Origin of the sequence: Cellulosimicrobium sp. ES-005, from assembly GCF_040448685.1 — a bacterium.
In the GTDB taxonomy this organism is placed as follows: domain Bacteria; phylum Actinomycetota; class Actinomycetes; order Actinomycetales; family Cellulomonadaceae; genus Cellulosimicrobium; species Cellulosimicrobium cellulans_G.
Genome location: NZ_CP159290.1, coordinates 3,994,090 through 4,224,775, shown reverse-complemented (window position 1 = coordinate 4,224,775; position 230,686 = coordinate 3,994,090). Strand labels below are relative to the sequence as shown.

The following is a 230,686-nucleotide window of genomic DNA, read 5'->3' as shown; positions in this document are numbered from 1 at the left end:
GCGCCGCCGCGACGCCCAGGTCGAGGGCGAGCTCGCCCGTCACGTTGCCGTTCGCCAGCCCGCGCACCCCGTCGGTGCCGAAAAGCCGTCCCATGGAAAGTCCTTCCTCGACCGGCCGTACGTCGACCGTACGACCGCCTGCCCTGCCCCGCCCTCGGCGGGCTTGGTCACCGTCCCTCACAAACGACGTCGGCCCCGGTGGACGAGGTCCACCGGGGCCGACGAGCGCACAGCGCGGATCAGCGCTTGGAGTACTGCGGTGCCTTACGGGCCTTCTTGAGACCGGCCTTCTTGCGCTCGACGACGCGCGCGTCGCGAGTGAGGAAGCCGGCCTTCTTCAGCGCGGGGCGGTTGTGCTCGGCGTCGATCGCGTTGAGCGCACGCGCGATGCCGAGGCGCAGCGCACCGGCCTGGCCGGAGGTGCCGCCGCCGCTGATGCGGGCGACGACGTCGAAGCGACCCTCGACGTCGACCAGCTTCAGCGGGGAGTTCACGAGCTGCTGGTGAACCTTGTTCGGGAAGTAGTCCTCGAGCGAGCGCCCGTTGATCTTCCACTGCCCGGTCCCGGGGACGAGGCGCACGCGCGCCACGGCCTCCTTGCGGCGGCCCAGGGCCTGGCCGGGGGCGGTGATGCTCTGGCCGCGGCCCGTGGGGGCGGCGGACTCGGAGGTGTAGGTGCTGGGCGTCTCGTCGCCCAGGGTGTCGGTGTCGACGGTGGTCTCGGCCACGGGTGGTGTCCTCGCGTCTCTCTGTGCGCTACGCCTGGGCGGCGATTACTGCGCGACCTGGGTGATCTCGAACGGCTTCGGCTGCTGCGCGGCGTGCGGGTGCTCGGCACCCGCGTAGACCTTGAGCTTGCCGAACTGGGCGCGACCGAGGGTGGTCTTGGGGAGCATGCCGCGCACGGCCTTCTCCACCGCACGCTCGGGGTGCTTGTCGAGCAGGTCGCCGTAGGGGACGGCACGCAGACCACCCGGGTAGCCGGAGTGGTTGTAGGCCATCTTCTGCTCGCGCTTGTTGCCGCTCAGGGCGACCTTGCCGGCGTTGATGACGATGACGAAGTCACCGCCGTCGACGTGCGGAGCGAAGGTCGGCTTGTGCTTGCCGCGCAGCAGGGTGGCCACGTGGGTGGCCAGGCGGCCCAGGACGACGTCGGTCGCGTCGATGACGTACCAGTCGCGCTGGACGTCGCCGGGCTTCGGGGTGTACGTACGCACGGTCGTAGCCTTCGTTTCTGTCTCAGAATGTCTTCTTCGGCCGCTGAAGCGTGCGGCCGAGAGGGCAGGTCGTTGCGCGGCGGGCTCGGTCGGCACCCGCTCCTTGGCCGGCAGCGAGTGGGCGCGCTAGCGACACGGGTGTCGTGAGATGAGCACAACGACTCACCAGACTACCCGCGGGTCGGGCCGCCGGTCAAAGCGGCCGGACGGGGATCCGGGCGCTCGCCCACGCACGTCGCGCAGCGGGCCGAGCGTGCGACGTGCACGCAGTCCGGGCAGTACAGGCGCAGCGTCCGGCAGCTCGGGTCCGCGCAGTTCTCGTACTTCGCCGTCGCCGCGCCGCAGCCGGTGCAGGACCCCAGCGGGGTCGACCCCGGGCCGAGCTCGACGTGCATGCGCTCGTCGAAGACGTAGAGCGAGCCCTCCCACAGTCCCTGCGACCCGAACGCCTCGCCGTACCGCACGACGCCGCCGTCGAGCTGGTAGACCTCCTCGAAGCCGCGGGCGGTCAGGAGCGCGGACAGCACCTCGCACCGCACGCCCCCGGTGCAGTACGTGACGACGGGCCGCTGCTTGAGGTCGTCGTAGCGGCCCGAGTCGATCTCGGCGACGACGTCGCGCGTCGTGGCGACGTCCGGCACGACCGCGCCGCGGAACCGCCCGATCTCGGCCTCGAACGCGTTGCGGCCGTCGAACATCACGACGTCGTCCCCCCGCTCGGCCACGAGGTCGTGCAGGGCCTGCGGGCTCAGCCGCGTGCCGCCGCCCACGACGCCGCTCGCGTCGACCACGACCTCGTCGGGCACGCCGAACGCCACGAGCTCGGGTCGCACCTTCACGGACAGGCGCGGGAAGTCGCGTCCGGTGCCGTCGGACCACTTGACGTCGATGCCCTCGAAGCCGGGGTACTGCCGGGTCGTCTTCACGTACTGCTTGAGGTCCTCGACCGTCCCGCCCAGCGTCGCGTTGATCCCGTGGTGGGCGACGATCACGCGTCCCGTGAGGTTCCACCGCTCCCCCAGCGCCCGCTGCCAGAGCTGCACCGCGCGGGGGTCGGGCAGCGGCGTGAAGGCGTAGAAGAGCACGATCTTGTGGACGGCCATGCCCACCAGGATAGGGACCGCGCCCGCCGCCACCGGCACGCGGCGGCAGCCCCGTACGCGGCGGCTACCGCGCCCGCCGCACGCGCTCGACGTCCCAGACCGGCTCCGGGGCCTCGACGACCTCCCCGTCCCCGCGGAACACGAGGTAGCGGTCGAACCCGCGCGCGAACCAGCGGTCGTGCGTCACGGCGAGCACCGTGCCCTGGAACGCCGCGAGACCCGCCTCGAGCGCCTCGGCCGAGTGCAGGTCGAGGTTGTCCGTCGGCTCGTCGAGCAGGAGGAGGGTCGCGCCGTCGAGCTCGAGCAGGAGGATCTGGAACCGCGCCTGCTGGCCGCCGGACAGGGTCTCGAAGCGCTGCTCCGCCTGGCCGACCAGCTCGTATCGGTCGAGCGCGCGGCTCGCGCCCTCGCGCCCTATCCCCGCCCGGTGCCCGTCGCCGCGGTGGAGGATCTCCAGGAGGGTCCTCCCCCGCAGCTCCGGGTGGTCGTGGTTCTGGGCGAACCAGCCCGGCCGGACCCGCGAGCCGAGCACCGCGAGACCCGTGTGCGCCACGGGGTCGGGCCGGACGCCGTCGGACGTCGCGGGGTCGGGCACGACCCCGGGCTCGGGGTCGCTCCCGCCGGCGGCGAGGAGCCGCAGGAAGTGCGACTTGCCGGACCCGTTGGAGCCCAGCACCGCGACGCGCTCGCCGAAGAACACCTCGAGGTCGAACGGCTTCATGAGGCCCGTGAGCTCGAGCGACCGGCACGTCACGGCGCGCTTGGCGGTCCGGCCGCCGGCGAGGCGCACGGTGACGCGCTGCTCGCGCGCGAGCACCTCCGGGGGGCCCGCCTCCTCGAACTTGCGCAGGCGCGTCTTCGCCGCCTGGTACCTGCTCGCCATCCCGTCGTTGTAGGCGGCCTTGGTCTTGAGCGTCTGCACGAGCTCGCGCAGCTTCGCGTGCTCCTCGTCCCACCGCCTCGCGAGCTCCGCCAGGCGCTCGCGCCGGTCCGCGCGCGCCTGCGCGTAGGTCGCGAACCCGCCGCCGTGCACCCAGACCGTCCCGCCGCCCGGTGTCGGCTCGAGCGTCGCGACCTGCGTCGCCGTGCGCGACAGCAGCTCGCGGTCGTGCGAGACGTAGAGCACCGTCTTGGGCGACGCGACGAGCCGCTCCTCGAGCCAGCGCTTGGTCGGCACGTCGAGGTGGTTGTCCGGCTCGTCGAGCAGCAGCACCTCCTCGGGCCCGCGGAGCAGCGCCGTGAGCGCCAGGCGCTTCTGCTCGCCGCCGGACAGCGTGCGCACGTCGCGCCACTGCGCCTTCTCGAACGGGACGGACAGGACCTCGTCGGTCACCTCGTCCCACGCCGTCTCGGCGTCGTAGCCCCCGACGTCGGCCCAGTCGACGAGCGCCTGGGCGTACCGGAGCTGGGCGGGCTCGTCGTCGACCGTCATGATGTCGTGCTCCGCCGCGGCGAGCTCGAGCGCCGCCTCCTTGACCGCGGCGGGCGCGAGCTCGACGAGCAGGTCCCGGACCGTGCGGTCGTCGTCGATCCGCCCGACGTCCTGCCGCATCACGCCCAGGCCGCCGCTGCGCACGACCGCCCCGCCGTGCGGAGCGACGTCGCCCGTGACGATGCGCAGGAGCGTCGACTTGCCGACGCCGTTCGGCCCGACGAGCGCGACCCGCGCGCCGTCCGCGACGCGCAGGCTCACGCCGTCGAGGAGAGTGCGCCCGTCGGGCAGGTGATACGTGACGTCGCTGAGGTCGAGGTGTCCCACGGCCTCATGGTCTCCCGGCCGGGCCCACCGGGTCACGCGGATTCCGTGCTCCCGGACCGCGCCGGCACCGCTGCACCCCGTGCACGACGGCCGCAGGTGCCGCCGGGCTCAGCGCCGACCGCCCCCGAGGAGCCCGCCCAGACCGCCCAGGAGGTCCCCGAGGCCGCCCCCGGACCCGCCCGAGCCGCCGCCCAGCAGCCCGCCGAGCAGGTCGCCCAGCCCACCGCCGCCGGCGCTCTCCGGCGCCGCCGTGGAGGAGCCCGCGCCCGCGTCCTTGCCGCCGAGCTGCTTCGCGAGGAACGCCAGCGCGATCGGGGCGAGCGCGGGGAGCACCTTCGAGAGCAGGCCCTGCTGGGTCCCCGTCGAGTCGGCGAGCTGCGCGACGACGGCCTCCTCGTTCGACCCGAAGACGTGGCGGACGATCTTCTCGCCGTCGGCCGTGTCCACGTCGTCGAGGTTCACCCCGCCCTCCACGAGCGACGGGTCGTGCTGCGTGAGCGCCTGGCCGAGCGACGCCGCGCCGGCCGGGTCCTGCGCGTTCGCCCGGAGCCCGCCCAGCAGGGCGGGGAGCGCCGCGCCGACGGCCTGCTGCGCCGTCGCCTCGTCGACGCCCAGCCGACCGGCGAGCTGGTCGAGCGGGATGGTGGACAGGATGTCGTCGATGCCGGCCATGGTGGTCCTCGGTTCTCGGGGTCGTTCGGGGAGGCCACGGCGCGCGCGACCCGTGCCACGGTACCGCCCGCGGCACGTCGGTGCAGGTCCGGGCGCAGATGCTGCGTCCGGCCGCGCGAGGTGCCACTGTGGACGCATGAGCGAAGACACCACCGGCACCAGCCCGGACCCGGAGACCGGCGCCGAGGGCGACAACGACCAGCTCCAGGCCGAGGACACGCTGCTCGACCGCGGCGTGGACGACGTGCTCGACGAGGGCTACTCCCCGCCCGACCGCCCCCGCACGAACCACTACGGCGAGACGCCGTGGGAGGAGGTGCACGGCGAGACCCTCGACCAGCGTCTCGCCGAGGAGGAGCCCGAGGACTGGGAGCGCGACCCGCTCGAGCGCCCCGACGACACCCGGTCGGGCCGCCTCGTCACAGACCCTGACGCGCTCGACGGCCGCCAGAACGACACGTACGCCGACGACGAGGGCATCTCCGGGGGCGCCGCGGGCGCCGAGGAGGCGGCGGTGCACGTCGTCGAGGAGCCGTGACGGGCTAGCCCCTCGGCGGTCCGGCCAGGTCGCGCGACGCGCCCTCGTCCCAGACGTCCTCCTCGTTCCGGACGGCGCGGATCCGGTCGGCGCGGGCGGCGAGCTCGTCGTCGGGCGGGTACGTGACCTCCTCGAGCACGAGCCCGTGGGCGGGGACGACGCCGGCCCCCGCGTCGCGGCGTCGGCTCGCGAGGAGCTCCGCGGGCCAGGCGACGTCGCGTCGCCCCTCCCCCACCGCGAGCGACGCGCCGACGAGCGCGCGGACCATGTTGTGGCAGAACGCGTCCGCGCGGACGTGCGCGACGACGAGGCCCGCGTCGGGACCGTCGACCGGCCGCGACCACGACAGGTGCTGGAGCTCACGGATGGTCGTCGCCCCGGGGCGCGGCTTGCAGAACGCCGCGAAGTCGCGCACCCCGAGGAGCGGCTGCACGGCGGCGTCCATCGCGGCGACGTCGAGCGGGCGCCGGTTCCACAGGACCCAGGCGCGCCGCAGCGGGTCGCGCTGCGCCGCGTCGTCCGCGACCCGGTACGTGTACGCGCGGTGCAGGGCCGAGAAACGGGCGTCGAACCCGGCCGGCGCCGGCGCCGCGCGGTGGACGACGACGTCACTCGGCAGCACCCCGCCGAGCCGCGCGACGAGCGCGTCGCCGGGCGAGCGGTCGGAGCGCCCGGGCAACGCCTCCCACTGGTCCCGCGTGAGGTCGACGTGCGCGACCTGTCCCCGCGCGTGCACCCCCGCGTCGGTGCGCCCCGCGACGGTGAGGCGCGGCGCCGGCCCCCGCAGGAGCGTCGCGAGACCGTCCTCGACCGCGCCCTGGACCGTCCGCAGCGCCGGCTGGCGGGCCCACCCGGCGAAGTCCGTCCCCTGGTAGGCGAGGTCCAGGCGGACCCGCACGACGCCGTCGGGCAGCGCGTGCCGCCCCGTGCCGTCGGCAAGGGCGGACTCGGGGGCGTCGGGGGCCAGGGCGTCGCTCACGGGAGTTCACCGTAGTCGCCCGGCCGTGCGGCACGCGCGTCGTCGTGCCTACGCTGCGGCCCATGACCGGCGACCGCGCAGACGTCCGCACCCTCGCCGTCGACTGCGGAGGCGGCGGGATCAAGGCCAACGTGCTCGACGCGTCGGGCACCGCCCACGCCGCCGCCGTCCGCGTGCCCACGCCCTACCCGCTGCCCCCCGAGCTGCTGGTCGAGACGATCGCGGAGATCGCGGCGACGCTGCCGCCCGCCGACCGGGCCACCGTCGGGATGCCCGGCATGATCCGGCGCGGGGTCGTCGTGCACACCCCGCACTACGTCACCCGCAGCGGACCCCGCTCGCGCGTCGACCCGGCGCTCGTCGAGGCATGGACGAGCTTCGACGTCCAGGCGGCCGTCGCCCGGCGGCTCGGCGTGCCCGCACTCGTGCTCAACGACGCCGAGGTGCACGGCGCGGGCGTCGTCGCGGCGTCCGGGCTCGAGCTCGTGCTGACGCTCGGGACGGGGCTCGGGTCGGCGCTGTTCCACGGCGGGCGGCTCTCGCCGCACCTCGAGTGGTCGCGCGCTCCGGTGCGCCGCGGCACCACCTACGACGAGTACGTCGGCGAGCCGGAACGCCGCCGGCTCGGCAACGGGCTGTGGTCGCGGCGCGTCCTCGCGGTCGTCGAGGGCCTGCGGCCCGTCTTCTGGTGGGACCGGCTGTACCTGGGCGGCGGGAACTCGCGGCAGATCGCCCCGAGCGTCCTCGACCGCCTCGGCGACGACGTCGTGGTCGTCCCCAACTCCGCGGCGCTCGTCGGCGGTGCACGCGCCTGGGACCTGCCGCCGGCCTGACCGTCTCAGCGCTCGACGGCGCGGCGCGGGGCGACGCCCGCAGGCGGCGCCCCGTCCGCCCCGGGGGCCGGACGACCCGCCGCGACCGCGCGGTGGGCGTCGAGCAGGGCCCGGTTGAACGCGACCGGCGCGTCGAGGCTCACGAGGTGCCGCGCGCCCGGGATCACCACGAGCCGCGCGGGCGCTCCCCCGCGCCGGGCCGCCTCGACGAACCCCCGCTCCCCGAACCGGAAGTGGTCCCACCGCCCGTTGACCACCCACACGGGCGAGTCCGCGGCGGCGAGCGCGGACACCGGGTCGACCGCCTCGACCTCGCGCAGGATCGCGCTCATCACGTCGAGCGCGAAGCCGCCGGCCGCGAGGTCGGCCGCGGCCTGCGGCGTCAGCGCCCGGTCGACGAGCGCCTGGTTGAGCCCCGCTCCACCGTCGGGCAGGCGCTCGATGCCGCGCGCGACGAGGAGCCAGCCCCCGCGCAGTCGGGTGGCGGGCGGTGTCGAGCAGGCGGCGGCCACGAGGCCGACGACGCGCTCGGGGTGACGAGCCCGTGCCTCGATCGCGACGTAGCCGCCGAGCGACAGCCCGACGACGAGCGCACGCCCGCCGAGCTCGTCGATCCCGGACGCGACGACCTCCACGGCACCGTCCAGGGTGAACGCCTCGCCCCGCCGCGCCCCGTGCCCCGGCAGGTCCACGGCCAGCGCGTCGACGCCCGCGCGGCGCAGGGCCGCGAGCTGGTCGCGCCACATCGACCGCGACGTGCGCGAGCCGTGCACGAGCACGACGGGCGGCCACGCCGCCAGGGAGGAGTCAACACTCGTCACGTCTCGACCGTAGGCCCTCCCCGACGCGAGATCGACCCGGACGTCGCGACGTCGACCTCCCGAAGGTCGATCTCGGCCGTACGGGCCGATCTCGCACCCACCGTCGCGGCCGCACGCACACCGACGCCGGCAGGGCGGCAGAACGCCGCAGGGCCCGGGACCGTACGGTCCCGGGCCCTGCGGCGTGGGGTCGCGGAAGACCCCGAGAGTCGATCGAGGAGGCTCAGGCCTCCTTCTTCTCCTCGGCGGCGTCCTCGACGGGCGCGTCCTGGACGTCCTCGGCGGGAGCGTCCTCGACGGCGACGGGAGCGTCCTCGACGGGCGCGTCCTCGACCGCGTCGGCCTTCTTGGCCGGCTTGTCCGCCTTCTTCTTGCTCGCCTTCTCCGCGGCCTTCTCCGCCTCGCGGACGACGGCCTGCTTGGGGCTGACGGGCTCGGTCACGAGCTCGATCACGGCGAGGGGCGCGTTGTCGCCCTTGCGCGTGCCGACCTTCGTGATGCGCGTGTAGCCACCCTCACGCTCCGCCATCTGCGGGGCGATCTCGGTGAACAGCGTGTGCACCACGGACTTGTCGCGCACGACGCGCAGGACGCGACGACGCGCGTGCAGGTCGCCGCGCTTGGCGAACGTGATGAGGCGCTCGGCCACCGGGCGCAGACGCTTCGCCTTGGTCTCGGTGGTCGTGATGCGGCCGTGCTCGAAGAGCTGGGTGGACAGGTTCGCGAGCATCAGGCGCTCGTGAGCCGGTCCGCTGCCGAGCCGGGGGCCCTTGGCGGGGGTAGGCATGGGATGTGCTCCTTGGGAAGTGTTCGCGCCGCAGGTGCGGACCCGGACGCGCTGAGGTGTCTAGAGCCGCAGGCTCAGTACTGCTGCTCGGTGTCCGAGAACGTCGCCTCGTCGTCGCCGTCGTAGTACGCGGCGGCCGACGGGTCGAAGTCGAGCGGCGAGTCCTTGAGGGACAGGCCGAGCTCGGCGAGCTTCTCCTTCACCTCGTTGATGGACTTCGCACCGAAGTTGCGGATGTCCAGCAGGTCCGCCTCGCTGCGTGCGACGAGCTCGCCCACCTGGTGGATGCCCTCGCGCTTGAGGCAGTTGTACGAGCGGATCGTGAGGTTGAGCTCCTCGATCGGCAGCGCCAGGTCCGCGGCGAGAGCCGCGTCCGTCGGCGACGGGCCGATCTCGATGCCCTCGGCCTCGACGTTGAGCTCACGGGCCAGGCCGAAGAGCTCCACCAGCGTCTTGCCCGCCGACGCGAGCGCGTCGCGCGGCGAGATGGCCGGCTTCGTCTCGACGTCCACGACCAGCTTGTCGAAGTCCGTACGCTGCTCGACACGCGTCGCCTCGACCTTGTAGGTCACCTTGAGGACCGGCGAGTAGATCGAGTCGACCGGGATGCGCCCGATCTCGGCGTCGAAGGACTTGTTCTGCGAGGCCGAGACGTACCCACGGCCGCGCTCGACGGTCAGCTCGATCTCGAGCTTGCCCTTGTCGTTGAGCGTGGCGATGTGCAGCTCGGGGTTGTGGACCTCCACACCCGCGGGCGGGACGATGTCCGCCGCGGTGACCGCACCAGCACCCTGCTTGCGCAGGTACATCACGACGGGCTCGTCGTTCTCCGAGGAGACGACGAGGTTCTTGATGTTGAGGATGACCTCGGTCACGTCCTCCTTCACACCCGGCACGGTGGTGAACTCGTGGAGCACACCGTCGATGCGGATGGAGGTGACCGCCGCGCCCGGGATGGACGACAGCAGCGTGCGACGCAGCGAGTTGCCGAGCGTGTAGCCGAAGCCGGGCTCCAGCGGCTCGATGGAGAAGCGCGAACGGTTCTCCGAGATGACCTCTTCGGTCAAGGTGGGGCGCTGTGCGATCAGCACTGGTGGTTTCCTTTCGGTGAGCGTCCGCCATATGACGCTGCACGGTTCAAGGCGAGGTGCGTGCCTGCGGCACGCGGCCCCGGCCGGGACTCTGTCCACCCGGTCGGGAAGGGTGCGTCGACCCCGTCAGGAGGCTGCTGCCCCGTGACGGGCGCCGTCGACGGGCTCGGCCGGTCGGTGACCGGGCGGCCCGTCGACGGCACGCCGACGACGAGGGTCAGACGCGACGACGCTTGGGCGGGCGGCACCCGTTGTGCGCCTGCGGCGTGACGTCCTGGATCGAGCCGACCTCGAGGCCGGCCGACTGCAGCGAGCGGATCGCCGTCTCGCGACCCGAGCCCGGGCCCTTGACGAAGACGTCGACCTTCTTCATGCCGTGCTCCTGCGCCTTGCGGGCAGCGGCCTCGGCCGCGAGGCCGGCGGCGAAGGGGGTCGACTTGCGCGAGCCCTTGAAGCCGACGTCGCCGCCGGAGGCCCACGCGATCACGGCGCCCGACGGGTCCGTGATCGACACGATCGTGTTGTTGAACGTGCTCTTGATGTGCGCCTGGCCGGCGGGGACGTTCTTCTTGTCCTTGCGGCGAGGCTTGCGCCCAGCGGCGGCGCGAGTCTTGGGAGGCATCTTTCGTTTCTCTCCTGGTCTGAGGTGGTCTGACCGCGGGGATCTCCGACCGGGACGACGTGGACCGTGCGGCCGACGTCAGCACCCGAGCGGGGCCCGCCCTGCGGACTGGCTCAGCGGGCCTTCTTCTTGCCGGCCACGGTGCGCTTGGGTCCCTTGCGCGTACGCGCGTTGGTCTTGGTGCGCTGGCCGCGCACGGGCAGGCCGCGGCGGTGACGCAGGCCCTGGTAGGTGCCGATCTCGACCTTGCGGCGGATGTCGGCGGCCACCTCACGACGGAGGTCACCCTCGAGCTTGTAGTTGCCCTCGAGGTAGTCGCGGAGCGCGACGAGCTCGGCGTCGCCGAGGTCCTTCACGCGCGCGTCCGGGCTGATGCCGGTCGCGGCCAGCGTCTGCTGGGCGCGGGTACGGCCGACGCCGTAGATGTAGGTGAGCGCAACCTCGAGCCGCTTGTCGCGGGGGAGGTCGACGCCGATGAGACGTGCCATGTGCCTTTCGGCTCCTCGTGCTTCGTCGGAGGTCTCTCGCACCGCCCTCCCACGGGGAGCTCCGTGGGCCCCGGCCTCCGAGCCGGGGGTTCCCCTGCCTGTGGCGTTCTCCTCCCGGACGCGTGTCCGGGGTGCCGAGCAGGTTCGTGGCGGTGCGCTGGTGGTCGTCCGTCGTCGTGACGGGCGGCCAGGTGACCGCGGTCCCGAGGGACCGTCACCCGTGGCGCAGGCGCGGGCTCAGCCCTGGCGCTGCTTGTGCCGCAGGTTGTCGCAGATCACCATGACGCGACCGTGCCGGCGGATCACCTTGCACTTGTCGCAGATCTTCTTGACGCTGGGCTTGACCTTCATCTTCGTTCCCTCAGTCGTGCCCCGCTCCGGGCGCGACCGACGAGCGGTCCCGGGATCCGGGTGGCGAGGAGGGTGAGTGGGTGGACGCGTGGCGACTACTTGTAGCGGTAGACGATCCGGCCGCGGGACAGGTCGTACGGGCTCAGCTCGACCACGACCCGGTCCTCGGGGAGGATCCGGATGTAGTGCTGGCGCATCTTGCCCGAGATGTGCGCGAGAACCTTGTGACCGTTGGCCAGCTCCACGCGGAACATCGCGTTCGGCAGGGCCTCGACCACGCTGCCCTCGATCTCGATGACACCGTCCTTCTTTGCCATGTCCTCCGCTAACTCTCGTCTGAACTGCTGGTACTCCCGCGCACGCCCGACCCGAGGGTCGTCCGTTCGTGGGAGGTGCGTGGAGCCGCGTGCGAGGATCGGTCGCCCGGGTCCCGAGGGACGGGGGCCGGTCGAACGACGTGCACGGACTACACCCGACGGACCATCCTACGGCATTCGGCAAGAGTCGCGAAACCGTGGCGGGCGCCGGAGGTCGTGCGACGCGTCACTCCCCCGCCGTGCGCCGGGCCGACCAGACAGGTGCCGTGCGGACGCCGGGCCGCGCAGGCGCGGGTCAGGTGCCGGGCGGGTAGAGGGCGTCAGGCCGCCAGGGGTGCGACGCGGACGCCGAGCTCCGCGAGCTCGGCCGCGCCGCCGTCGGGTGCGGTGAGGACCCAGATCCCCTCGTCGAGGATCGCGACGCTGTGCTCCCAGTGCGCGGCACGGGCGCCGTCGTCGGTCACGACCGTCCAGTCGTCCTCGCAGACCTCGGTGAACCGGTCGCCGAGGGTCAGCATCGGCTCGATCGCGAGGCACATGCCCGGGCGCAGCCGCGGGCCCTTCTCACGCGTGCGGTAGTTCGGGACGTCGGGCGGCTGGTGCATCGCGGAGCCGATGCCGTGGCCCACGTACTCCTCGACGATCCCGTAGGAGACGCCGTCGGACTCTCCCGAGACCCGGACCGAGTCCTCGATCGCGGCACCCACGTCGCCGAGCCGCTCGCTCGTGGCGAGCGCGGCGATGCCCGCCCACATCGCGCGGCGCGTGGCCTCGACGAGCGCCTCGTCGCGCGGCTCGCCCTCCCCGAGGACGAAGGAGACGGCCGAGTCGCCGTGCCAGCCGTCGACGATCGCCCCGCAGTCGACGGAGACGATGTCGCCCGGACGCAGCTCGCGCGGACCGGGGATGCCGTGCACGACCTCGTCGTTCACGGACACGCACAGCGACGCCGGGTATCCCTCGTAGCCGAGGAACGACGGCGTCGCGCCGGCGTCGGCGATCACCGCGGCGGCGAGCGCGTCCAGGTCGGCCGTCGTCATGCCCGGGCGGACGGTCTCACGAACCGTCTCGAGCGCCCGCGCGACCACGAGGCCGGCGCTGCGCATGGACCGGACCTGGTCGTGCGTCTTGTACTCGATGCGCTCGCGACCGAACACCCTGCTGCTCCCCAGAACCTGACGGACGAACGGACGGCGCTCAGCCGACGAGCGCGGTCAGCGCCGAGACGATGCGTCCGGTGATCTCGTCGACGTCGCCGATGCCGTCGACACGCACGAGCAGGCCGCGCTCGTCGTAGGCGGACGTGAGCGGCGCCGTCTGCTCGGCGTAGATGTCGAGGCGGCGCGCGATGGCCTCCTCGGTGTCGTCCTCGCGGCCCTCGATCTCCGCGCGCTTCGCCAGTCGGGCGAGGAGCTCGTCGCGGTCGGCCGTGAGCTCCACGACGCCGTCGAGCGCGACACCCAGGTCGGCGAGGATCGCGTCGAGCTCGACGACCTGGGCCGCGTTGCGGGGGTACCCGTCGAGGATGAACCCCTGCGCCGCGTCGTCCTGGGCGAGACGGTCGCGCACCATCGCGTTCGTCACCGAGTCGGGGACGAGGTCGCCCTTCGCGGTGTACTCCTGCGCGAGCCTGCCGAGCTCGGTGCCGCCCTTGATGTTCGCCCGGAAGATGTCTCCGGTCGAGATCGCGGGGATGGCGAGCTGCTCGGCGAGCCGGGCGGCCTGCGTCCCCTTGCCCGCGCCCTGCGGGCCCATGATGACGAGGCGCGCGGGACGCGAGGTGGACTGGCCGTCGGTGGCGTTGCTCAACGGAGGAACCCTTCGTAGTGGCGCTGCTGCAGCTGGGAGTTGATCTGCTTGACCGTCTCCAGGCCGACGCCGACGACGATGATGATCGAGGAGCCACCGAACGGGATGTTCGTGCTCACGCCGAGCCCGATGAGGACCAGCGTCGGCAGCAGGGCGACGAGCGCGAGGTAGATGGAGCCCGCGGACGTGATGCGGGTGATGACGTAGTCGAGGTACTCGGCGGTCGGCCGCCCGGCACGGATGCCGGGGATGAAGCCGCCGTACTTCTTCATGTTGTCCGCGACCTCGTCCGGGTTGAACGTGATCGACGTGTAGAAGAAGCAGAAGAACAGGATCATCAGCACGTACAGCACGATGTGCAGCGGCGCGGCCGGGTCGGCCAGGTTCGTGCTGACCCAGATGACCCAGTCGGCGCTCTGGTCGCCGAACTGCGCGATGAGGCCCGGGACCGCGAGCAACGAGGCCGCGAAGATGACCGGGATGACGCCGGCCATGTTGATCTTGATCGGGATGTAGGTGCTCGACCCGCCGTACATGCGGCGCCCGACCATGCGCTTGGCGTACTGGACGGGGACGCGGCGCTGGGACTGCTCGACGAACACGACCAGGCCGATGACGACCACGATGACCGCGATCATGATGATGAAGTTCGTCGCGCCGTTAGCACCACCGGCGATCGACCACAGGGCGGTCGGGAAGCTCGCGGCGATCGACGTGAAGATGAGGAGCGACATGCCGTTGCCGACGCCGCGCTCGGTGATGAGCTCGCCGAGCCACATGATGAGGCCGGTGCCCGCGGTCATGGTGATGACCATGAGCGCCATCGTCAGGAAGCTGCCGTCGGGGATGACGTCCACCGAGCAGCCCTGGAAGAGCAGGCCGTTGCGCGCCGTCGTGATGACGGTCGTCGACTGGAGGATGGCGAGGGCGATCGTCAGGTAGCGCGTGTACTGCGTGAGCTTCGCCTGGCCCGACTGGCCCTCCTTGTGGAGCGCCTCGAAGCGAGGGATCACGACGCGCAGCAGCTGGACGATGATGCTCGCGGTGATGTACGGCATGATGCCGAGCGCGAAGATCGACAGCTGGAGCAGGGCGCCACCGCTGAAGAGGTTGACGAGGCCGAGCAGGTCGTTGCCGTCGGCGGTCTCCGCGATGCACTGCTGCACGTTGGGGTAGTCCACACCCGGCGTGGGGATGAACGACCCCACCCGGAAGATCGCCATGATCGCGATCGTGAACAGCAGCTTGCGCCGCAGGTCGGGCGTCCGGAAAGCCCGGGCGAATGCGCTGAGCACCTATCCTCCTGGCCCGCCGAGGCGGGATGTCGTGTCGCCGGGAGGCCCGGCGAGGTGTGACGCACGGCACGGGCGCCAAGAGGCACCCTAGCCGTAGCGCCGCGTCGAACGGCAAGTCGGTCCCGACGACCGGACGGACCGACCGTGGACCTGCGAGTGACGGCGGTCACCCCGGGGTGCGGGGAGACAACCGTCGGAGAGTCTAACCGTGGCGCGCTGCCGGACGGACCACGGGTCGTGCGGGAGGGCCTCCCCAGACGCGGACAGGGCCGACAGCGCGAGCGCGCCACCGGCCCTGTCCAGGGGTGTCAGTCCTCCGAGACCGAACCGCCGGCCGCGAGGATCTTCTCGCGCGCGGCGCCCGAGAGGGCGTCGACCGCGACCTCGAGCTTGACGGTGATCTCGCCCGTGCCGAGCACCTTGACGAGCTGGCCCTTGCGGACCGCGCCCTTCGCGACGAGGTCCTCGACGGTGACCTGGCCACCCTCGGGGTACAGCGCCGCGAGCTTGTCCAGGTTCACGACCTGGTACTCGGTGCGGAACGGGTTCTTGAAGCCGCGCAGCTTCGGGAGGCGCATGTGCAGAGGCATCTGCCCGCCCTCGAAGCGCTCGGGAACCTGGTAACGAGCCTTCGTACCCTTGGTACCGCGGCCCGCCGTCTTACCCTTCGACGCCTCACCACGACCCACGCGGGTCTTGGCCTTCTTGGCGCCGGGAGCCGGACGCAGGTGGTGGATCTTGAGCGTGCCGCCGGCACCCTCGGTCTGCTTGCCCGACTGCTTCTCGGCAGTCGCGGCCTCCGCCTTCGCGGGGGCCTTGGCAGCAGCCTTCTTCTTCGGAGCCTCGGCGGTCTCCTTGGTGGCCTTCTCAGCCATGGTCACTCGACCTCCTCAACGGTGACGAGGTGCGCCACCGTCGCGACCATGCCGCGGATCTCCGGGCGGTCCTCCTTCACGGCGGTGTCGCCGATCCGCTTGAGGCCCAGAGTGCGCAGCGTGTCGCGCTGGTTCTGCTTGCCGCCGATGGCGGACTTCGTCTGGGTCACCTTGAGCCTGGCCATCAGGCGTTCACCCCCGCAGCACGGGCACGCAGGAGCGCGGCCGGGGCCACGTCCTCGAGCGGGAGACCACGGCGCGCGGCGACAGCCTCGGGCTGCTCCAGGTTGCGCAGGGCCTCGACGGTCGCGTGCACGATGTTGATCGCGTTCGACGAGCCGAGCGACTTGCTCAGCACGTCGTGGATGCCGGCGCACTCCAGCACGGCGCGCACCGGACCACCGGCGATCACACCGGTACCGGGAGCGGCCGGACGGAGGAAGACGACGCCGGCGGCGGCCTCACCCTGGATGGGGTGCGGGATGGTGCCCTGGATGCGCGGGACCTTGAAGAAGTTCTTCTTGGCCTCCTCGACACCCTTGGCGATCGCCGCGGGCACCTCCTTCGCCTTGCCGTAGCCGACACCGACGGTGCCGTCGCCGTCGCCCACCACGACCAGCGCGGTGAAGCTGAAGCGACGGCCGCCCTTGACGACCTTGGCGACGCGGTTGATGGTGACGACGCGCTCGACGAAGGCGTTCTTCTCGGCTGCGTCGCCACGGCGACCGTCGCGACGGTCACCACGACGGTCGTCGCGGCGCCCCCCGCGCGCGTTCTGGTCGCTCGACTCGTTGGCGGCACCCGTGGGGGCGCCGGTGTTGCTGCGCTGCCCTGCAGCCATCAGAGAATCCTTTGCTTCCGTGTGGGGATGGTCGGCGTCGTCACAGGGACAGACCGCCCTCGCGGGCGCCGTCGGCGACCGCAGCGACCCGACCGTGGTACTTGTTGCCGCCACGGTCGAAGACGACCGCGTCGACGCCCTTGGCCTTCGCACGCTCGGCGACGAGCTCGCCGACCTTGCGGGCCTTGGCGCTCTTGTCGCCGTCGAGCGCACGCAGGTCCGCCTCGAGCGACGAGGCCGACGCGACCGTCTGACCGATCGTGTCGTCCACGACCTGGGCCGTGATGTGGCGCGTGGAGCGCGTCACCACGAGGCGCGGACGAGCGGCGGTCCCCTTGATCTTCTTGCGCAGGCGGAGGTGGCGGCGCTGACGCGCGACGGCCTTGCCCTTGCCGAGAACCTTCAGAGCCATCGTTACTTACCAGCCTTTCCGACCTTGCGGCGGACGACCTCGCCGGCGTAACGCACACCCTTGCCCTTGTACGGCTCGGGCTTGCGGATCTTGCGGATGTTCGCTGCGACCTCGCCGACCTGCTGCTTGTCGATGCCGGAGACCGAGAACTTCGTCGGGCTCTCGACCGCGAACGCGATGCCCGCGGGCGGCGTCACGACGACCGGGTGGCTGAAGCCGAGGGCGAACTCGAGGTCCGAGCCCTTGGCCGTCACGCGGTAACCGGTGCCGACGATCTCGAGCTTCTTCTCGTAGCCCTGCGTCACGCCCTCGACGATGTTCGCCAGGAGGGTGCGCGTGAGGCCGTGCAGCGCGCGGGACTCGCGCTCGTCGTTCGGGCGCGTCACCACGAGGGTGCCGTCCTCCTGAGCGACCTGGATGGGGGCGGGCACGTGGTGCTCGAGGAAGCCCTTGGGGCCCTTCACGGTCACGAGCGCACCGCTGATGGTGACGTCCACTCCGGCGGGAACCGGAACGGGGATCTTGCCGATTCGAGACATGGCGTATCTCCTTTCCGGATTACCAGACGTAGGCGAGGACTTCGCCGCCCACGCCCTTCTTGGCGGCCTGCTTGTCGGTGAGCAGGCCGGAGGACGTGGACAGGATCGCCACGCCCAGGCCGCCGAGAACCTTCGGCAGCTCGGTGGACTTGGCGTACTTGCGCAGGCCCGGCTTGGACACGCGGCGCACGCCGGCGAGGCTGCGCTCACGGTTCGGGCCGAACTTCAGCTGGATGGTGAGGTTCTTGCCCACCGTCGCGTCCTCGACGCTCCAGCCGGAGATGTAGCCCTCGGCCTGGAGGATCTCGGCAATGTGCGACTTCAGCTTCGAGTACGGCATGGTCACCGTCTCGTGGTAAGCCGAGTTCGCGTTCCGCAGACGCGTCAGCATGTCTGCGATCGGGTCGGTCATCGTCATCGGGCTCTAGCCCTTCCTCGACGTGGTATCCGGGCGGGAGCGCGCCGTGCGGCGCGCTCCGCCAGGACCTACGACGTAGTTGTTACCAGCTGCTCTTGGTGACGCCGGGAAGCTCGCCACGGTGGGCCATCTCGCGCACGCAGATGCGGCACAGGCCGAACTTGCGGTACACCGAGTGCGGACGACCGCACTTCTGGCACCGGGTGTAGGCGCGGACCGCGAACTTCGGCTTGGCGGCCGCCTTGTTGATCAGGGCCTTCTTCGCCATGTCAGTTCTCCTTGAAGGGGAAGCCGAGACGGCGCAGCAGGGAGCGGCCCTCGTCATCGGTCGTCGCCGTGGTCACGATCGTGATGTCCATACCGCGGACACGGTCGATCTTGTCCTGGTCGATCTCGTGGAACATGGACTGCTCCGTGAGGCCGAACGTGTAGTTGCCGTGCCCGTCGAACTGCTTGGGCGACAGGCCGCGGAAGTCGCGGATGCGCGGCAGGGCGATCGACAGGAGGCGGTCCAGGAACTCCCACATGCGGTCGCCGCGCAGCGTGACGTGCGCGCCGATCGGCATGCCCTCGCGCAGCTTGAACTGCGCGATGGACTTGCGGGCCTTGGTCACCTGCGGCTTCTGGCCGGTGATCGCGGACAGGTCGCGGATGGCGCCCTCGATGAGCTTCGAGTCCTTGGCGGCGTCACCGACACCCATGTTCACGACGATCTTCGTGACGCGGGCGACCTGGTTGACGTTCTCGTGCCCGAACTCCTCGCGCAGACCGGCGACGATCTCCTCGCGGTAGCGCTGCTTCAGGCGGGGCACCTCGGGGGCGACGATCTCGGTGCTCATCAGATGTCCTTCCCGGAGCGCTTGGCGACACGCACGCGCACGGTGCGCTTGCGGCCGTCACGCTCGACCTCTTCGGTGCGGTACCCGACGCGGGTGCCCTTCTTGGTCTCCGGGTCGACGACCATCACGTTGCTGATGTGGATCGGCGCCTCGACGGTCTCGATCCCACCGGTCCGCGTGCCGCGCTGCGACTGGCCGACCTTGGTGTGCTTGGTGATGCGCTGGACGCCCTCGACGATGACGCGGTCACGGTCGGTGAGCACCTCGAGGACGCGGCCCTGCTTGCCCTTGTCCTTGCCGGCGATGACGACGACGAGGTCGCCCTTCTTGATCTTGGCCATGGTCAGAGCACCTCCGGAGCCAGCGAGATGATCTTCATGAACCGCTTGTCGCGCAGCTCGCGCCCGACCGGGCCGAAGATGCGCGTCCCGCGCGGCTCGCCGTCGTTCTTGAGGATCACGGCGGCGTTCTCGTCGAACTTGATGTAGGAACCGTCCGGACGACGGCGCTCCTTGGCGGTGCGGACGACGACGGCCTTGACCACGTCACCCTTCTTCACGTTGCCGCCCGGGATCGCGTCCTTGACGGTTGCGACGATGACGTCGCCGATTCCGGCGTAGCGACGGCCCGAGCCACCGAGAACGCGGATGCAGAGAATCTCCTTGGCACCCGTGTTGTCGGCGACACGAAGTCGCGACTCCTGCTGGATCATGTAATGAACTCCTGTCGTCGAGCCGGTTCTCGCGCGGGGCGAGCCTTGCCGAACGGGTAGCTGTCAGTGCCGGGTCCCTCGCGGGTGAACCGGCCAGGACCGGGCGGTGGATCCGCCCGACCTGTCCTCACTGGTTGCCGCACCGCGGTGCGGCACGAGAGCGGTCGTGACGAGCGAGCGGGCCCGCCCGTCACGACCGGTGGATCACTTGGCCTTCTCGAGGATCTCCGCGAGGCGCCACCGCTTGGTCGCGGACAGCGGGCGGGTCTCCATGATGAGCACCAGGTCGCCCACGCCGGCAGAGTTCTGCTCGTCGTGCGCCTTGACCTTGCTCGTGCGGCGGATGACCTTGCCGTAGAGCGGGTGCTTGACCCGGTCCTCGACCTCGACCACCACGGTCTTGTCCATCTTGTCGCTCACGACGTAGCCGCGGCGCGTCTTGCGGTTCGCGCGCTCCTCGGCCGCCTCGGGCGCGTTCGTTGCGTTCTCGCTCATTCCAGCCTCACTCACTCGGCACTCGGCGCGGTACGGATGCCGAGCTCGCGCTCACGCAGGATCGTGTAGATCCGCGCGATGTCGCGGCGGACGGCCTTGAGGCGCCCGTGGCTCTCCAGCTGGCCGGTGGCCGACTGGAAGCGGAGGTTGAAGAGCTCCTCCTTGACCTTCTTGAGCTCGGCGACGAGCGTCTCGTCGTCCATGGCGTCGAGGTCGACGGGGGCGAGCCCCTTCGTTCCGATTGCCATCAGTTGCCACCACCCTCGCGCACCACGAAACGGCACTTCATCGGGAGCTTGTGGATCGCGCGACGCATCGCCTCGCGAGCCAGGTCCTCCGGGACACCGGCCAGCTCGAAGACGATGCGGCCGGGCTTGACATTGGCGACCCACCACTCGGGCGAACCCTTACCGGAACCCATGCGGGTCTCGGCAGGCTTCTTGGTCAGGGGACGGTCCGGGTAGATGTTGATCCAGACCTTGCCGCCACGCTTGATGTGGCGGGTCATCGCGATACGAGCAGCCTCGATCTGACGGTTGGTGACGTACGCCGGCTCGAGAGCCTGGATGCCGTACTCGCCGAACGCGATCTGCGTGCCACCCTTCGCCGCGCCGGAGCGCGACGGGTGGTGCTGCTTGCGGTGCTTGAGCCTGCGCGGGATCAGCATGACTCAGGCCTCCGTTCCGGTCTCAGGGGCCTTCGCCTCCGCGGCAGGAGCGGACTGCTCAGCCGCGGCCGGCGCCTCGGACCCGGAGGTCCGCTCGCCCGAACGCTCGGGACGACGGCCACCACCACGACGGTCGCCGCCACGCTCACCGCGCGGGCCGCCACGGCCCTGGCGCGGAGCGGCCGTGGCCTGCTGCGCGGCGAACTCCTTCTCGGTGACGTCGCCCTTGTAGATCCAGACCTTCACGCCGATGCGGCCGAAGGTCGTGCGGGCCTCGAAGAAGCCGTAGTCGATGTACGCGCGGAGCGTGTGCAGCGGCACACGACCCTCGCGGTAGAACTCCGACCGGCTCATCTCCGCGCCGCCGAGGCGGCCGGAGACCTGCACGCGGATGCCCTTGGCACCGGCGCGCTGCGCCGACTGGATGCCCTTGCGCATCGCACGACGGAACGAGACGCGGCTCGCGAGCTGCTCGGCGATGCCCTGGGCGACGAGCTGCGCGTCGACCTCGGCGTTCTTCACCTCGAGGATGTTGAGCTGCACCTGCTTGCCGGTGAGCTTCTCCAGCTCGCCGCGGATGCGGTCCGCCTCGGCGCCGCGGCGACCGATGACGATGCCGGGGCGCGCCGTGTGGATGTCCACGCGGACGCGGTCACGGGTGCGCTCGATCTCGACCTTGGAGATGCCTGCGCGCTCGAGACCGGTGCTCATGAGCTTGCGGATCTGGACGTCCTCGCGGACGTAGTCGCGGTACCGCTGTCCGGGCTTGGTGCTGTCGGCGAACCAGCGCGACCGGTGGTCGGTGGTGATGCCGAGGCGGTACCCGTGCGGGTGAACCTTCTGTCCCACTATCGGGCACTTCCCTTCGTGTTCTCACGCGGAGCGACGACCACGGTGATGTGGCTGGTGCGCTTGAGGATGCGGTTCGCACGGCCCTGGGCCCGCGGGCGGAAACGCTTGAGGGTCGGACCCTCGTCGACGAACGCCTCACGCACGACGAGCTCCTGCTCCTCGAACGCCTCGCTCGCACGGTCTGCCTTCACCCGGGCGTTCGCGATGGCGCTCTCCACGACCTTGCGGACGGGCTCGCTCGCCGCCTGCGGTGCGAACTTCAGCACCGCGACGGCCTCGGAGGCCTGCTTGCCACGGATGAGGTCCACGACGCGCCGGGCCTTCTGGGGCGTGACACGGACGAACCGCGCCTGCGCCTTGGCTTCCATTGCTGTCCTGCCTTCTTGTCTCTTGACCGTCCAGGTCGTCACCAGACTGACCCGGGGGTCAGCGGCGACGACCCTTCTTGTCGTCCTTCACGTGGCCGCGGAAGGTCCGCGTGGGAGCGAACTCGCCGAGCTTGTGGCCGACCATCGACTCGGTGACGAACACCGGCGTGTGCTTGCGACCGTCGTGCACGGCGAACGTGTGACCGAGGAAGTCGGGCGTGATGACCGACCGACGGGACCAGGTCTTGATGACGTTCTTGGTCCCCTTCTCGTTCTGAGCGTCCACCTTCTTCTGCAGGTGGCCGTCGACGAAGGGGCCCTTCTTCAGGCTACGAGGCATGTCTCCAGGCTCCTATCAGCGCTTCTTGCCGGTACGGCGACGACGCACGATCAGCTTGTCGCTCGGCTTGTTCGGACGGCGGGTACGGCCCTCCGGCTGGCCCCACGGGCTCACCGGGTGGCGACCACCGGACGTCTTGCCCTCACCACCACCGTGCGGGTGGTCGATCGGGTTCATGGCGACACCGCGGACGGTCGGGCGCTTGCCCTTCCAGCGCATGCGGCCGGCCTTGCCCCAGTTGATGTTCGACTGCTCGGCGTTGCCCACCTCGCCGACCGTCGCGCGGCAGCGCAGGTCGACGTTGCGGATCTCGCCGGAGGGCATGCGCAGCTGCGCGTACGGCCCATCCTTGGCGACGAGCTGTACGGAGGCACCGGCCGAGCGGGCGATCTTCGCGCCGCCACCGGGCTTGAGCTCGATGGCGTGGATGACCGTACCGGTCGGGATGTTGCGCAGCGGCAGGTTGTTGCCGGGCTTGATGTCCGCGCCCGCACCGTTCTCGACGACGTCGCCCTGCTTGAGCTTGGCCGGCGCGATGATGTAGCGCTTCTCGCCGTCCGCGTAGTGCAGGAGTGCGATGCGCGCCGTGCGGTTGGGGTCGTACTCGATGTGCGCGACCTTGGCGGGCACGCCGTCCTTGTCGTGGCGACGGAAGTCGATCACGCGGTACGCACGCTTGTGGCCACCACCCTTGTGACGGGTGGTGATCCGGCCGGAGCTGTTGCGGCCGCCGCTCTTCGAGAGCGGGCGGACCAGAGACTTCTCCGGCTGCGAGCGCGTGATCTCGGCGAAGTCGGCGACGCTCGCGCCGCGGCGGCCGGGCGTCGTCGGCTTGTACTTACGGATTCCCATGGGGATCTGTCCTCAATCTGCTCTCGTCGGCTCAGCCGAAGATGTCGATCGTGCCCTCGCGGAGGGTGACGATCGCACGCTTGGTGTCCTTGCGCTTGCCCAGGCCGAAACGCGTGCGACGCGTCTTGCCCTTGCGGTTGATCGTGTTCACCGAGGCCACCTTGACGGAGAAGATCTGCTCGACGGCGATCTTGATCTCGGTCTTGTTGGCCCGCGGGTCGACGACGAACGTGTACTTGCCCTCGTCGAGCAGGCCGTAGCTCTTCTCGGAGACGACCGGCGCGAGGATCACGTCACGGGGGTCCTTGGTCACGGTGGTCACTTCGCGGCCTCCTCGGCAGCAGTCTCGTCCGCCTCGGTGGAGGTGGCGACGGCCTTCGCGGAGCGACCCGTGGCCGGGCCCGCCAGGAACGCGTCGAGCGCGCCCTGCGTGAAGACGACGTCGTCGGAGACGAGCACGTCGTAGGTGTTGAGCTGGTCGGCCACCAGGAGGTGGACCTGCTCGACGTTCCGCAGCGACTTGATCGTCAGCTCGTCGCCACGCTCGGTGACCACGAGGACGTGCTTGCGCTCGGAGAGCTTGGCGAGCGTCGAGACGGCGGTCTTGGTCGACGGCAGGCCGTCGACGCCGAAGCCGGTCACGACGTGGACACGGCCGTTGCGGGCGCGGTCCGAGAGGGCACCGCGGAGCGCGGCGGCCTTCATCTTCTTGGGCGTCCGCTGGTCGTACGAGCGCGGCGTCGGGCCGTGGACGGTGCCACCGCCGGCGAACTGCGGCGCACGGGTCGAACCCTGGCGGGCGCGGCCGGTGCCCTTCTGCTTGTACGGCTTGCGACCACCACCGCGGACCTCGCCGCGGCTCTTGGTGTCGTGGGTGCCCTGGCGTGCAGCGGCACGCTGGGCGACGACGACCTGGTGGATCAGCGGGACGTTGAGCTCGACGTCGAACACCTCGGCGGGGAGCTCGGCGGTGCCGGCCTTCTTGCCCTTGGGGTCCAGCACGTCAACGGTCAGAGCGGACATGGTGTTCACGCTCCCTTCGCGGCGCTGCGCACGAGGACGACGCCGCCCTTGGGGCCGGGAACCGCGCCCTTGACGAGCAGCAGACCCTTCTCGGCGTCGACCGCGTGGACGGTCAGGTTCTGGGTGGTCTGGCGGGCGTTGCCCATGCGACCGGCCATGCGCAGGCCCTTGAACACGCGCGACGGGGTCGAGGCCCCGCCGATCGAGCCCGGCTTGCGGTGGTTGCGGTGCGCACCGTGCGAGGCGCCCACGCCGGAGAAGCCGTGGCGCTTCATGACACCGGCGGTGCCCTTGCCCTTGGTCGTGCCCACGACGTCGACCACGGCGCCGGCCTCGAAGGCCTCCGCGGTGATCTCCTGGCCGAGCGAGTACTCGGCGGCGTCGGTGGTACGGACCTCGGCGACGTGACGGCGCGGCGTGACGCCGGCCTTCTCGAAGTGGCCCTTGAGCGGCTTCGTGACCTTGCGCGGGTCGATCTGGCCGTAGGCGAGCTGCACGGCGGCGTACCCGTCGGCGTCGGCCGTGCGCACCTGCGTCACGACGTTCGTCCCGACGGCGACGACGGTCACGGGCACGAGGCGACCGGCCTCGTCCCAGAGCTGCGTCATCCCGAGCTTCGTGCCGAGCACCGCGGTGACCGGGCGCGCGTTCTGCTGGGGAATAGTCATGATGTCCTCCAGCCTCAGAGCTTGATCTCGATGTTCACGTCGGCAGGCAGGTCGAGACGCATGAGCGAGTCGACGGCCTTCGGCGTGGGATCGATGATGTCGATCAGCCGCTTGTGCGTGCGCATCTCGAAGTGCTCGCGGCTGTCCTTGTACTTGTGAGGCGACCGGATGACGCAGAAGACGTTCTTCTCCGTCGGCAGCGGCACCGGACCCACGACCGTTGCACCAGCGCGCGTCACCGTGTCGACGATCTTGCGCGCCGAGCTGTCGATGACCTCGTGGTCGTAGGACTTGAGCCGGATGCGGATCTTCTGTCCCGCCATGGCGTCGTCTGACTCTCTCTCTCGAACCGCTAGCTGTCCGACCCCCGCGCTCGGGCGTGTCGCGTAGTCGCGACGCACCTGGGCGCACGCGCCGAGAGACGCAGGGCCGTTGGATATGTGGACCGGCGTCCGCACCGTGCTGACGCACGGCTCCGCGGAGCAGACCACAACGTTTGTGCGAGCCTGGTCGGAACGTGTGTTCCGCGGGGTACTCGATCCATGGCGACAGAGAGCTCAACCCGCAGACCCGGGACGAGATCCCGGGGTCCTGGTCCTCCTCGGGAGGACCGGTTCAACACACTGTTCGACACGTGAAAGAGCGCACCCGTAACAGGCAACCTGAACAGTCTGCCACACGAAGCCCGCCCGGGCCAAGTCGAGACCGGGGCGGGTGCTGTGACGGTGACCGCAGGTGTGACCGCGGTGCCACCGCACAGGGCGGCGGACCGCAGGCCGAAGGCCCGGCCCCGCGGACGGGACCGGGCCTTCGACGAGTGCTGCGGAGGCAGCGTCAGATCACTTGAGGATCTTGGTGACGCGGCCCGAGCCGACGGTGCGGCCACCCTCGCGGATGGCGAAGCCGAGGCCCTCCTCCATGGCGATCGGCTGGATGAGCTCGACCGTCATCTCGGTGTTGTCGCCGGGCATGACCATCTCGGTGCCCTCGGGCAGCGTGATGACGCCGGTGACGTCGGTGGTCCGGAAGTAGAACTGCGGACGGTAGTTCGAGTAGAACGGGTTGTGACGGCCACCCTCGTCCTTGCCCAGGATGTAGACCTGCGCCTCGAAGTTGGTGTGCGGGGTGATCGAGCCCGGCTTGACGACGACCTGGCCGCGCTCGACGTCCTCGCGCTTGATGCCGCGCAGGAGCAGACCGGTGTTGTCGCCGGCCTGAGCCTGGTCCATCTGCTTGTGGAACGTCTCGATGCCCGTGACCGTGGTCTTCTGGGGCGCGCGGATGCCGACGATCTCGACGTCCGAGTTGAGGTCGAGCGTGCCACGCTCCACCTTGCCGGTGACGACGGTGCCACGACCGGTGATCGTGAAGACGTCCTCGACGGGCATGAGGAACGGCTTGTCGAGCTCGCGGACGGGCTCCGGGACGTTCTCGTCCACGGCCTCCATGAGCTCGAGGATCTTCGCGGTCCACTCGGGGTCGCCCTCGAGCGCCTTGAGACCCGACACGCGCACGACCGGCGCGTTGTCGCCGTCGAACTCCTGCGAGGAGAGGAGCTCGCGCACCTCCATCTCGACGAGCTCAAGGATCTCCTCGTCGTCGACCATGTCCGACTTGTTCAGCGCGACGAGCAGGTACGGCACGCCGACCTGGCGGGCGAGCAGGACGTGCTCGCGCGTCTGGGCCATCGGGCCGTCGGTCGCGGCGACCACCAGGATCGCGCCGTCCATCTGGGCGGCACCGGTGATCATGTTCTTGATGTAGTCGGCGTGACCCGGAGCGTCGACGTGCGCGTAGTGGCGCTTCGGCGTCTCGTACTCGATGTGCGCGATGTTGATCGTGATACCGCGCTGCTTCTCCTCGGGAGCCGCGTCGATCTCGTCGAAGTTGCGCTGCGTGTTCGCCGGCAGGTCCGGGTACGTGTCCGCGAGCGTCTTCGAGATCGCCGCCGTGAGCGTCGTCTTACCGTGGTCGACGTGACCGATGGTGCCGACGTTGACGTGCGGCTTGGTCCGCTCGAACTTGGCCTTAGCCACTGGGGTCCTCCTGGGACTTGGGTAGATGTGCCGAACGTTGCGAATGTCGACCGAGAGATCTTACATCCGCGGGGCGTTGCGGTTTCCTACAGGTTGATGGTTGTGCGGGTCTTCGACCTGTGGGGACTCACTCGCCCCGGGTCTTCTTGATGATCTCTTCGGCAACGTTCCGAGGAACCTCGGCGTAGCTGTCGAACTGCATCGAGTACACCGCGCGCCCCTGGGTCTTGGACCGGAGGTCACCGATGTACCCGAACATCTCTGACAACGGTACTTGGGCCCGGACGACCTTCACACCCGTCGCGTCCTCCATGGACTGGATCATTCCACGACGTGAGTTCAGGTCGCCGATGACGTCGCCCATGTACTCCTCGGGCGTACGCACCTCGACCGCCATCACCGGCTCCAGCAGAACCGGGTCCGCCCGCTTGACGCCCTCCTTGAGGACCATCGAGCCGGCGATCTTGAACGCCATCTCCGAGGAGTCGACCTCGTGGTAGGCGCCGTCGAGCAGGGTCGCCTTCACCCCGACCAGCGGGAAGCCGGCGAGCACGCCGAGCTCCATCGCGGACTGGATACCGGCGTCGACGCTCGGGATGTACTCGCGCGGGATGCGACCACCGGTGACGGCGTTGGAGAACTCGTAGAGCTCGCCCTCGGCCGTGTCGAGCGGCTCGAAGGTCACCTGGACCTTCGCGAACTGCCCGGACCCACCGGTCTGCTTCTTGTGCGTGTACTCGATCTTCTCCGCCTTGCGGCGGATGGTCTCGCGGTACGCGACCTGCGGCTTGCCGACGTTGGCCTCGACCTTGAACTCGCGACGCATGCGGTCGACGAGGATGTCGAGGTGGAGCTCGCCCATGCCGCCGATGACGGTCTGGCCGGTCTCGTCGTCCAGCTTGACGCGGAACGTCGGGTCCTCCTCGGCGAGCTTCTGGATCGCCGTGGAGAGCTTCTCCTGGTCAGCCTTCGTCTTCGGCTCGATCGCGACGTCGATGACGGGCTCCGGGAAGCTCATCGACTCGAGGATCACCGGGTTCGCCATGTCGCTCAGCGTGTCACCGGTCGTGGTGTCCTTGAGGCCGATGACCGCGTAGATGTGACCGGCGCTCGCCTCGTCGACCGGGTTCTCCTTGTTGGAGTGCATCTGGAAGATCTTGCCGATGCGCTCCTTCTTGCCCTTGGTCGAGTTCGCGACCTGCTGGCCGGGCTCGACGCGACCGGAGTACACGCGCACGTAGGTGAGCTTGCCGAAGAACGGGTGCGCCGCGACCTTGAAGGCGAGCGCGGAGAACGGCTCCGAGGCGTCGGGGTGACGCTGGACGACCTTCTCCTCGTCCTTGGGGTCGTGACCGTCGATCGCCGGCACGTCGAGGGGCGACGGCAGGTAGTCGATGACCGCGTCGAGCATGGGCTGGACGCCCTTGTTCTTGAACGCGGAACCGCAGAGGACCGGGAACGCCTCGCCCGCGATGACGAGCTTGCGGATGCCGGACTTGATCTCGGCGACCGTCAGCTCCTCGCCGCCGAGGTACTTCTCCAGCAGCTCCTCGTCGGCCTCGGCGACGGCCTCGACGAGCTCGCTGCGGTACCGCTCGGCCTTCTCGACCAGGTCCGCGGGGATCTCCTCGGTGTCGTACGCCTCGCCGAGCTGGGTCTCCCCGTGCCAGACGAGCGCCTTCATCTCGATGAGGTCGACGACGCCGGTGAAGTCGCTCTCGGCGCCGATCGGCAGCTGGATGACCAGCGGCTTGGCCTTGAGACGGTTGATGATGGTGTCGACGGTGAAGTAGAAGTCCGCGCCGAGCTTGTCCATCTTGTTGACGAAGCAGATGCGGGGGACGTTGTACTTGTCCGCCTGGCGCCACACCGTCTCGGACTGGGGCTCCACGCCCTCCTTGCCGTCGAAGACCGCGACGGCGCCGTCGAGCACGCGCAGGGAGCGCTCGACCTCGACCGTGAAGTCGACGTGGCCGGGCGTGTCGATGATGTTGATCTGGTTCTTGTTCCAGTAGCACGAGACGGCGGCGGACGTGATCGTGATGCCGCGCTCCTTCTCCTGCTCCATCCAGTCGGTCGTCGACGCGCCGTCGTGCGTCTCGCCGAGCTTGTAGTTCACACCCGTGTAGAACAGGATGCGCTCGGTGGTCGTGGTCTTCCCGGCATCGATGTGGGCCATGATGCCGATGTTGCGGACCTTGCTCAGGTCGGTCAGCACGTCAAGTGCCACGGTCTGCTTCCCTCGTTAGATGGGTTGAGTCGGGGGGCGCTGCTCGGACCGGGGTGACCGGCCTCGGACCCGCCGACGGCCCCGGGGACGCGTCGGTCCCCGGGGCCCGTCGTGCGGACTACCAGCGGTAGTGGGCGAAGGCCTTGTTGGACTCCGCCATCTTGTGCATGTCCTCGCGACGCTTGACCGCTGCGCCGAGGCCGTTGCTCGCGTCGAGGATCTCGTTCATGAGGCGCTCCGTCATCGACTTCTCGCGACGTGCGCGCGAGTAGTCCGTGAGCCAGCGCAGCGCGAGCGTCGTCGCGCGCGCGGGGCGCACCTCGACCGGCACCTGGTAGGTCGCACCACCGACGCGGCGCGAGCGGACCTCGAGCGCGGGGCGGACGTTCTCGAGCGCACGCTTGAGGACGACGACCGGGTCGCCGTCCGTCTTCGCCCGGACGCCCTCGAGGGCGCCGTAGACGATCGACTCGGCGGTGGACTTCTTGCCGTCGAGCAGCACCTTGTTGATGAGCTGCGTGACGACGGGCGACCCGTAGACGGGGTCGACGATGAGCGGCCGCTTCGGGGCCGGGCCCTTGCGAGGCATCAGCTCTTCTCCTTCTTGGCGCCGTAGCGGGAGCGGGCCTGCTTGCGGTTCTTCACGCCCTGCGTGTCGAGCGCGCCGCGCACGATCTTGTAGCGCACGCCCGGGAGGTCCTTCACACGACCGCCGCGCACGAGCACGATGGAGTGCTCCTGGAGGTTGTGGCCGACGCCGGGGATGTAGGCCGTGACCTCGACCTGGGAGGAGAGCTTCACGCGAGCGACCTTGCGCAGCGCGGAGTTCGGCTTCTTCGGGGTGGTGGTGTACACGCGCGTGCACACACCGCGCCGCTGCGGGGAGCCCTTGAGGGCGGGGGTCTTCGACTTCCCCACCTTCGAGGTCCGCCCCTTGCGGACGAGCTGCTGGATCGTAGGCACTACGTCTCCGTGTCTTCTCGAGCTACCGGGGCTATCCCCGATGGTGGTCGTGCTGGCTGCTGGAGCCGATCGCACGAGGCACCCGCAGCGCGAGACACGCTGCAGCAGCCACCTACCACCGGCTCGATGGTCCGTCGCCCGCCCGCGGGCACGAAGGCGCCGCAAGGACCGGGATCCGGAGTGCCCGGGCACTCACATCGGCCCGTCCGGAGCCCGCTGCGCGGAGGTGGGAGCGATCGCTCGCTGACACCGCCCCGCCAGGGACATCACGGAGGGCCCGACGGCGCGGGCACGGTTCACCAGGCTACCACAGCGGGCAGGCAGACGCGCGGTCGGCGATCAGGACGCGACGAGCCGCGCGTCTCACCGGTCCTTGGCGTAGAGGAAGAGATGACGCTCGCGGGTCAGCGCCAGCCCGAACATGGTACCGAGCAGGGCGCCGAGCCCCGCCGGGATCGCGACGCGCGCGCCGAGGACGGCAGCGAGGAGAAGGTCGCCCCGAGCTCCGAGCACGAGCATCGACGTCGCCATGCACACCGCGAGGGGTGGTACGACCCAGGCCGTCGCCTCGAGGAGCGACATCGACCACAGGTCGGCCGCCCGCACCCTGTCGTGCAGGGCCGCCGCGAGCTCGACGCGACGGGCGCGGACCGCGACGATCCCGAGCAGGAGCGCGAAGACCCCGGCGGCGACGCCGCCGAACCGTGTGATCCGGTCCGCGAACCGGGCATGCCCGTCGAACGCGGCGCCGAGCGAGGCGTTGAGCTGGCCGACGACCGGGTCGTCCGTGCTCTCGTCGGCCGGCGGCAACAACGTCGTGAACAGGAGCGTCCGGAGTCGCTCGTCCTGCGGCCAGGCCTCCACCCAGCACTCGTCGAACACGGCCCGGTCTCCGCCGGGGAGCAACGCCAGGTACCCGAGCCCCGACCGTCGGCCGTCCACCGGATAGGGAAAGGTACCCGCCACCCGGGTCGGACCGTCCGTCGTCTCCAGCACATCTGCCCGGACCCTCCCCAGGGTGCGGGCTGCGTCTTCCGACAGCACCACCCCGCCTCCCCGGTCGACGTCGGCGTGGACCACGGAGAGAAAGCCGTCCGTCGCGTACCCCGCCGGGAGCGGAGCCCCGGGGAGGCTGGCCGCCGTCACCTTCTCCTGCGGGAGCGCCAGGGCCCCTGCTGCTCGTACGCCGGAGATCTGCCCGAGCGCCTCGCAGCGCGCGCCGTCGACCCGCCCGCTCGCGACGATCGTCATCGTCGACCCTCCTGCCTCCCGGAAGGCCGTCGCTGCGTTCTCGATGCTGCGCACGGCGAGGAGGTCGGCGCCGAGCAGCACCAGGCAGACCGCCCCGAGCACCGACGTGAGCAGCACGCTCCGGGTGGTCCCGGTGAGGACGTTGCGCCCGACCTCGCGCAGGATCGACCGGAGCCTCACGTCGTGGCTCCGTCCCGGGCCTCGAACCTCGCGAGGTCGACGTGGTCGGTGCACGCGTCGCGGGTGTGCTCGTCGTGCGTGGCGACGACCACGATCGTCGCGTCGGTCGCCAGCCGTGCGATCGCGTCGTTGACACGCCGCGCCGTCGGGAGGTCGAGCTGCGCGGTCGGCTCGTCGACGAGGAGCAACCCCGGCCGGCCGGCGATGGCGCGCGCGAGCATCAACCGCTGCGCCTCGCCGCCGGACAGCCGCCGGAACTCCTGGGCCGCGACGGACGACAGCGCGAACCGTTCCAGGATCTCGGTCGCCTCGCGCTCGGCGGCGCGTGGGCCGAGCCCCGTGGCCAGGAGGGGGAGCGTGACATGGTCGAGGGCCGTCCGACGCGGGGTGCCGTGCGGGTTCTGGAAGACCCAGCCGACGTGGCTGATCCCCGCACGACGGATCGAACCCTCCGTCGGTTCGGACCATCCGGCGAGCAGGCTCAGGAGCGTGCTCTTCCCCGACCCGGAGGGACCGGTCAGCGCGTAGACGCGCCCGGGCTCGAGGCGAGCGTCCAGGTGCCGGAACAACCACGGGCGGCCAGGGAACCGATGACCCAGATCGTCCGTCTCTAGGTGCACGGCGTGCCCGGTGCGGGGTCCGTGTCGACGGTCGCGAGGGGCTCCGGCCCGTCGACGACGACGAACGACTGGCCCAGCTGTGACCCGACGATGCCGACCGCGCGCACCACGCCGTCGGACAGGACGCAGCCACGACCGTCCGCTGCGCCGAACAGCGCGGACGGCGGGACGACCGACACCGCCTGCGGCGCGGCGAGCACGAGCTGGGCGGTCGGCGCACCGGCGCGGCCGGCGTCGCCGTCGGTGCTGGTCGGCTGGAGCGACGGCAGCGGGCTGAGCTGCACGAGTGCCGCCGGGTCGGAGACCGCGAGCGCTGCGTCGACGGGGACGCTCGTCCCGTCGACGACCAGGACGCGGTCGCCAGGAACCAGCCCCTCGGGTGGCTCGGCGACGGTGACGCTCTCGAGCGCGCCCGGGACCGAGGCCACCGGATCCCCCGCCGCAACCGTGCTCCCGACCGTCGCCAGGCACTCGTTGACCGACGTCGACGGCGCGGGGAGCCACACGATGCGGTCGATCGTCACGCGATCGAGAGCACCGGGCTTCCCGCCCGCCTGCTCGTAGAGGTCGCGCAACGCCCGGAGCGCGGCCCTCCGCAAGGGCCCCTCCGTATCGACCTCGTACCCGAGGCGCGCCAGCTCGGTCTGGAGTGCGGTGACGTCCTCCCCCTCGTCCCCGAGGGACAGGTCGCGCCACAACGGCACCGATGTCGCGAGGCCGACGAGCGGGACGCCGTCCACCGTCAGCACGGAGCTCCCCGACTCCATCGGCACACCGGCCTTGCAGCGGGACGTCGTGACCCTGCCGGTGGCCGGCACCGTGAGAGCGAGGTCGTCGCCGCGCGACAGCCTCAGCTCGACCGGTCGTGGGTCGTCGAACTCCGCCTCTCCCACGGGAAAGTCCAGCGAGCGCTCAGGGGTGGCGAGCGACGACGGCGTCACCGGTCTCATGTACACGACGGTTCCGACCACGCCGAGCGCGGCGCACAGACAGGCGCCCACGGCGGCGAGGCCGATCTTGGTCCACGAGGCCATCGGCTACTGCTGCTGTTCCAGGATCCCCAGCGGGTCCACGGAGCACGACCGCAGCGCCTCCTGGAGATCGGTGGGAAGGGTGTCGAGCTCGACGAACCTGCCCTCGTTGTCCTGGGAGTAGTCCTCGGCGCCATAGTCGGCAGGTACCACGCCTGCCTCGACCAGGCACTCGGCCCCGATCGTCGCCCAGTCGCGGTTCTCGGGATTGGTCCGCATGATGTCGTGAAGGAAGCCGACTGCGTCCTCGCCGCTGGTTGCCGAGCACTCGTCGATCAGAGCGTCGGTTTCCTCCGGGTTCGGGGCGGACGACGTCGTAAAGCCTCCGTCGGCGTTGTACCCCGTGAACGCGATGCCCTTCCCGGCGAGGCATGTCGTGAAGAGCTCGACCATCTCCGCGTGCTCGGCATCGGTGATCACGGAGTCCGCGAGGACTCCACGAGCGAAGTCCGATGCGGTGTCCCGGTATGCCTGCTCGAACTCAGCAGCGAACGGACCCGTGAACTCGGGCACGGCACTGTCCGAGGGTCCGGTGGGAGAGGGCGCTGCTGCCATGTCATCCTCGGCGGCCCCGCAGGCCCCGAGGAAGCTCATCATGACCAGCGACGCCGTCACCACGACGGCTCGACCTGCGTACCTGTGCATGCACCCTCCAAGAAGCCGAACGTCAGGACTCTGCACCCGCTGCTGAGAGCGGCTGACGTAGCCGCCCGCAGCCACAGGACCTACGCGAGCGCGTAGTTGCAGGAGTTGCCCCCGCCCGGGTTCGGAGAGGTGTTGGCGTAGGACCACACGCCCTTGGCCTTCCACGCGCTCCGCACGGTCTCGTACGGCGTCGACACGCTCGACCGGTGAGTCTTGCTGGCGTGGTAGTAGTTCGACTCCAGGATCATCGTCGTGTACTGCCAGTACCACTTGCCGCCGTCTCGGTATTCCAGACCGGCAGCCGCCGGACCAGCGGTGCCGAGTCCCACACCCACGGCCAGAGCGACGCTGCACGCCGCCGTGACGAACTTCCGCATGGCTGTCCCCCATCAGTCATGCACCACCCCCTGTGATGACGCGGAGCCCAAGATAGCCGCGCACCGTACCCCACCCTGATGAGTTCACATTCTGGACAAGCCGGTCGCCACCCGCGGCACAAGCACGCGGGGCGTGATCTCTCAGCGGTAGTCGCCGAAGTCCAGGTCCTCGAGCGGGATCGCCTCGCCGGAGCCCATGCCGAGCGCCGGGAAGTCGATCTCGTCGTAGCCGAAGCTCGGGTAGAGCTCGGTCTTGGCCTGCTCGGTCGGCTCGACCTGGACCTTGGTGTACCGGGGCAGACCGGTACCGGCCGGGATGAGCTTACCGATGATGACGTTCTCCTTGAGGCCGAGGAGCGGGTCGCGACGACCGCTCATCGACGCCTCGGTGAGCACGCGCGTCGTCTCCTGGAAGGAGGCCGCCGACAGCCACGAGTCCGTCGCGAGCGACGCCTTCGTGATGCCCATCAGCTCGGGACGGCCGGAGGCCGGCTGGCCGCCCTCCGCCACCGCACGACGGTTCGCGTCCTCGAAGCGGCCGCGCTCGGCGAGCTCGCCCGGCAGGAGGTGCGAGTCGCCCGAGTCGAGCACGGTCACGCGACGCAGCATCTGCCGCACGATGACCTCGATGTGCTTGTCGTGGATGTCCACGCCCTGGGAGCGGTAGACCTCCTGGACCTCGTCCACCAGGTGCTTCTGCGTGGCGCGCGGGCCGAGGATGCGCAGGACCTTCTTGGGGTCCACCGCACCCTGGACGAGCTGCGTGCCGACGTTGACGTGGTCGCCGTCCTGCACGAGCAGGCGCGCACGCTTGGTCACCGGGTAGGCGATCTCCTCCGAGCCGTCGTCCGGCGTGAGCACCAGACGGCGCGAGCGCTCCGAGTCGTCGATCGCGATGCGGCCCGAGAACTCCGCGATGGGCGCCTCACCCTTGGGGGTGCGGGCCTCGAAGAGCTCCGTGACACGCGGCAGACCCTGCGTGATGTCGTCCGCGGAGGCGACACCACCGGTGTGGAAGGTACGCATCGTCAGCTGCGTGCCCGGCTCACCGATCGACTGGGCGGCGATGATGCCGACCGCCTCGCCGATGTCGACGAGCTTGCCCGTGGCGAGCGAGCGCCCGTAGCACTTGGCGCACGTGCCGACGCGCGACTCGCACGTGAGGACCGAGCGGACCTTGGCCTCGCGGACGCCCGCGGCCACCGCGGCGTCGATGAGGACGTCGCCCGCGTCGTCGCCGGCCTTGCCGACGACGTTCCCGTCGGGGTCGACCAGGTCGGCCGCGAGGGTGCGCGAGTAGACGCTCGTCTCCACCTTCGGGTGGCGCACGAGGATGCCCGCGAGCTCCTCCGCGATCGGCAGCGTCAGGCCGCGCTCCGTGCCGCAGTCCTCCTCGCGGACGATGACGTCCTGCGACACGTCCACGAGACGACGCGTGAGGTAGCCCGAGTCGGCGGTCCGCAGCGCGGTGTCCGCCAGACCCTTGCGGGCGCCGTGCGTCGCGATGAAGTACTCCAGGACGGACAGGCCCTCGCGGTAGTTGGACTTGATCGGGCGCGGGATGATCTCGCCCTTCGGGTTCGCCACGAGACCGCGCATGCCGGCGATCTGACGCACCTGCATCCAGTTACCACGTGCACCCGAGCCGACCATGCGGTACACGGTGTTGCGGTCGTTCGCCTCGAGGTTCTCGCGCATGACGGAGGCGACCTTGTCCGTCGCCTGGGTCCAGATCTCGATGAGCTCCTGACGGCGCTCGTCGTCCGTGATGAGACCACGGTCGTACTGCTGCTGGACCTTGAGCGCGCGCTCCTCGTGCTGCTCGAGGATCTCCGCCTTCGCCGCCGGGGTGGCGACGTCGGAGATCGCGATCGTGACGCCCGAGCGGGTCGCCCAGCGGAAGCCGGCGGCCTTCAGCGCGTCGAGCGACGCCGCGACCTCGACCTTCGGGTAGCGCTCCGCGAGCTCGTTGACGATCGCCGAGAGGCGCTTCTTGTCGACCACGGAGTTCACGTACGGGTAGTCGACGGGGAGCGTCTCGTTGAACAGCGCGCGACCGAGCGTGGTGTCGAAGAGGATCGGCTGACCCTCCTCCCAGCCCTCGGGAGCCTCGAAGCCGGAGACCGGCGGGACGAGGTCCGTCAGGCGGATCTTCACCTCGGCGTTCAGGTCCAGGGTGCCCTGGTCGAACGCCATGATCGCCTCGGCGACCGAGCCGAACGCGCGGCCCTCGCCCTCGGCGCCCTTGCGGTCGCTCGTCAGGTGGTACAGACCGATGATCATGTCCTGCGAGGGCATGGTCACCGGACGACCGTCCGACGGCTTGAGGATGTTGTTGCTCGAGAGCATGAGGATGCGGGCCTCGGCCTGCGCCTCCGCGCTCAGGGGCAGGTGGACGGCCATCTGGTCACCGTCGAAGTCCGCGTTGAACGCGGCGCACACGAGCGGGTGCAGGTGGATCGCCTTGCCCTCGACGAGCTGCGGCTCGAACGCCTGGATGCCCAGGCGGTGCAGCGTCGGCGCACGGTTGAGCAGCACCGGGTGCTCGGTGATGACCTCCTCGAGCACGTCCCACACGACCGGGCGGGCACGCTCGACCATGCGCTTGGCGCTCTTGATGTTCTGCGCGTGGTTGAGGTCCACGAGCCGCTTCATGACGAACGGCTTGAACAGCTCGAGCGCCATCTGCTTCGGCAGGCCGCACTGGTGCAGCTTGAGCTGCGGGCCGACGACGATGACCGAACGGCCCGAGTAGTCGACGCGCTTGCCGAGCAGGTTCTGACGGAAACGACCCTGCTTGCCCTTGAGCATGTCCGAGATGGACTTCAGCGGGCGGTTGCCCGGGCCCGTGACCGGACGACCACGACGGCCGTTGTCGAACAGCGAGTCGACGGCCTCCTGGAGCATCCGCTTCTCGTTGTTGACGATGATCTCCGGCGCGCCCAGGTCGAGCAGACGCTTGAGGCGGTTGTTCCGGTTGATCACGCGGCGGTACAGGTCGTTGAGGTCGCTCGTCGCGAAGCGGCCACCGTCGAGCTGCACCATCGGGCGCAGGTCCGGCGGGATGACCGGGACGGCGTCGAGCACCATGCCCGTGGGCGAGTTCGTCGTCGTGAGGAACGCGTTGACGACCTTGAGGCGCTTGAGGGCACGCGTCTTGCGCTGGCCCTTGCCCGAGCGGATGGTCTCGCGCAGGGACTCGGCCTCCGCCTCCAGGTCGAAGTCCTGGAGACGCTTCTGGATCGCCGCGGCGCCCATCGAACCCTCGAAGTACGTGCCGTAGCGGTCCTGGAGGGCGCGGTAGAGCATCTCGTCGCCCTCAAGGTCGGCGACCTTGAGGTTCTTGAAGCGGTCCCACACCTGGTCGAGGCGGTCGAGCTGCGCGTCCGCGCGCTTGCGGATCTGCGCCATCTCGCGCTCGGCCGAGTCGCGGACCTTGCGGCGCGCGTCGGCCTTGGCACCCTCGGCCTCGAGCTCGGCCAGGTCGGCCTCGAGCTTCTGGGCGCGGGCGTTGATGTCGTTGTCGCGGGCGTCCGCGATCTCCTTCTTCTCCAGGTCGATCTCGTTCTGGAGGTTGGGGAGGTCCTCCTGGCGGCCCTCCTCGTCGACCGAGGTGATCATGTACGCCGCGAAGTAGATGACCTTCTCGAGGTCCTTCGGGGCGAGGTCGAGCAGGTAGCCGAGGCGCGAGGGCACGCCCTTGAAGAACCAGATGTGCGTGACGGGCGCGGCGAGCTCGATGTGGCCCATGCGCTCACGACGCACCTTCGAGCGCGTCACCTCGACGCCGCAGCGCTCGCAGATGATGCCCTTGAAGCGCACGCGCTTGTACTTGCCGCAGTAGCACTCCCAGTCCCGGGTCGGGCCGAAGATCTTCTCGCAGAAGAGTCCGTCCTTCTCGGGCTTGAGGGTGCGGTAGTTGATGGTCTCGGGCTTCTTCACCTCACCGTGCGACCACGCACGGATGTCGTCGGCCGTGGCCAGGCCGATACGCAGCTCGTCGAAGACGTTGACGTCGAGCAAGTTGTCCTACTTCCTTCGTCTGCCGGGACCGGCCGGGGCCGGTGCCGACGCCATAAAGACGGTTGGTGCGGGGTCGTCGGCGGGAGCGGGGTGACCCGCTCCCGCCTGCCCGAGATCAGATCTCGTCGACGCTGGACGCCGCGTTGGGGCGGCGCGACAGGTCGATACCGAGCTCTTCTGCTGCGCGGTACACGTCGTCGTCCGACTCCCGCATCTCGATGGACACGCCGTCGCTCGAGAGCACCTCGACGTTCAGGCACAGCGACTGCATCTCCTTGAGGAGGACCTTGAAGGACTCCGGGATGCCCGAGTCGGGGATGTTCTCGCCCTTGACGATCGCCTCGTAGACCTTGACGCGGCCGGGGACGTCGTCCGACTTGATGGTGAGGAGCTCCTGGAGCGTGTAGGCCGCGCCGTACGCCTCGAGGGCCCACACCTCCATCTCGCCGAAGCGCTGGCCGCCGAACTGCGCCTTACCACCCAGCGGCTGCTGCGTGATCATCGAGTACGGGCCGGTCGAGCGCGCGTGGATCTTGTCGTCGACCAGGTGGTGGAGCTTGAGGATGTACATGTAGCCCACCGACACCGCCTCGGGGAACGGCTCGCCGGAGCGGCCGTCGAAGAGGCGCGCCTTGCCGTCGGCGCCGACCATGCGGTCGCCGTCGCGGTTCGGGATCGTCGTCGAGAGCAGGCCCGTGAGCGCGTCCTCGTGGACGCCGTCGAACACCGGGGTGGCGACGGGACGGCCCGGCTCGGACGTCGCGGCGATCTCCGGGACGTTCTCCCGCCAGGAGAGGTCCTTGCCCTCGGCCAGCGAGATGTCCCAGCCCTGCTTCGCGACCCACCCGAGGTGGGTCTCGAGGACCTGGCCGACGTTCATGCGACCGGGGACGCCCAGCGGGTTGAGGACGACGTCGACCGGGGTCCCGTCCGCGAGGAACGGCATGTCCTCGACGGGCAGGATCTTGGAGATGACGCCCTTGTTGCCGTGACGGCCGGCGAGCTTGTCGCCGTCCGTGATCTTGCGGCGCTGCGCGATGTAGACGCGCACGAGCTGGTTCACGCCCGCGGGCAGCTCGTCGCCGTCCTCGCGGTTGAACTCGCGCACGCCGATGACCGTGCCGGACTCGCCGTGGGGCACCTTGAGGGACGTGTCGCGCACCTCGCGCGCCTTCTCGCCGAAGATCGCACGGAGCAGTCGCTCCTCCGGGGTCAGCTCGGTCTCGCCCTTCGGGGTGACCTTGCCGACCAGGACGTCGCCCGCGCCGACCTCGGCGCCGATGCGGATGATGCCGCGCTCGTCGAGGTCCGCGAGGACGTCCTCGGAGACGTTCGGGATGTCCCGCGTGATCTCCTCCGGGCCCAGCTTGGTGTCGCGCGCGTCGACCTCGTGCTCCTCGATGTGGATCGAGGAGAGCACGTCGTCCTGCACGAGACGCTGGCTGAGGATGATCGCGTCCTCGTAGTTGTGGCCCTCCCACGACATGAACGCCACGAGGAGGTTGCGGCCGAGCGCGAGCTCGCCCTCGTCGGTCGCCGGGCCGTCCGCGAGGACGGAGCCGGGCTCGACGCGCTGGCCCTCGTCGACGAGCACGCGCTGGTTGTAGCTCGTGCCCTGGTTGGAGCGGCGGAACTTCGCGATCCGGTAGCTGCCGGTCGTGCCGTCGTCGTTCGCGACGAGCACGAGGTCGGCCGAGACCTCGGTGACGACACCGGGCTTCGACGCGACGACGACGTCGCCCGCGTCGACGGCCGCGCGCCACTCCATGCCGGTCCCGACGAGCGGGGCCTCGGAGCGGACCAGCGGCACGGCCTGGCGCTGCATGTTCGCACCCATGAGGGCGCGGTTGGCGTCGTCGTGCTCGAGGAACGGGATGAGCGCCGTCGCGACCGAGACCATCTGGCGCGGCGAGACGTCCATGTAGTCGACCTGCGCGCCGGGGACGATCTCGACCTCGCCGCCCTTGGTGCGCACGAGCACGCGCTCGTCCGCGAAGGAGCCGTCGGCGTTGAGCGTCTGGTTCGCCTGCGCGATGACGTGGCGGTCCTCGTCGTCGGCCGTGAGGTAGACGACCTCGTCGGTCACCTTGCCCGCCGTCACCTTGCGGTACGGCGTCTCGATGAAGCCGAACGGGTTGATGCGCCCGTACGACGCGAGCGAGCCGATCAGACCGATGTTCGGACCCTCAGGGGTCTCGATCGGGCACATGCGGCCGTAGTGCGACGGGTGGACGTCACGGACCTCCATGCCGGCGCGGTCGCGCGACAGACCGCCCGGGCCGAGGGCCGAGAGACGACGCTTGTGCGTCAGGCCCGCGAGCGGGTTGTTCTGGTCCATGAACTGCGAGAGCTGCGACGTGCCGAAGAACTCGCGGATGGACGCCACGACCGGGCGGATGTTGATGAGCGTCTGCGGCGTGATCGCCTCGACGTCCTGCGTCGTCATGCGCTCGCGCACGACGCGCTCCATCCGGGACAGGCCGGTGCGGACCTGGTTCTGGATGAGCTCGCCGACGGCGCGGATGCGACGGTTGCCGAAGTGGTCGATGTCGTCCGTCTCGACGCGCACCTCGACGGCCTCGCCGTTCCGGGTGCCCGGGATGGACGCGTGGTCGGCGTGCAGGGCCGCGAGGTACTTGATCGTCGCGACGACGTCCGAGACGGAGAGCGTGGAGTCCGTGAGCGGCGCGTCGATGCCGAGCTTCTTGTTCGCCTTGTAGCGGCCGACCTTCGCGAGGTCGTAGCGCTTCGGGTTGAAGTAGAAGTTCTCGAGCAGCGCGCGGCCGGCCTCGACCGTCGGCGGCTCGCCCGGGCGGATCTTGCGGTACAGGTCGACGAGGGCCTCGTCCTGGGTGTGGACGTGGTCCTTCTCGAGCGTGTCGAGCACCGACGGGAAGTCGGCGAACTGCTCGCGGATCTCCGACTCGGTCAGGCCGAGCGCCTTGAGCAGCACCGTGACGGACTGCTTGCGCTTGCGGTCGACGCGCACGCCGACGGCGTCGCGCTTGTCGATCTCGAACTCGAGCCAGGCGCCGCGCGAGGGGATGATCTTCGCCGAGAAGATGTCCTTGTCGCTCGTCTTGTCGGCGGCGCGCTCGAAGTAGACGCCGGGCGAGCGGACGAGCTGGGAGACGACGACGCGCTCGGTGCCGTTGATGATGAAGGTGCCGCGCTCGGTCATGAGCGGGAAGTCGCCCATGAAGACCGTCTGGCTCTTGATCTCGCCGGTGTTGTAGTTGACGAACTCCGCGGTGACGAAGAGCGGCGCGGCGTACGTGAAGTCCTTCTCCTTGCACTCGTCGGCCGTGTACTTCGGCGGCTCGAAGCGGTGGTTGGAGAACGACAGCGACATCGAGGACCCGAAGTCCTCGATCGGGGAGATCTCCTCGAAGATCTCCTCGAGACCCGACGTCGAGGGCACGTCCTGGCGGCCGGCCGCGGACGCGGCGGCGACACGCGCCTGCCACGCCTCGTTGCCGAGGAGCCAGTCGAAGCTCTCGGTCTGGAGGCCCAGCAGGTCGGGGACCTCGAGGGGCTCGTAGATCTTGGCGAAGGAGAGGCGACGCGATGCGGTGCGGTTCGCGATGGCGTCGGCGGTCGGAGCAGAAGGGGTGCGCGAGGCAGCCAAGAGGGGTCCTTCCCTGCAGATCGAAAGAACGCTGCACCGCCGGGCTGGACACGATCACCGCCACCACGACACCTCGCGGACGCGCACGTACGTCGACGAGGGGGTCGGGGGTATTTGAGATCGGGGGCACAGGACAGCGCAAAGCGTGAGCATAGCCCACAACGCATCGTGACACAACCCCGGGGCGTGCGACCCCATCCGGTTCCCGACGCGTGAACGCCTCACCGGTACTCGCGCGGGCCTCGTCGCCCGCCTCCGACCCGTCTCGCGGGTCGCGAACCTGCTTGCCGTCGACCTCGCTGTCCTGCGTCGTCGACCCGCACATGGTGGCACACTCGTGGCCGTTCCGTGAAGCCGGTGCGCCCGCCCGGGTGCCCGACGACGCGCACGCCCACCTCGGCGCCGCGCTCCCCGACCCGCCCACGTCGTCGGGCGCCGAGAACGACGACGAGGCCCGCACCCCGGGCGGGGTGCGGGCCTCGTGCGGCGTGCTGACCGGTCCCGTCACGACGGGACCGGCGAGATCACTTGAGGGTGACCGTGGCGCCGGCGCCCTCGAGGGCAGCCTTGGCCTTCTCGGCCGTCTCCTTGTTCGCGCCCTCCAGGACCGGCTTCGGGGCACCGTCCACGAGGTCCTTGGCCTCCTTCAGGCCGAGGGACGTGAGCGCGCGCACCTCCTTGATGACCTGGATCTTCTTGTCGCCGGCGGCCTCGAGGATGACGTCGAACTCGTCCTTCTCCTCCTCGGCCGGGGCGTCGCCCGAGCCACCCGCGGGGGCGGCGACCGCGACGGCGGCGGGGGCGGCGGCGGTGACCTCGAAGGTCTCCTCGAAGGCCTTCACGAACTCGTTGAGCTCGATGAGGGTGAGCTCCTTGAACTGCTCGATGAGCTCGTCGGTGCTGAGCTTCGCCATGATGGCGTTCCTTTCGGTCGGTGCTCGGCAGCGGCCCTTTGCGGGCCTGCCAGAAGCGGGGTGTGTGCTTGCGCTGCGTGGATCACGAGACCGGGGCGTGCCCCGGGCGCGGGATCAGGCGGCAGCGCCCTCCGATTCCTGCTTCTGACGCAGGGCATCGATGACGCGGGCGGCCTGGGCGGTGTTCGCGGTGAAGACGTAGGCAGCCTGGAAGAGCTTGGCCTTCATCGCGCCGGCCGCCTTGGCCAGCAGGACCTCGCGGGACTCGAGGTCCGCGAGCTTCGTGACCTCCGCGGCGGTCAGGGGGCGCCCGTCGAGGACACCGCCCTTGATGACCAGCGCGGGGTTCGCCTTGGCGAAGTCACGCAGACCCTTGGCAGCCTCGACCGGGTCCCCGGTGACGAAGGCGATTGCCGACGGGCCCTGCAGGTCGGCGTCGAGTCCCTCGACACCGGCCTCCTTGGCCGCGATGGCGGTCAGCGTGTTCTTCACCACGGCGTAGGTTGCGTTGCCGCTGAGCGACCGACGCAGCTGCTTGAGCTGCGCGACGGTGAGCCCGCGGTACTCGGTCAGCACGGCAGCGTTCGAGTCGCGGAACTTGTCCGAGATCTCGGCGACTGCGGCTGCCTTGTCCGGCCTCGCCATGGCAATCCTTCCGGTGGTGGTACCACCGGCGTCCGTCCCGGAACGAGAAAGAGCCCCGCGCAGGCGCGGGGCTCGCAGTCGCACGCGCGGCGGGGCCGGGCGGACGTCGTCGATTCGCTACCTGCGCTGGCCTCCACCTCGTGGTGGGACTTCGGTCCGTCACGTCCTGCAGACGGAGTCTGCGGGCAGCATCGGACGACCGGCGGTCTTGGGTACACGCCCATCGTACGGGACGTCGGCGGGTGCTCCAAACCGCGGTCGCGCACCGAGGCGCTGCCTCCGCTCCCCTGCCCGGTCAGAGCACCAGCGGCCCGAAGCACACGAGCGGGACGGGCTCGGGCTCGTCGGCGACGGCGCGGGCGAGCGCCGTCCCTGGCATGGCGCCGTCGCGCAGCTCGGCGTGGAGCGAGGGCATGACGCGCGCGGCGACGTCGTCGCGCAGCGGGGCGACGCTCGCGACCACCGCTCGCGCGCCGAGGCGCAGCAGCACGCTCGTCAGGCCGAGGGACTCGCCGCCGATGCGCGGCGTCGAGAGCCCCACCTCGCACGCCGAGAGGACCACGACCACGCCGTGCAGGTCGATCCCGTCCAGCTCGTGCGCGAACAGCGGGCCGTCGGCGAGCCGCAGGGAGGAGAAGAGCGGGTTGTCGGTCTCGTGCGTCCCGTGCGCCGCGAGGTGGACCACCCCGGCGCTCCGGAGGCCCTCGACCACCGCCTCGCACGTGGCGTCCTCGCCCGCGAGGGCCTCGGAGCCCTCCCAGACCGACGCGACGAGCTTGGCCTCCGCACCCGAGAACCGCAGCCCGGGGCCGGCGACGACGAGCGCCTCGTCGGCACGCCGCGTCGGGTCCCCGACCCGCAGGTCCACCCACGAGTTCGCCCACGTCCGTCGCCCGCGCCGTGACGGCAGAGAGGCCCACGGGAGCGCGAGCAGGAGGTCGCGCGCGGCGAGGTGCAGGTCGCCGTCGGCCTCCAGAGGGACGACGAGCGCGTCGTCGAGCGCGGTCAGGGTGCGCGTGAGCGACGCGACCGCCGCCTCCCGCATCGGGACGGGGATGAGCACGTTGGAGAGGACCGCGAAGTCGGCCCGCGCGCGGCGCACGCGCTCCGCGACCGTCGTGCGCGGCGCGAGCCGCACGAGCCGCGTCCCCGCCGCGGACACGCGGACGGCGAGGACGTCGTCGCCCTCGACCACGAGGTCGGCGACCACGGCGTCGGAGCCCGCCGCGGCGAGCGCGGCCCGGAGCCGGCGCTCCGTCGTGGCCAGCGGCGTGGCGGCCTCTCCCCCGTGCTGCCAGGCGCGGCGACGCGCGTCGTCCTGCAGCCGACGGGCAGACCGCAGGTGGTCCTGGCGACGGGCGAGGTGCGAGGGGTCCGAGGGCGCGCCGAGCGCGCGGGCTGCCTCGACCTCGCGGCGCGCCGCGGCGAGGAGATCCGCGAGGACCGGGTCCGACGGAGGCCGCACACGGCCGGTGCCGGCGAACGCCGCGCGGCCGCGCTCGACCGCGTCGAAGATCGTCCCCGGGCGCCGCGTCCGCAGCGCCGCCGCCACGTCCACGTTGCCGAGCCGGACCCCGTGAACGGCCGACGCCGTCACCGCGTCCACGGAGCCGAGCCGCGCGCGGTGCTCGGCGAGGGCCGACTGGCCGCGCCGCACGGCCCGCACGCCGCCACGGCGGTCCCCGGCAGCGAACGCGAGCTGGGCGAGCACGGCCTCGTGCTGCAGCCGCACGGGCAGCGGGGCGCGGTCGAGCCGCCCGGGAACCTGCGCCAGGACGTCCTGCGCGGCGGGAACGTCCCCCGCGGTCACGAGCCACTCGGCCGCGAGGAGCTGGGCCGGGATCGTCACGCCGAGGCCGGCGGCTCCGCCGAGCGCCTCGCCCTCGCGCGCGAGGGCGAGCGCCCAGCCGGCGTGCCGCCGTGCCGTCGTCGGCGTCACGCCGTCCGACCGGTGCTCCGTGAGCGCCGCCTGCAGCTCGGCGACGCGGGCTCGCAGCATCCACGGGGTGTTCCCGAGCCGGTCGAACCGGCGCGACGCCGACCGGGCCAGGCGGCGGGCGTCGGCGTAGCGTCGCAGGCCGAGCACGACGCGCGACCGCACCAGCTCGACCTCGGCGAGGTCGCGCAGCATGCGGTAGCGCGAGAGGTGCTCGCGCGCCTCGCGCAGCGCGTCGTCGGCCTCGGTCAGCAGCCCGGCGTCGAGCAGGACCTGCGCGCGGTCGATCAGACCGACCGCGGCGTGCCGGTCCGGCGCCTGGTCGGCGGCCTCGTCCATCGCACGCAGCGCGACCGGGAGATCGCCACGGAGGTACTCCGCGTACCCGAGGTTGTGGCGCGCCTTGGAGACGAGGAGGTCGTCCCCGAGCGCGACGCCCCGGCGCACGGCGTCGTCCAGGTCGCGGCTCGCTCCCTCGGCGTCGCCGAGCTCGAGCCGCAGCGACCCGAGGTTCAGCATGAGCACCGCGGCGTCGAGCGGGCGCGCGTCGTCGACGCCCGTGGCCGCCTCCTCCATCTCGACGAGCGCCTCCCGCACGTCGCCCGTCCGCAGCCGGAGGAGCCCGCGCTGGGCGCGCACGACGAACTGCAGGTCGTACATGCCCAGGGCGGCCCCGCGCTCCTCGAGGAGCGCGAGCCGCCCGAGCGCGTCGTCCAGCGACCCGGACAGCTCGAACTCCGCGACGGCGCGACTCATGCCTGCCCGGGCGGCCACGTACACGGCCTCGCGAGTCGCCCCGTCCCCCTGCGCCTCGACCTCGGCGACGATCTCCTCGAAGGCACGGATCGCGCGCCGGTGGCGCCCACGGGCGTTCGTCGCCTGTGCGGCCGCCAGGCGGGACTCGAGCACCGCCTGGTTGCTGACCACTCATCACCTCATGCGTCGTCACCCGGGGTCGGGACCAGACCCGTCGCCAGGGTAATGGACGGCCACAGCCAGGCGCAGCGCTCGGGCGCACCCCGGCCCGGGTCCACCACACCGGGCGCGGTCGGATCGTCGGCGATGCGGTCGAGCAGCGTGGCCGCCAGCTCACCGGCGAGCACAGGTGCGGCGAAGGACGTCCCGCTCCACGTGGCGAACCCGCCCTGGAAGCCCTCAGGGTCGATCGTCGCGCGGAAGCCCGGGCCCCACAGCTCGCGCACGTGCCGGGACGGCGCGACAGCGCCGTCGATGGTCCGCGGGATGGTCGAGACCAACGAGGCACCGGGCCGGGTGCACGTGATCCACGGACCGTCGTTGCTGAAGAGCGACACCGTCCCGTCCGGGTTCTGGGCTCCTACGGCGAGCACCGGCGGCTCGTCCTCGAGGAGAGCGACCCCGTCGAACGGGACGGGCGGACTCACCTTCCGGTCGATGCGCGGGGCGAACGCGGCCGGGTAGGTCGGCCGGGTCTGCCCGTCGTTGCCCGACGAGACGACGACGATGACCCCGTAGCGACGGAGCGCTCGGATGAGCGCTCCGAACGGGGCGTCGAAGTCGGCGTCCTCGGGACGCTCGTGGTAGTAGCCGAGCGAGAGCACCAGGACGTCGATCGGCGCGTAGCCGTCGCGGCCGGTCAGCCCGAGGACGTGCCAGAGCAGCAGCCTCCGCAGCGAGCGGAGGAGCTCCCGCTCGGGGACGACCCCCGACCCTCCGTAGAGACGCGGGGCGAGGATGACGGCGTCCGGGCAGAGCTGGTGGACGAGGCCCGCGATGAAGGTCCCGTGCCCGGCCACGGCGTCGAGCGGCCCGGTGAGCGGCGAGACCGAGACGCCTCCGATCTCGGGATCCTCGTACGGGTACTCCGTCGGGGGGAGGGTGGAGAGGGGCTGCCCGAGGAGCTCCGGGTCGCGCACGACGACCGTCCCCCGCGTCTCCAGGTCGTCGTCGAACCACGGGTGCTCGCCCACGCCGGTGTCGAGCACCGCGACGACAGGACGCCGCACCCCGTCGCCCGACACGTAGGGGTTCGCGCCGGCGGGAAGCCTGCGCCGCGGCACGGGGCCGATCCAGCTCACCGGTGTCCGTCCGCCGGATCCCGGCACGGCGTACTCCGCGGTCCCCGCACCGAGCGACTGCGTGTACGGCAGCGGCTGGGTATACGGCAACGGCTGCGTGTACGGCAGCGGCTGGGTATACGGCAACGGCTGCGTGTACGGCAGCGGCTGCGTGTACGGGAACGGCTGGGTGTAGGGCTGGCCGCCGATGAACGGCGTCGGCGCGATCATGTGGTCCAGAGCGAGCCGCGGGCTGCACCCGTCGTCGGGGCACAGCCGCCCGCGCAGCTCCTCGATCAGCCCCCAGGCATCGGGGAGCGCGCCCTGGCGGTCGTCGCGGTAGTGCAGACGCACGGAGTAGCCGAAGGTCTTGAGCAGGTCGCGCGTCGTCTCGGGGTCGAGGTCGGCCTCGCGCACGAGCTCGGCGTCCTCGATGCTCTCCTCCTGCACCTCGACCCGGAGCCCGCGGTCGGCCGCCGCGCGCTCGAGCCACCGGAGCGAGCGGTTGCCCTCGCGGTCGAACGGCGACTCGGGGATGAGGATGCGGTCGCCGACATACCACGTCGGGTGGGGGGACTGCTTCCCCGCGCGGCGCGGCGCGCTGACCGGGTCGATCGTGCGCGTGCGCCACTGGAGCCGGTTCGGCCTGTCGCCGTAGTAGCCGGGGCCGGTCACGTCGACGGGGGGTTCGGGGGTCTCGCTCACGTGCTCCTCCTCGAGGGATGGCGTTCAGTCGGTGCCGCGGGCGTCGACGTCGACGGGCGCGGCCGCGCACGGGTGCGCGGAAGGGGGTGGGGGGGGGGGGGGGCCCCGGGGGGGGGGGGGGGGCTTTGGGCCCCCGGGGCCACGAGGGCGGCTACAGCTCGACGACCGGGGTGCTCACGGCGCCGCCGGCGCCGTCGGCACGGCGCACGACGAGGCTCGCCGGGCCGCGGTCGACGGCGTCGAAGACGAAGCGGCCGTCGTCGTCGCTCGTGGTCTCGCTGACGGTGCCGGGGCGGTGCAGCTCGACGCGCAGCGCCGTCGCCGGGGCGGCCCAGCCGTCGATGCGGATGCGTCCGTCGTCGGTCGCCGACAGCGAGATCATGACCGTGACGGACTCGGACGTGAACGTGATGGTGCGCGCCTCGACGGGCGGCGCGTCGCCCCGCACGGACATCTCGGGGACCTGGACGTACTCCAGCTCCATGACCTCGGCCTCGAGGCCGGCGAGGGTGATCGCGAACAGCGACCGCTCCACGAGGCCGTCGGGCACGGGGTCGATCTCCTCCGCGATCCGCGCCAGCTCCGCGAGCAGCGCGAGGTCGACGGCGTCGAGCGGCTCGTCGGGGCTGTGCGTCGGCTCGGTGCTCATGATGCTTCCCACGATTCCCCCTGGTCGTCGATGATGTCGCGCAGCTTGGCGAGGCAGCGACCGCGCGTGGAGCCGATGCTCCCGACGGGCATGCCGATCGCGGCCGAGATGGCCTTGTAGTCGGGTCGGTCGGCGAGCGACACCAGCCGCAGGAGCCGCCGGCAGCGGTCCGGCAGCTGGTCCAGCGCGGCCCACAGCGTGCGGTCGCGCTCGTTGCGGAGCACCTCGACGTCCGGCGTCGGGTCGCCCGAGGGGAGCTCCGGCACTCCCTCGTCGGTGTCGTCGGGGAGCTCGGTGCGGCGCTTCGCCTCGTCGCGGTGCTTGCGCACGGCCTCCCACGCGGCGCGCTTGGCCGTGATGAGCAGCCACTTGAGGACGGCGTGCGGCTCCTTGATCGTCATCGCGTTGCGCACGAGCGCGACCCACACGGTCTGGACGATGTCGTCGGCCTGCTCGCGCTCGACGCCCTGGGCCCGCACCGTGTGCCAGAGCAGGGGCGTCGCCTCGCGGACGAACTCGCCGAGGGCGTGGGGGCGACCGTCGCGGTACTCGAGGAGCGCGAGCGCGCCCCGGTCCCCCAGGCTCAGCCCGGGTTCGTCGGTGTCGGCCACCTCGTCGGTCGTTCTCGTCATGGGGGGCACTGTCCTCGGCACGCTCGTCCGTCCAGGCATCAGCGGGGGGTCCCCGGAAGCGCCTGATTCTATGGCCGGGCCGGTGGGGTCGACAACCATCGTCACTGGTCACACCCCTCCTGGCTCGTGCGGCTGCGTCCCATCTCGCTCCTTCGACACGCGGGTCGGAGCGTCGGCCGACACTCCTCCACCGGGACAAGAGGGACGGGTCACCCGTCTGATACATCCGTCGCCCATCGTTCGTCGCGACGCCGCCCACCGGCCTCAGGATCGCCGTCGGGCCGGGTCGCCGTCTAGGTGTTCCCCCGTATGCCGGGCCCGGGAACTGCCGGGGAATCCCTCATGCCACGGGACGGCACGGGCTCCTAGCGTGCAGGACGACCCCTGCGCCCACCGCGGGTGCGGACCGGCGGGGCCGCGACGTCGCGACCCGCCCGAGCACGAGGAGCACTTCCGTGACACCAGTCCTCTCCGGCCGCGCGCGCGGCCGTACCGGGCGCGCGCTGCGCGCCCTCGCCACCGTCGTCGCCGCCGCGACCGTCGCCGCGGGCGGCGCCCTCGCCGCAGCGCCCGCGACCGCGGCGCCCGCGCCGGCCGTCGCCGCACCCGCCGCCGCGGCGTCGGGCAGCACGCAGTGGCTCACCGGCTACTGGCACAACTTCGACAACGGCTCCGTGACGATGCGCCTGTCGGAGATCCCGCAGGCGTACAACCTCGTCGCGGTCGCCTTCGCCGACAACCTGGCCGGAACGCCGGGCGGCATCACGTTCAACCTCTCCAGCGCGGAGCTGGGCGGCTACACCGAGGCGCAGTTCAAGGCGGACATCGCGACGATCCGCTCGCAGGGCCGCAAGGTCGTGCTCTCCGTCGGCGGCGAGAAGGGCAACGTCGTCGTCTCCAACGCGACGGAGGCCAAGAACTTCGCCGACACCGCGTACGGGCTCATGCAGGAGTACGGCTTCGACGGCGTCGACATCGACCTCGAGCACGGCATCAACGCGACGTACATGTCGAGCGCGCTGCACCAGCTCTCCGCGAAGGCCGGCCCGAGCCTCGTCCTCACGATGGCGCCGCAGACGATCGACTACCAGGCGACGAGCATGGGGTACTACCAGCTCACCCTCGCGATCAAGGACATCCTCACGATCGTCAACACCCAGTACTACAACTCGGGCTCGATGATGGGCTGCAACCAGCAGGTCTACTCGCAGGGCACGGTCGACTTCCTCACCGCGCTGTCCTGCATCCAGCTCGAGATGGGTCTGCGCCCCGACCAGGTCGGCATCGGCGTGCCCGCGGTCCAGAAGGCCGCCGGCGGTGGCTACCAGCCGCTCGCCAACGTCGTGAAGGCCGTCGACTGCCTCGAGGTCGGCACCGGCTGCGGTTCGTTCAAGCCCGCGACGCCGTACGGCAAGATCGGCGGCGTCATGACCTGGTCGATCAACTGGGACAAGACGAACAACTACCAGGTCGCCTCCGTCATCGGCTCTCGCCTCGCCAGCGGCCCGACCACGCCGACGGACCCCACGGACCCGACCGACCCGACCGACCCCACGGACCCGACCGACCCGACCGACCCCACGGACCCGGGCACCTGCACCGCCCCGGCGTGGTCCGCGTCGGCCGTCTACACCGGCGGCAACCGCGTCTCCCTCCAGGGCCACACCTACGAGGCGAAGTGGTGGACGACGAACGAGAACCCGACGCAGAGCGGGCAGTGGGGCGTCTGGAAGGACCTCGGCGCCTGCTGACGCCGTCCCGCTGACCCACGACGGGCCGGCGTCGCACCGGAGGTGCGGCGCCCGGCCCGTCGCCCATCTGCTGGTCCCCTCTGCTGCCGAACCCGGGATCCTTCCCGAGAGACGACCGATGCTGGGGAGGCATCCCGGGCTCGGCGTTGGTGGCAGGACGCGTACGGAGACGCACGACGGCGCGGCACCCTCGCAGGGTGCCGCGCCGTCGTGCGTGGTGCGGGTGGGAACCACCCGCGGGGAGGACTGCCGTCAGGCGGCGTCGTCCTCCAGCAGCTTCGTCGTCTTGGACTGGTCCAGCGGGATGCCGGGGCCCATCGTCGTCGTCAGCGTGGCCTTGGTGATGTACCGGCCCTTCGAGGACGACGGCTTGAGACGCAGGACCTCTTCGAGGGCCGCCGCGTAGTTCTCCACGAGCGCCTTCTCGTCGAACGAGACCTTGCCGATGATGAAGTGCAGGTTCGCGTGCTTGTCGACGCGGAACTCGATCTTGCCGCCCTTGATGTCGGACACGGCCTTCGCCACGTCCATCGTCACGGTGCCGGTCTTCGGGTTCGGCATGAGACCACGGGGACCGAGCACCTTGCCCAGGCGGCCGACCTTGCCCATGAGGTCCGGCGTCGCCACGGCGGCGTCGAAGTCGGTGTAGCCACCGGCGACCTTCTCGATGAGGTCGTCGCCGCCGACCTCGTCGGCGCCGGCCGCACGGGCCTCCTCAGCCTTCGCCGCGTTCGCGAAGACGATGACGCGGGCCGTCTTGCCCGTGCCGTGGGGCAGGTTGACCGTGCCGCGGACCATCTGGTCCGCCTTGCGCGGGTCGACACCCAGGCGGAACACGACCTCGACGGTCGCGTCGTACTTCACGGTCGACGTCTCCTTGGCGAGACGGACCGCCTCGAGCGGCGCGTAGAGACGCTCGCGGTCGATCTTCTCCTCGGCGTTGCGGTACGCCTTGCTGCGCGTTGCCATCTGCTTCTCCTTCTGCAGTCGTGGTCTGCGGGTCCGCGCGGACCCTGCCACTGCCGTCCACGGTCGTGGACGGACGGTCTTGGTGTGCCGAACCCCGGATCGCTCCCCAGGAGGTCGTGACCGTGGGGAACGATCCAGGGGTCGGCGGGGAGGGGCGTCAGCCCTCGACGGTGATGCCCATCGAGCGGGCCGTGCCCGCGATGATCTTCGACGCGGCGTCGAGGTCGTTCGCGTTGAGGTCCTCGAGCTTGGTCTGGGCGATCTCGCGCACCTGGTCGGCGGTGATCTTCGCGACCTTGACGGTGTGCGGCGTGGCCGAGCCCTTCTGCACGCCCGCGGCCTTCTTGATGAGCTCCGCGGCCGGCGGGGTCTTCGTCACGAACGTGAACGAACGGTCCTCGTAGACCGTGATCTCCACGGGGATGACGTTGCCGCGCTGCGACTCGGTCGCCGCGTTGTAGGCCTTGCAGAACTCCATGATGTTCACGCCGTGCTGACCGAGCGCGGGGCCGATCGGCGGGGCGGGCGTCGCCGCACCGGCCTGGATCTGGAGCTTGATGAGGCCGGAGACCTTCTTCTTGGGAGGCATGACTCTTCCCTGACTTTCTTCTCGTGGGCCGACGCCGTGGGCGATGACCCGGTTGCAGTACTGCGCTCACGCGCGCACGGCCGGTGCCGTGCGGCGCGTCAGATCTTGGCGACCTGGTTGAACGACAGCTCGACCGGGGTCTCCCGGCCGAAGATGGAGACGAGGACCTTGAGCTTCTGGTTCTCGACGTTGATCTCGGAGATCGTGGCAGGCAGCGTGTCGAACGGGCCGTCCGTGACGGTGACCGACTCGCCGACCGTGAAGTCGACCTCGACCGGTGCCTTCGCGGCGGCCTGGGCGGGCTTGCCGGGCTCCGGGGCGGGGGCCAGCATCGGCGCGAGCATAGAGAAGACCTCGTCGAGCGTCAGCGGCACGGGCTGGTGGGTGTGTCCGACGAAGCCGGTGACACCCGGGGTGTGGCGCACGGCGCCCCACGACTCGTCGGTGAGGTCCATGCGGACGAGGACGTAGCCCGGGATGCGCACGCGTCGGACGATCTTCTTCTGCGCGTTCTTGATCTCGGCCACCTCCTCCATGGGGACCTCGATCTGGAAGATGTAGTCCTCCATGTTCAGGCTCTGGATGCGGTTCTCCAGGTTGGCCTTCACACGGTTCTCGTAGCCCGCGTAGGAGTGGATGACGTACCAGTCGCCGAGCTGCGTGCGGAGCGTGCGCTTGAACTCCGCGACCGGGTCTTCGATGACGTCGCCGTCCTCGTCGGCGGGACGGTCGTCCTCCGACGCCTCGTCCTCCGACGCGTCCTCGTCCACCTCGTCGACCGCGGCGTCCGCGTCGGCCGTCTCGTCAGCCTCGTCGACCGCCGGGACGTCCGTGGTCTCCTCGACGTCGTCCTGGGCACCCTCGGGCTGCGTCGGGTCGACGTTCTCCGTCTGGTCCAGCGACTCCTGGGACACGAACGAACCTGCTTTCTGACGAACTGCTCGATGACTTCTTCTGGAAGCGCCGACGGCGCCCCGAGGGGCGCCGGAAGCCGTGGTGAGGCCCGGCACGACCGGGCGGAGGGGGCTCGCTAGCCGAAGACCCACATGACGGCCTTGCCGATCCCGAGGTCGAGCACGGTCACGAAGGCCATGACCACGACCACGAAGACCAGGACCACCGTCGTGTAGGTGATGAGCTCCGAGCGCGTCGGCGTGACGACCTTGCGGAGCTCGGCGACCACCTGGCGCACGAACAGGGCGATGCGCGCGAAGATGTTGGGCTTCTTGTCCGCGGACGGACGGCCCTTCTTCTTCACCTCGTCGGCGCGTGCGCCGCCTGCACCCACGGCCTCTGACGGCGATTCGCTCACTCGTTCTTCCCCATCGCTCACGTGCGGGACCTGCTCGAACCCTCGGTGCGACCCGGTGCCGGGCCGCGCGTGGTTCCCGGGAAGGTCCCACGAGAGCCACGCCGTGCAGGGTAGACAGGACTCGAACCTGCAACCTGCGGTTTTGGAGACCGCTGCGCTACCAATTGCGCCACTACCCTTCGTGCTCGACGACGCCGTACGAGCCCCCGGCCCCGGGACGAAACACGCGTCTCGGGCGCGGGCCAGCGTGGCGGGCGTCAACCACCGAGGGATCACTGTACGCGACGCGCGGCCCCTGGTCGAACCGCCGTCCACCGATCGGTGGACACGAGGTCCGGACGAACGGCCGTCGCGGGCGACGGAGCCTCGCCGACAGGCTGGTCCCATGACGACGACATCCCTCCCCACCGGCTCCCCCACCGCGGGCGCCCGGCAGAGCGGCCCGGCCGTCGAGGTCCGTGGCCTGCGCAAGAGCTACGGCGCCAAGCGGGCGGTCGACGGCGTCGACCTGCGGGTCGAGCGCGGCGAGATCTTCGCCGTCCTCGGGCCCAACGGCGCCGGCAAGACGACGACCGTCGAGATCCTCGAGGGCTTCCGGCGCCGCGACGCGGGCGAGGTCCTCGTGCTCGGCGAGGACCCCCAGACCGCCGGCCGCGCCTGGCGCTCGCGCATCGGCGTCGTGCTCCAGGACTCGCGCGACCAGGCCGAGCTCACGGTCGCCGAGATCGTCCGGCACTTCGCGACGTTCTACCCCGCGCCGCGGGATCCGGACGAGGTGATCGACGCCGTCGGGCTGCGCGAGAAGGCCCGGACCCGCACGCGCCAGCTCTCCGGCGGCCAGCGTCGCCGCCTGGACGTCGCGCTCGGCATCGTGGGGCGGCCGGAGCTGCTGTTCCTCGACGAGCCGACGACCGGGTTCGACCCGCAGGCCCGCCGCGCGTTCTGGGCGCTGGTCCGCTCGCTGCGCGAGGACGGCACGACGATCCTGCTCACCACGCACTACCTGGACGAGGCCGCGCACCTGGCCGACCGCGCGGCCGTCGTGCGCGCGGGCCGGGTCGTCGCGCTCGACGCGCCCGACCGCCTCGGCGGCCCGGACGCGCGCCGTCCGGAGGTCCGCTGGCTGGACGACGGCGCCTGGCGGTCGGAGCGCACCGACTCCCCCACCGCTCTCGTCGCGTCCCTCGCCGCGCGCTTCGCCGGCCCCGACGGCGAGGTCCCCGGCCTCGCGGTGACCCGCCCGAGCCTGGAGGACGTCTACCTCGAGCTCATCGGCGAGCCGACCACGGCACCCGCCGCCCCGCCCGCCCGCACGCCCGCGCCTGACTCCCCCGACTCCCCCGGCGCGCCCGCCGGGGACCGCACGCCCGACGGCACGACCGCCGTCGTCCCCGAGGAGGCCCGCAAGTGACCACCGCCCCGACCGCCGCCCGGCCCACGCGCTCCGCCCGACCCGCCGCCCTGCCCGGCGCCGGCCGGCTGGGGATCGAGCGCACCCGCGCGGAGCTGCGCGCGTTCTTCCGCGAGCGCGACGCCGTGATCTTCATCTTCACGTACCCGCTCATCATGCTCGCGATCTTCGCGACGGTGTTCGACGGGCAGGACCAGGGCACGGCCGCGTACTCCGTGCCGTTCGCGCAGTACTTCCTGCCCGGCATGATCGCGACCGGCGTCATGCTCACGAGCTTCCAGTCGCTCGCGATCTCCATCGCGGTCGAGCGCGACGACGGCTCGCTCAAGCGGCTGCGCTCCACCCCGCTGCCGCCGTCCGCGTACTTCTACGGCAAGGTCGGGCTCGTCCTGCTGACGTCGGTCGTGCAGACCGGTCTGCTCCTGGCGCTCGCCGCGACGGTCTACGACGTCCCCATGCCGTGGGAGATGCCCGACGGCGGCCGGCGGCCCGCGACGTTCGCCTGGGTGTTCGTGCTCGGGTGCGCCGCGGGCGCGGTGTGCGGGGTGGCGTTCTCGTCGCTGCCGCGGTCCGGCAAGTCCGCGACGGCGGTCGTCACGCCCGTCGTGCTCGTGCTGCAGTTCATCTCCGGGGTCTTCTTCGCGTTCTTCGCGCTGCCGTCGTGGATGCAGACCGTCGCGTCCCTGTTCCCCCTCAAGTGGATGGCGCAGGGCATGCGCTCGGTGTTCCTCCCGGAGCAGGCGGCGGCGCTCGAGCCGTCGGGGTCGTGGCAGCACGGCGCGACCGCTGCTGTACTGGTCGCATGGCTGGTCGTGGGGCTCGTGGTCGGTGCACGCTCGTTCCGGTGGCGGCGCCGTGACGACGGCTGAGACGCCGCCGCCGGGCGGGGCGGTCGCGGGGGTGGTCGACACCGCCGACGCCGCGACCGCCCAGCTCGACGGCACGTGGGCGCGCGACGTGCGCTGGTGGGACGTGGCGTTCTCCGTCATCGTCGTGCTCAGCGCGCTCGCGCTCCTCACCGCGGACGTCCGCGGTACGGCGCTCGCGGTCTCGCTCGCGGCGGTCGCCGTGATCCTCGTCGGATACCTCGGCTGGGGACGACGGGCCGCGCGGACGCGGGACCAGGTGACGGCCCACGTGTACCTCGTCGTCGCGGTCGCCTGCACGCTCGTCGTCGTCGGGCAGGACGCCCTCGGCACGCTCCTGCTGTTCGCGGTGTTCACGCAGATCTGGATGCTCTCGGAGCACCTGTGGGCACAGGTGGTGCTGTGCGTCGCGCTCGCCGCGGGCACCGCGCTCGCGCTCGCGTTCGACCCGGCGACGGGCCGGGTCGAGCCGGACGAGCTCGCGAGCTCCGCCCCGCAGATGGGGGTCGCGCTCGCGTTCGCGCTGAGCCTCGGGCTGTGGACGGCGCACACGATGCGCCAGGCGGAGCGGCACGCCCGTCTGGTCGACGAGCTGCGCGCGACGCAGGCCGAGCTCGGCCGCGCCTCCCACGAGGCGGGGGTGCTCGCCGAGCGCGAGCGCGTCGCCCAGGAGATCCACGACACGCTCGCGCAGGGGTTCACGAGCGTGGTCATGCTCGCGCAGGCCGCGAGCGCCGACCTCGACCGGGGCGCCGCCGACGCCGCGCGCGAGCGGCTCGCGCTCGTGGAGTCGACGGCGCGCGACAACCTCGCCGAGGCGCGCGCGCTCGTCGCCGCCTCGGCCCCCGCACCGCTGCAGGGCGGCACGCTGAGCGAGGCCCTGCGCCGGCTCGCGGGCCGGTTCGCGGAGGAGACCGGGACGCGCGTCGAGCTCACGGCGCCGGAGGCCCTCCGGCTGTCGAGCGCGGACGACGTCGTCCTCCTGCGGTCCGCCCAGGAGGCGCTCGCGAACGTCCGGCGGCACGCGGCCGCGGCGGCCGTGCGCGTGGACCTCCGGCAGGACGGGGAGGGGACGGTCCTCGAGGTGTCCGACGACGGGCGCGGCCTGCCCGCGGACGCGTCGGGGTTCACCGAGGGCTACGGGCTGCGGGGCATGCGGGAGCGCGTGGCGGCGGAGGGCGGGAGCCTCGAGGTGGGGCCGGCTCCCGGCGGCGGGACGCGCGTCGCGGTGCGTCTGCCCGCCGGCGCGTCGCCGGACGGACCGGCCACGGGCGCGCGCGCGACGACGCGGGCGGGAGACGTGCGATGAGCCCGACCGGGGACGGCGTCGTCCGGGTGCTCGTCGTGGACGACCACCCGGTCGTGCGCTCGGGGATCACCGGCATGCTGGCCGCCGAGCCCGACCTGGAGGTCGTCGGCGAGGCGGGCGACGGCGAGCAGGCTGTGGCGCTCGCCCGCGAGCTGGCGCCCGACGTGGTGCTCATGGACCTGCGGATGCCCGTGCTCGACGGCGTCGGCGCGACGACGGCCATCGTCGGCGCGCCCGGCCGGGGCGCGGGGCGCGGCGGCGCGGCCGGCGGCCCGCGCGTCGTCGTGCTCACGACGTACGAGACCGACGCCGACATCCTGCGCGCGGTCGAGGCGGGGGCCACCGGCTACCTGCTCAAGGACACGCCCCGCGACGAGCTGGTCGCGGGGGTGCGCGCCGCGGCACGCGGGCAGACCGTGCTCGCGCCGAGCGTCGCGACCCGGCTCGTCACGTCGGTCCGCGGGGCGGACCGGCTCACGGACCGGGAGGTCGAGGTGCTGCGCCTCGTCGCGCGCGGGCTGTCGAACGCGGCGGTCGGGCAGGAGCTGTTCATCGCGGAGGCGACCGTGAAGACGCACCTGCTCCGCGCGTTCGCCAAGCTCGGGGTGGACGACCGGACCGCCGCGGTGACGGTCGCCATGCAGCGCGGGTTCCTCACTGGGACCTGAGCCGACGTCGCGCGGGGCGGGGCCCGCGCCGGGGGCGGACCGCCGTCGGGACCCGGCCCGTGCCGACGCGCGGGCCGGGTCCGCGTGACAGACTCCCCGTGTGCGAGACCTGGCGACGCTTCCCAAGGCCCACCTGCACCTGCACTTCACCGGGTCGATGCGCCCGGAGACGCTGCGCGACCTCGCCGCGCAGTACGGCGTGCGCCTGCCGCACGCGCTCGTCGACGGCGACCCGCTCCGGCTCCCCCCGACCGAGCGCGGCTGGTTCCGGTTCCAGCGCCTGTACGACGCCGCGCGCGCGTGCGTGCGCTCGGAGGCCGACATGCGCCGCATCGTGCTGGAGGCCGCGCAGGACGACGCGGCCGAGGGGTCGGGGCGCCTCGAGATCCAGGTGGACCCGACGTCGTACGCGCCGTTCGTCGGCGGCATCACCCCGGCGGTGGAGATCGTGCTCGACGCGGCGCGGTCCGCGAGCGCCGCGACGGGGACGGAGGTCGCGGTGGTCGTGGCGGCGTCGCGCATGCGGCACCCGCTGGACGCGCGCACGCTCGCGCGCCTCGCGGCGCAGTACGCGGGCGAGGGGGCGGGCGAGGTCGTGGGGTTCGGCCTGAGCAACGACGAGCGCCGCGGGGACACCGCGGAGTTCGCGCGCGCGTTCGCCATCGCGCGGCGCGCCGGGCTCGCGTCCGTGCCGCACGGGGGCGAGCTGCTCGGGCCGGCGCACGTGCACGAGGTGGTGCGCGAGCTCGTCCCGGACCGGCTGGGCCACGGCGTGCGGTCCGCGGAGGACCGGCACGTGCTGGACGACGTCGTGGACCGCGGGATCGCGCTCGAGGTGTGCCCGGCGTCCAACGTCTCCCTCGGGGTGTACGAGGACGCCGGTCAGGTGCCGCTCGGGGCGCTCGTCGACGCCGGGGCCCGGGTCGCGCTCGGCGCGGACGACCCCCTGCTCTTCGGGTCCCGCCTCGTGGCGCAGTACGAGACGGCGCGCCACGACCACGGGTTCTCCGACGACGAGCTCGCCGCGCTGGCGCGGTCGTCGATCCGGGCGAGCCGGGCGTCGTCGGGCACGAAGGAGCGCCTGCTGGCCGGCGTCGACGACTGGCTCGCGGGAGCCTGACCGGCCGCCTCCCCTTCTCATGTGCGTCTCATCCTGCTCTCGGATACTGGGGCCATGACTCGCCGGACCGTCGCGTGGCTCGTGGGGGTGCTCGTGCTCGCCCTCGGAGGCGCGGCCGCCGCCGGTGCGCTGGCCGCGCGGCCGCAGGACCGGGAGATCGGGGGTGCCGTGGTCGTGACGCCCGCTCCCGCCCCGCCGACGACCACGCCCGCCCCCTCGCCGACCGCCTCCGACGACGACCACGACGGGGACGACCACGACGGGGACGACGACGGGGACGACGACGACCGCGTGACGCCCGCCCCGCCGTCGAGCGACGATGACGATGACGACGACGGCGGCGACCGCAGCGGCTCGGACCGGGGCGACGGGTGAGCCGCCGGACGCGCCGCGCGGGGCTGACCGTCCGCACCCGCATGCTCGCGGCGTTCCTCGGGCTCTCCGCCCTCGCGCTCCTCCTCGCCGGCGGCGCGGCCTGGTTCCTGCAGCGCGGGCAGATCGACGCGCGCATCGACGAGAGCCTGACCCGGAGCGCGAACGAGCTCGCGCAGCTCGCGGAGTCCGGGGTGAACCCCGTCACGGGCGAGCCCTTCACGTCCGCCGAGGACGTCGTCGTCGCCTCGATCCAGCTCACGGTCCCCGCGCACAACGAGGGCATCCTCGGGCTGCGCGAGGGCCGGACGCCGCTCGTCTCGCAGCAGGAGGTACGGCTGCGGCTCGAGGACGATCCCGAGCTCGTCGCCACGCTGTCCCCGCTCGCGTCGGGCGACGACGTCGTGCTGCGCTCCCCGCGGACCGCGACGGCCGAGTACCGCGCCCTCGTCGCCCCGGTCCACACGGTCGGCGGCGCGGGCGCCGCGGCCGGCCAGGAGCCCGCGGCCCTCGTGCTCGCCTACGACCGCTCGGCCGAGCACGCCGAGTTCGCGCAGGTCTTCCGGACCTACGCGGTCGTGGCGCTCGGCGCCCTCGTGCTCATCGGCGTCGCGGGGTGGGCCGTCGCCGGGCGCCTCCTCCAGCCGATCCGCACGCTGTCACGCACCGCGCAGGACATCGGCGAGACGGACCTGTCCGCGCGCATCCCGGTGACCGGCAACGACGACCTCTCGGACCTGTCGCGCACGGTGAACGGCATGCTCGACCGGATCGAGGGGGCGTTCGACTCGCAGCGGCGGCTCATCGACGACGTCGGGCACGAGCTGCGCACCCCGCTCACCGTGGTCCGGGGGCACCTCGAGCTCATGGACCCGCACGACGCCACGGACGCGTCCGAGACGCGCGACCTCGCGCTCGACGAGCTCGACCGCATGAACCGGCTCGTCGACGACCTCGTGACGCTCGCGACCGCCGGTCGCCCCGACTTCGTCCGCCCGGTCGACACGGACCTCGGCCGCCTCCTCGACGACGTGCACGACAAGGTCCGGACGCTCGGCGAGCGCCGCTGGCTCGTCGACGCGCGGGCCGACGTCGCCGTGCGCGCCGACGCGCAGCGCCTCACCCAGGCGCTGCTGCAGCTCGCCGCCAACGCGGTGAAGTTCTCGGCGCCCGGGTCCGTCGTCGCGCTCGGCTCGGCGGTGTCCGACGACGGCACGCGCGTGCGCGCATGGGTCCGCGACGAGGGCGTCGGGATCGCCCCCGAGCAGCAGGCGCGCGTCTTCGAGCGGTTCGCCCAGGCCACCACGCCCGGAGCCGCCCACCCGGAGGGCGCCGGGCTCGGCCTCGCGATCGTCGCGGCGATCGCGGAGGGCCACGGCGGCCGGGTGCTCGTCGCGTCGACGCCCGGCGTCGGGTCGACGTTCACGCTGGACCTCCCGCTCGTCCCGGTCGTCGCCGCGTCCCCCGACGCGGCCGGCCCGACGCCCGGGCCGCACGGCTCCGCGCCCGGACGGCCCCCCGCGCCTGCCCCGGTGGCGCCCACCGCACCGACGGTGCCCAGCGCGCCGTCCGCCGCCACCCCGTCGTTGCCGCCGCCCGACCCCGGGCCGCCGGTACCGCCGGACGCGGCTCCCGACGACCGCCGTCCGCCCTCGTACCCCGCCCCCGACGGAAGGACCACCCGGTGAGCCAGATCCTCGTCGCCGAGGACGAGACCCGCATCGCGTCGTTCGTGGCCAAGGGGCTGCGCGCGGCGGGATACGCCAGCACGACCGTCGCGACGGGACGGGAGGCTCTCGACCTCGCCGGCACCGGTGACTTCGCGCTCCTCGTGCTCGACCTGGGCCTGCCCGACCAGGACGGCTTCACCGTGCTGCGGTGCCTGCGGGAGACGGGCAACGCGATCCCCGTCATCATCCTCACCGCGCGCACGTCGGTCACCGACACCGTCGCCGGGCTCGAGGGCGGCGCCGACGACTACATGGCCAAGCCGTTCCGGTTCGAGGAGCTGCTCGCGCGCATCCGGCTGCGCCTGCGCAGCGAGCCCGCGGGCGAGGTCACGGTGCTCACCCACGGCGCCCTGAGCCTCGACCTGCGCACGCGCCGCGCGCGCACCGCCGAGCGCGAGGTCGACCTCTCGGCGCGCGAGTTCGCGCTCGCCGAGGCGTTCCTGCGCAACCCCGGCCAGGTGCTGAGCCGCGAGCAGCTCCTGTCGCGCGTGTGGGGGTACGACTTCGACCCCGGCTCGAACGTCGTCGACGTGTACGTGCGCTACCTGCGCAACAAGCTCGGCGCCGAGCACTTCGTCACCGTGCGCGGCATGGGCTACCGGCTCGCCGACGTCGCCCGCTGACCTGCGGAACCGACGGGCGCGGACGCACCCCTGACACGTCGAACCCGGGCCCGCGGGTCACGAGGTGGTCCCTCGTGACCCGCGGACCCGGGTTCGGCACGGTGGCCTCGAGTGCTCCTCGGTCAGTCGGCCGACTGCGGCGACGGCGGCGTGACCGGGCTGGGCGGGGTGTTCGGCGTCTGCGGCGTGTTCGCCGTGGGCGGGGTGTTGGGCGTGTTCGGGGTCTGGCTCGTCACGGCCGAGCCGGACGTGTCCGCCGAGCCCGCGGTGCTCGGGGACGCGGACGTGTTCGCCGTGACGGTCGTGATCGACGTCCCGTTCTGGACGTCGGTCGGGCTGGGCGTCGCGGACGTGGCGGGTGCGTCGGTCGGCGAGCCGGTCGGCGTGCTCGACGTGCTGACCTGGACCGACGGCGAGACGGTCGCCGGCTCGGGGGCGTCGAACGCGCCCTGGGCGGTCGCCACCGTCGCTCCGAGACCGACCGCGCCGAGCGCCCCGGTGACGATCCATGCGCTGCGTGCCTTCATGATCCTTCTCCTTCGTCCGATGGTGCGCACGACCCCTCGGTCGCGCATGGTCCGAGCCTCTCGGTCACGCGTGAGATGCCGAGGAGGCGCCGATGAGAGTGCTCTCAGGAACGGGGGCGAGCTCGGCGGCGAGCGTCCCGGGGGCCGCGTCCAGCAGCCCCTCCGCGACCCGCAGCCACGCGTCGGCGAGGTCGCGCGTCGCCGCACCGGCCGTGAGGGACAGCACGACGCCGGCCGCGCGCGCCCGCAGGGCCGCGGGGTCGACGCGCTCGTCGAACACGGCCAGGCACCGGTCGACGAGCGCCCCCACGCCTCCGTACGTCGCTGGGGCGAGCGACGGGAGCACGGCGAGGTGCGCGACGAGGCACGCGAGGTCGTCGACACGGTGCCCGGGGCCGAGCGTGTCGACGTCGAGCAGGACGCCGACGCGGGCGCCACCGGCCCCCGGCGCGGCGGGGTCGCCGGCGGCCGCCGGGACGTCGAGCAGGACGTTCGCCTCGTAGAAGTCGCCGTGCGTCGCGACGACCGGCCCGGGGTCGCGCGTCGCGACGGCGGTCCGGACCGCGCGCGCGACGCGGTCCACGCGCGCCGGCTCCAGCGCGTGCACCGCGAGCGCCGACGCCGCGTAGTGCTCGACGCGCTCGGACCACGCGGGGCGGCGGCGCAGCGTCGTCGCGCGGGCCGGGAGGGCGTCGAGCGCGCGCAGGAGCTCGCGCGGGTCGATCGCGGTGGGCTGGCCGTCCGGGCCGAGCGCCGCGAGGTGCTGCGCGAGCGACGGGCCGCGCGCCTCCTCGAGGACGACCACGCCGTCGTCGTCCCATGCGAGGCAGCGCGGGGCGTTCACGGTGGTGGACCGGAAGAGGTCGTGCCGACGGACGAGCGAGCGCGCCCGGTCGGGCCGGACGACCTTGACGTAGACCGTGCGCGCGGACGTCCGCGCGCGCAGCACCGCGCGCCGCAGCGGGCGGTAGGCGACCATCGTCACCGACTCCACGGCCTCGCCGGGCGCGAGCGCCCCGGCCGCCGCGAGGCGGCGGGCGAGCTCGCCCGCGTCGCACGCGGCGGCGAGGCCGGGCAGCAGCGGGTCGGCGGGGTGCCGCCACACATGCACGACGCGCGGACCGTCCGCGAGGCGGACGACCCCCGCCCCGACCGCGTCGGGCGAGAGGGGGGCCGTCGTGGCGAGCAGGTACTCGGCGGCGTCGGCCGAGGCGGTGCCCCCGCCCGGCCCGCCCGCGAGCGCCCGGCGGGCGACGACGTCGTACCCGACGGTGACCTCCGCGCCGGGGCGCGCGTGCACCTGGTGGACGCGCCACGTGTCGAGGCTCGCGCCGTCGGCGCCCAGCGCCACGGCGAGCAGCTCTCCCGCCTCGGGGGCGGTGAGCAGGTCGAGCCAGGCGCGCTGGTCGGGCGCGGGAGGGGCGAGCGTCATGGCACCAGGCAACCTCGCTCGCGTGGGTCTCGGGTGAGACCGGGATGAGAGAGCTCTCATCCCGGCGGGCCGGTTCGGGGAGCGGGGTCTTGACGGGGCCGAGGACCGCGTGCCAATGTACTGATGTGCTGATACAAACGTCGGACGAGCCGCAGGGCGTCGACCTCTTCCTCCCCGCGACGTACGACCTCGCGTGGACCGGCGCCGTCCTCGCCCTCGTGGTGGCGCTCGGCGTCGCGGTGGTGCTCACCGTGCGGGCCGCGACGCGCACGCCCGAGCCGTCGCTCCACGGGCTCGCCACGGAGGACCCGGTGCGCCGCGCCGCCCGGCGGCACGCGACGACCGTGAGCGTCGCCGCGGTGACGGCCGCGCTCCTCGTCGGCGCGGTCGTCGCCCAGGCCGCCGCGACCTCCGTCGGGGGCCTCGCCGAGGGCGTGCTCGTGGGTCTCTCCCCCGCGGTCGTCGGGCTCACGTTCCTCGGCGCGCACGCCGTCGGGGAACGCACCTGGCCGCGCCAGCGGACCGCCGTCCGCGCGGCCACGCTGCGCCCCCGGACCGTCGCCGACGTCGCGCCCCGCGGCCTGCGGCGCCTCACCTGGTCGCTCGGGGCGCTCGTCGGGCTGCTCGCGGCCGTCGGGGCGCTCACGGCGGGCGACGACGGGCGGTCGGTGACCCGCGTCCTCGGCGACACGACCTCGACCGCGAGCCCCTACCCCGGCACGTTCTACGGCGTGTGGCTCGCGCTCGCGGCCGTGCTGCTGGTCGCGGGCGCCGAGGGCGTCCTGCGGCTCGTCGCGCGTCGGCCCGCCGTCGCGCACGTCGAGGAGACGTGGGACGTCGGCCTGCGCCGCGCGTCCGCGCACCGGGTCCTGCGGGGCGTGCAGCTCGCGCTCGGGCTGACGGCCGCGGGGATGCTCGGCACCGGTGCGAACGCCGCGGCGCGGGTGGGCTACCCGGGGGCGGTCGTGCTCGTCGTCGTCGCGGTCGGGCTGGCGCTGACGGCCGTCGTGGTCGCCGTCCGGCCCGCCGCGGACCCGGACGCGTGGGCCGACGACCGCGCGGGCGCACCCGTGATGGCAGGGGCAGGTCGTGCCGCCCGCTGAGCTGCGCGTCGAGATCGACCTGCGCTCGGGGATCGCGCCGTACGAGCAGATCCGGTCGCAGGTCGTCGCGCACGTCGCCGCCGGTCGCCTGCGCGTCGGCGACCGGCTGCCGACGATCCGCGCGCTCGCCACGGACCTCGGGCTCGCGCCCGGGACCGTGGCGCGCGCGTACCGCGAGCTCGAGGCGGCCAGGGTCGTCACGACGCGGCGTCGCGCCGGGACCGTCGTGGCCGACGGCGTCTCCGCGAGCGACGTCGCCGCCCGCCACGCCGCGCACGAGCTCGTGCGCGCCGGCCGCGAGGCGGGCCTGTCCGACGACGCGATCCTCGACGTCGTGCGCGGGGCGCTGCTCCACGAGCCACCCGGGCCGGGGGACGCCGGACGCTGAACCACGGTGAACGGCGTCGAACGGCACCGGACGGCGCTGGACGACCCGCGCTGGACGGAGCGCCGACCGGGCGAGCGCCCGCGGTCACGGTCCGGCGGTCGGCGGACGGCCGAGCCCGTCCGGCCCGCCCCGACCCGTCGCCGCGTCACGACAGGGTCACGATCCGCCGACAGGCGCCCGGCACGGACGTCCGAGGCACTCGCCGGGCGCATGATGGTGCTCCGCGGCGGACGCCGCGGCACACGTGAGGGGGAACAGGTGGACGGAGCTTCCGCGAGCGCGCGGACGGGCGCTGCGACGCGCACGACGGCGGGGGACGCGGCGTGCGCCGCTCCCGCGGCAGCGGGGCGCGGACCGGGCCGACGTCGGCGCGGTACCCGCGCGGCGTCGCTCGCCGTCGTCTCCACGCTGGTCGCGGCGCTGGCGCTCGCAGGCTGCCAGGCCGGGCTGCCCGACCTCGAGCCCGGCCGGACGCCGTCGGCTACCGCGGACGGGCCCGCGACGACGGCGCCCGCGAGCCCGAGCCCGACGGAGACCACGCCCGAGCCGACGGAGACGCCGACGGCCGAACCGCCCGCCACCGAGACCCCGGAGCCCGAGCCGAGCACGCCTCCGCCCGCGCCGGAGCCCACCCCCGAGCCGCCGCCCGCACCCGTCGAGCCGGAGGAGCTCGCGCGCGGCGCGACCGGCGAGCGCGTCGTCGCCCTGCAGCAGCGTCTCGCCGACCTCGGCTACTTCATCGGCGCGCCCGACGGCGACTTCGGCGGCGGCACGCAGCAGGCCGTGTGGGCGCTGCAGAAGGCGGCCGGGCTATCGCGCGACGGCGTCGTGGGCCCCGCGACGCAGGCCGCGCTCGACCAGGGCGTCACGCCGCAGCCCCGCAGCGGGTCGGGGAAGGTCATCGAGATCGACCTCGACCGCCAGCTCCTGCTCGCCGTCGAGGACGGCCGGGTCGTCACGGTCGTCAACGCGTCGTCGGGCAACGGCGAGTCGTACGAGGCGAAGGGCCGGACCTACCGGGCGGGCACGCCGCGCGGAGAGTTCCACGTGGGCCGGCAGGTCGACGGCAACCACTCGTCGAGCCTCGAGCTCGGCGACATGTGGCGCCCCAAGTTCTTCACCGGCGGCATCGCGGTGCACGGCTCGGGCTCGATCCCACCGTGGCCCGCGTCGCACGGGTGCGTGCGCGTCGCGAACTCGGCGATGAACTGGCTCTGGGACACCTGGCACGCCGACCCGGGCACCACGGTCCTCGTCTACTGACCCACGGTCGTGGGTCGGTCAGAGGGAGACGCCGACGAGGACGGGCTCCGGGACCAGATCGACGCCGAACGCCTCGCGCACGCCGTCGCGGACGGCGCGCGCGAGCTCGACCAGGTCCTCCGCGCTCGCGCCGCCCCGGTTGGTGAGCGCCAGGGTGTGCCGGGTCGACAGCCGCGCGAGGCTCGCCGGGCCGTGGACGCCGAAGCCCTTGGTGAACCCGGCGTGCTCGATGAGCCACGCCGCGGACGTCTTGACGAGCGTCGGGTCGATCTCGCCGAGGCTCGGCCCCGTCGTGCGAGACGGCGTCGCCGAGCGCACCGGGTAGCGCGGCGCCTCCGCCGGGAGCAGATCGGCCTGCTCCGCCGGGACGACGGGGTTCGTGAAGAACGACCCGGCGCTCCAGCGGTCGTGGTCCGGACCCGTCTCCCCGGGCACGGCGCCGTCGGGCGACTCGGGCGACGCGGGCGACGCGGGCGCGGCGTCCGGGCCGACGCCGTCGAGCAGCATGCCCTTGCGCGCCCGCAGTGCCAGGACGGCGTCGCGCACGTCGGCGCTCGGGGCCCGGTCGCCGACCTGCACGCCGAGCGTCCGGGCGAGCTCCGGGTACGCGACCGGGGCGGACAGCGAGCCGAGCCGGGACTGGAAGCCGACGTCGAGGACCACGTAGCGCGGGGACGGGTACCACGGGCCGTCGGGCTCGTCGTCACCGCTCACCGCGGCGTGCATGCTGCGCTTCAGCAGCGACGTGCGGTACCCGAACGCGAGCTCGCCCAGGGCCAGCGTGCGCACGCGCGACCGCCGACGGTCCCACACCCGCACGGTCGAGATCACGCCCGAGACCTCCTGACCGTACGCGCCGATGTTCTGGACGGGCGCGGCGCCGACGGTGCCCGGGATCCCGGACAGCGCCTCGACGCCCACCCACTCCTCCGCGACCGCACGCGCGACGAGCTCGTCCCAGTCCTGGCCGGCCGGGGCGTGGAAGCTCGCGCCGCCGCACGAGTCCTCCGCGTCCACGGTGATCCCGCGGCGCAGGTCGCGCACGACGACCCCGCCGAACCCCTCGTCACCGACGAGCAGGTTCGACCCGCCGCCGATCACGAGGAGCGGCTCCCCGGCGTCGTCCGCGGCCCGCACGGTCTCCAGCAGCTCGGCCTCGCTGTGCGCCTCGACGTACCGGTCCGCCGGACCGCCCACGCGCAGTGTCGTCAGCTCCGCCAACGAGGGCGCGCCGACGGCGTCGGGCCGCAGGCCCGGCGCGGTCCGGACGATCTCGGGCAGGTCGCGGTCGACGGGGGTGAGGGGTTCGCACGTCACCGCCCCAGCGTAGTTCGCCCCCGCCCCGGCCGGCCCCCGTCACCGTTCGCACGGTCGACCTCGCAGGGTCGGGTCCCCGGCGCACCCGACCTCTGCCGCCTGCGGGTTCGGGTCCGCGGCGCAGCGGCGTCGGCGCCGGCGCCGGCGCCGGCGCGTGCGGCATTCTCGTGCGCCGGCCGCACGCAGCAGCGGGAACCGTGCGGGCGAAGCTGACACTGCGGGCAGTCGCCCGAGGCAAGCCCAGACCAGGGCGAGACACCGCAGGGCGACCAGACCGCCGTCGGCCACGACCACGGCTCTACCTCGGCAAACCACGCCTCTACCTCGGCCGACCAGGGCTCTACCTCGGCCGACCAGGGCTCTACCTCGGCAAGCCCTGCGGTCGGTGCGGGTCAGCGGTTGGGGGTCTCCTCGGAGCGCTGGGCGGCCTGCTGGCCCGCGGAGCCGGCCGCGGTCGGGAGGGGGCGGGTGGCGCCGACGACCAGCAGTCCGACGACCACGGGCACCGCGATCACGAGGAGCGCGGCGCGGTAGCCGACGTGCTCGGCGAGGAACCCGATGAGGGGCGGGCCCATGAAGAACGCGGAGTAGCCGATGGTCGCGACGACGCTCACGCGCACGGCGGCGCGCGCCGGGTCGTCGGAGGCTGCGCTCATCCCGACGGGGAAGCCGAGCGCCGCGCCCATGCCCCACGCGACGACGCCGAGCAGCGCGAGCCAGATGCTCGGCGAGAGCGTGAAGAGCAGCAGCCCGACGAGGGCGAGCGCCGCCCCGAGCCGCAGCACGGTGACGCGGCCGTACCGGTCGAGCAGCCCCGTGCCGAGCAGGCGCATCCCGGTCATGGCCGTGAGGAACACGGCGAGGCCGACCGCCCCCATCGCGTCGGACGTCTCGAAGCCGTCGACGACGGCGAGGCTGACCCAGTCGTTCGCGGCGCCCTCGGTGAGCGCGGCGGCGAGGACGACGAGCCCGATGAGGAGCGTGCGCGGCTCGGTCCACGCGCTGAGCGCGCCGCGCGCGTTCTCCGACGCGGTGAGGGGTGCGCCGCTCCCGGCCGCGGCGGCGGGGTCCGCGCCCGCGGCGTCCTCCGACGCGTCGACGACGGCGTGGTCCACCTGCCCGGCCGGGAGGAAGAACCGCACGCACCACAGGACGCCGAGGAGGCTCAGCACGACGGCGGCCGTGAGGTGCGCCTGGACCGGGACGTGCAGCGCGGCCATGAGGGCCCCGACGCCCGCGCCCGCCATGGTGCCGAACGAGAACCCGGCGTGGAAGCGCGGCATGATCGCCTTGCCGAGCCGCTGCTCGACGGCGGCGCCCTCGAGGTTCATCGCCGCGTCCCACACGCCCGTGCCGATGCCGGCGAGGAAGAGCCCGACCCGCACGACGACGTCCTCCCCCGTGGCCACGCCCGTGACGGCGGTGACGAGGCCGACGACGTTGGTCACGGCGAACAGCGTGACCGCCTTCGACGCGCCGAGCCGCTGCACGACCATGCCGGAGAGCGGCAGCGCGAGCAGCGAGCCGACGGCCATGAAGAGCAGCAGGAGGCCCATCTGGGCCTCGGTGAAGCCGAGGGAGTCCCGGACCGCGGGCAGGCGGGACGCCCAGGTCGCGAAGTTGAAGCCGTTGAGGAAGAAGACCGCGAACACGGCCCAGGTGGCGAGCGCGACGACACGACGGTCGGTGCGGGCGGCGGTCATGCGGAGGTCTCCTCGCGACGGTGCGACAGGCGGTTTCGGGGGCGACGGGCGGCGGCACGGCGGACGGTGACGGACGCCCCGGTGCGGGGCGTCGCGCGGGGCCGGCGCGCCCGGCGGGGGCGGTGCGCGTCGTCGGCCTCGTCCGGGACGGCGCCGGTCGCGCCGTCCCGGTCGACGTCGCCCGTGCGGTCGACGGCGTCCACGGCGACCGGTGCGTCGGTCTCGGGTCCATCCTCCACCCCGGACGGCACGCCGTCGTCCGCACCCGCCGGGCGACGCGGCGCCCGGGCGGCGAGCGCGGCCGGGGTGCGCAGGGGCGTGACCTGGCGCGCGAGGAGGACGCTGAGGACCATCGCGGCGACGATGAGCACGAGCGCGTGGCGCGCGCCCATGGCCTCGGCGGCGAGCCCGAGCAGGGGCGGTGCGGCGAGCGACGCCATCGACGCGAACGCGGACACGACGGACACGCGGCTGGCGGCGCGCAGCGGCTCGTCGGACGCGGCGGCGATGCCGACGGGCACCGCGAGCGCCGCACCGAAGCCCCAGAGCACGACCCCGGCCCCGGCGAGCGGGAGCGTCGGCGCGAACCCGAAGAGGAGCAGCCCGGCGATCGACGCGACGCCGGAGGCGCGGAGCACGGTCACGCGGCCGAAGCGGTCGATGAGGCGGGTCCCGGCGAGCCGCATGACCGTCATGGCCGCGACGAACGTGCCGAACACGACGGCCCCGACGGCCTCGGTCTGCGCGAACCCGTCGACGACGGCGAGCGAGAGCCAGTCGTTGGCCGACCCCTCGGACAGCGCGGCCGAGAGGATGACGAGGCCGATGAGCAGCGTGCGCGGCTCGCGCCAGGCCGAGAGCGCCGCCCCGAGCCGCGCGCCACGACGGGCGAGGCGCGCGCGGAGCCCGGCCGTCTCGACGTCGACGACGGCGTCGCCGAGCGCCTCGACCGGGGCGGGAGCGTCCGCCGGGGCGCGCGTCGGGAGCGTGTCGTGGACCGTCGCGGGGATCGCGGCGAGGCGCCAGGCCATGGCGACGGCGCCCGTCGCGACGAACTGGACGAGCACGGGGACCTGCGCGTGGGCGCAGGCCGCGCCGACGAGCGAGCCGACGACGGCGCCGACGGAGAACGCGGCGTGGAACTGGGGCAGGATGGTGCGCCCGACGCGCCGCTCGATGCCCGCGCTCTCGACGTTCATCGGGACGTTGCCGAGCGAGAACGCCATGCCGTTGACGAAGATGCCCGCGGCGAGCAGCGGGACGGAGCCCGTCGCGGGGCCGAGGCCGAGCAGCAGGAACGCGACGCCGAACAGGACCGCGGAGACGGCGAACGCGACGCGGCCGCCGAAGCGCGTGACGAAGGGGCCGGCGGCGGTGACCGTGGCGAGCGCACCGACGGCACCCGCGAGCAGCACGACGCCGAGGTCGGCGGGGGTGAGGCCGAGCGCGTCGCGCACCGAGGGGATGCGCGCGAGCCAGCTCGACATCATGACGCCGTTGAGCGCGAACACGCCCAGCAGGACCCAGCGCGCCCGGGACAGGGCGCGGGGGTCGGACAGGAGGTCGGTCGGTGACTGCGCAGCACCTCCTCGAATCGATTCGATCCGACGGACGAGGGTGCGCTTCGAATCGATTCGAGGCATGGTCACCAGTGTGCGGGTACGCTGGCCGCGCGTCAATCGAGAATCCCGCGCGCGCGGGAGGCAGGGAGCGTGATGAGCGACGACACCCCCGGGAACCGGGAGCCCGCGGCCGGGCCGTCGGCCCACCGCCCCACGCTCGCGAAGGTCGCCGAGCTCGCCGGCGTCTCCGTCTCGACGGCGTCGCTCGCCTTCTCCGGCGCGGGACCGATCACCCCGGAGACCCGGGCCCGCGTGCTCGACGCGGCGAAGGAGCTCGGGTACACGGGGCCCAACCCGCTCGGCCGTCAGCTCCGGTCGGGGCGGTCCGGCGTCGTGGGCGTCGTCGTCGGCGACCAGCTCCGCCGTGCGTTCCGGGACCCCGTCGCCGTCCAGGTGCTCGACGGCCTCGTCTCGACCCTCGGCGAGAACGGCCTCGGCGTCCTCCTCATCCCCGGCATCCCGTCGGACGACCCGGCCCGCGCCGTCGACCCCCTCGTCGAGAGCGCGGCCATGGACGTCGCCGTCCTCGTGTGGGGCGTGGGGTCGGACGACGCGACGCTCGCCGCGCTCCAGCGGCGCGGCGTGCCCGTCGTCATCGGGGAGGGACGCGCGGTCGAGGGCACCCCGCTCGTCGCGATCCGCGACCGGGTCGGGACGGCCGACGCCGTACGGCACCTCGTCGACCTGGGCCACGCCCGCATCGCGGAGGTCTCGCTCCCCCTCGACAACTCCGACCGCAGTGGGCCGATCGACGCGCGGCGGCTCGCCCAGGTGGACCGTACGCCGACGGCGAACCGGCTCGCGGGCGTGCGGGACGTCGTCGAGCCCGTCGCGAGCTGGGAGACCGAGGCGTCGCTCGTCGAGCACGGCCGCTCCGCGACGCTGGCCCTCCTGGGACGCCCGGGCGCGGACGGGTCGACCGAGCCGGCCGACCCCGCCACCCGACCCACGGCGGTCATCGCCCACTCCGACCTGCTCGCTGCGGGCGCCCTGCTCGCCGCGCGCGAGCTCGGCCTGCGGGTGCCCGACGACGTCTCCGTGGCCGGGTTCGACGGGCTCGACCTGCCCTGGCTCGCCCCGGACGTCCTCACGAGCGTCCACCAGCCGCTCGCCCGCAAGGGCTCCGAGCTCGGTCTCGCCGTCATCCGCCAGCTCGCGGGCGAGAGCCCGACGACGGTCGAGCTCGACGTCGAGCTCGTGGTGGGGACGACGACGGGCCCCGCCCCCACCACCTGACACCGGCGGGTCAGCCGAGGCGACCGGGCTGCAGCGGGTTCGCCCGCGCGGCCGCCATGACGTACCAGGACGTCGCCCCGACGTGCTGCACCTGGAAGTACCCGAACCCGAAGCCCGAGTCGAGCAGGCTCGACGCGGCGACGACGCCGCCGCGGTCCGGCAGCGCCGCGCCGCCCATCGTCTGACCGGCGCCGACGCCCTCCTGCACGCCCTGCACCTCGCGCAGCAGACCCTCGGCCCGGACCCGGTCGTCGTCCCGCTCGCAGCCGCGGCGTCCCCGCCGCCGGTCGTCGCGGTTCCCCCGCCCGCGCGCCCCGCGGTCCGCGAGCGCCGACGCGAGCTGCGCCGTGCCCTCCAGCCACACCCCCTGCTGGTGCACCGGCAGCCCGTTGTACGACGCGGTCGACGTGAGGCTGGCGCTCGAGAACGTCACGCCCTCGACGACCGTCCCGGCGGGGAGCTGCGACACGCCCTCGCCCGCGACGTCCCGTGCGGCCAGCGCGTCGTCCGCCCAGTCGAGCGCGCGGGCGTAGCGGCGCTCGCGCAGCGCGAGCCAGCCCCACGTCTGCGGATCGAGCGGGAGCGGGTCCCGGTTGATCTCGGTGCCGTCGTTCGTGCCGGTGTACAGGTAGCCGCCGTCGGGCTCCCACATGCGGTCGACGAACGCACGGGCGTGCTCGGCGGCCCGGTCCCAGCGCCGGTCGCGCGTCACGGAGCCGAGCTGGCGGAAGAACGCGACGCAGTCGATGTTGTGCTCGGTCGAGCCGTTGGGGATCGGGACGTTCGCGCCGTCGACGCCGAACGAGAAGCCGCCGAGGGGCGCCCGGGACCACGTGTGCGCGACGATCCACTCGCCGATCCGCAGCGCGGCGTCCCGGTAGCGCACGTCGCGCGTCGCCGCGTACAGGTGCAGCAGGGCGATGCCGGGCCAGGCCATGTCCCCGACCGCCGTCCCGAGGAAGCCGAACTGCCACCCGACGTTCGCCGTCCCGTCGGGCAGCACGAGGCCGTGCTCCTGCGGCGTGCCGTCGTAGAACGTGTACGGCCCGACGTTGTACGCCTGACGCAGGCGGCCGTCGTCGTGGTCGGGGTCGTTCTCGAGTGCGAACACGAGCCCGTCGCCGAGCGCCCGGGCGCGGTCGAGGTAGCGGCGCCCCGCCGTGAGCGTCGCGAGGACGGCGAGGGCGTTGTCGTAGACGAACGCCGTGGAGAACAGGCCGAGCTGGTCGGCGTAGGACTGCGCGAGCCGCGGGCCGGGGTTGACCTCGGGGTAGGCGTCGGTCGCCGCGGCGAGGAAGCCGTGGGCGCGCTGGACCGACGCCGCGCGGCTCCGCGCCGGGCCACCGGCCGTCTGCCCGACGGCGCCCGCCGCCGCGGGCAGGGTCGCGCCCGGTCGTGCCGCCGCCGGGGTCGCCGTGAGCCCGGCGAGCGCGAGCGCTCCGCCGAGCGCGAGGACGGCGCGACGGTCGAGCCCCCGCGAGGGCGCGGGAGCGGGGTCGAGATCGCGAGGTTCGTGAGGTGCGGCGCGGCCGCCGTGCTGGGTCATGAGCGTCTCCTTCGACGTCGTGAGGTGCGCGACCCACGGTAGTGGGAGCGTTCCCATGGCGAAAGGGGGCGGGCCGTGGCGAACGATGTCGAATCTCCGCTCCGGTCTCACCACGAGACTCAACCTTCCGGAGCGGTCACGCGTGTGACAGTCATGACCGTGAACGCGATCGCCCTCTCGGCCGACGACGAGCCCGACGAGAGCCCACCCCCGGACGCCGTCCTCCCCGTCGTGCGCGCCGTCACGTCGCACGAGCAGGAGTTCAGCGACTTCATGGCGAGCGCCGCGCCGCGGCTCGCGCGCACCGCGTGGCTGCTGTGCGGCGACGTGCACCTGGCCGACGAGCTCGTGCAGCAGGCACTCACCCGGACGTACCTGCACTGGCGCACGGCGCGCGAGCGCGACCCGTACGCCTACGCCCGCCGCACGCTCGCGAACCTGCGGGTCGACACGTGGCGCCGCCGACGCCGCGAGGTGCTCGTCGCCCCGCCCGACCTCCCCGAGGCCGCGAGCGACGCCCGGGCCGACCAGCACGCCGAGCGGGACGTCCTCGTCCGCGCGCTCGCGACGCTCACGGCCCGCCAGCGCCGGATCGTCGTGCTGCGCCACCTCGTCGGGCTGAGCGAGAGAGAGGTCGCGGACGACCTCGGCGTCTCCGTCGGCACCGTCAAGTCCACGGCGTCGCGCGGGCTCGCCCAGCTCCGCTCGGTCCTCGGCGCCGCCGATCCCGCCGACGCGCGGGGCGGCGCGCTGCGCACCGCCCGCCTGCCGCACCACCCGACCAGCGACCAGACCGACAGGAGGCAGCCATGACCGGCACCCTTCCGACCGACGACGAGACGTTCGTCCATGCGCTCCGTGCGCGGGTCGACACGCTCGCCCCCCGCATCGACGTCGACACCGACCGCGTGCTCCCGACGGCCCGTCGCACCCGACGACGGCGCCGCACCCTGGTCTCGGGCCTGTGCGCGCTCGCGGTCGTCGCCGGCGGGGTGGGCGCGGCGAGCTACTGGGCGGAGCCCAGTCCCACCCATCCCTCGCAGCTCGCCCCGGCGAGCGGCGGCGACGCCGCGGCCCTGGGTCCCGACGGGAGGCCGCAGGGCAACGGCCCGGCCGACGGGCCGTACTGGCGGGTCCGGACCCTGACGACCAGCACGGAGACGACCAGCGACGGGCGGACCGAGGAGAGTTCGCAGGGCATCACGTACTGGACCGCCCGCGACCCGGAGGGCGACTCGTACCGAGCGTTCGAAGGCGACGAGGCCCTGGAGCCCTGGCCCGGCTCGACGTTCGGGTCGCTCGTCGTCGACGGGGAGCTCGTCCGGCTCAGCTGGGACGCGCTCGCCACGCTCCCGACGGACCCCGCGGAGCTCGACGCGCTCCTGCGCGACAGCATCCGGGCGGAGCTCGGGTCGGTGAACGAGGACGCGCTCGCCCAGAAGACGTGGAACCTCCTCACGAGCGGGCCCACCTCGCCCGCCGTGCGCGACGGGCTCTGGGCCACCCTGAACGGGCTGACGGGCAGCACCCCGTTGGGTGCCGTCCAGGACACGCAGGGTCGCACCGGAGAGGGTCTCGAGTGGGTGGGCGAGGACCAGAGCAACCGGATCGTGCGCCTCGTCTACGACACCACCGAGCACCGCTTCCTCGAGCTCACCTTCGACGTCGACCTCGGCACGTCCGGCTCCGAGCCCACCGCCGACGACCCGACCGCGGGGACGAGCGACGAGGGTGCCGCGCTGCAGCACGTCGTGGAGCACACCACGTACCTCGACGAGGGGGAGGTCGCCGGGCCACCCCGGGAGAGCGGCGGCCCCGACTGCTGGGAGACCTGCTGAGTCCGAGCGGGACGACGAGGGCGCCGCACCCGGCCGGGTGCGGCGCCCTCGTGGCGTCGGGAGCGCGGGGTCGCCCGAGGCGACCTCGGGTCAGAGGCGGACGACGGCCTGCGTCTTGCCGAGGACGCGCGCACCCTCGAACGTGACCGTGAGGTCGACGCGGACGGTGCCGGCGTCGGCGTCCACGGCGCCGACGGTGCCGGTGACCTCCAGCGTCGCGACGCCGGGGTTCGGCACGGCCACGGGGCGCGTGAAGCGCGTCTGGTAGTCGACGACGGCGCCCGGGTCACCGGCCCAGTCCTCGACCAGCGCGACGGCGGCGCCCATGGTGAACATGCCGTGCGCGATGACGCCCGGCAGACCGACCTCCGTCGCGAAGGCGTCGTTCCAGTGGATCGGGTTGAAGTCGCCGCTCGCGCCGGCGTAGCGGACGAGGCGCGCGCGGTCGACCTCGACCGTGCGCGTCCCGATCACGTCGCCGACGGAGAGGTCGGCGAGGACGGGGCGAGTGACGTCGGTGCTCATGCGCCCTCCCCGCGGACGGCGAGGGTGGAGGTGACGGTCGAGACCGGCTCGGTACCGCCGTCGGGCAGGAGCGCGGCGATCTCGCAGCGCGTGGTGACCATGGCGAGGCCGGCTCGCTCGACGATCGAGTCCACGTGCAGCACGGTCACGAGCTCGTCGCCCGCGACGATCGGCCGGTGGTGCGTGAAGCGCTCGTCCGCGTGGACGACGCGCGAGAAGTCGATGCCCGCCTCCGGGTCCTCGATGAGCTGCCCCTCCGCCCGCTGGGCGACGACGACCGCGAAGGTCGGAGGTGCGACGAGGTCCGGATAGCCAGCACCCCGCGCCGCCACGAGGTCGTGGTGCACGGGGTGGGTGGCGCCGACGGCGCCGGAGAACTCGCGCAGCTTCTCGCGTCCCACCGAGTACGGCGCGTTGGCGGGGTACTCGCGGCCGACGTAGGCCAGGTTGACGCTCACTGCGGTGCGCGGGCGCGGAGCCGGAGGCTCAGCGGGTCTCGCGGTGCGCGGTGTGCTTGCCGCAGCGCGGGCAGAACTTCGCGAGCTCCAGGCGGTCCGGGTCGTTGCGACGGTTCTTCTTCGTGATGTAGTTGCGCTCCTTGCAGTCCACGCAGGCCAGCGTGATCTTGGGGCGAACGTCAGCGCTCTTGCTTGCCACGGTAGTGAGCCACCTCTCGCGCCTCCGGAGGGCGCATGTGCTGTGCAGGTCGCACGACGCCGGCCGCCGTGCGAGGTTGTCGAAAGTGGTAGCGGAGGCGGGGATCGAACCCGCGACCTCACGATTATGAGTCGTGCGCTCTAACCATCTGAGCTACCCCGCCGCGTGACTGAACGCGAGGCCGTCTCGCAGTATTCCAGCAAGACGGCCCCGCGTCACCACAGAGCCCCGAAAGGGAATCGAACCCTTGACCTTCTCCTTACCATGGAGATGCTCTGCCGACTGAGCTATCGGGGCAGCGCGGAAAACTCTACACGGAACACGGCGTCGAACGAAATCGGCGCCGTTCCGCCGTTCCTGGGCCCTCCGGCCTCGCTCTCCACCGGCGCCGCGCGCCGTCCGGGACGACGACGACGGGGCGCCACCCGTAGGTGACGCCCCGCCGTTCCGGTGGCAGGTGAGGGATTCGAACCCCCGAAGGCTGAGCCGTCTGATTTACAGTCAGATCCCTTTGGCCGCTCGGGCAACCTGCCGTGTGGAGTTGTCGCTCGCCGAGAGCGGCTGCACCAGGTGCAGCCCCTGCCGTGCGGGCGTGCCAACGATACAGCCCGACCGGACCAGGTGCGAAATCCGCCTGTGGGCACCCGTCCGTAGAGTGGTGCGGTGACCCACCCCTCCCCCGCGCCGGACCACCTCCCCGGCACCGGGACCCCCGGCCCCGCCCCCACCGCCGCACCGTCCGCGCCCTCTCCGGCCGCGCCGTCGGACCCCCCGCGCGGCGCCCCCGCCCCGACCGACCGCTGGGGCCTCCTGCTCGGTGCCGGCGCGTTCTTCCTCTGGGGCGCGATGCCCCTGTACTTCCCGCTCCTGGAGCCGGCGGCGCCGCTCGAGATCATCGCGCACCGGGTCGTGTGGAGCCTGCTCTTCTGCCTCGTGCTCCTCGCCGCGACGCGCCAGCTCGGCGGGTTCGTCACCGCGCTGCGCACCCCGCGCACGCTCGGCGTGCTCGCCGTCGCGGCCGTCCTCATCGTGACCAACTGGACCGTCTACGTGTACGGCGTGCTCAGCGGCCACGTGCTCGACGCCGCGCTCGGGTACTTCATCAACCCGCTCGTCACGGTCCTGCTCGCCGTCGCCGTGCTGCGCGAGCGGCTGCGCCCGGCGCAGTGGGCGGCCGTCGGCATCGGCGTCGCCGCCGTGGTCGTCATCAGCACCGGCTCGGGAGGGCTGCCGTGGATCGCGCTCGCGCTCGCGGCCTCGTTCGGCCTCTACGGCCTCGTGAAGAACCGCGTGGGCCGGACGGTCGAGGCGCTGCCGGGCCTCGCCGTGGAGACGGCCGTGCTCACCCCCGTCGCCCTGGCGTACCTGGTCTGGCTCGGCACGACGGGCGCCGGCACGTTCGGCGCCGAGGGGACCGGCCACGCGCTCCTGCTGGCGTCCGCCGGGATCGTCACGGCCCTGCCGCTGCTCCTCTTCAGCGCCGCCGCGCGACGGCTCCCGCTGAGCGTCGTCGGGCTCCTGCAGTACCTCGGCCCGGCGCTGCAGTTCCTCGTCGGCCTCCTCGTGTTCCACGAGCCCATGTCGCCGACCCGGTGGGCCGGCTTCGGGCTCGTGTGGGCCGCGCTCGTCGTGCTCTCCGTCGACGGGCTGCGGGCGGCGCGCGCGACGCGTCTCGCGACCCGAGCCTGAGCCCGCTCGACTACGGTGGGACCCAGCACCCGTTCCGGCCCGAGAGAGGACCACCCATGGCCGACTCGTCGTTCGACATCGTGAGCAAGGTCGACCGCCAGGAGGTCGACAACGCGCTGAACCAGGCGGCCAAGGAGGTCGCGCAGCGCTACGACTTCCGCAACGTCGGCGCGTCGATCGCGTGGAGCGGCGAGAGCATCGTGATGACCGCCAACTCGGCCGAGCGCGTGCTCGCCATCCTCGACGTCTTCGAGACCAAGCTCATCAAGCGCGGCATCTCCCTCAAGTCCCTCGACACGGGCGACAAGGAGCCCAAGGCGTCGGGCAAGGAGTACCGCCTCGCGGCGACCCTCAAGGAGGGCCTGTCGAGCGAGAACGCGAAGAAGATCACCAAGATCATCCGCGACGAGGCGCCCAAAGCCGTCAAGACCCAGATCACGGGCGACGAGGTCCGCGTGACGAGCAAGTCGCGCGACGACCTGCAGGCCGTCATCGCGCTGCTCAAGAGCGCCGACCTCGACGTCGCGCTGCAGTTCACGAACTACCGGTAGCGCTCGCCGTGACCCTGCGCGACGGCGGCGCGCCCCCGGTCGCACCGGGTCGCCCTGCCGCGTCGTCGAGCGCGCTCCCGCGCGTCGTCGCGACGGACCTCGACGGCACGCTCCTGCGGTCCGACGGGACCGTCTCGGAGCGCACGCGCGCCGCGCTGCGCGCCGCCGAGGACGCCGGGGTGGAGGTGGTGTTCGTCACGGCGCGCCCGCCGCGCTGGCTCGACCAGCTCGCCGACGTCGTCGGCGGGCACGGGCACGTCATCTGCCTCGGCGGCGCGGCCGTGTGGGACCTGGCCACCGCGAGCCCGCTCGACGTGTGCGGCTTCACCCCGGACGAGGCGGCCGCGCTCGTCGCCGACCTGCGCGCCGCCGTGCCGGGCGTCGCGCTCGCGTTCGAGAGAGTCGACGGGCCGACGTTCGACCCGGGCTTCCGCTCCACCCCGGACGACGACGCGGACGTCGTCGCCGCGGTCGAGTCGACGCTCGCCGCGCCCGGCGCCACCCCCGGCACCGGCCCCCGGCAGCCCGTCGGCAAGATCCTCGCGCGGGACCCCGGCGCGCCGGTCGAGGACGCCCCCGCGACGCAGCCCGTCGTCGTCGCGGACGGGCAGACGACGGCGCAGGAGACGTTCTTCGCGCGCGTGCGCGACGCGGTCGGCGACCGGGCGCACCTCGCCTACTCCGGGGCGGCGGGCCTCGCCGAGCTGCTCGCCCCGGCCGTGACGAAGGACGCCGCGCTCGCGCGCTGGTGCGACCGGCTCGGCGTCGACGCCCGCGACGTCTGGGCGTTCGGGGACATGCCCAACGACCTGCCCATGCTGCGCTGGGCGGGCCGCTCGTTCGCCGTCGCGAACGCGCACCCCGACGTCCTGGCCGCGGCGACCGACCGCACCGCCGCGAACGACGACGACGGCGTCGCCGCCGTCCTCCTCGACGCGCTCGGGGTCAGCGCGCCGGGCGGCGCCTCCGCGCCGTGACCGCCAGCCCGACGTGGAGGGCGACCGCGACGTACGCGGCGAGCAGGCCGACCCAGCCCTGGGCGAGCGCCTGGTCGTCGAGGACGCGCCACGTGCCGACGGCCGCCCCGACGGCGGTGAAGACGCCCACGACGACGTAGAGCGCCGTCTCGCGCGCGACCGGGCCGGGCGCGCGCCGCGTCAGCGCGAGACCGACCGCGGCGGACAGGCACGCGAGACCCGAGACCGTCACGGCGGTGACCACGTCGTCGACGATCCACCCGTGGCCGTGCCGTTGGCGCAGCACGAGCGTGGGCCCGCCGACGGCGAGGAGCACGAGGGCGAGGTCGCGCGCGAGATGCGTTCGGCGGCGGGGCACGGGGTCATCGTGCCACCTGCCCCGCGCGTCGGCGCTGCGCGTCTGCCGCGCCCGTGGCCCCGCCCGGCACGCCGCCCCGCGCCCGTCAGTGGTAGGTGATGCCGCCGTAGCCCGGGCCGTGGCCGGCCATCGTCTCGAGCCGCTTGATGCGCTCCGCCATCGGGGGGTGGGTCGCGAACATCTTGGCGACGCCCGCACCGCGGAACGGGTTCGCGATCATGAGGTGCGAGACGTCCACGAGGTCGCGGTTCTGCGGGAGCGGGGCCCGCTGCGTGCCCGCGTCGAGCTTGCGCAGCGCGGACGCGAGGGCGAGCGGGTCGCCCGTGAGCTTCGCGCCGTCCTCGTCGGCGTCGTACTCGCGCGTGCGCGAGATGGCGAGCTGGATCAGCATCGCCGCGACGGGCGCGAGGACGACCATCGCGATCGCCGCGAGCGGGTTGCCGCCGCGGTCGCGGTCACCGCCGAAGATCAGCAGGAACTGCGCGAGCGACGTGATCACGCCTGCCAGCGCGCCCGCGACCGACGACGTGAGGATGTCGCGGTTGTACACGTGCATGAGCTCGTGCCCGAGCACCCCACGCAGCTCGCGCTCGTCGAGGAGGCGCAGGATGCCCTCCGTGCAGCACACGGCCGCGTTCCTGGGGTTGCGGCCCGTCGCGAACGCGTTGGGCGCCTGCGTCGGCGAGACGTAGAGGCGGGGCATCGGCTGGCGCGCCTCCGTCGAGAGCTCGCGCACGATCCGGTACATCGCGGGCTGCTCGAGCTCGCTCACGGGGCGCGCGTGCATCGCGCGGATCGCGATCTTGTCGGAGTTCCAGTACCCGTAGAACGTCGTCACGAGCCCGATGCCGACGAACAGCCACAGCAGGTTCGCCCTGGCGCCGAACAGCGCCCACAGGCCGAGGACGATGGCCCACATGACGCCGAACAGGCCGGCCGTCTTGAGACCGTTGAAGTGCTGACGCCCCACGCTGTGCTCCCTTCCGCGCCCCGGGCACCCGCGAGGTCCGCCGGGCACCCGACAGGCGCCGACCCCGTCGACGCCCACCTGATGAACGCCCGAGGCGACCGTCCCGTTCCCGGGGACGACGACGGCGCCCCACCCGGAGCGGGTGGGGCGCCGTCGTGCTCAGGTGCTCGGGCGCGACCGCCGGGTCAGCCGACCTGTGTCTCGCCGCGCGCCACGCGGATCATGTCCTCGCGCGGCACGACCTTGATGCGCTCGCGCCCGTGCGGCTCGCCGAGGGAGCGCTCGTACGCGTCGAGCAGCTCCCAGCCGGACCACTCGATGTGGTCGACGCCGCGCTCGCGGAGGAACTCCACGACGGCCTCGGGGTCCCCGAGCGGGGCGACGCGCCCCGCCGCGAGGTCCGCGGCCGCGACGTCGCCGCCGTCGCCCGCACCGGTGACGTCCTCGACGAGGTGGCGGATCGTCTCGGAGGCGTCCGACTTGGTGTGGCCGATGAGGCCGACGGGGCCGCGCTTGATCCAGCCCGTCGCGTACACGCCGGGGATGTGCTCGCCGTCGATGTCGATGACCCGGCCCTCGCAGTTCGGGATGACGCCCTTGAGCTCGTCGAACGGGATCTCCGGCAGCGGCGACCCGAAGTAGCCGACCGCGCGGTACACGGCCTGCACGGGCCACTCGTGGAACTCGCCCGTGCCGGAGACGGTGCCGTCGCCGTTGAGCCGCGTGCGCTCGGTGCGCAGCGCCTCGACCTTGCCGTCGCCGAGGACCGCCGCCGGCGCGTGGAGGAAGTGCAGGTGCAGGCGGCGCGACGCCGTGTTCTCGCTCGGGTCCTTGAGCGTCCAGTCCGTGAGGGTCTTGACGACCTGCTTGGTCTGGTTGGACGAGCTGATGGCCGCCATCGACCCCTCGTCGAACTCGAAGTCCTCCGGGTACACGATGACGTCGACGTCGGGGACGTGGCCCAGCTCCCGCAGCTCGAGCGGCGAGAACTTGGCCTGCGCCGGCCCGCGGCGGGCGAAGACGTGCACGTCCGTGACCGGCGAGGCCTTGAGGATCTCGTAGACGTTCTGCGGGACCTCGGTCGGCAGCAGGTCGTCCGCGTGCTTGGCGAGCACGCGCGCGACGTCGAGCGCCACGTTGCCGGCCCCGAGGACCGCGACCTGCTGCGCCTCGAGCGGCCACGTGCGCGGGACGTCGGGGTGGCCGTCGTACCAGGACACGAAGTCGGCCGCGCCGTACGAGCCCGGCAGGTCGATGCCCTCGATCGGCAGGGCCGCGTCGCGGATCGATCCCGTGGAGAAGATCACCGCGTCGTAGTACTGGCGCAGGTCGTCCAGCTTGAGGTCGACGCCGTAGTCCACGTTCGCGAGCAGGCGGATGTCGCCGCGGCTCAGCACCTTGTGGAGCGCCACGATGATCTGCTTGATGCGCGGGTGGTCCGGCGCGACGCCGTAGCGCACGAGGCCGAACGGCGCAGGCAGACGCTCGAACAGGTCGATGCTCACGTCGAGGTCGGTCTTGGACAGGATGTCCGCGGCGTAGATCCCGGCGGGACCAGCGCCGACGATCGCGACGCGCAGTGGACGGATGCTGCTCACAGGACGGTGCGCCTTCCGGTCGAGGACGGGGGTCTCTCCCGCGCGGCCGACGGGCCGTTCCGCGTCGACCGGAGTGGGTACCGGCCGCAGGAGACCTCTCGATTGTACGACTGGGGTGAGGGTCGCCTCACTCGGGCCCTCTCCTCCATGACCAGGGTCTCACCGGTCTCGCCTGGTGGATACCTCGTCTTGTGATCCGGGCGAATGTAACGCCGGGTCAGCGGTCGACGCGCAGGCTCTCCTGGATCGCGCGGATCTCCGCCGCGGCCCACGGGTGCTGGAGGAGCGTGCACGTCCCCGTCGTCTGGACGAGGTCGGCCACCGGCCCGCGCGGGACGACGACCGTCCGCACCGACTGCACCAGCACCGCTCCCCCGCCGCCCTTGAAGGACGCCTCGACCCACCGCCCCGGCAGGCCGTCCACGTCCACGTCGCCGCCGTCGAGCTGACGCAGCCGCGGCAGCGGCTTGAGCTTGCGCAGCACCTCGGCGTGCGCGTCGTCGAGCGTCTGCTCGGCCCGGATGCGCGAGACCACGACGATGACGTTCGGGTTGAACTCCCCCTCCTCGACCTCGCGCCCGAGCGCGAGCGGCAGGGCGACGTGGGGCAGCGGGACCCAGCGGTCGGGCGCGTCGAGCCGCACCCCCACGGGCGCGGGGAAGTCGTCGCTCGGGTAGCGCAGCTCGGCCATGCGTCAGGTCCTCTCGGTCGCTCTCGTCGCGCGCCGGCGGCGCGGGGCGCGCCAGCAGTCTCGCAGACCGTCGGACCACAGACCGCCCGGCCGCCCGTCAGCGCGCCGCGTCCGACCCCGGGCACACGGAGGGCGCGGGACCCGTCCCGGGTCCCGCGCCCTGCGTGGAGCTCAGCGGATCAGCTGTTCGAAGCCTGCTCCTGCTGCTGCGCGTTCTGCGTGGCCTTCTGGCCCGCGTCCGTCAGCGTCTGCGCGACGTTGTTGAGCTGCGTCTGCGCGGCCGGCCAGTCGCTGCCCTTGAACTGCTGGGCGTCGGGGCCCTCCCACGGCACGCTCTGGATCTGCGAGTTCAGGTTCTGCATGGTCGTGCGGATCTCGTCCGCCTTCTGCTGCAGCGTCTGACCGAGCCCACGCAGCTCCTCGACGTTCGCGCCCCACATGCCACCAGCCATGGTGTTCTCCTTCTGTGTCTCGACCCCCACCCTGCGTGGACGTCGTCCCGTTGTCGATGGCCCTACTCAACCATCGGCCCGCGAGCCCCGTCGATGGGGAGGTGTCCCCATGAGGTCCCCACGGGCGTCACGTCGCTACCGCGGGAGCGCGACGTGCAGCTTGCGCGCCCTCCCGGAGACGACGAGGAAGCCTCGTCCCGGCGGGAAGTCCGCGCGCCGGATCCGGCCGAGACCGGTCCCGAGCAACGTGTCGCCGTCGAGGTCGCCCGGCGTGAGGAGCAGACCGCTGCGACCCGCCTTGAACGGCTGCGCGATGGCCCACGCCTGCCCCCAGGTCGACGACTCGGCCTCGCCCACGACGAGCTGCTCGGCACGCGTGGCGGCCCGCACGAACGCGACGAGCGGCTGCTCCGCCGGCGTCCCCGTGAACTCCGTCACCGACTCGACGAGCACGGTGAGCGCACCGGGCCGCAGCGACCCGCCGTCGAGCGCCTGCGTGAGCGACTCGAGGAGCGTCACGACCTCCTCGGGCGACGTCGCCGCCGTGTCCCACGCGTCGAGCGCCGAGATGCTCGTGCGACGCGGCGAGAGGTACACGACCCGGCCCGCGCGCGCCCGGCGCACCGCCTGGGCGATGGTGACGAGCGCCGTCGTGCGACCGCCCCCGGGCGGGCCCGAGAGCATGAACGTCCCCCGGGCGGGCAGCGCCACCGGGGCGATGTCGAGGTCGTCGAGACCGATGGTCGGCCGGCCCCCCGTGACCTCGGGCAGCGTGTCCAGCGCGAAGCTGTCGGGCAGCCGCTCGACGCCCGGCGCCTGCTGGATGCCGAGGCGCGTCATCGCGTCGCGCAGCTTGCCCAGCTCGCGCGCCTGCAGCGCCACGTTCGGGTCGCCGCCCAGGACCGCGATCTGGACCTCGTTCTCGTCGAGCACACCGCGACCGGGCGGGGACGTGAGCGACAGGACGTCCTTGGGGACGCCGAGCGTCAGGTAGTCGTCCTCGCTCGCCAGGCGCAGCACGAGCCGCTTCTGGATCGTCGACCCCAGCGACGTCGGGACCGACGCCGCGCGGTCGCCCGCGACGACGACGTGCACGCCGACCTGGCGGCCGTCGGTCGCGATCGCCGTGAACGCGCCCCACACGGGGAACGCGTGCGCGGGCCGGAACTCGTAGGACTCGCGGAACGCGCCGATCCCGTCGACCAGCAGCAGGATGCGCGGCTCGTCGGGGGCGTTCGCGAGGCGCCGGTACTCGTCGAGGCTGCCCGCACGGACCGAGGCGTACCGGGCCGAGCGCTCGTCGACGAGGTCGCGCAGCGTGCGCAGCACGCGCTGGACGCGCTCCTCGTCGTCGCCCGCGATGACCGCGCCGACGTGGGGCAGGTCCTCGAGCATGCGCAGGCCGCTCGCGCCCGCGTCGATCGCGTAGACCTGGACGGGGCCGCCGCGCGCCGTGATCGCCGCGGAGACGGCGATCGTCCGCAGGGTCGCGCTCTTGCCCGAGCCGCCCGTGCCGTAGATCGCCATGTTGCCGTCGCGGTCGGGCTCGTAGAAGACCGTGGGCTGCGCCTGGGTCGTCGGGTCGTCCTCCACGCCGAGGAGGAGCATCGTGTCGGTGCGCGGGTTGGGCAGGCGCGCGAGGTCGTAGGTCGGGGCGAGCTCGGCCAGCCAGGGCTTGCGCGGCATCGGGACCGCGGCCTCCGTCGCGGCCCGCGAGATCGTCGCGACCACCCGGGCGATGTCGTTGGGACCCGGGTCGGTGACCTCCTCGACCTCGGGCTCGGGCAGCTCCCAGCGGATGTCGGAGCCGAACGCCATCTCCTGGACGTCGATGCGGGGCCGCTCGGGGCGCGAGGTCGTCCATCCGCCCGCGTAGCCGGTCTGGAACGGCGTGATGCGCCCGGGGCCGGTCTTCACGGCGCCGCGGCCCGGGATCGACGGGTCGAAGTGCGCGGCCATCGGGATGCCGAGGATGTCCGTCGAGTCGTCCTCGTCGGCCATGCGCAGCGCGACGCGCAGGTTCGTGTTCGCGCGCAGGTTGTCCTTGATGACGCCGGCCGGACGCTGCGTCGCGAGGATGAGGTGCAGGCCGAGCGAGCGACCACGCTGGGCGACGTCCACGACGCCGTCGACGAACTCCGGGACCTCGTTGACGAGGGCCGCGAACTCGTCGACCACGATGAGCAGGCTCGGCGGCGCGTCGGGGTCGCCGGTCCGCTCCAGCGAGGCGAGGTCCTTGGCCTTCTTCCGGTTGAGCAGGTGCTCGCGGTAGCGCAGCTCGGCGCGCAGCGACGTGAGGGCGCGGCGCACCAGGTGCGGCGACAGGTCGGTGACGAGGCCGACGGTGTGCGGGAGGTGCACGCAGTCCGCGAACGCGGCGCCGCCCTTGTAGTCGACGAAGAGGAACGTCACGCGGTCCGGGCTGTGGGCGGCGGCCATGCCGAGCACCCAGGACTGGAGGAACTCCGACTTGCCCGCACCGGTCGTCCCGCCCACGAGCGCGTGCGGGCCCTGCGTGCGCAGGTCGAGGTAGAGGGGCTCCGTCCCCGAGTGCCCGACGAGGCCGCGCAGGTTCGTCGGCGCCTTGCGCCGCACGGGCGGCGAGCCGTCGCGCGGCGTCAGGGAGCCGTTCTCGCGCCACGCGTCGATGAGGCGGCCCGGGTCCTCGGCCAGCGCGGTACCCGCGAGCGTGAGGTACGAGACCGAGCGCGGGAGGTCGGAGTCGTCGTCGACGGGCGCGCCGACGTCGACCACCGGGGCCAGGATGCGCGCCACCTCGTGGGCCGTCGCGAGGTCGACCGTCTCGCACGCCACGGGGAACGACAGGCGGCCGACCCGGACCTCGCCGCTCGTGGCGCCCGCGGTGGCACCCGGCGCGGCCGCGGCGTCGACGGTGTCCACGAGGACGAACGTGCGGCACGCGGCCGGGAGCTGCTCGACCGAGGGGGCGACCCAGACGACGTGCACGCCCGCGTCCGCGCCGCGCTCCACGAGGCGCGTGAGGCGCGAGCGGTCCACCGGGGCGTCGTCCTCGACGAGCACGACGACGGTCGGCAGCACCGGCTTGGGCGTGTCCTCGCCCTCCTCGGGGTCGATCGGCCCGCGCAGCTCGGCGTGCGTGTCGAGATCTGCCCCGCGCGCCTCGACCAGGTCCTCGAGCTGCGACAGCAGCGCCTGCGCGGCGCCCGGGTTGTCGGCCAGGTGGTCGCCACCCAGCGGGCTGTGCGGCGACCCGGTGTGCGGCAGCCACTCGAGCCACTCCCAGTCGGCGCGCGAGCGCTGCGACGTCATGGCCGCGAGCACGAGCTCCGACGGCGAGTGCAGGCCCGCGAGCTGGACGAGGATCCCGCGCGCGACGGCGTCGACCGCGGACCCCGCACCGGCGACGCCGAGCGCGCCGTCCGTGCGCAGGCGCGCGACGACCGGGACGCCCGAGATCGTCGCGCACTGGGCGTGCAGCTTCTCCAGCTCGTTCCAGTACTCCGGCAGCGTGTTGTTCTCGCCCGGCTGCTCGAGCTGGGTGCGCGACGGCGCGGCGCCGAGCCCGATGCGGACCGTCAGGAACGCGTCGTGCTCCGGGCGGTGCGTCCACATCAGCCCGCCGAGCCTCCGGACCGCGTCGACCGTGTCACCCACGGACGGAGCCTCCGAGAGGCGCACCGCGCGCTCGACGGCGTGCGTGCGGTCGATCGTCTCGCGCATCGCGACGACCCCCGCCTCGAACTGCTCGCGCTGCGCCTTGAGCTTGCGCCTCGCCTGCACCTTCTGGTCGAGGTAGTTGCCGAGCATGAGGATCGGGCTCAGGCCGACGAAGACGATCGACAGGACGTTGCGCGTGACGGAGTAGAGGATCGCGCCCATGAGGAGCGGCGCGACCATGGCCAGGTAGGGGAAGCGCTGCGGCTCCGGCGGCTGCGGCGGCTTGGGCGCCTTGAGCTTGCGCTCGGGGAAGCGCGCGACGACGCGCGGGGACCGGTTGAACTCGACGACCGGGCTCGTCGGCGCGAGGCTCGTCGTGCGGTGCAGCGCGACGACGGACACGACCGTGCTGCCGATCGTCACCGTGTCCGACGACGTGAGCGTCGAGCGCGTCATGCGCTGGCCGCCCATGACGAGCCCGTTGGCCGAGTTGGTGTCCGTGATCTCGATCGTCTCGCCGACCGTGAGGCGGGCGTGCCGCTTGGAGATCTGCGGGTCGCTCAGCCGGATGTCCATGTTGCGGTCGCGGCCGAGGTAGCTCGTCCCCACGGGCAGCGGGAACTCGCGCCCCGCGTCCGGCCCCTCGAGCACGCGCAGGACGGCGACGGCCGCGCCGCGGTCCTGCCCAGGAGCGTCGAACTGCTCGGAGACGCGCACGATCGACACCGTCGACCCGGACCGCAGCCCCGCCTCGGTGAGGTCGCTCGTCGGGGACAGCACGCGCCCCTGCCCGGACCCCGACGGCGCGGTGCCGACCTGGAGCGTGAGCCGGTCCGGGACGGCGGTGCCCGACCGGGTGGGGTCGCCCGCGAACAGCGCCTCGGCGACGTCGCGCACCGTGGCCGTCGCGTCCGCCGTGACGGCGACGTTGGTCGTGCTGGCGTCAGGGCGGTGCAGCGTGAGCTTGATTCGCACGGAGTTTCCTGTTCAGGTCCGGGGAGAGGGACGGGCAGGTGGGAGGCCGCGACGGTCGGCGGCGCCGCGGAGGGCGCGACCGGGCGGGGCGCGCGTCGGGCGCGCCCGCCGGGACCCGCGGGGTCAGCCGTCGTCGGTGAGGTCGAGCAGGGGCAGGTCGGCCGAGGTCACGAGGCGCGACGCCACCGCGTACTCGACGAGGCGCGCACGGCGGTTCGTCGCCAGCGCTCCGGGCCCGCCGCGCAGGCCCTTGACCCCGATCCGGTCGAGCTTGTCGCACACGTTGTCGAGCTTGCGGTTGAAGCGCGTCGTCGCCCAGCCCAGGCGGGCAGCGGCCGCGGCCGACGACGGGATCTCCGACAGGCCGGTGCCGTCGCGTCGCAGCATCGGCTCGGCCAGCGCCACGATGAGCTGCTTCTGGCTCGTCGTGAAGGTGATCATGCCGATGGTCGTCGCGCCGCCCGACTCCGTGTCCTCGGAGCGGATCTCCTGGTACGGCGCCCCGTGCAGCTGCGCGGTGAGCTCGTACGTGGTCGGCCCGGCCGTGAACACGATCGACGTCGTGGGGAAGACGATCGGAAGGCGGTTGCCCGGCGAGAGCCAGGACTGCACCCCGCCACCCGAGTCGCACACCGTCGCGGAGATGAGCGTCCCGACGTTGGCGAGCCACCAGATGCCGCCCTCGTGCGAGATGCGCAGGAAGCGGCGGTGCAGGTACGGGTTGTCCTCGATCGCGAGGTCGCCGTCCCGCCCGATGTCGAACGGGTCCCCGTCCACGGACGGGCGGAACCACTCCCCGCAGAACTCGACCGCGAGCTCGCTCACGCCGCTCCCTCCGCCGTCACGCACACCTTCCCGGGCGCCGCTGACGGCCGACCGTCCCGGAGCACGACGACCTCGATGCAGACCTTCTCGCCCGGCTTCGCCCGGAGCTCGACGGTCGTCTCGTCGAAGATCTCCTTGTAGGGGGTCTCCTCGATGGGGTCCAGCTTCTTCCAGGCGAACGAGTCGCCGTCCTGCGCCTTGTCCGAGTCGTACCGCCACGTGAACGTGGCGACCTCGCGCGCCGGGTCGTAGGTGCCCACGAGATCGTTCACGGGCGGGACGAGGTCGCCGAGGTTGTCCGACGGCAGGAAGTCGTCGTCCGTGGCGGCCGTCTCCTCGCCGCCCCCGCCGGTGTCCGTGTCGTCCACGGGGGCGTCCGGCCGCAGCAGGAAGAACCCGCCGACCGCGACCGCGACCCCGACGACGCCGGCGAGCGTCGCCCACAGCGCGCCGCGGCCCGACCGCTCCTCCGCGGGCGCGGCGGCCGGTCCGCCGTCCTCCGGCCCGGTGGGCCGGTGGACGGTGTCCTCGACGGGCGGCTGGCCCCAGGCCCCCGGGCGCCGGGCGCCGGGGTACATCCGGGACGGGTCCGTGAGCTCGGCGACGGGCGCGTGCCCGCCGGCGCCGACGACGGAGGTCGGTGCGGTGCCCGCGGTCTGCGCGGGCGCGCCCTGGTTCCAGGCCGCGGGCGCGTAGGGCTGCTGCGGGGCGCGCGGTCCCGGCTGCTGCTGCGGGGCGGCCGGTCCTGGCGCGACGGTCTGGCCGGGCCACGGCGCGCCCGGCTGACCCGGCCGCAGCGGCGTCGTGGGCTGGGTCGGCCGGCTCGGGGCGACGGGCCCCGACGACGTCCCGCCCGGACCCGAGGGATCGATCGACACGACCTGCCGCAGGCGGGTCCCGGCGTCGTCGTCCGGCTCCTCCTCCTGCACGTGGCCCGAGTCGTCGAGCAGGTCGATCGGGGTGACCGCGTACGACAGCTCGTTCTGCACCTGCTGGAGGGCGCGCGCGAACGCGAGGACCGTCGGGTAGCGCGACCCGGGGTTCTTCGCCATCGCCGTCGCGAGCACGCGCTCGAGCGAGGCCGGGACGTCCGTGCGGCCCGTCGGGGGCAGCGGCGAGGTCTCGATGCGGGAGATGAGGTTGGCGCTCGAGTTGGAGCCGCCGGGCACCTCGAACGGCGTCCGCCCCGCGAGCAGGGTGTACGTCGTCGCCGCGAGCGCCCAGACGTCGGTCGCGATCCCGCTGCGGGGCGGCTCGGCGAACGACTCGGGCGGGGACCACGGGATCGACATACCCTCGGCGCGCGCGGCGTCGTCGACCGTCGAGGAGATGCCGAAGTCCGTGAGCGCCGGGTGGCCGTACTCGGTGACCAGGATGTTCGCCGGCTTGATGTCGCGGTGCAGGATGCCCGCGCGGTGCGCCGTCTCGACGGCACCCGCGATCTGGACCGCCGTGCGCAGCGCCTCGGCGACCGAGAGCCGCTCGGTGCGGTACCGCGCGCCGAGGTTGGGGCGCGAGCAGTACTCCATGGCGAGGTACGGGCGCCCGTCGTCGGCGATGTCCGCCTCGTACATCGTGACGATCGACGGGTGGGTCGAGAGCGTCGCCATGAGGTCGGCCTCGGCGTCGAACGCCGCCCGCTGCGAGTGGCTGGACCACTCGTGCAGCAGGACCTTGACCGCGACCCGCCGGCGGGGGCGCTGCTGCTGGTACAGGAAGACGTCGGAGAACCCGCCCGAGCCGACCAGCGAGACGTACTCGAAGCCCTTGATCTCCGGCGGCGGGGACGGCGCGCGCTTGGTGCTCACCGGATCCCCTCGAAGACGAGGGTCACGCCGTCGCCGAGGTCGGCGACGTCGCCGTCGACGACGAGGACCGGCTCCGACGGGTGCAGGCGTCGCGGCGGCTGGCCCGCGCGCAGCAGCGTGGTCCCGTTGGTCGTCGCCATGTCGCTCACGAGGACGTGCCACCCCTCGAGCGTGATCTCGAGGTGCGAGCGCGAGATGTCCTGCTGCGGGCTGGGCACCGTCACCAGGCGGGGCAGCTCCGCCGCCTGCGACCGGGGCGTGCGCGGCCGACGGCCCACGACGACAGGACGGTCGAGCTCGACCGTCTGCCCGGTCGACACCACGACGCGGCCGAGCGGCGGGCGGACCGCCAGCGCGGCGTCGCCCTCGAGGGGCCCGCCGCAGAGCGCGCACGCGTCCCGCGACGGCGGGTTCGCGTGCCCCTGCGCGCACGTCCGCGCGAGGATCTGCTGCTGTCCCGGGCCGGGCGGCGCGCTGAACGACGGCGGCGGCGGCACCGGAGCGGCCCCGCCCGCGTCCTGCGCGGCCGCGCGCAGGTCCGCGATGGCGGACGAGTGCACGGTGTGGCCGTCGTGGTCGAGCCCGGGCTCTCCCTCGGCCTCGGCGGGCTCGCCGTCGGGGTCGAGGACCGTCGCGGCGCGGTGCGCCGCGGCCGGCGTCGCGCCCGTCCACTCCCGCGGGACGCCGGCGATGAGCCCGTCGCCGGACGGGACCGGCGACGGCACGGGCGGTTCCTCCGCGACCGGGGCCGGCGGGACGGGCGGGGTCACGGCGTCCGGGGGTGCCGGCTCGTCGTGCTCCTCGTCGTCCTCGGTGCGCACCGCGGCATCCTCGACGGTCCGCAGGATGGTCGACCCCCACAGGTGCGAGTAGTCGTCGTCCTCCTCCGGAGCGGCGGCCTCGGGCGCCTCGACCGCTGCCGCGGGCTCGTCCGCGAGCACCGGCGGGGTCGGGACGTCGGACTCCGGCTCGGGCGCGATGGTCTCCTCGGGGAGGCGGAGCGTCGCGCCGAGCGGCGGCGCGGCCGGCACGGGGACGGACTCGGGCTCCACCGCTGTCGGCTCGGCGGCCGAGCCCCAGGAGGGCCGGTCGGTCGGCGCGGGCTCGGCGACGGGCGCGTCGTCGTCCACGAGGTCCGCGGCAGCCGGCCGGGCGGGGCGTTCGACGAGCGGCCACGCGACGGCGCCCGCGAGGACCACGCCGGAGACGAGCGGCAGCGTGGCCGCGTCCCCGAGCAGGGGCTCCCCGGCGGGCGCCTCGTCGAGGGTGCCGACGACACCGGTGTCGGAGCGCACGAGCAGCTCGACGACGTCGTCCAGGACGCGCTCGGACCAGGTCGTGACGCCCTCACCCTCGACCCGCACGCGCTCGCCGCCGTCGAGCTCGAGGGTCACGGTCACCCGGCCGCGCGCGGCGACGTGGACGCGACGGTCCGCGACCACCGCCACCACGAACGGCGGCACGGTCCGCAGGCTCGAGCCGAAGGCGCCGGTGAGGACCTGGAGCACCTCGACGACCCCTGCGTCGGTGCCGAGCTGGTCCCAGACCTGCTCGACGAGCGAGGCCTCCACCGGACCCGGCAGCACGACGACCGTGCCGCCTCGCACGACGGCGCGTGCGGTTCCCGTGACGTAGCGCAGCGTCACGTCAGACCCCCGATCTGGAGACGAACATCCCTGGGCAGCGTGTCCTCGTCGACGACCGGACCCGGTGCCGCGGCGTGGTCGCGCGGCGTCGTGCTCCCGCCGCTCGTGTCGTCGGACACGCCCGTCGCGTCGACGACGACGACTGTGATGTTATCCCGGCCCCCGGCCGCGATGGCCTCGTGGACCAGGCGCTCGGCGGCCGCCTGCGGGTCGGGCGTGGAGAGCAGGACCTCCGTGATCCGCTCGTCCGTGAGCTCGCCCGTCAGGCCGTCCGAGCAGACCAGGACGCGGTCGTGCCGCTCGATCGGCAGGTACCAGAAGTCCACCTGCGGGGCGTTGCGCGAGCCGAGCGCGCGCGTGACGACGTGCCGCCGCGGGTGCGTAAGGGCCTCCGCGGGCGTCAGCAGCCCGGCGTCGACCATCTCCTGGACCTCCGAGTGGTCGACGCTCACCTGCTCGAGACGACCGCCGGCGAGGTGGTACGTGCGCGAGTCGCCGACGTTGACGACGAGCCAGTACGGGTTCCCGTCCTGCTCCGAGACGACCACGCCGGTCACGGTGGTGCCCGCCCCCCGGCCGGGCTCGGTGACGATGGCCTGCACGTTCTCCTGCGCGACCGTGATCCGCTCGCGGACCTCGTCCGGCGTGACGACGTCGAGGTCGGCGAGGGGTCGGAGGGCCTCGACGGCGGTCGCGCTCGCGACCTCGCCCGCCTCGTGGCCGCCCATGCCGTCGGCGACGAAGAAGACGGAGCGCGAGACGAGGAACCGGTCCTCGTTGAGGAGCCGGCGCGCGCCCCGGTGCGACGCCGCGCCCCAGGCGAGGTGGACCTCGGCCGGCAGCTCGGTCGTCATGCGGCACCGGGGTGGACGACGATGCGGCGGTCCCCGACGTGGATCGTCGCACCGACGGGGACGCGCACCCGGGTCCCCGGCTCGGCGACGCGCGGCGGGGCTCCCGGCACCGAGACGACGGTGCCGTTGGTGGAGCCGCGGTCCGTGAGCCACAGGCCGCTCGGGTCCACGCGGAGCTCGGCGTGGGTCTTGGAGACGGACCGGGTGGGGTCGTCGACCGCGACGAGGTTCCACGGCCCGTCGTCGGGCGCCTGCGGGTTGCGGCCGAGCAGGGTCGGGCGGTCGACGGCACGACGCTCTCCGGACTCGAGCTCGATGACGACCGAGACGTCGGGTGCGGGGTCCATGGCGCGGACGTCCCGCGCCGTCATGCGCGTGCTGTCCCACTCCGCCTCGGCGGGCTCGGGCGTGGGCGCGGCGGCGGGTGCGGGGGTCGCGGGCGTCACCACGGGGGCGGGGGACGTCGCCGCCGGCGGAGCGGCCGACGGAGCGGCGGGCGCGGGCGTGGCGGGGACCGGCGGCGCGGCCGGGGTCGACCCGCTCCCGACGCCCGGGACGCCCGTGATCAGTCCGTCGCCCGCGGGCGCCGCGGAGGACGGGAAGGCCCAGGGGTCCGGGACGGGTGCGGCCGGCGCCGGACCCGACGGCGCCGACGGCGCCGACGGGGCGAACGACGCCGTGCCTCCTGGAGCCGCCGGGGCCGCAGGACCCTGGCCGCCCAGCGGGGCGGGTGGGTAGGGCGCGTACCCCGTCGGAGCCGGTGCGGGGGCGTACCCGGGCTGAGCCGGTGCGGGGGCGTAGCCGGGCTGGGGCGCCGAGGCGTAGGTCCCGGCGGCGCCGTGGGAGGCACCCGCGGGCGCACCGGCCATGAGCGTGGCCACGCCCTCGTAGCCGGAGGGCGACGAGGACGCAGGGGTGACACCGCGCACGTCGAGCACGAGCGAGCGGCCCGCCTTGTCGTGCCACCCCTGCGACCGGCCGGAGGAGTCGAAGCCCGGGCTGAGCAGGACCACGAGGATCCCGCCCAGGGGCACGACGCCGACGATGATCCAGCGCAGCGCCGCCCGGCCGAAGCCGACCGTCTCGCGCGTCCCGGCGTCGACCGTGCGGATGCCGGTGAGGAGGTTGCCGAGCGTCTTGCCCGTCGAGCCCTCCCAGAACCAGACGCCCACCCACCACGCGAGCGCGAGCACCCCGGCGACGACGTAGACCACGAGGATCTTGCCGAAGAGCGCGGCGGCCTCGTCCTGCGTCACGACCTGGACGCTGCCGAGCGGCGTCCCGACCATCGCGAGGCCCGCGACGACGACCACCAGCGCGACGAGGCCCGGGACGGCGACGTCGACCACGTAGGCGAGGAACCGCCGTCCCCTCCCCGCGAACGGGGCGGTCGCGAGCGAGGACGCCGACGGCGCGGCGACGGCCGGGCCGAACGCCTTCTGGGTCGCCGCGTAGACCTCGGGCTCCGTCGTGGTGTCCGGCGCCGAGTGCGGGGCGGCCGCGTACGGCAGGTCCGCCCCCGCGCGCGCGGCGACGGCCTGGACGCTGCCGACCGGGCCGGCGGCCGGCTCGGCGACCGGGCGACCCGTCCGGGGGAAGGGCTGCCCGCACACGGCGCAGAACGCGGACCCCGCGGACTGCGCGGACCCGCACGCGGCGCACGTCACGTCGCTCATGACTCGTCTCCCTGTCGTCTCGTCGGCTCCGACGACGACCCTGCCGCCGGGGGCGCGGCGCCACCCTTCGTGCCGGCGCGGCGGCCGGGCAGCCACCGGCGCAGACCCGACGAACCGGAGGCCGCGCGGACCGACCGCAGCGAGAGTGCGGCGCGGACGCGGGCCCGACGGTTCACGGAGGAGCGTAGCCCCCCGACGACGGTGTCCACGTCCGCCCAGAAGGCCTCGATCTCCTGCTCGGTCGGCTCGCCCTGGCCGAAGACGGTCGCGTCGGCGCGGTGCGCCAGCGGGATCGTCGCCGTCGCGCCGTACGCCTGGGAGAGGAGGCCGGCGCCCTCGCGTCGCGTGGACCCGGCGGGGACGGGCGTGCCGAGGTCCGTCGCGGTGTCCAGGACCTCGCGCCAGCCTCCGCTCACCCGGTCGACGGGACGTGCCGCCGCGCGGCGCCGCGCCCGGCGACGCGCCTTGTAGGCGAGCACCAGGATCACCGGCAGGGCGAGGAGCGCGAGCGGCACCACCACGGCGACGGCGACGAGGGCCGCCTGGCCCCAGTCGAAGCCGTCGCTCTCGGCCTTCTCCTTCTCCTCGTCGTCGACCTTGCCGGCCTCGGCCTCGGCGGGCTCCTCCGGAGGTTCCGGGTCCTCGAGGATCGGGGGCTTGGGCACCTGGAGGCTCTTGGGCTCCGGCTGGATCTTGTTGTCCTCGTCGGGGATCGCCGTGATCGGCACCCACCCGTAGCCGACGAACGGCACCTCGGCCCACGCGTGCACGTCGGTCCCGGTCGCGGTGAAGGGCTCGCCCGGCTCGAGCGGGTTCTTCTCCATGTCGGGGTAGAAGCCCATGACCACGCGCGCGGGGATGCCGGCCTGGTTGGCCATGAGGGCGAGCGCCACCGCGAACTGCTCGTCGTCGCCCACCATCTCCTCGTCCGCGAGGAGCGTGTCGATGCGCTCCGCCGAGTGGCCCGGACGCGAGGGGGGCTGGGTGTCGAGCCCGCTGGAGAAGACGCCGCTGGCCACGAGGCCGTCGCGGAGCGCGAAGAGCTGGTCGACGGGCTCGGTCTCCTCCCCCATGAACTGCGCGGCCTTGCCCGCGAGCGACGCGGGCAGCGCGTCCTTGGGCGGCCTCGGCACCTCGATCGACTGGTCGATCGCGCCCGCCCGCAGGTCGTCCTCCGTGGGCTCGACCGTGACGAGCGTGTCGAGCGTGTACGAGTCGCCCGGTCGCAGCCCGGCGGTCGTCAGCGCGGTCCCCGTGGTCGAGTTGTAGTACGTGGTCTCGCCGAGCTCGCGCGCGCGGTCGCCCCCGTAGGTGATGCCCTCCAGCGTGCCGACGTCGGGCACCCACACGCCGGTGTAGTCCCCGACCTGGACCTCGACGCGCGTCGGCGTCCCGGACGCGACGGTCGCGATCTCCTCGCCCGCGCGCGTGTAGACGCCCGAGCCGGGCAGCCCGCTGGAGACGTCGTAGACGACGCCGTTGTACGTGTCGAGACCGGCGAGGCGGACCTTGGCGCCTGCCGGGAGCCCCTGCACGGTGAACAGCTCGTCCTCGCGCATGTCCTTGGCGTACTTGCGGAACGCCGTGAGCGGGCTCACGTACTCGTGCAGGTCGAGGGGCGGCACGACCGTCTCGCGCAGCACGGTGCGCGGCGCGTCCGGGAGCAGCACGGGCGCGGCGAACGCCGCGGCGACGCCGCCGACGACCAGCATCGCCGCGCCGGTGCGCACGCGGTGCCACCAGAGCCGCCGCGTCGCGGCCTTGCTCGCCTCGGTCGTGATCTGGTGCGCCCCGAAGCGCGCGGCCGTGACCCGCCACCCGGCCCACAGCAGGCCCACGCCGCCCACGACGAGACCCTGCACCACCGGGAACGCCGCGATGACGGTCCCGAGGAGGATGACCCCCACGAACGCGACCACGACGGGGACGAGCGCCCACTCGGCACGGCGCGCGCGCCACGCGATGGTCCCCGCGAGGAGCGCGGTCGCGAGCATGAGGAGGTACGGGACCACCGCGAGCTCCGGGAAGGAGTGCAGCGGCGGGACCGTGGTGACGAACTCCTTCCAGCCCGTGACGGCGCCACGGAGCAGGTCGGTGATCGTCTGCAGCGACGGGACCACGCCGCCGATCGCGTCCGCCGGCAGCGCGAGCGCGCCACCGAAGAGCAGGTACGCGACGACCGCGACCACGAGGACCGTGGCGGCGGACCACCGGCGCCAGGCGCCGAGCCACGCGACCAGGAGCCCGACGACGGCGCCCCCCGCGGCCGGGAGGAGGTACCCGGTGGACCCCCACACGGGCCCGAACCCGACGGCGACCGCGCCGAGGACGAGGACGAGCGCGAGCGCGTCGACGGCCCCGAGGGCCGTGAGCGCACGCGGGGTGTCGGCCCCGCGCAGCCGGGTCGTGTTGCGCTGCGAGGTGCCCGAGGACGGCGGCGGCGTGCCGACCGGGGTGGCGCGGCGCGAGCCGCGCGTCGTGGTGCTGGGAGCGCTCATCAGTCGTTCAGCCTCCGCAGGGCGAGGGGGAGCTCACCGAGCTCGCCGATGGTGAGGACGACGAGCTCCGCGATGGCGTGCCGGCTGAGCGAGGCCCCGGGGACGCACTGGATCGCCATGACGCGGACGTCCTGGGGAAGCCGGGCGGACGCCGCCCGCAGCTCGGTCGGCGTCACCCTGCTGCCGACGATGAAGGCCACGACCGAGGCGTCGCTGATCGTCAGCCCCGCGACGCGCGCGACGTCCACGAGGGACGTCCGCTGCGCGCGCGTCTCGACGCGCGCGAGGTCGTCGAGCAGCCGGGTGCGGTGGTCGCCGCGCAGGTTGCCGTCGTTGACGAGGACGGTGACCCCGCGGTCCTCCTTGATCGCCTGGAGGCCGAGCGACCCGCACGCGCTCACGGCGAGCTCGAACTCGTCGTCGTGCGCGTAGTCCTCGGCACGCGTCGAGAGGAGCACGGCGAGGTGCGACCGGCGGGTCTCCTCGAACTGGCGGACCATGAGCTGCCCGGTGCGGGCCGTCGTCTTCCAGTGGATGTGCCGGCGGTCGTCGCCCGGGACGTAGTCGCGCAGCGCGTGGAACGAGACGTCCGAGTTGGAGATGTCCGTCGTGACGCGGCCCTCGAGGTCCTTGAGGAAGCCCGTGGACGAGCCCGAGAGGTTCTTCACGCGCGGGTGCACGAAGAGCTCCTCGGGCTCGGTCCAGACGACCTCGCGGCGCAGCAGACCGAGCGGGTCCGCCCGCACCGAGCGCACGGGTCCCACGGAGATCACCGAGCGCCGGTGCGTCGGCACCGTGAAGATCTCCTCGTGGCTCGCCTGAGGACGCAGGCGCGGCACGGGGAACGTCGCCATGCCCTGCCCCACCGGCAGCTCCATGACCGAGGGGAGCAGCGGCCGGCCCGAGTCGTTGCGCACGTCGAGCCGGCCGACGGCGCGGTCGCCGACCGTGACGCGCTGCTGCGCGAGGTCGAGCACGACGGCGTAGCGGAAGCGGCCCAGCACGAACGCGACCGCGGCGAGCAGCGCCACCGTGAGCAGGATCGCGACCACCAGCAGCTCGAGCCAGGAGAGGGCGAGCCCGGCCCACCACGCCCCGACGGTGACGACGAGCGCGGCCCAGCCGAACGGGCTGACCGCCGACGTCACCGGCTCGACCGCCCTCGTCACCGGCGCCAGCGCGCGCCCGATCGGCGCCGCGACCCGGGCGAGGGGCGCTGCGAGGGGTCGGAGCAGTCCGGCGAGGGCCGACGACGCGGGTGGCGTGCCGGTCCTGCCGCTCGGGCTGCTCGAGCGGGTGCTCGGGCGGCCGGTCGAGGGGCCGTGTGAGGCGTTCATGCGATGGGCTCTCGGTCGGTGCGGGGGAGGACGGTCCGCCGGGTCGACGGTGCGTGGGGCACCCGACGGGCGGAGTGGGCGGGCGGCGTGGGGAGCGCCGTACGTCCGGTCAGGCGGAGCGTCGCTCCTGCGGCGCCGCGACGTCGGCGAGGAGCCGGCCGAGCACGGCCTCGTTCGTGGCGCCGGCGAACTCGGCCTCCGGGTCGAGCACGAGGCGGTGCGCCCACGCCGGCTGCGCGAGCTCCTTGATGTCGTCCGGCAGCACGTAGTTGCGGCCGTGGGCCGCGGCCCAGACCTTGGCGCAGCGCACGAGCGCGAGCGAGCCACGGACGGAGACGCCGACGCGGACCTCGGGCGCGTTGCGCGTCTCCTCGGCGAGCCGGGAGACGTACTCCAGGACCGCGCCGTCGACGTGCACGCGCGCGCCGAGCTCGGCCATCTCCGTCACGGCCTGCGTCGTGATGAGCGGCTGGAGCGTCTTGCTCCGGTCGCGGACGGACGCACCGGAGAGGATCTCGACCGTCGACGCGTGGTCCGGGTACCCGATCGACGCCTTCATGAGGAAGCGGTCGAGCTGTGCCTCGGGCAGCCGGTAGGTGCCGGCCTGCTCGATGGGGTTCTGCGTCGCGATGACCATGAACGGACGCCCGACGTCGTGGCCCACGCCGTCGACGGTGACGCGCCCCTCCTCCATGACCTCGAGGAGCGCCGACTGCGTCTTGGGCGACGCGCGGTTGATCTCGTCCGCGAGCACGATCGACGCGAAGATCGGGCCCTGGTGGAACTCGAACTGTCCCGTCTTCTGGTCGTAGATCGTCACGCCCGTGACGTCCGACGGAAGGAGGTCGGGCGTGAACTGGATGCGGTTGTTCGTGCCCTGGACGCTCGCCGCGAGGGCGCGGGCGAGCGACGTCTTGCCCGTGCCGGGTGCGTCCTCGAGGAGGATGTGGCCCTCGGAGAGCATGCACGTCAGGGTGAGGCGCACCACGTGCGCCTTGCCCAGGACGGCCTGGCCCACGTTGCCGACGAGGCGGTCGAAGGTCTGAGCGAACCAGGTGGCCTGCTCGGGGGTCATCGTGCTCATGAGTTTCCGTTTCTCGTTGCGTGCTGTGGAGCGGACGGGCCGGGGGCTACCAGCCCATGACCGGTGTGCTCGTCCCGTCGGAGAACTTCACCTGGACCTGCTGGCCCGGCCAGCCGTAGTAGCACTGGAGCCGCTGGCGGCCGTTGCTCAGATTGATGGTCCACCACTCGTTGGAGTAGTTCGACGACGGCGAGAACCTGTGCCAGCCGCCGTCCGAGCCCCAGCACTGGTACTGGACCGATCCGGTCGCGCCGTTGGGGTCGATGCCGAGCCAGCGGCACGAGCTGTCCCCGCACCCCTCCTCGCCCTGGGCGTCGGAGTGCTTGTAGAGCGTCGGCACCGGGCGCGCCTCGGTCTTGGCCGAGTCGCACGCCTCGGCGGACGTGTTGCCCTCGCTGTCCTTCGCGACGGCGCACAGCTTGGCGGTCTCGCCGTAGCCGAGCCCGCTCGCGGTGTACGTGTTCGACCCCGAGCCGGCGGACTGGGAGATGCCGAACGACCCGGACTTCGCCCCGCTGACCGTGATCGTCACGTTGCGACCGTTCGTCGAGCCGGAGACCTTGAAGGTCACCTGGCCCTTGCCTCCGCTCGCCGAGACCGTCGGGCGGGGCGGCGGTCCGTACGGGGTGGCCGAGTTGGCGGTCGTGCTCTCGCCGGCCTGGTTCGCGCCGTCGACGTTGGCGACGGCGCGCACCTTGATCGAGTACGCCTTTCCGTTGGTCAGCCCGCCCACGATCTTGTTGTCGGCGAGCTTCTTCCAGCCGTCCCCGGCCGCGTACTCGTAGGAGATCTCGCTCGCCTTCACCCCGTTGCCGGACGCCGCACCGAACGAGAGCTGGATCTGATTGTTCGTCCCGTTCGCCGTCGCCCGGAGGTTGCTCACCGTGCTCGGCGCCGCGAAGGCGCGCACCGGGTCGGACGCGGGCGAGAACTCGGCGTCGCCGAACTTGTCGGTCGCCTTGTTGTGCGCCCGCACGCGGAACGTGTAGCCGGTCGTGTCCGCGGAGACCCCGATCGTCGTCGAGGTCGCTCCCGCCCCCGCGGTGGCGGTCTTCACGACGGAGCCGCCCTGGAGCGCCTCGATCGTGTACTTCGAGATCGCCGCGCCGTTGTCGGACGGAGCGGTCCACGCGACCTGCATCTGCGACGTGTCGCCGATCGAGGTGCGCTTCACGGTCGGCTTCGCCGGCGCGGCCGGCTTGCCCGCGGGCGTCTCCGCCGTCGAGTACTCGCCCCAGTCCGAGGGGTCGGGCGCGAGGTTGTTCGCCCGGACGCGCACCTTGTACGCGACGCCGTTCTTCAGCCCGTCCCAGGTCACCGAGGTCCCGACGAGCGCGGTCTTCTGGACCGCCCCGCCCGGCGGCGCCGGGGAGATCTCCAGGTCGACCGTCTCGATGGGCGAGCGGTCGGTGTAGGTCTTGTTGGTCCAGGTGACGGTCAGGGACTGGTCGCCGAACTCGAGGGTGGGTGCGGCGGGCGGGTCGGGCTTCTCGTCGGGGCGGGCCTCGGCCGAGGGCGGGGACGCGGGTCCGTCGCCGACGGCGTTGGTCGCGAACACGGTGAAGGTGTACTTCACGTTGTTCGTCAGGCCGTCGAGGGTGCAGGTCGTGGTGCCGCAGGCCTTCTCGTAGCCGTTCTGGGAGCGCACGGTGTAGCCGGTGATCTCGGCGCCGTTGTTGTTCGGCGGGTCCCAGGACAGCACGACCGTCTTGGACCGCACCTCCTCGACCTGCGGGGTCGCGGGGGCCTCCGGCTTGCCGAGCACCTTGAGCTGGATCCGACCCTCGACCTCGCGGTCGGGGTCCTTGGTCGCGTCCTGCACCCGGTACCGGACCACCATGACGCCGACGAAGTCGTCGCGGGGCGTGACGCTGACCTGGTCACCGGCCAGGTCAGCCGAACCCTGCCCGGTCTCCACGACGGCGTCGACGAGCTTCAGCGGTGTGTCGGGGAACGGGTTCGAGTCGTTCGCGAGCACGTCGACCTTCGTGGCCTTGCCCTGGTGGGCGTCGTCGACCGTGTCGGTGTTGGCGCGGACCAGGGGTCGGGTGGAGGCCACGACGGTGAGGGTCGCGGTGCCCTCGACCGGGGGGTGCTCGCCGTCGGTGACGGTGATCGGAACCTGCACGACCGAGCCCTTGGGCACCTCGGGCGTGGCCTGGGCGTGCAGGGTGCCGCCCTCGACCGAGACCGTGATGCCCTGCGCACCGCCCGAGGACGCGGTGAACGTCAGCGGGTCTCCGTCGGCGTCCGTGGCGAAGCGTGCGAGGTCGACCGAGGCCTCCTCGCCCGCGGCCACGTCGAGCGCCGGGGACCCGACGAGCTCGGGCGCGAGGTTCTCCGGAGGCAGGACCTGGACGGGGATGGTCAGGACGTTGGTGTGCCCCTCGGGGTCGTCCGGGCCGGACCCGTCGGTCACCTCGAACGACACCGACGCCGGCCCGGTGTAGGCGGGGTCGGGCGTGTAGACGATCTGGGTCACCGACGGGACCTCGCGCGAGCCCTCGGTGACCTTCACGGCGTCCTCGGTCGTCAGGCGCGGCGTCTTGCCCTCGACCACGAGCACGTGCTCGGTGATGTCGATCGGCAGGGACTCCCCGGCCAGCACCTCGAGCTGCGTCCCCGGCCGGAGCGTCGGCCTCTGGTCGGTGAGGCCGGGCACCTTGACGAAGGCCTTGGCGGTGAGGCCGTCGATGTCGGTGGCGGTGTAGGTGATGACCTGGCGGTTCTCGGTGAGGGTGACGACGAGCTCGCCGGTGTCGGTGACGGTGGCGGTGGTCGCGTCGGTGGTGACGGTGAGCTCGGTCGCGGCGCCGTCGGGGTCGGCGTCGTTGTCCAGGACGGGGACGGTGACCTCGGTCTTGCCGAGGATGTCCTCGACGGGCACGGTGTCGTCGCGGGCGACGGGGGGCAGCAGGGGCGCGTCGGCGGCGACGTTGACGGTGACGGCGCCGGTGGCGCGGGCGCCGTAGGTGTCCTGGACCTGGTAGTAGAACGTGTAGGCGCCGTCGGCGTCGGGGGAGGTCAGGACGATGCGGTCGGTCACGACCTCGGCGTCCAGGTCGTGGGTGTCCTCGATGGCGCCGGGGACCAGGCCGACCTGGTCGCCGTCGGGGTCGGTGTCGTTGGCCAGGGCCGCGACCGAGACCGTGCGCCCCGGGCGCACCGTGATCTCGTCGTCCACCGCCACAGGAGGCTGGTTCGTCTCCCCCGGGCGCGCGATCCCCACGCGCACGGTGCCGGTCGCCGTCGCCCCGCGGGCGTCGAGCACCGTGTAGGTGAAGGTGTCGAGCCCCACCGCGTTCTTCGCGGCGGTGTACTCGAGGAAGCCGTCGACCACGCCGACCGTCCCCTTGCCCGCCGGGGACGCGATGCCGGTGACCTGGACGGAGTCGCCGTCGGGGTCGATCCCGTCCAGGGGGACCGCGATGCGCACGCTGGACCCGGACAGCACGCGCGCGTCGATCTCGCGGGGCTGCGGGGGTGCGTTGTCCTCCCCGTCGCGGATGCGGATCGTGACCTGGGCGGAGTCCTCCTGCCCGTTGACGTCGCGCACCCGGTAGATCGCGTACGCGGTCCCGGCCTCGGGGCCGGCCTTGAACCGCAGCGTGTCCTCCGAGACGAACGCCTCGCCCAGGGCGGGGTCCACGTCCTGCTCGAGCTCGGGCTGCAGGAACAGCTCCAGCCCGTCGGGGTGGGTGTCGTTCTTCAGCACCGGGATCGTCACCACGTCCCCGGCGTGCACCGTGACCTCGTCCGCCGCCGCCTGCGGCGGCTGCAACCGCGTCGGCGCCGGCACGGGGATGACCCGCACCTCGCCCGGGGCGGACTCCGTGCCGTTCGACACGGTGTAGGTGACGGTGACCGGTCCGTCGAGCTGGCGCAGCTCCGTGATGCGCAGCATCTGGTGGGCGAGCACGGCGACGGAGACGCCCGCGTCCGCGGGGACCTTGACCGACTGGACGACGAGGACGCCGCCGGCGGGGTCGGTGTCGTTGGCCAGCACGTCCACGAGCGTGCTGCCGCCCGCCGGGAGCAGGGCGGTGTCGGTCACCACGATCGGGGCGCCCTCGGCCTCCGACGGCGCCAGCACGTCCACCCGCACCAGACCCGTCGTCGCGTTCGGACCATCGGTGACCTGGTACGTCAGGTCGTACGACCGCGGCTCCATCGACACGAACGTGAACGTCCCCGCGTCATAGTTCGGCGTGATCTCCGCCGGCGCGGACTCCGACACCGACGCCAGCCGCAGCTCGTCACCGTTCGGATCGGTGTCGTTGCGCAACGGCTCCACCGTCACCGGCTGCCCCGCCGGCACCACCACGTGATCGTTCACCGCCACCGGCGGCTGGGGGCCCGGCACCACGTCCACCAGCAGCTTGCCCTCGAAGACGCCACCCTGCCCGTCCGCCACGGTGACCGTGACCACCTTGCGGCCGGTGGAGCCGCCGCCGTCGCGGAACTCGACCGTGCCGTCCGGGCGCGAGCGCACGTCGTCCCCGGCGACCGTCGCCGCGGCCGAGGCGAGGTACAGGTCGTCCCCGTCCGGGTCCTTGAAGTACGGCAGGACCTTGATCGTGGCCCGACCACCCTGAGCCACCCGCAGCACCGGGTCACCCGTCTGCTCCGGCGGCGCGTTCTCCCCCCACGGGGAGACCTTGAGCGTGACGCCGGCCTCGGCCACGCCACCGCGACCGTCCGCGACCGAGTACCGGAACGTGCCCGTCCCCTGCGCGTCCTCGGGCACGACCGCCTGCAGCGCGGCACCGCCCATGATCGCCTGCACCGTCGCGTTGGCCGGGGAGTCCCCCGCCAGCGACGCCGTCATCACGTCCCCGTCCGGGTCCACGTCGTTGCCCAGCACCGGCAAGATCGTCGTGCGACCCGGACGCACCCCGAAGCTGTCGTCCTGCGGCTGCGGCGGCTTGTTCGGCTGCGACCGGTCCGCGATGAACTGGTCCACCTGCTCCGGGTTCGTCAGCTCCGCGTCGGACTCCTCACCCTCGGCCTCCTCCGGCAACTGCACGTCCCAGTCGTCGACCTTCTGGTACTCGTCCGCCGCCATCCACAACGTCCCCGCCGACAGGTCGTTCAGCACGATCACGCGCCGGTTCACCCGGTACTCCAGACGCGCCTGCGGATCGATCCCCTCCAGGCGGGTGTCCAGGTCGCGGTCGGTGCCGTCGCAGTCACGGATCACCTGACCCGTCGAGGCCCACGCCCCGTACGTGCAGCCGCCGAGCTGCACCGGCGCGGCCGGGCGCCCCTCGGCCGAGCGCCGCAGCGCGTCGCCACCCTTGAGCGGCTGCGTGACCAGCCCCCCGGTCGTCGCCACGACGACGTTCGCCGACCCCGCGGACGGCTGCTGGAGCCGCGCCTCGGCGCCGTCGTCCAGGGTCACCGTCTTGCCACCCGGGAGCACGAGCTGCGAGCCCGACCGGTCGAGCACGACCGGCTTGTCGCCCACAGCGGTCACCTCGACCTCCGCGCCCTTGCCCACGGGCAGGGAGGAGGACGACGGGTCGCCGTCCGCGGTGCCCTTGGACGTCGTCGCCACCGTCCACAACGTCCCGGTCGACGGGATCGCCGCGAACACCGTCCCGTCCTGCGACACCGTGAGGGCTCCCCCGCCCTCGACCTCGACCGTCGGGTCCGTCTTCTCCGCGTCGAACGAGGCCGCCCCGTCGAACGGCAGCACCCACAGCAGACCCTCCTCGCCGTCGAGGATCGCCGTCGTCGCGCCACCGGAGACCACCTGCGCCCCCGCCGGCAGACGAACCTGCCCGTCCAGCTTCAGGTGCGCGACGTCGACAGGAGACGCCGTACCGGTGCTCGTGTCGTCGAGGAGCACCCGGCCCGCGTCCTGCTGCACGTCGAACGACGCGCTGCCCGCGTTCAGCGTCCCGTCCATCGCCTGCGACTCGTAGTTGAACCGACCCAGCAGCCCGGCCGACGACTTCGTCACCCACACGCCCGAGTCGTTCAGGTCCACGTCCGCCGTGGCCTCGCCGTCGTACAGGAACGCCATCCCGACGAGCGCGGTCGAGAACACCGACACGGTGCTCACCGACGCGACGGTGCGACGGTGCTCGTTCAGACGCGCCAGGAAACCCACAGGTCCTCCGAGGAGTTGGATCGGGAGACGATCGGCCCCCTTCTCCAGCCCCCTCGATCTCGCACATACCAGGCGGCCCCACCGATCGCGCAACCGAGGATAGCGGGAGACCGGGTGAAAACCGACACCCGTCCGATGGGGAGCGCTCCCCACCCCGCGCTCCCCGGACGCCGCCCCGCGTCGGGCGAGATCCCCCGGTCGGGGGCGTCCGAGCAGGTCAACTCGATGACGGAGGCAACGATGCCGTCGGGTCGCACCGGCGTCCCCGGCCGTCGTGGGCCGGGAAAAAGATCACCCCGCGCGACGGTCAGGCGGCGCGGTCGGCGAGCGCCTCCGCGAAGGAGCGCAGCGCGTCGGTGACCGGCCCCGCGGGGAGCGCGTCGAGCTCCTCCACGGCGGAGCGCGCCCAGCGCACCGCCAGCGCGCGCGTCTCGCCGAGCACCTCGTGGCGTCGCAGCGCGGCCACGGCCGCGGCGAGGGCGGCGTCGTCCGTCAGGTCGGAGTCGAGGAGCTCGACGAGCCGGGCGTCCGCCTCGCTCGCGGTCCCGTTCGCGATCCGGGCACGGAGCAGCAGCACCGGCATGGTCGGCACCTTCTCGCGCAGGTCCGTCCCCGGCGTCTTGCCCGACTCGTCGCCCGACGACGCCAGGTCGAGCACGTCGTCGGCGAGCTGGAACGCGACCCCGAGCTTCTCCCCGTAGGCCGCGACCGTGTCGACGACGGCCGTCGGGCACCCGGCGAACAGGGCGCCGAGCCGCGCGGACGTCGAGAGCAGCGAGGCCGTCTTGTCGGCGAGCACCTCGAGGTAGTGCTCGACGGGGTCGTCGCCCTCCCCCGGGCCGATCGTCTCGTGGAGCTGGCCCAGGCACAGCCGCTCGAAGGTGCGTGCCTGGATGAGCACGGCCTCGGGCCCGAGCGCCGCGACGGTCGACGCGGCACGCGCGAAGAGGAGGTCGCCGACCATGATGGCGACCGAGTTCCCCCACACGGCGTGCGCAGACGGGGCCCCCCGGCGCACCGGGGCGGAGTCCATGACGTCGTCGTGGTACAGCGACGCGAGGTGCGTGAGCTCGACGACGACCGCGGACTCCACCACCTCCGGACGCGTCCCGTCCCCGAGCTCGGCGGCGAGCAGGGTGAGCAGCGGCCGCAGCCGCTTGCCCCCCGCGTTGACGAGGTGGCGGGACGCCGTGTCGGCGAGCGGGTCGGCGTGCGCGACGGCCTCGCGCAGCCGAGCCTCGACCCCGGCGAGCCGCTCGGTGAGGGCGGCCGCGAGCTCGGGGTCCGAGATCGGGATCGCGGTGGTCGTCACGGGCGCGGTCCGCTCACGCGGCACGGGAGGAACAGAGGTCACGGGACGAACTTAACCGCCTCGGCCGCCAGATCGAGAACCGGGGACGGGAACACACCGAGGAGGAGCACCCCGAGAGCGCACACCGCGATCGCGATCGTCGTCGGACCGGTCGACCGGACGACGGTCACGCCCGGCCGCTCGACCGCGCCGCCGTCGTCGTCCGTCCCCTCCGCGGCTCCCCCGGAGGGAGCGGTGAAGAACATCAGGACGATGATCCGGACGTAGAAGAACACCGCGACGGCCGACGCGATCACGCCCACGACGGCGAGCACCCACGTCGACCCCCCGCCCCGGCCGTCGGGCCCGGCGATGGCCGCGCCGAACGCGGTGAACTTCGCCACGAAGCCCGCCGTGAGCGGGATGCCCGCCATGGAGAGGAGGAAGAGGGAGAACACGCCCGCGAGCCACGGGCTCCGGCGACCGAGCCCCGCCCACTGCGCGAGGTGCGTCGCCTCGCCGAGCACGGCGACCGGCTGCTCCGCCGCCCCGTCGGTCACGTTGTCCGCGGGGTCGCCCGCCCCGTCGGCCCCGGCTCCCACCGTGGCCGGCACGCGCTCGCGCACGGGGGCGGTCTCGCGCACCAGCGTGACGACCGCGAACGCGCCGACCGTCGCGAGGCCATAGACGAGCAGGTAGAAGACGGTCGCGCGCAGCGAGAGCTGCGAGAACCCGACGACGCCCACGAGGATGAAGCCCGCGTGCGCGATCGACGAGTACGCGAGCAGCCGCTTGACGTCGGTCTGCACGGCGCCAACGACGGTCCCGACGACCATCGTGAGCAGCGTGACGACCCACAGCGCGACGAACAGGTCCTCGCGCGCCGTGGGCGAGGACTGCGCGAGCCCGAGGCTCACGACGTACAGGACGCGCAGCAGAGCGCCGAACGCCGCCGCCTTGGTGCACGCGGCCATGAAGCCCGTGATGGGCGTCGGGGCGCCCTGGTACACGTCGGGCGTCCAGGCGTGGAACGGAGCCGCACCGATCTTGAAGAGCAGGCCCGCGAGGATGAGCAGGACGCCCACGACGACGAGCCCCGGCATGGTCGCGAGCGGGCCTCCGGGCGTCGCGAGCGACTGGTACACCTCGACGAGGTCGACCGAGCCGGCGAACCCGTAGACGAGCGCGACGCCGAACACGAACAGGGCGGACGCGAACGCACCGAGGAGGAAGTACTTGAACGACGCCTCCTGCGAGAGGAGGCGACGGCGGCGGGCCATCGCGGAGAGCACGTACAGCGGGAGCGAGAGCACCTCGAGCGCGACGAACATCACGAGGAGGTTGCCGGTCGCGGGGAAGATCATCATGCCGCCGACGGCGAAGAGCACGAGCGGGTAGACCTCGGTCTGCTCGAGGCCCTTGCGCCGCGTGAGGTCCTCGTACGGCGACCCCGGTACCGCCGCCGCGGACGGCGCGAACGCGTCCTGGCCGGTCGACGTCTTGTCGGCGATCACGAGGATCGCGAGGAACGCGAGGAGGACGACGATCCCCTGGATCGCGAGGCCGAAGGGGTCGACGACCATGGATCCGCCGAGCACCCGGACCCCGGGAGCCGCCTGGGCGGACCCCTGCACGGCCGGGTCGCGCCACAGCACGACGACGAGCGCGAACGCCGCGGCCGTCGCGAGCAGCGCGAGGACGACCTGCGTCGTGCGACGGACGCGCGCGGGCACGAACGCCTCGATCAGCACGCCGACGACGCCGGCGCCCAGCACGACGAGGATCGGGGCGAGGTAGAGCCAGTCGACCGTGGGGGCCACGAAGGAGTCGTTCACGACTCGCTCCCTTCGTCGGAGCTACGAGTGACGGACGACCCCTGGCTCTCGAGGGCGGCCTGCTCGGCGCCCTCGGCGAACGGGTCGGCGCGCGGCGGGTCCTCGACGCCGGCGACCGCGAGGTCGGACAGGGTGACCTCCGCGGGCTCGCGCACGAGGTCGAGCGCGGGCGCCGGGTAGAAGCCGAGGACGAGGAGGACCGTGATCAGCGGTGCGACGACCCACTTCTCGCGCGCACCGAGGTCCGGAAGCGCGTCGAGCCCCTCGCGGGTGCCGCCCGTGAAGATCCGCTGGTAGGTCAGCAGCACGTAGAGCGCGGCCAGCACGACGCCGAGCACCGCGACGAGCGCGGCCCAGGGGCTGCGCGCGAACGTGCCGACCAGCACCATGATCTCGCTGACGAACGTCGACAGACCCGGCAGCGACAGCGCGGAGAGGCCGGCCACGAGGAACGTCCCCGCGAGCACGGGGACGACCTTCTGGAGGCCGCCGTAGTCCGCGATGCGCTGCGAGCGCTCCGGGTGCCGGGCGATGAGGAAGCCCGCCAGGAGGAACAGCGCGCCGGTCGAGATGCCGTGGTTGACCATGTACAGCGACGACCCGGACACGCTGAGCGACGTGAACGCGAAGATGCCGAGCACGATGAACCCGAAGTGGGACACCGACGTGTAGGCGACGAGTCGCATGAGGTCGCTCTGCCCGATCGCCATGAGCGCGCCGTAGAGGATCGAGACGACCGCCAGGACGATCACGACGGGGGCCGCCCACGCGCTCGCGTGCGGGAAGAGCGGGAGGCACAGCGTGAGCATCCCGAACGTGCCGACCTTGTCCAGCACGCCCACGAGGAGCGTGGAGGTGCCCGCGGGAGCGTGCTGCGCGGCGTCGGGCAGCCAGGTGTGGACGGGGAAGAGCGGCGCCTTGATGGCGAACGCGAGGAAGAACCCGAGGAACAGCAGGCGCTCGGTCGTGACGGGCATGGGCGACGCGGCGAACGTCTCGACGAGGTTCGCCGTGAGGAACGCGTCCTCGGGACGCGCGCCCGTCGTCGGGTCGATCGGCACCTGCACGTACAGCGCGATGACGGCCGCGAGCATGATGAGCCCGCCCGCGAGCGAGAACAGCAGGAACTTCACCGCCGCGTAGCGCCGCCGCGCCCCGACGCCGAACCCGCCGATCATGAAGTAGACCGGGATCAGCATCGCCTCGAAGAGGACGTAGAAGAGGAACACGTCGCGCGCGACGAAGACCGCGACCATGAACGCCTCGAGCAGCAGCACGAGCGCGAGGTAGTGGCGCAGGCGGCGCACGTCGCCGTCCTGCTCCTTCCACGCGGCCAGCACGACGAGCGGGACGAGCAGGACCGACAGCGCGACGAGCGCGAGCGCGACGCCGTCGGCGCCCACCGCGTAGCTCGCGCCGATCTGCGGGATCCAGCGGTACGTCTCGGTGAGCTGGTGCGTGCCGGCGGCGGACGTGTCGAACGCGGTGAAGGCGCCGACGAGCAGGCCCAGCTCGACGAGCGCGGCGCCGAGGGCGATGCCGCGCACGGTGCGCAGCGCTCCCGCGCCGACGCCGCGCGTGCGGGCCGCGGCCGTGAGCCACACCGCCGCGGCACCCACCAGGGGCCAGGCGACGAGCAGGGACAGCCAGGGGACGGAGGTAGTCATGGGTGTCTCCCTCTCAGCTCGCGGAGCCGGTGGTCAGGGCGAGGACGACGGCGACGATCACCACGAGGCCGCCGAGCATCGTCGCGCCGTACGAGCGCACGTAGCCGTTCTGCCACCCGCGCAACCACTCCCCGATCCGGCCGATCAGGCCGGCGAGGCCCATCCAGCCGCCGTCGACCATCTCCTTGTCGGCGTAGACGAGCGAGCGCGTGAGGTACTGGCCGGGCCGCATGAACACGGCCTCGTTGACGTCGTCCTGGTACAGGTCGCGCCGGGCGGCGCGCGTGAGGACGGAGCCGCGCGGCGCACGGACCGGGACGCTCGACATCGCGTACTGCCGCCAGGCGAGGGCCGCGCCGGCGAGGACGAGCAGGAGCGTCAGGGTGATGAGCGACCACACCGGCAGGACCGGCTCGTGGTGCTCGGCGTGCCCGGTGACCGGCTCGAGCCACGTGACGAACCGCGAGCCCGCGGCGAGGATGCCGCCCAGGGCCACCGAGCCGACGGCGAGGACGATCATCGGCCAGGTCATGAGGCGCGGCGACTCGTGCGGGTGCTGCACCGGGCCGTCCTGCGGGCCGAGGCCGTCCACGGAGCCGCTGCCGTCGTTCCAGCGGCGGCGACCGGAGAACGTCATGAAGAACAGGCGCGACATGTAGAACGCCGTGATCCCGGCGCCCAGGAGCGCGACGCCGCCGAACACCCACGCCCGCCACGGCTCGCCGTCGACGGGCACGAACGCGGCCTCGATGATCTTGTCCTTGCTCCAGAAGCCCGAGAACGGCGGGATCCCGAGGATCGCGAGCCAGCCCATCATGAACGTGATCCAGGTGACCTTCATGTACCGCGCGAGGCCGCCGAACCGGCGCATGTCGACCTGGTCGTCCATGCCGTGCATGACGGACCCCGCGCCGAGGAACATCCCGGCCTTGAAGAAGCCGTGCGTCACGAGGTGGAAGATCGCGAACGCGTACCCGATCGGCCCGAGCCCGGCGGCGAGGATCATGTACCCGATCTGGGACATGGTCGACGCGGCGAGCGCCTTCTTGATGTCGTCCTTGGCGCAGCCCACGATCGCCCCGAAGAGGAGCGTCACCGCGCCGACGATGACGACGACGAGCTGCGCGGTGGGCGCGCCCTCGAAGATCGGCGCGGACCGCACGACGAGGTAGACGCCCGCCGTGACCATGGTGGCCGCGTGGATGAGGGCGGAGACCGGCGTCGGGCCCGCCATGGCGTCCCCGAGCCACGCCTGGAGCGGGAACTGCGCCGACTTGCCGCACGCGGCGAGCAGGAGCGCGATGCTCGTCGCGGTGAGCACGGCGGTCGACGCCTCCGGCGCCTGCGCGAACACGGTGGTGAAGTCGACCGCGCCGAACGTCGCGAACATCAGCATGAGCGCGACGATGAGCCCGATGTCGCCCACGCGGTTCATGACGAACGCCTTCTTGGCCGCGACCGCGTACGCGCGGTTGTGGTTCCAGAACCCGATGAGCAGGTACGACGCCAGGCCCACGCCCTCCCAGCCGACGAACAGCAGGAGGTAGGAGTCGGCGAGGACGAGCACGAGCATCGCCGCGACGAACAGGTTGAGGTACGCGAAGAACCGGCGCCGGTCGCGGTCGTGCGCCATGTAGGCGACCGCGTAGACGTGGATGAGCGTGCCGACGAACGTCACGAGGAGGACGAACGTCAGGGACAGCGGGTCGATCCGCAGGCCCATCGCGAGGTCGAGGCCGCCGGAGACGATCCAGTCGCCGATCCGGAAGTCGACCACGCGCTCGTCGACGGGGAGCCCGAGCATCACGAGGAAGAGGACCAGGCCCACCACGAAGGCGGCGCCCGACATGAGGACGCCGAACCACGCGCCCCAGCGGTCGCTGCGGCGCCCGGCGAGGAGGAGGACGGCCGCCCCGAGGAGCGGGAGCAGCACCAGGTACGGTGCCGCGAGGAACGCGCCCGGCACGGTCTCGGACGCGGGCACGACGTCGGTCGCGGCCAGCAGTCCGCTCGCCGTGGGCAGGGCGGGAAGGAGCGTCGTCATCGGTGCCGGCCCCTCAGCTCTTGAGCAGGTTGACGTCGTCGACCGAGGCGGACCGACGGGTGCGGAAGATGGACACGATGATCGCGAGGCCGACGACGACCTCGGCCGCCGCGACGACCATGACGAAGAAGGCGAGCACCTGCCCGGTCACGTCGCCGTGCATCCGGGCGAAGGTGACGAACGCGAGGTTGGTCGCGTTGAGCATGAGCTCGATGCCCATGAACACGATGATCGCGTTGCGCCGCAGCAGCACGGTCGCGGCACCGATCGAGAACAGGATCGCCGCGAGCACGAGGTAGTTGGTGAGCTCCATCAGTCCTCTCCTCCCGGGGTCGCGCCGGGGCCGCCGTCCGGCACCGCATCGGTGGCGCCGCCGGGCACGCGGGACCGGCCCGGGTCGTCCGGCCCGCCGACGTCGCCGGCGGGCGCCTCGCCCTGCGGCTCGTCGGCGGTCGCGGCCTGCACCGTGCGCTCGTTCGCGTCCTGGGCCCGCAGGGCGGGCAGCGCCCTCAGGGGCTCGTGCTCGACGAGCACCTCGCGCTCGGCCTCGAGGATGGTCCCGGCCGACCGCTCCTGGCCACGGATGCGCAGGATGCGGGAGACCGACTCCTCGATGGGCCGGCCCTGGGGGTCGAGCGCCGGGGTGTCCATGGCGTTGTTCTGCGCGTACACGCCGGGGGCGGCGAGCGGCGTGAGCCGGCCGCCCGCGGGCAGCGCGGCGACCTTCGCGTCGGCCTGCTCGCGCTGACCCACCTTCGGGGTGAGCCGGCGCCGGTGCGTGAGCACGAGCGCCGAGACCGCGGCGGTGATGAGCAGGATGCCCACGACCTCCATGGCGAAGACGTAGTCCGCGAAGAGCACGCGGGCGAGCGCCACGGGGTTCGTCGCCGCGTTGGCGAGCTCCAGCCCGACCGACGGCGGGAAGGTCGCCTGCGCGACCACGCCCACCAGCACGACCCCGAGCCCGAGCCCGAGGAGCACGCCGAGCCAGCGCTGCCCGCGGATCGTCTCCACGAGCGAGTCCGACGCGTCGACGCCGACGAGCATGAGCACGAAGAGGAACAGCATCATCACGGCGCCCGTGTACACGACCACCTGGACGACGCCGAGGAACGACGCCTCCTGCGCGATGTAGAGGATCGCGAGGTCGACCATGACGAACATGACCGCGATGGCGGCGTGCACCGCCTTGCGGGCGAAGAGCAGCGAGAGCGCCGCGAGGACCATGAGGGGGGCGAGGACCCAGAAGAGGACCGCCTCGCCGCCGCTCGCGGTCACCGGGCGGCCTTCCGGGCCGACGCGCCGGCGGAGCGCCCCGAGGTCGGGGTGACCCGCCGGACCTCCGGCGGGGGCCCCGTGGGCTCGGGCGGGAGGGTCGGGTCGTCCGGACGGTGCTCGCGCACCCAGTCCACCTGCTCGGCCACCGGGCCGCTCACCTCCCCGCGGTAGTACTCGGTGTCCGAGGTCCCGGGGACCATCGGGTGGGGCGCGGCGAGCATCCGCTCCTGGAGCGGCGCGAGCAGGTCCTGCTTCTCCCAGATCATGCCCTCGCGCGTCGGGCCCGCGAGCTCGTACTCGTTGGTCATCGTGAGCGCGCGCGTCGGGCAGGCCTCGATGCACAGGCCGCAGAAGATGCAGCGCAGGTAGTTGATCTGGTAGACGCGCCCGTACCGCTCGCCCGGCGACATGTGGCCGCCGTCGGGCAGGTCGGCGTTGTCGGCACCTTCGACGTAGATCGCGTCCGCGGGGCACGCCCACGCGCACAGCTCGCAGCCGATGCACTTCTCGAGCCCGTCGGGGTACCGGTTGAGCTGGTGCCGTCCGTGGTACCGCGGCTTCGTCGGCACCTTCTGGCGCGGGTACTGCTCGGTGACCGTCGGCCGGAACATCGACGCGAAGGTCACGCCGAACCCGGCGACGGGCGCGAGCGCCTCGCGCAGCCCCTTCGCCTGCGGGCGGCGGACCTCGTACTCGCCGGGCCGGGCCGGCTTCTGGTCGTCAGCCACGGTCGACCTCCTTGTCGTGCGGTGTGTCTCGGGGGGCACCGGTGCCCGGCGAGCGGGACGCCCCGGGCGAGCCCGCGTCGTCGGGCACGAGGGCGCGGCGGCGGGGCGAGGGCGGGAGCGACTGGCCCGGCAGCGGCGGGACGGGGAACCCGCCCGCGAACGCGTCGAACGGCTCGGGCCCGGTCCCCGCGGCGCGGGGCGTCGCTCCGGGTGGGGCCTTCTTCTCGGGCCAGAACCAGACGACCACCACGACCACCAGGGCCAGCGCGACGGCGATGCCGACGAAGACGCGGAGGTCGACGTCGAGGAACTGGCGCACGGCCTGGGCGACGGCGAGCAGCACGAGCCACGCGAGGGCGAACGGGATGAGGACCTTCCAGCCGAACCGCATGAACTGGTCGTAGCGCAGGCGCAGCAGCGTGCCGCGGACCCACACGAAGAAGAACATGACGGCCCAGACCTTGACGAGGAACCAGAGGATGGGCCACCAGCCCTCGTTGAACATCCCGTCGTTGATCGCCGAGAGCGGCCACGGGGCGCGCCACCCGCCGAGGAACAGCGTCGTCGCGACGGCGGAGACGTTGAGCATGTTGATGTACTCCGCGAGGAAGAACCACGCGAACTTCATCGACGAGTACTCGGTCATGTACCCGGACACGAGCTCGCCCTCGGCCTCGGGGAGGTCGAACGGGAGGCGGTTCGTCTCGCCGACCATGGAGATGACGTAGATGACGAACGCGGGCAGGAGCGGGAGGAACCACCAGAGCTGCGTCTGCGAGTCGACGATGCGCGAGGTCGACATCGACCCCGCCATGAGGAAGACGGAGACGAGCGAGAGGCCCATCGCGAGCTCGTAGCTGATGACCTGGGCCGTCGAGCGGACCGACCCGAGCAGCGGGTACGTCGAGCCGGACGACCAGCCGCCGAGCACGATCCCGTACACGCCGAGCGACGCGCACGCGAGGATGTAGAGCGTCGCGACCGGGAAGTCCGTGAGCTGGGCGGGCGTCACGTAGTCCGTGAACGGGATCTGCACCTCGGGCCCGAACGGGATGACCGCGAACACGAGCAGCGCGCAGAACACGGAGATCATCGGGGCGAGCAGGTAGACGAACTTGTCCGCCGCCTTGACGGTGATGTCCTCCTTGAGCAGGAGCTTCATCGCGTCGGCGAGCGACTGGAGCAGGCCGAACGGGCCGTGCCAGTTGGGGCCCGGGCGCACCTGCATGCGCGCGACGACCTTGCGCTCGAACCAGATCGCGAACAGCACGCTCGTCAGCAGGAACACGAGGATGAGGACGGCCTTGACGAGGTAGGTCCAGCCGTTGTCCTGCGAGAAGTTCGCCGTGATCCCGGGCACGCCCGGGGTCTCGGCAGCGAGTGCGTGGACGAGCCTCATGCGCCCTCCCCTCCGTCGGTGCTCCCGGGGCCGAGCCGGACGACGTCGCCCGGCACGGCGCCGAGCGCCGCGTGCACGGACGATCCCGGCGACCGCAGCGGCAGCCACACCACGTGGTCGACCATGTCGGTCACCACCACCGGGAGCGTGACCGCGCCCCGGTCCGTCGAGACGCGCACGAGGTCGCCGTCGAACACGTCGACCGCGGCGGCCGTCGTCGCGGACAGCCGCGCGACCGGCCGCTTCGCCGTCCCCGCGAGGTAGCGCTCGCCGTCCTGGCCGCGCGCGTCGTCGAGCAGGAGGCGCCAGCTCGCGAGGACCGCGGTCCCGGGTGCGACGGCGGGCGGCTCGGTGGTCTCGACGTCCGGCGCGGCGGCGCGCTCGCCGTCCCACGCGCCGTCGCCCACGAGCTGGTCCAGCTCGGCGCGCACCGCGTCCACGGTGCCGAGGCCGAGGCTGACGCCCGCGGCGTCGGCGAGCGCGTCGAGCACGCGGTGGTCCGTCATCGCCGTCGAGGCGAGCGCCGCCGGGAACCGGCGCACGCGGCCTTCCCAGCTCACGAACGCCCCCTCGCGCTCGACGGGCGGCGCCACGGGGAGCACGACGTCCGCCAGCTCGGTCACCGCCGAACGCCGCACCTCGAGCGAGACGACGACGTCCGCCGCCTCGAGCGCGCGGCGCGCGTGCGCCGGGTCGGGCAGGTCGTCGAGCTCGAGCCCGCCGACGAGCACGCCCGCGAGCTGGCCGACGGACAGGGCGTCGAGCATCTCCCCCACGTCGCGGCCCGCGGTCGCGGGGAGCCCGGTCGGCTGGTCGTCCGTGGCGGCCACGCCCCAGACCGTCGCGACGTCGACACGGGCCGCGGCGTCGGCGACCGGGCGTCCGCCCGGCAGGAGGTTCGGCAGGGTGCCGGCCTCGACGCCGCCGCGCTCGCCGGCGCGCCGCGGGACCCACGCGAGGCGTGCGCCCGTCGCGGCGACCGCGCGCAGCAGCGCGCTGTACCCGCCGCGCGTCGCGGCGAGCCGCTCGCCGACGAGGATCACGGCGCCCGGCGCCCGGAGCGCGTCGCTGACCTCGGCGAGGAGGTCGGTGCCCTCGGCCTCGTCGAGCGTGCGGACCTGGTCGCCCGCGGCGATGCCGTCGAGCCACTCCGCCTCGGTGCCCGGCGCGGCGGGGAGGAGCGTGCCGTGCATGCGCTGCACGCCGCGCGACGCGAACGGCGCGACGGAGAACACCCGCACCCCGTGCCGCACGGCGCCCTTGCGCAGGCGCAGGAACGTCACGCCCGCCTCCTCCTCGGCCTCCAGGCCGACGAGGAGGACCGCGGGCGCCTTCTCGAGGTCGGTGAAGGTCACGCCGCCGGCGTGGCCGACAGCCCGGCCCGCGACGGCGTGCGCCAGGAACTCCGCCTCCTCGGCGCTGTGGGCGCGGGCGCGGTGGTCGACGTCGTTCGTGCGCAGCCACGTGCGCGCGAGCTTCGCGTACGCGTAGGCGTCCTCGAGGGTGAGCCGACCGCCCGGGAGGACGGCGACGCCCCCGGCGTCGCGAGCCCGCGTCAGGGCCTCGGCCGCGACCTCGAGCGCCTCCGCCCAGGAGGCGGGGCGCAGCTCGCCGCGCGTCACCGACCCGTCCGGGGCGACCTCGCGGTCCCGCACGAGCGGGTGCGTCAGGCGGTCCGGCGCGGACTGCCACGTGAACGCGAAGCGGTCGCGGTCGGTGATCCACTCCTCGTTCACGAGCGGGTCCTCGCCCGCGAGGCGGCGCAGCACGACGCCGCGGCGGTGGTCGACGCGGATCGCCGAGCCCGACGAGTCGTGCTCGGAGACCCCGGGGGTCGAGACCAGGTCGAACGGGCGCGAGCGGAACCGGTACGCCGCGCCCGTGAGGGCGCCCACCGGGCAGATCTGCACGGTGTTGCCCGAGAAGTACGACGCGAACGGCAGCCCCGACTCGTCCTCGAGCGCGAGCCCGACCGGGCGGTCTCCCGGCGCCTGACCCGCGGGCGGCGCGAAGTCCAGCACCGCCTCGTCGAACCGGCCGATCTGCTGCGCGGCGCCGCGCTTCTGGAGGTCGATGAACGCGTCGCCCGCGATCTCCTGGGAGAAGCGCGTGCACCGCTGGCACAGCACGCAGCGCTCGCGGTCGAGCAGGATCGTCGTCGAGACCGCGATCGGCTTGGGGAACGTGCGCTTGACGTCCACGAACCGGCTCGTCGCGCGACCGTTGCTCATCGCCTGGTTCTGCAGCGGGCACTCGCCGCCCTTGTCGCACACCGGGCAGTCGAGCGGGTGGTTGATGAGCAGCAGCTCCATGATCCCGTGCTGCGCCTTGTCGGCGACCGGGCTCGTGCGCTGCGTCTTGACCACCATGCCGGGAGTCGCCTCGAGCGTGCACGACGCCTGGGGCTTCGGCATGGGCCGGACGTTGCCCTCGCGGTCCGGCGTCGCCACCTCGACGAGGCACTGGCGGCACGCGCCCGCCGGCTCCAGCAGGGGGTGGTCGCAGAACCGCGGGATCTGGATCCCGATCTGCTCGGCCGCGCGGATCACGAGCGTGCCCTTCGGCACCGACATCTCGACGTCGTCGATCGTGAACGTCACGTGGTCCGCGGGGACCGGGGGCTTGGCCGCGCCACCCGTGGGAGCGGCGGCGGAGCCGGTGCCCGGGGCGGGGGTCGTGGTCGTCATCAGTGCACTCCTGCCGTCAGGACGCGGGCCGGGCGGGGCGTGTAGTCGAAGAGGGCCGCTGCGGCGGGGTCGAACGGGCAGCGGTGCTCCGTGATGTGCGCCTCGTACTCGTCGCGGAACAGCTCGATGCTGCTCGTCACGGGCGACGTGGCGCCGTCGCCGAGCGCGCAGAACGCACGGCCCAGGATGTTGTCGCACGTGTCGAGGAGCAGGTCGAGGTCGGACTCCGTGCCCTGGCCCGCCTCGATGCGCGCCAGCACCTGCTTCATCCAGTACGTGCCCTCGCGGCACGGCGTGCACTTGCCGCACGACTCGTGCGCGTAGAAGTCCGTCCACCGGCTCACGGCCCGCACGACGCACGTCGTCTCGTCGAAGAGCTGGAGCGCGCGCGTGCCGAGCATCGAGCCCGCCGCCGCGACCGACTCGTAGTCGAGGGGGGTGTCGAGGTGGGCGTCGGTGAACAGCGGCGTCGACGAGCCGCCCGGCGTCCAGAACTTCAGCGCCTTGCCGCCCCGCATCCCGCCCGCGAGGTCGAGCAGCTCGCGCAGCGTCGTGCCGAGCGGCGCCTCGTACTGCCCGGGACGCGTCACGTGGCCCGAGAGCGAGAACAGGCCGAACCCGGCCGACCGCTCCGTGCCCATCGACGTGAACCAGTCGGCGCCGCGCGCGACGATCGACGGCACGCTCGCGATGGACTCCACGTTGTTGACGACGGTCGGGCGCGCGTACAGGCCCGCGACCGCCGGGAACGGCGGCTTGAGCCGCGGCTGGCCCCGGCGCCCCTCGAGCGAGTCCAGCAGCGCCGTCTCCTCGCCGCAGATGTACGCGCCCGCACCGGCGTGGACCGTGACGTCCAGGTCGAAGCCCGAGCCCTGGACGTTCTTGCCCAGGAACCCGGCCTCGTACGCCTCCTCGACCGCGCGCAGCAGGCGGCGGTACACGTGCAGCACCTCGCCGCGCACGTAGATGAACGCGTGGTGGCACCCGATCGCGTACGACGTGATCGCCACCCCCTCCACGAGCGCCTGCGGGCTCGCCAGCATGAGCGGGATGTCCTTGCACGTGCCCGGCTCGGACTCGTCCGCGTTGACGACCAGGTACCGCGGGCCGCCGTCGGGCGCGGGCAGGAAGCCCCACTTCATGCCCGTCGGGAAGCCCGCGCCGCCGCGGCCGCGCAGGCCCGACGCCTTGACCGTCGCGACGACGTCCGCCGGGTCCTGGGCGAGCGCCGTGCGCAGCCCCGCGTACCCGCCGCGGTCCACGTACGACGCCAGCGTCCAGGAGCGGTCCGCGTCCCACGTGTCCGACAGGACGGGGGTCAGCGGGTCCGGTGCCGGCCGGGTCACGGTGCCCTGCTGCTCGCTCATGCGTCCGCTCCCTTCGACGGGTCGGGCTGGGTGCCAGGAGACTCGGCCTTGCCGCCGGGGTCGACGTCGGCACCGGTCGTCGGCTTCCGCTCGGCGCTCGACTGCTCGCCGCCCGTCACGGGCCTCTCGGGAGCCGGCTCGCCAGCCGAGGTAGAGCCCTGGTCCGGCGAGGTAGAGGCCTGGTCGGTGCCGGGGGCGGTCCAGCCCTGCTCGCGCGCGAGGCGGAGGCCGGCGAGGGTGGGCTCGCCGGCACCGACGCCCTCGTCGGCGCGGCCGTCGGGGAAGCCCGCGAGGACGCGGCTCATCTGCTTGAAGGTGCACACGCTCGCGGCGCCCCGGGTCGGGGCGACGGGCTCGCCCGCGCGGAGGCGGTCGACGACGTCGGTCGCCGACCCGGGTGTCTGGTTGTCGAAGAACTCCCAGTTGACCATCATGACCGGCGCGTAGTCGCAGGCCGCGTTGCACTCGACGCGCTCGAGCGTGATCGCGCCGTCCTCCGTCGTCTCGTCGTGGCCGACGCCGAGGTGGTCGGAGAGCTCGTCGAAGATCGCGTCGCCGCCCATGATCGCGCACAGCGTGTTGGTGCAGACCCCCACGGTGTACGTCCCGTTGGGGTGGCGCTTGTACTGCGTGTAGAACGTCGCGACGGCGGAGACCTCGGCCGCGGTGAGGCCGAGCTGCTCCGCGCAGAACAGGATGCCGTCGCGCGAGACGTAGCCGTCCTCGGACTGCACGAGGTGCAGCATAGGGAGCAGCGCCGAGCGCGACTCGGGGTAGCGCGCGACGATCTGCGCGGCGTCGGCGGCGAGGCGCGCCGTCGTCTCCGCGTCGTACCCGGGGCGCGGGGCGCCCGCGGGCGTGCCGTTCGTCGCAGGTCCGGCGTCGATGGTCATCGGTCCACCCCTCCCAGCACGGGGTCCAGGGAGGCGACGGCGACCACGACGTCGGCCACCTGGCCGCCCTCGCACATCGCCGCCACGGCCTGGAGGTTGTTGAACGACGGGTCGCGGAAGTGCGCCCGGTAGGGGCGCGTGCCGCCGTCGGACACGAGGTGCACCCCGAGCTCGCCGCGCGGGTGCTCCACGGTCTGCCACGCCTGCCCGACCGGGACGCGGAAGCCCTCGGTGACGAGCTTGAAGTGGTGGATCAGGGCCTCCATGGAGGTGCCCATGATCTCCTTGATGTGGTCGAGCGAGTTGCCCTGGCCGTCGCTCCCGATCGCGAGCTGCGCGGGCCACGCGATCTTGCGGTCGCCCACCATCACGGGCTGCCCGGCCGTCTGCTCGAGCCGCTCGAGGCACTGCGCGACGATGTGCAGCGACTGGTAGCACTCCTCGAGCCGCAGCACGACGCGGTCGTAGCAGTCGGCGCCCGTCGCGGTGGGGACGTCGAAGTCGTACGTCTCGTAGCCGCAGTACGGGTCGGACTTGCGCACGTCGTACGGGTGACCCGTGGAGCGCAGCACCGGCCCGGTGACGCCGAGCGCCATGCAGCCCGCGAGGTTGAGGTGCCCCACGCCGACGAGCCGGCCCTTGAAGATCGGGTTGGCCAGCATGAGGTCGCCGAGCTGGCCGAGGTACCGGCGGATGAGCGGGTCGGCCTTGCGGACCTGCTCGACGAGGTCCGGCGGCACGTCCTGCGCGACGCCGCCGGGGCGGACGTACGCGTTGTTCATGCGCAGGCCCGTGACCGCCTCGAAGATCCGCAGGATCTCCTCGCGCGCGGTGAACGCGATGGTCATGACGGTCGTCGCGCCCATCTCGTTGCCGCCGGTGCCGAGGCACACGAGGTGGGACGCGATGCGGTTGAGCTCCATCATGAGCACGCGGATGACGCTCGCGCGCTCGGGCACGTCGTCCGTGATGCCGAGCAGCTTCTCGACCGCGAGGCAGTACGCCGTCTCCTGGAACAGCGGCGCGAGGTAGTCCATGCGGGTGCAGAACGTGACGCCCTGCGTCCACGTCCGGTACTCCATGTTCTTCTCGATGCCGGTGTGCAGGTAGCCGATGCCGCAGCGCGCCTCGGTGACCGTCTCGCCGTCGATCTCGAGCATGAGGCGGAGCACGCCGTGCGTCGACGGGTGCTGCGGGCCCATGTTGACGACGATGCGCTCCTCGCCGAGCGCGGCCGCCGCGACGGCGCTCTCGGCGATGTCCGCCCAGTCGCCGCCCGACGCCTCGAAGCTCGGGACGCCCTGGTCGAAGTCGCCGACGGGCGGGCGGGTCGAGTGCGGGGCGGCGCCGGGGGCGCCGGTGGTGTGCGTGCTCACGAGTACGACCTCCTCGTGTCGGGCGGGGGCACGGTCGCGCCCTTGTACTCGACGGGGATCCCGCCGAGCGGGTAGTCCTTGCGCTGCGGGTGGCCCGGCCAGTCGTCGGGCATCTCGATGCGCGCGAGCGACGGGTGGCCGTCGAAGACGATCCCGAAGAAGTCCCACGTCTCGCGCTCGTGCCAGTCGTTCGTCGGGTAGACGGACGTCGTGGTCGGCACGTGCGGGTCGGCGTCGGGCACCGACACCTCGAGGCGCAGCCGACGCCCGTGCGTGATCGACGTGAGGTGGTAGACGGCGTGCAGCTCGCGGCCGACGTCGTGCGGGAAGTGCACGCCGCTCACGCCCAGGCTCAGCTCGAACCGCAGGTCCTGGTCGTCGCGCAGCGCGCGACACACCTCGACGAGGTGGTCGCGGTGCACGTGGATCGTCAGCTCGGCGTGCGCGCCGGGCGGGTCCACCACGACGCGCTCCACCGCCGCCTCGAACCGCGTGCCGCCCTCCGCGAGCACCTCGGCGAGGACGTCGACGACCTCGTCGAACCAGCCCCCGTACGGTCGCGGGCTCGCGCCGGGCATCGCGACGGGCTGGACGAGCCCGCCGTACCCCGACGTGTCGCCCGAGCCGTGGACCCCGAACATGCCCTCGCGCACCTCGACGACCTCGAGCGTGCGCGGCGCGCCCGCCCCGGTCACCAGGTCGCCCGACCTCGGTCCGGAGACCTCCTCGGGCTGCGGCACGGGCGTGCCGCCGCCCGTCTTCTCGTCCGTCACCGCAGCAGCCCCTTCATCTGGAACGTGGGCGTCGCCTCGAGCGCGGCCGCCTCGGCGGCGCGTGCCGCCTCCTTGCGGTTCACGCCGAGCGGCTCGTGCTGGATCTGGTCGTGCAGCGCGAGGATCGCGTTGATGAGCATCTCCGGACGCGGCGGGCAGCCCGGCAGGTAGATGTCCACCGGCACGATGTGGTCGACGCCCTGCACGATCGCGTAGTTGTTGAACATGCCGCCGCTGGACGCGCACACGCCCATCGACAGCACCCACTTGGGCTCGCTCATCTGGTCGTAGACCTGCCGCACGACCGGCGCCATCTTCTGGCTCACGCGCCCGGCCACGATCATGAGGTCCGCCTGGCGCGGCGAGGCGCGGAAGACCTCCATGCCGAAGCGCGACAGGTCGAACCGCGAGGCGCCGGCGGCCATCATCTCGATCGCGCAGCACGCCAGCCCGAACGTCACGGGCCAGAGCGACGCCTTGCGCAGGTACCCCGCGAGGTCCTCGATCGTGGTGAGCAAGAAGCCCGAGGGAGCCTCCTCGATCCCCATGGTGTTCTCCTAGTTCTCTCGCCGGTGCCGGCTGCCGCGGACGATCGGTCGCCTGCTCAGTCCCACTCGAGACCACCCCGCCGCCACTCGTAGACGAACGGGACCGTGATGAGCGCGAGGAACGCGAGCATCGCGACGAGGCCGAAGGTCGCGAGCGTCGCGAAGTCGACCGCCCACGGGTAGAGGAAGACGACCTCGATGTCGAAGACGATGAACGTCATGGCGACGAGGTAGTACTTGATCGGGAAGCGCCCGCCGCCGATCGCGTGGGGCGTGGGCTCGATGCCGCACTCGTAGGCGTCGAGCTTGGCGCGGTTGTACCGCTTGGGGCCGATGACCGCGCTCGCGGCGACACCGCCGAGAGCCAGCACGGCGGCCACGCCCATGAGGACGAGAAGCGGTACGTACGGGTTGGTCATCGCGTACTCCTCGAGTGGGGGCTCGGGACGGGAACGCCCGGGCGGTGTCCGGGAAGACCTCTGGGTGGTGCGAGCGCCCGCGTCGTTGCGGGCCCACCTCGTGGGCTCATGACGAGGGCACCACCCTCGTCAGCCCCGCGATCACGCGGTCGACCCAGTCGCCGCCGCGGGGCTCGTAGCAGTCGGACAGGAGCTTGAGGACGAACCGCATGACCACCGGGCGCGGGAGCCCGTAGCGCGTGCAGATCCGCATGATCTCGGGGTGCTCGATGAGCTTCACGAAGTACCGGCCGAGCGTGTAGTAGCCGCCCAGCTCGCGGCGCATGATCCGCGGGTACGTCTGGAGCGCGCGCTCGCGACCGCCGTCGGTGAGCCGCACGCGGGACTGGGCGACGACGTCGGCCGCCGCCCGCCCGGCCTGCATCGCGTAGGCGATCCCCTCGCCGTTGAAGGGGCTCACCATGCCGCCCGAGTCCCCGACGAGCAGCACGCCGCGCGTGTACAGCGGCGTGCGGTTGAAGCCCATGGGCAGCGCCGCGCCGCGCACCGGGGCGAGCCGGTTCTCCTCCGTGAACTCCCACTCGGCGGGCGCGTTGCGCATCCAGGTGGCGAAGAGGTCCTTGTAGTCGACGTTCGCGGCGGACTGGCGCGCCGGCGTCGAGCTCACGGAGCCGAGCCCGACGTTCGCCGTCCCGTCGCCGAGCGAGAAGATCCAGCCGTAGCCGGGCAGCAGGTTGGACTCGCGCGGCGTGCCGTCCCACAGCTCGAGGTGGGACTCCATCCACGGGTCGTCGTGGCGGGGGGTGCGGAAGTACGTGCGGACGGCGACGCCGATCGGGCGGTCCTCGCGCCGCGCGAGGCCGAGCGCGAGCGCGAAGCGCGACGAGACGCCGTCGGCCGCGATGACGACGGGCGCGCGGTAGGTGACCTCGTCGCCCGCGCGCCGGCCCTTGTCGTCCACGGGGCGGGCGGTGACGCCGACGACGCGGCCGGTGCGCTCGTCGAGCACGGGGCCGGTGACCGCGGTGCGCTCCAGGAGCTTGGCCCCCGTGCGCTGCGCGTGCTCGGCGAGGGTCCGGTCGAACGAGTGGCGCGCGCGGGCCATGCCGTAGCTGGGGTACGACGCGAGGTCGGGCCACGCGAGCTCCCACGAGCGGCCGCTCGCGACGACGCGCAGGCCCTGGTTCCGGATCCAGCCGTCCTCGGCGCGGGTCGGCACGCCCATGCGCACGAGCTCGGCGACCGCGCGCGGCGTCAGGCCGTCGCCGCAGATCTTGTCGCGCGGGAACGACGACTTCTCCAGCAGGAGGACGCTCAGCCCGGCGGCGGCGCAGTAGTGGGCCGCCGCGGAGCCGGCCGGGCCCGCGCCCACGACGATGACGTCGGCGTCGTCGAGCCTCGCGCCCACCGTGCTCACCTCACCGTCCGGTCGTCGGGACACACCTCGTGGTGGTCCACCGTGACCCGGGTCGGGACACGGCGCACCCACGGTCCTTGTGAAGTCGGTCACAATGGACATCGCCACTCTAGTCACTCCCGACGCGGGATGTGTAGCAAGGCGACCCTTCCCTGGGAGATCCTGTGACGAAGGTCCTCCCGCGCGACGACTCCCGACCCTGTGGATCGGGACCGGCGGGCAAGGGGGCCGGAGCGGCCATGGCCTAGCCTCCCCGCGCCGCCGCGGGACGCACGGCGGGCGGCGGGCGCGCGTCGCCGCAGGTCAACGACCGTCGGACGACGCCGCCCGGGCCCGCCCGAGCCGGGCGAGCGCCAGGCCGGCCCCGGCTGCGAGCGCCGCGGCGGTCGCGAGCCACCACGTGTCGACCCCGGTGCGGGCCAGCCCGGGGCCGGTCGACGGCGGCTCCCCCGGGGCGGGCGCCGGGCCGGTGCCCGGGACGCCCACGAGGTGCACCGTCTCCAGCACGCCGGCGACCGAGCGGCGCGTGGACGACGGCGCGTCCGCCGACATCGCGACGCTCACCTCCACCCGGCCCACCTCCCCGGGATCGAGGACGGGCCCCTCCCAGGTCGCGGCGCGCGGCGCCGCGCCGTCCAGCCGGACGTCGAGCCACGCGCCGAGCCCGGTCCGCACGACGGCCGGGTCGACGTCGGCCGCGAGGTCCACGAGGACGCGCGCCGCCGTCGGGCCGTCGTTGCGGACCCACAGGTCGCGCGCGACGGTCGCTCCCGGCACGACGAGCGCGTCCGGACCGAACAGGGACGCCGGGAGGCCCGTCGCCCACGTCGCGCCGTCGGCGCTCAGCCGGAGCGCGTCCTCCTCCCCCGACGCCGCGACCGCGCCGGTGCCCACCGAGGTGCCCGACGTCGCCCCCACCGAGGTGCCCGCCGTCGCCCCCACCGCCGCCTGGCCCGGCCCGGCGAGCACGACCGCGAGCAGCACGCCGGCGAGCGCACGGAGCGGCCCTCGGCCCGCGCCGCGGCTCACGGGACCACCGCCGGGGTCCTGCGGCGCCGCGCGCGCTCGCGCAGTCCCGCCGCGACCTGCCAGGCGCCCCACCCGAGGAGCCCGGCGGCGGCCACGACGGCGACGGTGCGGCGCGTGTCCCCCGACACCGCGGAGCTCACCCACCCGAGCAGCGGGACCGCGTAGACGACCGACCCGCGGACCTGCACGGGGCGGACGGGCTCCGGGTCGGGTGCGGCGTTGGCGTCGCCCTGCGTCGTGAGCACCCGCTCGTCGTCGGCCCCCACCCCGACGCCGACGACCCGGTGGGTGACGACCTCCGGCCGGCCCGACACGAGCTGGTACGTGACCACGTCCCCCGGCGCGACGCGCGCGACGTCGACCGGCCGGACGACGACCATCGTCCCGGGCGCGTACGTCGGCCGCATGGACCCGGTGAGCACCGTGTACGGCGTCGCCCCCAGCACGAGCGGCACGACGACCCCCACGAGCGCGAGCGCGACGGCGCACCCGAGCGCGAGCACGCCGAGCGCCCGGGCGAGCGGCCCGTGCCGCCGCGTCGCGCCGCGCTCGCGGTGCCGCCCGCCGCGGGGCCGCTCAGCCACAGGAGACCCCCGAGAGCCCGGTGCCCGCGAGGAGCGCGCCGCGGACCGCGACCGCGTTGCTCGGGACCGAGACCCATCCCGACGCGTGGACGGACTGGACGCTGACCTGCAGGATCGTGCCGCCCAGCAGCAGGTCGAGGATCGACTGGAGGAGCCCGCCGAGCAGCGACTCGGTGATGACGAGCTGCGTCGCCGTGGTCTCGGTGGTCGTGGACTGCCCGCCTCCCGCGATCGTCACGCGGTAGCGGGCCGGGGCGGGCGTCGGCGCGGTCCACCGCACGGTCGCGCTCCGCGCGAGGTTGGTGCCCGTCGTCGCGCACGTCGTCCCGGTCGGGGCGGGGATCGTCCCCGCCGACGCCGTCGTCCAGAGCGACCCGCTCGCCGTCCACCACGCGACGGCCGGGCCGCCGACGAGCGCGAGCGCCACGGCCAGCGCGGCGACCACCCGGAGCCGGGCGCCGCGCGTCACGACGGCCTGCTCTCGAGCGTGACCGTCACCGCGACCTGGGCGCTCTGGCCCTGCCAGTCGCTCGGGCTCCCCGCGGGCAGCGTGTAGCGGACGCACACCTGCGTCGTCGCGCCGCGCGCGTACGTCTGCGGACTGAGTGCCCCGGCGGGCAGGGCCGTCCCCGTGCACGTCGCCCCGGGGTAGAACGCGACGGTGGGCCGCACGGTCCCCTCGTAGGCCACCGCGAGCCGGTAGCGCCACGTGCCGTCGCCCGTGTGGGTGACGGCGACCACTCCGTCGCGGGACTGGCCCGGCAGCATCGCCGTGAGGTCGGGGAACGTCTGCCACGACGTCTCGACGCCGAACGAGCCCGACCGCACGTCCGCACCGCTCACGGGCTGCGACGCCGACCACGTCGCCCACGCCGCACCCGCGGAGAGCGGCAGCGCGGCGAGCGCGAGCACGACCAGGGCGCGCACGGCACCGCGCCGCCCGTGCGCGACGCGTCCGCCCGCGCCGCCCGGACCGGGTCGGGCGCGACGACGTGCGACCCGGGCGCGGCGGCGGGACAGGTCGACCCCCACCGCGGTCCTCTCAGAGGTGCTGCTCGAGCGTGAACGTCAGGCTCGAGAGGTTCACCACGGAGCTCGTCGCGACCTGGTCGGCGGTGGCCGCGTCGAACGTCAGCGTGACGTCGGCGTCGACCGCCGGGTAGGCGGCCGTCGACGGCGCGACCTCGTACGTCCCGTCACCGTTGGCGGTGGCCCACGCCGGCGGCCCGTCGAGCACGAACGCCACGTCGAGCGCGTCGACGAGCGCCTGGTCGCCCGTGAGGCCGTCCGTGCCGCTCACGGCGAGGGTCGCCTGCAGCGAGTCGCCGATCGCGGTCACCGTGATCGGCTGGCTGAGCGCCAGCACGTCGCCCGGGACGATGCGGACGGCCGTGACGTCCGCGACCGCGGTCCCGTTGAGCGTCCAGGCGGCCGTCCCCAGCGCGAGGTCGAGGTCGCCGGAGCTGATGTCCCCCGCCTCGGCGACGGCCTGCGAGTCGGACCACAGCGCGTAGGTCCCGGCTCCTCCGAGGAGGAGCAGCGCACCCGCCCCGATCGCCAGCGCACCCTTGGTCAGACGTTCCATGTCGTGCCCCCGTCATGCCGCGCGCGGGCCCCCTTCGGCCGCGCTCGTCCCTCGACGGTAGGCCGGACGGCGCGGACCGGCATGGGGAGCCGCCGCTCGGGACGGGTGAATTCGGTGTCGCCGGGACCGCTCCGGCGACGGCGTCAGGCGGGGCGCGTGCCCCGGTGGAGCGCGACGATCCCGCCGGAGAGGTTGCGGTAGGCGACCTTCTCCCAGCCCGCACGGAGCAGGAGCCGGCCGAGACCGACCTGGTCGGGCCAGGCGGCGATGGACTCCGCGAGGTACTCGTACGAGCCGCCCTCGCGCGTCACCGCGGCGGCGATGCGCGGCAGCGCCTGCACCAGGTACTCCTGGTACACGACGCGGAACGGTGCCCACGTCGGGGTCGAGAACTCGCAGATCACGACCCGCCCGCCGGGCCGCACGACGCGCAGCATCTCGCGCAGCGCCGCCTCGGTGTCGACGACGTTGCGCAGGCCGAACGAGATCGTCACGGCGTCGAACGTGCCGTCCGCGAACGGCAGGCGCGTCGCGTCACCGGCGACGAACGGCAGGTCGGGCCGGCGCTCCTTGCCCACCTGGAGCATGCCGAGCGAGAAGTCGCAGGGCACGACGCGCACCCCGTCGTCGGCGAACGGCTCGGACGACGTCCCGGTCCCCGCCGCGAGGTCGAGGACCTTCTCGCCCGGCAGCGCGCCGACCGCGCGCACCGTCGCCCGGCGCCAGGCACGGTCCTGGCCGAACGACATGATGTCGTTCGTCAGGTCGTAGCGCGAGGCGATCCCGTCGAACATCGACGCGACCTCGGAGGGCTTCTTGTCCAGGTTGGCGCGGGGCATGCGGCCCATGCTTCCACGTCCCCGCACCGCAGGGCGCACCCGCGCGCGCGGCTTACGCTGGGAGGCGATGACTGCAGAACCGTCGGCCACGGCCGCACAGCCCCAACCTCGGCCGAGCATCGTCGTGCGGACCACCCGGATCCCCGACCTGCCCGGCGGCCTGGACGCCCTCGTCGACCTCCTGCCCGACGCGCGGCCGCTCGCCTGGGTGCGTCGTGGCGACGGGATCGTGGGCTGGGGCGAGGCGCTGCGGCTCGAGACGTGGGGACCGGGCCGGTTCGCCGACGCCGAGGCCGCGTGGCACGAGACGCTCGCGCGCGCCGTCGTGCGCGACGAGGTGGGGCTGCCCGGGACGGGTCCGGTCGCGTTCGGGTCGTTCGCGTTCGACGACTCCGCCCCCGGCGACGACGCCCACGACCCGGTCCGCGCGGGCGGCGTGCTCGTCGTGCCGCGCGTCGTCGTCGGCCGGCGCGACGGCCACGCGTGGCTCACGACCGTCGACACCGCGGGCTCCCTGTCGTCCTCCCCGACGGACGCGCTGCGCCGCACGCCGCGCGCTCCCGTCACCGCGCCCGGCGCCGTGGCGTGGCACGACGGCGCGCTGCGGGCCGACGACTGGGCCGCCGTCGTCGCGGAGGGCGTCGAGCGCATCCGGTCGGGCGCGCTCGAGAAGGTCGTGCTGGCGCGGGACGTCGTCGCGCACACGGCCGAGCCCGTCGACCCGCGCTGGCTGCTCGCACGGCTCGCGACGTCGTACGAGGCGTGCTGGACGTTCTCCGTCGACGGCCTCGTGGGCGCGACGCCCGAGCTCCTGGTCCGCAGCGAGAAGGGTCTCGTCACCTCGCGCGTGCTCGCGGGGACGATCCGCCGCGGCGGGCTGTCCGACGACGAGGCGCTCCTGCGGGCGGCCCAGCTCGCCCGGTCGTCGAAGGACCTGGAGGAGCACGAGTACGCCGTGCGGTCGGTCGCGCAGGCCCTCGCCCCGTTCTGCTCGTCGATGAACGTCCCCGACGCGCCGTTCGTGCTGCACCTGCCGAACGTCATGCACCTCGCGTCGGACGTGACCGCGGTCCTCGCGCGCGGGACGAGCGCGCCGGGCTCGCTGTCGGCCGGCACCGGTCCCGGGCCGACGAGTCTCGCGCTCGCCGCGGCGCTGCACCCGTCCGCGGCCGTGTGCGGCACGCCGACGAGCGTCGCGCGCGACCTCATCCGCGAGATCGAGGGCATGGACCGCGGCCGGTACGCCGGGCCCGTCGGGTGGCTCGGCGCGGACGGCGACGGCGAGTGGGGCATCGCGCTGCGCTCGGCCGAGCTCTCGGCGACGGACCCCCGGTCGGTGCGGCTGTTCGCCGGCTGCGGGATCGTCGCGGCCTCCGACCCGGCGGCCGAGGTCGCCGAGTCCGAGGCGAAGCTCGAGCCGATGCGCTACGCGCTCGGCGGGGCCTGACGTCCGCGGCGCGCCGTCCGCCTCGTCCGGGCGGTCGTGCCTGCGTGCCTGCGTGCCTGCGTGCCTGCGTGCGGAACGTCACCCCCGCCGACTTTCGACCGCCACCCGGACGACCGGGCCCGGCGCCCGCGGCGCTGCTAGGTTTCGGGAGGTGTCCGACTCCTCCCAGTTTTCCCGTCCTCGTCCCACCGCCCCGTCCGGCGTGCTCGTCCGCCGGGCCGTCGTCGCCGACCGCGACGCCGTGTGGCCGCTCGTCCTGGAGCTGCCTCGCCACGACCCCGAGCGGGAGGCGTTCGAGCGGTCCTTCGGCCCGCTGCTCGCCGCGCTCGACACGTACTTCGCGGTCGCGGAGCTGCCCGACCAGGGCGTCGTGGGGTACCTGCTCGCGAACCGGCACCTGACCTTCGCGTCCAGCGGCGTCGTCTGCCGGGTCGAGGAGGTCGCGGTCCTCCCGCAGCACCGCCGCCAGGGCATCGGCCGCCACCTGCTCGAGAGCGCCGAGGAGTGGGCCGCCGAGGTCGGGGCACGCCGCGTCGGGCTCGCGACCGGGCTCTCCAAGGAGTTCTACGTCTCCGGCGGCTACGCCGAGACCGCCGGCTTCTTCACCAAGCGCGTGGAGGCACCGGCGGCGCCGACCGCGGCGGGCGGCGACGCACCGTGGGCGCCGAGCGCCGCCACCGACTGAGCAGTCCGGACCGACGACGAGCGGCCGGCACGGGGATCCGTGCCGGCCGCTCGGTGCGGTACCCGGTCCGCGGGGGGACGTCCGTGGTCCGGTCACCCGCCCGTCGCGGTCAGAGGTCGCGACGGGACGTGGCGCGGGGTACGGGTCGCGCGTGCCGGCACGACGACCCGCCCCCGCAGATCGTGGGCGCCCCTCGCGGGGTGCCCGTCAGGGTCAGCCCTGGCCGCCGAAGAACCAGTCGAACGGGTTGGGCACGTTGCCCGGGTCCGTCGGGTCGGTCTGCTGACCCTGGTCGCCGCCCTGCTCGCCACCCTGGTCGCCCTGGCCGGGGAGCTGCCCCTGACCGTCCTGGCCGGGAAGCTGCCCCTGGCCGCCCTGCGACCCCTGGCCGGTGGTCTCGTCGTCCGCGGGACGCGTCGCGAGCGTGACGTCGAGATCGAGCGTCTTGCCGTCGCGCACCACCGTCAGCGTGGACTTCGCGCCCGCGGCGCGCTCGCGCACGAACGCGGTGAGCGACTCGGCGCCGCCGACGGCGTGGTCGTCGATCGCGACGATCACGTCGCCGGACCGGATGCCGGCGTCGGCCGCGGGCGACCCGTCGGTGACCTCCTGGACCTCGGCGCCGCGACGCGTGACGCCGTCCGCGGTCGCGGTCGCGTCCGCGAGCGTCACGCCGAGGAACGCGTGCTCGGCGGTGCCGTTCTCGATGAGCTGCTCGCTGATCGACTTCGCGAGGTTCACCGGGATGGCGAACCCGAGGCCGATCGAGCCGGACTGGGTCCCGCCGCCCGACAGCGTGGCGATCGACGACGTGATGCCGATGACGCGACCCTGCGCGTCGAACAGCGGGCCGCCGGAGTTGCCGGGGTTGATCGCGGCGTCGATCTGGATGGCGTTCGTCACGACGGACGTGCCGCCGTCCTCGCCCGACGCGGAGACCGGCCGGTCGACGGCCGACACGATGCCCGTCGTCGCGGTGTTCGCGAGGCCGAGCGGGTTGCCCACCGCGAGGACCGACTCGCCGACGCTCACGTCGTCGGAGTCGCCGAGCGTCGCGGGCTGCAGGTCGTCGGGCGCGTCGACGAGCTGCACGACGGCGAGGTCCGTCGCCGGGTCGAGCCCGACGATCTTCGCCTCGAAGAGCCGGCCGTCGCTGAGCGTCACCTGGACGGTGTCGTTCTCCGCCCCGGACACGACGTGGTTGTTCGTGAGCACGTGGCCCTTGTCGTCGATGATGACGCCCGACCCCTCGGCGCCGCCCTGCGAGGTCTGCACCTGGATCGCGACGACCGACGGCGCGACGGCCTTCGTCACGGACTCCCAGTTCGGGTTCTGCGAGGACGAGTCGGAGACGGGCGCGGCCGTGCTCTCCTGGCGCTGGCCGACGTCGGCGAGCGACGCGGAGTCCTGGTCGGCGCCGAACGCGCCCGTGAGGCCGGCGGTGCCGACGCTCGCGAGGACCGCGGCCGCGGCGGCGGCGCTCACGACCGGCACCCAGGTGCGCCGGCGCCTCGGGGCGTCCGCCGCGCCCTGCGCGGTCGGGACCGGCGGCGCGGGCGGCGGCCCGAAGCTGCCGGACGGCGCGTGCGGCCCGGGCTGCGTGGGACGCGCGTACGGGTTGGGCATCGCCGTCCCTGCGGTGTGCGCCGTCGGGGCCGGCTGCGGCGTGGTGAGGTGCTGCACGTGCTGCGGCGCCTCGAGCGGCTGCGTCGGGTGCGCGGTCGGGTGCGCCGCGGTCGGCGGGAGCGGCTGCGTCGTGGCGACCGGGGCGAGCGGCTGCGTCGGCGCCGCGGTGGGCGTCTCGGCAGCGACCGACGCGGCACGCTCGGCGGCGGCGGGCGTCGTGGCGGCGGGCGTGGCGGCCGGCGTCGACGCGGGCGCGTCGGGGGCCGGCGTGGTGGGGGTGGGCTCCGTGCCCGGGGTGTTCGTCATGGTGGGCCTCCTCGGTTCTGCCCACTACTTCACACCGCCGCGCTTGAACGAGGCTTGAACGAGCCTGGGAGTTCGCTGCGAGTTCTGGGCGCCGTCGTCAGCGGTCCGCCGCGAGCGCCGCGCGGACGGCGTCGCGCACCCGCTCGCCCAGGCGCAGGCCGGCCTCTCGCCGGTCCGTCCGCGACACGTGCACCTCCAGCACCTGGACGCCGTGGCTCGGGGCCGCGAGCGCGTGCCGCAGCGAGGGGACGTCCTGCACGAGCTGGTGGTCCACGCCGTACCCCGCGCAGAGCTGGGCGAGGTTCGCGCCGTGCGGCGTCGCGAACACCCGCTCGAACGTGCGCCCCGCCACCGCGGACGTCTCCCCCAGGGCGCCCGGCTCGAGGCCCGCGAAGATCGAGCCGCCGTCGTCGTTCACCACGACGAGCTGCAGGTCGACGTGCGGCTCGTGCGGACCGCGCAGCAGCCCGCCCGCGTCGTGGAGGAACGTGAGGTCGCCGAGCAGCGCGCGCGTGCGGCGGTGCGGCCGGGCGGTGGCGACCGCCGCGCCGAGCGCGGTCGACACGGTGCCGTCGATCCCGGCGAGGCCGCGGTTCGCCAGGACGCGCGGGGCGTCCGCGTCGAGGCCGAGCACGAGGGCGAAGTCCCGCACCGGGTTGGACGACCCGACCACGAGCAGGTCGTCCGGCCCGCACGCGCCGACCACGGCGCGCGCCACGCTCGGGCCGTCGGTCAGCGACCCGTCGGTCGCCGCGGCGACGACCTCGACGGCCGCCGCCGACGCCGCGCGCCAGCGCGCGAGCCAGCCCGTGTCGGTCGCGTGGTCCGACGCCGGTCCGGGCACGGGCCCGGACGGGTCCGGGGCGCCCGGGCGCGGGTCGAGCCACCGGTCGGGCACCGCCGTCAGGACCGTCGACGCGTTGCGCGCGGCGTCGGGCCACGGGCCGGCGCCCGGTGCGACGACGCTCACCTCGACGTCGGGCCGCCCGAGCAGGCGCTGCACGGGCCGCGAGAGCGTCGGCCGGCCGAGCACGACGACGTGCTCCACGCCGTCCACGAGCTCGTCGACCCCGAGCACGAGCGCGTGCGCGGCGACCAGGTTCGGGCCGCCCGCCGCCCCCGACGACGGCTCCGCGAGCAGCGGCCAGCCGCGCGCCTCGGCGAGGACGCGCGCGGCCCGGCCCGCGCCGTCGCCCGCGACGACGACGGTCCGCCCGCCGGGGACCGGCACGGCGACGGGAGCGACGCCGGGGAGAGCGGCGTCACCGCCCGGCTGCGGCTCCACCGGCTCGGGCGGCGCCGCGGCCGGCAGCACGACGGCCGCGCGGACGCCGCGCGGGTCCGTGGCGGGCGCGTCGGAGCCGGGCGCCGCGTCGGGGACGAGGGGCTCGCGGTAGGCGAGGTCGAGGTGCACCGGGCCGGGGTGCCCCGAGCGGGCGCCGACCGCCTCGGCGAGCGCACGCGTCGCGACGGCGAGGAGGTCGCGCACCTCGCCCGGGCGCCCGTCGGGCGCGGGGACGTCCGCGGCGAACCGCACGGCCGGTCCGAAGATCCCGGCCTGGTGCGTCGTCTGGTTGGCGCCCGTGCCGCGCAGCTCGTGCGGCCGGTCGGCGGTGAGGAGCACGAGCGGGACGCCGGTGTGGTGCGCCTCGAGCACCGCGGGGTGGAGGTTCGCGACGGCCGTCCCGGACGTGGTGACGACCGCGACGGGCCGGGGCAGCGGGACGCCGCCGCGCGCGACCGGCCCGGTGCCGCGCGACAGGCCGAGCGCGAGGAAGCCGGCCGCGCGCTCGTCGACGCGCACGTGCAGCGTGAGGCGCCCGAGGTCGGACGCCGCCGCGAGGGCGTAGGCGAGCGGCGCGCTGCGCGACCCGGGCGCGAGGACGACGTCGGCGACGCCCTCGTGCAGCAGCCGGTGCACGAGCACGAACGCGCTGCGCACCGCCGGCGGCTGGGCGTCCAGGCCGTCGAGCAGAGCGTCGAGGTCCGCGCCGCCGGGCGGGGCGCCGGCGCCCGGGCCGGGCGTGCCCACGGGCGCGGTCACCGGGCACCCCCCGCGAGCAGCAGGCCGGCGACGCGGTCGAGCCGCTCGCGCCAGCGGCGGTCCGTCTCGTCGTCGGGCGCGGTGGCCGCGAGCGCCGCGGCGGCGGGCTCGGGGCGGACGACGGGCAGGGCGCCGTCGACGGGGACGAGCGGGTGGTCCACGACGTCGGCCGCGAAGAGGTTGACCGTCGCGAGGCCGCACGCGTACGGGAGCTCGGGGAGCGCGGCGGCGAGCGCGACGCCCGCGGCGATGCCCACGGACGACTCGAGCGCGGACGACACGACGACGGGGATCCCGACCTGGTCGGCGAGGTCGAGGCACGCGCGCACGCCGCCGAGGGGCTGGACCTTGAGGACGACGACGTCCGCCGCGTCGGCGCGGACCACGGCGAGCGGGTCCTCGGCGCGGCGGACCGACTCGTCCGCGGCCACGGGCACGGCCCTGTCGCCCGGCTGCCCGCGCCGGACGGCCGCCAGCCCGGCGACGTCCGCGCACGGCTGCTCGACGTACTCGAGCCCGCCGGCGGCCCGGTCGAGGAGCGGCAGGCGCCGCAGGGCCTCCTCGGCGTCCCACGCACCGTTGGCGTCGACCCGGACCCGCCCGCCCGGGCCGAGCGCGTCGCGCACGGCCCCGAGGCGCGCGACCTCCGCGGCCACGGGCTCGAGCGTCCCGTCGGGTCCGCGCTGGGCGACCTTGACCTTCGCGGTGCGGCACCCGCCGGACGCGGCGACGAGCTCGCGCGCACGGTCCGGCCCGACGGCGGGGACCGTGACGTTGACGGGCACGCGGTCGCGGACGGCGGCGGGCCAGCCCTGGTCGGCCGCCTCGCGGGCGGCCCGCAGCCAGGCGGACGACTCGGCGTCGTCGTAGTCCCAGAACGGCGAGAACTCCCCCCACCCCGCCTCCCCGCGCAGCAGCACGCCGTCGCGGGCGTCGAGCCCGCGGAACCGCGTGGTCAGAGGGGTCCGGTAGACGACGGTCTCGAGGCGGTCGGGCACGCCCTCCAGGCTAGGCCACCGCACGCTCCCCCACGTCGCGGGGCGTCGGCTCGCCGCTCAGGCGTTCACGAGCACCGCGACCACGAGCGCGACGATCACCGCGTTGAACGCGAACGCCACGACGGCGTGCGTCGTGACCATCCGGCGCGTCCCCGTGTCGAGCACGGTGACGTCGGCGGTGGAGAACGTGGTGCTCACGCCCGCCGCGAGGTACACGTAGTCGGCGAAGGCCCGCGGCCCCTGCCCCGGGAACGCGAACCCGCCGTCGCCCGCCGCGACGTCGCGCCGGGCGTAGTGCACGGAGTAGGAGACGAGGACCGTCACCCACGACACGACGATCACCGCGACGCCGAGCACCGTGATCGCGGGGACGGCGGCCCACGCGACCCCTTGGGCGAGCACGAACCCGACGAGCAGGGCCATGAGCGCGAACTGGACCGACCACGCCGCCGAGCCCCCGCCGAGGAGCCACGTGCCCACCCGGCCCCGGCCGTCGGGGTGCGCCGCGACGAGCGCCCGCTCGAGCGCGGGCCCGCGACGCCCGGCGAACGCCACGCACGTGAGCACGCAGTACAGCCCCGACAGCACCACCCACACGAGGAGGCCGGCCGCGACGGGCGCGGTGCCGTCGTCGAGCCCGAGCGGACGGACCGCGAGGACGACCGCGAGGGGTCCCAGCACGAGCGCGACGCCGGTCGACGTGAGCGAGCGGACGCTCTCCGGGACCAGGCGGTCGCGCAGGGCGGGTCGGGTGGACGCGGGTCGACGGCTCATGGCCCGCGAGGCTATCGCGACCGTCCGGCGCGGTGCCCGACCCGTCCTCGGCCGGTCGTCAGCTCGCGCGCGACCGGGCCACGAGCTCGCGGACGCGCTGCAGGGCGAGGTCGCGCACGTCGTGCCCCTCGCTCAGCGCGCTCACCGCGGCGCCGTCCACCACGGCGACGAGCAGCGCGGGCGGCACGCTCGCGAGCCCGCGCACCGCGAGGAGCTGGGCGACGGCGTCGTCGAGCCCCTGCCGGCCCTCGCCGTAGGCACGCGCGAGCGCGGGGTAGCGGCCCGCGCCCACGAGGTGCTCGTAGAAGCCGCGCAGCTCGCTCTCCCCGCCGGGCGGCAGGACCGCGTCGACGAGCACGTGCGCGTCCTCGCGCGCCCGGTCCCCGCCCCGCGCGGCCCGCTCGGCGGCTCCTCGCGCGTGGTCCGCCCACCCGGAGACGACGACCTCGCCGGCCGCGCCGATGAGGTCGTCGAGCCCGGTGAAGTAGTACGTCGTGGCGGCGAGCGGGACGTCGGCCCGGGACGCGACGGCGCGGTGGGTCACCGCGGCGGGGCCCTCCTGGAGGATGAGGTCCGCGGCGGCGCGGACGATCGCGTCGCGGCGCGCGACCCCGCGCGCCTGACGACGCGGTGCGGGTCGCGGGTCGACGGTCTCGGTCGGCATCGGTGTCAGTGCCCTCCCCCGGAGAGGTTGAGCCCCACGACCCCCGCGACGATCAGCACGAGGGAGATCACCTTGAGGATCGTGACGGGCTCGTCGAACAGGACGACGGCGAGGATAGCGGTCAGCGAGGCGCCGATCCCCACCCAGACACCGTAGGCCACGCCGACGGGCAGGGACTTCAGGGCGATGCTCAGGCCGACCATGCTCAGGACGAGCATGACGACGAACGCGACGCTCGGCCACAGCCGGGTGAAGCCGTGCGACGCCTTGAGGCTGAGAGCCCAGCCGGCCTCGAGCATGCCGGAGAGGATGAGGACGATCCATGCCATGGGGAGACTCCCTCGGGTCGGCGCACCGGGTGGCAGGGCCCGCCGTCGTGCGCAGAACTGGTACTAACGTACCAGTTACTCGGGACCCGTCAAGACCGCCGCCCGGAGCACGCGCGCGACGCGCTCGACGTCGCCGTCGCGCACGCGCGCGGTCCCGACCACCACCCCCGCCTCGTGGCGGTCCACCCCCGTCCCGCTCAGCGGCTCGGCGGGCACGCCCGCCGCGTGCAGGCCCGCGACCGCGGCGCGCTCGGCGGCCGGGCCGGGGAGCGGGACGACGAGATGGAGCCCGGCGGCGACCCCGCCCACCTCGACCCCGGGCAGGGCGTGCGCGAGCGCGTCGAGCAGCAGGCGCCGCCGCCGCTGGTACACGAGCCGGGCCCGGCGCAGGTGGCGCTGGTAGGCGCCCGAGCCGAGCAGCGCCGCGAGCGCCGCCTGCTCGGGCACGGACGTCCCGAGGTCCGCGTGCCGCTTCGCCTCCACCAGGGGCCCGACGACGCGCGGCGGCGCCACGACCCAGCCGAGCCGCAGCGCGGGCGAGAGGAGCTTGGACACGGAGCCGAGCAGCACGACGCGCTCCGGGTCCAGGGCCCGCACCGAGGCGACCGGCTCCCGGTCGTAGCGCAGCTCGGCGTCGTAGTCGTCCTCGAGCACGAGGCGGTCGCCCGCCGCGGCCCAGGCGACGAGGGCGCGCCGTCGCGCGGGGCCGAGCACGACCCCGCGCGGGAACTGGTGGGCGGGCGTCACGAGGACGGCGCGCGCGTCGTCGGGCAGCAGGTCCGCGCGCAGACCCTCCGTGTCCACCGGCACGCCGACGGTGCGCAGGCCGGCGTCGCGCAGCAGCTCGAGCGCCCCGCGCGACGACGGGTCCTCGACCGCCACGCGCACGGGCCCCGCCGGTCGCGCGCCCGCGACCCGCCCCGCGACGAGCAGCCGGGCGAGGAGGGAGAGCGCCTGCGCGACCCCGCTCACCACGACCACGTCCTCCGCCGCGACGTGGGCGCCGCGCGCTCGGCGCAGGTGGACCGCGAGCGCCTCGCGCAGCGCCGGCAGCCCCTGCGGGTCCGGGTAGCCCAGGTCGGCGTCGGCCAGTCCCCGCATCCCGTCGCGCACGGCGCGCGCCCACGCGGCGCGGGGGAAGAGCGCAGGGTCGGGCGTCCCGACGCTCGCCGGCCGCGCCGCCCCTGACGCCCGCCGGGGTCCGGGCTCCGCGCCGGGCACCGCACCGGCCGGGCCCGCCGCCGTCCCCGGACGGCCCGACGGCGGCGCGGGCAGCGCCGCGACGACCACCCCCGACCGGGGCCGGGACACGAGCAGCCCTTCGCCGACGAGCACGTCGACGGCGGTGGTCACGGTGCCGCGCGAGAGGCCGAGCACCGCCGCCGCGTCGCGGCTCGACGGGAGCGCCGCGCCCGCCTCGAGGCGCCCGTCCACCACGGCCGCGCGCAGACCGGCCTGCAGCCACCGGCCGACGTCGCGCCCGGGGGGCGGGCCGAGGGCGAGCAGCAGCGCGTCGGGCTCGATCCGGGTCACCATCTGGCCCAGTGAACCAGGCAGGATCTGGACCTGCACCCTGGTCCAGGGGCGTCCCTACGGTCGACGCATGTCCCTCCTCGCACGTCCCTCTCGCCACGGCTCTCGGTCCGACGTCGTCGGTCGTGCGCCCGGCCTCCCCGGACCGGCGGGGTCCGGCGACCTGCGGTGCGCCGCCGGCATGGTGATCGTCGGCTCGTCGTTCGTCGCGTCCGCCGCCCTCGCGGACTTCCCGGTGCTCGGCGGCCAGGCCGCGCGCTACGCCGTCGCGGCGCTCGTCCTGCTCGCCGTGCTCGCCGCGCGCCGCGTGCCGTGGGTCCTGCCGTCGCCGCGCGCGCTGCTCCGCCTCCTCGCGCTCGCCGCGACCGGACTCGTGGGGTTCAGCGTCCTCGTCGTCGAGAGCGCGGGCCGCGCGGACCCGTCCCTCGTCGGGGCCGTCGTCGGCGCCTCGCCGGTCGTGCTCGCCGCGGCCGCCGCGCTGCGGGCGCGCCGCGTCGCGGTCCGGACCCTCGCCGCGGCGGTGGTGGTGACGGCCGGCGTCGTGGTCGTCGAGGGCGGCGGCTCCGGCGACCCCGTCGGCGTCGCGCTCGCGCTCGGCGCGCTCGCGTGCGAGGTGTGCTTCTCGCTGCTCGCCGTGCCGCTCCTGCCGACGCTCGGTACGCTGCGCGTCTCCGCGTACGCGTGCGTCCTGGCCGTCCCGCAGCTCGCGCTGCTCGGCCTCGTCCGGCAGCAGGTCACGGGGCAGGCGTTCCTCGTCGTGCCCGACGCAGCCGAGCTCGCCGCGCTCGCGTACCTCGCCGTCGTCGTCACGGCCGTGGCGTTCCTCCTCTGGTACTCCGGGCTGGCCGCGATCGGCCCCGCGCGGGCCGGGCTGTTCGCGGGCCTCCTGCCCGTCGCGGCGCTCGGGGCCTCGGTCGCCCTCGGGTTCGAGTCGCCCGACGCCCGCTCCGTCGTCGGGACCCTCGTCGTCGGGGCCGGGCTCGTCCTCGGCCTCGCGGCGACGTCGCGGCGTCCCGACGCGCCGGCGCCCGCACGCCGCGCCGAGGAGCCGGCCCCCGCACCGAGCGCGAGCCTCGCCCCGCAGCGGCTACCGTGACGGTCGTGACCAGCACCGACCCCACCCCCGCAGCCCCCGCCGACGGCCCCCGCCCGCACGCGCTCCCCCGCCAGGTGTCGGAGACGTTCGACCCGGGCGCGTGGCGCGACGTCGCCGGGTTCGAGGGACTGACCGACGTCACCTACCACCGGGGCGTGGAGCGCGACGCGGACGGCGCCGTCGTGCGCGACCTGCCCGTCGTGCGCGTCGCGTTCGACCGGCCCGAGGTGCGCAACGCGTTCCGCCCCCACACCGTGGACGAGCTGTACCGCGTGCTCGACCACGCGCGCATGACGTCCGACGTCGGGACGGTGCTCCTCACGGGCAACGGCCCGTCCCCCAAGGACGGCGGGTGGGCGTTCTGCTCCGGGGGCGACCAGCGGATCCGCGGGCGCTCCGGCTACCAGTACACGACCGCGCCCGACGGTGGCGGCGAGGTGCACACGCGCGACGCCGTCGACCCGGGGCGTGCGGGGCGCCTGCACATCCTCGAGGTGCAGCGGCTGATCCGGACGATGCCCAAGGTCGTGGTCGCGGTCGTCAACGGGTGGGCCGCAGGAGGCGGGCACTCGCTGCACGTCGTCGCCGACCTGTCGATCGCGAGCCGCGAGCACGCGCGCTTCAAGCAGACCGACGCGAACGTCGGGTCGTTCGACGGGGGCTACGGCTCGGCGTACCTGGCGCGGCAGGTGGGGCAGAAGCGGGCGCGGGAGATCTTCTTCCTCGCGCGGGAGTACTCGGCGCAGGACGCGTACGAGTGGGGCGCGGTGAACGAGGTCGCGGACCACGCCGACCTGGAGGCGCTCGCGATCGAGTACGCGCGCGTGATCGCGACGAAGTCGCCGCAGGCGATCCGGATGCTCAAGTTCGCGTTCAACCTCGCGGACGACGGGCTCATGGGCCAGCAGGTCTTCGCGGGCGAGGCGACGCGGCTGGCCTACCTCACGGACGAGGCCGTGGAGGGCCGCGACGCGTTCCTCGAACGCCGCGACCCCGACTGGGGCCGGTTCGGCTACGCGTTCTGACCTGCGGGTCAGGAGCCGCCGACGAAGCTCGTCAGCATCTCGATGAGGCCGCGGCCGACGAACGCCGCGGCGACGGCGAGGCCGAACAGGAGCCCGACCGAGATCGCGACGGGCGCGGCCGAGCGGGCGACGCCGGGCTCGTCGTCGCGCGGCGTGCGCGGCGCGTAGGACGGCGGGAGCTGGCCCTCGGTCGGGCGCGGGGCGCCCTCGCCGGGGGTGCCGGGCTGGGACGGGTGGACGGGGTGCGGGACGACGGTTGCCATGACTCCACGGTGCCGCCCGGGACCCCGTCGGCGCGTCGGCCCCGCGGCTCGACCTGGACGTCCACCGGTCCCCCTCGGGGCGGAGCGGTCGTACGCCGTGGGGAGGATCCGGAGCCGCCGCCGGGCGAGCGGGCCGTCAGGAGATCTCCCAGCTCCCCGACCCGACCGGCACGAGCTCGATCCACGAGGCCCCGGGCTCGAGCTCGACGGGCGCGCCGTCCGCCCCCGTGAGCACGAGCGGGGCGTCGACCGCCTCCTTGGACCAGGACACCGCCACCTGCTTGCCGCCGCTCGCGACGACCCCCTCGCCGGTCCCGACGAGCTTCGTCTCCGGGACGGGCACCCCCGCGGGATCCTTGAACGAGGTGTTCTCCATCGGCGCGGCGAGCAGCACGACGTTCGTGGCCGCGAGCCGCACCTCGTCCGACGACACGGCCGGGGTGTCGCCCTCGCTGCGCACGTACCGGCCCTCGTCGGCGCTCCACTCCCACACGGCGCGGCTCGCGTGCGTGAGCCGGACGTCGAGGCGCGCCGCGGACGCGCCTGCCGCGGTGGCCGTGCCGGACCCCGGCTCCCGGGCGAAGACGAGCTGGGCGGGCGGGGGCGACGTGCGGTCGCCGTCGGCCTGGGCCCAGAACTCCTCCGGGCTGCCGTACACGTTGTGCGGCGCCCGGCGCGCGCGCGTCGTCGTGAACCCGTCGTCGCCCTCGTCCATGACGACCGACTGGGTGCCCGCCGCACCGACGGCGTCGATGAACGGCTGCTGCCCACCGGTGTACGCGAGGATCCCGTGCAGCGGCCCGACGATCGCGGGGTCCATGGGCCGGACCGACCGGACGGGTCCCACGCGCTCGGGGACCTGCGAGTGGTAGACGGCGACGAAGCGCGTGATGCCGCCCTCGACGACCTCCTCCCACACGACGTCGGCCTGCTCGAGGCCCGTCTGCGGGCGCGCCTGGGGCGCGTTCTCGATCTTCACCGCGAGCGCCGGCCGGTCGGCGACCTCCTCGGCCGCGACCCCGGTGAGCGGCCACACGAGCGGCACGTCCGGCTCCGGCGGCGTGCCCTTGTCCGAGGACACGTCGGCGTCGACCGTCTCCGTCACGGGCGCGGCGGGCTCGCCGCCGCACCCCGCGAGCAGGACCGTCGCCGCGGCGAGCGCGGCGACCAGCCCCGCCCGGAGCGTGCCGGCCCCTCGTCCCGTCCTCGTCATCCTCGACCTTCCCGTCGGCCCAGGACCGGTCCTGGGGCAGCCCCTGCGACGGACGTGCGTCTCCGGGCCACCCTACGGCCCGGCCTACGCTGATCCGGTGAACCGCGCCGTCGTCCCCGCCGATCTCGACACCCTGGTCGCGGCGGTCGGCGCCGCCCTGGACGGCGAGGGCGCCCCGGTGGCGCCCGTCCCGCTGCTCGACCGCCCCGGGCGCGCCGACGTCCCACCGGGCGCCGCGCTCGTCCTGCGCACGTCGGGCTCGACGGGCGCGCCGCGCGAGGTCGTGCTGTCCGCGACCGCGCTGCGGGCCTCGGGCACGGCGACGCACGAGCGGCTGGGCGGCCCGGGCCACTGGCTCCTCACGCTCCCCCCGACGCACGTGGCGGGCGTCCAGGTCGTCGCCCGCGCCCACGCGGCCGGGCGAGGCCTCACCGTCGCGCCACCGGACGAGCCCTTCACCCCCGCCGGCTTCGCGGCGCTCGTCGGCCGCACCCCGCCCACGGAGCGCCGGTACGTCTCGCTCGTCCCGACGCAGCTCCACCGCCTCCTCGCCGCGGCAGACGCAGGCGCCGACGGCGGCACGGCGGGCCTCGACGCGCTCTGCGCCCTCGACGCGGTCCTGCTGGGCGGTGCCGCGACGCCTCCCGCCCTGCTGCGCCGCGCGCGGGCGGCGGGCGCGCGCGTCGTCACGACCTACGGCATGACGGAGACGAGCGGCGGGTGCGTGTACGACGGCGTCCCGCTCGCGGGCGTGCGCGTGCGGCTCGGCGCGGGCCAGGAGGGGACGGACGCGTCGGGAGGGGCCGCGGGCGTCGTCGAGCTCGCCGGGCCCGTCCTCGCGGACGGCTACCTCGGTGACCCCGGCGCGACCGGGCACGCGTTCCGGACCGACGACGACGGCACGCGCTGGTTCCGCACGAGCGACCTCGGTCGGCTCGACGGGCCTCCGGACGACCCGACGCTCACCGTGCTCGGCCGGGCCGACGACGTCGTCGTCTCGGGCGGCGTCAACGTCGCCCCGGCCGCGGTCGAGGCCCTCGTCGTCGAGGTCGAGGGCGTGGGCGAGGCGTGCGTCGTCGGCGTGCCGCACCCGGAGTGGGGGCAGGAGGTCGTCGCGGTCGTCACGACGGCGGGGCGTCCGCCCGCCCCGTGGACCGCCGACGGCGCCCACCCCGACGGCGGCGTCGCGGACGCCCCGGCGTCGCTCCTCGCGGCGGTCCGGGACCACGTCGCGGATAGGCTGGAGCGTGCGGCGGCACCGCGTCGCGTGCTCGTCGTCGGGGAGCTCCCGCGCCGCGGGCCCGGCAAGGTGGACCGCGCCGCGGTGGCGCGGCTCGCCGTCGGGCACCTCCAGGTCCCCCCTGGGTGAGCCCGCCCGCGGTCCCACCACCCTGCACGACCCGCACGACCGAGACGGAGCACCATGGCCAGCACCACCGAGTGGGTCGCGGGCGCGCGCCCGCGCACCCTCCCCGCCGCCGCGACGCCCGTCATCGTCGGGTCCGGCGCCGCGGCCCAGGTGGACGGCTTCGCCTTCTGGCCCGCGCTGCTCGCCCTCGGCGTCGCGCTCGCGCTCCAGGTGGGCGTGAACTACGCGAACGACTACTCCGACGGCGTGCGGGGGACCGACCTCGACCGCGTCGGCCCCATGCGGCTCACCGCGACCGGCGCCGCGCGACCCGGTCAGGTGCGCGCCGCGGCGTTCGGCGCGTTCGGCGTCGCCGCCGTGCTCGGGCTCGTGCTCTGCGCGGTGACCGGCCACTGGTGGCTGGTCGCCGTCGGCGCCCTCGCGATCCTCGCGGGCTGGTACTACACGGGCGGGCGCAACCCCTACGGCTACCGGGGTCTCGGCGAGGTCGGGGTGTTCGTGTTCTTCGGGCTCGTGGCCACGCTCGGCACCACGTACACGCAGGCGGGCGTCGTGACGTGGCCGTCGGCCGTCGGCGCGGTCGCGGTGGGCCTGCTCGCGTGCGCGATCCTCATGGTGAACAACATCCGCGACATCCCCACCGACGTCGTCGCGGGCAAGCGGACGCTCGCGGTGCGGCTCGGCGACTTCCGTGCCCGCCGGGCCTACGTCGCGATGATCTGGTTCCCGCTGCTGCTGGCGGTCGTGTGCGCGTTCGCGGCGCCCTGGTCGCTCGCCGTCCTGCTGCTCCTGCTGCCCGCGGTGCTGCTCACGGTCCCCGTGATCGCGGGGGCACGCGGGCCGCTCCTCGTGCCCGTGCTCGCCGGGACCGGGCTGTTCGAGCTCGCGTACGGCGTGCTGCTGGGGGTCGGGCTGGCGCTCTGAGCGCCGTCGGTCCTGCGCCGGGTGCGGCGGCAGGGCTCAGCGGGCCGACGACGCCCCGGGCTGCTCGGTCGGCGTCGTGTCCGTACCTCTCGAGGCGGCGTCCTCCTGCGCGTCGAGGGCCGCGTCCTCGGCCGCCGCGTCGTCCTCGATCTCGCGCGAGAACCGCTCGCCCGTCCGGGCGCGGTGCTCGGCCCGCTCGGCGAGGTAGCGCGACGCCGCCTCACGGGGCGTGCGCAGCGTCAGGTAGGACAGCATGAGCGCGACGACCGCGGCGACCAGGACGAGCAGCCAGCCCCGGAGGCCGGCGAACCAGAGGACGCCCAGCGCGACCGCGAAGAGGAGCAGACGCAGGACGGAGTAGATCACGACAGGCACGACTCCAGGGTACGGCCCGTAGGCTGGAGCCATGCTTCGCGTGCTGCTCCCCCTCCTCGCCGTCGGCCTCGCGGTCTACGCGCTCGTCGACCTCGCCTCGAGCGACGAGGAGGAGCGCGGCGGCATCCCGAAGGGGCTGTGGATCGTCCTCATCATCCTGCTGCCGTTCCTCGGCCCGGTCGCCTGGATCCTCGTCAAGCGCTCCGCGTCGCGGTCCGGCTCGCGGTACGCGGCCGGTCGGCCGTCGGGCGGTGCGTCGAACGGCGGCACGCGCCGCCGTCGCAACGCCCCCGTCGCGCCCGACGACGACCCCGAGTTCCTCTGGCGGCTCGAGCAGCAGCAGCGCCGCCAGGCGCGGGACGAGGCGCCCTCGCCCGCGACGGAGAACGCTCCCCCGGCGGCCGGGGGCACGACGGAGGACGACCGCACCGAGGACGACGGCGACGCGCACCGTCCCGGCGCGAGCAACGGGTCCGACGACGGCGACGACACCGCCCGCTGACCGACCCACCGCAGTGAGGTCGAGCGCGGTGTCGGACCGGGTCAGTCGCCCGGGTTGAGGCCGGAGTACGAGTGCTTGCCGTTGAACAGCAGGTTCACGCCCGTGAAGTTGAACAGGACGCACGCGTAGCCGACGATCACGAAGTACGCCGCCCGGCGGCCGGACCAGCCGCGGGTCGTGCGGGCGTGCAGGTACGCCGCGTACACGATCCAGACGACGAAGCTCCAGACCTCCTTGGGGTCCCAGCCCCAGTAGCGGCCCCAGGCGTGCTCCGCCCAGATCGCGCCGCCGATGATGGTGAACGTCCACAGCACGAACGCGACCGCGTTGAGGCGGAAGCTGAGCGCCTCGAGCTGGAGCGGGCCCGGCGTCGAGTCGAGCCAGCGCCAGCCGCGCGCGCCGAGGAAGGCGTTCCCGGAGTCGCGCGAGTCGCGCAGGAGCTGGAGCACCGACGTGACGAACGCGACGGTGAAGATGCCCGTCGCGATGATCGCGACGCCCACGTGGATGACGAGCCAGTAGGACTGGAGCGCGGGCTGCACGCCGGTCGCGGCGACGAAGAACGCGTTCTGCGCGAGCACGAGGAACAGCACCGCGAGGCCCGTGACGAACGACCCGAGGAAGCGCACGTCCCGCTTGAGCGACACGGCCAGGAACACCGCGAGCGCGACGAACGCGCCGACGAGCGTGAACTCGTACATGTTGGCCCACGGCGTGCGGCCGGCGGCGATCCCGCGCGTGACGATCGCGACGAGCAGCAGCGCCGTCCCGAGCCACGTCAGCGAGATCCCGATGTTGGCGGCCTTGCGCGACGGCTCGGGCGCGGCGACGGGTGCGGCGTCGACGACGTCGGGCGTGTCCGGGCCGTACGGCGAGACGGACGCGCCCGCGCCCGCGAGCACCTCCGCGCCGGGCACCTTCGCGTCGGCCCGTGCCTCGGCCCGCTCGTCGTCGGCGCGGCCCGCGAGCCGCGCGAGGTCGATCGCGAACGCGACGAGCGCGACGGTCAGGGCAGTCGCAGCGGCCCAGACGAGGTCCTGGCTCAGCTCGGCTACGGTCATCGGTCAGCCTTTCGTGCGCGGTCGCGCGGTCGGGTCCTGTGCGGGACGCGCGGTGGAGCGGGTGCGGTCGGCCGGTGCGCGTCCCGACGACGTGGTGAGGTCACCCTCACCCGATGGTGCCACGCCCGGGAGCGCGGCGAGAAGCGAGTCCACCTCGCCCTGGAGCCCGGCATCGTCCCCGCGGGCGAGACCCGCGACGGCGACGACGGTGCGCTCGCGCGGGCCGTCGTCCCCGTCACCGGGCACCTCCTCGCGCCACGCGCGCACCCACACGCGGCGGCGCGGGGTGAACAGCGAGACGGCGAGACCCGCGAGCGCGCCGAGCGAGAACACGAGCACCCACGTGAGCGACGGGTCGTGCCGCAAGTCGAGGGCGACGTAGCGCGGCAGCGAGTCGAACGTGATCGTGCCGAGGCCGTCGGGCAGGTCGACCGTCTCGCCCGGGGCGACGAGCAGCTTCACGCGCTCGCCGTCCGCGTCGACCGACGGCGTGAGATCGTCCGTGTCGAGGCGGTAGACGTTCTGCGGCAGGCCCTCGTCGAGACCGAGGTCGCCCCGGTAGACCTCGAGCACGAGGAGCGGGTTGATCGGCTGCGGGTACACCGACTCCGCGGTCTCGCCGTCCTCGCTGAGCTGGGCCGTCGGGAGGAAGTACCCGACGAGCCCGATCTGGTCGAGGCCGGACGACACGTCGGGCACCTTGATGACGCCGCGCGAGGTGTACATCGTGTCCTCGGGCAGGAACGGCACGCGGCCCGAGAACGCCACCTCGCCGTCGGCGTCGTGCACCGTGACCTCGGGCGCGAACCCGTTGCCCTGGAGGTAGATCTTGGCGCCGCCCGCGGTGAGCGGGTGGTTGACCTTGATGGTCTCCTCGTGGGACTCGCCGTCGGGGTCGCGCACGGTGACCGTCGCGGTGAAGTCGCGCGACTGCGCGAACGCGACGGAGTCCTGGGCGAACTCCGACTCGAACGCGTCGAGCGTCATCGAGAACGGCACGAGCGACGACGGCCGGAACCACGCGCCGTTCTCGAACGTGTCGTAGTCGACGACCGCGTTCGCGAACCCCCGGCCCTCCGTGACGATCGCCTGGCCGCGGTAGTGCAGGAGCTGGCCCGTCGCGACGGCGACCAGGAGGCCGACGAGAGACAGGTGGAACAGCAGGTTGCCGGTCTCGCGCACGTAGCCGCGCTCGGCGGACACCGTCCGTGCCGCGGGCCGCGCGGCGGCACGGCCCCGCGCCGGGGCGGCCTCCTCGGCGCCCGTGTCGACGCGGAACGTCGGCAGCCAGCGGAGCCGGCCGCGCAGGTGGCTGCTCGCCGCCGCGACGACCTCGTCCGGCGAGGCGTCGGTGACGGCGCGCGCCTGCGCGGGGAAGCGGTCGAAGCGTCGCGGCGTGCGCGGGGGCCGCGTGCGCAGCGCCTGCCAGTGCGCCTTCGTGCGCGGCAGGATGCAGCCGACGAGCGAGACGAACAGCAGGATGTAGATCGCGGAGAACCACACCGAGGCGTAGACGTCGAAGAAGCCGAGCCGGTCGAGCCACTCCCCCGTCGTCGGGTTCTCCTGCAGGTACCGCAGCACGGCCGCCGGGTCCTGGGGGCGCTGCGGCAGGACGGAGCCGGGCACCGCTGCGACCGCGAGCAGCATGAGGAGCATGAGCGCGACGCGCATGCTCGTGAGCTGCCGCCACGTCCAGCGCAGCGTGCCGCGCCACCCGAGCCTCGGGAGCGCCGGGCCGCCGTCGCCTCCCGCGCCGCCCCCGCCACCCGACGGCGTCCGGTCACCCGGGCCGTCGCCCGCGGAGAACGCGTCGTCGATGCCCTCGGGGCGGTAGCCCGTCGACGTCGGACGCTCTTCTGATCTCTCGGCCTGGCCGGTCCGCTCGGTCATCTCACACCACCGTCACGTAGCCGTCGATCCAGCCCTGCATGGTCGTCGTCCACGTCGTCCACAGGCCCGTGACCAGCGCGAGGCCGATGAGCACGAGCAGCCCGCCGCCGATCCGCATGATCGCGAGGCGGTGCCGGCGCAGGAAGCCGAGCATGCGCTGCGAGCTCTGGAGCCCGAGCGCGATGAGCAGGAACGGCACGCCGAGACCGAGGCAGTAGGCGACCCCGAGGACCGCGCCACGGCCCGCCGAGGCCTCGTTCAGCGACAGCGACTGCACGGCGACGAGCGTCGGACCGAGGCACGGCGTCCAGCCGAGCCCGAACACGATGCCGAGCAGCGGCGCTCCCCACAGCCCCGCCTGAGGGCTCAGGTGCAGGCGCCGCTCGCGCTGGAGGAACGGGACCGCCCCCATGAAGGCGAGCCCCATGAGGATGACGACCACGCCCAGGACGCGCGTGATGACGTCCTCCCACCGGACCAGGTGCACGCCGATCGCGCCGGCGGCGACCATCAGCGCGACGAACACGAGCGTGAAGCCGGCGACGAAGAGCCCGACGCCCGCGAGGACGCGGCCGCGGCTCGGCGCCGCGACCCGCGTGGCCGTCGTCGTCCCTCCGGACGCGCCACGCCCGCTCCCGGCGTTCGCCGCGGCCATGCCCGAGACGTACCCGACGTAGCCGGGCACGAGCGGCAGCACGCACGGCGAGGCGAAGGAGACGAGCCCCGCCAGGATCGCCACCGGGACCGCCAGCAGCATCGACCCGCTCCAGACCGTCGCGGCGAACGTGTCGCCGACGCTCGTCGCGGCGGCGGGGAGCGCGGCGGCCGGGACGGTGGCGGCGAGGGACGCGAGGGTGACCACGGTCAGCCGGCCGCCTCGTCCTCGGCGAGCACGTCGTCGACGAGCGCGTTCAGGGTCGAGCCCTCGGCGAGCCCGATGACGCGTGCCGCGACGCGGCCCTCGCGGTCGAGCACGACCGTCGACGGGACCGCCTGGAGCGGCACCGTGCCGGAGAGCGCCGCGACGACCTCCCCGCTGCGGTCGTCGATGGACGGGTACGGCACCTCGAACCGGCGCTGGAACGCCTGCGCGGCCCCGGCCTCGTCCGTCGTGTTGATGCCGAGCACCTGCACGCCGTCGTCGGCGCGGTCGTTCGCGAGGGCCACGAGGTCGGGCGCCTCGGCGCGGCACGGCGCGCACGCGGCGTACCAGGTGTTGAGCACGACGACGTCGCCCAGCCAGGCGCTCGTGTCGACCGGCTCGCCCTCGTAGTCGGTGCCGGTGAGCGCGACGACGTCGCCCCGCTCGCCCGCGTCCCAGGTGCGGACCGAGCCGTCGCCGGAGACGTAGCCCTGACCCACGACGTCCGTCGTCGCGCCGGAGTCCTGGGCGCACGCCGCGAGGCCGAGCGTCGCGGCGAGCACGACGCCCGCGGTCAGCACGCGGCGGACGGGCGGGAGGGCGCGCGCGGCACGCGCGCGCGAGCTGGCGGTCACAGCGGCATCACGGGAGGCACCCTGCCCGGGGTTCCTGGACGCCACCTGGGAGACGTGACCTCCGCCACTCCCGAACGGGACGGTTCGGGCGTCCGGACGGCGACGACGGCGCGAGACATGACCGACGTCACGCCCCCGCGACGGTCGCGGCGCCCGGGAGGAGGTCGGCGACCGGCTCGGAGTAGTGCAGGCCGACGAGGCGGTCGTCCTCGAAGTGCAGCGACGTGAGCGACGCGAGCGAGCACTGCCGCTTGCGCGGGTCGTGCCACAGGCGGCGGTTCTCGAAGCTCAGGCGCGTGAGCCACACGGGGAGCTGGTGGCTCACGAGGAGCGCCTCGTGACCCGCGGCCTTGTCCCGGGCGTCGGCGACCGCGGCGCGCATGCGCGCGACCTGCTCGGTGTACGGCTCGCCCCAGGACGGCCGGAACGGGTTCCACAGGAAGCGCCAGTGCTGCGGGTGGCGCAGCGACCCGTCCCCGACGCCGAAGGTCATGCCCTCGAAGTGGTTCGCGGCCTCGATGAGCCGGTCGTCGGTGCCGAGCTCGAGCCCGAACGCCTCGGCGGCGGGCGTGGCCGTCTCCTGGGCGCGCTGGAGCGGCGACGCGACGACGACGGCGAGGTCCGCGCGGGGGCGGGACGCGCCGTCGGGCCCGGGCTCGCCCGCGAGGTGCGCGGCGACGCGGCGGGCCATCTCGTGGCCTCGCTCGGAGAGGTGGTAGCCGGGGATGCGGCCGTAGAGGACGCCGTCGGGGTTGTGGACCTCGCCGTGGCGCAGGAGGTGGACGATCGTGGAGACCATGCGCACCAGTGTCCCGCACTCCCGGCCCTGACCGGCACCCGCGGGCCGGCGGCTCCCGGAGCGACCCGGGTCAGGAGTCGCGGTCGGCCTTGCACGCCTCGGCGACGGCCGCCATCGCCTCGCCGAGCGCCCGGAACTGCTCCGGCGTGAGCACGTCGACCATGAACCGGCGCACGGCGGCCACGTGGGCCGGAGCCGACGCCACGAGGACGCGGTAGCCCTCGGTCGTCATCTCGCAGTTGACCCCGCGGCGGTCGCCCGTGCTCGCCGAGCGCCGGACCAGGCCGCGCGCCTCCATGCGCGCCACGGTGTGGGTCACGCGGCTGCGAGACCGGGCGAGCCCGTCGGCGAGGGCGGACATCCGCAGCGTGTGGTCCGGGCTCTCCGAGAGCCGCACCAGCAGCTCGTACTCGTTGAGCGACACGTCCGACCGCTCCTCGTGGTCGCGCCCCAGCGACTCGATGAAGCGCACGGTCCCGTCGAGGTAGGCGCGCCACAGGCGCTGCTGCTCGGCGTCGAGCCAGCGCGGCTCCGCGCTCGCGGCCGCGGTGGTCCCGCGGGCGGTCGTCGTCAGCTGGTGGTCGACGTCGTTGCTGGTCATGGGTCCTCGGGCGCTGGCGGACGGGGGCGGGTTCAGGGGTGGAACCTCGCCGAACATTGTTCCACCTCACCGGGAATAGACGGATCACCCCCTGCTGTTGATACGCACGTACGAAGTTGAACCTTCAACCAAGTTCGGTCCCCCGGGACCCTCGACCCCTTCAGGAGCACCCATGGCCACGCCGCTGCCCGCCGGGCTCAACGCCGGTACCTACGCCCTCGACTCGTCCCACTCGCAGGCGGCCTTCACGGTCCGCCACGCCGGCATCTCCAAGGTGCGCGGCACGCTCGCCATCACGGCCGGCACCATCACCGTGGGCGACGACCTCGAGTCGACCTCCGTGACCGCCGAGCTCGACGCCGCGTCCGTGAGCACGGGCGACGCGAACCGCGACAACCACCTGCGCAGCGCGGACTTCTGGGACGCCGAGAACAAGCCGACGTGGACCTTCGCGTCGACCAGCATCTCCGGCGACGGCGACGACTTCGTCGTGGCGGGCGACCTGACCATCAACGGCGTGACCAAGCCGGTCGAGCTCGAGACCGAGTTCGCGGGCACCGCGACCGACCCGTTCGGCAACGCGCGCGCCGGGTTCGAGGCGACCACGGAGATCTCCCGCAAGGAGTTCGGCCTCACCTGGAACGCCGCGCTCGAGACCGGCGGCGTGCTCGTGGGCGACAAGATCAAGATCGCCCTCGACGTCTCGGCCATCAAGCAGGCCTGACGACCGGCTCCCGGGGCGCTCTTCCCCGGGACCGTTCCCCGAAACACTGCACCCCCGGCAGGGGTGCCGCCCCGAGGGGCCGCGTGCGCGAGCACGCGGCCCCTCGTCGTTCAGCGGTCCTGCGCCTCGGCGAGCGCGCGCGCCTGGGAGTGGAACGCGAGGATCTGCAGCTCGCTGCCGACGTCCACGCCGCGCACGTCGACGTCCGCGGGCACCTGCAGCGCGCGCGGCGCGAAGTTGAGGATCTCCCGCACGCCCGCCGCCACGACCCGGTCCGCGACGGACTGCGCGTGCGCTGCCGGCGTCGCGAGGACCACGATCGACACCTTCTCCCGCGCCACGACCTCCTCCAGCGCGTCGACGTGCTCGACGACGAGGCCCGCCGCCCGCGTGCCCACGACCTCCGGCGACGCGTCGAGGAGCGCCGCGACGTGGAAGCCCCGCTGCTCGTACCCCGAGTAGTTCGCGAGCGCGTGCCCCAGGTTGCCGATCCCGACGATCGCGATGCGGTGCTCGTCCACGAGCCCCAGCGCCTCGGTGATGTACTGCGCGAGCGAGTCCACGTCGTAGCCCACGCCGCGCGTGCCGAACGAGCCCAGGAACGACAGGTCCTTGCGGAGCTGCGCCGGACCGACGCCGGAGAGCTCGGCGAGCTCGACCGACGACGTCGTCGCGACGCCCCGCGCCACCAGGTCGCGCAGCGCCCGCAGGTAGGACGGGAGCCGCGCCACCGTCGCGCTCGGGATACCCGGCGCCGTCACCTCACCGACTACCTGCTCAGCCACCCGTCACCCCGTCGTCCTGGGACCGTCCTCGTCGACGGTCGCGCTCCACCGGGAGGAATCATCCCAGGTCCGCGCGCGCCGTCGAAATCCGACCCACCGCGCGGGCGAGCCGGCGGGCGTCCACGCGCCAGAACCCCTGCTGCACGCCGCCGACCGTCACGACCGGGACGTACTCGCCGTACTGCTCGCGCAGCGCCGGGTCCGCGTCCGGCGCGTCCACGTCCACCTCCGCCCACGCGACCCCCGCCTCGGCGCACACCGCCGCGACGACGGCGCGCGCGTCGTCGCACAGGTGGCACCCCGCTCGGCCGTAGAGGAGGACGGGAGGGGCCGGCGCGTCGGAGGTGCTCACGCCTCCCAGGGTACGAGGACGCGGCCCCGGGCCGAGCGCGGGACCGCCTAGAGTGGGGACATGGCGACGTCTTCCGGTCCGGGCCCCGTCCCGACCCCCGGGTCGACCGCCTCCGAGGCCGCGCTCGACGCCGGCCGCACGCCCCCCGCACCCGCGCACCGCACCGCCGCCTTCTTCGACGTGGACAACACGATCATCCGTGGCGCGTCGTCGTTCCACCTCGCCCGCGCGCTGTACCAGCGGGAGTTCTTCTCGACGCTCGACATCGTGCGCTTCGCCGTGCACCAGGCGCGCTACCTCCTGTTCGGCGAGAACAAGCAGCAGATCGACCGCATCCGGTCCCGCGCGCTCGCCCTCATCGCGGGTCGCTCCGTCGCCGAGGTCACCGCGATCGGCGAGGAGGTCTACGACACCGTCCTCTCGCTGCGCATCTACCCCGGCACGCGCCGCCTGCTCGACGAGCACCTCGCCGCCGGCCACCAGGTGTGGCTCGTCTCCGCGACCCCCGTCGAGATCGGCGAGCTCATCGCGCGCCGCCTCGGCACGACCGGCGCCCTCGGCACCGTCGCCGAGCACGAGGACGGCTTCTACACCGGCCGCCTCGTGGGCGACATGATGCACGGCCGCGCCAAGGCCGCCGGGGTGCGGGCGCTCGCCGAGCGCGAGGACATCGACCTCGACGCGTCCTACGCCTACGGCGACTCGCTCAACGACGTGACGATGATGGAGGCCGTGGGGCACCCGTGCCCCATCAACCCCGACGCCCGCCTGCGCCGCCACGCGCAGGACGTCGGCTGGCCCATCCGCGAGTTCCGCGGCCGACGCCGTCGCGTCGCCCGCAGCAGCGTCCGCACCGCGAGCTGGGCCGGCGCCGCCTGGGCCGCCGCCCTCGTCCTGCGCTCCGTCCGCCGCGCCGTCGACCGCCGCATCTCGCGCCTCTGACCACCCCGCTCCCCCGAGCCGGCGCCCTCGCCCCCGCGAGAGAGAACCCCGGTCCCGCGAGGAAGACCCCTGGCCCGCCGAGGAAGACCCCTGGTCCCGCGAGGTAGAGGCCTGGTAGGCCAGGGCTCCACCTCGCGTGATCGTCGGAGACGCGTCGAGCCCGGTCCCTCGGGAGGGGCCGGGCTCGACGGCGGGTCGGCGCGTCAGGACGCGCGCGACGTCACTTCTTGTTGCGACGCTGGTGACGCGTCTTGCGAAGCAGCTTGCGGTGCTTCTTCTTGGCCATGCGCTTGCGGCGCTTCTTGATGACGGAGCCCATACGGTCCTCGCAATGCTCGAGCGGCGTGTCGGTCGGCGACCGGTCGACCGGCCGCGTGTGGTCCACGGTTGATCGGGGCGCCCGGCGACCACGAGGGCGCCGCGAGCCGACCAACACGAGAGAAATCCGCCCCCTAGACTACCCGCTCGCGCTCGTGCCCCGGTACGCCGCCCGGCGCGCGGACCCGCACGACGCCCCGGGCATCCCGGGGGACGACCGCCTCAGTCGAAGTGCGGGTCGAGGCCGAGCAGCGGGAAGACGGCGCGGCGCGTGGCCGCGACGGCGCGGTCGACGTCGTCGTCGGGGTCGTAGCCGCTGCTCCAGCGGCGCACGTCGACGGGCGGGCCGAAGGCGAGCGGGGCGTCGAACCCGGCGACCTCGGCGACGCGGGCGCGCCACTCCTCGGGCAGCGGCTCGCCCGCCGTCACCGGCCGGTGCACGACCTCCCCCACGACCGCCGTCCACACGAGCGGCACGACGCGCGCGATCGCGTACCCGCCGCCGCCGAGCGCGAGCCAGCGTCCGCCGGTGAGCTCGTGCGCGAGGTCGTGCACCTGGGCGAGCGCCGTGCGCTGGGCGTCGACGGAGACGTCGAGGTCGGAGAGCGGGTCCTCGCCGTGCGCGTCGCACCCGTGCTGGGTGACGAGGACCTCGGGCCGGAACGCCCGCAGCACCGGCGGCACGACGGCGTCGACCGCCCGCAGCCAGCGCGCGCCGTCCGTGCGGCGGGGCAGCCCGACGTTGACCGCCGTGCCCTCGGCGCCCGCGCCACCGACGTCGGTCGGGTGCCCGGTACCCGGGAAGAGCGTCGTGCCGCTCTGGTGGACGGACACGGTGAGGACGCGCGGGTCGTCCCAGAACGCCTCCTCCACGCCGTCGCCGTGGTGGGCGTCGAGGTCGACGTACGCGACGCGCGCGACGCCGTCGTCCAGGAGGCGCCGGATCGCGACGGCCGCGTCGTTGTAGACGCAGAAGCCCGACGCCGCGCCCGCCTTCGCGTGGTGCATGCCCCCCGCGACGTTCACCGCGTGCCCGGCGCGCCCCGCGGCGATCTCCCCCGCCGCCTCGTAGGAGCCCGCCACGATCCGGGCCGCGGCCTCGTGCATCCCCGGGAAGACCGGGTCGTCCTCGGTACCGAGACCGCGGGCCGGGTCGGGGGTCCCGTGCTCCGACGCCGCGCGCACGGCCGCGACGTACGCCGGCTCGTGCACGAGGCCGAGGACGTCGTCGCTCGCGGGCTCCGGCCCGACGACGCGGGGCGCACCCTGAGGCGCACCGTCGCCGTCGAGCAGGCCCAGCGCGCGCACCAGGCCCATCGTCAGGTCGAGCCGGGCCGGGGACATGGGGTGCCCGGGACCGAAGTCGTACCCGAGGAGCTCGGGGCTCCACACGACGCAGGATCCGGGCGCCGCGGCGCTCCCCCGGGCGGAGGCGGGCGACGACGGGGGGTCGGTCGTGGGCATGGCTCACGGTAACGCCCGGCGCCGCGCCCCCGCCCCGACGGACCGGTCACCGGACCGCGGTGCGGCGCACGGGGGCCGGACGCGGCATGATGTCCCGGCGCCGGAGCGGCGACATGACGGGTCACCAGGCCCGTGGCAGAGTGACGCGAGTGGTGAGGGAGGCTCCATGCCGACGAGCATGACCGGGCGCCTGTTCAAGGGGCGGGAGATCGTCGACCGCCTCGCCCGGCAGTCGCCCGCACGCCTCGCCGTCACCGTGTTCGCCGCCGTCATCGCGGTCTTCACCGCGCTCCTCATGGCCCCCTGGGCGACCGCGAGCGGTCGCGCTGCCCCGTTCGTCGACGCCCTGTTCACCGCGACGTCCGCGGTGTGCGTCACGGGTCTGGTCGTCGTCCCGACGGGCACGTACTGGTCGACGTACGGGCAGGTCGTCATCCTGCTCGGCATCAAGATCGGCGGCCTCGGCGTCATGACGCTCGCGTCGATCCTCGGCATGGCCGTGTCGCGGCGCATCGGCCTCACGCAGAAGCTCCTCACCGCGTCCGAGACGAAGACGACGCGGCTCGGCGAGGTCGGCTCGCTCGTGCGGGTCGTCGTCATCACCTCGACGTCGCTCGAGCTCCTCATCGCGCTGCTCCTGCTGCCCCGGTTCATCGTGCTCGAGGAGACGTTCGGCGAGGCCGCGTGGCACGGCATCTTCTACGGCATCTCGGCCTTCAACAACGCCGGGTTCATCCCGACCGAGCAGGGCCTCGCGCCGTACGTCGGCGACTGGATGCTGTGCCTGCCGATCATCCTCGGCGTGTTCATCGGCTCCCTCGGCTTCCCCGTGATCCTCAACGTCATGCGCAACCGCAAGCGCGTGTCGAAGTGGAGCCTGCACACCAAGCTCACGCTCACGACGAGCGCGGCCCTCGTCGTGGTCGGCACGGTCCTGTTCGCGGCCGTCGAGTGGACGAACCAACGCACGCTCGGCCCGCTCGCGTTCGGGGAGAAGCTCCTCGCCTCGCTGTTCGCGGGCGTCATGCCCCGCTCGGGCGGCTTCTCCACCGTCGACACCGGCGGAATGCACGAGGCGAGCTGGCTCATCACCGACGCCCTCATGTTCGTGGGCGGCGGCTCCGCGTCGACCGCGGGCGGCATCAAGGTCACGACGCTCGCCGTCATGCTCATCGCGATCGTGTCCGAGGCGCGCGGCGACCGGGACATGGAGGCCTTCGGGCGCCGCATCCCCCGCGACACCCTGCGGCTCGCCGTCGCCGTGTCCTTCGTCGGTGCGACCGCGGTCCTGCTGGCGAGCCTGCTCCTGCTGGAGATCACGGGCGAGACGCTCGACGTCATCCTCTTCGAGACGATCTCCGCGTTCGCGACGGTCGGCCTCAGCACCGGCATCACGCCCAGCCTCCCGGATGCGGGCAAGTACGTGCTCGTCGGGCTCATGTTCGTCGGGCGCACCGGCACCATGACGTTCGCCGCCGCGCTCGCGCTGCGCGACCGTCGCCGCATCGTGCGCTACCCCGAGGAGCGCCCCATCATCGGGTGAGCGGACCGCCCGCCGCGGCGTACGCCGTCGGGCACCGCCACCGACCCACCCCGACCACACGAGAGGCCCCACCGTGACCGACCCCTTCTCCCGCGGCGCCGACCCGAGCGCCGGGCCGACGACCGGGAAGGACGCCCTGCCGGCGGACCCCGTCGCCCGGCGCATCGTCGAGCGCGGGCGCGCCGAGCGCTCCCGCCGCGACGAGGCGAAGGCGCCGCGCAAGGACGCCGGCGTGCTCGTCATCGGTCTCGGACGCTTCGGGACGGCCATCGCCGCCACGCTCGACCGCCTCGGCCAGGACGTGCTCGCCGTCGAGCGCGACCCCGAGCTCGTCGCCCAGTGGAGCGGGCAGCTCCCCCTCGTCGAGGCCGACGCGTCCAACCCCGTCGCCCTCGAGCAGCTCGGCGCGCGCGACTTCCCCGTCGCGGTCGTCGGCGTGGGCACGTCGCTCGAGGCGAGCGTGCTCATCACGGGCAACCTCGTCGACATGGGCACGCCCCAGATCTGGGCCAAGGCGATCTCCGCCGAGCACGGGCGCATCCTCCAGCGCATCGGCGCGCACCACGTCGTGTTCCCCGAGGCCGACGCCGGGTCCCGCGTCGCGCACCTGGTCTCCGGCAAGCTGCTCGACTACATCGAGGTCGAGGACGGGTTCACGATCGTCAAGATGCGCCCGCCCAAGGAGGTCCAGGGCTTCACGCTCGCGCAGTCCAAGGTCCGCGAGCGCTACGGCGTCACGGTCATCGGCGTGAAGTCTCCCGGCGAGGACTTCCTCTACGCGACCCCCGAGACCCGCATCAGCGCCAACGACCTCCTCATCGTCTCCGGCCACGCCGACCTCCTGGAGCGCTTCGCCGCCCGCCCCTGAGCCCCCGCGGCGCCGGGTCGGGTCGGGCCGCGGCCCGCGCGGTCGCGTCCGCGCCAGGTCAGGGCTGCGGGCGGTGCAGGAGGAACACCCCGCGGTGCAGGGGGCGGTCGAGGCGCTGGTCGTCGGTCGCGACGTACTCGTCGAGGACGGCGAGGATGCGCCGGTCGAGCTCGGCGACGTCGTCGTCGGAGAGGTGGAGGCCGAAGGTCGCGGCCGTCGAGACAGCGTCGGGACCCGCGGCGAGGGCGTCGTCGAGCGCGGCGGCGAACGGTCCGAACCGGACGTCGGGCGCCGTGCCGCGCAGGGGGTCGTCGAGCCACCAGGTCGCGCCGGTCGCGCGGTAGGGGCGTTCGAGCGCTCCCCCGGCGCCGGTGCGCACGTCGGCGGGCTCGAGCAGTCCGGCGCGGACGAGGAGCCGGACGTGGTGGAGGGCCGTGCCGGGGGCGACCCCGAGGTGGTCGGCGAGCTCCTTGTTGGTCATCTCGCGCGTGCCGCACTGCCGGACGATGCGCTGGCGCAGGGGGTGGGCGAGGGCCTTGGCCTCGAGCGCCGTGGGCGGACGCCGTCCGGGCACAGCGGGCGGCGTCGCACGCGTCGTCGCTGCTGGCTCCTGCGGCGTGGGCTCGGCGCTCATGGCACCCATCGTACGTCGATCGATCGAGATCCACCGATCGATTGGGATTTCTCGATCACTGTGCCATGCTGACGCCATGGCCCTCGCACCCCGCCGACGACGGACGGTCGGCACGCCCCTGGGCGGGCCGTTCCGGCGCCTCTGGACCGCGTCGACGGTCTCCAACCTCGCCGACGGCGTGCTCAAGGTCGCGCTGCCGCTCGTCGCGGTCCGCTACACCGACTCGCCCGCACTGGTCGCCGGGCTGACGTTCGCGCTCACGCTGCCCTGGCTCCTCTTCGCGCTCCCCGCCGGCGCGCTCGCCGACCGGCTCGACCGGCGCCACGCGATGATCGGCGCCAACGTGGGGCGCGCGCTGCTCGTCGTCGCGCTCGCCGCCGTCGCGCTCGTGCCCGACGCCGGCAGCATCGCCGTGCTCTACGTCGTCGCGTTCGGCGTGGGCGTCACGGAGACGCTCTACGACACCGCCGCGCAGTCGATCCTGCCGCAGGTCGTCCCGCGCACCGCGCTCCCCCGGGCGAACGGGCGCCTGTACGCGGCGGAGCTCACCGCGAACCAGTTCGTCGGGCCGCCGCTGGGCGGGCTGCTCGTCGCGGCGGGCGCGGCGGTGGCGTTCGGCCTCCCGGGCGCGCTGTGGGCGATCGCCGTCGGGCTGCTCGTCGGGCTGCCCGGCTCCTACCGCCCCGAGCGCACGACCCGCACGACGCTGCGGGCCGACATCGCCGAGGGCCTGCGCTTCCTGTGGCACGACCGGATCCTGCGCACGCTCGCCCTGATGGTCGGTGGCATCAACTTCGCGAGCAACGCCGCGTTCGCGATCTTCGTGCTCTACGCCGTCGGCCCCGACTCGCCCCTGGGGCTGTCCGAGCCCGCGTACGGCGTGCTGCTCACGACGACCGCCGTCGGCGCGTTCGCCGGGTCCTTCGTCGCGGAGCGCGTCGTCGCGCTCGTCGGCCGGGCGCGCTCCCTGGCGCTGACCGTGCTCAGCACCGTCGCGCTCGTGGGCGTCCCCGCGGTGACGACCGACGCGTGGGTCATCGGCGCCGTCTACGCCGTCGGCGGGGCGGGGATCGCCGTGTGGAACGTCGTCACCGTCTCGCTCCGGCAGCGGATCACGCCCGACGCGCTCCTCGGTCGCCTCAACTCGTGCTACCGGCTCGTGGCATGGGGGACGATGCCGCTGGGGGCGGCGGTCGGCGGCGCGCTCGGCGAGCTCTTCGGGCTGCGGAGCGTGTTCGTGGTCATGGCGGCGGTGTCGGCCGCGACGCTGCTCGGCATGCTCGTCGTCGACGACCGCACGATGGACGCCGCGGAGCGCGCCGCCGACGAGCGCGACGACCGCGGGCGCCACGAGGGCGAGCAGGTCGCGGACGCGGCCCCCGAGGACTGAGGCTCGCCCCGGTCAGGCGGCGGACCGGCCCTGGTGCGCCCGACGGCGCAGCGCGGCACCGGCCGCGACGGCCAGCCCCGCGAGCACGGCGGCCCCGACGAGCCCCGTGCCGGTCGTGGCGAGGCCGCCCGGGCGCGGGGAGGCGGACGTCCCGCCGCCGGTCGTGACGCCCGTGCCCGTGGACGGCGTGCCGCCGGGCTCCTGGGGCTCGCCCGGCGCGGCGAGGACGACGAACGGCTCGGACAGGACGTCGGCACCGTCACCGGGTGCGGAGAGGCGGACGTGGTGCTCGCCCGGTGCCGTCCCGGCGGGGATCGTCGTCACGAGCTCGAACGCGCCGTCGGCGTCGGTCGTGACCGTGCCGAGGAGCACGGGCTCGGTCTCGAGCCAGACCTCGTAGGTGGTGTGCGGCGCGAGGCCGGTGCCGCGCACCACGAGCTCGCCGCCGACGACGAACGGGCCCTCGCCCACGACGACGACGCGCGGCGCCGCGGGGACCTCCCGCTCGGTGATCTCGACGCTCACGCGCACGCCGTCTGCCGGGTCGGGGACGGTCGTGGTGAGCGCGGCGGCCGAGGCGGCGCCGGCGGGGACGACGAGGGAGCCGGCGATCACGAGGGCGGCGAGCAGCCTGCGGGTGGTCGTCACTGCGATGAACCTCTTCGTCCGGCCCGGGGTGGGCGCCGCTGGGTCCCCCCGAACCCGGCTGGACGAGCGTCCAGCCGCGATCATCTTGCCATCTTGGACGCCTGAACTGAACATCTGTCCAGGTTGTTCACCCGCTCGCCGCCGGCCAGCCGCCGCCCGGCAGCACGAAGCTCGGCAGCACGAAGCTCGGCAGCACGAAGCTCGGCAGCACGAAGCTCGGCAGCACGAAGCTCGGCCCCCGCCGCTCCGAGGAGCGACGGGGGCCGAGCCGGACCCGGACGGTGCCGGCACACCACCCGGGGGTCTGTGGTCACCCACCGTGGCGAGGTAGAGGCGTGGTCACGACCACGCCTCTACCCCGCGGTACCGGGGCTCTACCTCGGCGTCAGCCGCAGTCGAGCGCGGCGAACGGCGCGTCCACCGTGGCGGTCACCTCCTGGGGTCCGTCGGGGCCGTCGACCGTGGCGGTCCCGGTGACGGTCGCGGTGCCGGCCGGGGCCGACGTCGCGCGCGTCGCGAACGACTGGTAGGCGTTCTTGCCGGGCGCCACGTCGGCGAACGCCTTCTCGCCGTACGGCGTCGAGAGCGTCACCGACACCGGGACGTCCTCGCCGTTCGTGACGCGCACGGCGACGTACGCCGTGCCGGCGAGGCACCGGGGCGACACCTCGACCGCGAGGTCCAGCCCCGGCTCGCCGCCCAGCGCGGGCAGCACGACCTGCTGGCGCGTCTCCTCGTTGCCCGCCGCGTCGGTCGCGGCGAACTCGATCACCTGCGGCTCGTCGGTGAGCGCGCGCGTGAACGGCTCGGTGTACGTGCCCCAGAACGTGCCGGGGCCCTCCCACTGCACCTTGTCGACGCCCGATCCCGCGTCCGTGGCCGCGAGCGTGATCTCGACGCTGCTGCCGACCTCGCGCAGCGTCGCGACCGTCACCGGCGCGACCGTGTCCACGCGGAGCTCGCGCGAACCCGTGCCGACGTTCCCCGCCGCGTCGGTCGCGCGCGCCTCGACCGTGCGCACGCCGTCCTCGTCGACCGCGAACGGGCCGTCGTAGGGAGCCCACGCGCCGCCGTCGACCGAGACCTCGACCGCCGGGGCCGGGTCGCGGTTGTCGGACGCCACGACCGTGACGGTCGGGTGCTGGACGTACCAGCCCGACGTCGCCGGGCCGGGCTGCGCCGTGACGGTGACGGTCGGCGGCGTCGTGTCCTCGCCGGTGTCCGGCGCGACGACGAACACGACGGCCTCGGCCGGCACGTCCGTGCCCCCGACGTCCCCGGCGACGAAGAACAGGCCGTCGGGCTCGGCGTAGTCGGCCGGGTCCACGGCGCCCCAGGTCACCGGGATGCGGCTGTCCTTGGACGCGTCCTCGTACTCGGCCGTGACGGTGGCCGGGAGCGCCGGGGCGGTGCCCGCGAGCGTCACGACGCTCACGTTGTCCACCGCGGTGACGTCCCCCGGCGCGCCGTCGCGCACGTGCACCGTGCCGCTCACCGGCTCGACGAGCGCGTCCGACGTCCCGGTGACCTCGAACGCCCCCGCGACGGCGACGTCGTCGGCCGTCACGTCGTCCCAGTCCACGGAGACCGTCTCGACGCGACCGTCGGTGAAGATCGCGTCGATCTCGGCCGGGAGGTCGGGCAGAACGCCGACGTCCGTGGGGATGTGGACGGGCGAGTAGTCGATCGGCCCGTTCGGGTCGACCGGCTCCGGCTCCTCGACGCCGCCCGTGCCCCAGACCTCCCACTCGGACACCCCGACGGCCGAGTACGTCGTCGCCGTGGTCCCCCGCAGCGCGTCGAACGTCGCGCGCAGGCGCGTCGTCGTCACCGCGTCGAAGGTCGTCTCGTTGGTCGTGAGCCGCTCGGTCGGGTAGCCGCTCGGGTTCGGGACGTCGACGAACGCGCCGGCGTCCGCGTCCCAGTACTGGAGCGTCCACGACGCCGGGACCCGCACGTTGTCGCCGTTCGCGTCCGTGCCGTCGGACCAGAACCGGACGACGGAACGGTCCACGGTGACCGGCGCGGGCCACGAGTACTCGAGCCACTGCGTCGCGGGTCGGTCGCCGCTCCACGTCGCCCAGGTCGCGTCGTGCGCTCCCCCGGTGCTCACGCCCGCGCCGTCGTTCACGGCCTCGACCTTGTTCCACGACGCGGTGTAGCTCGCCTCGGGCGTGCCGAGCAGCGCCACGTTCGACGGCGCCTCGTCGGCCGCCGCCAGGACCTCGTCCCCGGTGCCCGAGGTCGCGGCCCACGCCCCGACGCCCGCACCCGTGAGGGCGAGGGCGAGGACGGTCGCGGTGGCGACCACGCGCCGTCGGGCCCGGGGTGTCCCCGGCTCGTGCCCGAGTGGGATGAGCACGGCCGAGCCCGCGCCCCGCGATGAGTCGGTGCGCGCGCTCATGCCAGCCTCGCCTTCCCCGCCGTGACCAGGACCTTCTGACCGTCGCGGCGGCTCAGGAGGCCGTCCGCGGTGAACTGCTCGACCGTGCGCTGGACCTTCTGGAGGAACGCGGCGCGGTCGGCGAAGCCGCCGTCGCCCCACACGACGTCGAGGAACGTCGTCCCGTTCGGCCGCGCGGCGTTGGCGACGCCGCTGTCGAGCCCTGCGAAGACCACGCGGGGCTCGGAGCGCTCGACGTACATGTGGTACTGCGTGTCGTCGCCCGACCACGCGGGCTCGAACGTGAGGTCCCCGAGGCGGAAGTACCCGTTCCCGAGATCGGTGAACGCGCCCTCGAGCGTGCCGTCGAGGCCCATGTGGGCGTAGAGCGACAGCTTGAGGTACTCGCGCGACGCGCTGCGCGCGAGCAGGACGGTCGGCCCGTTCTCGATGCTCTGGATCGCGGGGTTGTCGATCGTCGGCACGGCGCGGATGCTCAGCGGCATCGTCACCTCGACGACGTCGCCGGGCGACCACGAGCGCGACACGCTCACGTACGTCCCCGGCACGGCGTCGAGCTCCTGCTCCACGCCGTTGACCGTCACCGTGAAGCCCTTGCGCACCCAGCCGGGCACGCGCAGGCGCAGGTCGAGCGGCCCGGAGCCGTTCACCGTGAGGCGGGTCGCGCCGACCTTCGGGTACTGCGTCTCCTGGACGACCTCGAAGCCCTTCTCCTCCCACGTCAGGGTCGAGGCGAGGTAGAGGTTGACGTACAGCACCTCGCCGTCGACGGACCGGAAGTACACCGAGTCGCGGTACTTGACGTGGTTCTCGAGCCCGGTCCCGCCGCAGCACGTGCCGGTGTTGCCGTACTCGCGCCGCGTGCCCGGGTTGACGCCGTACATGTACGTCACGTCGGGGCTCGTCGTGGACTGCGTGTTCTTCTTCGAGCCGACGATGTGGTTGAGCAGCCCGCGCTCGTAGTACTCCATGTACTTCGGGTCGAGCGAGTGGAAGTACAGCAGGCGCGAGAGCTTGAGCATGTTGTACGTGCCGCAGGTCTCTGCGTTGCGCGCGCCGATGTCGCCCGCGACGGTGTTCGGCGGTCCGAACAGCTCGCCCTCGCCGTGCCCGCCGTGCGCGTACGTGCGCCCGGGCACGACCATGCCCCAGAAGCCCTCGACCGCCTTGAGGTACCGCTCCTCGCCCGTGAGGTCGTAGACCTTGAGGTAGCCGGGGAACTGCGGGATGTGCTGGTTCGCGTGCTTGCCGTTGAGCGTGTCCGTGCCCGCGGCGCTCGCGTCGACGAGCGTGTTGAGGTCGAACAGCTTGGCCGTGGCGACGTACGTGTCGTCGCCCGTGATCGACGCGATGTCGGCGAGCACCTCGTTCATGCCGCCGTACTCGCCCGCGATGTAGATGCCCCACATCCGGTCGAGCTGCGCCTGCGGCAGCACCGACAGGCGGCTGTGCACCCACGCCGCCATGGACGACGCGAGCGCCAGCGCCTGGTCGTTCCCCGCGAGGCGGTAGGCCTCGAGCAGACCGGCCATGATCTTGTGGCACGTGTAGTACGGCGCCCAGATCTCGCCGTACGGCGCGTACTTCTCGAGCTGGCTGAACTGCCACTCGCCGTAGGCCGCGAGGAACCCGGGGTGGCTGAACCGCCCCATGGCCGCGAGCGCCGTCTGGACCTCCGCCAGGCCCTCGACGATCTGGTCCACCTTGTCGCGGAACACCGTCTCGCCCGTGCTCGCGTACGCGAGCGACACCATGGACAGGAAGTGCCCGCCGTAGTGGCCGCGCAGGAGGTTCGCGGTCTGGGTGTTCGCCCGGCCCGGGTAGTCGTCGGGTCCCCACGGCTGCTCGTTGGCGTGGCCGAAGCCCTCCCAGCCGCCGGGCGCGGACGCGCCCTGGGTGTCGAGCCCGGCGTTGCGCCGGAACACCGCGAGGACGCGGTCCACGGGGTACTCGCGCGCGAGGTGCAGGATCTGGTCCTGCGAGCGCGTCGCGACGCTCGGGGCGAGCGTCACGTCGGACATCGGGAACGGCTCGGCGGCCCAGCCGTGGGTCACCGAGCGGTCGAGGGACCGCAGGAAGGCCCGGCTGACGGGCGGTCCGCTCGGGACCGTCAGTGCCGGGACCGGCGGCGCGGCGAGGGCGCTGCCGCCGCCCGCGAGCGCGACGGCGCCGGTCGCCCCGGCGGCCAGCGCCCCGAGCCGCAGGACGGCCCGCCGCGAATAGCTGGAGTCGTGCACGTGCATGAGCTGTCGCTCCTTCTCACTCGTCGTCGAGTGGTGGAAGCGTCGTCGGCGGCAAGGAGGGAAGCCCCGCGTCCGACGCTCGTGCTGGTTTCCGCCCGGCCGCCGCGTCGCCGAGGGAGGGCTCTGGTCCGTCGAGGGAGAGGCGTGGTCGTGACCACACCTCTCCTCGCGGTACCTCGCCTCTCCCTCGGCGGGGTGCGGCCTCGCGGGTGTCAGGCGCAGTCGAGCGCGTCGACCTGCGCCTCGCGCGTGGTCGTCACCTCCTTCCCGTCGAGGGTCGCGACGCCGGTCACCGTGACGGTCCCGGCCGGGACCGCCGTCGCGCGGGCGGCGAACGACTGGTAGGCGTTCTTGCCCGGCGCGACGTCGGCGACCGTCTTCTCGCCGTACGGCGTCGTGAGCGTCAGCGTGACGGGGACGTCCTCCCCGTTCATCGCGCGGACCGCGACGTACGCCTTGCCCGCGAGGCAGCGCGGTGTCACCTCGACCGCGAGGTCGAGCTCGGGCGCCGGCGGCTGCTCGCCGTAGGCCGCGAGGAGCGCGGCGTGCTCGGCGGCCGTGATCGGCAGGACGGTGCCGTGGCGGGGGCTGCTCGGCAGGTGGGCGTCGACGGACGTCCACACGCCCGAGTCGAGGTCGGTGGACTCGAGCGGCAGGTAGCCCTGGCCGCCGTGGTAGCTCGGCTGGTCGACGAAGAGGTACCACTTCTCCTCGGTGTTCGACTTGAAGACGGTCGGCCCCTCGCCCGCGGTGAGCGTGCCGCCCCACGGGTTGGGCTGGCCGTAGCCGATCTTCTCGGCGACGAGGTCCCAGTCGGTCGAGCGCAGGTCCGTCGACTTCTCGAGGCGCGGGATCATGTACGCCTCGTCCTTGGTGAACCGGTAGTACGTGCCGTCGTGCTCGACGATCGACGAGTCGATCATCCCGAGGCCGTTGCCGCGCTTCTCGTCGATCCACACCTGTGGCTCGGAGAACGTCACGAAGTCGCGCGTCGTGGCGTACATCATGCGCTGGTAGGAGTCGGCGATGCGGCGGCCGTCGGTCGACGTCGTCGGGTAGAGCGCCGAGGCCCAGTAGACGATGTACTCGCCGCGCTGCGCGTCCCAGAACGCCTCGGGCGCCCACGTGTTGCCCGCGTACGCGCTCGACACCGTGACCATGCGCTGGTCGGACCAGTGCACGAGGTCGGTCGACTCCCAGATCATCAGCGCGCGCGACCCGCGCTCCTGCGCGTTGCCGAAGTTGTTGCCGCCGTAGATCCGCAGGTCGGTCGCGAGGAGGAAGAACCGGTCGCCCTCGGGCGAGCGGATGATGAACGGGTCGCGCAGGCCCTTCTCGCCGAGCGTCGACGTGAGCACGGGCTCGCCGTCGTTGAGCTCCACCCAGTCGAGCGGGTCGTTGCCGTTGCTCGCGCTGAAGTAGACCGACTCGCCGTCCGCGGTGCTCTCCCCCTCGAAGTACGGGAAGAAGTAGCCCTCGTAGTCGGCCGCGGCGGGCAGCGCGCGGACCGTCGCGTCGTAGGTGTGCGTCGCGGTCGCACCCTCCTTGGTCGCGGTCGCGGTGAGCCGCACGACGGCGGCCGGCTCGCCGTGGGCGGGCCGCGTCACCTCGCCCGTGGCCGAGACGGTCGCGGGGTCGGAGCTCTCCCACGTGAGGGCGGAGCCGTTGGCCCCGTCGGCGGGCAGCGTGAGGTTGCCGCGCACGTCGTCGAGGTGCGGCACGACGACGTGGCTCGCGTCCCACGCCACGGCCTCGGCGGGGGCGAGGTGGGCGAGCACGGTGACGTCGAACGTCGCGGTGCGGGCGACCGCGCCGCGCGTGACGAGCGCCGTGAGCGTCACCGTCGCGTCGTCCTCGCCGGCGGCGGGCCGGGTGACCTTCCCCGTGGCGCTGACGACGCCCGCGTCCGACGACGTCCACGTGACGATCGAGCCCTGCGCGCCCGTCGTGGGCAGCACGAGGTCGGTGGTGACGGCGCTCGTGTCGCCGAGGTCGAGCGCGGCGAGGTCGGCGTCGGCAGCCGCCGTCGAGGTCTCCGCCGCGAGCTCGCCCGCCTCGGCCGCCGTGAGCGCGCGGTCGTAGAGGCGGAAGTCGCGGACCTGGCCCTTGAGGTACCGGTCGCCGGAGTAGAGCGAGCGGCCGACGTAGTTCGCGGTCGTCTGCCCGCCCCCGATCTGGCCGGGGTCGGTCGTGACGTTCGTGGCCTGCTTGACCTGCACGCCGTCCTCGTAGAGCGTCGCGGTCGTGCCGGTGAGCGTGTACGTGAGGGTCTTCCAGACGCCGCGCTGGAGGTTGGAGCCCTTGGTCACCGTCTGCTCGGTCGACCAGTTCCCGGTGGCGATCGAGGTCCGGTAGGCGTTGCCCGTCGTGAACAGGTAGCCGTTGCCCGCGGTCCCGCTCGAGTTGCCGAGCCCGTAGACGAAGTACGGCGTCCCCTGGTCCTGGCTCACGAGCACGTCCAGGCTCACCGTGACGTCGGTGAGCCCGGCGAGCAGGTGGTCCGGCAGGTCGACGTAGTCGTCCGTGCCGTCGAGCGTCGTGCCGTCGGGGGTCGCCGTGCCGCCCACCAGGGTGGCCGGGCCGAACGTCGACCCCTCGGCGAGGTTCGCCGTCGTGCCGCCGGTCGTGCTCGCGGCGTCGAGCGGGTACCACGCGACGAGCCCGTCGTCGGTGGGCCCCCCGACGTCTGCGGCGGCCGGTGCGGCGACCGCCGTGGCGAGCGTGGAGACGGCGAGCGCCCCCACGAGCCCGGCGGCGAGCGCCGAGCGTCCTCGGTGTGCGGAAATCATGTCGTCCTCTCCTCGTCGAGATGCAGGTCGTGCCGCGAGGTAGAGCCCGCGGTCGCGAGGTAGAGCTCGGGGAGCTCTACCTCGCGACCTGCGGCTCTACCTCGGCGGGGTCGTCAGCCGCAGGCGTGCGCGGCGTAGGCGACGTCGTACGTCGTCGTGGCCGGGGTGCCGTCGAGCGTCGCCGTGCCGGTGACGGTCACGGTGCCGGCCTCGACCGACGTCGCGCGGGTCGCGAACGACTGGTAGGCGTTCGCGCCCGGGGCGACGCCCGCGAACGTCCTCGTGCCGTACGGGGTCGTGAGGGTGACGTCGGCGGGCACGTCGCCCGCGTTGGTCGCCCGGACCGCGACGTAGACCTTGCCCGCGAGGCACCGCGGCGTGGCCTCGACGGTCAGCTCGACCCGGGGCGCGGGGGTGACGTCGACCGGGTCCACGCTCTCGAGCGTCGGCACGACCTTCTGGATGAGGCCGTCCTCGCCGAACGTGAGGCGGTCGATCGTCGTCTCGCGGTGCGTCCCGTCGCCGCCGGGGATCGCGAACCGGTGGTACGCGATGTACCAGTCGTCCGTGCCCTCGACGTTGAGGATCGAGCTGTGCCCGGTCCCGAGGATGCCCTGCGAGGCGTCCTTCTCGAGGATCACGCCGCGGTACGTCCACGGTCCGTCGATGCTGTCCGACGTCGCGTAGCCGACCCGGTAGTTCTCCGAGCCCGTGTCGTCGATCGAGTACGTGAGGTGGTAGACGCCGTCCCGGTAGTTGAGGAACAGGCCCTCGCGGAAGTCGGTCAGGCCGGGGATGCGCCGCAGCGTGTCCTGCTTGATCGACGTCATGTCGTCGTTCAGCTCGGCCATGACCGGGCCGTTCGACGGGCCGCCGTTGCCCCACAGGAGCCAGTACTTCCCGGTCTCCGGGTCGCGGAACGCGGCCGGGTCAATGGCCTGTCCCGAGGTGACTGCCTCACCGTTGGTGATCATCGCCGTCGGCTGCGCGGTGAACGGGCCCTCGGGGCTGTCGGCCACCGCGACGCCGATCGTCTTCCGGTTGTAGGTCGGGTTGTGGCCGGAGAAGTAGAACCAGTACTTCCCGTCCCGCTCGATGATCGTGGGCGCCCACGCGTTGCCGGTCGCCCAGGGGACGTTCCCGTTCGCGCCGTCGAGCGTGAGGAACGGCTGCTCCGAGCGCTCCCACGTCACGAGGTCGGTGGACTTCCACACGTAGAAGTCCTTGCCGCCCCAGCCCGGCGTGCCGTCGGTCGTGGCGTAGAGGTAGAACGTGCCGCCGAACTGCGCGATGTTCGGGTCGGCGTACGTCCCCGGCAGCACGGGGCTGCCCATCTGCTTCGCCTGGACCGTCCACGTGCGCGACGACCCGTCCGGACCGGTCACGGTGTACGCCACGGGCTGCGTGAGGTCCTGCACCGAGCCGTTGGCGGGCGTCACCGTCGCGCGCGGCGAGACCGTGAGGACCGGCGCGAGCGCGGAGACGTCCGTGCCCGGTTCGACGGCGAGCGTCACGGTCGAGCTCGCCCCGTCGACGATCGCGGGCACCTTGAGCGCGTCGAGCTCGGCACCCGTGACCGCCGTGTGGTCGGCCCCGACCTGGTAGACCTCGTCCGCCGTGAGCGCGCGGTCGTAGATCCGGAAGTCCCGCACCGAGCCCTTGAGGTAGCGGTCGCCCGAGTACAGCGAGCGGCCGATGTAGTTGGCGAGCGTCGAGCCGTTCCCGATGTCCTTCGGGTCGATCGTGACGCCCGTCTGGCGGCCCACCTCGACGCCGTCCTCGTAGAGCACGGCCGTCGTGCCGGACAAGGTGTACGTCAGGTGCTTCCACACCCCGCGCTGGAGGTTCGCGTTCTTGGTGACGGTCTGCTCGGTCGTCCAGTTCCCCGTCGCGATCGACGTGCGGTACGCGTTGCCCGTGGTGAACAGGTACCCGTTGCCCGCCGTGCCGCTCGTGTTGCCGAGACCATAGACGAAGTACGGCGTCGCCTGGTCCGTCGCGACCTTGACGTCGAGCGCGACCGTGACGTCGGTGAGTCCGGCGAGCAGGTGGTCGGGCAGGTCGACGTAGTCGTCCGTCCCGTCGAGCCGGACGCCCTCCCCGGTGCCGGAGAACGCCGCGCCGTTGGTCAGCGTCGCCGGGCCGAACGTCGACCCGGGCGCGGTGTTCGCCGCCGCCGTGCCGCTCTTCTCGTCGAACGCGTACCGCACGACGAGACCCGGGATCTCCGTGGTCACCTCGACCGCCACGTACGCGGTGTGCGAGCCGTCGGCCGTGGTCGCCGTGACGAGCGCGTGGCCCTCGCCGACGCCCGTGACGACGCCGTCGGCCGAGACCGTGGCGACGTCCGCGTCGTCCGACGCCCACGTGATCGCGCGCGCCGTCGCGTTGGCGGGCGTGACGGTCGCGGTGAGCTGCCGCGTGCCGCCGACGCCCACCTCGAGCGACTCGGGGGTGACGCTCAGGCCCTCGACGGGGACGACGTCGTCGGTCACGGTGACGACCGCGCGGGCGCGGACGCTCACGCCGCCGCCGAGAGTGCCCAGCACCTCGAACGAGCCCGCCTGCGCGTAGGACGCCGGATCGACCGCGTCCCACGTGACGTCCACCGACCCCGTGGACCCGTCGGCGAAGCGTGCCGTGACGCTCGCGGGCAGCACCGGCGCGGAGCCGGTCTGGACGGTCACGGCGACGTCCTCGACGGACTCGACGAACGCGTCGGGCTGGTAGGTCTTCAGCAGGCGGTCGTACTCGGCCTGCGTCACGGGGAGCACCGTGCCGTGGCGCGGGCGCGACGGCATCTCGTAGTCGGTGGACATGGTCCACTCGGCCGCGTCGAGCGAGGTCGACTCGAACGGCACGTAGCCACGGCCGCCGAACTCGTCGATGAAGAGGTACCACTTCTCCTCGGTGTTCGACTTGAAGATCGTCGGGCCCTCGCCCTGGTTGATCCCGCCGCCGAGCGAGTTCGCCTTGCCGATGCAGTCGGTGATGAACTCGTAGTCCGTCGAGCGCAGCTCGGCCGCCTTCTCCGCGAGGATGAACTTGGAGCACGGCGTGGACGACGTGTTGTTCCGCTCGTCCTTGGTGAAGCGGTAGTACTGGCCGTCGTGCCGCGTCACGGTCGAGTCGATGACCGAGTAGCCCGGGTCGACCCACACCTGCGCCTCGCTGAACGTCACGAAGTCGCGCGTCGTGGCGTACATCATGCGGTTGTAGGTGTTGCCGGTGTGGTCCGGGTCGTCCTCCGCGTAGAGCTTCGAGGCCCAGAACACGACGTACGCGCCGATCGTCTCGTCGTAGTACGCCTCCGGCGCCCACGTGTTGCCGGCGGTGTCAGGCGAGACCTGCACGAGGCGCTGGTCGGTCCAGTTCACGAGGTCCGTGGACTCCCACACCATGATCGACTTCGAGCCCGTGCGCTGCGCCGCGTCCCAGCCGTTGCCGTCGTAGATCCGCAGGTCGGTCGCGATCTGGTAGAACTTGTCGCCCTCGGGCGAGCGGATGATGAACGGGTCCCGCAGGCCCTTCTCCCCCAGCTCGGACGTGAGGACGGGCTGGTTGTCGTTGAGGTTCTGGTACTTGAGCGGGTCGTTGCCCTGGCTGAGCCCGAAGTAGACCTGCTCGCCCGTGGCGGTGCCCTCGCCCACGAAGTAGGAGAAGAGGTAGCCCGCGAGGTCCTCCTGCTCGGGCAGCGCGGGGACGTGCGCCGCGAGCTCGCGCGTGGCGGTCGCCTCGCCCACGGTCACCGTCGCGGTGAGGGTCACGGTCTCCGCGTCCTCGCCGTGGCCCGGGCGCGTCACCTCACCCGTCGGGGTGATCGTGCCCGACGACGACGCCCAGGTCACGCTCGCGCCGTGCAGCCCGGTGGCGGGCAGGGTCAGGTTGCCGCGCACGTCGTCGAGGTTCGTCACCTCGAGCGCGGCGGCCGCGGCGTCCGCCTTGGCCTGGTCGCCGTCGCCCGGCAGGACCGTGACGTCGAACGTCCGCGTCTCGGTCGCGCCGCGCAGGGCCACCGTCGCGGTGAGCGTCGCGGTCGCGGGCTCGTCGCCCGCGGGCCGCGTGACCGCACCGCTCGCGGAGACGACCGCCTCGTCGGAGCTGGCCCAGGTCACCGCCGAGCCGCCGACGCCCTTCGCGGGGAGCGCGAGGTCGGTGACGACGGCGGTCGTGTCGCCGAGGTCGAGGGCCGCGGCGTCGGCCGCGACGGCGTGCTGCGCGCCGGTGGACGCGAGGTCGGCGACCTCCTGCGCGGTGAGCGCGCGGTCGTAGAGCCGGAAGTCCTTCATGCGGCCCTTGAAGAGGTTGTCGGCGGCGTAGGCCGACTTCCCGAGCGCGTTCGCGGTCGTCGTGCCGCCGCCGATCGCACCGGGCGTGATGGTCACCGCGGTGTTCTGCCCGACCTGCGCGCCGTCCTCGTACAGCCGCGCGGTGCCACCGCCGAGCGTGTACGTGATCGTCTTCCAGACTCCGCGCTGCAGCGCGGCGGCGGGGGCCTTGGCGGTGTTCTGCTCGCGACCCCACGCGAGGTCGGAGATCGACGCACGGTAGTTCGCGTTGCCCGTCGAGAACAGGTAGCCGTTCCCGGACTGCGGGGTGCCGACCGCCGGGTTGCCGAGGGTGTAGAAGAAGTAGTTGCCGGTCAGCGACGCGTCGACCCACACGTCCGCGCTCACCGTCACGGCGTCGTAGCCGGCGAGGAGGTCGTCGGGCAGGTCGACGTGGTTCGACCCGCCGAACGTCAGGCCCTGGCCGGGCTGCCAGCCGCCGCCGGAGCCGGTGAGGGTCCCGTCCAGGCCGTTGCCGGAGGCGTCGTGCGCGACGGTGCCCGCGGTCTCGTCGAGCGGGAGCCAGAGCCGAAGCCCCTCCGCGCTCGGCTCGGCCGCAGCCGGGACCGGCGCGGGTGCCGCGGGCATCGGGCCGGCGGCCGCCGCGCCCACGGGCGCGAGCGGTGCCACCAGCGCGAGCCCGAGCAGCGCGGCGAGCGAGCGGCGTCGGCGTCGGGCGCGGGGCTCCGCGGGCGTCGGGGGTGGTTCGTGGCGTGAGGTCATCGGTGACTCCTCGTCGTCGTGCCCGGCGGCAGCGCCGGTCGCAGGTCCGTCGTCGGACGCGCGTGTGAACGCTAACATGTGAGCGCAAACATGACGAGGGTCCAGGGCGCTCTACGTCGTGGAAACCGATATCGAGTTTCCTGCGGCGCCCGGCTCCAGCGGCGGAGCGGGCCGGCGTCCGGGACGCCGACCCGCTCCCCGGGGGTCTCGGCGCGAGGTGCGCGCCGTCCGTCCCGTCCTCAGCCCCCGCAGGCCAGCGCGTCGAACGCGGCCTCGTACGGCGTGCTCACGTCGGCGCCGTCGAGCACGGCCGTGCCCGTGACGGACGCGACCCCGGCCGCGAGCGACGTGGACCGGGCCGCGAACGACTGGTACGCGTTCGCGCCCGGCGCGACGTCCTCCACGACGCGCGTGCCGAACGGCGTGGCGAGCGTGACGTCGGCCGGGACGTCCCCGGAGTTCGTCGCGCGCACCGCCACGTAGGCCTTGCCCGCGAGGCAGCGTGCGGACGCGGTCACGTCGAGCTCGACGGCCGGGGCGGCGGCGTCGGCCGCGAACTCCCACGTGTCCACCTCGACGAGGTCGGCGCCCGCGGGGCCGGCGAACGTGAAGTACACGTCGTGGACGCCGCTCGCCCCCTCGAGGGCGGCGGTCACGTCCGCCCACTCGCCGACGGGGGTGTCGAGGTCGAGCGTCCCGACGACGGCACCCTCGCGGTCGTCGAGGCGCACCTCGACGGTGGCGCCCTCGACGAGCGGCTTGACGCGCGCCGTGACGCTCGCGGCACCGTCACCGAAGTCGACCGACGACAGCGCCGACCAGTCCCCGGCGTCGACGTCGCGGACGACGAGGTTCGGCGCCGCGTCCCCGAACTGCGCCGAGCCGCCGTCGACCTTCGCGGTGGCGAGGCCCTGCTGCCAGGCGAACGTCTCGGCCTCGAGCACCTGGAACGGGTCGAGGTCCTTGACCTGGTCCACGCCCGCGTAGTCCCCGACGACCTGCTGGACCGTGCCGTCCGCGTTGAACGTCAGCTCCTGGATGTGCGGGCTGCGGTAGCCCTGCGTGGTGTTCCCGTTGATGCGCTTGTTGAGCGTCGGCGCGTGGTACGTGAAGTAGTACTTGCCGTCCAGCTCGAACACCGACTGGTGGTTGTTGCCGCCCGTGCCCGCGCCGAAGAACTGCGACTGGTTCGGGAACATCACGCCGGCGTACGTCTCCTTGGGGAACGACATCGGGTCGTCGGAGATCATGTAGCCGATCTGCCCGCCGCCCGGGTACCCCGGGAGCGTGGCCTGGTTGCCGCCGAAGTCGTTCCCGCCGAAGTGCGACGAGTACGACAGGTAGTACTTCCCGTCGCGCTCGAAGACCTGCGCCGCCTCGAACGCCACGGGCGCGTCCACGACGGCCGCGGTGCCCTGCGTCGAGACCATGTCGTCGCCGAGCTCGATGACGCGGATGTTCTTCGGGTTGTTGAACCGCTCCGCCGCGGGCATCGACGTCGACGCCGGGCCGCCGCCGAAGTAGAGGTACGCGCCCTCGTCGGTGACGAGCGGCGCGGGGTCGAACTTCCAGGCCACGGCCTCGGCGCCCGGGGTGCGCCCGTCGATGAGCGTGCTGTCGCGCTCGCTCGTCCACGGCCCGAGCGGCGAGGCGCCCGTGATGACGTTCGACGACCCGCCGCCGTTGGCGTAGTAGAGGAAGTACTTGTCGACGCCGTCGACGGTCTTCTTCGCCATGCCCGGCGCCCACGAGTTGTTGGTGAACGGCGCGACGCCCTGGGGTCCGGCGACCTGGATCTCGCCGTGGTCCGTCCAGTTCACGAGGTCCTCGGACGAGATGAGCGTGATCTGGTTGATGCTGCCGTAGTTGATCTGCGGCGAGACGCCCGTCACCGGGTCGGGCGCATAGCCCTGGGTGTCGTTCGTCATGTACATGTACACGCGCCCGTCCTCGACGAACCCGAACCCGTCGGCCCCGAACTTGTGGGAGATGAGCGGGTTGTGCTCGCCGGGCAGCTTGCCGAGGACCTCGATGGTCTTCGAGGGCGGCCCGGGCGGGGCCGCGCCGACGACGGAGACGTCGTCGAGCACGAAGTCCATGAGGTGCGTCGCCGGGTCGGCGGACGGGTTGCTCGTCCACGGCGTCTCGAAGAACAGCCGCGCCGTGCTGACGTTCTGGTCGGCCGGGATCGTGAACCGGCCGTCGAACGTCGCCCACTGGCCCTTGGTCGCGGTGACGCTCACCAGGTTCGTGTACGTCCCCCCGCCGTAGTGCATCGTGGCGAAGAACTGCTTGGTGGCCGGGGCCGCGGCGGCGTCGTACCGGATCTTCGCGGTGAGCTCGTACGTCTCGCCCGCGCGGACCTTGCCGCTGAGGTCCTGCATCGGACCGGAGCCGGTCGTCGCGCGCTCGGTGGTCAGGGCCGCGGCCTCGCCCGCGAACGCCTGGTCGGTGGTCGACAGCACGGCCTTGTCGGTCGCGTTGCCGTTGTTGACGAACCAGCCGGTCGTGCCGTCCTCGAAGCCGCCGTTGACGACCAGCTCCTCGTCCGCGGCGTACGACGGGAGCGCGGCGAGCGACGCCGAGAGCAGCGTCGCGAGCGCGGCCCCGGCGACGGCGCCGCGCAGGCGGCGTCGTCTGCGGTGGTGCGTGTCCATGGATCCTCCTCGATCGATGTGTGTCGTGCCTCGTCCGCGCGCCTCGCGCGGACGGTCGTGCCCGACGGCGGTGTCGCGCCGTCGTCGTGCGCCCTCCTCTCGTCCGGGACCGGCGGCCCGCCCGAGCGACCCGCCGGCGGGTCGGCGGCGCGTCAGCCGCCGTACGTGACCGTGCGGGTCGCGGTGGACCCGTCGGTCGAGCGGGTGACCGAGACCGTCACCTCGCCCGCCGGGGCGCTCGCGAGGCGGCTCGCGAAGGCCTGGTACGCGTGGCGGCCCGGCGCGACGTCGGCGAACGACCGGCTGCCGTACGGCGTGGTGACGACGACGTCGACGGGCACGTCCTCGTCGTTCGTCACGCGCACGGCGACGTAGTCCTTCCCGGCGAGCGCGCGCACGCTCGCCTCGGCCGTGAACGCGACCTCGGCGACGTCGGCCCGCACGAGCGACGCGACGGCGAGCGCGAGCGCCCGCGCGGGCGCGTCGGCCTCGTTCTGCGTCGACGGCGCGGTCGTGGCCCGCGCCGCCGCCAGCTCCTTCGCGACGGCGGACCACGACTCGGCCGTGTAGTGCGCCGGATCGAGCCCCTCGGCCTCGGCGACGACGGCGTCGAGCGCCGTCCGGTCGGCGCCGCCGTCCGCGTCGAGCACGTCGCTCAGGAGGAAGTGGTCGAAGTCCACGTGGCCGCCGGTCCGCTCCTTGGCGTAGGAGAAGAGGCCGAACCGGTACCCCATGAAGTGCGACAGGCTCCAGTCCATGACGAGCGGCCCCTGGCGGGCCCCGAGCGGCTGCCAGGTGCGCCCGTCGAGGCTGTAGGAGTACTGCACCCAGAGCTGGCCGTTCGGCGAGGCGAAGTCCGCGTCCGCCTTGAGGTGGACGTCCGTGCGCTCGCCCAGCGGGACCTGCGACCCGGGGACGAACGACTCGACCGCCTCGCGGTCGATCGTGTCGGCGAACGGCTGGAGCCGGGTGACGAGACCGAGCGTGCGCTCGCCGTCGACCTGCTGGATCCCCGCGTACGCGAAGCTGCGCCCGTAGACGGCGAGCCCGGCGACGTCGCCGTCGAGCATGCCGGAGACGTCGAGCCTCGTCTGGGCCGACGACGTCGGGCCGAACGTGCGCTGCCCGAGGGTGTTGCGCGCCTCCTCGAGATACGTGAGGTCGCGCCCGGGCGCCTTGGTGTACTCCGCCTCGCCGGTGACGACGTGCCCGTTGGTCAGGCGCAGCCAGCCCTCGCGCTCGGTGAGCGACCAGTACCGGTTGTCCGGCGCGTGGTTCCACTGCCATGCGAGGTCGAGGTCGGAGCCGTTGTACGACACCTCCTCGCGCGTGGGCGTCTCGACGTCCGGCGCGCGGCCCACGACGGACACGTCGTCGAGCAGGTACTCGACGCTCGACGACGGCGGCTGCGGGTTCGCCCACGGCGTCTCGACCGCGAGCTTGAACGTGCTCACGTCCGTGCCGGTCGGCACCGTGTAGGTGCCGCGGACCGTGGTCCACTCCCCGGGGGTCGCGTCCGCCCAGGCCAGGGTCTTCACACCCGCACCCCAGTCGCCGACCATGTTGAAGCGGACCGTCGAGGGCCCCGTGGCGTACCGGACCCGGGCCGAGACCTCGTAGGTCACGCCCGCCTGGATCTTCCCGCCGAGCTGCTGGTTCGGGCCGGAGCCGTTGAGCGTCCGGCCCGCGACGCGCAGCGCGCCCGTTCCCGACGCGGCGCCGCTCGTCTCGCGCGTCAGCGTCGCCCCGAACTGCGCTGCCCAGGGTGCGGTCGTCGGGTCCTCGAACCCGGGGTTGGCGACGAGCTCGACGCCGAGCAGGGACTCGTCGTACGTGGGCGCGTCGGGGACCTCCCAGACGGTGTCGCTGAACGCGCGGTGCTCGGCGTCGTTCGCGAAGTCGTCGGAGGCGACGATGCTCTTCAGCCGCTCCCGCCGCTCCGTCGCCGCGTCCAGCACGATCGGCTTGGCGAACGTGTCGCCGACGCGGACGACGCCGTCGTCACCGAACGTGGGCCATCCGTCCTCCCACGTCGCGGGGATGAGCGCGGGGATGCGGCCGAGCGGGTAGGTGTCGCGGAAGAACATGCCCCACCACTCGTAGCCGCCCGCGCCGTCGGGCACCTCGACGAGCCCGCCCTGGGCGAAGCCGTCGGAGTTCAGCGCGCTGCGCGCCACGTACGGGTTCGACCCGTCGGCGGTCTCGTAGCGACCGAGGAGGTGCGGCGAGCGGAAGAGCACCTCCTGGCGGTTCTGGCCGCTCGGCCACGTGATGATCGCGACGTAGTACTCGCCGTCGATGTAGTGCACCTGGGCGCCCTCGAACAGCCCGCCGACGAACCGCTCGCCCGCGTAGTCCTCGGCACGGAAGATGTTCGGGAAGTCCGCCTCGATCGCGGTGAGGTCGTCGTTCAGCCGGACGGCGCTCGTCGCGCCCGAGCCGTAGAAGATGTACGGCGTCCCGCCGTCGGCCTCGTCGAAGAAGAGCGACGGGTCGTGGAACCCCCGGCCGAGCGCGGTGCGCTCCCACGCGCCGTGCTCGACGTCGTCCGTGCGGAAGAGGTAGGACCCGCCCAGGTCGTTGGTGTTGAAGACCACGTAGAACGTGCCGTCGTGGTAGCGCAACGACGACGCCCACTGACCGTTGCCGTAGCCGTTCTGCCCGTTGCGCAGCGAGGAGACGTCGCCCACGCCGAGCCGGTCGTAGACGTACCCGACGATCTCCCAGTTCACGAGGTCGAACGACTTCATGATCGGCGCGCCCGGCGCGAGGTGCATCGTGGTGCTGATCATGTAGTAGACGTCGCGACCCTCGTCGCTCTCGGCCGCGGGGACGCGTGCCACGGAGATGTCGGGGACGTCGCTGCCCAGCAGCGGGACACCGTACGTCCCGTCTCCGTGGTCGGTGGTCGTCAGCCCGGTGATCGTGCTCGTTCCTCCCGGTCCTTCGCTCGACTCGTCCGCCACCGCCGCGGACGTCGTGCTCGCGCCGAGCGCGAGCACTCCCGCCAGCGCCGCCGCGACGGCCGCCCTCACCTGCCTGCTCATCTCTCTCTCCTCCTCGTCGAGGTCATGGTCGATCGTGCGGAGAGCGGTATCGATACCGATATCGCTCTCGGGCCCGCCCGGCGCGGGCCACGGTCCGCCGGGGTGGTCCGGGGCCGTGACCCCGGACCACCCCGGCGGACTGCGTCGCTCCGTCGGCGGGACGGGCGTCAGCCGCAGGCGCGGGCGTCGAGAGGGACGTCGTACGCCGTGGTGACCTCGCGCGGGCCGTCGGGGCCGTCGAGCACCGCGGAGCCCGTGACGGTCACGGTGCCCGCGGGGACCGACACCGAGCGCGCGGCGAACGACTGGTACGCGTTCGCGCCCGGGGCGACGGCCGGGTAGGACCTCTCCCCGTACGGCGTCGCCAGGGTCACGTCCACCGGTGCGTCGCCCGTGTTCGTCGCCCGCACGGCCACGTAGACCTTGCCCGCGAGGCAGCGCGGGGAGACCTCGACGTGAAGCGGCACGACGGCCGCCGCCCCCGGCACGATCTCGACCCGGTAGGTCGTGGCCGTCCGGTGGTCCTGCGCGACGCCGACGACCTCCACGGTCCGCGCGCTCCCGTCCGCGGGGAGCGGCACGACGCGACCCTGCGTGTCGTCGATCAGCACGCCGTCGACACGGACCAGGCCGCTCGGCACGTGCGGGTCCGCGTCGAGCACGACGCTCGTCGTGCCCTCGGGCACGGTGAGCGTGTAGTCCGTGACGGCCGGGTCGAACGCTGGCGCGAGCGCGCCGGTGTCGAACGCGAGCGCCGCGAGCCCGGGCGTCGCGTCGTAGGACGCCGCACGGTCGACCCGGACGCCGAACACGCCTCCGGCCCAGCCGCCCGTCGCCTGGAAGCGCACGGTGACCACGGGGATGCGCTTGCCGTCCTCGTCGAGCACGTACTCGCCCGCGCTGTCGACCTTCCACCGCGTGTTCTCGCCGATCTCGAGGTACTTCGCGGGGAGCTGCGTCGTGTCGACGTAGAACCCCTGCTCGTCCTTGGTCGGGGCGTTCGCGACCGTGGTGATCGTCTTCAGCTTCTCGTCGTTCACGTACACGTCGAAGACGCGACCCTGGTCGCCCGAGTACAGCGTGACGCCCAGGTGGTTCGACGCCGAGGCCGGGTCGATCATCAGGTCGTAGCTGAACCAGCCCGTGCCGTTCGCGTGGCGGAACTGACGGCCGGAGAACGTCCCGACCGACGACCCGCTCTGCTTGAGGTTCTTCGCGTTCTCGAAGTTGTTGTTGTCGAAGCTCGTCAGGCTGTCGACGGTGCGGTCGGCGTCGCGCAGCGCTTCCTTGGCGCGCAGGATGCGCTCCTGCGACGCCGCGGAGTCCGGCTCGTCGAGGTTGAGGTAGAGCCCGTAGGTCACGTCCCAGTTGGTGTGGTGGGGCGTGAAGACGAGGTCACCGCCGTCGGCGGTGTTCCGCAGCCGGAGCTGCACCCGGCCCTCGGCGTCGTCCTCGACGCGCACGAGGTTCTCGGCGATGCGCTCCTTCCACTCGTCGGCGCCCATGTTCGCCGCCGTGATGGTGGTCTGGGCGTCGGCGTCGCGCGTGGAGGAGCGGACGAGGATGCCCGTGCCCTGCCACGCGGGCTCGGGGACCTCGCCGAGGGTCGTGGAGAGGACGACCGGCCCGTACCGGAAGGCCACGAAGTACGGGTTGTCCGGGGTGTCGACGACGGACGCCGCCATCGGCATCGTGTACCGGACGACGTCGCCCGCGGCGACGGGCAGCACGACGTACCCGCGCGACACGACCGGCTCCACGGCGGCGCCGTTCACCTCCAGGCCAGGATCACCCGCGATCCACGACGGCACGCGCAGCCGCAGCGTCGCGTCCTCGGCGACCGCGCCGCCGTCGAGCGCGTCGACGCGGAAGGTCACCGTGTCCTCGTTCGGCAGGTTCGCCTCCTGCGTGAGCCGCAGGTTCTGCTCGGCGTGCTCGACCGTCGAGGAGAAGAACATGTTCACCCACACCGAGCCCTGGCCGGTGAAGTAGATCGAGTCGCCGAGCTTGGAGAAGCTCTCCATGCCCGTGCCGGTGCAGCACCAGAACTCGGTGAACGGCAGGTTGTACACGCGGTGGTAGCCCGACGCCATGGGGTTGAAGTACGTCGTCGTCCCCGTCTCCGGGTTCTGCGACGCGAGGATCGTGTTGATGAACGTGTTCTCGTAGTAGTCCGCGTACCGCACGTCCTTGCTCAGCGTGAACAGCTCGCGCGCGAGCTTGAGCATGTTGTACTCGTTGCACGTCTCGGCCGTCTCGGCGTTGCGCGCCGTGCCCTGCTCGTCGGCGCGCTCGTGCAGCGAGCCGGGCGCGTGGAAGTGCTCGGCCTGGCTGTTCGCCCCGGTGACGTACGTGTGGTCGCGCACCACGATGTCGAAGAAGTTCTCCGCCGCCGCGAGGTACATCGGCAGCTCGTCCTTCTCGGCGGGCGTGAGCAGGTCGTAGTACTCGGGGTTCTGCGTGAACACCTGGTAGCGCTTGAGCGCGCCGAGCAGCTTGGGGATCTGCGTGTTGGCGTGCTTGCCCGGCAGCACGTCCTGGCCCGCGGCGAGCTGGCGGAAGAACGTCACCTCGTCGAACGCCTCGGCCGCCTCCTTGATCCGGACGTCGCCCGTGAGGTCGAACAGCTCGTACAGCGCCTCGTTCATGCCGCCGTACTCGGTGCGGAGCATGACGTCGGTGCTCGGCAGCTTCGCCACGCGGCCCTGGACGTAGAGCCCGAACTCGGTCGCGACGGCGAGCGCCTGGTCCCCGACGGGGCCGTCGACGTACTCGGCGACGTCGAGCAGCCCGGCGAGCACCTTGTGCAGGTTGTACCAGGGCACGATGACGTTCTCGTCCGACGTCCCGGTGCCCTGCACCTGGTCGAGGATCGACTCGCGGAACGCCGAGACGTACCCGGCCGAGCCGGGGTGGGCGGCGGCGTACGCGTCCTGCACGCGCGCGAGCCCGCCCACGCCCTCCTCGATCTCGGTGAACAGCGCGTCCTTGGTCTCCGGGTCCCGGGTCGAGGACCACGACATCGCGAGCGCCGACAGGTAGTGGCCGAACGCGTGGCCGCGGAAGTTCACCGCGTTGCTGCGCTCCCAGCCGCCGTACCCGGCGGCCGTGGTCGGGGTGAGCCCACCGACCTTGTAGAACTCGTAGAGGAACGTCTCGGAGTCGAGGCTCAGCAGGTACTCGTGCTCCTTCGCCGCGGCGTTCTGGAGGAAGTCGTCGGAGAGCAGCACGGACGGCAGCGCCGTGTCCTCGAGCGGCGTCTCGTCGACGAACGCCGGCACGACGACCTCGAGGTCGCGCGTCACGGGCTCGCCGTCGAGGTAGCGCACCGTCGCGGTGAGCGTGACGTGCGCGTCGTCCTCGCCGATCGCGGGCCGCACCACGGTCCCGTCGGTCGCGATCACGTCGGGGTGCGACGACCGCCACGACACGGTCGACCCGCGCGAGCCCGTCGTCGGGAGCACGAGCGCGACGGTCGCGCGCTCGGGCAGCGACAGCGCGTCGGCGTCGTCCTGCGCGACGGCGTCGCGATCGACCGTGCGCCCGCTCTCCTCGTACAGCCCGACGACGTCGCCCAGGTCCGCGACGGCGTCGTACACGCGGTAGTCGTCGAGCGTCGCCTTGAGGTACGCGCCGTTGTACTGCGGCCCGTTGAAGCCGATCGTCTTGGGCAGCGCCGGGTCGGAGCCGAGCACGCCGGTCGCGTCGCCGCCGACGGCGTTGGCCACCGTGGACGGGACCTTCTCGCCGTTGCGGTAGAACGCGACGTCCTTCGTCACGTGGTCGTACGTGACGACGACGTGCGTCCACTCGTCCGCCGGGAAGAACGCCGCACGGTCGGAGCTCGCGACGCGGACCTTGTACGGCTGGCCCGACGCCGGCCCGACCGACAGCGCGAGCGGCACCGTGTCCGACTCGGACGACAGGTACCAGCCGTCGGAGTTGTAGGCCCGCTTGTTCCACGTGATCACGTGCTCGCCCGAGAGCTTGCCGCTGGGCTCCACCCAGAACGAGAGCGTCAGGTCCTCGGGCTGCAGCGCGGTCGACGACCCGAGGTCGAGGTACGTGCTCCCGCTCAGGCGCAGGGCCTGGCCCTCCCCGTCGACACCGTCGACGTAGGAGTAGCCGGTCGGCACGGAGCCGGTGTGGCCGCGCAGGGCCACGGGGTGGGCGAGGGAGCTCGCGTCGGCGACGTCGCCGTCGAACGCGAGGTCGAGGACGGGCGCGGGCAGGGCGTCGGCCGCGACGGCGGACGGTGCCCACGCGGTCACGGCGAGCGCGGCGGCGGCCGCCACGGCCGCGAGCCGGGCCGCGCCGCCGGGTCGACGGCGGACGCCGTCGGTCGGTCGGGGGTGCATCGTTGCTCCTCAGGGTCGCGCGCGGGCGTCGTCGTCCGCGCGTCGGACGGGTTCGTCGGGTGGGGCGGCCCGCGCGAGGCGCGCGCGGGCCGCGCCCTCGTGGCCTGCCGGACCGGCCACGAGGGAAGAGTTCTGCTCAGCCGCTGTGTCGCCGAGGTAGAGGCGTGGTCATGACCACGCCTCTACCTCGGGCGACCAGGGCTCTACCTCGGGGTCAGCCGCAGTCGAGCGCGTCGTAGGCGACGTCGACGGTCGTGGTGACCTGCTCGCCGTCGACCACCGCCGTGCCCGTGACGGTCGCGGTGCCGGCCGGGGCCGACGTCGCACGCGCCGCGAACGACTGGTACACGTTCTTGCCCGGCGCCACGTCCGCGACCGTCTTCTGCCCGAACGGCGTGGAGAGCGTCACCGAGACCAGGACGTCCTCGCCGTTCGTCGCGCGCACGGCGACGTACGCCTTCCCCGCCAGGCAGCGCGGCGAGACCTCGACCGCGAGGTCGAGCTCGGGCGCCGCGTCGGATGCGTGCAGCCGCACGAACGTGATCGAGTGCGCGGGGAACTCGTAGGAGAACTCCTCCCCCACGCCCGTCAGCGTCCGCTCCACCGGGACGACCCGCTCGGGGTCGGCCTTGGTGTTGGTGTCCGACGGCGCGCCCACCATCTCCGTGACCGTCGCCTCGGACGCGATGCTCGTGCCGGCCCCGAGCCCCTCGACGTGCACCTGCGTGCGCGCCGCGGTCGCGGTGGGGTTGACGACCTTGACGACGACGTCGCCCGTGTCGTCGTCGCGCGTGACGACCTGGTAGAGCGACTTGGTCGACGGCTGCTCGTAGGACATCTGGAGCTCGCCGTCGAGGTAGAGCTCGATGGTCGAGCCCTCGACGACGACCTTGACGTGGTACGGCTGGCCGGCCTCGATGGAGTGGTTCTCGACGGCCTTCACCTCGTTGGCGCTCCCGCCCGACGCGCGCTGGAGGGCCTGGCGCGAGTTGTTCCACCCGCCGAGGTTCCACCAGTAGTAGTCGTTCGGGCCGCCCGCGGCGAAGCCGACGAGGAAGCCCTCGGCACCCGACGTCTTGCGCGCGTCGAGCTCGAGCGTGTAGCTCGACCAGTCCTTCGCGTACGCGCCGGCGACGATCGACCGGGCGTCGGTGACGTTCGTCGCCGACTGGACGTAGGCGCCGTCCTGCGCCGCCCAGGTGCCCGACTGCGGCTCCCACTGCGACGCCCCGGACTCGAAGTCGTCCGCGAAGAGCACCTCGCCGCTCGCGTTGTCGGTGACGCGCACGTTGTCGTACTGCGCGGCCGTGTTCCACGTGGAGAGGAACACGCCGCCGTCGAGCGTCGCGTCGGCGGGCACCGGGCCCGCGTGCGTGCTCGGCACGACCTCGTCGCCCGCGTTCGCGGAGAACATCTGCTGGACGTAGTAGTTCACCGAGCCCCACGACTCGTCGTTGTCGAACCAGATCGCGTCGGGCGACCACTGGACGTACGACTCGTTCGCGAGCAGCGGCGCGTACGACGCGAGCCGCACGACGTCGGAGTTGCGCTCCAGACCGGTCATGAACGACGCCTCCGCGAGCGCGTTGGCGAAGGTGTTGCCGCGCGACGCGTACTCGCCGAGGAACACGTGCGGCCCCTCGCGGTCGTAGGAGTCGTAGCGCTCGTCGTTCTCGAGGAACCACTGCGGGTCGTTGTAGTAGTGCTCGTCGACGAGGTCGACGTCCTGCTCGCGGTTGAACTCCCAGAGCTCGTCGAAGCGCTGGCCCGTGTCGTCCGGGCCGGAGTTCGAGATGATCTGGACGTCCGGGTAGGCGGCCGCGATCGCGTCGCGGAACGCCGGGAAGTTGGCCTCGAACGTCTTCGTGTTCTCCTCGTTGCCGAGGCCGACGTACTTCAGGCCGAACGGCTCGGGGTGGCCCAGCTCGGCCCGCACGGCGCCCCACTCGGTCGTCACGTCGCCGTTGGCGAACTCGATGAGGTCCACCGTGTCGTCCACCCAGCGCTGGATCTGCGCCGGGTCCGTCATCTCGGGGATCGTGCTGCCGCAGCCGTTGGCGCCGACCGACACGACGGGCAGCGGCGTCGCACCGAGGTCCTCCGCGAAGAGGAAGTACTCGAGGTACCCGATGCCGTACGACTGGTTGTAGCCCCAGAAGTTCCAGTTGGTCGCGCGCTCCTCGACCGGGCCGATCGTCTCCTTCCACTGGTACGTGCGGCGACGGTCGGTGAAGCCCGACTCCTCGTACGTGCGGAACGTGCCGACGTTCGTCACGCAGCCGCCGGGGAAGCGGAGGAACTGCGGGTCGAGCGCGTCGATCTTCTCGGCGAGGTCCTTGCGGAGCACCGACTTCCCGTTGACCGGCCCGACCCACGTGTCCTGCGGGAAGAGCGACACCTGGTCGAGCGCGAGCGTGCCCGCCGCGCCGGAGAGCAGCGCGAGCCGCCCGGCGTTCGTCGTGCCGGTCGCGGTGAGCGTGACGTCGTACTTCTTCCACGCGTTCGAGCCGTCGACGGCGACCTGGCCGGTCGCGTACGCCGTGGTCCCGGCGGCGTCCTCGACGCGCACGGTGACGGTCTGCGCCGTCGCCGACCGCGCCCAGACGGAGAAGTCGTACGACTCCCCCTCCTCGACGAACAGGCCCGTGTTGTACCCGGCGTTGCGCACCCCGGCGCCCGCGGCGGTCGTCGTCAGGTTGAGGTAGGTGCGGTTCGTCGCGTTGAGCCGCCCGGCGTCGTTCACGACCTGCGTCGTGGCCGTCGCGCCGCCGCGGTTCGCGGCGCTCCATGCGGTGAGCCCCGTGAACGACCCGTTGTCCTGGGAGGTGAACTCGAACGACCGGTTGCGCACGAGCTCCGCGTACAGGCCGCCGTCGGCCGCGTAGTTGATGTCCTCGTAGAAGATGCCGTACAGCTCGTCGCTCATCTCCGTGCGCTCGCCGGCGAGGTCCACGGTGATCTCGTGGTCCGCGCTCGTGGCGGGCGTGACCGTGAGCTTCGTGGCCGCGTCGCGCGGGCCGAGGACGAGCGCGCCGTCGGACGCGCGCACGCCGGCGTACCGCTCCGGGTCGGCCGCGTCGCGCAGCCAGACCGTGCCGCCGCCCGCGTCGGTGAGCCGCAGCGCGGTCGCGTCGTCGCCCGCGGCTCCGAGGGAGAGCCGGGACGCGCCGGTCACGACGACGGGGCGGTCGCCCGCCGTGAGCGTGACCGGGGACGTGCCGTCGGGGCCGTCGACCCCGGTCGCGGCGAGCGCGACCGTCGTCGCGGGGCGTTCGTCGTCGAGGGCCAGGCCGTCGTCGGTCGCCACGAGGTACCGGGCGTCGCCGGGACCCGCGAGCGTGAACGCGCCGTCGGGCACCTGGTCGGCGCCCTCGGCGGCCTGGAGCGCCACGTAGTCGAACGCCGCCGCGTGCGACGTGCCGTTCTGCGCGGCGAGCGCGTACAGGCCGACGTGCGTCGTCGGGAAGTCGACGGTCACGGAGCCCGCGGGCTGCCACGCGGCGCCGTCCCAGAAGCTCGTCGCGATGGTGTCGCCGGTGCGCTGCATGCGCAGCGTCTCCCCGGTGGAGCCCGGGCGGTCCGTGAAGGCGGCCGCGGTGAAGACGCCGCCGGTCTCGACGTCGTTCTCGATCGCGCGGCCCGACGGCGAGAGGTCGCCCACGAAGGTCAGCCCGGACCGGACGTAGTTGTCCATGTCCTGCCACGCGACGAGACCCGCGCCCTGGTAGACGGAGGCGACGGGCGCCTCCACGTGCGTGACGACGGTGAAGTCGCCCGCCGGCACGTCGAGCAGCACGACGTTCTTCGCGCTGTTCGCGTCCTGGTAGGTGTCGCCGGGCTGCGACGCGAGCGTGAGCTTCCCGCCGGCGACGGACAGCGCCTCGGGAACGGGGTTGACGACCGTCCAGTCGGGGCCGAGGCCGGCGCCGTCGAACGCGTCGACCCACGCGCCGTCCGGCAGGTCGGGCTCCGCGGCGGTGGCGGGCACCGACGTCGCGAGCGCGACCGTGCCGACCAGGCCGGTCGCGACGGCCAGCGCGACCGCCCGGCGGCGGGCCGTGCGGGGCCGTGGAGGGTGGAAGGACGTATCCATGGGCTTCCTCTCATCGTCGAGAGACACGCACCATTGCGTGTGAGCGTTAACAGGATCGTGGCCGAGCCTAGTGTGAACGCTCACATTCGACAAGGGTCATGTCATGACACACCGCCGGCCGGGCGTGCGCCCGGCCGACCCAGGGGTGCCGGCCCCCGTCCAGCTCCGGTGAACCCGGGCGAGACGCCCGGGCAGACGGCCGCGGCGCCGGGCCCGCGCCCGCCACGACGTCACGACGACGCCGCGGCGGCCGGGCCCGGCACCGACGGCTCACCTCCGCCTGACGACCAGCACGCGCTGCAGGATCACGAAGACCAGGAGCAGCACGCCGATGACGATCTTGGTCCACCACGAGCTCAGCGTGCCCTCGAAGGTGATGATCGTCTGGATGAGGCCGAGCACGAGCACGCCGAGCACGGACCCGAGCACGAAGCCCGTGCCGCCCGTGAGCAGCGTGCCGCCGATGACGACCGCGGCGATCGCGTCGAGCTCCATGCCCACGCCCGTGAGCGAGTAGCCGGACCGCGAGAACATCGCGAACAGCAGGCCGCCGATGCCGGCGCACGTGCCGCTCACCACGTACACGAGCACCTTGGTGCGTGCGACGGGCAGGCCCATGAGCATCGCCGACTGCTCGCCGCCGCCGATCGCGTACACGGTGCGGCCGAACTGCGTGTAGTGCAGCACGTAGAACGCGATCGCGACGACGACCAGGGCGATGATGACCGCGGTCGTGATGCGCCAGCCGTCGCCGAACTCCTGGCTCCAGCCCGCCAGGGCGACGAACGACTCGTCCGTGATCGGGATCGACTGCAGCGAGATCACGTAGCAGAGGCCCCGCGCGAGGAACATCGCCGCGAGCGTCGCGATGAACGGCTGGATGTCGAAGACGTGCACCATCAACCCGACCGCGAGGCCGAGGACGGTCCCGATGAGGACCGAGACGAGGAGCACGACGGCGACGGGCCAGCCGCTCTGGAGCAGCGACGCCGTCGTGATGCCCGAGAGCGCCACGACCGCGCCGACCGACAGGTCGATGCCGCCCGTGAGGATGACGAAGGTCATCCCGACCGCGAGCACGATGAGGAACGAGTTGTTGATGAAGAGGTTCGAGATGACGCGGGCCGAGAGGAAGTTCTCGTACCGGCTGCCGCCCACGACGAGCATGAGCGCGAGCACCGCGAACGTGCCGAGGACCGGGAGGTAGCGCCGGTCGAGGCGGAAGCGGCTCGTGAGTCGCTCGGTCATTCTCGGGCCTCCGGGGGTGGCGGTCTCGGCGCCCCGGGGGTCGGGCGGCGAGGTCGGGGCAGGGGTCTGCACGGCGGACATCAGGCGCTCACCTCCGCGGCCGCGGCGGCCGTCGGGGCCGCGCGACGTCGTCGGGCGGCGACCAGGTCGCGCACCTTCGGCGACTGCGCGAGGCAGACCGCGATGACGACGATCGCCTTGAACAGGGGCGTGACCGACGGCGAGATGCCGAGCATCGTCACCGTGAGCGTGAGCGTCTGGATGATGAGGACGCCGACGAGCGTGCCCGAGAGCGAGAACTTGCCGCCGGCGAGCGACGTGCCGCCGATGACGACGGCGAGGATCGCGTCGAGCTCGATGAAGAGACCGGCGTTGTTCGCGTCGGCCGCCATGGTGCTCGAGGAGATCATGAGGCCCGCGAGGCCCGCGAAGAGGGCGCACACCGCGTAGACGGTCCAGATGATGCTGCGCGACTTGACGCCGGCGAGGCGGCTCGCCTCGGGGTTGATGCCGACGGACTCGATGAGCATGCCGAGCGCGGTCCGGCGCGTGAGCAGCGCGACCGCCACGAAGACGACGCCCGCGAGGACGACCGCCACGGGGATCCCGAGCCAGAACCCGGAGCCGATCGCCTTGAACGGCGCGCTGTTGACCGTCGTGATCTGACCGCCCGTGATGAGCATCGCGACGCCGCGGCCCGCGGTCATGAGCACGAGCGTCGCGATGATGGGCTGGATCCCGAGGACCGAGACCAGGAAGCCGTTCCACACGCCGAGGACGAACGACAGCGCGAGCGCGATGCCGACGGCCACCAGGACCGTGGTCAGGCTGTCCGGGGAGGGCGACGAGGCGATGAAGCTCAGCGCCACGGCCCCGGAGATCGCGACGACCGCGCCGACCGACAGGTCGATGCCCCGCGTCGCGATGACGAGCGTCATGCCGAGCGCGACCAGCAGCAGCGGCGCGCCGTTCTTCAGCAGGTTGACGAGCGACCCGAAGAGGTGGCCGTCCTGGAGCCGGATCGACAGGAAGCTCGGCCGGTTGATGGTGTTGACCGCCAGCAGCACGACCAGCGCGACGATCGGCCAGAAGAGCCGGTGCTGGACGGCGCGCTGCCAGGCGGGTGCCGTGGTGCTCATGACTCCTGCCCTCCGCTCGCGATGAGCTCGACGACGTCCTCGACCGTGACGTCCTCGTCGTTGGTGATCTCCGCGACCTTGACCCGGTCGCGCATGACGGCGATGCGGTGGCTGAGCCGCAGCACCTCCTCGAGCTCGGCCGAGATGAAGACGACCGACATGCCCTCGCCCGCGAGCTGGGCCACGAGCTTCTGGATCTCGGCCTTGGCGCCGACGTCGATGCCGCGCGTCGGCTCGTCGAGGATGAGCAGCTTGGGGGCCGTCGCGAGCCAGCGCGCGAGGAGCACCTTCTGCTGGTTGCCGCCCGAGAGGTTCTTGATGAGGGCGTCCGGGTTGCCGGGGCGGATCGCGAGCGCCTTGATGTAGGTCTCGACGATCTCGTCGACCTGCTTCTTCGGCAGGCGTCGCGCCCAGCCGCGCTCCGCCTGGAGCCCGAGCACGATGTTCTCGCGGATCGTCAGGTCGCCCACGATCCCTTCGGCCTTGCGGTGCTCCGAGGAGAACGCGATCTTGCGCTGCATCGCGCTGCGCGGCGTGCGCAGGCGTGCGGGCGCGCCGCCGACGCGCACCTGACCCGAGTCGGCGCGGTCCGCGCCGGCGAGCAGGCGCGCGAGCTCGGTGCGGCCCGAGCCGAGCAGGCCGGCGAGGCCCACGACCTCGCCCGGGTACACGTCGAGGTCGAACGGCTGGACCGAGCCCTTGCGGCCGACGCCGAGGGCCTGGACGAACGGGGTGGTCCCGTCGCGGTCGGCCACGGAGCGCTTGGGCGCCTCCTCGAGCTCCTCGAGCACCTCGAGCGAGGTGCCGATCATCTTGGAGACGAGCTCGAGGCGCGGGAGCTCCGCGGTCACGTACTCGCCGACGAGCTTCCCGTTGCGCAGGACCGTCATGCGGTCCGAGATCTCGTAGACCTGCTCGAGGAAGTGCGAGACGAAGAGGATCGCGACGCCCTCGTCGCGCAGCCGCCGCACGACGGCGAAGAGCTGGGCGACCTCGTCCGCGTCGAGGCTCGAGGTCGGCTCGTCGAGGATGAGGACCTTGCACTCGACGACGAGCGCACGGCAGATCGCGACGAGCTGCTGCACGGCGAGCGAGTGGGCCGCGAGCGACGAGGCCGGGTCGATGTCGAGGTTGAGGCGGGCGAGCATCTCGCCCGCGCGTCGGCGCGTCGTGCGCCAGTCGATCGCGCCGAGGCGGCGCGGCTCGTGGCCGAGCATGATGTTCTCGGCGACCGAGAGGTTCTCGCAGAGGTTGACCTCCTGGTACACCGGCGAGACGCCGGCGGCCTGGGCCTCGCCCGGGCCGGAGAACGTGTGCTCGGCGCCGTCGACGACGATGCGACCGGAGTCGATCGAGTAGACGCCCGTGAGCGCCTTGATGAGCGTCGACTTGCCGGCGCCGTTCTCGCCCATGAGGGCGTGGACCTCTCCGGGCCGGAGCGTGAGGTCGACTCCGTCGAGCGCCTTGACGCCCGGGAACTCGATCGAGATCCCGGTCATCTCGACGACGGGTCGACCGTCGGGGACGGCGGTAGTCATGGGTGACCTTCCGTGCAGCGGTGGCGACGGGGCTGCCGGGCCCCGGGTCGCCTCAGGACGCCGGCGACGTCGGCATGCCGGCGGTGGTGCGTCGGCCGCGCGCCGGGGAGACGTGCTCTCCCGGCGCGCGACCCGTCCGTGGTGGCGGGGCCGGTCGGCGTGGACCGGCCCCGCCGGGCGGGAGTCCTCGCGGATCGCTCCGAGAGGGCCGCCGAGCCGGTCAGTACTCGCGCGTCGGGAGCGCCTCGACGGCCTGCTCCTGCGTGAAGGACTGGTCCTCCACGACGATGCGCTTCTCGACCTCCTCGCCCGCGACGACCTTCTTGATGATCTCCGCCAGGTCCGGGCCGAGGAGCGGGTTGCACTCGACGATGAAGTTGATCTTGCCGTCGGCGAGCGCCTGCATGCCGTCCTTCACCGCGTCGACGGTGACGATCTTGATGTCCTCGCCCGGGACGAGGCCCGCGGCCTCGATGGCCTCGATGGCACCGAGGCCCATGTCGTCGTTGTGCGCGTAGACGAGGTCGATGTCGTCGTGCGCCTGGAGGAAGCCCTCCATGACCGTCTTGCCCTCGGCGCGCGTGAAGTTGCCCGTCTGGGAGTCGATGATCGTGACGTTCGGGTTGTCCTTCGTGGCGTTCTCGAACCCGGTCTTGCGGTCGATCGCGGGCGCCGCGCCGGTGGTGCCCTGGAGCTCGACGACGTTGATGGGCTCGGTCGCGACGTTCTCCGAGACCCAGTCACCGGCCATCTCGCCCTCGAGGACGAAGTCGGAGCCGATGAACGACTCGTAGAGGGTGTCGTCCGCGGAGTCCACGGCGCGGTCCGTGAGGATCACGGGGATGCCGGCCTGCTTGGCCTCCTCGAGCACCGCGTCCCAGCCGGACTCGACGACCGGGGAGAACGCGATGACGTCCACGCCCTGCGCGATGTAGGAGCGGATCGCCTGGATCTGGTTCTCCTGCTTCTGCTGCGCGTCGGAGAACTTGAGGTCGAACCCGTTCTCGGCCGTGAGCGTGTCCTGGATGGACTTGGTGTTCGCCGCGCGCCAGCCGGACTCGGCGCCCACCTGCGAGAAGCCGACGACGATCGTGTCGCCGCTGCCGCCGTCGCCACCCGCGTCGTTGCTGCTGTCGTCCGTGCTGCCGCCCCCGCTGCTGCACGCCGCGAGCGCGAGGACCGCCACGCCGGCGAGGACACCCGTCAGACGCGTGCGCGCCTTGGTCGTGCTGAACATGCTCTCCTCCTTGAGATGCGACCTCGGCGCCGTGCCGAGGGTCGTCGGGTCGTGCCAGCCCACCGTCGGGCTGTTGACTCTTGTTGATACATGTTTGCTTGTGTCAATGTCTAGCGGTGTCAGCACCTCTCCCGCAAGCCCCGACCCGGCATTCCGCATAACCGTTCGGTAACCGTTGTGGTCACCGCCCGACACTGCGGCGTGCCGTCCGTGCGGAGCCTGCCGAGGCACCGAGCCCCAGACCTGCGGATGTGATCGCTCACACCCTCCCGAGAGACGATGTTAGCGCTCACACGCGCCGAGGGGAAGCGACCCCCCGTCACGGTTCGGTCACGACCGCACCGACCAAGAGACCCCACGGCGCCGAGAGAGCGACGCACGGCCGCGACGGCGCGCGAACTGGTGCCGCAGGCCGCTGTCTCGGCCGGGATCGCTCTCTCGGCGTCAGGGCGGGACGGGCTCAGAGGCCCTGCGCGACGCGGTAGAACACCTGGTTCCACCGGACCTGGTCGCGGAAGCCTCGGCGCGTCGTGGCCTCGTCGATGACCAGGAGCTCGGTGCGGGCGATGTCCGCGAAGACCTCGAACGCGTCGATGCCGGCCGCGGTGGAGAGCACCGTGTGGTGCGCGCCGCCCGCGGTGAGCCACGCCTCGGCGGAGGTCGCGAAGTCGGGGCGCGGCTCCCACACCGCCCGCGCCACGGGCAGGTGCGGCAGCGGCGCCGAGGGCGCCACGACGTCGACCACGTTGGCGGTCAGGCGGAACCGGTCGCGCATGTCCGCGAGGGACACGACGACGCCGACGCCCGGGTCGGCGTCGAACACCATGCGGACCGGGTCCTCCTTGCCGCCGATGCCGAGCGGGTGGATCTCGACCCGGGGCTTCGAGGTCGTGAGCGAGGGGCAGATCTCGAGCATGTGCGCGCCGAGGATCTTCTCGCTGCCGGGCGTGAGGTCGTACGTGTAGTCCTCCATGAGCGACGCCCCGCCGGGCAGGCCTTCGCCCATGACCTTCGCGGCGCGCACGAGCACGGCGGTCTTCCAGTCGCCCTCGGCGCCGAACCCGTAGCCCTTGGCCATGAGGCGCTGGACGGCGATGCCGGGGAGCTGGCGCAGGTCGCCCAGGTCCTCGAAGTTCGTCGTGAACGCCTTGGCGCCGACCGACTCGAGGAACGTCTCGAGCGCGATCTCCTGCCGGGCCGCGTACCGCAGCGAGGCGTGCCGGTCGCCGTCCTTGCGCAGCTCGGGGACCACGTCGTAGAGGTCCTCGTACTCGGCGACGAGCGCGTCGACGTCGGCCTCGGAGAGCTCCTCGACCGCGCGCACGAGGTCGTTCACGCCCCACGTGTTCACGCTCACACCGAACCGGAGCTCGGCCTCGGTCTTGTCGCCCTCGGTCACCGCGACGTTGCGCATGTTGTCGCCGAAGCGGGCGAGGCGCAGCTCGTGCGTCGCCGCCCATCCGGCGGCGCCGCGCACCCACGAGCCGACGCGCGCGGTGACGGCCGGGTTCGAGACGTGCCCGACGACCGTCGTGCGGGCCACCCCGAGCCGCGTCGCGACGTACGCGTACTCGCGGTCGCCGTGCGCGGCCTGGTTGAGGTTCATGAAGTCGAAGTCGATCGTGTCCCACGGCAGCTCGACGTTCGCCTGCGTGTGCAGGTGCAGGAGCGGCTTGCGGAGCTGGTCGAGGCCCCCGATCCACATCTTCGCGGGGCTGAACGTGTGCATCCACGTCACGACGCCCAGGACGCGGTCGTCCGCGTTGGCGTCGAGCATCGCGCGCCGGATCGAGCCGGCGTCCTTGAGCACGGGCTTCCAGACCACGGTCGCCGGGACGTCCGGCGACGCGTCGAGGGCGCGCGCGACCTCCTGGGACTGCTCGGCGACCTGCCGCAGCGTCTCCTCTCCGTACAGGTCCTGGCTCCCGGTGAGGAACCAGATCTCGCGGTCCGCGTAGGGCTTGCTCATGTCGGTCCACATCTCTCGTGTCGTGAGGCGGGCGCCGCACCGCTGCGGTCCCGTCCCGGGTGGTCGTGCTATGTCGTGCTGCTGTCGTCCTGCGTCGTGCTGGGACGTCGTCCGCGCGCCGGGTGCGCGCCGCGGGTGCCGGGTGTGTCGGGACGGCCGGGGGCCGGCACCGACCCGTGGTCAGCGCGGGCCGGGCGCGGGCTGCTGCCCGTAGACGTGCTGGTAGCGCGCGTAGAGCGAGTCGACGTCGTCCTGCGCGATGCGCGTGGGCTCGCCGAGCTGCCGGCTGACGTGCACGGTCCGGGCGACCTCCTCGCACATGACGGCCGCCTTGACCGCCGCGCGCGCGTCCGTGCCGATCGTGAACGGGCCGTGGTTGCGCATGAGGACCGCGGGGCTGCGGGAGTCGCGCAGGGTCTCGACGATGCCGCGCCCGATCGAGTCGTCGCCGATCAGCGCGAACGGCCCGACGGGGATGTCGCCGCCGAACTCGTCGGCCATCATCGTCAGGACGCACGGGACGGGCTCGCCGCGCGCGGCCCAGGCGGTCGCGTACGTCGAGTGGGTGTGCACGACCCCGCCCACCTCCGGCAGGTGCCGGTACACGTAGGCGTGCGCCGCCGTGTCGGACGACGGCGACCTGTCGCCCTCGACGAGGGCCGCGTCGAGGTCGCACACGACCATCGCCTCGGGGGTGATGTCGTCGTACGCGACGCCGGACGGCTTGATGACGAGCAGGTCGCCCGAGCCGTCGGGACGCGTGGTGTCGCGGACCCGCTCGGAGACGTTGCCCGCGGTCCAGACGACGAGCTCCCACCGCGGGAGCTCGGCGTGCAGCGCCGCGACGCGCTCCTTGGCGGCGTCGACGGCCTCGCGCAGGTGCGCAGGCACGGCGGGCACCGCGGGCTCAGCGGGTGCCGTGACGTCCGCGGCCGGGGTGGGCGTGGTCATGCGGGGTCCTCTCCTTCGGTGCGGGCGGGCAGTGCCGCCACGGCGGCGCGCTCGACGGCGAGCCCCGCGGCGTAGCGGTCGAGGTAGGCCGCGAACCCGGCGACGTCGGCCGGGTCGGGCGCGACGGTCTCGATCTGGGCGGACGCGAACACGTGGTCGCGCAGGTACGCGCCGAGGTCGTGGCCGGCGACGCCGTCCGCAGACCCGGACGCGGTGCCCGACGCCCGGTCGCGTGCGAACCCGGCGAGCACCGCGATGCCCCACGCGCCGCCCTCGCCCGCCGTGCGCCCGACGCTCACCGGCGCGTCGATCGCCGCGGCGAGCATGCGCTGGGCGACGCCGGCCGTGCGGAACATGCCGCCGTGCGCGAGCATCCCGTCGATCGCGACGCCCTCCGCCGCGAGGACCCGCATGCCGAGCGCGAGCGTCCCGAACGCGCCGTAGACCTGCGTGCGCGCGAAGTTGGCGAGCGTGAGCCGGCTCCCGGGCGTGCGCACGACGAGCGGCCGCCCCTCCGCGAGGCCCGTGATCGGCTCGCCCGCGAGGTAGTTGTAGGCCAGCAGCCCGCCGCCGTCCGCGTCGCCGTCCAGCGCGGCGCGGAAGAGGGCGCCGAACACGTCGTCCGGTCCCGCGTCGCTGCCGACGGCCGCGGCCAGCTCGCCGAGCAGGCCCGCCCACGCGTCGAGCTCGCTCGCGCCGTTGTTGCAGTGGACCATCGCGACGAGGTCGCCCGCGGGCGTCGTCACGAGGTCGAGCTCGTGGTGCACGCCGCCGAGCGGGCGCTCGAGCACGACCATCGCGAAGATGCTCGTGCCCGCGCTGACGTTGCCGGTGCGCGGTGCGACGGCGTTGGTGGCGACCATGCCCGTGCCCGCGTCGCCCTCGGGCGGGCACAGCAGCACCCCGGGGGCCAGCGCGCCCGACGGGTCGAGCCAGGCCGCGCCCTCGGCCGTGAGCCGGCCCGCGTCGTCGCCGGCCACGAGGACCTCGGGCAGGAGCTCCGCGAGCTTCGGGCCTGCGCGGTGCGTCGCGGCGCGCTCGTCGACGAGCGCGAGGAGCGCCTGGTCGTAGTCGCGCGTCGCCGGGTCGACGGGGAACATGCCGGACGCGTCGCCCACGCCGAGCACGTGGCGGCCCGTGAGCCGCCGGTGGACGTACCCGGCGAGCGTCGTGAGCGACGCGACGTGGGCCGCGTGCGGCTCGGCGTCGAGGATCGCCTGGTACCAGTGCGCGACCGACCAGCGCAGCGGGACGTTGTACCCGAGCAGCTCCGTGAGCTCGGCGGCGGCCGGCCCGGTCGACGTGTTGCGCCACGTGCGGAACGGGACGAGCGGCTCCCCGTCCGCGTCGAACGCGAGGTAGCCGTGCATCATCGCGGACACGCCGAGCGCGCCGTAGGTCGTGGGCCGCACGCCGTACCGCGCCTCGACGTCGTCCACGAGGCGCGCGTAGCAGTCGCGCAGCCCGGCCTCGACGGCGTCGAGCGAGTACGTCCACGTGCCGTCCTCGAACCTGTTCTCCCACGCGTGGCTGCCGCTCGCGAGCGGCGTGCCGTCGCCGTCCACGAGGCACGCCTTGATCCGCGTCGACCCGAGCTCGATCCCGAGCGCGGTCTCCCCTGCCACGACGGCCGCCCGACGGCGACCGGCCTCGTCCTGCTGCACCATTGCTGCTTCTCCTCGTCGCGGCGTCGCGCTCGGTCGTGTGTCTTCTCGAATGTTAGCGCTCACAACCAGCGAGGCCAACTCCCCCGGAGCGGGTGCTCGCAGATGCCTCGCGGTCGGAGCGCGCGACGTCAGCCGCGCGGCGTCGCCGTGCTCTCGCGGACCATGAGCTCGGGCGGGATGGAGACGGGCCGGACGGTCGCGCCGGACAGGGCGTCGATCATCATCCCCATGCACCGGCGCCCGAGCGAGCCGAACGGCTGGCGCACCGTCGTCAGCGGCGGGATGAAGTGCCCCGCGCCCGCGACGTCGTCGAACCCGACGACCGAGACGTCGCTCGGCACCCGCACGCCCTGCTCCCAGAACGCCCGGAGCAGGCCGAGCGCGAGCTGGTCGTTGCCGGCGAAGACCGCGGTCGGCCCGTCGCCCGCGCGGACCGCGTCCGCGAGCTCCTTCCCGACGGCGTAGCCGCGGTCGGAGGACCAGTCGCCGCGCACGGGCTCGGGCACGGGCGCGCCGTGCTGCTCCAGCGCCGCGCGCCAGCCCGTCTCGCGCTCGCGCGCGTCGAACCAGTCGAGCGGGCCGGACAGGTGCAGCACCGTGCGGTGCCCGAGGCCGAGCAGGTGCTCGGTGGCCAGCCGCGCGCCGAGCCGCTGGTCGACCGCGATGGACAGGATCGCGCCCGGCGCGCCGAGCGCGCCGGCGCTCGGGCGCACGACCTCGGCGGCCTCGCCCTCGCCCGGGCGGTCGCGCGCCGCGATCATGATGACCGGCACGGGGGCGCGGAACGAGTCGACCGCCGCCGCGACGTCGGTCTGCGGCGCGATGACGACGATGCCCTCGACGCCCTGGTCCATGAAGTGCTCGAGCACGCGGTGCATCGTGTCCGCGTCGTAGCGCCGGATGGTCGCGACGCTCACGAAGTACCCCTGCTCGCGCGCCGCCTCCTCGACCGCGATGAGGGTCGACGTCGGCCCGTACAGCGCGGAGCCCGTCGTCACGACGCCGATCGTCCCCGAGCGCATCGTGACGAGCGCGCGGGCCGCGCTGTTGCGGCGGTAGCCGAGCGTCGCGATCGCGTCGAGGACCCGGTCGCGCGTCTCCGACCGCACGCTCGGGTGGTCGTTGAGCACGCGCGAGACCGTCTGGTGCGACACGCCGGCGAGCCGCGCGACGTCGGACATCGCGGGCGGGCGGGTGCGCGGCGACGGCCCGTCGCTCACGACCCGGCCCTCTCGGGGTCGCGGCGCGGCGCGGGCGCGGCCGCGAGCGCCGCGGCGAGCTCGGCCGACCGGTCGCGCGCGGCCTCGAGAGCGTCGAGGAACGCGGCGCGCACCCCGCCCGCGTCGAGGCGTCGCAGCGCGGCGACGGTCGTCCCGCCGGGCGAGGAGACCTTCTCGCGCGCGATCGCCGGGTGCTCGCCGGTCTCGCGCAGCATGGTCGCGGCGCCGTGCACCGTGGCGGTCGCGAGCTCGAGCGCCGTGGCGCGCGTCAGGCCCAGGAGGACCCCCGCCTCGGCGAGCGCGTCGATCACGTAGAAGACGTAGGCCGGGCCGGAGCCCGACAGCGCCCCGACCGCGTCCTGGTCCTTCTCCGCGACGCGCACGACGAGCCCCGTCGCGGACAGCAGGCGCTCGACGAGCGCGACGTCGTCGTCGTCCGCGGCGGCGCCGCCGCTCACGGCGCTCACCCCGGCGCCCACGACCGACGGCGTGTTCGGCATGACCCGCACGACGGCGGTGCCCGCCGGGAGCCGGTCCTCGTAGAAGGACGTGGGCAGCCCGACGACGACGCTCACCACGACGGCCCCGGCGCCGACGGCGTCGTGGACCTCGTCGAGCAGCGCGGCGACGTCCTTCGGCTTGACCGCGACGACCACCACGCCGGCGCCGCGCACGGCCTCGACGTTGTCCTGGGTCGTCCGGACCCCGTGGCGCGCCGCGAGCTCCTCGGCCCGCTCCGGCCTGCGCACCGTCGCGACGACGTCGGCGGGGTCCCAGCCCGACGCGAGCGCGCCCGCGAGGACGGTCTCGCCCATGACGCCCGTGCCGAGGACGGCGAGCGGTCGCTCAGGGACGGACGGAGTCGGACGGTCGGTCATGGGCGATCAGCTCCCGGTGGTCGGTGAGGGCATTCTTGCGCACCCGGCGGGTGCGCGGGACCGCGGGGCGACCGCCGCGCGCCGTACGCCCCGGGGGGAGGGCGCCCGCAGGGCTTCGGACGGCGTCCGGACCGCGTCGGGTCGGGGTCAGAGCGGGGTCACAGCGGATAGGCGGAGTACACCTCGGTGACGACGTCGGCGGGCCCGGTGGCCTGGAGGACGGCGGTGCCGTTGGTCCAGGTGACGGTCGCCTGCCCGTCGGCGGCGGGCGTCACCGCGTACGTGCCGGCGACCTCGCCCGCGACCTCGACGTCGCCCGTGTCCGTCGGCTCGCCGGCCGTTGCGACGAGGTCGCTCGCCGCGGTCTCCGCCTCCGCGACGGTCGGCCACTGCCCGGCGACCACCGTGACCGTCGTGGCGTCGTCGCCCTCGCCGTCCGCGTACACGAGCTCGTACGCCTCGAGGGCCCGCGCCGTGGACCACGCGTCCGTCGCCGCGTCGCTGCGCAGCACCAGGTCGAGCACCGTGTCCGGGAGCGCCTGGGCGAACGCGGAGGTCCCCGTGCGCGCGACGGGCTCGAGCGTCGGGGTCGGCGGGTCAGCCGTCACGGTCACCGTGGGCGCGGGCTCCGCGTCGGCCCGGGCGAAACCCGGCCAGCCCCAGGCGAGCAGCGCGACCACGAGACCGACGACGAGCACCAGGCCGACGAGCACGACGAGCCGTCGGCGGCGGTAGACGGCCGCCGAGGAGGGCCGCGAGTGGCGGCGGTCGCTCGCGCCCACCGCGTCGCCCGGGCGGCGCGCGGCCGCGCCCTGCCCCGGTCGCGCGGGGCCCTGCCCCGGTCGCGCGGGTGCGGGCGCTCGTCCCGTCGGACTCCCGCCGGGCGACTGGCTCATCGCGCCTACCTCCGCTGCTCTCGGTCCTCGCGGCCCGGTCCGCTCGGCCGGGGCCCCTGCGGCCAAGAGTAGGACGCGCGCGTGCCCGACCCCTCGCGCTGACGCGGGGTGTCGGGCACGCGCGGACGGGTTCACCCGCCCGTCATGCCCCGGGCGGGGTCGGGATCGTCACCCGCAGCCCAGGGCGGCGTACTCCGCCCCGGTCTCCGTCGTCACCTCCGTGCCGTCGACCGTGCCGGTCGCACGCACGACCACGGCGCCCGCCTCGACGGTCGTCGCGCGGACGGCGAACGACTGGTAGGCGCTCTTGCCCGGCTCCACCGCCGGGAACGACCGCGTCCCGTACGGCGTCTCGACGACGACGTCGACGGGCGCGTCGTGGTCGTGGGTGGCGACCACGGCGACGTAGGCCTTGCCGGCGAGGCAGCGCGCCTGCGCGGTGACCGTCACCGGGAGCTCGGGCTCGGGGCCGCCCGTGCCCGGGTCGTCCGCGAACGCGCGCCACTCGGTGACGGCGACCGCCGAGTACGTCGTCCCGTTGCCGTTCGCCGCGAAGGTCGCCCGGAGGCGCGACGTGGTGACCGGGTCGAACGTCACGGTGTTGAAGGCGGTCGTGCTCGTGCCGTACCCGGACGGGTTCGCCACGGGGGTCCAGGCCTGCGCCGTGTCGTCCCAGTACTCCAGCACCCAGGAGTCGGGGCGGACGACGCCGTCCCCGCTCCCCGGGTCCGAGTCCCGCCAGAACTTCAGCTCCGCGCCCGTGAGGCGGATCGGGCGCGACCAGTCGTACCGGACCCACTGCGTCGCCGGCCGCGTCCCGGACCACGTGCCCCAGATCTGGGCCTGGCTCGGGTTCGCCGGGTCGGCGCCGTCGTTGAGCGCGCCGACGCTGTTCCACCCGGCGGTGTACGACGCGCTCGCCGTGGCGATCGGCGCGACGTTGCCCGTGAGCGGTCCGGAGACGTCCGCGGGGACCGTCACGGCCTTCGGCGTCTCGGCGTTGCCCGCGGCGTCGACCGCGCGGAACGACACCCGGTGCTGGTTCGCGTCCGGGGCGGCCACGGGACCGCCGTACGGCTGCCACGCACCGGTCCCGATCGCGTACTCGACGCGCGCGACCCCGGAGGTCGCGTCGGTCGCGGTGACCGTCACCGTGCGCGCCGCCGGGTCGAGGACGCCCGTGCTGACCGGCGCCACGCGGTCGATCCGGACGTCGAGGGCCGCCTCCGGCGAGACGTTGCCCGCACGGTCCGCGGCCGTCGCGACGACCCGGTGCGCGCCGTCGCCCATGACAGCGACCTCGGTCGACCGGGTCGGCTCCGTGGTGACGGGCGCGCCGTCGTCCACGGTCGTCGTGAGGACCACGCGCCCGCCGGAGTCGTCGGCACCGTCGACCCGGACGCGGACGTCGGAGCGGAACCACCCGTCGCTGCCGGCGCTGCCCAGCGGCGTGAGCGTCAGCGTCGGAGCGGTCTCGTCACCCTCGGCCGGCTCGGCGGGGACCACCGTGACCTCGGTGCGCACGCGACCGCCCGCGTAGCCGAGCACGGACCCCTCGACGTCGAACGTGCCGGGGGCGGCGACGTCGTCCGCGGCGACCTCGTCCCAGAAGGCGGGGACCTGGAGCGTCTCCCCGCCGGGGAACGTCACCGGCACCGTGCCCGGCAGGTCGGTCTCCCCGACCTCGACCGTCACGCCCGTCGGCTCGACGGCGGCGGGCTGCTCGGCCAGGACCTTCCACTCCTCGACCGCGATGGCGGAGTACGTGCTGCCGTTGGTCGAGGCGTCGAAGACCGCGCGCACCTGCGTCGTCGTCACGGGGTCGAACGTCGTGGTCTGGAACCCGCTCGTCCCGGTGCCGTAGGCGCTGGGGTTCGCCACGTCGACCCACGCCCCGCCGTCGGAGGCGTCCCAGTACTGGATGCGCCACGACGCCGGGGCGGCGACGCCGACGCCCGTGCCCTGCGGCTGGTCGTTCCAGAACTCGATCTGCGACCCGGCGAGACGCATCGGCTGGTCCCACGTGTACTGCACCCACTGCTGCGGCGGGTTGTTCCCGGTCCACGTGCCCCACATGTCCGGGGGCAAGGGGTTGGGCCGCACGATCTCGTCGTTGAGCGCCTTCTTCCAGTACTGGGTCGGGACGGGCTCGTTGGAGACGGTGACCGTCGCCTCCTGCGCGACGTTCGCGCGCGGCGTCGTGTCCTTGACCTTCGCGGGCGTCGTGACGACCTGCTTCATGCGGGGCGGCGACTGCGTGTCGTCCCACTCGACGCGGTCGATCGCGACCGAGCGCCGGAAGTGGTTCCCGCCCTCGGCGTCGGCCGTGTGGTAGGCGATCCACCACTCGCCGTCGAACTCGAGGATGCCCGGGTGGCTCGTCGTCGACGAGACCGGGGCGAGGACCGTGCCGCGGTAGGTCCACGGCCCCTCGGGCGAGGTCGCCGTCCCGTACGCGATGCACGCGTGGTAGTTCGCCGGGGTGCACGACGACGTCGGCCCGGCGTTGTTCCCCGCGTACGCCATGTAGTAGGTGCCGTTCCGCTCGAACGCCCACGCGGCCTCGAAGAACCCGGTGAGCCCCGTGACCGTGCGGACCTGACCGACGGGCGTCTTCATGTCCTGCGCGAGCTCGAGCATGCGCAGGTTGGAGAAGCTGCCCCACCAGACGTAGACGCGGGCGTCGTCGCCCTCGCCGTCGACCAGGATCGTGGGGTCGATGTTGTGGATCGTGTTCGGGGTCGGGACGCGCTGCGAGATGATCGGCCCGCCGACGTGGTCGGTCCACGGGCCCGTCGGGGTGTCGGACACCGCGACGCCGATGCCGAACGCGTCGCTCGCCGGGCTGTCCGCCTCGTTCACGGGGACGTACCAGTAGTAGCGCCCGTCGACGCCCTGGACGACCTGCCCCGCGTACGCGCGGCCCGGCGTCGCCCAGTCGAACACGTCCTCGGGCCGCATGAGCGACGGGTGGTGCGTCCACTCCCCCGCGTCGACGTCGCTCGTCACGAACGCACCCCACTCGTTCATGACGAAGTCGTTGCGCGTCGGGCCGGCCTCGTCGTGGCCCGTGTAGACGTACAGCTCGTCCTCGCCCGTCTCGTTGCCGGGCGCGCCCGCGGGGACGACGAGCGGCGCCGGGTCGGCCGAGTAGTAGCTGCCGTCGCCGAGGATCGGGTTCTCGGTGCTCGTGAACGTGTACGGCTCCGCGGCGGCGGCCGGAGCCGCGGTGGCCGCGAGCCCGGTGAGCGCCAGGCCGGCGCTGAGCACGCTCGCGAGCGCGCCGCGGGCGGGGCTGCGCCCGCGCGACGGTCGGGTGGTCGGTCTGTCGGTCATGGGCTGCTCTCCTGACGGTCGGGCCGCTCTCGTACCTGCACGGAGCGGGCCAGAGGTTCTGCGTGGAGGTCGTGCACCCCGGGAGTTCCCTCGGCCCCCGGGGCGCACGGTCGTGGAGCCCGTGCCGGCGGGCAGGTCGGCCGTGTGCCCTGCTGACGGGCGGTGACGCCCCCGCGGGCGGGGGTCGGACGCGTCACCGCCGTCGTCACGGCACCGTCGTCGTGCGCGGGATGGCAGCCCTACCGGGCGGGCCGACGGCGGCGCGCACCTCAGGGGTGTCGCGTGCGGGCCGTCGTCGCGCTCGCGTCGTCACGGGCGTGCACCTCTCGTCGTCGAGCCGGTCGTCCGGTGCCGACCCTGCCACAGACAGAAATGGGATCGCAATGGTTTTCGGTCATCTGCTGCCGGGCGGTCTCGGACGGCACCGCGAGCGCGCCCGTGCCGAGCGCTCCGAACCGCAGGATGCTGCGCACGGACGGGTCGGGGCCAGCAGCGCCCGCCGCGCGGCGGAAGAAACTCAGCCGGGCCGGTTTTCGGTGCGCGGCCCGTGCTCGTGCTCGTGCCGGTGCTCCGCCCGGGCGCGGGCGCGCGACGTGGCGATCGAGACGAGCACACCCACCACGACGAGGTCGAGCACGATCTGGACCATCGCCACGATCTTCGCCGCCTCGCCCACCGGGTGGACGTCGCCGTACCCGACGGTCCCGAGCGTCACCACGGCGAAGTACAGCGCGTCGGTGCGGTTCTCGATGCCGACGAACTGGTCGGCCATGAGGTAGTAGGCGAGGGCGAAGAACGTGACCACCGGCAGGAGCAGCCCCATGACCGACTGGACCCGGACGCTCGGCGTCCCCCACGCGCGGAGCTGGCGGCGCACCTGGACCACCAGGAGCGCGCACAACAGCACCAGCCCGACGGCGAACACCACGAGCTGGACGACCTCGGGGGCCTCGTCGGTCGGCAGCGGGACCCCGTAGTAGACCGTGAGGCACGCCGTCGTGGAGGCGACCGTGAGGATGAGCGTCCACCACGGGCTGTCGTGCGGGAGCCTGCGCATGCGCCCAGCATCCCGCGCGAGGGCGTTCCCGTCGCGGCGTCGCGCCGGTGTCGGCGGCCGTGGCTAGGTTGGGCGCGTGACGTCGTCGACCACCGCGGCCCGCTCCGCGGCCGTCAAGCGCTCCCGCCCCGCCTACCGCTGCTCCGAGTGCGGCTGGACCACGACCAAGTGGGTGGGCCGCTGCGGGGAGTGCCAGGAGTGGGGCACGGTGACCGAGGACGCCCCCGCGGCCTCCGGGCCGCGCACCACCCCGGTCTCGCCGACCCGCTCCCCCGCGCGGCCGATCGGGGAGATCAGCGTCGAGGCGGCGCGCGCCACGCCCACGGGCGTCTCGGAGTTCGACCGCGTCCTCGGCGGCGGCATCGTGCCGGGCGCGGTCGTGCTGCTCGCCGGGGAGCCGGGAGTGGGCAAGTCCACGCTCCTGCTCGCCGTCGCGAGCAACGTCGCCGCCGGCGGGTCGGACCTGCCGACGGTGCGCCCGGTCGGCGAGCGCGCCGCCGCCGCCGTGCGCCCGACGCCGACGCCGCGACGCGTCCTCTACATCACGGGCGAGGAGTCCGCCGGGCAGGTGCGGCTGCGCGCGGAGCGCGTGGGCGCCCTCGCGCCGGGCCTCCTCCTCGCGTCCGAGACCGACCTGGCGACCGTCCTCGGTCACATCGAGGCGACCGAGCCCGACCTGCTCGTCGTGGACTCCGTGCAGACCATCGCGTCCGCCCAGGTCGAGGGCGCGCCCGGCGGCGTGAGCCAGGTCCGCGAGGTCGCTGCCTCGCTCATCGCCGCGGCGAAGGCCCGCGACCTCCCGGTGATCCTCGTCGGGCACGTCACCAAGGACGGCTCGGTCGCCGGGCCGCGCACGCTCGAGCACCTGGTCGACGTCGTGTGCCAGTTCGAGGGCGACCGGCACTCGCGCCTGCGGCTCGTCCGGGCCGTCAAGAACCGCTACGGCCCGACGGACGAGGTCGGCTGCTTCGACCTCACCGAGAACGGCATCGTCGGTCTCGCCGACCCGAGCGGGCTGTTCCTCTCGCACACCGGGGCCGGTTCCCCCGGCACGTGCGTCACCGTGACCCTCGAGGGGCGGCGACCGCTCGCCCTCGAGATCCAGTCGCTCGTCGTGCCGAGCTCCCTGACGAACCCGCGCCGCACCACGAGCGGCGTGGACTCCAGCCGCCTCGCCATGATCCTCGCCGTCATGCACCGCCACGCGGGCGTGCGGCTCGTCGACCAGGACGTCTACGCGTCGACCGTCGGCGGCGCCAAGGTCACCGAGCCCGCCGCCGACCTCACGATCGCCCTCGCCGTGCTCTCCGCGCGCGAGGACGAGGCGCTGCCCCAGGGCACCGTCGCGTTCGGGGAGGTCGGCCTCGCGGGCGACATCCGTCCCGTCACGGGCCTCGACCGACGCCTGGCGGAGGCCGCACGACTCGGCTTCACGCGCGCCGTCGTGCCGCGGGGGTCGTTCCCGCGCCCCGTGGAGGGCATGACGATCCTCCCCGCGCGCCACCTCGGCGAGGCGGTCGAGCTCGCGCGCACATGACCCCCGTGGACCCGAGACCGGATCGTGACCTCTTTGTGGCGCGAGGCCGCGGGTCCCCGCGGCCGGCAGAGCCGTACAGCGTAGGATTCCTTCGTGGCCAATCCCCCCGCGCACCCCGACGAGATGCTCCGGGAGACCCTTGCCGCCGTGGCACCCGGGACCGAGCTCCGTGACGGTCTCGAACGCATCCTCCGCGGCCGGACGGGCGCGCTCATCGTGCTGGGCCTGGACAAGGTCGTCGAGGAGATGTGCTCGGGCGGTTTCCAGCTCGACGTCGGCTTCTCGGCGACGCGCCTGCGCGAGCTGTCGAAGATGGACGGCGCGGTCGTGCTCGACCGGGACGCCAACCGCATCCTGCGCGCCGCCGTGCAGCTCCTGCCCGACCCGACGATCGAGACGACCGAGTCGGGGACGCGGCACCGCACCGCGGAGCGCGTCGCCAAGCAGAGCGGCTTCCCCGTCATCTCGGTGAGCCAGTCCATGCGGATCGTCGCCCTGTACGTCGGCGGGCAGCGCCACGTCCTGGAGGACTCCGACACGATCCTGTCGCGCGCCAACCAGGCCCTCGCGACGCTCGAGCGGTACCGCGCGCGCCTCGACGAGGTGTCCGGCACGCTCTCCGCGCTCGAGATCGAGGACCTCGTCACCGTCCGCGACGTGTGCGCGGTCGTGCAGCGCCTCGAGATGGTCGCCCGCATCTCCGAGGAGATCGCCGGGTACGTCATCGAGCTCGGCACCGACGGTCGCCTCCTCGCGCTCCAGCTCGACGAGCTCATCGGCGGCATCGGGTCCGACCGCGAGTTCGTCATCCGCGACTACGTCGACCTCGGCCGCAAGGACCGCTCGCTCGCGGACGTGCAGAAGGCCCTGGGCGGCCTCGACTCCACGCAGCTGCTCGACCTCGGCCAGATCGGCCGCGTGCTCGACCTGCCGGGCGGCGGCGACGCGCTCGACGCCGCGGTCGCGCCGCACGGGTACCGCCTGCTGTCCAAGGTGCCGCGCCTGCCGGCCACGATCATCGACCGCCTCGTGGCCCACTTCGGCGGGCTGCAGAAGCTCCTCGCCGCGAGCATCGACGACCTCATGACCGTCGACGGGGTCGGCGAGCAGCGCGCCCGCGCCGTGCGCGAGGGGCTGTCGCGGCTCGCGGAGTCGAGCATCCTCGAGCGCTACGTCTGACCACCTGACCGTCCGACCGACGAGCCCGCACGGAGGGGGACCGTGGACCACGTCGACGAGTGGTCGGCACTGGCCGACGCCTGGGCGCGCTGGTGGGCGCCCGTCGCGGCCCCGGCCCAGCAGGCGATCCTCGACGCCGCGGGCGTCGGGCCCGGCTCGCGCGTGCTCGACGTCGGGTGCGGCACCGGCGAGCTCGTCGCCCTGGCCCTCGCCCGCGGCGCGGACGCGGCGGGCTGCGACGCCGCCGCCGGGATGATCGACGTCGCGCGCCGGCACAGCCCCGGCGCCGACCTGCGCGTCGCCCAGGCCGAGCGCCTCCCCTGGCCCGACGACGCGTTCGACCTCGTCACGCTCGTCAACGCCCTCGCGTTCACCGACGTCGCCAGGACGCTGAGCGAGTGCCGGCGCGTCGGCGACCTGGTCGCCGTCGCGACCTGGGCCGAGGACGACCGCAACGACCTCACGGTCCTCGAGCGGGCCGTCGCGGGCGAGGGCCACGAGCCGAGCGACGAGAGCCGCGAGGAGGGCCACCTCGGCGCGCTCCTGGCCGAGCACGGCTTCACCGTCCTCGCCGAGGGCGTGGCAGACGCGCCGATGGTGCTCGCGGACGCGGACGAGGTCGTCGCCGCGATCATGTTCGGCGAGTCGGACGACCTGCGCGCCGAGCTCCGCCCCGACGTCCTCGCCGCCGCCCGCCCCTTCCGCCGCCCCGACGGCACCTATCTCCTGCAGAACGCCTTCCGCTGGGCCCTGGCCCGCCGCTGACCCGCCCGGCCCCAGTCGAGGAGAACCCCGGCCGGCCGAGATACAAGGCCGCGCGAGGCAGAACCGTGGTCGTGCGAGGTAGACCTCTGGTCCCGCGAGGTAGAGCCCCGGTCCAGCGAGGTAGAGCCCCGGTCCCGCGAGGCAGTTCCCCAGTCCCGCGAGGCAGTTCCCCGGTCCCGCGAGATAGACCATGGTCCCGCCCGACGGAGGTGCGTCGCCCACTTCGAGGCTCGCCGCACGAGGTGGTCGCGCAAGCGACCAGTCGCCCATCACGTTCAGGTCACCCGCCGCGGCGGGATCGGACCCGACGGCGTCCGGTCGCCCACCGCGGTCGGGGCGCCCGCCGCGGCTGGAGCGGGCCGACGGCGTCCGGTCGCCCACCGCGGTCGGGCCGCCCACGGCGGTGGATTGCCTGCTGCGGCGAGTCGCCTGTCCGCCGGTGCTGGACCGCTCCGACGGTACTCGCCGAGCCGGCGGTCGGCGCCCGTCGGGCGCTCAGAAGCGCTCGCCGCAGCGTCTGCGCTATCAGGCAGCGCTACGGCTGGACCGCGACGGCACGAGCGCGGGACGGCGCGGAGCGGGACGGCGCGGTGGGGTGGGGTGCGGCGCAGACAAACCTGACACCGCGGGCGGTCGTCCGAGGTGAGCGACGACCAGGGTGAGACGACGCCGGGCGGGGTGGGTGGTGGTGCCGCGTCGTGGTCGGGCCTGGCGGGAGCCGCGAGGAACGAGCGGCGGATGGTAGACGCGGCACCACCACCCACCCCGCCACCCAAGGTGACCAGACCGCCGTCGGACAAGCCGACCACGGCTCTACCTCGCGCGACCACGGATCCTTCTATGTTCGTCAAGCTGGGGTGGTGGTGGGTTCGGTGGTGTTGAGGGTCCTGTAGATCTGGCGGGCGAGATAGCGCTTGAGGCAGCGTCGGATCTCTCGGGTGGTGCGTCCTTGGGCTCGTCGTCGTTCGATGTAGGCGCGGGTTTCGGGGTCGTGGGTCATGCGGGTCAGGACGGCGATGTGCAGGGCTTTGTTCAGGCGGCGGTCGCCGCCGCGGTTGAGTCGGTGACGGATGGTGTTGCCCGAGGACGCGGGGATGGGGTTCACCCCGGCCAGGGCGGCGAAGGCTGCTTCGGAGCGGACCCGGCCGGGGTGGGACCAGGCGGTCAGGGCGATCGCGGCGGTGACGGGGCCGATGCCGATCTTGGTCAGCAGCGGTGCGGCCTGGCTGGCTTGGACGAGCTCGGTCAAGCGGGCCTGGTTGGCGGCGATCTGTTCGTCGAGCTCGTTCACGCGCTTGGCCAGGCGGACGGCTTCGGTGCGTGCGGTCGCGGTGGCGAGGTCTTCCTCGCGCGGGCGCCAGCGCGCGACTGCGGCGATCTGGGTGCGGGTCAGTGGCTTGCGGGCGTCGGGGCCGAGGTCGACCACGCGGGCCAGGGCGGTCAGTGCGTTGATGGTGGCGGTGCGTTCGCCTGTCATGTGGTCGCGGGCGGTGACCAGGACGCGTAGGGCGGCTCGGATGCCGTCGCCCCGGCGAGGACGGCGCAGCTGGTCGGTATCCAGCGCCAGGACGGCGGCACCGATGCGGGCAGCGTCCAACGGGTCGGACTTGCCGATCCCGTGGTGGGCGCGCGCGTCCATCCGCGCGGCCTCGACGACCTCGTAGCCCGCCCGTTCGACGGCGCCGGTCAGGCCCGCACCATAGGACGCGACGCCCTCGATCACCCACAACACGGCGAGATCACCACCGGTGCGGCGCGCGACCCACGCGATCGCCCGGGCCAGGCCCGCGCTCGTGGTCGGGAACTCTCGGGTATCGATGACCTCACCAGTGCCGGTCAGGATCGCTAGGACGTGGTTGCGGGCATGGGTGTCCACACCCACGACGAACGGGTGCGCATGCGCGACGATGGTCATGGTGGCTCGGGTCCTTCCTACTCCAGGGACGACGGTCCGGCCGCTGGCGGCCGGCGCCGGCCTGGGTAGGAGTCACTTCGGGACAACACTGTGACGAGTCACGCCCCACCGGGGCGGACACCCTTCTGATCAGGACACCGAGGTGGGCCAGAACAGCGCCGGCCGCCCACCCCAGCCGGACAGATCCGTAGCAGGGCACCCCCAACAGGGCCGGCTCTACCTCGAGTCACGACCACGGCGAGCAGCCGACGCCATCCTCACCAGCCGATCCCAGACCAGCCACCGCAAGACTCACAGCTCTACCTCGCGGAACCAGGGCTCTACCTCGCGGGGGCGGGTTTGCCCTCGCGCAGACAGGTCTCGCCCCGGTCCGTGGGACGGACCGGGGCGAGACGTGGTGCGACGCGCAGGGTGCGGGTCAGCCGCAGGTGGCGGCGTCGTACTGCGCGGTGACCGTCGTCGACCTCCCCTCGGCGTCGGTGGCCACGACCGTGGCCGCGCCGGCCTCGACCGACGTCGTGCGCGACGCGAACGACTGGTAGGCGTTCTTGCCGGGCTCGACGCCGTTGAACGTCTTGGTGCCGAACGGGGTGTCGAGACGGACCGTGAGCGGCACGGCGTCGTCGTTGAGCGCCCGGACCGCGACGTAGACCTTGCCGGCGAGGCAGCGGGTCTCGGCCGTGACGGTGACCGCCGGACCGGCCGGGACGCCGTCGCCCACGGTGAGCGTGAGCGTCGTCGTGGTGGTGCCGGCGGTGCTCACGTAGTCCGGGAGGACGAGGTCGCCCTGGATCACGTACACGCCCGGCGTCTGGACGACCGACTCGTCGTAGTCCCACTCGACGCCGATCGCCTGGTTGTCGCGCGAGCCGTCGTTGTAGGACACGAGGACCTTCGTGGGCAGCCACGGCTGCTCGCCGACGGCGACGCTCTGCTCGAACTGCTCGGCGCCCTGGATCGAGATGCCGCCCTGGGAGTTCTCCGGCCGCACGTAGACCTGGGCCTCGGCGATCAGGCCGTAGGTCGTGTTCGTGCCGTAGACGATGAACGGCTCGACGTTGGTCTCCGCCACCATGGCCGGCGTGATCGGCTGCCAGGTGAAGTCGACCGCGCCGCGGCGGCCGCTCGAGTAGACGACGTCGAGCGACGCGGGGAGCGTCGGGACCTCGCCCGTGACGGTCCGGACGATCACGGGGCTCGCCACGGAGTCCACGGTGTCGCCGTTGACGCGCCACCGCAGGATGCCGGTGCCGGCGCCGCCGGTCTGCACGCCGGTGATCCGGACGCGCAGGTAGCTGGCCTCGACGGGCTCGAACTCCAGGTGGTTGTACGTGTTGCGCTGGAGCGCGCCCGCGTACGTCGAGCCGTCGGTCAGGGTCACGGGCGTCCAGTCGGTGCCGTTCTGCGAGTGCTCGACGGTGTAGGTGTCCGCGCGCGGCATGCGCGTCCCGCCGTTGTCGTCGTACCAGTAGATGTCCGTCGAGGCGACGAGCACCGGCGACTGCCACGCGTAGCGGATCCACGCGGCGGTCTGCGCGCTCGTCCCGTTCGCGGCCTGGCCCCACGTGCCCCAGCCGTTGCCCGCACCCGGGTTCGAGCTGCCGGGCGTCGAGGACTCGTTGACGCGCAGCGGGTTCTCCCACGACGCCGACCCGCTCGTCGTGATCGTCGCGAGCGCGCCGAACTCGGCGGAGGTCGCCTTCTCGGTGAGCTCGACCTGGACGTCGCGCTCGGTCGTGAGCTCGCCGTCGGACGCGGTGAGGCGGAACGTGTACTCCCCCGCGACCGTGCCCGTCACCGTCGTGGTCAGGGCGTCGGCGTCGCCGAAGATGACGCTCGCGCCGTCGGGGGCGGCGACGGTCGTCCACCCGGAGGTGAGGGTGCCGTCGTCGGGGATGCCGTCGTCGGTCACGGTGCCGACGAGCGTCGTGGACAGGTTGCCGTCCTTGGAGCGGTCGACGTTCACCGTGACGGTCGGGGCGTCGTTGACGACCTCGGGCACCTCGCGGCCGGAGTCGAAGACCTGGATCTCCGAGATCGCCGTCCAGTAGCTCGGCGTGTTCGTGAACGCGACGCGGACCTTGTCGGTCGTCACGGCCTCGAAGAGCGCCTCGTTGAACTTGGGGCCGGGGATCTTCGGCGCCTTGAACGCGTCCGGCACCGAGGTCCAGCCGCCCGAGCCGTCGGGCACCTGGATCGAGTACCGGACCGGCTCGCGGTACCCGCCCGCCTGCCGGTCGCTGACGAACCAGACCTTGACGTTGTCGAACGTCGTGGGCTCGCCGAGGTCGAGCTCGACGTACCCCGTGTCGCCCTCGGTCCCGTAGTTGCCCCAGTACGGCTCGTTGACGGTCGTGCCGTCGGTGACCGCAGCGAGGGACACGGGACGCTCGGTCTCCGTGATGGCGCCCGGGGTGTAGTTCATCGACCCCGTGCTCCAGCCCGGCGTGTGGAACTGACGCCACGGCGTCGGGCGCGCACCCTGCTGGGTGGCCGACGACGAGAGCTCCGCCCCGCGCGCGAGGTTGACCGCCTCCTCGGTGAGGTCGATGCCCGCGGTCTTGAGGTAGGACACGACGCGCTCGTCCTCGATCGGGGTGTCGACCGCGGTCGGCAGGTCGGCGCCCTGGTCGTCGACGACCTCGACGGCCAGTCCCTCGTCGGACTCGACGACCTCGTTGGCCGCCGGGTCGTAGACGAACCGGCCGAGCGCGTCGGCCGCGGCCTTGCGCTCGCCGTCGACGAACAGGCTGTAGCCCTCGCCGAGGCCGTAGTGCGAGCCGTCCTCGTCCCAGATGATCGTGACGTCCTTGCCGTGGTACCGCAGGTTGTTGACCATGAAGTGGTCGTACCCGAGGTCGATCGGCCAGAGCTCGATCTTGTCGTCGGACCGCGGCTGGATGCCGCCCATGTCCTCGACGTAGATGTAGTTCATGTTGCCGAGCATCACGTGGTTCGGGTTGTTGCGGTTGAACGTCTGCGTGCTCGCGTTCCAGCTCGAGTAGTACTCGGCCTGGTTCGGCACGAGCGCGTTGCCGTTCGGGTAGATGCTCCACGCCATCCAGTCGAGGAGCTTCGCGGCGTACTCGGGCGTGACGTACGTGTGGTCGGGGTCGTAGTGCCGCAGCGCGGACCGCACGCCGCGGTACTGGACCGTGAAGTTGATGTTGGAGAAGTTGTTCGAGCCCCCGATGCCGTACTTCGCCCGGTCGTACTGGTTGGCCGTGTAGAACGGGAAGATCGGGAAGTTGTCGCCGTACCGGAGGAAGCGGAAGCCGTCGACGTACCGGTCCGCGTCCTCGAACGGGATGAGGTTCTCCGCGTAGACGTCGTAGAGGTTCGACTCCTTCGCCGGGATGAGGTCGCGCTCGGCCTCGCTGAGCGGGTTCTGGTTCCCGCCCGACGTCGCGCCGTGCGACGTGCCCGCGAGGAACATGCGCGTCTCCTCGCTCCACAGCCGGCCGAGGATCGCGTCCCGGATCTCGTCGGCCGTGTCACCCATCTCGGCGACCTTCGCCGGGTCGGCGCCCGCCATCGCGTAGAGCTGGCGCGCGGCGTCGAACGCGCCCCACACGTACGCGGACTCCGGGCGCTCGATCGTCCGCGCTCCCGGCGCCCCGGCGTTCACCTTGGGGTAGCCGAAGCTGATCGCGTCGGAGTCGTTGCCGGGCATGTAGTTGGTGTCGTAGGCGATGAGCTTGTCGTCGTTGCCGTCGTAGTGCTCGAGCTGACCGACGCCGTCGCCCTCGAAGTACGTCGCGAAGCGCTCGGCGACCGCCGGACCGCCGCCGTGCACGTTGTAGGCCTCGAGGCCCGCGGTGCCGAGGTACTGCGAGTAGTGGTTGTTCCAGCTCGTGTGGCCCGGGCTGTCGAGGAACGCCGACGACCCGGACAGCTCACCGATGTTGAGGATCTGGCCGTACCCGAGGTACGGGTTGCGGATCCACTTGGTGTCCTGCAGGTGCATGGGCTGCGTGAGCGCCACCGAGTTCTGGTAGAGGTTCACGCCCTCGATCGTCGTCGGGTACTGGTACACGTAGCCCGGCTCGTTCGCGTCCAGGCTGTTGTACCGCTCGCCCCACCAGCGGTAGACGATCGCCTTCTCGATCGCCTCGTCCGGGACGTCGATGTACGGGATGTCCTGCGCCCACTGCCGGTTGAACTCCGTCACGCCGGTGCGGAACGCCTCCGCGGGCGACAGCGCGGCGTACTCGTGGAAGCTCTCGACCGACTCGGGGAGCGTGTCGCTGGACAGCACGCCGAGGACGGACAGGTCGACCGAACCGCCCGCCGGGACGGTCACCTCGCGGTCGAGGTTGGTGCCCACGCGCTCGAACCCGGGCGCCTTGAGGCCGACCGTGACCTCGGACCACGGGGTGTCGACGAGACCGTTGTTCGCCCCGCTCGTCAGGGTCCGCGTCCCGGTGAGCTCGTCGGCCGCGTCCGTCGACGTGGTCGCCAGCGGCGACGCCGCGCGGACCGTGAACGTCACGTCGCTCGCGCCGGGGTTGGTGAACGTGATCGCCGAGAGCGCCACGTTGTCGTACGTGATGAGCTTCTTGAGGTCGGCGGTGACGCCCGTCGTCCCGACCGTGTACCGCGCCTTCGCGTGGCTCGGCGCGTTGAAGCGCTGCGCCCCGACCTCGGTGATCGTCTGCCCCGGGACCGTGACGGTGTAGAGGTTGCCGAGGTTGTTGGGTCCGCCCGCGAACGCGGAGCCCGCGAAGCCCATGACCGCCCAGTTGCTGTTGCCCCGCAGGTACAGCGAGCGGCCGCGCGTCTGCAGCACGGTGTTGCCCGACGTCCCGCTGACCCCGAGCACGCGGTCCAGGTAGTAGTCCGTGCCGCCCGCCGCGCGGTCCTTCTCGAAGATCGACCCGTGCATCGAGCCCGCGGTCCACGGGACCCCTGGCTCCAGCGCCGCGGCGACCTGGTCCAGATTCGAGTAGACCGGGTCTCCGATGTCCATCGAGTCGGTCGTGCCGTCGGTGTACACACCGACGTCGCTCTCGTTGCCCGGCACCACGTCGGCCTGCGCCCCCGGTGCCAGCGCGACGCCGGTCACGGCCATCGCACCTGTCATCGCCGAGGCGACGACCCTTCTCCACGCTCTCCCCGACATCACCAAGTCCTCTCCATCGGGAACCGGAAAACAGGTTTCGGGACGACGACGGGCCTCGCCTCGCACGGGCGGACTGCCTCGTCCGCCCGCCCCGCTGCGGGGCGCGGGACCCTGATCGTCGTGCCGCCTCGCGCCGCGCCGTGGAGCGCTCGCGCCCGGGGCCGGGGCCCCGGGCACCTCCGCGGTGAGGTCACCAGACGCGAGCCAGTCAACCAGCCACGAAGGGCCGCCCGCAATGGTTTTCGGTCTCGACTTTGCCTCGTCCGCCGGAGCACCACGGAACGGTGCGGCGCCCGATGATCGTTGGTACGACGCCATCAGCGCCCCGTGCGACGCAATCTCACAGCCAGGAGGAGCGGGCGACCCGGGGCGCTACCGAAAGGTGGTGTCCATCGATTTCACGCGCCCCGGGTGTGCACGGCAGCAGGATGTGTCCCGCCACGACGGCCAGAGTTCGCCGCCGGGGACCGCCCCGCACCCGCCCGTCAGGCGCCGTCGCCGGGCGGGGTGGTCCCGTCCGCCGGCGCGGTGGCCCCGTCCGCGGGCGGCGTCGCACCGTCCGCCGGCGGGGCGGTCCCGTCCGCGGGCGGCGTCGCACCGTCCGCCGGCGGCGCGGTCCCGTCCTCCGGGGCGGTCGTGTCCGCGGGGTCCGGGGACGGCGGGGGCGGCTCGAGCAGCGTGAACGTCACGGGCTCGCTCGTCGCGCCGTCGACGCCCGCGATGCTCAGGACCGCGGTGTACGTGCCCGGCCCGACCTCCGGCTGGTCGGGCGCGCACCCCTCGGCCGAGCGGTGCCGGTCCCAGCGCACGAGCTTCGACGGGTCCTCGTCCCCGGTGCTCATGAGCAGCAGCCGCTCCGTCGTGCCGCAGTCGGCCGACGACCAGACGAGCTCGTCGCCGGAGTAGATCTGCACCTGACGCCCGGCGTCCGAACCGTCGACGAGGCAGGGGCGGCCGCCGGACTGCCGGAGCGTCACGGTGAGCTGGACCGCGCGTCCCGGCTCGTACTCCGCCGCGCTCGCCGTCAGCCCGAGCTCGAGAGATGCCGCCGTGCAGTCCTGCGGCGGTCCGGCCGCCTCCGGGGTCGGCGGCGCGGACTTGCCCTCCTGCGCGGGCTCGTCGCCGGCGAGCAGCGGCTGCACCGCCCGCACGACGACCTGCCCGAGCAGGACGAGTCCCACCACGAGGCCGACGAGCAGCGCGAGCGCGACGACGCGGCGTCGGAGCAGCGCCCCGCGCGTGGGCCGGTCGCCCGGCCCGCTGCGGGGGCTGGCGCCCGGCCTCGGGGCGCGGTCGGTCCGCGGCGTGCTCACGGGTCCTCCGTCGTGCAGGTGCTGGTCGCGACCACGGTAGCGGCGACCGGTGCCCCGCCCGGTGCTGCCGCGCCGACGACCGCCCAGGTCGGGGCAGAATGGGTCCCTCCGCCGACCCGTCGGCGCCCGCCTCGGCCACGACCGCCGGCCCGCCGGCGGCACGGGGCCGACCGACGACCGAGAGGGACGACCGCCGTCATGACCGCCCCGGCCGCGCGCCCGGCCCGACCGCCCGTCGCCGCCGCCGTCACCACCGCTGCCGCGGGACCGCACCCGCACGCCGACCTGCACGACGCCGTCGGGCGCTGGTTCGGCGAGACGGCGCGCGACCTGCCGTGGCGCGCCGCGGACCGCACCGCGTGGGGCGTCCTCGTGAGCGAGGTCATGCTCCAGCAGACGCCGGTGGTCCGGGTCGAGCCCGCGTGGCGCGCGTGGATGGATCGCTGGCCGACGCCCGCGGACCTCGCGGCGGCGTCGACGGCGGACGTGCTGCGCGCCTGGGGCCGCCTCGGCTACCCCCGCCGCGCGCTGCGCCTGCAGGAGTGCGCCCGGGCGGTCGTCGAGCGGCACGGCGGCGAGGTCCCGCACGGCGAGGACGCCCTGCGCGCGCTGCCGGGCGTCGGCGAGTACACCGCCGCGGCGGTGACCGCGTTCGCGCACGGCCGACGCGCCGTCGTGGTCGACACGAACGTGCGCCGCGTCCTGGCGCGGGCCGTCGGCGGGGACGCCCTGCCCGCGCCGTCGTACACGGCCGCCGAGCGCGCGAGGGCGGCCGCCCTCGCCCCTGCCGACGACGCGGACGCGGTGCTCTGGGCCGCCGCCTCGATGGAGCTCGGCGCGCTCGTGTGCACGGCCCGGACGCCGCGCTGCGGCGTCTGCCCCGTCCGCGACGCGTGCGCGTGGCGCCTCGCCGGGCGCCCGGGCGACGAGCACGCGGGACGACGGCGCACGCAGGCCTGGGCGGGCACCGACCGGCAGGTGCGGGGTCGGGTCATGGCCGTGCTGCGCGACGCGCCGGGACCGGTGCCGCGCGGCGTCGTGACCGAGGTGTGGCACGACGCCGCGCAGCTCGACCGCTGCGTCGCGAGCCTCGTCGAGGACGGGCTCGTCGAGCAGGTCGACGACCTCTACCGCCTCCCCGCCTGACCCGCCACGGGCCCCGGCGCCGGGTCAGAGGGTCGGCAGCCAGACCCGCATCGTCGACGGGCCGCGCTCGGCCCAGTCGTGGTACGGCACGAGCCGGACGTCGACGGGGACCTCCGCCGACGTCGCGACCGGCTCCTCGCCCGGGCGGTCGGCGCCCGTCCGCCCGGGCGCCCCGCCGCGGAGCGGGGTGTAGGGCCACGGAGCCGTCGCCGGGTCCACGAGCAGCCCGCGCACGACGACGCGCCCGTCCTCCTCGCGCGGGGGCACGGCCACGTCGACGCGCAGGTCGGCGACGTCGCGCCCGCCCGGCAGGTCGACGGACTCCACACACAGGACCTCGGGGCCGCGCTGGACGGCGACGCAGCCGCGCACGGCGTCCACGCGCTCGTCGGGCACGAGGAACCGCGGCGCGACGTCGAGCTCGAGCGTGACGACGCTGCCCGCGCGCAGGTCGGGGACCGCGACGGTCCCCGCAGGCACCTGGCGGGCCGGGCCGTCGTCGACCACGAGCCGCCCCGACCCGGACCAGGCGGGCACGCGCAGGGTGAGCGCCCAGCGCTCGGGCGCCTCCACGACGCGCACGCGCACGCGCCCGTCCGCGGGGTAGCCGGTCTGGACGTCGAGCGCGACCGGCTCGCCCGACGGCAGCGTCGCGCGGACCTCGCTCGGCGCGTACTGGTGGAGCTGCACGCCGCCGTCGTCGACCGTCGCGAGATACCCCGCGAGGCTGGCGAACGTGCGCGCGACGTTCGGCGGGCAGCACGACACCTCGAACCACGGCGCGCGCAGCGACGACTCGGCGCGCTTGCTCACCTGGTCCGGGGCCGCCGGCTCGCCGGGGACGCGCTGGTGCAGCGTGTTCGCGTAGTAGAACGCGCGGCCGTCGTGCGCGGGCGACGTCGCGACGACGTTGAAGAGCGTGCGCTCGACCACGTCGGCGTAGCGCGGGTCGCCCTGCGCGAGCAGGAGCCGCCACGCGACCATGACCGAGCCGATCGACGCGCACGTCTCGGAGTACGCGCGGTCGGGCGGGAGGACGAAGTCGTCGCCGAACGCCTCGTCCTGGTGGTGCGACCCCTGCCCGCCCGTGACGTAGGTGCGGGCGGCCTGCGTGCGCTCCCACTGCCGGGCGACCGCGGCCACGAGCGCGTCGTCGCCCGTCTCGACGGCGACGTCGATCGCGCCCGCGGCGAGGTAGTTGGCGCGCACGGCGTGACCGCGGAAGACGGTGGCCTCGCGCACGGGGACGTCGTCCTGGTAGTAGGAGCGGCCCCACTCGATGTCCGCGAGGGTGCCCTGACCACGGCGCTCGACGAACAGCGCCGCCTGCCGCACGTATCGCGGCTCGTCGAGCGCGCGGCCGAGCTCCGCGAGCGCCACCTCGATCTCGGCGTGCCCGCACACGCCCTGGATGCCGTCGGGCCCGAACGCCTCGCACACGTGGTCCGCGGACCGGCGCGCGACCTCGACCAGCAGGTCCTCGGGGTGGCCGGTGCGGGCGCGCGCGACGGCGGCCTGCATGAGGTGCCCCTGGACGTACAGCTCGTGGCCCCACTCGAGGTCCGTGTACCGGGCGTCCTGGCCGGGGCTGCCGAACCGCGTGCAGAGGTAGCCGTCCGGCGCCTGCGCCGCCGCGACGCGCCGCACGATCGCGGCGAAGCGGCGCTCGAGGTCGTCGTCGGGTCGGCGGCCGAGCTCCCACGCCATCGCCTCGAGCAGCTTGTACACCTCGGAGTCGCTGAACTCCCGGCCGCGGCGGGTCGTCGCGACGTCGCCGCGCGCGACGGCGTCGAAGTTCGACAGCCAGCCCTCGGCCTCGAGCCAGTGCTCGATGTGCGCGAGGGTCGCGGTGCGGTTCACCTCCTGGCGCTCGGCCCAGAACCCGCCCGTGATGCGCACCTGCGCCAGGCCGAGCGGCTGCAGCCGCCCGGTCGCGGGGACGACCGGCCGTCCGCCGTCCGTGGGGCGGGCACCGGTCCCCGTCGTCCGGGGCACGGTCGGGGTCGTGGTCATGGCAGCACCTCCGGAGGCGACGGCGTCGCCTCGTGGTTCGTCGGGTCGTCGTGGTGGGACGACGCCGGGCGTCGTGGGGTCGGTCGGTCGGACGGGGGTCGGGTCGGGGGCGTGGGTCGTCATCCCTTCAGCGCCCCGGACATGAAGCCGCGCACGTAGTGGCGCTGCAGGAGCAGGAACAGGACGACGCACGGGGCCGCGAGGACGACGACGCCCGCCTGGGTCGCGCCGTAGTCGACGATGCCCATGACCTGCTGGCGCATGTTGGCCACCGCGAGCGGCAGCGGCGCCTTCGTCGAGTCGGTGATGAGGATCAGGGGTGCCACGAAGTCGTTCCAGGCGGCGAGGAAGGCGAACAGCCCGACGGTGATGAGCCCCGGCTTCACCGCGGGCAGCAGGACCCGCCTCAGCGCACCGAACGACGAGCACCCGTCGACCATCGCGGCCTCGTCCAGCTCGCGCGGCACCGACTCGAACGCGATGCGCATCATGAACGTCGCGAACGGGAGCTGGAACATGGTGAGGACCAGCGCGAGGCCGAGCAACGAGTTCTGCAGGCCGATGGTGTTGAGGAGCACGTAGAGCGGGATGAGCAGCGTCGCGTACGGGACCATGAGGATCGCGAGCGTCACGAGGAACAGCACGTCGCGGCCGGGGAACCGGAACCGCGCGAAGGCGAAGCCGCCGAGCAGCGACACCCCGAGCGTGAAGAGCACCGTGAGCCCGGACACGACCACGGAGTTCAGGAGGTACTGCCCGATGCCGGCCTGGTAGTTCGCCAGGGTCACGTAGTTCCCGAAGCCCCAGCCGTCGACCTGGTTGCTGCCGGGCTGCGGCGAGAACGAGGCCACGCCCGCCCAGATCAGCGGGAAGAGGAAGACGATGGCGAGGCCCCCGGTGAGCACCCAGTACGGGGTGCGGGTGAGGACGCCGGCGATGCGGGCACGCGGGGCCGGCCGGCCGGTGGGAGCGGGTCGCGCCGCGGGTGCGGCAGCGGGTGCGGTGACGGTCATGTCACTTCTCCTCGGGTGCGCGCATGCCACGGACCTGCGCGACGTTGATGAGCACGAGGGCGGCGAGCACGATGATCGACAGCGCGGCGGCCACGCCCAGGTCGTTCTGGCCCTGGAAGGCGATGTTGTAGATGAGCTGGACCACGGTGATCGTGCTGTTGTCCGGGCCGCCCTTGGTGAGGATGTAGAACTGGTCGAACGCGAGCAGCGAGCCGGTGACGCACATGATCGTGCACAGCGCGAGCGACGGGCGCAGCAGCGGGAGCGTCACGCGCCCGAACGTCTGCCAGCGGTTCGCGCCGTCCATGCGCGCGGCCTCGTAGACCTCGTGCGGGATCCCCTGCAGCCCCACCATGAGCAGGAGCATGTAGAACCCGGCGAAGCGCCAGACGATGAGGAAGACCGTCGACCACAGCGCGCCCTCGGGCGAGCCGAGGAACGACACCGGCTCGTCGACGATCCCCAGCCGCTCCAGGAGCGGAGAGATCGGCCCGACCTGCGGCGAGTACAGCGCGTAGAAGAGCAGCGACGCGGACGCCAGGCCCAGCGCGCTCGGCACGAGGATCGAGGTGCGCAGGAAGCTCTTCCACCGGCTCGACTCCTGCACCAGGAGCGCGAAGCCGAGCCCCAGGGCGATGAGGAGCACGGTCGCGATCACCGTGTACTTCAGCGTGAAGACGATCGAGTCCCAGAAGAACCGGTTGTCGACCGCGTCGCGGAAGTTGTCGGGGAAGTTGGGGCCCCGGTTGCCGGCGAGCAGCGGCCAGTCGGACACCGACATCTGGCCGACGAGCAGGACGGGGAGGACGAAGAACACGAGCACGAACACCGCGGTGGGCGCGGCGTAGGCCCACCCGCGGGCGGCCTGCGAGCGCCCCGGCCGACGGCGGCGCCGCCCGGCGCTCGCGGTCAGGGTGCCGCGGGGCGGTCGGTGGTCGCTCGCGGCGGGGCCCGGCGACGCCGCGCCGTGCGGCGCGGGCGAGGGCGGCGTCGAGGACGCGGACTGCACGGACATGAGAGGTCTCCTGGAACAGGGCGAGGGAAGCCGGACCCGGCCCGCCGCCGCACGGGTGGGCGCGGCGGCGGGCGCTGTGGTCACGCGGGGTGGTCGCTCGGGACGGTCACGCCGGACCGGTCACTGCGAGAGGACCGCGGTGATCTCCTCGTTGTCCGGCTCGATGCTCGAGGCGTCGCCGAACACCGCGTTGCGCACGAGCGTGAGCCACGGGCTGTTCGGCGCGTTGAACGCCTGCTGGAAGTTGCGGGCGACGGGCGTGCGGCCCTTGCTCGCGATCTCGTTGATCGTCACGACGCGCGGGTCGGCCGACGAGTACTCGTTGTCGACCAGGTCGGCGCGCGAGACGACGTCGCCGTTCTTGGCGAGCACCTCGACCTGGGCGTCCTCGGACATCATCCAGGAGAGGAAGTTCCACGCCTGGTCGGACTGCTCGCTGTCCTTGGAGATGCCGATGCCGTCGCCGCCGACGAAGGTCGACTCGCCGCCGCCCGGACCCGGGATCGGTGCGACGCCGACGTCCACCGTCTCGTCCGCGGTCGACAGGAGCGTCGCCGGGTACGGCATGACGCCGATCTTGCCCTCCTGGAAGGGGGCGACCCAGGTCGCGCCGGTCTCGTCCCGCGTGCCGGCGCCCACGGCGTCGGAGTCGACGAGGTCCTTGTACACGGCGTAGACGTCCTGCGCGGTGTCGCTCGCGAGGAGCGACTCGGTGCCGTCCGCGCTGAGCACGTCCTCGTCCGCGGCCCACACCGACGGGAACCACGTGAAGACGAGGCACCCGCCGCAGTTGCCGCCGAAGAAGGTGCCGTCGACGCCGCCGCCGAGCGCGTCGACCGCCTTCGCCTGCTCGGCGAACTCCTCGAGCGACGTCGGCCCGGCCTCCGGGTCGAGGCCGGCCTGCTCGTAGAGGTCCTTGTTGTAGAAGAGGACCGAGATGTCGAGCACGAACGGCAGCACGTACTCCTCGTCCTCGTACGTGCCGGCCTCGAGGTGGCCCTGGTTGATCTGGTCCGCGAAGTCGAGCTGGTCGATGCGGTCCGTGACGTCCTGGTAGAGCCCCTGCTCGACCCAGTTCGGCACGTACACGATGTCGGCCGCGAACAGGTCGGGCAGCCCGCCGCTGCCCGCGGCGGCGCCGACCTTCGCGACGTAGTCGTCGTTGGGGACGATCGTCAGCTCGACCTGGTTCTCGTGACTCGCGTTGTACGCGTCCACGAGCAGCTTCGCCTGCTTCTCGAGCGGCGCGCGCGTCCACAGCGTGAGCGTGCTGCCGTCGTCGACCCCCTCGACGCCGCCCTCTCCCGTCCCGCCCGTCGCGGCGTCGTCGCCGCCCGATCCGGACCCGCCGCACGCGGCGAGCCCGAGCGCGACGAGGCCGGCGAGCGTCGTCGTGGCCACGGACCTCTTCCACGAGGCCCCGCGGTGGTTCTTCATCTCGTGTCTCCTCGTACTCGTCTTCGAGCCGTTGCACCTGTGCCCCGTGCCCGCGCTGTGGGCGAACACGTTTTCGGTCCCCGTGTCGCGCTGCGGCGCGCTCCACGTGGCCGACCCTCCCCTCAGGCGGCTAGTGTTCGATGTCCTGGCGTCATCCGTGAGCCACTCGCTCGCGAGGTCGCCAGCACCGAAACCAACCGAAAAGGTTTTCTGAATGTATGGCAGCGCGGTAGTCTCGTCAAGCAGGGCAGCGGGTTACAGTTCGATCACGGCTCGATCGTCGAGGGCGCAGCGCAGCGCACCGGCAGGAGGGGGAACGGCCTCATGACGACCCAGAGCGGGAGCGCCACGCCGCGCGCGGCGACCCTCACCGACGTCGCGCGCCTCGCGGGCGTGTCCATCGCGACCGCGTCCAAGGCGATCAACGGGCGCGACCAGGTCAAGGCGGAGACGCGCCTGCGCGTCCTGGAGGCCGCCGAGCGGCTGTCCTTCGCCCCCAACGCGCTCGCGCGCGGGTTGCTCAAGGGCCGCACCGGCACGGTCGGGCTGCTCACGAGCGACCTCGAGGGACGCTTCTCGATCCCGGTCCTCATGGGCGCCGAGGACGCGTTCGGCGCGGGCCGCGTGTCGGTCTTCCTGTGCGACGCGCGCGGCGACGCCATCCGCGAGCAGCACCACGTGCGCGCCCTGCTCTCGCGGCGCGTCGACGGGCTCATCGTCGTCGGCTCGCGCACCGACCCGCGGCCGCCGCTGAGCGCGGACATCCCGGTCCCGGTGGTCTACGCCTACGCGCCGTCCGAGGACCCGTCCGACGTCTCGATCACGGCGGACAACGTCGGGGCCGGGCGCCTCGCCGTCGAGCACCTGCTCTCGTGCGGGCGCCGGCGCGTCGCGCACGTCTCGGGCGACCCCGGCTACAAGGCCGCGCAGGACCGCGCGGCGGGCGCCGAGGCCGCGGTCGCCGCCGCCGGCCTGGAGCTGGTCGGCGGCCAGACCTTCTTCGGCTCGTGGAGCGAGGGCTGGGGACGCGGCGCCGCGCGCATGATCGTCGAGCAGCACGGCGACGTCGACGCCTTCTTCTGCGGCTCGGACCAGATCGCGCGCGGCGTGCTCGACGCGCTGCGCGAGCTCGGTCGCGACGTGCCCGGCGAGGTGTCGGTCATCGGCTTCGACAACTGGGAGGTGCTGACGACCAACGCGCGACCGCAGCTCACGAGCGTCGACATGAACCTCGAGCGGCTCGGGCGCGTCGCGGCACAGCGCCTCTTCGCCGCGATCGACGGGACCGTGCGCCCGGGGGTCGAGGAGCTCCCGTGCCGCGTGGTGACCCGCGCGTCGACCGTGCCGATCAGCTGAGCGTCGCGCCCGCGGTGCCGCCGCCGTCGAGGTCGTCGAGGTCGTCGAGGTCGAGCAGCATGCGCGTGTTGCCGAGCGTGTTGGGCTTCACGCGCGCGAGGTCGAGGAACTCCGCGACGCCGTCGTCGTGCGAGCGCAGGAGCTCGGCGTACACCTCGTGCGAGACGGGGGTCCCCTCGATCGCGCGGAAGCCGTGCGCCCGGAAGAAGTCGACCTCGAACGTCAGGCAGAACACCCGACGGAGCCCGAGCGCGCGGGCCCGCGCCAGCAGCTCGACGACGAGCGCGTGCCCCACGCGGTGCCCGCGCCACGCGGGGTCGACGGCGAGGGTGCGGATCTCGGCGAGGTCGTCCCACATGACGTGCAGCGCGCCGCACCCGACGACGCGCGGCGCGTCCTCGTCGTCGGCCTCGCCGACGACGCTCGTCGCGGCCGGGTCCACCTCGGCGACCACGAACTCCTGGACCGCCTCGTAGTACCCGACCAGCTCCTTGGCCAGGAGGATCCGGTCCTCCGCGTAGGGCTGCACGAGCGCGCGGACCGCGCGCACGTCCGCGGGCAGGGCGGGACGGACGCGGACGGCGGAGGTCGTGGGCACCGCGTCACTGTACGCGGATCGCGGGCTCGATGCATAGTCATGCACTGCGCCGCATACCTCCGTGGGGTTCAGGCGCCCCCGACGAGCCGCGCCGCCGTGATCTCGTCGACGACGAGGTCGGTGACGACCCCCGCGCGCAGCGCGGCGCGCAGCGGCGCCACCTTGTTGTCCCCCGCGACCGCGCACACGCGCCGCGGCACGCGCCGCAGCTCCTCCGGCGCGGGGCCGGTCGCACGACCGTTGAGGGCGATGTCGCGGTAGGTGCCGTCCGCGCGCAGGAACACCGTGCACACGTCGCCGACCACGCCCTCGGCGTCCAGGACCGCGATGTCGTCGGGCTCGAGGTACCCCGCCGAGTACACGTGCGACGGCACGCCGCCCGCCACGGCCCCGACGGAGAAGAGCGCGATGTCCGCACGGTGCTGCACGTCCAGCACGCGTCGCACCGACCGCTCGCGCCACATCGCCCGCTTGGTCTCGGCGTAGTCGAAGAACGCAGGCACTGGGAAATGGTGCACGTGCGCGTCGAAGGCGGCGCCGAAGCCCGCGATGAGGTCGCCCGCGTAGTGCACGCCCGACGTGCGCGTGTTCGCGGCCCCGTTGAGCTGGACGACGGCGCTCCCCCGTGTCGGCTTGCGCGGCAGGTGCCGGGAGATGGCCGAGAGCGTGGTCCCCCACGCGATGCCGAGGATCATGTCGGAGTCGAACCACGTCGACAGCAGGCGCGCGGTCGTCAGCGCGACCTGCTCCAGCCGCTCGACCTGCGGCGCCTGGTCCGGCACCGGGACGACGTACGCGTCGATGCCCCACGTGCTCGAGAGGTGCTGGCCCAGCCCGGGCCCGCGGCTCCGCGCCGGCCGCAGCGAGATCTCGACCAGCCCCGTGTCCCGGGCCCGCTTCACGAGCCGCGACACGGTGGACCGCGACGTGTGCAGGTGCTTGGCGATGGCCTCCATCTTCATGTCCTGCAGGTAGTACATCGAGGCCGCCCGCAGGACGTCCTGCTCCCGGTCCACCATGCCGGTCTCCCTTCGCTCGACCTCCATTCTGCACGTTTGTGCACCACGGTTGCGCGTCCGTTCGGCGCGTGGTGACCTGGAGAGCGTGCCAGCGCGCCGGGACCCGGCGCGCGCACGGCGGCTACCGCTCGCGCACCCTGGTCGGGCGTGGGACCGTCGCTGTGAGCGCACCGTGGGCGCATCGTCCCGCGGCGTGCCCGCAGCACCGAGGGACGAGAGAGGAAGACGGATGGCATCCACGAGACTCACCGCGGAGTCGCGCCGGCAGGCGCTCGCCGTGCTCGAGGCCAGCACGACCCCCGACGCGGAGCTCGACGTCCTCGTGATCGGCGGCGGCGTCACCGGCGCGGGGATCGCGCTCGACGCCGTGACGCGCGGGCTGTCGACGGCGATCGTCGAGGCGCAGGACTGGGCGGCCGGGACCTCGAGCCGGTCGAGCAAGCTCGTCCACGGCGGCCTGCGCTACCTGCAGATGCTCGACTTCCACCTCGTCAAGGAGGCGCTGACCGAGCGCGACCTCCTGCTCAAGGACATCGCCCCGCACCTCGTGCGGCCGGTCCCGTTCCTCTACCCGCTCGAGCACCGCGTGTGGGAGCGCGCCTACGTCGGCGCGGGCATCGCGCTCTACGACACGCTCGCGAGCCTCGCACCCGGCAGGCGCGCCATGCCGATCCACCGGCACCTGTCGCGCAGCCGCATGGAGAAGAAGTTCCCGGACCTCGCGCACGACGCCGCGATCGGCGCCGTGCAGTACTGGGACGCCTCCGTCGACGACGCACGCCTCGTCACGACGCTCGTGCGCACGGCCGCGTCCTACGGCGCGCACGCCGCCTCGCGCACGCAGGTCGTCTCGCTCACCAAGGGATCGACGGGCGCGGTGAACGGCGCCGTGCTCCAGGACCTCGAGACCGGGACAGAGATCACCGTCCGGGCCCGCGCCGTCATCAACGCGACCGGCGTCTGGACCGAGGACACCGAGGCGCTCGCCGGCAGCGAGGGCGGGCTGCGGGTCCTCGCGTCCAAGGGCGTCCACATCGTCGTCCCGCGCGAGCGGATCAAGGGCCAGGTCGGGCTGATCCTGCAGACCGAGAAGTCGGTCCTGTTCATCATCCCGTGGTCGCGCTACTGGATCATCGGCACCACGGACACCCCGTGGGAGCAGGACTTCCAGCACCCCGTCGCGACGTCGGCCGACATCGACTACGTGCTCGACCACGCGAACGCGGTGCTCGCCCACCCGCTCACGCGCGACGACATCATCGGCACCTACGCCGGGCTCCGCCCGCTCCTGCAGCCGGGCACCAAGGAGGGGACGAGCTCCGCGAAGGTCTCGCGCGAGCACACCGTCGCCTCCCCCACCCCGGGGCTGACCGTCATCGCCGGCGGCAAGCTCACGACCTACCGCGTGATGGCCAAGGACGCCGTCGACTTCGCGATCGGCCAGCGTGCGAGCGCCCTGCCCTCCATCACGCAGAAGATCCCGCTCCTGGGCGCCGTCGGGCTCGACGCCGTCCGACGGCAGGCGCGGCCGTGGGCCTCGCGCTACGGCTGGACGCCCGCGCTCGTCGACCACCTGCTGCACCGGTACGGGTCCAACCTCCGCGAGATCGTCGAGCTGTGCGAGGCCCGGCCTGACCTCGCGAAGCCGCTGGAGCACGCGCCCGCGTACCTGCGGGCCGAGATCGCGTACGGCGTCTCCCACGAGGGCTCGCTGCACCTCGAGGACCTGCTCCTGCACCGCACCCGGCTCAACTACGAGGTCGCCGACCGCGGCCTCGCCGCGCTGCCCGAGATCGCCGACCTCGTCGGCGAGCTGCTCGGGTGGGACGACGCGACCCGCGCCGCCGAGATCGCCAGCTACACCGACCGCGCGAACGCGGAGGCCGCCGCCGAGCAGGAGCCCGACGACGCCTCCGCCGAGCGCACCCGGCTCGAGGTCGACGACGTGTCGCCTCTCCAGCCGCTCCGCACCACCTGACAGCAGAACACCGCTCGCGAGCGCGCCTCGGGCGCCGTCCGGCAGGGGACGGCGCCCGACCAGGCCTCGCACACCGACCTCACGGGGCGCACGCCGACGGCGGACCGACCCGAGGACCCGACGCTCAGGCGCGCCGGGACGGTTGAGACAGAGAAGTCCACCACGAAAGAGAGAGCACGATGGATCAACTCCTCATGAACGCCTTCTGGTCCGAGATCCTCGGCACGGCGACCCTGATCCTCCTCGGAGCGGGCGTCGTCGCGAACGTCGTCCTGCCGAGGACCAAGGGCTTCAACGGCGGCTGGCTCCTCATCAACTTCGGATGGGGCCTCGCGGTCTTCACCGCCGTC

195 protein-coding genes and 4 tRNA genes (2 of these 199 running past the window's edge) are annotated in these 230,686 nt (G+C 73.4%); 39 read left to right on the top strand and 160 right to left on the bottom strand.

The genetic code is table 11. The features are described 5' to 3' along the window. The 6 genes from glmM to ABRQ22_RS18895 all read right to left on the bottom strand — a co-directional run. A protein-coding gene (gene glmM / locus ABRQ22_RS18920) for a phosphoglucosamine mutase (protein WP_353707807.1) crosses the window boundary here: on the bottom strand, positions 1–94 show its 5' end (the start). It extends 1,268 nt beyond the left edge of the window; the window shows 94 of its 1,362 coding nt (coding positions 1–94); its start codon is at positions 92–94; its stop codon lies off the left edge, out of view. Positions 95–239: 145 nt separating this feature from the next. Further along, positions 240–728: a 30S ribosomal protein S9 gene (gene rpsI / locus ABRQ22_RS18915; protein ID WP_047234563.1), complete on the bottom strand. Its 489-nt coding sequence runs from the start codon at positions 726–728 to the stop codon at positions 240–242. Between the two features lie 45 nt (positions 729–773). Beyond that, entirely contained in the window at positions 774–1,217 is a 444-nt protein-coding gene (gene rplM, locus ABRQ22_RS18910; protein WP_253050820.1) for a 50S ribosomal protein L13, read from the bottom strand. A gap of 170 nt (positions 1,218–1,387) precedes the next feature. Beyond that, complete coding sequence (locus ABRQ22_RS18905) at positions 1,388–2,320, bottom strand: rhodanese-related sulfurtransferase (protein WP_253050819.1); 933 nt, start codon at positions 2,318–2,320, stop codon at positions 1,388–1,390. 64 nt (positions 2,321–2,384) lie between these two features. Beyond that, a complete protein-coding gene (locus tag ABRQ22_RS18900; RefSeq protein ID WP_353707806.1) occupies positions 2,385–4,079 on the bottom strand; it encodes an ATP-binding cassette domain-containing protein in 1,695 nt (564 codons plus the stop codon). A 108-nt stretch (positions 4,080–4,187) separates the two neighbouring features. Further along, the gene (locus ABRQ22_RS18895; protein WP_353707805.1) at positions 4,188–4,751 is read right to left on the bottom strand and encodes a DUF937 domain-containing protein; all 564 of its coding nucleotides are present in this window, start codon (positions 4,749–4,751) and stop codon (positions 4,188–4,190) included. Positions 4,752–4,887: 136 nt separating this feature from the next. On the opposite strand from ABRQ22_RS18895, the gene ABRQ22_RS18890 reads away from it, so the two are divergent. Then, positions 4,888–5,289 (top strand): DUF5709 domain-containing protein, encoded by a 402-nt coding sequence (locus ABRQ22_RS18890; protein WP_353707804.1) that lies wholly within the window; start codon positions 4,888–4,890, stop codon positions 5,287–5,289. 4 nt (positions 5,290–5,293) lie between these two features. Here the strand turns inward: ABRQ22_RS18890 and truA are convergent, their stop codons facing one another. Beyond that, positions 5,294–6,202, bottom strand: a complete 909-nt coding sequence (gene truA, locus ABRQ22_RS18885) for a tRNA pseudouridine(38-40) synthase TruA (RefSeq protein WP_353709581.1) — start codon at positions 6,200–6,202, stop codon at positions 5,294–5,296. Between the two features lie 128 nt (positions 6,203–6,330). On the opposite strand from truA, the gene ABRQ22_RS18880 reads away from it, so the two are divergent. Next, positions 6,331–7,101, top strand: coding sequence for an ROK family protein (locus ABRQ22_RS18880; protein ID WP_253050815.1), 771 nt, complete (start codon positions 6,331–6,333; stop codon positions 7,099–7,101). Between the two features lie 5 nt (positions 7,102–7,106). Here ABRQ22_RS18880 and ABRQ22_RS18875 read toward each other — a convergent pair whose 3' ends face one another. The 48 genes from ABRQ22_RS18875 to ABRQ22_RS18640 form a co-directional block, all read right to left on the bottom strand. Then, the gene (locus tag ABRQ22_RS18875) at positions 7,107–7,922 is read right to left on the bottom strand and encodes an alpha/beta hydrolase (protein WP_353707803.1); all 816 of its coding nucleotides are present in this window, start codon (positions 7,920–7,922) and stop codon (positions 7,107–7,109) included. A gap of 223 nt (positions 7,923–8,145) precedes the next feature. Beyond that, positions 8,146–8,709, bottom strand: a complete 564-nt coding sequence (gene rplQ, locus ABRQ22_RS18870; protein WP_253050813.1) for a 50S ribosomal protein L17 — start codon at positions 8,707–8,709, stop codon at positions 8,146–8,148. Between the two features lie 74 nt (positions 8,710–8,783). Beyond that, a complete protein-coding gene (locus ABRQ22_RS18865; RefSeq protein ID WP_253050812.1) occupies positions 8,784–9,800 on the bottom strand; it encodes a DNA-directed RNA polymerase subunit alpha in 1,017 nt (338 codons plus the stop codon). 217 nt (positions 9,801–10,017) lie between these two features. Continuing rightward, positions 10,018–10,422 (bottom strand): 30S ribosomal protein S11, encoded by a 405-nt coding sequence (gene rpsK, locus ABRQ22_RS18860; RefSeq protein ID WP_021479759.1) that lies wholly within the window; start codon positions 10,420–10,422, stop codon positions 10,018–10,020. Between the two features lie 113 nt (positions 10,423–10,535). Further along, positions 10,536–10,910 carry a 30S ribosomal protein S13 gene (rpsM, locus tag ABRQ22_RS18855; RefSeq protein WP_021479758.1) on the bottom strand — a complete coding sequence of 125 codons (375 nt, stop codon included), beginning with the start codon at positions 10,908–10,910 and terminating at the stop codon, positions 10,536–10,538. Positions 10,911–11,147: 237 nt separating this feature from the next. Beyond that, positions 11,148–11,261, bottom strand: coding sequence for a 50S ribosomal protein L36 (gene rpmJ / locus ABRQ22_RS18850; protein WP_003956441.1), 114 nt, complete (start codon positions 11,259–11,261; stop codon positions 11,148–11,150). A 95-nt stretch (positions 11,262–11,356) separates the two neighbouring features. Continuing rightward, complete coding sequence (gene infA / locus ABRQ22_RS18845; protein ID WP_012867920.1) at positions 11,357–11,578, bottom strand: translation initiation factor IF-1; 222 nt, start codon at positions 11,576–11,578, stop codon at positions 11,357–11,359. Positions 11,579–11,898: 320 nt separating this feature from the next. Next, complete coding sequence (gene map / locus ABRQ22_RS18840) at positions 11,899–12,735, bottom strand: type I methionyl aminopeptidase (protein WP_353707802.1); 837 nt, start codon at positions 12,733–12,735, stop codon at positions 11,899–11,901. Between the two features lie 40 nt (positions 12,736–12,775). Beyond that, on the bottom strand, positions 12,776–13,387 hold the full coding sequence (locus ABRQ22_RS18835; RefSeq protein ID WP_290444891.1) for an adenylate kinase: 612 nt from the start codon (positions 13,385–13,387) through the stop codon (positions 12,776–12,778). After that, positions 13,384–14,682, bottom strand: a complete 1,299-nt coding sequence (gene secY / locus ABRQ22_RS18830) for a preprotein translocase subunit SecY (RefSeq protein WP_253050810.1) — start codon at positions 14,680–14,682, stop codon at positions 13,384–13,386. Before secY ends, ABRQ22_RS18835 begins: the two co-directional genes overlap by 4 nt. A 308-nt stretch (positions 14,683–14,990) precedes the next feature. Next, positions 14,991–15,557, bottom strand: a complete 567-nt coding sequence (gene rplO / locus ABRQ22_RS18825) for a 50S ribosomal protein L15 (protein WP_253050809.1) — start codon at positions 15,555–15,557, stop codon at positions 14,991–14,993. A gap of 2 nt (positions 15,558–15,559) precedes the next feature. Next, a complete protein-coding gene (gene rpmD / locus ABRQ22_RS18820; protein WP_021480439.1) occupies positions 15,560–15,742 on the bottom strand; it encodes a 50S ribosomal protein L30 in 183 nt (60 codons plus the stop codon). Continuing rightward, a complete protein-coding gene (rpsE, locus tag ABRQ22_RS18815; protein ID WP_024840322.1) occupies positions 15,742–16,398 on the bottom strand; it encodes a 30S ribosomal protein S5 in 657 nt (218 codons plus the stop codon). Before rpsE ends, rpmD begins: the two co-directional genes overlap by 1 nt. A 40-nt stretch (positions 16,399–16,438) precedes the next feature. Next, positions 16,439–16,810, bottom strand: coding sequence for a 50S ribosomal protein L18 (rplR, locus tag ABRQ22_RS18810; protein WP_047233819.1), 372 nt, complete (start codon positions 16,808–16,810; stop codon positions 16,439–16,441). Between the two features lie 2 nt (positions 16,811–16,812). Next, positions 16,813–17,349: a 50S ribosomal protein L6 gene (gene rplF, locus ABRQ22_RS18805; protein ID WP_353707801.1), complete on the bottom strand. Its 537-nt coding sequence runs from the start codon at positions 17,347–17,349 to the stop codon at positions 16,813–16,815. Positions 17,350–17,368: 19 nt separating this feature from the next. Continuing rightward, complete coding sequence (gene rpsH / locus ABRQ22_RS18800; protein ID WP_087471318.1) at positions 17,369–17,767, bottom strand: 30S ribosomal protein S8; 399 nt, start codon at positions 17,765–17,767, stop codon at positions 17,369–17,371. Positions 17,768–17,849: 82 nt separating this feature from the next. Next, entirely contained in the window at positions 17,850–18,035 is a 186-nt protein-coding gene (locus tag ABRQ22_RS18795; RefSeq protein WP_021480434.1) for a type Z 30S ribosomal protein S14, read from the bottom strand. 1 nt (position 18,036) lies between these two features. Beyond that, complete coding sequence (rplE, locus tag ABRQ22_RS18790) at positions 18,037–18,606, bottom strand: 50S ribosomal protein L5 (RefSeq protein WP_087471317.1); 570 nt, start codon at positions 18,604–18,606, stop codon at positions 18,037–18,039. After that, on the bottom strand, positions 18,606–18,947 hold the full coding sequence (gene rplX / locus ABRQ22_RS18785; RefSeq protein ID WP_087471316.1) for a 50S ribosomal protein L24: 342 nt from the start codon (positions 18,945–18,947) through the stop codon (positions 18,606–18,608). The genes rplE and rplX overlap by 1 nt, the downstream gene beginning before the upstream one ends. Positions 18,948–18,949: 2 nt before the next feature. After that, positions 18,950–19,318, bottom strand: coding sequence for a 50S ribosomal protein L14 (rplN, locus tag ABRQ22_RS18780; RefSeq protein WP_021480431.1), 369 nt, complete (start codon positions 19,316–19,318; stop codon positions 18,950–18,952). A gap of 204 nt (positions 19,319–19,522) precedes the next feature. Continuing rightward, complete coding sequence (gene rpsQ / locus ABRQ22_RS18775; protein ID WP_047233816.1) at positions 19,523–19,813, bottom strand: 30S ribosomal protein S17; 291 nt, start codon at positions 19,811–19,813, stop codon at positions 19,523–19,525. Positions 19,814–19,824: 11 nt separating this feature from the next. Continuing rightward, positions 19,825–20,061 (bottom strand): 50S ribosomal protein L29, encoded by a 237-nt coding sequence (gene rpmC, locus ABRQ22_RS18770; protein ID WP_021480429.1) that lies wholly within the window; start codon positions 20,059–20,061, stop codon positions 19,825–19,827. Beyond that, positions 20,061–20,480 (bottom strand): 50S ribosomal protein L16, encoded by a 420-nt coding sequence (gene rplP, locus ABRQ22_RS18765; RefSeq protein WP_047233815.1) that lies wholly within the window; start codon positions 20,478–20,480, stop codon positions 20,061–20,063. Before rplP ends, rpmC begins: the two co-directional genes overlap by 1 nt. 3 nt (positions 20,481–20,483) lie before the next feature. Beyond that, positions 20,484–21,329, bottom strand: coding sequence for a 30S ribosomal protein S3 (gene rpsC, locus ABRQ22_RS18760; RefSeq protein ID WP_253050808.1), 846 nt, complete (start codon positions 21,327–21,329; stop codon positions 20,484–20,486). Further along, positions 21,329–21,700 (bottom strand): 50S ribosomal protein L22, encoded by a 372-nt coding sequence (gene rplV, locus ABRQ22_RS18755; protein ID WP_021479879.1) that lies wholly within the window; start codon positions 21,698–21,700, stop codon positions 21,329–21,331. The genes rpsC and rplV overlap by 1 nt, the downstream gene beginning before the upstream one ends. Positions 21,701–21,758: 58 nt before the next feature. Next, the gene (gene rpsS, locus ABRQ22_RS18750) at positions 21,759–22,040 is read right to left on the bottom strand and encodes a 30S ribosomal protein S19 (RefSeq protein WP_047233813.1); all 282 of its coding nucleotides are present in this window, start codon (positions 22,038–22,040) and stop codon (positions 21,759–21,761) included. Positions 22,041–22,055: 15 nt separating this feature from the next. Continuing rightward, on the bottom strand, positions 22,056–22,892 hold the full coding sequence (gene rplB / locus ABRQ22_RS18745) for a 50S ribosomal protein L2 (RefSeq protein ID WP_047233812.1): 837 nt from the start codon (positions 22,890–22,892) through the stop codon (positions 22,056–22,058). A gap of 31 nt (positions 22,893–22,923) precedes the next feature. After that, the gene (gene rplW / locus ABRQ22_RS18740; RefSeq protein ID WP_021479876.1) at positions 22,924–23,214 is read right to left on the bottom strand and encodes a 50S ribosomal protein L23; all 291 of its coding nucleotides are present in this window, start codon (positions 23,212–23,214) and stop codon (positions 22,924–22,926) included. Further along, complete coding sequence (gene rplD / locus ABRQ22_RS18735) at positions 23,211–23,915, bottom strand: 50S ribosomal protein L4 (RefSeq protein WP_047233829.1); 705 nt, start codon at positions 23,913–23,915, stop codon at positions 23,211–23,213. Before rplD ends, rplW begins: the two co-directional genes overlap by 4 nt. A gap of 5 nt (positions 23,916–23,920) precedes the next feature. After that, the gene (rplC, locus tag ABRQ22_RS18730) at positions 23,921–24,583 is read right to left on the bottom strand and encodes a 50S ribosomal protein L3 (protein ID WP_047233811.1); all 663 of its coding nucleotides are present in this window, start codon (positions 24,581–24,583) and stop codon (positions 23,921–23,923) included. Between the two features lie 14 nt (positions 24,584–24,597). After that, positions 24,598–24,906: a 30S ribosomal protein S10 gene (gene rpsJ, locus ABRQ22_RS18725; RefSeq protein WP_012867945.1), complete on the bottom strand. Its 309-nt coding sequence runs from the start codon at positions 24,904–24,906 to the stop codon at positions 24,598–24,600. A gap of 516 nt (positions 24,907–25,422) precedes the next feature. Then, positions 25,423–26,619: an elongation factor Tu gene (gene tuf / locus ABRQ22_RS18720; RefSeq protein WP_253050806.1), complete on the bottom strand. Its 1,197-nt coding sequence runs from the start codon at positions 26,617–26,619 to the stop codon at positions 25,423–25,425. A gap of 127 nt (positions 26,620–26,746) precedes the next feature. Beyond that, positions 26,747–28,849 (bottom strand): elongation factor G, encoded by a 2,103-nt coding sequence (gene fusA / locus ABRQ22_RS18715; RefSeq protein ID WP_253050805.1) that lies wholly within the window; start codon positions 28,847–28,849, stop codon positions 26,747–26,749. A 118-nt stretch (positions 28,850–28,967) separates the two neighbouring features. Further along, entirely contained in the window at positions 28,968–29,438 is a 471-nt protein-coding gene (gene rpsG, locus ABRQ22_RS18710; protein ID WP_047233808.1) for a 30S ribosomal protein S7, read from the bottom strand. Then, positions 29,438–29,812, bottom strand: coding sequence for a 30S ribosomal protein S12 (gene rpsL, locus ABRQ22_RS18705; protein WP_021479869.1), 375 nt, complete (start codon positions 29,810–29,812; stop codon positions 29,438–29,440). Before rpsL ends, rpsG begins: the two co-directional genes overlap by 1 nt. A gap of 363 nt (positions 29,813–30,175) precedes the next feature. Further along, positions 30,176–31,243, bottom strand: coding sequence for a hypothetical protein (locus tag ABRQ22_RS18700; RefSeq protein ID WP_353707800.1), 1,068 nt, complete (start codon positions 31,241–31,243; stop codon positions 30,176–30,178). Further along, positions 31,240–31,812, bottom strand: a complete 573-nt coding sequence (locus tag ABRQ22_RS18695; protein ID WP_353707799.1) for an ATP-binding cassette domain-containing protein — start codon at positions 31,810–31,812, stop codon at positions 31,240–31,242. Before ABRQ22_RS18695 ends, ABRQ22_RS18700 begins: the two co-directional genes overlap by 4 nt. Positions 31,813–31,853: 41 nt before the next feature. After that, a complete protein-coding gene (locus tag ABRQ22_RS18690; RefSeq protein ID WP_253050801.1) occupies positions 31,854–32,897 on the bottom strand; it encodes a hypothetical protein in 1,044 nt (347 codons plus the stop codon). A 3-nt stretch (positions 32,898–32,900) separates the two neighbouring features. Continuing rightward, positions 32,901–33,539 carry a hypothetical protein gene (locus tag ABRQ22_RS18685; protein ID WP_353707798.1) on the bottom strand — a complete coding sequence of 213 codons (639 nt, stop codon included), beginning with the start codon at positions 33,537–33,539 and terminating at the stop codon, positions 32,901–32,903. A gap of 80 nt (positions 33,540–33,619) precedes the next feature. Beyond that, positions 33,620–33,916: a lactococcin 972 family bacteriocin gene (locus tag ABRQ22_RS18680; protein WP_290444880.1), complete on the bottom strand. Its 297-nt coding sequence runs from the start codon at positions 33,914–33,916 to the stop codon at positions 33,620–33,622. Between the two features lie 141 nt (positions 33,917–34,057). Then, positions 34,058–37,939, bottom strand: coding sequence for a DNA-directed RNA polymerase subunit beta' (locus ABRQ22_RS18675; RefSeq protein ID WP_253055124.1), 3,882 nt, complete (start codon positions 37,937–37,939; stop codon positions 34,058–34,060). Between the two features lie 115 nt (positions 37,940–38,054). After that, on the bottom strand, positions 38,055–41,567 hold the full coding sequence (gene rpoB / locus ABRQ22_RS18670; RefSeq protein ID WP_253055123.1) for a DNA-directed RNA polymerase subunit beta: 3,513 nt from the start codon (positions 41,565–41,567) through the stop codon (positions 38,055–38,057). A gap of 524 nt (positions 41,568–42,091) precedes the next feature. Continuing rightward, the gene (gene rplL / locus ABRQ22_RS18665; protein ID WP_021483444.1) at positions 42,092–42,481 is read right to left on the bottom strand and encodes a 50S ribosomal protein L7/L12; all 390 of its coding nucleotides are present in this window, start codon (positions 42,479–42,481) and stop codon (positions 42,092–42,094) included. 114 nt (positions 42,482–42,595) lie between these two features. Further along, the gene (gene rplJ / locus ABRQ22_RS18660) at positions 42,596–43,126 is read right to left on the bottom strand and encodes a 50S ribosomal protein L10 (RefSeq protein ID WP_021483443.1); all 531 of its coding nucleotides are present in this window, start codon (positions 43,124–43,126) and stop codon (positions 42,596–42,598) included. Between the two features lie 295 nt (positions 43,127–43,421). Continuing rightward, positions 43,422–45,989 (bottom strand): CHAT domain-containing protein, encoded by a 2,568-nt coding sequence (locus ABRQ22_RS18655; protein ID WP_353707797.1) that lies wholly within the window; start codon positions 45,987–45,989, stop codon positions 43,422–43,424. 8 nt (positions 45,990–45,997) lie between these two features. Further along, on the bottom strand, positions 45,998–47,803 hold the full coding sequence (locus ABRQ22_RS18650; protein ID WP_353707796.1) for a S8 family serine peptidase: 1,806 nt from the start codon (positions 47,801–47,803) through the stop codon (positions 45,998–46,000). A 151-nt stretch (positions 47,804–47,954) separates the two neighbouring features. Beyond that, the gene (locus ABRQ22_RS18645; RefSeq protein ID WP_170227215.1) at positions 47,955–48,452 is read right to left on the bottom strand and encodes a hypothetical protein; all 498 of its coding nucleotides are present in this window, start codon (positions 48,450–48,452) and stop codon (positions 47,955–47,957) included. Then, a complete protein-coding gene (locus ABRQ22_RS18640; RefSeq protein ID WP_353707795.1) occupies positions 48,449–49,084 on the bottom strand; it encodes a sigma-70 family RNA polymerase sigma factor in 636 nt (211 codons plus the stop codon). The genes ABRQ22_RS18645 and ABRQ22_RS18640 overlap by 4 nt, the downstream gene beginning before the upstream one ends. A 455-nt stretch (positions 49,085–49,539) precedes the next feature. Between ABRQ22_RS18640 and ABRQ22_RS18635 the strand changes: the two genes are divergently transcribed. Then, positions 49,540–50,835 (top strand): glycosyl hydrolase family 18 protein, encoded by a 1,296-nt coding sequence (locus tag ABRQ22_RS18635; protein WP_353707794.1) that lies wholly within the window; start codon positions 49,540–49,542, stop codon positions 50,833–50,835. A 252-nt stretch (positions 50,836–51,087) separates the two neighbouring features. Here the strand turns inward: ABRQ22_RS18635 and rplA are convergent, their stop codons facing one another. The 5 genes from rplA to ABRQ22_RS18610 all read right to left on the bottom strand — a co-directional run bounded on the left by rplA (position 51,088) and on the right by ABRQ22_RS18610 (position 53,884). Continuing rightward, complete coding sequence (rplA, locus tag ABRQ22_RS18630; RefSeq protein WP_047233800.1) at positions 51,088–51,804, bottom strand: 50S ribosomal protein L1; 717 nt, start codon at positions 51,802–51,804, stop codon at positions 51,088–51,090. Between the two features lie 157 nt (positions 51,805–51,961). After that, positions 51,962–52,393, bottom strand: coding sequence for a 50S ribosomal protein L11 (rplK, locus tag ABRQ22_RS18625; RefSeq protein ID WP_047233799.1), 432 nt, complete (start codon positions 52,391–52,393; stop codon positions 51,962–51,964). Between the two features lie 98 nt (positions 52,394–52,491). Further along, complete coding sequence (nusG, locus tag ABRQ22_RS18620; RefSeq protein WP_253055118.1) at positions 52,492–53,307, bottom strand: transcription termination/antitermination protein NusG; 816 nt, start codon at positions 53,305–53,307, stop codon at positions 52,492–52,494. Positions 53,308–53,423: 116 nt separating this feature from the next. Continuing rightward, on the bottom strand, positions 53,424–53,651 hold the full coding sequence (gene secE / locus ABRQ22_RS18615; protein ID WP_253055143.1) for a preprotein translocase subunit SecE: 228 nt from the start codon (positions 53,649–53,651) through the stop codon (positions 53,424–53,426). A gap of 160 nt (positions 53,652–53,811) precedes the next feature. Continuing rightward, positions 53,812–53,884, bottom strand: a tRNA-Trp gene (locus ABRQ22_RS18610). A 206-nt stretch (positions 53,885–54,090) separates the two neighbouring features. Here ABRQ22_RS18610 and ABRQ22_RS18605 point away from each other — a divergent pair. The 8 genes from ABRQ22_RS18605 to ABRQ22_RS18570 all read left to right on the top strand — a co-directional run bounded on the left by ABRQ22_RS18605 (position 54,091) and on the right by ABRQ22_RS18570 (position 61,804). Beyond that, positions 54,091–55,116 carry an ABC transporter ATP-binding protein gene (locus ABRQ22_RS18605; RefSeq protein WP_253055117.1) on the top strand — a complete coding sequence of 342 codons (1,026 nt, stop codon included), beginning with the start codon at positions 54,091–54,093 and terminating at the stop codon, positions 55,114–55,116. Beyond that, complete coding sequence (locus tag ABRQ22_RS18600; RefSeq protein WP_353707793.1) at positions 55,113–55,985, top strand: ABC transporter permease; 873 nt, start codon at positions 55,113–55,115, stop codon at positions 55,983–55,985. Before ABRQ22_RS18605 ends, ABRQ22_RS18600 begins: the two co-directional genes overlap by 4 nt. Beyond that, positions 55,972–57,291 carry a sensor histidine kinase gene (locus tag ABRQ22_RS18595; protein ID WP_353707792.1) on the top strand — a complete coding sequence of 440 codons (1,320 nt, stop codon included), beginning with the start codon at positions 55,972–55,974 and terminating at the stop codon, positions 57,289–57,291. Before ABRQ22_RS18600 ends, ABRQ22_RS18595 begins: the two co-directional genes overlap by 14 nt. Next, a complete protein-coding gene (locus ABRQ22_RS18590; protein WP_353707791.1) occupies positions 57,288–57,959 on the top strand; it encodes a response regulator transcription factor in 672 nt (223 codons plus the stop codon). Before ABRQ22_RS18595 ends, ABRQ22_RS18590 begins: the two co-directional genes overlap by 4 nt. A 100-nt stretch (positions 57,960–58,059) precedes the next feature. Further along, positions 58,060–59,079 carry an adenosine deaminase gene (locus ABRQ22_RS18585; protein ID WP_353707790.1) on the top strand — a complete coding sequence of 340 codons (1,020 nt, stop codon included), beginning with the start codon at positions 58,060–58,062 and terminating at the stop codon, positions 59,077–59,079. A 54-nt stretch (positions 59,080–59,133) separates the two neighbouring features. Then, positions 59,134–59,454 (top strand): hypothetical protein, encoded by a 321-nt coding sequence (locus tag ABRQ22_RS18580; protein ID WP_353707789.1) that lies wholly within the window; start codon positions 59,134–59,136, stop codon positions 59,452–59,454. Continuing rightward, positions 59,451–61,139, top strand: coding sequence for a HAMP domain-containing sensor histidine kinase (locus ABRQ22_RS18575; protein ID WP_353707788.1), 1,689 nt, complete (start codon positions 59,451–59,453; stop codon positions 61,137–61,139). The genes ABRQ22_RS18580 and ABRQ22_RS18575 overlap by 4 nt, the downstream gene beginning before the upstream one ends. Beyond that, entirely contained in the window at positions 61,136–61,804 is a 669-nt protein-coding gene (locus tag ABRQ22_RS18570) for a response regulator transcription factor (protein ID WP_353707787.1), read from the top strand. The genes ABRQ22_RS18575 and ABRQ22_RS18570 overlap by 4 nt, the downstream gene beginning before the upstream one ends. A 122-nt stretch (positions 61,805–61,926) precedes the next feature. Here ABRQ22_RS18570 and ABRQ22_RS18565 read toward each other — a convergent pair whose 3' ends face one another. Both ABRQ22_RS18565 and ABRQ22_RS18560 read right to left on the bottom strand, forming a co-directional pair. Beyond that, on the bottom strand, positions 61,927–62,331 hold the full coding sequence (locus ABRQ22_RS18565) for a hypothetical protein (RefSeq protein WP_253055109.1): 405 nt from the start codon (positions 62,329–62,331) through the stop codon (positions 61,927–61,929). 64 nt (positions 62,332–62,395) lie between these two features. Next, positions 62,396–63,763: an aminoglycoside phosphotransferase family protein gene (locus ABRQ22_RS18560; RefSeq protein ID WP_353707786.1), complete on the bottom strand. Its 1,368-nt coding sequence runs from the start codon at positions 63,761–63,763 to the stop codon at positions 62,396–62,398. A 125-nt stretch (positions 63,764–63,888) separates the two neighbouring features. Between ABRQ22_RS18560 and ABRQ22_RS18555 the strand changes: the two genes are divergently transcribed. The 3 genes from ABRQ22_RS18555 (at position 63,889) to ABRQ22_RS18545 (ending at position 66,517) form a co-directional block, all read left to right on the top strand. Next, positions 63,889–64,866: a hypothetical protein gene (locus ABRQ22_RS18555; RefSeq protein ID WP_353707785.1), complete on the top strand. Its 978-nt coding sequence runs from the start codon at positions 63,889–63,891 to the stop codon at positions 64,864–64,866. Beyond that, positions 64,853–65,254, top strand: coding sequence for a GntR family transcriptional regulator (locus ABRQ22_RS18550; protein WP_353707784.1), 402 nt, complete (start codon positions 64,853–64,855; stop codon positions 65,252–65,254). The genes ABRQ22_RS18555 and ABRQ22_RS18550 overlap by 14 nt, the downstream gene beginning before the upstream one ends. Before the next feature lie 258 nt (positions 65,255–65,512). Then, complete coding sequence (locus ABRQ22_RS18545) at positions 65,513–66,517, top strand: L,D-transpeptidase family protein (RefSeq protein ID WP_253055105.1); 1,005 nt, start codon at positions 65,513–65,515, stop codon at positions 66,515–66,517. An 18-nt stretch (positions 66,518–66,535) separates the two neighbouring features. On the opposite strand, the gene ABRQ22_RS18540 is transcribed toward ABRQ22_RS18545, so the two are convergent. The 3 genes from ABRQ22_RS18540 to ABRQ22_RS18530 form a co-directional block, all read right to left on the bottom strand. Next, positions 66,536–67,768 carry a UDP-N-acetylmuramate dehydrogenase gene (locus ABRQ22_RS18540; RefSeq protein WP_353709580.1) on the bottom strand — a complete coding sequence of 411 codons (1,233 nt, stop codon included), beginning with the start codon at positions 67,766–67,768 and terminating at the stop codon, positions 66,536–66,538. Positions 67,769–68,226: 458 nt separating this feature from the next. Continuing rightward, a complete protein-coding gene (locus ABRQ22_RS18535; protein WP_353707783.1) occupies positions 68,227–69,537 on the bottom strand; it encodes an MFS transporter in 1,311 nt (436 codons plus the stop codon). After that, a complete protein-coding gene (locus tag ABRQ22_RS18530; RefSeq protein ID WP_353707782.1) occupies positions 69,534–71,180 on the bottom strand; it encodes an MFS transporter in 1,647 nt (548 codons plus the stop codon). The genes ABRQ22_RS18535 and ABRQ22_RS18530 overlap by 4 nt, the downstream gene beginning before the upstream one ends. Positions 71,181–71,252: 72 nt before the next feature. On the opposite strand from ABRQ22_RS18530, the gene ABRQ22_RS18525 reads away from it, so the two are divergent. After that, on the top strand, positions 71,253–72,395 hold the full coding sequence (locus ABRQ22_RS18525; RefSeq protein ID WP_353707781.1) for a LacI family DNA-binding transcriptional regulator: 1,143 nt from the start codon (positions 71,253–71,255) through the stop codon (positions 72,393–72,395). A 10-nt stretch (positions 72,396–72,405) separates the two neighbouring features. Here ABRQ22_RS18525 and ABRQ22_RS18520 read toward each other — a convergent pair whose 3' ends face one another. After that, positions 72,406–73,941 (bottom strand): Tat pathway signal sequence domain protein, encoded by a 1,536-nt coding sequence (locus ABRQ22_RS18520; protein WP_353707780.1) that lies wholly within the window; start codon positions 73,939–73,941, stop codon positions 72,406–72,408. A 231-nt stretch (positions 73,942–74,172) separates the two neighbouring features. On the opposite strand from ABRQ22_RS18520, the gene ABRQ22_RS18515 reads away from it, so the two are divergent. Further along, a complete protein-coding gene (locus ABRQ22_RS18515; RefSeq protein WP_353709579.1) occupies positions 74,173–74,754 on the top strand; it encodes a SigE family RNA polymerase sigma factor in 582 nt (193 codons plus the stop codon). Beyond that, positions 74,751–75,779, top strand: coding sequence for a hypothetical protein (locus ABRQ22_RS18510; RefSeq protein ID WP_353707779.1), 1,029 nt, complete (start codon positions 74,751–74,753; stop codon positions 75,777–75,779). The genes ABRQ22_RS18515 and ABRQ22_RS18510 overlap by 4 nt, the downstream gene beginning before the upstream one ends. A gap of 90 nt (positions 75,780–75,869) precedes the next feature. Here ABRQ22_RS18510 and ABRQ22_RS18505 read toward each other — a convergent pair whose 3' ends face one another. The 6 genes from ABRQ22_RS18505 to ABRQ22_RS18480 form a co-directional block, all read right to left on the bottom strand. Then, on the bottom strand, positions 75,870–76,304 hold the full coding sequence (locus ABRQ22_RS18505) for a MaoC family dehydratase (protein ID WP_253055099.1): 435 nt from the start codon (positions 76,302–76,304) through the stop codon (positions 75,870–75,872). Then, complete coding sequence (locus ABRQ22_RS18500; protein ID WP_141388455.1) at positions 76,301–76,762, bottom strand: MaoC family dehydratase N-terminal domain-containing protein; 462 nt, start codon at positions 76,760–76,762, stop codon at positions 76,301–76,303. Before ABRQ22_RS18500 ends, ABRQ22_RS18505 begins: the two co-directional genes overlap by 4 nt. Before the next feature lie 28 nt (positions 76,763–76,790). Continuing rightward, positions 76,791–76,961 carry a 50S ribosomal protein L33 gene (rpmG, locus tag ABRQ22_RS18495; protein ID WP_021482899.1) on the bottom strand — a complete coding sequence of 57 codons (171 nt, stop codon included), beginning with the start codon at positions 76,959–76,961 and terminating at the stop codon, positions 76,791–76,793. A gap of 86 nt (positions 76,962–77,047) precedes the next feature. After that, positions 77,048–77,124 (bottom strand) — tRNA-Met (locus ABRQ22_RS18490). Between the two features lie 61 nt (positions 77,125–77,185). Continuing rightward, positions 77,186–77,258 (bottom strand) — tRNA-Thr (locus ABRQ22_RS18485). 154 nt (positions 77,259–77,412) lie between these two features. Beyond that, a tRNA-Tyr gene (locus ABRQ22_RS18480) sits at positions 77,413–77,494 on the bottom strand. Between the two features lie 277 nt (positions 77,495–77,771). Here ABRQ22_RS18480 and rarD point away from each other — a divergent pair. From rarD to ABRQ22_RS18465, 3 genes are read left to right on the top strand one after another with little or no spacing between them, the layout of a single operon-like run. Continuing rightward, positions 77,772–78,650 (top strand): EamA family transporter RarD, encoded by an 879-nt coding sequence (gene rarD, locus ABRQ22_RS18475; RefSeq protein ID WP_253055140.1) that lies wholly within the window; start codon positions 77,772–77,774, stop codon positions 78,648–78,650. A 56-nt stretch (positions 78,651–78,706) separates the two neighbouring features. Then, a complete protein-coding gene (locus tag ABRQ22_RS18470; protein WP_253055098.1) occupies positions 78,707–79,201 on the top strand; it encodes a YajQ family cyclic di-GMP-binding protein in 495 nt (164 codons plus the stop codon). Between the two features lie 8 nt (positions 79,202–79,209). Further along, a complete protein-coding gene (locus ABRQ22_RS18465; protein WP_353707778.1) occupies positions 79,210–80,178 on the top strand; it encodes an HAD hydrolase family protein in 969 nt (322 codons plus the stop codon). On the opposite strand, the gene ABRQ22_RS18460 is transcribed toward ABRQ22_RS18465, so the two are convergent. The 37 genes from ABRQ22_RS18460 to ABRQ22_RS18280 form a co-directional block, all read right to left on the bottom strand. Beyond that, positions 80,147–80,536, bottom strand: coding sequence for a hypothetical protein (locus ABRQ22_RS18460; RefSeq protein ID WP_253055097.1), 390 nt, complete (start codon positions 80,534–80,536; stop codon positions 80,147–80,149). The two genes, ABRQ22_RS18465 and ABRQ22_RS18460, sit on opposite strands and share 32 nt — an antisense overlap. 85 nt (positions 80,537–80,621) lie before the next feature. Further along, positions 80,622–81,506: a zinc metalloprotease HtpX gene (htpX, locus tag ABRQ22_RS18455; protein ID WP_353707777.1), complete on the bottom strand. Its 885-nt coding sequence runs from the start codon at positions 81,504–81,506 to the stop codon at positions 80,622–80,624. 185 nt (positions 81,507–81,691) lie between these two features. Further along, entirely contained in the window at positions 81,692–83,104 is a 1,413-nt protein-coding gene (locus ABRQ22_RS18450; protein ID WP_353707776.1) for an FAD-dependent oxidoreductase, read from the bottom strand. A 217-nt stretch (positions 83,105–83,321) separates the two neighbouring features. Then, entirely contained in the window at positions 83,322–83,795 is a 474-nt protein-coding gene (locus ABRQ22_RS18445) for an LpqN/LpqT family lipoprotein (RefSeq protein ID WP_353707775.1), read from the bottom strand. 179 nt (positions 83,796–83,974) lie between these two features. Further along, positions 83,975–84,247, bottom strand: a complete 273-nt coding sequence (locus ABRQ22_RS18440; RefSeq protein ID WP_021482523.1) for a hypothetical protein — start codon at positions 84,245–84,247, stop codon at positions 83,975–83,977. Positions 84,248–84,382: 135 nt separating this feature from the next. Next, entirely contained in the window at positions 84,383–88,861 is a 4,479-nt protein-coding gene (locus ABRQ22_RS18435; RefSeq protein ID WP_253055093.1) for an FtsK/SpoIIIE domain-containing protein, read from the bottom strand. Positions 88,862–88,984: 123 nt separating this feature from the next. Then, entirely contained in the window at positions 88,985–89,686 is a 702-nt protein-coding gene (locus ABRQ22_RS18430) for a hypothetical protein (RefSeq protein WP_253055092.1), read from the bottom strand. Further along, the gene (locus ABRQ22_RS18425; RefSeq protein WP_353707774.1) at positions 89,683–91,494 is read right to left on the bottom strand and encodes a protein kinase; all 1,812 of its coding nucleotides are present in this window, start codon (positions 91,492–91,494) and stop codon (positions 89,683–89,685) included. The genes ABRQ22_RS18430 and ABRQ22_RS18425 overlap by 4 nt, the downstream gene beginning before the upstream one ends. Then, positions 91,491–93,140 carry an FHA domain-containing protein gene (locus ABRQ22_RS18420; protein WP_353707773.1) on the bottom strand — a complete coding sequence of 550 codons (1,650 nt, stop codon included), beginning with the start codon at positions 93,138–93,140 and terminating at the stop codon, positions 91,491–91,493. The genes ABRQ22_RS18425 and ABRQ22_RS18420 overlap by 4 nt, the downstream gene beginning before the upstream one ends. After that, on the bottom strand, positions 93,137–93,994 hold the full coding sequence (locus ABRQ22_RS18415) for a protein phosphatase 2C domain-containing protein (RefSeq protein ID WP_253055089.1): 858 nt from the start codon (positions 93,992–93,994) through the stop codon (positions 93,137–93,139). Before ABRQ22_RS18415 ends, ABRQ22_RS18420 begins: the two co-directional genes overlap by 4 nt. Next, entirely contained in the window at positions 93,991–95,670 is a 1,680-nt protein-coding gene (locus ABRQ22_RS18410) for an RDD family protein (RefSeq protein WP_353707772.1), read from the bottom strand. Before ABRQ22_RS18410 ends, ABRQ22_RS18415 begins: the two co-directional genes overlap by 4 nt. After that, on the bottom strand, positions 95,667–98,168 hold the full coding sequence (locus ABRQ22_RS18405; RefSeq protein WP_353707771.1) for a transglutaminase-like domain-containing protein: 2,502 nt from the start codon (positions 98,166–98,168) through the stop codon (positions 95,667–95,669). The genes ABRQ22_RS18410 and ABRQ22_RS18405 overlap by 4 nt, the downstream gene beginning before the upstream one ends. Continuing rightward, a complete protein-coding gene (locus tag ABRQ22_RS18400) occupies positions 98,168–99,505 on the bottom strand; it encodes a DUF58 domain-containing protein (protein ID WP_353707770.1) in 1,338 nt (445 codons plus the stop codon). Before ABRQ22_RS18400 ends, ABRQ22_RS18405 begins: the two co-directional genes overlap by 1 nt. 109 nt (positions 99,506–99,614) lie before the next feature. After that, a complete protein-coding gene (locus ABRQ22_RS18395) occupies positions 99,615–100,589 on the bottom strand; it encodes a MoxR family ATPase (RefSeq protein ID WP_253055086.1) in 975 nt (324 codons plus the stop codon). A 46-nt stretch (positions 100,590–100,635) separates the two neighbouring features. After that, entirely contained in the window at positions 100,636–106,656 is a 6,021-nt protein-coding gene (locus tag ABRQ22_RS18390; protein WP_353707769.1) for an Ig-like domain-containing protein, read from the bottom strand. A gap of 355 nt (positions 106,657–107,011) precedes the next feature. After that, a complete protein-coding gene (locus tag ABRQ22_RS18385) occupies positions 107,012–108,016 on the bottom strand; it encodes a polyprenyl synthetase family protein (protein WP_353709578.1) in 1,005 nt (334 codons plus the stop codon). A 38-nt stretch (positions 108,017–108,054) separates the two neighbouring features. Next, a complete protein-coding gene (gene nuoN, locus ABRQ22_RS18380) occupies positions 108,055–109,830 on the bottom strand; it encodes an NADH-quinone oxidoreductase subunit NuoN (protein WP_253055084.1) in 1,776 nt (591 codons plus the stop codon). Further along, positions 109,827–111,497 (bottom strand): NADH-quinone oxidoreductase subunit M, encoded by a 1,671-nt coding sequence (locus ABRQ22_RS18375; protein ID WP_353707768.1) that lies wholly within the window; start codon positions 111,495–111,497, stop codon positions 109,827–109,829. The genes nuoN and ABRQ22_RS18375 overlap by 4 nt, the downstream gene beginning before the upstream one ends. Before the next feature lie 13 nt (positions 111,498–111,510). Beyond that, complete coding sequence (nuoL, locus tag ABRQ22_RS18370; protein ID WP_353707767.1) at positions 111,511–113,541, bottom strand: NADH-quinone oxidoreductase subunit L; 2,031 nt, start codon at positions 113,539–113,541, stop codon at positions 111,511–111,513. Between the two features lie 13 nt (positions 113,542–113,554). Beyond that, entirely contained in the window at positions 113,555–113,854 is a 300-nt protein-coding gene (nuoK, locus tag ABRQ22_RS18365; protein ID WP_047234414.1) for an NADH-quinone oxidoreductase subunit NuoK, read from the bottom strand. Further along, positions 113,854–114,819, bottom strand: coding sequence for an NADH-quinone oxidoreductase subunit J (locus ABRQ22_RS18360; RefSeq protein WP_253055081.1), 966 nt, complete (start codon positions 114,817–114,819; stop codon positions 113,854–113,856). Before ABRQ22_RS18360 ends, nuoK begins: the two co-directional genes overlap by 1 nt. Then, on the bottom strand, positions 114,816–115,481 hold the full coding sequence (nuoI, locus tag ABRQ22_RS18355; protein ID WP_253055136.1) for an NADH-quinone oxidoreductase subunit NuoI: 666 nt from the start codon (positions 115,479–115,481) through the stop codon (positions 114,816–114,818). The genes ABRQ22_RS18360 and nuoI overlap by 4 nt, the downstream gene beginning before the upstream one ends. Positions 115,482–115,539: 58 nt before the next feature. Beyond that, positions 115,540–116,946 carry an NADH-quinone oxidoreductase subunit NuoH gene (gene nuoH / locus ABRQ22_RS18350; RefSeq protein WP_353707766.1) on the bottom strand — a complete coding sequence of 469 codons (1,407 nt, stop codon included), beginning with the start codon at positions 116,944–116,946 and terminating at the stop codon, positions 115,540–115,542. After that, entirely contained in the window at positions 116,943–119,633 is a 2,691-nt protein-coding gene (locus ABRQ22_RS18345) for an NADH-quinone oxidoreductase subunit G (RefSeq protein WP_353707765.1), read from the bottom strand. Before ABRQ22_RS18345 ends, nuoH begins: the two co-directional genes overlap by 4 nt. Beyond that, positions 119,633–121,000 carry an NADH-quinone oxidoreductase subunit NuoF gene (gene nuoF, locus ABRQ22_RS18340; protein ID WP_353707764.1) on the bottom strand — a complete coding sequence of 456 codons (1,368 nt, stop codon included), beginning with the start codon at positions 120,998–121,000 and terminating at the stop codon, positions 119,633–119,635. The genes ABRQ22_RS18345 and nuoF overlap by 1 nt, the downstream gene beginning before the upstream one ends. Further along, entirely contained in the window at positions 120,997–121,893 is an 897-nt protein-coding gene (gene nuoE, locus ABRQ22_RS18335; protein ID WP_353707763.1) for an NADH-quinone oxidoreductase subunit NuoE, read from the bottom strand. Before nuoE ends, nuoF begins: the two co-directional genes overlap by 4 nt. Beyond that, positions 121,890–123,152, bottom strand: a complete 1,263-nt coding sequence (locus ABRQ22_RS18330; RefSeq protein ID WP_253055135.1) for an NADH-quinone oxidoreductase subunit D — start codon at positions 123,150–123,152, stop codon at positions 121,890–121,892. The genes nuoE and ABRQ22_RS18330 overlap by 4 nt, the downstream gene beginning before the upstream one ends. 113 nt (positions 123,153–123,265) lie before the next feature. After that, complete coding sequence (locus ABRQ22_RS18325; RefSeq protein ID WP_253055134.1) at positions 123,266–123,967, bottom strand: NADH-quinone oxidoreductase subunit C; 702 nt, start codon at positions 123,965–123,967, stop codon at positions 123,266–123,268. Between the two features lie 71 nt (positions 123,968–124,038). After that, on the bottom strand, positions 124,039–124,590 hold the full coding sequence (locus ABRQ22_RS18320) for an NADH-quinone oxidoreductase subunit B (protein ID WP_047234408.1): 552 nt from the start codon (positions 124,588–124,590) through the stop codon (positions 124,039–124,041). Between the two features lie 56 nt (positions 124,591–124,646). Continuing rightward, entirely contained in the window at positions 124,647–125,009 is a 363-nt protein-coding gene (locus ABRQ22_RS18315; RefSeq protein WP_047234407.1) for an NADH-quinone oxidoreductase subunit A, read from the bottom strand. A 106-nt stretch (positions 125,010–125,115) separates the two neighbouring features. Then, positions 125,116–126,417 carry a geranylgeranyl reductase family protein gene (locus ABRQ22_RS18310; protein WP_253055076.1) on the bottom strand — a complete coding sequence of 434 codons (1,302 nt, stop codon included), beginning with the start codon at positions 126,415–126,417 and terminating at the stop codon, positions 125,116–125,118. Between the two features lie 312 nt (positions 126,418–126,729). Further along, the gene (locus ABRQ22_RS18305; protein ID WP_353707762.1) at positions 126,730–127,455 is read right to left on the bottom strand and encodes a hypothetical protein; all 726 of its coding nucleotides are present in this window, start codon (positions 127,453–127,455) and stop codon (positions 126,730–126,732) included. Further along, positions 127,452–128,039, bottom strand: coding sequence for a signal peptidase I (locus ABRQ22_RS18300; RefSeq protein ID WP_353707761.1), 588 nt, complete (start codon positions 128,037–128,039; stop codon positions 127,452–127,454). The genes ABRQ22_RS18305 and ABRQ22_RS18300 overlap by 4 nt, the downstream gene beginning before the upstream one ends. Continuing rightward, positions 128,032–128,508, bottom strand: coding sequence for a hypothetical protein (locus ABRQ22_RS18295; RefSeq protein WP_253055073.1), 477 nt, complete (start codon positions 128,506–128,508; stop codon positions 128,032–128,034). Before ABRQ22_RS18295 ends, ABRQ22_RS18300 begins: the two co-directional genes overlap by 8 nt. Then, complete coding sequence (locus ABRQ22_RS18290; RefSeq protein ID WP_253055072.1) at positions 128,505–129,071, bottom strand: hypothetical protein; 567 nt, start codon at positions 129,069–129,071, stop codon at positions 128,505–128,507. The genes ABRQ22_RS18295 and ABRQ22_RS18290 overlap by 4 nt, the downstream gene beginning before the upstream one ends. Positions 129,072–129,081: 10 nt before the next feature. Further along, complete coding sequence (locus tag ABRQ22_RS18285; RefSeq protein ID WP_253055071.1) at positions 129,082–129,624, bottom strand: alternate-type signal peptide domain-containing protein; 543 nt, start codon at positions 129,622–129,624, stop codon at positions 129,082–129,084. 143 nt (positions 129,625–129,767) lie between these two features. Then, the gene (locus tag ABRQ22_RS18280) at positions 129,768–130,463 is read right to left on the bottom strand and encodes a demethylmenaquinone methyltransferase (protein ID WP_253055070.1); all 696 of its coding nucleotides are present in this window, start codon (positions 130,461–130,463) and stop codon (positions 129,768–129,770) included. A 67-nt stretch (positions 130,464–130,530) separates the two neighbouring features. Between ABRQ22_RS18280 and ABRQ22_RS18275 the strand changes: the two genes are divergently transcribed. Together ABRQ22_RS18275 and ABRQ22_RS18270 are read left to right on the top strand one after the other, a co-directional pair. Continuing rightward, the gene (locus ABRQ22_RS18275) at positions 130,531–131,910 is read left to right on the top strand and encodes an isochorismate synthase (protein ID WP_353707760.1); all 1,380 of its coding nucleotides are present in this window, start codon (positions 130,531–130,533) and stop codon (positions 131,908–131,910) included. 202 nt (positions 131,911–132,112) lie between these two features. Then, the gene (locus tag ABRQ22_RS18270) at positions 132,113–132,595 is read left to right on the top strand and encodes a GNAT family N-acetyltransferase (RefSeq protein ID WP_353707759.1); all 483 of its coding nucleotides are present in this window, start codon (positions 132,113–132,115) and stop codon (positions 132,593–132,595) included. A 213-nt stretch (positions 132,596–132,808) separates the two neighbouring features. Here the strand turns inward: ABRQ22_RS18270 and ABRQ22_RS18265 are convergent, their stop codons facing one another. From ABRQ22_RS18265 to ABRQ22_RS18235, 7 genes are all read right to left on the bottom strand, one after another. Then, positions 132,809–134,527 (bottom strand): trypsin-like peptidase domain-containing protein, encoded by a 1,719-nt coding sequence (locus tag ABRQ22_RS18265; protein ID WP_353707758.1) that lies wholly within the window; start codon positions 134,525–134,527, stop codon positions 132,809–132,811. A gap of 97 nt (positions 134,528–134,624) precedes the next feature. Further along, the gene (gene menD / locus ABRQ22_RS18260; protein WP_353707757.1) at positions 134,625–136,571 is read right to left on the bottom strand and encodes a 2-succinyl-5-enolpyruvyl-6-hydroxy-3-cyclohexene-1-carboxylic-acid synthase; all 1,947 of its coding nucleotides are present in this window, start codon (positions 136,569–136,571) and stop codon (positions 134,625–134,627) included. After that, on the bottom strand, positions 136,568–137,569 hold the full coding sequence (locus ABRQ22_RS18255; RefSeq protein WP_353707756.1) for an o-succinylbenzoate synthase: 1,002 nt from the start codon (positions 137,567–137,569) through the stop codon (positions 136,568–136,570). Before ABRQ22_RS18255 ends, menD begins: the two co-directional genes overlap by 4 nt. Before the next feature lie 57 nt (positions 137,570–137,626). Next, positions 137,627–138,343: a DUF1345 domain-containing protein gene (locus tag ABRQ22_RS18250; protein ID WP_353707755.1), complete on the bottom strand. Its 717-nt coding sequence runs from the start codon at positions 138,341–138,343 to the stop codon at positions 137,627–137,629. A gap of 58 nt (positions 138,344–138,401) precedes the next feature. Further along, positions 138,402–139,007 (bottom strand): TetR family transcriptional regulator, encoded by a 606-nt coding sequence (locus ABRQ22_RS18245; protein WP_353707754.1) that lies wholly within the window; start codon positions 139,005–139,007, stop codon positions 138,402–138,404. 5 nt (positions 139,008–139,012) lie between these two features. Further along, complete coding sequence (locus tag ABRQ22_RS18240; protein ID WP_253055063.1) at positions 139,013–139,336, bottom strand: multidrug efflux SMR transporter; 324 nt, start codon at positions 139,334–139,336, stop codon at positions 139,013–139,015. Positions 139,337–139,411: 75 nt separating this feature from the next. Then, positions 139,412–140,872, bottom strand: coding sequence for a PLP-dependent aminotransferase family protein (locus ABRQ22_RS18235; protein WP_353707753.1), 1,461 nt, complete (start codon positions 140,870–140,872; stop codon positions 139,412–139,414). Positions 140,873–140,939: 67 nt separating this feature from the next. Between ABRQ22_RS18235 and ABRQ22_RS18230 the strand changes: the two genes are divergently transcribed. Beyond that, on the top strand, positions 140,940–141,965 hold the full coding sequence (locus tag ABRQ22_RS18230) for a DMT family transporter (protein ID WP_353707752.1): 1,026 nt from the start codon (positions 140,940–140,942) through the stop codon (positions 141,963–141,965). A 5-nt stretch (positions 141,966–141,970) separates the two neighbouring features. Further along, positions 141,971–142,990 carry a 1,4-dihydroxy-2-naphthoyl-CoA synthase gene (locus ABRQ22_RS18225; RefSeq protein WP_253055060.1) on the top strand — a complete coding sequence of 340 codons (1,020 nt, stop codon included), beginning with the start codon at positions 141,971–141,973 and terminating at the stop codon, positions 142,988–142,990. An 8-nt stretch (positions 142,991–142,998) separates the two neighbouring features. Here the strand turns inward: ABRQ22_RS18225 and ABRQ22_RS18220 are convergent, their stop codons facing one another. Both ABRQ22_RS18220 and ABRQ22_RS18215 read right to left on the bottom strand, forming a co-directional pair. After that, the gene (locus tag ABRQ22_RS18220; protein WP_353707751.1) at positions 142,999–143,253 is read right to left on the bottom strand and encodes a hypothetical protein; all 255 of its coding nucleotides are present in this window, start codon (positions 143,251–143,253) and stop codon (positions 142,999–143,001) included. A gap of 136 nt (positions 143,254–143,389) precedes the next feature. Further along, the gene (locus ABRQ22_RS18215) at positions 143,390–144,466 is read right to left on the bottom strand and encodes a DUF3048 domain-containing protein (protein WP_353707750.1); all 1,077 of its coding nucleotides are present in this window, start codon (positions 144,464–144,466) and stop codon (positions 143,390–143,392) included. 97 nt (positions 144,467–144,563) lie between these two features. Here ABRQ22_RS18215 and ABRQ22_RS18210 point away from each other — a divergent pair, with 97 nt between their 5' ends. Then, entirely contained in the window at positions 144,564–145,835 is a 1,272-nt protein-coding gene (locus ABRQ22_RS18210; RefSeq protein WP_353707749.1) for an AMP-binding protein, read from the top strand. 54 nt (positions 145,836–145,889) lie between these two features. Beyond that, on the top strand, positions 145,890–146,759 hold the full coding sequence (locus ABRQ22_RS18205) for a 1,4-dihydroxy-2-naphthoate polyprenyltransferase (RefSeq protein WP_353707748.1): 870 nt from the start codon (positions 145,890–145,892) through the stop codon (positions 146,757–146,759). 36 nt (positions 146,760–146,795) lie between these two features. Here the strand turns inward: ABRQ22_RS18205 and ABRQ22_RS18200 are convergent, their stop codons facing one another. Continuing rightward, on the bottom strand, positions 146,796–147,134 hold the full coding sequence (locus ABRQ22_RS18200) for a DUF4229 domain-containing protein (protein WP_353707747.1): 339 nt from the start codon (positions 147,132–147,134) through the stop codon (positions 146,796–146,798). 31 nt (positions 147,135–147,165) lie between these two features. Here ABRQ22_RS18200 and ABRQ22_RS18195 point away from each other — a divergent pair, with 31 nt between their 5' ends. After that, positions 147,166–147,636 (top strand): PLD nuclease N-terminal domain-containing protein, encoded by a 471-nt coding sequence (locus tag ABRQ22_RS18195; protein ID WP_353707746.1) that lies wholly within the window; start codon positions 147,166–147,168, stop codon positions 147,634–147,636. A gap of 41 nt (positions 147,637–147,677) precedes the next feature. On the opposite strand, the gene ccsB is transcribed toward ABRQ22_RS18195, so the two are convergent. From ccsB to ABRQ22_RS18165, 6 genes are all read right to left on the bottom strand, one after another. Further along, on the bottom strand, positions 147,678–148,697 hold the full coding sequence (ccsB, locus tag ABRQ22_RS18190; protein WP_353707745.1) for a c-type cytochrome biogenesis protein CcsB: 1,020 nt from the start codon (positions 148,695–148,697) through the stop codon (positions 147,678–147,680). 3 nt (positions 148,698–148,700) lie between these two features. Then, the gene (locus ABRQ22_RS18185) at positions 148,701–150,587 is read right to left on the bottom strand and encodes a cytochrome c biogenesis protein ResB (RefSeq protein WP_353707744.1); all 1,887 of its coding nucleotides are present in this window, start codon (positions 150,585–150,587) and stop codon (positions 148,701–148,703) included. A 1-nt stretch (position 150,588) separates the two neighbouring features. Then, a complete protein-coding gene (locus ABRQ22_RS18180) occupies positions 150,589–151,344 on the bottom strand; it encodes a cytochrome c biogenesis protein CcdA (protein WP_253055132.1) in 756 nt (251 codons plus the stop codon). A gap of 107 nt (positions 151,345–151,451) precedes the next feature. After that, positions 151,452–152,084 carry a TlpA disulfide reductase family protein gene (locus ABRQ22_RS18175; protein ID WP_253055051.1) on the bottom strand — a complete coding sequence of 211 codons (633 nt, stop codon included), beginning with the start codon at positions 152,082–152,084 and terminating at the stop codon, positions 151,452–151,454. Between the two features lie 127 nt (positions 152,085–152,211). Next, on the bottom strand, positions 152,212–152,883 hold the full coding sequence (locus ABRQ22_RS18170) for a histidine phosphatase family protein (RefSeq protein ID WP_253055050.1): 672 nt from the start codon (positions 152,881–152,883) through the stop codon (positions 152,212–152,214). 70 nt (positions 152,884–152,953) lie between these two features. Then, the gene (locus tag ABRQ22_RS18165; RefSeq protein ID WP_353707743.1) at positions 152,954–153,484 is read right to left on the bottom strand and encodes a MarR family transcriptional regulator; all 531 of its coding nucleotides are present in this window, start codon (positions 153,482–153,484) and stop codon (positions 152,954–152,956) included. A gap of 172 nt (positions 153,485–153,656) precedes the next feature. Here ABRQ22_RS18165 and ABRQ22_RS18160 point away from each other — a divergent pair, with 172 nt between their 5' ends. Next, positions 153,657–154,208, top strand: coding sequence for a YceI family protein (locus ABRQ22_RS18160; protein ID WP_253055048.1), 552 nt, complete (start codon positions 153,657–153,659; stop codon positions 154,206–154,208). A gap of 110 nt (positions 154,209–154,318) precedes the next feature. Here ABRQ22_RS18160 and ABRQ22_RS18155 read toward each other — a convergent pair whose 3' ends face one another. Together ABRQ22_RS18155 and ABRQ22_RS18150 are read right to left on the bottom strand one after the other, a co-directional pair. After that, positions 154,319–154,993 carry a redox-sensing transcriptional repressor Rex gene (locus ABRQ22_RS18155; RefSeq protein ID WP_253055047.1) on the bottom strand — a complete coding sequence of 225 codons (675 nt, stop codon included), beginning with the start codon at positions 154,991–154,993 and terminating at the stop codon, positions 154,319–154,321. A 58-nt stretch (positions 154,994–155,051) separates the two neighbouring features. Beyond that, the gene (locus ABRQ22_RS18150; RefSeq protein ID WP_353707742.1) at positions 155,052–155,345 is read right to left on the bottom strand and encodes a glutaredoxin family protein; all 294 of its coding nucleotides are present in this window, start codon (positions 155,343–155,345) and stop codon (positions 155,052–155,054) included. A 60-nt stretch (positions 155,346–155,405) separates the two neighbouring features. Here ABRQ22_RS18150 and ABRQ22_RS18145 point away from each other — a divergent pair, with 60 nt between their 5' ends. After that, entirely contained in the window at positions 155,406–156,287 is an 882-nt protein-coding gene (locus tag ABRQ22_RS18145; protein ID WP_353707741.1) for an HAD-IB family hydrolase, read from the top strand. 220 nt (positions 156,288–156,507) lie between these two features. Here ABRQ22_RS18145 and ABRQ22_RS18140 read toward each other — a convergent pair whose 3' ends face one another. Both ABRQ22_RS18140 and ABRQ22_RS18135 read right to left on the bottom strand, forming a co-directional pair. Then, a complete protein-coding gene (locus tag ABRQ22_RS18140; protein ID WP_003792170.1) occupies positions 156,508–156,606 on the bottom strand; it encodes an AURKAIP1/COX24 domain-containing protein in 99 nt (32 codons plus the stop codon). Positions 156,607–156,827: 221 nt separating this feature from the next. Next, complete coding sequence (locus ABRQ22_RS18135) at positions 156,828–158,069, bottom strand: acetoin utilization protein AcuC (protein WP_353707740.1); 1,242 nt, start codon at positions 158,067–158,069, stop codon at positions 156,828–156,830. Positions 158,070–158,235: 166 nt separating this feature from the next. Between ABRQ22_RS18135 and ABRQ22_RS18130 the strand changes: the two genes are divergently transcribed. After that, the gene (locus ABRQ22_RS18130) at positions 158,236–159,612 is read left to right on the top strand and encodes a potassium transporter TrkG (protein ID WP_253055043.1); all 1,377 of its coding nucleotides are present in this window, start codon (positions 158,236–158,238) and stop codon (positions 159,610–159,612) included. Between the two features lie 163 nt (positions 159,613–159,775). After that, positions 159,776–160,480, top strand: a complete 705-nt coding sequence (locus ABRQ22_RS18125; RefSeq protein ID WP_253055131.1) for a TrkA family potassium uptake protein — start codon at positions 159,776–159,778, stop codon at positions 160,478–160,480. 58 nt (positions 160,481–160,538) lie between these two features. Here ABRQ22_RS18125 and ABRQ22_RS18120 read toward each other — a convergent pair whose 3' ends face one another. Continuing rightward, complete coding sequence (locus ABRQ22_RS18120) at positions 160,539–161,114, bottom strand: winged helix-turn-helix domain-containing protein (protein WP_253055042.1); 576 nt, start codon at positions 161,112–161,114, stop codon at positions 160,539–160,541. Positions 161,115–161,190: 76 nt separating this feature from the next. On the opposite strand from ABRQ22_RS18120, the gene ABRQ22_RS18115 reads away from it, so the two are divergent. Further along, a complete protein-coding gene (locus tag ABRQ22_RS18115; protein WP_353707739.1) occupies positions 161,191–162,504 on the top strand; it encodes an MFS transporter in 1,314 nt (437 codons plus the stop codon). Positions 162,505–162,516: 12 nt separating this feature from the next. Here the strand turns inward: ABRQ22_RS18115 and ABRQ22_RS18110 are convergent, their stop codons facing one another. From ABRQ22_RS18110 to ABRQ22_RS18010, 21 genes are all read right to left on the bottom strand, one after another. Next, positions 162,517–163,152: a hypothetical protein gene (locus ABRQ22_RS18110; protein WP_353707738.1), complete on the bottom strand. Its 636-nt coding sequence runs from the start codon at positions 163,150–163,152 to the stop codon at positions 162,517–162,519. A 385-nt stretch (positions 163,153–163,537) separates the two neighbouring features. After that, positions 163,538–165,463 carry an Ig-like domain-containing protein gene (locus tag ABRQ22_RS18105; protein ID WP_353707737.1) on the bottom strand — a complete coding sequence of 642 codons (1,926 nt, stop codon included), beginning with the start codon at positions 165,461–165,463 and terminating at the stop codon, positions 163,538–163,540. A gap of 89 nt (positions 165,464–165,552) precedes the next feature. Then, positions 165,553–167,799: a beta-L-arabinofuranosidase domain-containing protein gene (locus ABRQ22_RS18100; protein ID WP_353707736.1), complete on the bottom strand. Its 2,247-nt coding sequence runs from the start codon at positions 167,797–167,799 to the stop codon at positions 165,553–165,555. A gap of 212 nt (positions 167,800–168,011) precedes the next feature. After that, a complete protein-coding gene (locus ABRQ22_RS18095) occupies positions 168,012–170,588 on the bottom strand; it encodes an immunoglobulin-like domain-containing protein (RefSeq protein WP_353707735.1) in 2,577 nt (858 codons plus the stop codon). A 113-nt stretch (positions 170,589–170,701) separates the two neighbouring features. Then, positions 170,702–175,639 carry a family 43 glycosylhydrolase gene (locus tag ABRQ22_RS18090; RefSeq protein WP_353707734.1) on the bottom strand — a complete coding sequence of 1,646 codons (4,938 nt, stop codon included), beginning with the start codon at positions 175,637–175,639 and terminating at the stop codon, positions 170,702–170,704. Between the two features lie 239 nt (positions 175,640–175,878). Continuing rightward, positions 175,879–178,296, bottom strand: a complete 2,418-nt coding sequence (locus ABRQ22_RS18085; RefSeq protein WP_353707733.1) for a family 43 glycosylhydrolase — start codon at positions 178,294–178,296, stop codon at positions 175,879–175,881. Between the two features lie 152 nt (positions 178,297–178,448). Continuing rightward, positions 178,449–181,343: a family 43 glycosylhydrolase gene (locus ABRQ22_RS18080; RefSeq protein WP_353707732.1), complete on the bottom strand. Its 2,895-nt coding sequence runs from the start codon at positions 181,341–181,343 to the stop codon at positions 178,449–178,451. A 167-nt stretch (positions 181,344–181,510) separates the two neighbouring features. Then, positions 181,511–185,701, bottom strand: coding sequence for a beta-L-arabinofuranosidase domain-containing protein (locus ABRQ22_RS18075; protein ID WP_353707731.1), 4,191 nt, complete (start codon positions 185,699–185,701; stop codon positions 181,511–181,513). Between the two features lie 214 nt (positions 185,702–185,915). After that, positions 185,916–189,794, bottom strand: a complete 3,879-nt coding sequence (locus ABRQ22_RS18070; RefSeq protein WP_353707730.1) for an alpha-L-arabinofuranosidase C-terminal domain-containing protein — start codon at positions 189,792–189,794, stop codon at positions 185,916–185,918. A gap of 270 nt (positions 189,795–190,064) precedes the next feature. After that, positions 190,065–191,042 carry a galactofuranose ABC transporter, permease protein YjfF gene (yjfF, locus tag ABRQ22_RS18065; protein ID WP_253055031.1) on the bottom strand — a complete coding sequence of 326 codons (978 nt, stop codon included), beginning with the start codon at positions 191,040–191,042 and terminating at the stop codon, positions 190,065–190,067. Positions 191,043–191,122: 80 nt separating this feature from the next. Beyond that, a complete protein-coding gene (locus ABRQ22_RS18060) occupies positions 191,123–192,181 on the bottom strand; it encodes an ABC transporter permease (RefSeq protein ID WP_353707729.1) in 1,059 nt (352 codons plus the stop codon). Next, positions 192,178–193,719, bottom strand: a complete 1,542-nt coding sequence (locus ABRQ22_RS18055; protein WP_353707728.1) for a sugar ABC transporter ATP-binding protein — start codon at positions 193,717–193,719, stop codon at positions 192,178–192,180. The genes ABRQ22_RS18060 and ABRQ22_RS18055 overlap by 4 nt, the downstream gene beginning before the upstream one ends. 220 nt (positions 193,720–193,939) lie before the next feature. Beyond that, complete coding sequence (locus tag ABRQ22_RS18050; RefSeq protein WP_253055028.1) at positions 193,940–194,956, bottom strand: ABC transporter substrate-binding protein; 1,017 nt, start codon at positions 194,954–194,956, stop codon at positions 193,940–193,942. A 460-nt stretch (positions 194,957–195,416) separates the two neighbouring features. After that, positions 195,417–196,925 (bottom strand): L-arabinose isomerase, encoded by a 1,509-nt coding sequence (gene araA, locus ABRQ22_RS18045; RefSeq protein ID WP_353707727.1) that lies wholly within the window; start codon positions 196,923–196,925, stop codon positions 195,417–195,419. Positions 196,926–197,105: 180 nt separating this feature from the next. Then, positions 197,106–197,876, bottom strand: coding sequence for an L-ribulose-5-phosphate 4-epimerase (locus tag ABRQ22_RS18040; RefSeq protein ID WP_253055026.1), 771 nt, complete (start codon positions 197,874–197,876; stop codon positions 197,106–197,108). Then, positions 197,873–199,543 (bottom strand): FGGY-family carbohydrate kinase, encoded by a 1,671-nt coding sequence (locus ABRQ22_RS18035; protein WP_353707726.1) that lies wholly within the window; start codon positions 199,541–199,543, stop codon positions 197,873–197,875. The genes ABRQ22_RS18040 and ABRQ22_RS18035 overlap by 4 nt, the downstream gene beginning before the upstream one ends. Positions 199,544–199,671: 128 nt before the next feature. Further along, positions 199,672–200,724, bottom strand: coding sequence for a LacI family DNA-binding transcriptional regulator (locus ABRQ22_RS18030; RefSeq protein ID WP_353709577.1), 1,053 nt, complete (start codon positions 200,722–200,724; stop codon positions 199,672–199,674). Between the two features lie 35 nt (positions 200,725–200,759). Further along, a complete protein-coding gene (gene proC / locus ABRQ22_RS18025) occupies positions 200,760–201,641 on the bottom strand; it encodes a pyrroline-5-carboxylate reductase (RefSeq protein WP_253055024.1) in 882 nt (293 codons plus the stop codon). Between the two features lie 158 nt (positions 201,642–201,799). Then, positions 201,800–202,537: a hypothetical protein gene (locus ABRQ22_RS18020; protein WP_253055023.1), complete on the bottom strand. Its 738-nt coding sequence runs from the start codon at positions 202,535–202,537 to the stop codon at positions 201,800–201,802. A gap of 168 nt (positions 202,538–202,705) precedes the next feature. Further along, a complete protein-coding gene (locus ABRQ22_RS18015; protein WP_353707725.1) occupies positions 202,706–205,873 on the bottom strand; it encodes a family 43 glycosylhydrolase in 3,168 nt (1,055 codons plus the stop codon). A 517-nt stretch (positions 205,874–206,390) separates the two neighbouring features. Next, positions 206,391–206,930 carry a potassium channel family protein gene (locus ABRQ22_RS18010; protein WP_253055021.1) on the bottom strand — a complete coding sequence of 180 codons (540 nt, stop codon included), beginning with the start codon at positions 206,928–206,930 and terminating at the stop codon, positions 206,391–206,393. Between the two features lie 76 nt (positions 206,931–207,006). Between ABRQ22_RS18010 and ABRQ22_RS18005 the strand changes: the two genes are divergently transcribed. From ABRQ22_RS18005 to ABRQ22_RS17995, 3 genes are all read left to right on the top strand, one after another. Then, on the top strand, positions 207,007–208,467 hold the full coding sequence (locus ABRQ22_RS18005) for an AAA family ATPase (RefSeq protein ID WP_353707724.1): 1,461 nt from the start codon (positions 207,007–207,009) through the stop codon (positions 208,465–208,467). A gap of 93 nt (positions 208,468–208,560) precedes the next feature. After that, positions 208,561–209,646 (top strand): DNA integrity scanning diadenylate cyclase DisA, encoded by a 1,086-nt coding sequence (gene disA, locus ABRQ22_RS18000; protein WP_253055019.1) that lies wholly within the window; start codon positions 208,561–208,563, stop codon positions 209,644–209,646. Between the two features lie 42 nt (positions 209,647–209,688). After that, positions 209,689–210,411, top strand: a complete 723-nt coding sequence (locus ABRQ22_RS17995; RefSeq protein WP_353707723.1) for a methyltransferase domain-containing protein — start codon at positions 209,689–209,691, stop codon at positions 210,409–210,411. A gap of 847 nt (positions 210,412–211,258) precedes the next feature. Here ABRQ22_RS17995 and ABRQ22_RS17990 read toward each other — a convergent pair. From ABRQ22_RS17990 to ABRQ22_RS17980, 3 genes are all read right to left on the bottom strand, one after another. Further along, positions 211,259–212,326 (bottom strand): IS110 family transposase, encoded by a 1,068-nt coding sequence (locus ABRQ22_RS17990; RefSeq protein WP_353707722.1) that lies wholly within the window; start codon positions 212,324–212,326, stop codon positions 211,259–211,261. A 418-nt stretch (positions 212,327–212,744) separates the two neighbouring features. Beyond that, complete coding sequence (locus ABRQ22_RS17985) at positions 212,745–217,397, bottom strand: discoidin domain-containing protein (RefSeq protein WP_353707721.1); 4,653 nt, start codon at positions 217,395–217,397, stop codon at positions 212,745–212,747. Positions 217,398–217,933: 536 nt separating this feature from the next. After that, positions 217,934–218,761: a hypothetical protein gene (locus ABRQ22_RS17980; RefSeq protein WP_253055016.1), complete on the bottom strand. Its 828-nt coding sequence runs from the start codon at positions 218,759–218,761 to the stop codon at positions 217,934–217,936. Between the two features lie 198 nt (positions 218,762–218,959). Here ABRQ22_RS17980 and ABRQ22_RS17975 point away from each other — a divergent pair, with 198 nt between their 5' ends. After that, a complete protein-coding gene (locus ABRQ22_RS17975) occupies positions 218,960–219,907 on the top strand; it encodes an A/G-specific adenine glycosylase (RefSeq protein ID WP_253055015.1) in 948 nt (315 codons plus the stop codon). 24 nt (positions 219,908–219,931) lie between these two features. On the opposite strand, the gene ABRQ22_RS17970 is transcribed toward ABRQ22_RS17975, so the two are convergent. The 4 genes from ABRQ22_RS17970 to ABRQ22_RS17955 form a co-directional block, all read right to left on the bottom strand. Further along, a complete protein-coding gene (locus ABRQ22_RS17970) occupies positions 219,932–221,920 on the bottom strand; it encodes a beta-L-arabinofuranosidase domain-containing protein (protein WP_353707720.1) in 1,989 nt (662 codons plus the stop codon). Between the two features lie 119 nt (positions 221,921–222,039). Beyond that, positions 222,040–222,933 (bottom strand): carbohydrate ABC transporter permease, encoded by an 894-nt coding sequence (locus ABRQ22_RS17965; RefSeq protein WP_353707719.1) that lies wholly within the window; start codon positions 222,931–222,933, stop codon positions 222,040–222,042. A 1-nt stretch (position 222,934) separates the two neighbouring features. Further along, on the bottom strand, positions 222,935–223,948 hold the full coding sequence (locus ABRQ22_RS17960) for a sugar ABC transporter permease (RefSeq protein ID WP_253055012.1): 1,014 nt from the start codon (positions 223,946–223,948) through the stop codon (positions 222,935–222,937). A gap of 120 nt (positions 223,949–224,068) precedes the next feature. Continuing rightward, the gene (locus ABRQ22_RS17955; RefSeq protein WP_087471202.1) at positions 224,069–225,385 is read right to left on the bottom strand and encodes a sugar ABC transporter substrate-binding protein; all 1,317 of its coding nucleotides are present in this window, start codon (positions 225,383–225,385) and stop codon (positions 224,069–224,071) included. A 324-nt stretch (positions 225,386–225,709) separates the two neighbouring features. On the opposite strand from ABRQ22_RS17955, the gene ABRQ22_RS17950 reads away from it, so the two are divergent. Then, the gene (locus ABRQ22_RS17950) at positions 225,710–226,741 is read left to right on the top strand and encodes a LacI family DNA-binding transcriptional regulator (RefSeq protein WP_253055011.1); all 1,032 of its coding nucleotides are present in this window, start codon (positions 225,710–225,712) and stop codon (positions 226,739–226,741) included. On the opposite strand, the gene ABRQ22_RS17945 is transcribed toward ABRQ22_RS17950, so the two are convergent. Beyond that, positions 226,734–227,339, bottom strand: a complete 606-nt coding sequence (locus tag ABRQ22_RS17945; RefSeq protein ID WP_353707718.1) for an amino-acid N-acetyltransferase — start codon at positions 227,337–227,339, stop codon at positions 226,734–226,736. The two genes, ABRQ22_RS17950 and ABRQ22_RS17945, sit on opposite strands and share 8 nt — an antisense overlap. Before the next feature lie 68 nt (positions 227,340–227,407). Beyond that, positions 227,408–228,358, bottom strand: a complete 951-nt coding sequence (locus ABRQ22_RS17940; protein ID WP_253055009.1) for a sugar-binding domain-containing protein — start codon at positions 228,356–228,358, stop codon at positions 227,408–227,410. Positions 228,359–228,587: 229 nt separating this feature from the next. Between ABRQ22_RS17940 and ABRQ22_RS17935 the strand changes: the two genes are divergently transcribed. Beyond that, complete coding sequence (locus ABRQ22_RS17935; protein ID WP_353707717.1) at positions 228,588–230,336, top strand: glycerol-3-phosphate dehydrogenase/oxidase; 1,749 nt, start codon at positions 228,588–228,590, stop codon at positions 230,334–230,336. A gap of 179 nt (positions 230,337–230,515) precedes the next feature. Next, positions 230,516–230,686: the beginning of an MIP/aquaporin family protein gene (locus ABRQ22_RS17930; RefSeq protein WP_253055007.1), read on the top strand. It continues 591 nt past the right edge of the window; the window shows 171 of its 762 coding nt (coding positions 1–171); the start codon lies at positions 230,516–230,518; its stop codon lies off the right edge, out of view.

What these genes read in the sequence shown, in the direction of transcription:
- ABRQ22_RS18315 (WP_047234407.1), bottom strand. Translation starts at nt 125,009, where the DNA reads ATGACCAACCCGTACGTACCGCTTCTCGTCCTCATGGGCGTGGCCGCC.
- ABRQ22_RS18530 (WP_353707782.1), bottom strand. Translation starts at nt 71,180, where the DNA reads ATGCCTCGAATCGATTCGAAGCGCACCCTCGTCCGTCGGATCGAATCG.
- ABRQ22_RS18440 (WP_021482523.1), bottom strand. Translation starts at nt 84,247, where the DNA reads ATGGCTGGTGGCATGTGGGGCGCGAACGTCGAGGAGCTGCGTGGGCTC.
- ABRQ22_RS18415 (WP_253055089.1), bottom strand. Translation starts at nt 93,994, where the DNA reads ATGACGACCGAGCTGCCGGCCGAGGTCCACCTCGCCTGGGGCGCGGCG.
- nuoL (WP_353707767.1), bottom strand. Translation starts at nt 113,541, where the DNA reads ATGACGACGCTCCTTCCCGCCCTGCCCACGGCGAGCGGACTGCTGGCC.
- rpsK (WP_021479759.1), bottom strand. Translation starts at nt 10,422, where the DNA reads ATGCCTCCCAAGACTCGCGCCGCCGCTGGGCGCAAGCCTCGCCGCAAG.
- ccsB (WP_353707745.1), bottom strand. Translation starts at nt 148,697, where the DNA reads ATGACCGTAGCCGAGCTGAGCCAGGACCTCGTCTGGGCCGCTGCGACT.
- ABRQ22_RS18070 (WP_353707730.1), bottom strand. Translation starts at nt 189,794, where the DNA reads ATGGATACGTCCTTCCACCCTCCACGGCCCCGCACGGCCCGCCGCCGG.
- ABRQ22_RS17970 (WP_353707720.1), bottom strand. Translation starts at nt 221,920, where the DNA reads ATGACCACGACCCCGACCGTGCCCCGGACGACGGGGACCGGTGCCCGC.
- ABRQ22_RS18505 (WP_253055099.1), bottom strand. Translation starts at nt 76,304, where the DNA reads ATGAGCACCGACGTCACTCGCCCCGTCCTCGCCGACCTCTCCGTCGGC.
- ABRQ22_RS18215 (WP_353707750.1), bottom strand. Translation starts at nt 144,466, where the DNA reads ATGACGAGGACGGGACGAGGGGCCGGCACGCTCCGGGCGGGGCTGGTC.
- ABRQ22_RS18535 (WP_353707783.1), bottom strand. Translation starts at nt 69,537, where the DNA reads ATGACCGCCGCCCGCACCGACCGTCGTGTCGTCGCGCTCGCCACCTGG.
- ABRQ22_RS18345 (WP_353707765.1), bottom strand. Translation starts at nt 119,633, where the DNA reads ATGACGACCACGACCCCCGCCCCGGGCACCGGCTCCGCCGCCGCTCCC.
- ABRQ22_RS18020 (WP_253055023.1), bottom strand. Translation starts at nt 202,537, where the DNA reads ATGAGCCAGTCGCCCGGCGGGAGTCCGACGGGACGAGCGCCCGCACCC.
- infA (WP_012867920.1), bottom strand. Translation starts at nt 11,578, where the DNA reads ATGGCAAAGAAGGACGGTGTCATCGAGATCGAGGGCAGCGTGGTCGAG.
- rplB (WP_047233812.1), bottom strand. Translation starts at nt 22,892, where the DNA reads ATGGGAATCCGTAAGTACAAGCCGACGACGCCCGGCCGCCGCGGCGCG.
- rpsG (WP_047233808.1), bottom strand. Translation starts at nt 29,438, where the DNA reads ATGCCTCGCAAGGGCCCGGCCCCGAAGCGGCCGCTCATCGTCGACCCC.
- ABRQ22_RS17985 (WP_353707721.1), bottom strand. Translation starts at nt 217,397, where the DNA reads ATGGCCGTGACCGGCGTCGCGCTGGCACCGGGGGCGCAGGCCGACGTG.
- ABRQ22_RS18680 (WP_290444880.1), bottom strand. Translation starts at nt 33,916, where the DNA reads ATGCGGAAGTTCGTCACGGCGGCGTGCAGCGTCGCTCTGGCCGTGGGT.
- ABRQ22_RS18015 (WP_353707725.1), bottom strand. Translation starts at nt 205,873, where the DNA reads ATGACCGACAGACCGACCACCCGACCGTCGCGCGGGCGCAGCCCCGCC.
- ABRQ22_RS18085 (WP_353707733.1), bottom strand. Translation starts at nt 178,296, where the DNA reads ATGGACACGCACCACCGCAGACGACGCCGCCTGCGCGGCGCCGTCGCC.
- rpsS (WP_047233813.1), bottom strand. Translation starts at nt 22,040, where the DNA reads ATGCCTCGTAGCCTGAAGAAGGGCCCCTTCGTCGACGGCCACCTGCAG.
- nuoE (WP_353707763.1), bottom strand. Translation starts at nt 121,893, where the DNA reads ATGACCATCGACGCCGGACCTGCGACGAACGGCACGCCCGCGGGCGCC.
- ABRQ22_RS18040 (WP_253055026.1), bottom strand. Translation starts at nt 197,876, where the DNA reads ATGACCACGCCCACCCCGGCCGCGGACGTCACGGCACCCGCTGAGCCC.
- ABRQ22_RS18035 (WP_353707726.1), bottom strand. Translation starts at nt 199,543, where the DNA reads ATGGTGCAGCAGGACGAGGCCGGTCGCCGTCGGGCGGCCGTCGTGGCA.
- ABRQ22_RS17975 (WP_253055015.1), top strand. Translation starts at nt 218,960, where the DNA reads ATGACCGCCCCGGCCGCGCGCCCGGCCCGACCGCCCGTCGCCGCCGCC.
- ABRQ22_RS18195 (WP_353707746.1), top strand. Translation starts at nt 147,166, where the DNA reads ATGCTTCGCGTGCTGCTCCCCCTCCTCGCCGTCGGCCTCGCGGTCTAC.
- rplX (WP_087471316.1), bottom strand. Translation starts at nt 18,947, where the DNA reads ATGGCCAAGATCAAGAAGGGCGACCTCGTCGTCGTCATCGCCGGCAAG.
- rpmC (WP_021480429.1), bottom strand. Translation starts at nt 20,061, where the DNA reads ATGGCAATCGGAACGAAGGGGCTCGCCCCCGTCGACCTCGACGCCATG.
- ABRQ22_RS18090 (WP_353707734.1), bottom strand. Translation starts at nt 175,639, where the DNA reads ATGACCTCACGCCACGAACCACCCCCGACGCCCGCGGAGCCCCGCGCC.
- ABRQ22_RS18395 (WP_253055086.1), bottom strand. Translation starts at nt 100,589, where the DNA reads ATGAGCACGATGACCCCCGAGCAGGCCACCTGGTTCGCTCAGACCTTC.
- ABRQ22_RS18275 (WP_353707760.1), top strand. Translation starts at nt 130,531, where the DNA reads ATGACTGCAGAACCGTCGGCCACGGCCGCACAGCCCCAACCTCGGCCG.
- ABRQ22_RS18130 (WP_253055043.1), top strand. Translation starts at nt 158,236, where the DNA reads ATGCCGACGAGCATGACCGGGCGCCTGTTCAAGGGGCGGGAGATCGTC.
- ABRQ22_RS18145 (WP_353707741.1), top strand. Translation starts at nt 155,406, where the DNA reads ATGGCGACGTCTTCCGGTCCGGGCCCCGTCCCGACCCCCGGGTCGACC.
- proC (WP_253055024.1), bottom strand. Translation starts at nt 201,641, where the DNA reads ATGACCGACCGTCCGACTCCGTCCGTCCCTGAGCGACCGCTCGCCGTC.
- ABRQ22_RS18010 (WP_253055021.1), bottom strand. Translation starts at nt 206,930, where the DNA reads ATGCGCAGGCTCCCGCACGACAGCCCGTGGTGGACGCTCATCCTCACG.
- ABRQ22_RS17960 (WP_253055012.1), bottom strand. Translation starts at nt 223,948, where the DNA reads ATGTCCGTGCAGTCCGCGTCCTCGACGCCGCCCTCGCCCGCGCCGCAC.
- ABRQ22_RS18400 (WP_353707770.1), bottom strand. Translation starts at nt 99,505, where the DNA reads ATGAACGCCTCACACGGCCCCTCGACCGGCCGCCCGAGCACCCGCTCG.
- ABRQ22_RS18520 (WP_353707780.1), bottom strand. Translation starts at nt 73,941, where the DNA reads ATGACCCAGCACGGCGGCCGCGCCGCACCTCACGAACCTCGCGATCTC.
- rplJ (WP_021483443.1), bottom strand. Translation starts at nt 43,126, where the DNA reads ATGGCGAGGCCGGACAAGGCAGCCGCAGTCGCCGAGATCTCGGACAAG.
- ABRQ22_RS18135 (WP_353707740.1), bottom strand. Translation starts at nt 158,069, where the DNA reads ATGCCCACGACCGACCCCCCGTCGTCGCCCGCCTCCGCCCGGGGGAGC.
- ABRQ22_RS18165 (WP_353707743.1), bottom strand. Translation starts at nt 153,484, where the DNA reads ATGACCAGCAACGACGTCGACCACCAGCTGACGACGACCGCCCGCGGG.
- ABRQ22_RS18375 (WP_353707768.1), bottom strand. Translation starts at nt 111,497, where the DNA reads ATGACTACCTCCGTCCCCTGGCTGTCCCTGCTCGTCGCCTGGCCCCTG.
- nuoK (WP_047234414.1), bottom strand. Translation starts at nt 113,854, where the DNA reads ATGGAGCTCACCAACTACCTCGTGCTCGCGGCGATCCTGTTCTCGATC.
- araA (WP_353707727.1), bottom strand. Translation starts at nt 196,925, where the DNA reads ATGAGCAAGCCCTACGCGGACCGCGAGATCTGGTTCCTCACCGGGAGC.
- rplD (WP_047233829.1), bottom strand. Translation starts at nt 23,915, where the DNA reads ATGTCCGCTCTGACCGTTGACGTGCTGGACCCCAAGGGCAAGAAGGCC.
- ABRQ22_RS18170 (WP_253055050.1), bottom strand. Translation starts at nt 152,883, where the DNA reads ATGGTCTCCACGATCGTCCACCTCCTGCGCCACGGCGAGGTCCACAAC.
- ABRQ22_RS18605 (WP_253055117.1), top strand. Translation starts at nt 54,091, where the DNA reads ATGACGACGACATCCCTCCCCACCGGCTCCCCCACCGCGGGCGCCCGG.
- ABRQ22_RS18030 (WP_353709577.1), bottom strand. Translation starts at nt 200,724, where the DNA reads ATGTCCGACGTCGCGCGGCTCGCCGGCGTGTCGCACCAGACGGTCTCG.
- rplO (WP_253050809.1), bottom strand. Translation starts at nt 15,557, where the DNA reads ATGGCTGAGAAGGCCACCAAGGAGACCGCCGAGGCTCCGAAGAAGAAG.
- ABRQ22_RS18320 (WP_047234408.1), bottom strand. Translation starts at nt 124,590, where the DNA reads ATGGGGATCGAGGAGGCTCCCTCGGGCTTCTTGCTCACCACGATCGAG.
- ABRQ22_RS17940 (WP_253055009.1), bottom strand. Translation starts at nt 228,358, where the DNA reads ATGGTGGACCGGGAGCAGGACGTCCTGCGGGCGGCCTCGATGTACTAC.
- ABRQ22_RS18690 (WP_253050801.1), bottom strand. Translation starts at nt 32,897, where the DNA reads ATGGCCTCGTGGACCAAGATCGGCCTCGCCGCCGTGGGCGCCTGTCTG.
- ABRQ22_RS18140 (WP_003792170.1), bottom strand. Translation starts at nt 156,606, where the DNA reads ATGGGCTCCGTCATCAAGAAGCGCCGCAAGCGCATGGCCAAGAAGAAG.
- ABRQ22_RS18120 (WP_253055042.1), bottom strand. Translation starts at nt 161,114, where the DNA reads ATGAGCGCCGAGCCCACGCCGCAGGAGCCAGCAGCGACGACGCGTGCG.
- ABRQ22_RS18115 (WP_353707739.1), top strand. Translation starts at nt 161,191, where the DNA reads ATGGCCCTCGCACCCCGCCGACGACGGACGGTCGGCACGCCCCTGGGC.
- rplA (WP_047233800.1), bottom strand. Translation starts at nt 51,804, where the DNA reads ATGGCAACGCGCAGCAAGGCGTACCGCAACGCCGAGGAGAAGATCGAC.
- ABRQ22_RS18220 (WP_353707751.1), bottom strand. Translation starts at nt 143,253, where the DNA reads ATGGCAACCGTCGTCCCGCACCCCGTCCACCCGTCCCAGCCCGGCACC.
- ABRQ22_RS17990 (WP_353707722.1), bottom strand. Translation starts at nt 212,326, where the DNA reads ATGACCATCGTCGCGCATGCGCACCCGTTCGTCGTGGGTGTGGACACC.
- ABRQ22_RS18060 (WP_353707729.1), bottom strand. Translation starts at nt 192,181, where the DNA reads ATGAGCACCACGGCACCCGCCTGGCAGCGCGCCGTCCAGCACCGGCTC.
- ABRQ22_RS18560 (WP_353707786.1), bottom strand. Translation starts at nt 63,763, where the DNA reads ATGACGCTCGCCCCTCCCGCGCCCGACCAGCGCGCCTGGCTCGACCTG.
- ABRQ22_RS18410 (WP_353707772.1), bottom strand. Translation starts at nt 95,670, where the DNA reads ATGAGCGACGTGACGTGCGCCGCGTGCGGGTCCGCGCAGTCCGCGGGG.
- ABRQ22_RS18180 (WP_253055132.1), bottom strand. Translation starts at nt 151,344, where the DNA reads ATGCTGCTGGCGGTCCCGGTGGCGATCCTGGCGGGGCTCGTCTCCTTC.
- rpsE (WP_024840322.1), bottom strand. Translation starts at nt 16,398, where the DNA reads ATGGCTGCAGGGCAGCGCAGCAACACCGGCGCCCCCACGGGTGCCGCC.
- rpsM (WP_021479758.1), bottom strand. Translation starts at nt 10,910, where the DNA reads ATGGCACGTCTCATCGGCGTCGACCTCCCCCGCGACAAGCGGCTCGAG.
- rplV (WP_021479879.1), bottom strand. Translation starts at nt 21,700, where the DNA reads ATGGAAGCCAAGGCGCAGGCGCGGTTCGTCCGTGTCACGCCCCAGAAG.
- ABRQ22_RS18580 (WP_353707789.1), top strand. Translation starts at nt 59,134, where the DNA reads ATGACTCGCCGGACCGTCGCGTGGCTCGTGGGGGTGCTCGTGCTCGCC.
- ABRQ22_RS18100 (WP_353707736.1), bottom strand. Translation starts at nt 167,799, where the DNA reads ATGCACGTGCACGACTCCAGCTATTCGCGGCGGGCCGTCCTGCGGCTC.
- ABRQ22_RS18235 (WP_353707753.1), bottom strand. Translation starts at nt 140,872, where the DNA reads ATGGTGACCCGGATCGAGCCCGACGCGCTGCTGCTCGCCCTCGGCCCG.
- ABRQ22_RS18525 (WP_353707781.1), top strand. Translation starts at nt 71,253, where the DNA reads ATGAGCGACGACACCCCCGGGAACCGGGAGCCCGCGGCCGGGCCGTCG.
- rpsH (WP_087471318.1), bottom strand. Translation starts at nt 17,767, where the DNA reads ATGACGATGACCGACCCGATCGCAGACATGCTGACGCGTCTGCGGAAC.
- ABRQ22_RS18205 (WP_353707748.1), top strand. Translation starts at nt 145,890, where the DNA reads ATGGCCAGCACCACCGAGTGGGTCGCGGGCGCGCGCCCGCGCACCCTC.
- ABRQ22_RS18890 (WP_353707804.1), top strand. Translation starts at nt 4,888, where the DNA reads ATGAGCGAAGACACCACCGGCACCAGCCCGGACCCGGAGACCGGCGCC.
- nuoH (WP_353707766.1), bottom strand. Translation starts at nt 116,946, where the DNA reads ATGAGGCTCGTCCACGCACTCGCTGCCGAGACCCCGGGCGTGCCCGGG.
- ABRQ22_RS18230 (WP_353707752.1), top strand. Translation starts at nt 140,940, where the DNA reads ATGTCCCTCCTCGCACGTCCCTCTCGCCACGGCTCTCGGTCCGACGTC.
- ABRQ22_RS18185 (WP_353707744.1), bottom strand. Translation starts at nt 150,587, where the DNA reads ATGACCGAGCGGACCGGCCAGGCCGAGAGATCAGAAGAGCGTCCGACG.
- ABRQ22_RS18055 (WP_353707728.1), bottom strand. Translation starts at nt 193,719, where the DNA reads ATGACTACCGCCGTCCCCGACGGTCGACCCGTCGTCGAGATGACCGGG.
- ABRQ22_RS18445 (WP_353707775.1), bottom strand. Translation starts at nt 83,795, where the DNA reads ATGGCCGAGCTGCGCTACCCGAGCGACGACTTCCCCGCGCCCGTGGGG.
- rpsQ (WP_047233816.1), bottom strand. Translation starts at nt 19,813, where the DNA reads ATGAGCGAGAACGCAACGAACGCGCCCGAGGCGGCCGAGGAGCGCGCG.
- ABRQ22_RS18565 (WP_253055109.1), bottom strand. Translation starts at nt 62,331, where the DNA reads ATGAAGGCACGCAGCGCATGGATCGTCACCGGGGCGCTCGGCGCGGTC.
- ABRQ22_RS17955 (WP_087471202.1), bottom strand. Translation starts at nt 225,385, where the DNA reads ATGAAGAACCACCGCGGGGCCTCGTGGAAGAGGTCCGTGGCCACGACG.
- ABRQ22_RS18245 (WP_353707754.1), bottom strand. Translation starts at nt 139,007, where the DNA reads ATGCCGACCGAGACCGTCGACCCGCGACCCGCACCGCGTCGTCAGGCG.
- ABRQ22_RS18080 (WP_353707732.1), bottom strand. Translation starts at nt 181,343, where the DNA reads ATGAGCAGGCAGGTGAGGGCGGCCGTCGCGGCGGCGCTGGCGGGAGTG.
- rpmD (WP_021480439.1), bottom strand. Translation starts at nt 15,742, where the DNA reads ATGGCCAGGCTCAAGGTGACCCAGACGAAGTCCGCCATCGGCGGCAAG.
- rplE (WP_087471317.1), bottom strand. Translation starts at nt 18,606, where the DNA reads ATGAGCACCGAGATCGTCGCCCCCGAGGTGCCCCGCCTGAAGCAGCGC.
- ABRQ22_RS18050 (WP_253055028.1), bottom strand. Translation starts at nt 194,956, where the DNA reads ATGTTCAGCACGACCAAGGCGCGCACGCGTCTGACGGGTGTCCTCGCC.
- ABRQ22_RS18240 (WP_253055063.1), bottom strand. Translation starts at nt 139,336, where the DNA reads ATGGCATGGATCGTCCTCATCCTCTCCGGCATGCTCGAGGCCGGCTGG.
- nuoF (WP_353707764.1), bottom strand. Translation starts at nt 121,000, where the DNA reads ATGAGCGAGCAGCAGGGCACCGTGACCCGGCCGGCACCGGACCCGCTG.
- ABRQ22_RS18250 (WP_353707755.1), bottom strand. Translation starts at nt 138,343, where the DNA reads ATGAGCCGTCGACCCGCGTCCACCCGACCCGCCCTGCGCGACCGCCTG.
- ABRQ22_RS17950 (WP_253055011.1), top strand. Translation starts at nt 225,710, where the DNA reads ATGACGACCCAGAGCGGGAGCGCCACGCCGCGCGCGGCGACCCTCACC.
- ABRQ22_RS18405 (WP_353707771.1), bottom strand. Translation starts at nt 98,168, where the DNA reads ATGAGCGCTCCCAGCACCACGACGCGCGGCTCGCGCCGCGCCACCCCG.
- rplL (WP_021483444.1), bottom strand. Translation starts at nt 42,481, where the DNA reads ATGGCGAAGCTCAGCACCGACGAGCTCATCGAGCAGTTCAAGGAGCTC.
- rplC (WP_047233811.1), bottom strand. Translation starts at nt 24,583, where the DNA reads ATGACTATTCCCCAGCAGAACGCGCGCCCGGTCACCGCGGTGCTCGGC.
- ABRQ22_RS18590 (WP_353707791.1), top strand. Translation starts at nt 57,288, where the DNA reads ATGAGCCCGACCGGGGACGGCGTCGTCCGGGTGCTCGTCGTGGACGAC.
- ABRQ22_RS18265 (WP_353707758.1), bottom strand. Translation starts at nt 134,527, where the DNA reads ATGACGAACACCCCGGGCACGGAGCCCACCCCCACCACGCCGGCCCCC.
- rplK (WP_047233799.1), bottom strand. Translation starts at nt 52,393, where the DNA reads ATGCCTCCCAAGAAGAAGGTCTCCGGCCTCATCAAGCTCCAGATCCAG.
- ABRQ22_RS18895 (WP_353707805.1), bottom strand. Translation starts at nt 4,751, where the DNA reads ATGGCCGGCATCGACGACATCCTGTCCACCATCCCGCTCGACCAGCTC.
- ABRQ22_RS18880 (WP_253050815.1), top strand. Translation starts at nt 6,331, where the DNA reads ATGACCGGCGACCGCGCAGACGTCCGCACCCTCGCCGTCGACTGCGGA.
- ABRQ22_RS18470 (WP_253055098.1), top strand. Translation starts at nt 78,707, where the DNA reads ATGGCCGACTCGTCGTTCGACATCGTGAGCAAGGTCGACCGCCAGGAG.
- ABRQ22_RS18285 (WP_253055071.1), bottom strand. Translation starts at nt 129,624, where the DNA reads ATGGAACGTCTGACCAAGGGTGCGCTGGCGATCGGGGCGGGTGCGCTG.
- ABRQ22_RS18510 (WP_353707779.1), top strand. Translation starts at nt 74,751, where the DNA reads ATGACCGGCACCCTTCCGACCGACGACGAGACGTTCGTCCATGCGCTC.
- rplP (WP_047233815.1), bottom strand. Translation starts at nt 20,480, where the DNA reads ATGCTGATCCCGCGCAGGCTCAAGCACCGCAAGCAGCACCACCCGTCG.
- ABRQ22_RS18905 (WP_253050819.1), bottom strand. Translation starts at nt 2,320, where the DNA reads ATGGCCGTCCACAAGATCGTGCTCTTCTACGCCTTCACGCCGCTGCCC.
- rplR (WP_047233819.1), bottom strand. Translation starts at nt 16,810, where the DNA reads ATGGCTCTGAAGGTTCTCGGCAAGGGCAAGGCCGTCGCGCGTCAGCGC.
- ABRQ22_RS18075 (WP_353707731.1), bottom strand. Translation starts at nt 185,701, where the DNA reads ATGCACCCCCGACCGACCGACGGCGTCCGCCGTCGACCCGGCGGCGCG.
- yjfF (WP_253055031.1), bottom strand. Translation starts at nt 191,042, where the DNA reads ATGACCGAGCGACTCACGAGCCGCTTCCGCCTCGACCGGCGCTACCTC.
- rpmJ (WP_003956441.1), bottom strand. Translation starts at nt 11,261, where the DNA reads ATGAAGGTCAAGCCCAGCGTCAAGAAGATCTGCGACAAGTGCAAGGTG.
- ABRQ22_RS18795 (WP_021480434.1), bottom strand. Translation starts at nt 18,035, where the DNA reads ATGGCGAAGAAGGCCCTGATCAACAAGGCGGCCGCCAAGCCGAAGTTC.
- ABRQ22_RS18280 (WP_253055070.1), bottom strand. Translation starts at nt 130,463, where the DNA reads ATGCCCCGCGCCAACCTGGACAAGAAGCCCTCCGAGGTCGCGTCGATG.
- ABRQ22_RS18640 (WP_353707795.1), bottom strand. Translation starts at nt 49,084, where the DNA reads ATGACGAGAACGACCGACGAGGTGGCCGACACCGACGAACCCGGGCTG.
- rplN (WP_021480431.1), bottom strand. Translation starts at nt 19,318, where the DNA reads ATGATCCAGCAGGAGTCGCGACTTCGTGTCGCCGACAACACGGGTGCC.
- ABRQ22_RS18095 (WP_353707735.1), bottom strand. Translation starts at nt 170,588, where the DNA reads ATGATTTCCGCACACCGAGGACGCTCGGCGCTCGCCGCCGGGCTCGTG.
- rplQ (WP_253050813.1), bottom strand. Translation starts at nt 8,709, where the DNA reads ATGCCTACCCCCGCCAAGGGCCCCCGGCTCGGCAGCGGACCGGCTCAC.
- rplF (WP_353707801.1), bottom strand. Translation starts at nt 17,349, where the DNA reads ATGTCTCGAATCGGCAAGATCCCCGTTCCGGTTCCCGCCGGAGTGGAC.
- ABRQ22_RS18160 (WP_253055048.1), top strand. Translation starts at nt 153,657, where the DNA reads ATGGCCACGCCGCTGCCCGCCGGGCTCAACGCCGGTACCTACGCCCTC.
- rpsJ (WP_012867945.1), bottom strand. Translation starts at nt 24,906, where the DNA reads ATGGCGGGACAGAAGATCCGCATCCGGCTCAAGTCCTACGACCACGAG.
- ABRQ22_RS18645 (WP_170227215.1), bottom strand. Translation starts at nt 48,452, where the DNA reads ATGAGCACCGAGCCGACGCACAGCCCCGACGAGCCGCTCGACGCCGTC.
- ABRQ22_RS17965 (WP_353707719.1), bottom strand. Translation starts at nt 222,933, where the DNA reads ATGACCGTCACCGCACCCGCTGCCGCACCCGCGGCGCGACCCGCTCCC.
- ABRQ22_RS17935 (WP_353707717.1), top strand. Translation starts at nt 228,588, where the DNA reads ATGGCATCCACGAGACTCACCGCGGAGTCGCGCCGGCAGGCGCTCGCC.
- ABRQ22_RS18685 (WP_353707798.1), bottom strand. Translation starts at nt 33,539, where the DNA reads ATGCACAGGTACGCAGGTCGAGCCGTCGTGGTGACGGCGTCGCTGGTC.